181 protein-coding genes, 8 tRNA genes, 2 rRNA genes, 1 pseudogene, 2 riboswitches and 1 other annotated feature (2 of these 195 cut by a window edge) are annotated in these 208,458 nt (G+C 45.3%); of the genes and pseudogenes, 18 read left to right on the forward strand and 174 right to left on the reverse strand.

The window, feature by feature from the left end; all coding sequences use genetic code 11:
* The 3 genes from rny to OIM03_06885 form a co-directional block, all read right to left on the reverse strand.
* Positions 1 to 1,250, reverse strand: partial view of a ribonuclease Y gene (gene rny, locus OIM03_06875; GenBank protein ID HJI73998.1) — the 5' portion only. 325 nt of this gene lie to the left of the window's left edge; 1,250 of the gene's 1,575 nt are visible here — the first part of the coding sequence; the start codon lies at positions 1,248 to 1,250; its stop codon lies beyond the left edge, outside the window.
* 335 nt (positions 1,251 to 1,585) lie between these two features.
* Positions 1,586 to 1,888 carry a hypothetical protein gene (locus tag OIM03_06880; GenBank protein ID HJI73999.1) on the reverse strand — a complete coding sequence of 101 codons (303 nt, stop codon included), beginning with the start codon at positions 1,886 to 1,888 and terminating at the stop codon, positions 1,586 to 1,588.
* Positions 1,889 to 1,890: 2 nt separating this feature from the next.
* Positions 1,891 to 2,586, reverse strand: a complete 696-nt coding sequence (locus tag OIM03_06885) for an MBL fold metallo-hydrolase (GenBank protein HJI74000.1) — start codon at positions 2,584 to 2,586, stop codon at positions 1,891 to 1,893.
* 214 nt (positions 2,587 to 2,800) lie between these two features.
* Between OIM03_06885 and OIM03_06890 the strand changes: the two genes are divergently transcribed.
* Entirely contained in the window at positions 2,801 to 3,061 is a 261-nt protein-coding gene (locus OIM03_06890; protein HJI74001.1) for an N-acetyltransferase, read from the forward strand.
* Positions 3,062 to 3,232: 171 nt separating this feature from the next.
* Here OIM03_06890 and OIM03_06895 read toward each other — a convergent pair whose 3' ends face one another.
* The 15 genes from OIM03_06895 to rpsB form a co-directional block, all read right to left on the reverse strand.
* Complete coding sequence (locus OIM03_06895) at positions 3,233 to 4,669, reverse strand: glycosyl hydrolase family 18 protein (protein ID HJI74002.1); 1,437 nt, start codon at positions 4,667 to 4,669, stop codon at positions 3,233 to 3,235.
* 11 nt (positions 4,670 to 4,680) lie between these two features.
* Positions 4,681 to 5,862, reverse strand: coding sequence for a hypothetical protein (locus OIM03_06900; protein HJI74003.1), 1,182 nt, complete (start codon positions 5,860 to 5,862; stop codon positions 4,681 to 4,683).
* A gap of 39 nt (positions 5,863 to 5,901) precedes the next feature.
* On the reverse strand, positions 5,902 to 6,555 hold the full coding sequence (locus tag OIM03_06905; GenBank protein HJI74004.1) for a ComF family protein: 654 nt from the start codon (positions 6,553 to 6,555) through the stop codon (positions 5,902 to 5,904).
* Positions 6,548 to 8,680 carry an ATP-dependent RecD-like DNA helicase gene (locus tag OIM03_06910; protein ID HJI74005.1) on the reverse strand — a complete coding sequence of 711 codons (2,133 nt, stop codon included), beginning with the start codon at positions 8,678 to 8,680 and terminating at the stop codon, positions 6,548 to 6,550. Before OIM03_06910 ends, OIM03_06905 begins: the two co-directional genes overlap by 8 nt.
* Positions 8,673 to 8,969, reverse strand: coding sequence for a chorismate mutase (locus OIM03_06915; protein ID HJI74006.1), 297 nt, complete (start codon positions 8,967 to 8,969; stop codon positions 8,673 to 8,675). The genes OIM03_06910 and OIM03_06915 overlap by 8 nt, the downstream gene beginning before the upstream one ends.
* A 33-nt stretch (positions 8,970 to 9,002) precedes the next feature.
* A complete protein-coding gene (locus OIM03_06920; GenBank protein HJI74007.1) occupies positions 9,003 to 10,727 on the reverse strand; it encodes a proline--tRNA ligase in 1,725 nt (574 codons plus the stop codon).
* Positions 10,728 to 11,798, reverse strand: a complete 1,071-nt coding sequence (gene ispG / locus OIM03_06925; protein HJI74008.1) for a flavodoxin-dependent (E)-4-hydroxy-3-methylbut-2-enyl-diphosphate synthase — start codon at positions 11,796 to 11,798, stop codon at positions 10,728 to 10,730.
* Between the two features lie 17 nt (positions 11,799 to 11,815).
* Positions 11,816 to 12,838 (reverse strand): M50 family metallopeptidase, encoded by a 1,023-nt coding sequence (locus OIM03_06930; protein HJI74009.1) that lies wholly within the window; start codon positions 12,836 to 12,838, stop codon positions 11,816 to 11,818.
* Positions 12,832 to 13,992, reverse strand: a complete 1,161-nt coding sequence (locus tag OIM03_06935) for a 1-deoxy-D-xylulose-5-phosphate reductoisomerase (GenBank protein HJI74010.1) — start codon at positions 13,990 to 13,992, stop codon at positions 12,832 to 12,834. Before OIM03_06935 ends, OIM03_06930 begins: the two co-directional genes overlap by 7 nt.
* A gap of 27 nt (positions 13,993 to 14,019) precedes the next feature.
* Positions 14,020 to 14,832, reverse strand: a complete 813-nt coding sequence (locus tag OIM03_06940) for a phosphatidate cytidylyltransferase (GenBank protein ID HJI74011.1) — start codon at positions 14,830 to 14,832, stop codon at positions 14,020 to 14,022.
* Positions 14,832 to 15,554, reverse strand: coding sequence for an isoprenyl transferase (locus OIM03_06945; GenBank protein ID HJI74012.1), 723 nt, complete (start codon positions 15,552 to 15,554; stop codon positions 14,832 to 14,834). Before OIM03_06945 ends, OIM03_06940 begins: the two co-directional genes overlap by 1 nt.
* A gap of 187 nt (positions 15,555 to 15,741) precedes the next feature.
* A complete protein-coding gene (gene frr / locus OIM03_06950; GenBank protein HJI74013.1) occupies positions 15,742 to 16,299 on the reverse strand; it encodes a ribosome recycling factor in 558 nt (185 codons plus the stop codon).
* Between the two features lie 5 nt (positions 16,300 to 16,304).
* Positions 16,305 to 17,000, reverse strand: coding sequence for a UMP kinase (gene pyrH, locus OIM03_06955; protein ID HJI74014.1), 696 nt, complete (start codon positions 16,998 to 17,000; stop codon positions 16,305 to 16,307).
* A gap of 162 nt (positions 17,001 to 17,162) precedes the next feature.
* Complete coding sequence (gene tsf, locus OIM03_06960) at positions 17,163 to 18,041, reverse strand: translation elongation factor Ts (protein ID HJI74015.1); 879 nt, start codon at positions 18,039 to 18,041, stop codon at positions 17,163 to 17,165.
* Between the two features lie 96 nt (positions 18,042 to 18,137).
* Complete coding sequence (rpsB, locus tag OIM03_06965) at positions 18,138 to 18,890, reverse strand: 30S ribosomal protein S2 (protein ID HJI74016.1); 753 nt, start codon at positions 18,888 to 18,890, stop codon at positions 18,138 to 18,140.
* Between the two features lie 410 nt (positions 18,891 to 19,300).
* On the opposite strand from rpsB, the gene OIM03_06970 reads away from it, so the two are divergent.
* Positions 19,301 to 20,386, forward strand: a complete 1,086-nt coding sequence (locus tag OIM03_06970; protein HJI74017.1) for an acyltransferase — start codon at positions 19,301 to 19,303, stop codon at positions 20,384 to 20,386.
* Positions 20,387 to 20,428: 42 nt separating this feature from the next.
* On the opposite strand, the gene OIM03_06975 is transcribed toward OIM03_06970, so the two are convergent.
* From OIM03_06975 to OIM03_07060, 18 genes are all read right to left on the reverse strand, one after another.
* Complete coding sequence (locus tag OIM03_06975; protein ID HJI74018.1) at positions 20,429 to 23,428, reverse strand: AAA family ATPase; 3,000 nt, start codon at positions 23,426 to 23,428, stop codon at positions 20,429 to 20,431.
* Entirely contained in the window at positions 23,415 to 24,695 is a 1,281-nt protein-coding gene (locus OIM03_06980; protein ID HJI74019.1) for a DNA repair exonuclease, read from the reverse strand. Before OIM03_06980 ends, OIM03_06975 begins: the two co-directional genes overlap by 14 nt.
* 275 nt (positions 24,696 to 24,970) lie before the next feature.
* Positions 24,971 to 25,234, reverse strand: a complete 264-nt coding sequence (locus tag OIM03_06985; protein ID HJI74020.1) for a DUF1292 domain-containing protein — start codon at positions 25,232 to 25,234, stop codon at positions 24,971 to 24,973.
* Positions 25,235 to 25,244: 10 nt separating this feature from the next.
* Entirely contained in the window at positions 25,245 to 25,676 is a 432-nt protein-coding gene (ruvX, locus tag OIM03_06990) for a Holliday junction resolvase RuvX (GenBank protein HJI74021.1), read from the reverse strand.
* 1 nt (position 25,677) lies between these two features.
* Entirely contained in the window at positions 25,678 to 25,944 is a 267-nt protein-coding gene (locus OIM03_06995; protein ID HJI74022.1) for an IreB family regulatory phosphoprotein, read from the reverse strand.
* A gap of 12 nt (positions 25,945 to 25,956) precedes the next feature.
* Positions 25,957 to 28,566: an alanine--tRNA ligase gene (gene alaS / locus OIM03_07000; protein HJI74023.1), complete on the reverse strand. Its 2,610-nt coding sequence runs from the start codon at positions 28,564 to 28,566 to the stop codon at positions 25,957 to 25,959.
* Between the two features lie 125 nt (positions 28,567 to 28,691).
* Positions 28,692 to 29,447, reverse strand: coding sequence for a carbon-nitrogen hydrolase (locus OIM03_07005; protein ID HJI74024.1), 756 nt, complete (start codon positions 29,445 to 29,447; stop codon positions 28,692 to 28,694).
* Positions 29,448 to 29,612: 165 nt separating this feature from the next.
* Positions 29,613 to 30,374, reverse strand: coding sequence for an NlpC/P60 family protein (locus tag OIM03_07010; GenBank protein ID HJI74025.1), 762 nt, complete (start codon positions 30,372 to 30,374; stop codon positions 29,613 to 29,615).
* A 206-nt stretch (positions 30,375 to 30,580) separates the two neighbouring features.
* Entirely contained in the window at positions 30,581 to 31,741 is a 1,161-nt protein-coding gene (locus OIM03_07015; protein ID HJI74026.1) for a cation diffusion facilitator family transporter, read from the reverse strand.
* Positions 31,742 to 31,858: 117 nt separating this feature from the next.
* Entirely contained in the window at positions 31,859 to 32,092 is a 234-nt protein-coding gene (locus OIM03_07020; GenBank protein HJI74027.1) for a PC4/YdbC family ssDNA-binding protein, read from the reverse strand.
* 97 nt (positions 32,093 to 32,189) lie between these two features.
* Positions 32,190 to 32,684, reverse strand: coding sequence for a hypothetical protein (locus OIM03_07025; protein HJI74028.1), 495 nt, complete (start codon positions 32,682 to 32,684; stop codon positions 32,190 to 32,192).
* 37 nt (positions 32,685 to 32,721) lie between these two features.
* Positions 32,722 to 33,303 carry a hypothetical protein gene (locus OIM03_07030; protein HJI74029.1) on the reverse strand — a complete coding sequence of 194 codons (582 nt, stop codon included), beginning with the start codon at positions 33,301 to 33,303 and terminating at the stop codon, positions 32,722 to 32,724.
* Positions 33,304 to 33,467: 164 nt separating this feature from the next.
* Entirely contained in the window at positions 33,468 to 34,442 is a 975-nt protein-coding gene (gene floA, locus OIM03_07035) for a flotillin-like protein FloA (GenBank protein HJI74030.1), read from the reverse strand.
* 38 nt (positions 34,443 to 34,480) lie between these two features.
* A complete protein-coding gene (locus OIM03_07040) occupies positions 34,481 to 35,200 on the reverse strand; it encodes a peptidase (GenBank protein HJI74031.1) in 720 nt (239 codons plus the stop codon).
* 167 nt (positions 35,201 to 35,367) lie between these two features.
* Positions 35,368 to 36,660, reverse strand: a complete 1,293-nt coding sequence (gene serS, locus OIM03_07045) for a serine--tRNA ligase (protein HJI74032.1) — start codon at positions 36,658 to 36,660, stop codon at positions 35,368 to 35,370.
* Between the two features lie 338 nt (positions 36,661 to 36,998).
* Positions 36,999 to 37,856: a 16S rRNA (adenine(1518)-N(6)/adenine(1519)-N(6))-dimethyltransferase RsmA gene (gene rsmA / locus OIM03_07050; protein ID HJI74033.1), complete on the reverse strand. Its 858-nt coding sequence runs from the start codon at positions 37,854 to 37,856 to the stop codon at positions 36,999 to 37,001.
* Positions 37,850 to 38,398 (reverse strand): ribonuclease M5, encoded by a 549-nt coding sequence (gene rnmV / locus OIM03_07055; protein HJI74034.1) that lies wholly within the window; start codon positions 38,396 to 38,398, stop codon positions 37,850 to 37,852. The genes rsmA and rnmV overlap by 7 nt, the downstream gene beginning before the upstream one ends.
* A 1-nt stretch (position 38,399) precedes the next feature.
* Entirely contained in the window at positions 38,400 to 39,080 is a 681-nt protein-coding gene (locus OIM03_07060) for a response regulator transcription factor (GenBank protein HJI74035.1), read from the reverse strand.
* A 432-nt stretch (positions 39,081 to 39,512) separates the two neighbouring features.
* On the opposite strand from OIM03_07060, the gene lgt reads away from it, so the two are divergent.
* A complete protein-coding gene (lgt, locus tag OIM03_07065) occupies positions 39,513 to 40,304 on the forward strand; it encodes a prolipoprotein diacylglyceryl transferase (protein HJI74036.1) in 792 nt (263 codons plus the stop codon).
* A gap of 59 nt (positions 40,305 to 40,363) precedes the next feature.
* On the opposite strand, the gene ychF is transcribed toward lgt, so the two are convergent.
* The 18 genes from ychF to OIM03_07155 form a co-directional block, all read right to left on the reverse strand.
* Positions 40,364 to 41,470 carry a redox-regulated ATPase YchF gene (ychF, locus tag OIM03_07070; protein HJI74037.1) on the reverse strand — a complete coding sequence of 369 codons (1,107 nt, stop codon included), beginning with the start codon at positions 41,468 to 41,470 and terminating at the stop codon, positions 40,364 to 40,366.
* A 60-nt stretch (positions 41,471 to 41,530) separates the two neighbouring features.
* Entirely contained in the window at positions 41,531 to 42,766 is a 1,236-nt protein-coding gene (locus OIM03_07075; protein HJI74038.1) for an LL-diaminopimelate aminotransferase, read from the reverse strand.
* Between the two features lie 137 nt (positions 42,767 to 42,903).
* Entirely contained in the window at positions 42,904 to 43,458 is a 555-nt protein-coding gene (gene lepB, locus OIM03_07080) for a signal peptidase I (protein ID HJI74039.1), read from the reverse strand.
* A gap of 245 nt (positions 43,459 to 43,703) precedes the next feature.
* A complete protein-coding gene (gene glpX / locus OIM03_07085; protein HJI74040.1) occupies positions 43,704 to 44,669 on the reverse strand; it encodes a class II fructose-bisphosphatase in 966 nt (321 codons plus the stop codon).
* A gap of 189 nt (positions 44,670 to 44,858) precedes the next feature.
* A complete protein-coding gene (locus OIM03_07090; protein ID HJI74041.1) occupies positions 44,859 to 46,484 on the reverse strand; it encodes an FAD-dependent oxidoreductase in 1,626 nt (541 codons plus the stop codon).
* 15 nt (positions 46,485 to 46,499) lie between these two features.
* Positions 46,500 to 47,063: an alkyl hydroperoxide reductase subunit C gene (gene ahpC / locus OIM03_07095; GenBank protein ID HJI74042.1), complete on the reverse strand. Its 564-nt coding sequence runs from the start codon at positions 47,061 to 47,063 to the stop codon at positions 46,500 to 46,502.
* 221 nt (positions 47,064 to 47,284) lie between these two features.
* Positions 47,285 to 47,605 carry a hypothetical protein gene (locus OIM03_07100; protein ID HJI74043.1) on the reverse strand — a complete coding sequence of 107 codons (321 nt, stop codon included), beginning with the start codon at positions 47,603 to 47,605 and terminating at the stop codon, positions 47,285 to 47,287.
* On the reverse strand, positions 47,602 to 49,047 hold the full coding sequence (gene gatB / locus OIM03_07105; protein HJI74044.1) for an Asp-tRNA(Asn)/Glu-tRNA(Gln) amidotransferase subunit GatB: 1,446 nt from the start codon (positions 49,045 to 49,047) through the stop codon (positions 47,602 to 47,604). Before gatB ends, OIM03_07100 begins: the two co-directional genes overlap by 4 nt.
* The gene (gene gatA, locus OIM03_07110; GenBank protein ID HJI74045.1) at positions 49,044 to 50,501 is read right to left on the reverse strand and encodes an Asp-tRNA(Asn)/Glu-tRNA(Gln) amidotransferase subunit GatA; all 1,458 of its coding nucleotides are present in this window, start codon (positions 50,499 to 50,501) and stop codon (positions 49,044 to 49,046) included. Before gatA ends, gatB begins: the two co-directional genes overlap by 4 nt.
* 15 nt (positions 50,502 to 50,516) lie before the next feature.
* Positions 50,517 to 50,801 (reverse strand): Asp-tRNA(Asn)/Glu-tRNA(Gln) amidotransferase subunit GatC, encoded by a 285-nt coding sequence (gatC, locus tag OIM03_07115; GenBank protein ID HJI74046.1) that lies wholly within the window; start codon positions 50,799 to 50,801, stop codon positions 50,517 to 50,519.
* A 155-nt stretch (positions 50,802 to 50,956) separates the two neighbouring features.
* The gene (ligA, locus tag OIM03_07120) at positions 50,957 to 52,957 is read right to left on the reverse strand and encodes an NAD-dependent DNA ligase LigA (protein HJI74047.1); all 2,001 of its coding nucleotides are present in this window, start codon (positions 52,955 to 52,957) and stop codon (positions 50,957 to 50,959) included.
* Between the two features lie 2 nt (positions 52,958 to 52,959).
* Positions 52,960 to 55,170: a DNA helicase PcrA gene (pcrA, locus tag OIM03_07125; GenBank protein HJI74048.1), complete on the reverse strand. Its 2,211-nt coding sequence runs from the start codon at positions 55,168 to 55,170 to the stop codon at positions 52,960 to 52,962.
* 87 nt (positions 55,171 to 55,257) lie between these two features.
* The gene (locus tag OIM03_07130; protein ID HJI74049.1) at positions 55,258 to 56,202 is read right to left on the reverse strand and encodes a manganese-dependent inorganic pyrophosphatase; all 945 of its coding nucleotides are present in this window, start codon (positions 56,200 to 56,202) and stop codon (positions 55,258 to 55,260) included.
* A gap of 167 nt (positions 56,203 to 56,369) precedes the next feature.
* On the reverse strand, positions 56,370 to 57,668 hold the full coding sequence (eno, locus tag OIM03_07135) for a phosphopyruvate hydratase (GenBank protein HJI74050.1): 1,299 nt from the start codon (positions 57,666 to 57,668) through the stop codon (positions 56,370 to 56,372).
* A 52-nt stretch (positions 57,669 to 57,720) separates the two neighbouring features.
* Entirely contained in the window at positions 57,721 to 58,467 is a 747-nt protein-coding gene (gene tpiA / locus OIM03_07140) for a triose-phosphate isomerase (protein ID HJI74051.1), read from the reverse strand.
* Between the two features lie 4 nt (positions 58,468 to 58,471).
* Positions 58,472 to 59,659, reverse strand: a complete 1,188-nt coding sequence (locus OIM03_07145) for a phosphoglycerate kinase (GenBank protein ID HJI74052.1) — start codon at positions 59,657 to 59,659, stop codon at positions 58,472 to 58,474.
* A gap of 2 nt (positions 59,660 to 59,661) precedes the next feature.
* A complete protein-coding gene (gene gap, locus OIM03_07150; GenBank protein ID HJI74053.1) occupies positions 59,662 to 60,672 on the reverse strand; it encodes a type I glyceraldehyde-3-phosphate dehydrogenase in 1,011 nt (336 codons plus the stop codon).
* Positions 60,662 to 61,702 carry a hypothetical protein gene (locus OIM03_07155; GenBank protein ID HJI74054.1) on the reverse strand — a complete coding sequence of 347 codons (1,041 nt, stop codon included), beginning with the start codon at positions 61,700 to 61,702 and terminating at the stop codon, positions 60,662 to 60,664. Before OIM03_07155 ends, gap begins: the two co-directional genes overlap by 11 nt.
* 551 nt (positions 61,703 to 62,253) lie before the next feature.
* On the opposite strand from OIM03_07155, the gene OIM03_07160 reads away from it, so the two are divergent.
* Positions 62,254 to 63,207, forward strand: a complete 954-nt coding sequence (locus OIM03_07160; protein ID HJI74055.1) for a nitronate monooxygenase — start codon at positions 62,254 to 62,256, stop codon at positions 63,205 to 63,207.
* Positions 63,208 to 63,282: 75 nt separating this feature from the next.
* Here the strand turns inward: OIM03_07160 and OIM03_07165 are convergent, their stop codons facing one another.
* From OIM03_07165 to OIM03_07245, 17 genes are all read right to left on the reverse strand, one after another.
* Entirely contained in the window at positions 63,283 to 64,884 is a 1,602-nt protein-coding gene (locus OIM03_07165) for a polysaccharide biosynthesis protein (protein ID HJI74056.1), read from the reverse strand.
* A gap of 125 nt (positions 64,885 to 65,009) precedes the next feature.
* A complete protein-coding gene (mfd, locus tag OIM03_07170; GenBank protein ID HJI74057.1) occupies positions 65,010 to 68,345 on the reverse strand; it encodes a transcription-repair coupling factor in 3,336 nt (1,111 codons plus the stop codon).
* 32 nt (positions 68,346 to 68,377) lie between these two features.
* Complete coding sequence (folK, locus tag OIM03_07175; GenBank protein HJI74058.1) at positions 68,378 to 68,884, reverse strand: 2-amino-4-hydroxy-6-hydroxymethyldihydropteridine diphosphokinase; 507 nt, start codon at positions 68,882 to 68,884, stop codon at positions 68,378 to 68,380.
* 10 nt (positions 68,885 to 68,894) lie between these two features.
* Positions 68,895 to 69,263 carry a dihydroneopterin aldolase gene (folB, locus tag OIM03_07180; protein ID HJI74059.1) on the reverse strand — a complete coding sequence of 123 codons (369 nt, stop codon included), beginning with the start codon at positions 69,261 to 69,263 and terminating at the stop codon, positions 68,895 to 68,897.
* Positions 69,264 to 69,279: 16 nt separating this feature from the next.
* Entirely contained in the window at positions 69,280 to 70,119 is an 840-nt protein-coding gene (gene folP / locus OIM03_07185) for a dihydropteroate synthase (GenBank protein ID HJI74060.1), read from the reverse strand.
* Positions 70,120 to 70,480: 361 nt separating this feature from the next.
* On the reverse strand, positions 70,481 to 71,092 hold the full coding sequence (locus OIM03_07190; GenBank protein HJI74061.1) for a hypothetical protein: 612 nt from the start codon (positions 71,090 to 71,092) through the stop codon (positions 70,481 to 70,483).
* Between the two features lie 111 nt (positions 71,093 to 71,203).
* Positions 71,204 to 71,869, reverse strand: coding sequence for a metal-dependent hydrolase (locus OIM03_07195; GenBank protein HJI74062.1), 666 nt, complete (start codon positions 71,867 to 71,869; stop codon positions 71,204 to 71,206).
* Between the two features lie 30 nt (positions 71,870 to 71,899).
* Positions 71,900 to 72,490: a response regulator gene (locus OIM03_07200; protein ID HJI74063.1), complete on the reverse strand. Its 591-nt coding sequence runs from the start codon at positions 72,488 to 72,490 to the stop codon at positions 71,900 to 71,902.
* 4 nt (positions 72,491 to 72,494) lie between these two features.
* On the reverse strand, positions 72,495 to 73,895 hold the full coding sequence (locus tag OIM03_07205) for a histidine kinase N-terminal domain-containing protein (protein HJI74064.1): 1,401 nt from the start codon (positions 73,893 to 73,895) through the stop codon (positions 72,495 to 72,497).
* 56 nt (positions 73,896 to 73,951) lie between these two features.
* Complete coding sequence (tsaD, locus tag OIM03_07210; protein ID HJI74065.1) at positions 73,952 to 74,974, reverse strand: tRNA (adenosine(37)-N6)-threonylcarbamoyltransferase complex transferase subunit TsaD; 1,023 nt, start codon at positions 74,972 to 74,974, stop codon at positions 73,952 to 73,954.
* A gap of 9 nt (positions 74,975 to 74,983) precedes the next feature.
* Positions 74,984 to 75,439, reverse strand: a complete 456-nt coding sequence (gene rimI / locus OIM03_07215; GenBank protein ID HJI74066.1) for a ribosomal protein S18-alanine N-acetyltransferase — start codon at positions 75,437 to 75,439, stop codon at positions 74,984 to 74,986.
* A complete protein-coding gene (gene tsaB, locus OIM03_07220; GenBank protein ID HJI74067.1) occupies positions 75,412 to 76,104 on the reverse strand; it encodes a tRNA (adenosine(37)-N6)-threonylcarbamoyltransferase complex dimerization subunit type 1 TsaB in 693 nt (230 codons plus the stop codon). The genes rimI and tsaB overlap by 28 nt, the downstream gene beginning before the upstream one ends.
* Complete coding sequence (tsaE, locus tag OIM03_07225; GenBank protein HJI74068.1) at positions 76,088 to 76,567, reverse strand: tRNA (adenosine(37)-N6)-threonylcarbamoyltransferase complex ATPase subunit type 1 TsaE; 480 nt, start codon at positions 76,565 to 76,567, stop codon at positions 76,088 to 76,090. The genes tsaB and tsaE overlap by 17 nt, the downstream gene beginning before the upstream one ends.
* Positions 76,557 to 77,462, reverse strand: a complete 906-nt coding sequence (locus OIM03_07230; GenBank protein HJI74069.1) for a patatin family protein — start codon at positions 77,460 to 77,462, stop codon at positions 76,557 to 76,559. Before OIM03_07230 ends, tsaE begins: the two co-directional genes overlap by 11 nt.
* A 64-nt stretch (positions 77,463 to 77,526) precedes the next feature.
* Positions 77,527 to 78,276, reverse strand: coding sequence for a 2,3-diphosphoglycerate-dependent phosphoglycerate mutase (gene gpmA / locus OIM03_07235; protein ID HJI74070.1), 750 nt, complete (start codon positions 78,274 to 78,276; stop codon positions 77,527 to 77,529).
* A 19-nt stretch (positions 78,277 to 78,295) separates the two neighbouring features.
* Entirely contained in the window at positions 78,296 to 79,282 is a 987-nt protein-coding gene (thiL, locus tag OIM03_07240) for a thiamine-phosphate kinase (GenBank protein HJI74071.1), read from the reverse strand.
* A 42-nt stretch (positions 79,283 to 79,324) separates the two neighbouring features.
* Positions 79,325 to 79,870: an isochorismatase family protein gene (locus tag OIM03_07245; GenBank protein ID HJI74072.1), complete on the reverse strand. Its 546-nt coding sequence runs from the start codon at positions 79,868 to 79,870 to the stop codon at positions 79,325 to 79,327.
* A gap of 301 nt (positions 79,871 to 80,171) precedes the next feature.
* On the opposite strand from OIM03_07245, the gene OIM03_07250 reads away from it, so the two are divergent.
* Positions 80,172 to 81,146: a hypothetical protein gene (locus OIM03_07250; protein ID HJI74073.1), complete on the forward strand. Its 975-nt coding sequence runs from the start codon at positions 80,172 to 80,174 to the stop codon at positions 81,144 to 81,146.
* 71 nt (positions 81,147 to 81,217) lie between these two features.
* Here the strand turns inward: OIM03_07250 and nth are convergent, their stop codons facing one another.
* The 11 genes from nth to OIM03_07305 form a co-directional block, all read right to left on the reverse strand.
* The gene (gene nth, locus OIM03_07255; protein HJI74074.1) at positions 81,218 to 81,871 is read right to left on the reverse strand and encodes an endonuclease III; all 654 of its coding nucleotides are present in this window, start codon (positions 81,869 to 81,871) and stop codon (positions 81,218 to 81,220) included.
* Positions 81,868 to 82,788, reverse strand: a complete 921-nt coding sequence (locus OIM03_07260) for an FAD-dependent oxidoreductase (protein ID HJI74075.1) — start codon at positions 82,786 to 82,788, stop codon at positions 81,868 to 81,870. Before OIM03_07260 ends, nth begins: the two co-directional genes overlap by 4 nt.
* Positions 82,789 to 82,877: 89 nt before the next feature.
* A complete protein-coding gene (locus OIM03_07265; protein ID HJI74076.1) occupies positions 82,878 to 84,527 on the reverse strand; it encodes a nucleoside kinase in 1,650 nt (549 codons plus the stop codon).
* A gap of 125 nt (positions 84,528 to 84,652) precedes the next feature.
* Positions 84,653 to 87,121, reverse strand: coding sequence for a leucine--tRNA ligase (gene leuS / locus OIM03_07270; GenBank protein ID HJI74077.1), 2,469 nt, complete (start codon positions 87,119 to 87,121; stop codon positions 84,653 to 84,655).
* A 209-nt stretch (positions 87,122 to 87,330) separates the two neighbouring features.
* Complete coding sequence (locus OIM03_07275) at positions 87,331 to 87,888, reverse strand: gamma carbonic anhydrase family protein (protein HJI74078.1); 558 nt, start codon at positions 87,886 to 87,888, stop codon at positions 87,331 to 87,333.
* 143 nt (positions 87,889 to 88,031) lie between these two features.
* The gene (gene lysA, locus OIM03_07280; GenBank protein ID HJI74079.1) at positions 88,032 to 89,306 is read right to left on the reverse strand and encodes a diaminopimelate decarboxylase; all 1,275 of its coding nucleotides are present in this window, start codon (positions 89,304 to 89,306) and stop codon (positions 88,032 to 88,034) included.
* 203 nt (positions 89,307 to 89,509) lie between these two features.
* Positions 89,510 to 90,367: a transporter substrate-binding domain-containing protein gene (locus OIM03_07285; GenBank protein HJI74080.1), complete on the reverse strand. Its 858-nt coding sequence runs from the start codon at positions 90,365 to 90,367 to the stop codon at positions 89,510 to 89,512.
* A gap of 221 nt (positions 90,368 to 90,588) precedes the next feature.
* On the reverse strand, positions 90,589 to 91,428 hold the full coding sequence (locus OIM03_07290) for a transporter substrate-binding domain-containing protein (GenBank protein ID HJI74081.1): 840 nt from the start codon (positions 91,426 to 91,428) through the stop codon (positions 90,589 to 90,591).
* A gap of 151 nt (positions 91,429 to 91,579) precedes the next feature.
* Positions 91,580 to 92,425, reverse strand: a complete 846-nt coding sequence (locus OIM03_07295) for a transporter substrate-binding domain-containing protein (protein HJI74082.1) — start codon at positions 92,423 to 92,425, stop codon at positions 91,580 to 91,582.
* Positions 92,426 to 92,621: 196 nt separating this feature from the next.
* Positions 92,622 to 93,989 (reverse strand): phosphomannomutase, encoded by a 1,368-nt coding sequence (locus tag OIM03_07300; GenBank protein HJI74083.1) that lies wholly within the window; start codon positions 93,987 to 93,989, stop codon positions 92,622 to 92,624.
* Positions 93,989 to 94,300, reverse strand: a complete 312-nt coding sequence (locus OIM03_07305) for a YerC/YecD family TrpR-related protein (protein HJI74084.1) — start codon at positions 94,298 to 94,300, stop codon at positions 93,989 to 93,991. Before OIM03_07305 ends, OIM03_07300 begins: the two co-directional genes overlap by 1 nt.
* A 279-nt stretch (positions 94,301 to 94,579) precedes the next feature.
* Positions 94,580 to 94,681: riboswitch (SAM riboswitch) on the forward strand.
* Positions 94,682 to 94,735: 54 nt separating this feature from the next.
* Here OIM03_07305 and OIM03_07310 point away from each other — a divergent pair.
* From OIM03_07310 to OIM03_07325, 4 genes are all read left to right on the forward strand, one after another.
* Positions 94,736 to 95,776: a methionine ABC transporter ATP-binding protein gene (locus tag OIM03_07310; GenBank protein ID HJI74085.1), complete on the forward strand. Its 1,041-nt coding sequence runs from the start codon at positions 94,736 to 94,738 to the stop codon at positions 95,774 to 95,776.
* Entirely contained in the window at positions 95,757 to 96,410 is a 654-nt protein-coding gene (locus OIM03_07315) for an ABC transporter permease (protein ID HJI74086.1), read from the forward strand. The genes OIM03_07310 and OIM03_07315 overlap by 20 nt, the downstream gene beginning before the upstream one ends.
* Before the next feature lie 77 nt (positions 96,411 to 96,487).
* The gene (locus OIM03_07320; protein ID HJI74087.1) at positions 96,488 to 97,330 is read left to right on the forward strand and encodes a MetQ/NlpA family ABC transporter substrate-binding protein; all 843 of its coding nucleotides are present in this window, start codon (positions 96,488 to 96,490) and stop codon (positions 97,328 to 97,330) included.
* A gap of 123 nt (positions 97,331 to 97,453) precedes the next feature.
* Positions 97,454 to 98,656 (forward strand): MFS transporter, encoded by a 1,203-nt coding sequence (locus OIM03_07325; protein HJI74088.1) that lies wholly within the window; start codon positions 97,454 to 97,456, stop codon positions 98,654 to 98,656.
* Between the two features lie 36 nt (positions 98,657 to 98,692).
* Here OIM03_07325 and OIM03_07330 read toward each other — a convergent pair whose 3' ends face one another.
* The 8 genes from OIM03_07330 to OIM03_07365 all read right to left on the reverse strand — a co-directional run bounded on the left by OIM03_07330 (position 98,693) and on the right by OIM03_07365 (position 109,147).
* Entirely contained in the window at positions 98,693 to 99,766 is a 1,074-nt protein-coding gene (locus OIM03_07330) for a glycosyltransferase family 9 protein (protein ID HJI74089.1), read from the reverse strand.
* Positions 99,763 to 101,223 (reverse strand): D-glycero-beta-D-manno-heptose 1-phosphate adenylyltransferase, encoded by a 1,461-nt coding sequence (gene rfaE2 / locus OIM03_07335; GenBank protein HJI74090.1) that lies wholly within the window; start codon positions 101,221 to 101,223, stop codon positions 99,763 to 99,765. Before rfaE2 ends, OIM03_07330 begins: the two co-directional genes overlap by 4 nt.
* Before the next feature lie 16 nt (positions 101,224 to 101,239).
* Positions 101,240 to 102,448 carry a glycosyltransferase gene (locus OIM03_07340; GenBank protein ID HJI74091.1) on the reverse strand — a complete coding sequence of 403 codons (1,209 nt, stop codon included), beginning with the start codon at positions 102,446 to 102,448 and terminating at the stop codon, positions 101,240 to 101,242.
* Positions 102,449 to 102,472: 24 nt separating this feature from the next.
* Positions 102,473 to 103,462, reverse strand: coding sequence for an SDR family NAD(P)-dependent oxidoreductase (locus tag OIM03_07345; protein ID HJI74092.1), 990 nt, complete (start codon positions 103,460 to 103,462; stop codon positions 102,473 to 102,475).
* Positions 103,463 to 103,562: 100 nt separating this feature from the next.
* Complete coding sequence (locus OIM03_07350; protein ID HJI74093.1) at positions 103,563 to 104,153, reverse strand: GDSL-type esterase/lipase family protein; 591 nt, start codon at positions 104,151 to 104,153, stop codon at positions 103,563 to 103,565.
* 59 nt (positions 104,154 to 104,212) lie between these two features.
* A complete protein-coding gene (locus OIM03_07355) occupies positions 104,213 to 107,350 on the reverse strand; it encodes a multidrug efflux RND transporter permease subunit (protein HJI74094.1) in 3,138 nt (1,045 codons plus the stop codon).
* A gap of 9 nt (positions 107,351 to 107,359) precedes the next feature.
* Positions 107,360 to 108,523: an efflux RND transporter periplasmic adaptor subunit gene (locus OIM03_07360; GenBank protein HJI74095.1), complete on the reverse strand. Its 1,164-nt coding sequence runs from the start codon at positions 108,521 to 108,523 to the stop codon at positions 107,360 to 107,362.
* Positions 108,524 to 108,676: 153 nt separating this feature from the next.
* Entirely contained in the window at positions 108,677 to 109,147 is a 471-nt protein-coding gene (locus OIM03_07365) for a YhcH/YjgK/YiaL family protein (GenBank protein HJI74096.1), read from the reverse strand.
* 336 nt (positions 109,148 to 109,483) lie between these two features.
* Positions 109,484 to 109,725 (forward strand) — a binding site (T-box leader).
* A 40-nt stretch (positions 109,726 to 109,765) separates the two neighbouring features.
* Here OIM03_07365 and OIM03_07370 point away from each other — a divergent pair.
* Genes OIM03_07370 through OIM03_07380 form a run of 3 tightly spaced genes read left to right on the forward strand, consistent with a single transcriptional unit; the run spans position 109,766 to position 113,703 of the window.
* Positions 109,766 to 110,428, forward strand: coding sequence for a methionine synthase (locus OIM03_07370; GenBank protein HJI74097.1), 663 nt, complete (start codon positions 109,766 to 109,768; stop codon positions 110,426 to 110,428).
* 30 nt (positions 110,429 to 110,458) lie between these two features.
* Positions 110,459 to 112,837 carry a homocysteine S-methyltransferase family protein gene (locus OIM03_07375; GenBank protein ID HJI74098.1) on the forward strand — a complete coding sequence of 793 codons (2,379 nt, stop codon included), beginning with the start codon at positions 110,459 to 110,461 and terminating at the stop codon, positions 112,835 to 112,837.
* A complete protein-coding gene (locus OIM03_07380) occupies positions 112,837 to 113,703 on the forward strand; it encodes a methylenetetrahydrofolate reductase (protein ID HJI74099.1) in 867 nt (288 codons plus the stop codon). The genes OIM03_07375 and OIM03_07380 overlap by 1 nt, the downstream gene beginning before the upstream one ends.
* Before the next feature lie 46 nt (positions 113,704 to 113,749).
* Here OIM03_07380 and OIM03_07385 read toward each other — a convergent pair whose 3' ends face one another.
* The 29 genes and pseudogenes from OIM03_07385 to OIM03_07525 form a co-directional block, all read right to left on the reverse strand.
* A complete protein-coding gene (locus OIM03_07385; protein ID HJI74100.1) occupies positions 113,750 to 114,466 on the reverse strand; it encodes a TVP38/TMEM64 family protein in 717 nt (238 codons plus the stop codon).
* Positions 114,467 to 114,484: 18 nt separating this feature from the next.
* On the reverse strand, positions 114,485 to 115,975 hold the full coding sequence (thrC, locus tag OIM03_07390; GenBank protein ID HJI74101.1) for a threonine synthase: 1,491 nt from the start codon (positions 115,973 to 115,975) through the stop codon (positions 114,485 to 114,487).
* Positions 115,976 to 116,256: 281 nt separating this feature from the next.
* A tRNA-Lys gene (locus OIM03_07395) sits at positions 116,257 to 116,332 on the reverse strand.
* Positions 116,333 to 116,491: 159 nt separating this feature from the next.
* Complete coding sequence (locus OIM03_07400) at positions 116,492 to 116,731, reverse strand: hypothetical protein (GenBank protein ID HJI74102.1); 240 nt, start codon at positions 116,729 to 116,731, stop codon at positions 116,492 to 116,494.
* Between the two features lie 101 nt (positions 116,732 to 116,832).
* Positions 116,833 to 116,907: transfer RNA gene (locus tag OIM03_07405), tRNA-Arg, on the reverse strand.
* 71 nt (positions 116,908 to 116,978) lie between these two features.
* Complete coding sequence (gene alr / locus OIM03_07410; GenBank protein ID HJI74103.1) at positions 116,979 to 118,085, reverse strand: alanine racemase; 1,107 nt, start codon at positions 118,083 to 118,085, stop codon at positions 116,979 to 116,981.
* A gap of 207 nt (positions 118,086 to 118,292) precedes the next feature.
* Positions 118,293 to 119,432, reverse strand: coding sequence for a radical SAM family heme chaperone HemW (gene hemW / locus OIM03_07415; protein ID HJI74104.1), 1,140 nt, complete (start codon positions 119,430 to 119,432; stop codon positions 118,293 to 118,295).
* On the reverse strand, positions 119,425 to 121,218 hold the full coding sequence (gene lepA, locus OIM03_07420; GenBank protein ID HJI74105.1) for a translation elongation factor 4: 1,794 nt from the start codon (positions 121,216 to 121,218) through the stop codon (positions 119,425 to 119,427). Before lepA ends, hemW begins: the two co-directional genes overlap by 8 nt.
* A gap of 69 nt (positions 121,219 to 121,287) precedes the next feature.
* On the reverse strand, positions 121,288 to 122,208 hold the full coding sequence (locus OIM03_07425) for a DMT family transporter (GenBank protein HJI74106.1): 921 nt from the start codon (positions 122,206 to 122,208) through the stop codon (positions 121,288 to 121,290).
* Between the two features lie 64 nt (positions 122,209 to 122,272).
* Positions 122,273 to 122,758: a DMT family transporter gene (locus OIM03_07430; GenBank protein ID HJI74107.1), complete on the reverse strand. Its 486-nt coding sequence runs from the start codon at positions 122,756 to 122,758 to the stop codon at positions 122,273 to 122,275.
* A gap of 54 nt (positions 122,759 to 122,812) precedes the next feature.
* Positions 122,813 to 123,148, reverse strand: a pseudogene (locus OIM03_07435) (DMT family transporter).
* Between the two features lie 109 nt (positions 123,149 to 123,257).
* Positions 123,258 to 123,334: transfer RNA gene (locus tag OIM03_07440), tRNA-Val, on the reverse strand.
* A gap of 174 nt (positions 123,335 to 123,508) precedes the next feature.
* Positions 123,509 to 123,585: transfer RNA gene (locus OIM03_07445), tRNA-Val, on the reverse strand.
* A gap of 128 nt (positions 123,586 to 123,713) precedes the next feature.
* Complete coding sequence (locus OIM03_07450) at positions 123,714 to 124,964, reverse strand: methionine gamma-lyase family protein (protein HJI74108.1); 1,251 nt, start codon at positions 124,962 to 124,964, stop codon at positions 123,714 to 123,716.
* Between the two features lie 10 nt (positions 124,965 to 124,974).
* On the reverse strand, positions 124,975 to 125,175 hold the full coding sequence (hfq, locus tag OIM03_07455; protein ID HJI74109.1) for an RNA chaperone Hfq: 201 nt from the start codon (positions 125,173 to 125,175) through the stop codon (positions 124,975 to 124,977).
* The gene (gene miaA, locus OIM03_07460; protein HJI74110.1) at positions 125,165 to 126,088 is read right to left on the reverse strand and encodes a tRNA (adenosine(37)-N6)-dimethylallyltransferase MiaA; all 924 of its coding nucleotides are present in this window, start codon (positions 126,086 to 126,088) and stop codon (positions 125,165 to 125,167) included. The genes hfq and miaA overlap by 11 nt, the downstream gene beginning before the upstream one ends.
* Positions 126,085 to 126,867 (reverse strand): class I SAM-dependent methyltransferase, encoded by a 783-nt coding sequence (locus OIM03_07465; protein HJI74111.1) that lies wholly within the window; start codon positions 126,865 to 126,867, stop codon positions 126,085 to 126,087. Before OIM03_07465 ends, miaA begins: the two co-directional genes overlap by 4 nt.
* Positions 126,864 to 128,819, reverse strand: a complete 1,956-nt coding sequence (gene mutL, locus OIM03_07470; GenBank protein HJI74112.1) for a DNA mismatch repair endonuclease MutL — start codon at positions 128,817 to 128,819, stop codon at positions 126,864 to 126,866. The genes OIM03_07465 and mutL overlap by 4 nt, the downstream gene beginning before the upstream one ends.
* On the reverse strand, positions 128,819 to 131,368 hold the full coding sequence (mutS, locus tag OIM03_07475; GenBank protein ID HJI74113.1) for a DNA mismatch repair protein MutS: 2,550 nt from the start codon (positions 131,366 to 131,368) through the stop codon (positions 128,819 to 128,821). The genes mutL and mutS overlap by 1 nt, the downstream gene beginning before the upstream one ends.
* Before the next feature lie 54 nt (positions 131,369 to 131,422).
* Entirely contained in the window at positions 131,423 to 132,745 is a 1,323-nt protein-coding gene (miaB, locus tag OIM03_07480) for a tRNA (N6-isopentenyl adenosine(37)-C2)-methylthiotransferase MiaB (GenBank protein HJI74114.1), read from the reverse strand.
* 168 nt (positions 132,746 to 132,913) lie between these two features.
* Positions 132,914 to 133,381, reverse strand: a complete 468-nt coding sequence (gene ribE, locus OIM03_07485; GenBank protein ID HJI74115.1) for a 6,7-dimethyl-8-ribityllumazine synthase — start codon at positions 133,379 to 133,381, stop codon at positions 132,914 to 132,916.
* Between the two features lie 18 nt (positions 133,382 to 133,399).
* Positions 133,400 to 134,629, reverse strand: a complete 1,230-nt coding sequence (gene ribA / locus OIM03_07490; GenBank protein ID HJI74116.1) for a GTP cyclohydrolase II — start codon at positions 134,627 to 134,629, stop codon at positions 133,400 to 133,402.
* A complete protein-coding gene (locus OIM03_07495; protein ID HJI74117.1) occupies positions 134,619 to 135,272 on the reverse strand; it encodes a riboflavin synthase in 654 nt (217 codons plus the stop codon). The genes ribA and OIM03_07495 overlap by 11 nt, the downstream gene beginning before the upstream one ends.
* A gap of 2 nt (positions 135,273 to 135,274) precedes the next feature.
* Positions 135,275 to 136,474, reverse strand: coding sequence for a bifunctional diaminohydroxyphosphoribosylaminopyrimidine deaminase/5-amino-6-(5-phosphoribosylamino)uracil reductase RibD (ribD, locus tag OIM03_07500; protein ID HJI74118.1), 1,200 nt, complete (start codon positions 136,472 to 136,474; stop codon positions 135,275 to 135,277).
* Positions 136,475 to 136,523: 49 nt separating this feature from the next.
* A riboswitch (FMN riboswitch) is annotated at positions 136,524 to 136,645 on the reverse strand.
* A 73-nt stretch (positions 136,646 to 136,718) separates the two neighbouring features.
* Complete coding sequence (locus OIM03_07505; protein ID HJI74119.1) at positions 136,719 to 137,390, reverse strand: deoxynucleoside kinase; 672 nt, start codon at positions 137,388 to 137,390, stop codon at positions 136,719 to 136,721.
* A gap of 69 nt (positions 137,391 to 137,459) precedes the next feature.
* Positions 137,460 to 138,032, reverse strand: a complete 573-nt coding sequence (gene pth, locus OIM03_07510; protein HJI74120.1) for an aminoacyl-tRNA hydrolase — start codon at positions 138,030 to 138,032, stop codon at positions 137,460 to 137,462.
* Entirely contained in the window at positions 138,032 to 138,985 is a 954-nt protein-coding gene (locus OIM03_07515; GenBank protein HJI74121.1) for a ribose-phosphate pyrophosphokinase, read from the reverse strand. The genes pth and OIM03_07515 overlap by 1 nt, the downstream gene beginning before the upstream one ends.
* A gap of 186 nt (positions 138,986 to 139,171) precedes the next feature.
* Positions 139,172 to 140,551, reverse strand: a complete 1,380-nt coding sequence (glmU, locus tag OIM03_07520; GenBank protein ID HJI74122.1) for a bifunctional UDP-N-acetylglucosamine diphosphorylase/glucosamine-1-phosphate N-acetyltransferase GlmU — start codon at positions 140,549 to 140,551, stop codon at positions 139,172 to 139,174.
* A gap of 245 nt (positions 140,552 to 140,796) precedes the next feature.
* Complete coding sequence (locus tag OIM03_07525; protein HJI74123.1) at positions 140,797 to 142,065, reverse strand: peptidoglycan-binding protein; 1,269 nt, start codon at positions 142,063 to 142,065, stop codon at positions 140,797 to 140,799.
* Between the two features lie 444 nt (positions 142,066 to 142,509).
* Here OIM03_07525 and OIM03_07530 point away from each other — a divergent pair, with 444 nt between their 5' ends.
* Entirely contained in the window at positions 142,510 to 143,943 is a 1,434-nt protein-coding gene (locus OIM03_07530; protein HJI74124.1) for an alanine:cation symporter family protein, read from the forward strand.
* Between the two features lie 75 nt (positions 143,944 to 144,018).
* Here the strand turns inward: OIM03_07530 and OIM03_07535 are convergent, their stop codons facing one another.
* From OIM03_07535 to OIM03_07605, 15 genes are all read right to left on the reverse strand, one after another.
* On the reverse strand, positions 144,019 to 144,927 hold the full coding sequence (locus tag OIM03_07535) for a dihydroorotate dehydrogenase (protein HJI74125.1): 909 nt from the start codon (positions 144,925 to 144,927) through the stop codon (positions 144,019 to 144,021).
* Positions 144,924 to 145,691 (reverse strand): dihydroorotate dehydrogenase electron transfer subunit, encoded by a 768-nt coding sequence (locus OIM03_07540; GenBank protein HJI74126.1) that lies wholly within the window; start codon positions 145,689 to 145,691, stop codon positions 144,924 to 144,926. The genes OIM03_07535 and OIM03_07540 overlap by 4 nt, the downstream gene beginning before the upstream one ends.
* A 6-nt stretch (positions 145,692 to 145,697) precedes the next feature.
* Positions 145,698 to 148,895 (reverse strand): carbamoyl-phosphate synthase large subunit, encoded by a 3,198-nt coding sequence (gene carB, locus OIM03_07545; GenBank protein ID HJI74127.1) that lies wholly within the window; start codon positions 148,893 to 148,895, stop codon positions 145,698 to 145,700.
* On the reverse strand, positions 148,888 to 149,958 hold the full coding sequence (carA, locus tag OIM03_07550; GenBank protein HJI74128.1) for a glutamine-hydrolyzing carbamoyl-phosphate synthase small subunit: 1,071 nt from the start codon (positions 149,956 to 149,958) through the stop codon (positions 148,888 to 148,890). Before carA ends, carB begins: the two co-directional genes overlap by 8 nt.
* Entirely contained in the window at positions 149,955 to 151,244 is a 1,290-nt protein-coding gene (locus OIM03_07555) for a dihydroorotase (protein ID HJI74129.1), read from the reverse strand. The genes carA and OIM03_07555 overlap by 4 nt, the downstream gene beginning before the upstream one ends.
* Positions 151,228 to 152,193, reverse strand: a complete 966-nt coding sequence (locus OIM03_07560; protein ID HJI74130.1) for an aspartate carbamoyltransferase catalytic subunit — start codon at positions 152,191 to 152,193, stop codon at positions 151,228 to 151,230. The genes OIM03_07555 and OIM03_07560 overlap by 17 nt, the downstream gene beginning before the upstream one ends.
* Before the next feature lie 122 nt (positions 152,194 to 152,315).
* Positions 152,316 to 153,968 (reverse strand): AAA family ATPase, encoded by a 1,653-nt coding sequence (locus OIM03_07565; GenBank protein ID HJI74131.1) that lies wholly within the window; start codon positions 153,966 to 153,968, stop codon positions 152,316 to 152,318.
* A 604-nt stretch (positions 153,969 to 154,572) separates the two neighbouring features.
* A complete protein-coding gene (gene ybaK / locus OIM03_07570; GenBank protein HJI74132.1) occupies positions 154,573 to 155,061 on the reverse strand; it encodes a Cys-tRNA(Pro) deacylase in 489 nt (162 codons plus the stop codon).
* Positions 155,062 to 155,134: 73 nt separating this feature from the next.
* A tRNA-Leu gene (locus tag OIM03_07575) sits at positions 155,135 to 155,223 on the reverse strand.
* 19 nt (positions 155,224 to 155,242) lie between these two features.
* Positions 155,243 to 155,316 (reverse strand) — tRNA-Cys (locus OIM03_07580).
* A gap of 3 nt (positions 155,317 to 155,319) precedes the next feature.
* Positions 155,320 to 155,394 (reverse strand) — tRNA-Gly (locus OIM03_07585).
* A gap of 2 nt (positions 155,395 to 155,396) precedes the next feature.
* A tRNA-Asp gene (locus OIM03_07590) sits at positions 155,397 to 155,473 on the reverse strand.
* Positions 155,474 to 155,632: 159 nt separating this feature from the next.
* On the reverse strand, positions 155,633 to 155,938 hold the full coding sequence (locus OIM03_07595) for a hypothetical protein (GenBank protein ID HJI74133.1): 306 nt from the start codon (positions 155,936 to 155,938) through the stop codon (positions 155,633 to 155,635).
* Positions 155,939 to 155,945: 7 nt separating this feature from the next.
* Positions 155,946 to 156,869 carry a LysR family transcriptional regulator gene (locus tag OIM03_07600; protein HJI74134.1) on the reverse strand — a complete coding sequence of 308 codons (924 nt, stop codon included), beginning with the start codon at positions 156,867 to 156,869 and terminating at the stop codon, positions 155,946 to 155,948.
* Between the two features lie 229 nt (positions 156,870 to 157,098).
* Positions 157,099 to 157,233: a hypothetical protein gene (locus OIM03_07605; GenBank protein ID HJI74135.1), complete on the reverse strand. Its 135-nt coding sequence runs from the start codon at positions 157,231 to 157,233 to the stop codon at positions 157,099 to 157,101.
* Positions 157,234 to 157,333: 100 nt separating this feature from the next.
* On the opposite strand from OIM03_07605, the gene nifJ reads away from it, so the two are divergent.
* Complete coding sequence (gene nifJ, locus OIM03_07610) at positions 157,334 to 160,861, forward strand: pyruvate:ferredoxin (flavodoxin) oxidoreductase (protein ID HJI74136.1); 3,528 nt, start codon at positions 157,334 to 157,336, stop codon at positions 160,859 to 160,861.
* Positions 160,862 to 161,057: 196 nt separating this feature from the next.
* Entirely contained in the window at positions 161,058 to 161,522 is a 465-nt protein-coding gene (locus OIM03_07615) for a hypothetical protein (protein ID HJI74137.1), read from the forward strand.
* A gap of 50 nt (positions 161,523 to 161,572) precedes the next feature.
* Here OIM03_07615 and OIM03_07620 read toward each other — a convergent pair whose 3' ends face one another.
* The 4 genes from OIM03_07620 to OIM03_07635 form a co-directional block, all read right to left on the reverse strand.
* Positions 161,573 to 161,830 carry a hypothetical protein gene (locus OIM03_07620; GenBank protein HJI74138.1) on the reverse strand — a complete coding sequence of 86 codons (258 nt, stop codon included), beginning with the start codon at positions 161,828 to 161,830 and terminating at the stop codon, positions 161,573 to 161,575.
* Positions 161,831 to 161,902: 72 nt separating this feature from the next.
* Positions 161,903 to 163,144 carry a DNA repair protein gene (locus OIM03_07625; protein HJI74139.1) on the reverse strand — a complete coding sequence of 414 codons (1,242 nt, stop codon included), beginning with the start codon at positions 163,142 to 163,144 and terminating at the stop codon, positions 161,903 to 161,905.
* A 173-nt stretch (positions 163,145 to 163,317) separates the two neighbouring features.
* Positions 163,318 to 164,475: an ABC transporter substrate-binding protein gene (locus OIM03_07630; GenBank protein HJI74140.1), complete on the reverse strand. Its 1,158-nt coding sequence runs from the start codon at positions 164,473 to 164,475 to the stop codon at positions 163,318 to 163,320.
* Between the two features lie 780 nt (positions 164,476 to 165,255).
* Positions 165,256 to 166,053, reverse strand: a complete 798-nt coding sequence (locus OIM03_07635) for a PhzF family phenazine biosynthesis protein (protein ID HJI74141.1) — start codon at positions 166,051 to 166,053, stop codon at positions 165,256 to 165,258.
* Between the two features lie 228 nt (positions 166,054 to 166,281).
* Between OIM03_07635 and OIM03_07640 the strand changes: the two genes are divergently transcribed.
* Positions 166,282 to 167,328 carry a diacylglycerol kinase family lipid kinase gene (locus tag OIM03_07640; protein HJI74142.1) on the forward strand — a complete coding sequence of 349 codons (1,047 nt, stop codon included), beginning with the start codon at positions 166,282 to 166,284 and terminating at the stop codon, positions 167,326 to 167,328.
* Between the two features lie 61 nt (positions 167,329 to 167,389).
* On the opposite strand, the gene OIM03_07645 is transcribed toward OIM03_07640, so the two are convergent.
* The 6 genes from OIM03_07645 to OIM03_07670 all read right to left on the reverse strand — a co-directional run bounded on the left by OIM03_07645 (position 167,390) and on the right by OIM03_07670 (position 174,356).
* The gene (locus OIM03_07645) at positions 167,390 to 169,366 is read right to left on the reverse strand and encodes a TRAP transporter permease (protein ID HJI74143.1); all 1,977 of its coding nucleotides are present in this window, start codon (positions 169,364 to 169,366) and stop codon (positions 167,390 to 167,392) included.
* Positions 169,367 to 169,371: 5 nt separating this feature from the next.
* Positions 169,372 to 169,896, reverse strand: a complete 525-nt coding sequence (locus tag OIM03_07650; protein HJI74144.1) for a DUF1850 domain-containing protein — start codon at positions 169,894 to 169,896, stop codon at positions 169,372 to 169,374.
* 81 nt (positions 169,897 to 169,977) lie between these two features.
* Positions 169,978 to 170,946 carry a TAXI family TRAP transporter solute-binding subunit gene (locus tag OIM03_07655; GenBank protein HJI74145.1) on the reverse strand — a complete coding sequence of 323 codons (969 nt, stop codon included), beginning with the start codon at positions 170,944 to 170,946 and terminating at the stop codon, positions 169,978 to 169,980.
* Positions 170,947 to 171,117: 171 nt separating this feature from the next.
* Positions 171,118 to 171,639 (reverse strand): dCTP deaminase, encoded by a 522-nt coding sequence (gene dcd, locus OIM03_07660; GenBank protein ID HJI74146.1) that lies wholly within the window; start codon positions 171,637 to 171,639, stop codon positions 171,118 to 171,120.
* Complete coding sequence (locus tag OIM03_07665) at positions 171,636 to 172,547, reverse strand: type II restriction endonuclease (GenBank protein ID HJI74147.1); 912 nt, start codon at positions 172,545 to 172,547, stop codon at positions 171,636 to 171,638. Before OIM03_07665 ends, dcd begins: the two co-directional genes overlap by 4 nt.
* A 201-nt stretch (positions 172,548 to 172,748) precedes the next feature.
* Positions 172,749 to 174,356 carry a peptide chain release factor 3 gene (locus OIM03_07670; GenBank protein ID HJI74148.1) on the reverse strand — a complete coding sequence of 536 codons (1,608 nt, stop codon included), beginning with the start codon at positions 174,354 to 174,356 and terminating at the stop codon, positions 172,749 to 172,751.
* A gap of 268 nt (positions 174,357 to 174,624) precedes the next feature.
* Between OIM03_07670 and OIM03_07675 the strand changes: the two genes are divergently transcribed.
* Positions 174,625 to 175,578, forward strand: coding sequence for an L-lactate dehydrogenase (locus tag OIM03_07675; protein HJI74149.1), 954 nt, complete (start codon positions 174,625 to 174,627; stop codon positions 175,576 to 175,578).
* A gap of 59 nt (positions 175,579 to 175,637) precedes the next feature.
* Here OIM03_07675 and OIM03_07680 read toward each other — a convergent pair whose 3' ends face one another.
* The 4 genes from OIM03_07680 to OIM03_07695 all read right to left on the reverse strand — a co-directional run bounded on the left by OIM03_07680 (position 175,638) and on the right by OIM03_07695 (position 178,688).
* Positions 175,638 to 176,660, reverse strand: coding sequence for a 3-deoxy-7-phosphoheptulonate synthase (locus tag OIM03_07680; protein ID HJI74150.1), 1,023 nt, complete (start codon positions 176,658 to 176,660; stop codon positions 175,638 to 175,640).
* Between the two features lie 55 nt (positions 176,661 to 176,715).
* Complete coding sequence (locus OIM03_07685) at positions 176,716 to 177,000, reverse strand: TIGR04076 family protein (protein HJI74151.1); 285 nt, start codon at positions 176,998 to 177,000, stop codon at positions 176,716 to 176,718.
* Positions 177,000 to 177,818 (reverse strand): pyridoxamine kinase, encoded by an 819-nt coding sequence (locus tag OIM03_07690; protein ID HJI74152.1) that lies wholly within the window; start codon positions 177,816 to 177,818, stop codon positions 177,000 to 177,002. The genes OIM03_07685 and OIM03_07690 overlap by 1 nt, the downstream gene beginning before the upstream one ends.
* A 147-nt stretch (positions 177,819 to 177,965) precedes the next feature.
* The gene (locus OIM03_07695) at positions 177,966 to 178,688 is read right to left on the reverse strand and encodes an NAD(P)H-dependent oxidoreductase (GenBank protein HJI74153.1); all 723 of its coding nucleotides are present in this window, start codon (positions 178,686 to 178,688) and stop codon (positions 177,966 to 177,968) included.
* 174 nt (positions 178,689 to 178,862) lie between these two features.
* Between OIM03_07695 and OIM03_07700 the strand changes: the two genes are divergently transcribed.
* Entirely contained in the window at positions 178,863 to 179,675 is an 813-nt protein-coding gene (locus OIM03_07700) for a DNA-3-methyladenine glycosylase 2 family protein (protein ID HJI74154.1), read from the forward strand.
* A 43-nt stretch (positions 179,676 to 179,718) separates the two neighbouring features.
* On the opposite strand, the gene OIM03_07705 is transcribed toward OIM03_07700, so the two are convergent.
* The 26 genes from OIM03_07705 to OIM03_07830 all read right to left on the reverse strand — a co-directional run.
* A complete protein-coding gene (locus OIM03_07705) occupies positions 179,719 to 180,111 on the reverse strand; it encodes a hypothetical protein (GenBank protein HJI74155.1) in 393 nt (130 codons plus the stop codon).
* A 63-nt stretch (positions 180,112 to 180,174) separates the two neighbouring features.
* Positions 180,175 to 181,116: an alpha/beta hydrolase gene (locus tag OIM03_07710; protein ID HJI74156.1), complete on the reverse strand. Its 942-nt coding sequence runs from the start codon at positions 181,114 to 181,116 to the stop codon at positions 180,175 to 180,177.
* Positions 181,117 to 181,213: 97 nt separating this feature from the next.
* The gene (locus OIM03_07715; GenBank protein ID HJI74157.1) at positions 181,214 to 182,161 is read right to left on the reverse strand and encodes a sensor domain-containing diguanylate cyclase; all 948 of its coding nucleotides are present in this window, start codon (positions 182,159 to 182,161) and stop codon (positions 181,214 to 181,216) included.
* Between the two features lie 136 nt (positions 182,162 to 182,297).
* Positions 182,298 to 183,785 (reverse strand): GGDEF domain-containing protein, encoded by a 1,488-nt coding sequence (locus tag OIM03_07720; protein ID HJI74158.1) that lies wholly within the window; start codon positions 183,783 to 183,785, stop codon positions 182,298 to 182,300.
* Positions 183,767 to 187,057 (reverse strand): EAL domain-containing protein, encoded by a 3,291-nt coding sequence (locus OIM03_07725; GenBank protein ID HJI74159.1) that lies wholly within the window; start codon positions 187,055 to 187,057, stop codon positions 183,767 to 183,769. The genes OIM03_07720 and OIM03_07725 overlap by 19 nt, the downstream gene beginning before the upstream one ends.
* A gap of 207 nt (positions 187,058 to 187,264) precedes the next feature.
* Positions 187,265 to 187,633: a DUF192 domain-containing protein gene (locus OIM03_07730; GenBank protein HJI74160.1), complete on the reverse strand. Its 369-nt coding sequence runs from the start codon at positions 187,631 to 187,633 to the stop codon at positions 187,265 to 187,267.
* A gap of 40 nt (positions 187,634 to 187,673) precedes the next feature.
* Complete coding sequence (locus tag OIM03_07735) at positions 187,674 to 188,090, reverse strand: type II secretion system F family protein (protein HJI74161.1); 417 nt, start codon at positions 188,088 to 188,090, stop codon at positions 187,674 to 187,676.
* Positions 188,091 to 188,129: 39 nt separating this feature from the next.
* Positions 188,130 to 188,609: a hypothetical protein gene (locus OIM03_07740; protein HJI74162.1), complete on the reverse strand. Its 480-nt coding sequence runs from the start codon at positions 188,607 to 188,609 to the stop codon at positions 188,130 to 188,132.
* Entirely contained in the window at positions 188,606 to 189,994 is a 1,389-nt protein-coding gene (locus OIM03_07745) for a CpaF family protein (protein HJI74163.1), read from the reverse strand. Before OIM03_07745 ends, OIM03_07740 begins: the two co-directional genes overlap by 4 nt.
* 51 nt (positions 189,995 to 190,045) lie before the next feature.
* Positions 190,046 to 190,519 carry a pilus assembly protein gene (locus OIM03_07750; protein ID HJI74164.1) on the reverse strand — a complete coding sequence of 158 codons (474 nt, stop codon included), beginning with the start codon at positions 190,517 to 190,519 and terminating at the stop codon, positions 190,046 to 190,048.
* Between the two features lie 119 nt (positions 190,520 to 190,638).
* Positions 190,639 to 190,881, reverse strand: a complete 243-nt coding sequence (locus OIM03_07755; GenBank protein ID HJI74165.1) for a hypothetical protein — start codon at positions 190,879 to 190,881, stop codon at positions 190,639 to 190,641.
* 154 nt (positions 190,882 to 191,035) lie between these two features.
* Entirely contained in the window at positions 191,036 to 191,257 is a 222-nt protein-coding gene (locus OIM03_07760) for a hypothetical protein (protein ID HJI74166.1), read from the reverse strand.
* A gap of 238 nt (positions 191,258 to 191,495) precedes the next feature.
* Positions 191,496 to 192,458: a type II secretion system F family protein gene (locus tag OIM03_07765; GenBank protein ID HJI74167.1), complete on the reverse strand. Its 963-nt coding sequence runs from the start codon at positions 192,456 to 192,458 to the stop codon at positions 191,496 to 191,498.
* Between the two features lie 66 nt (positions 192,459 to 192,524).
* Positions 192,525 to 193,631 carry a response regulator gene (locus OIM03_07770; protein ID HJI74168.1) on the reverse strand — a complete coding sequence of 369 codons (1,107 nt, stop codon included), beginning with the start codon at positions 193,629 to 193,631 and terminating at the stop codon, positions 192,525 to 192,527.
* 14 nt (positions 193,632 to 193,645) lie between these two features.
* Complete coding sequence (locus tag OIM03_07775; protein ID HJI74169.1) at positions 193,646 to 194,461, reverse strand: AAA family ATPase; 816 nt, start codon at positions 194,459 to 194,461, stop codon at positions 193,646 to 193,648.
* A gap of 20 nt (positions 194,462 to 194,481) precedes the next feature.
* Entirely contained in the window at positions 194,482 to 196,218 is a 1,737-nt protein-coding gene (locus OIM03_07780; GenBank protein ID HJI74170.1) for a pilus assembly protein N-terminal domain-containing protein, read from the reverse strand.
* Positions 196,219 to 196,239: 21 nt separating this feature from the next.
* A complete protein-coding gene (gene cpaB / locus OIM03_07785; GenBank protein ID HJI74171.1) occupies positions 196,240 to 197,175 on the reverse strand; it encodes a Flp pilus assembly protein CpaB in 936 nt (311 codons plus the stop codon).
* Between the two features lie 226 nt (positions 197,176 to 197,401).
* Positions 197,402 to 198,601, reverse strand: coding sequence for a Tad domain-containing protein (locus OIM03_07790; protein ID HJI74172.1), 1,200 nt, complete (start codon positions 198,599 to 198,601; stop codon positions 197,402 to 197,404).
* A gap of 47 nt (positions 198,602 to 198,648) precedes the next feature.
* On the reverse strand, positions 198,649 to 199,893 hold the full coding sequence (locus OIM03_07795; GenBank protein ID HJI74173.1) for a pilus assembly protein TadG-related protein: 1,245 nt from the start codon (positions 199,891 to 199,893) through the stop codon (positions 198,649 to 198,651).
* Positions 199,894 to 199,938: 45 nt separating this feature from the next.
* The gene (locus OIM03_07800; GenBank protein ID HJI74174.1) at positions 199,939 to 201,267 is read right to left on the reverse strand and encodes a pilus assembly protein TadG-related protein; all 1,329 of its coding nucleotides are present in this window, start codon (positions 201,265 to 201,267) and stop codon (positions 199,939 to 199,941) included.
* A 265-nt stretch (positions 201,268 to 201,532) separates the two neighbouring features.
* Entirely contained in the window at positions 201,533 to 202,843 is a 1,311-nt protein-coding gene (locus OIM03_07805) for a pilus assembly protein TadG-related protein (protein ID HJI74175.1), read from the reverse strand.
* A gap of 168 nt (positions 202,844 to 203,011) precedes the next feature.
* Positions 203,012 to 203,659 carry a prepilin peptidase gene (locus OIM03_07810; GenBank protein ID HJI74176.1) on the reverse strand — a complete coding sequence of 216 codons (648 nt, stop codon included), beginning with the start codon at positions 203,657 to 203,659 and terminating at the stop codon, positions 203,012 to 203,014.
* A 172-nt stretch (positions 203,660 to 203,831) separates the two neighbouring features.
* Positions 203,832 to 205,838 carry a BCCT family transporter gene (locus tag OIM03_07815; GenBank protein HJI74177.1) on the reverse strand — a complete coding sequence of 669 codons (2,007 nt, stop codon included), beginning with the start codon at positions 205,836 to 205,838 and terminating at the stop codon, positions 203,832 to 203,834.
* A 393-nt stretch (positions 205,839 to 206,231) separates the two neighbouring features.
* Positions 206,232 to 206,480, reverse strand: coding sequence for a hypothetical protein (locus OIM03_07820; protein ID HJI74178.1), 249 nt, complete (start codon positions 206,478 to 206,480; stop codon positions 206,232 to 206,234).
* Positions 206,481 to 206,525: 45 nt separating this feature from the next.
* Positions 206,526 to 206,642 (reverse strand): 5S ribosomal RNA (rrf, locus tag OIM03_07825).
* A gap of 79 nt (positions 206,643 to 206,721) precedes the next feature.
* A 23S ribosomal RNA gene (locus tag OIM03_07830) occupies positions 206,722 to 208,458 on the reverse strand; it runs 1,189 nt beyond the window's last position.

Raw genomic sequence — 208,458 nt, forward strand, 5'->3', positions numbered from 1 at the left:
GTTGGTTCCGTATCTCCATGATGTGAAGCTATTGCATTGATAACCTGCGGCGGTTCATGGAACTTCTGCGCCAATTCAACACCCAGTTCAACATGGGTGCCTTCCTGTTCCCTGTCCACGGCCTTGCCAATATCATGAAGCAGGCCGGCGCGCTTGGCAAGATCCACATCTGCTCCGATATCTGCTGCCATGATACCCGCAAAATAGGAGGTATCTATACAATGCTGCAGCACATTCTGTCCATAGGAAGTACGATACTTCAAACGGCCAAGAATCTTAATCAGATCCGGATTCATTCCGCGGATGCCGCACTGCATAACTGCCTGCTCGCCTGCTTCCCGGATTTCCTTCTCAACGTCTTTCTTTGTCTTTGCAACCACTTCTTCGATTCTTGCAGGATGAATGCGTCCATCTTTTACAAGACTCTCAAGTGCAAGACGGGCAATTTCCCTGCGGATTGGATCGAAGCAGGAAAGGATAACAGCCTCAGGCGTATCATCAATAATAAGATCTACGCCGGTAAGAGTTTCTATTGCACGTATATTTCTTCCTTCGCGGCCTATGATACGGCCTTTCATTTCTTCATTCGGAAGCGCCACTACAGAAACGGTTGTCTCCGAAACTGTATCAGCTGCATTTCTCTGAATAGCACCGGCTATGATTTCTCTGGCCTTTGTATCAGCAGTTGCCTGGGCTTCTTCAATGGCATCTCTGATTCTGACTGCCTTTTCGTGCGTCAATTCTTCATCTACACGGGCAATAATCATATCCTTTGCCTGTGCACGTGATAACTGGGATATTTCTTCCAGTTTCGCTTCCTGCTGGCTATATAAAGCTTCAACCTTGTCTTTCTGCGCTTTAACCTGGACTTCTTTCTTATCCAGCTGCGCTTCACGCTGTTCGAGATTCCCGCTTCTCCAGTCAAGATTATTTTCCTTCTGGACAAGTCTCTGCTCGTACTTCTGAAGCTCGTCACGACGCTGCTTGCTTTCCTGCTCAACGTCTTCACGCAGCTTGTGAATTTCTTCCTTTGTCTGAACAAGGGTCTCTTTCTTTAAAGTTTCTGCTTCCCTTGATGCAGATTCAAGCATTTTCTTTGCATCATCAGCGATCTGCTTTGCTTTTTCTTCAGCAGATCCAATGCGCGCTTCTGCAATTCTCTTTCTCAGGAGATATCCTACACCGATACCGACAACTGCAGCAACAATACAACCCAAAATCACATAAAGTAAAACTTCATCTAGTGTCAAATACTTCACCTCTTTCTTTCCAATATTTTTTCATTAGACATTCCGAAACACTGCCTTTATCTTGTCATATCCGTCATTTGCATTGTAAGCTCCAGACCAGATCATCCGGATAGTTATATTAAAATTATCATCTGATAATAAAACAAAAACGATCCATCCTGATAAAAGGCAAACAAATTAAAATAATCTTGCCAATTTGACACATATTAATTCTAAATTCTTTAGTTTTCATTGTCAAGGCGAGCATCTGTAAACACCGCTGTTTTACGGGCAGTTCTCCCCCCAAAAATACCTTACCGTATTTGAAACATATGGCATCCTAAGCGCTTTTCCCCTCAGTCTCCTCTTCCACCTCCAAGAAGTGACCAGAGCAGAAGCGCGCCAAAAGCCACCCAGGACATAAAATAACTCATTATGCCTAAATCTGTCAGGATATTGATTACGGTCAGCCCCAGCATAAAGAGCATATTCTCCCTCATATTCAGGAGTGGATCCCTTTTAAACAGGAAGTAAGACGATACAAGTACTCCGCAATTTACAATTAAAACTGCCGGAAGATAAAACATAAGAGGAACAAGCTGAAGAATATAGCTCCCGAAGAGCATGATGCACATCACATAAATCCATGTAGATGCCATATTTATTCCTCCCTGAACATATCTCCGTCCTTTTGAGGTATCCATATTTTCTGATCGGGAAAGAGCCATCTGGATTCATAGGATGGTGCCCAGACATTTCCAAAAGCATGCATGGGAATGAGCAAACCGGACTCTACCTTGGTCAGGAACTTTTTAACGCCCCACTCCCTTGCCACCTGGAGTCTTGCATCCACCGGGAACATGGCGATATCCACTTTTTCCCCGGACAGTTTTTCCAATTCTGCAAAATAATTATTTCTGGCATCCAGATTGGCAGCATCAGAGTCGCCTGCCCAATGCCACCAGTTTAAATCACCGGCATGGAAGATGGTGATTCCATGACAATTGATCAGGAACGATCCGCCGGCATCCGTCGAACCGTACATTTTAACGGTGAAATCCTCATTCGAATAAGAATCTCCCACTTCCATCAGATGCATCTTCCCTGCATCCCTCAAATGGAGATCACAATCCCTATGCAGGATGTATCCATCAGCATATTCCTCAAACCGTCTGATGGATGGATTGAAATGATCCCCATGGAAGTGACTGACAAAGAAGTAAATTTTATTTCTGCCATCTGTAATCATTTTTTCCAAATGTTGCAAGGGATCCTTATAATAGTCAAAAACGAGAACTATGTCGTCGATTTTTAAGATGAATCCGCTGTGATTCAGAAAATAAATATCTGCGGGCATATGAATCTCCTTTCGCGGATGTAAAAACAGCCATAGTTACACATCCGGCAAAATAAATTGAATATCTTCTATTAATTATAAAATTTCAATAAATCTATGTAATTACTGTATTTATCTAGTATAATAATTATAGCATAGTCTAATTCTCATTAGCGAGAACCATCGATATATTTTAATTTCAAACTTTGGTTTATAACGACAGGAGGTTCATAATATGGTAGTCATTCATGATATGCAGGAACATCGTTTTAAAATAGAGGATCCAAAAGGTTTATGCTATTTGGAATACTCTGAGGACGGAAATAATCAGTTTACCGTTCTTCATACTATAGTTCCCGATGAACTTTCCGGCCGGGGACTGGCTGCCCAGCTGGCTCAGGCATTTTATGACTGGATCAGAAGCAACAACTATTCAATGAAATCAGAATGCACCTACATGGATGCTTGGCTCAAACGCAAAAAGATAGAAATCTGATATTCAGGGATTCTTCTTTGGTTTCCTTTTTAGAACTATGTCATTGAAAGGAATAATATGTTTTACAAATTCATTGACCGCTAATGGGAGCTCCTATATTCTTCTTAAATGTATTACTTGAGATATACCACAATGAAAAAAACACCGGGCTGGTTTTTGCCCGGTGTTTTTTTACTGTTCCTGCATTTCCTGCAGTTTCTGTTTTTTCTCTGCCAAATAGTCATGCAGGGAGAAATTATCAATATCAATTTTGCCGTTTTTCTTTTGATTCTCTTTTACATTCAAAAGTTCAGAGAATGTATTTTCAGCTTCAAAGCCATACCGCCAGAATGCTGTACCGCCAAGTCCGTACTTGCCAATCAGGCTCATTTTATCTTCAAGTGATTTTGCATCTTCAAACCACGTTTTATAGGCAGTTCCTTTTTCCTTCCAGGAGGAAGTATACTGCTTCTCTTCGTCATTCCATACAGGCCTTAATTTATGCCGGTTTATGAACTGGTCTGTGTATTTCAGGGTCAGCACCCTTGATTTCCATCTGCCAGATTCATTAACCCAGACTCTCGTATAAAGCGGAAGCCCCAGAATCATTTTTTCGCCCGGTACGCTCTTTTTCAAAACCTTGATGCTGTCATCAAGCCATGAATAAGAAGCTACAGATCCGGGAACTGTACTGTTTCCAGGCGTCTCGTCATAACCCATAATGACTAAATAATCTGCCGCCTTTGCAAGATTCTCCCTGTCATAGCACAAGCTCCATGTAGGAGACCATTCATTGTACACAGTAACATCTACTGTAACCATTTTCCCCTGCTCATGCATAGCGCCGGAAAGCTTCTTGATAAAGTCAGTATAGAGGTTCTTGTCCTCCTGCTTCATATTTTCAAAATCAATATTATATCCGCCCAGATCATATACCTCGGAAATCGCATCTATGCGGGAAATCAGTTTATCCTGCATTTTGGAATCATGCATAAAGGCAGATGTTCCGGGAATATCAAAATCGTTATGGATCAAAGGCAGTATATTGAATCCATTATCCTTTATTCCCTTCAAATACACCAGATCGGGAACAAAATCGTTTAGAGAAACATCTTTATAAGATCCCCAGGTCGGTGAAATTATGATTGCGTTGTCTTTACCTGCGTCTTTTACACTGCTGCCGCTGAATTCATGATCCGGATCCCATATGATGACCTGCTGCGGCTTCTTTCCTTCTTCCTTATTTCTGGAATCACGGCTTTCCTTTTTCAGCGTGATTTTCTTGTGTTTTTCATCATACTTATAAGTGATTCCAGACTGCCCGGCAAAGTATCCAAAATCGACATATGGTTTGCCCGAAATTACCTTGGATGGAATCCGGACGGATTCCTGCCTGCCTGCACCTGATTTCAGCTTGACGTATATTTTATTTTTTTCTTCTGAAACATCCCACTTCTTCCCGAGTTCAAACGTATTAGGAGAAGCGTATAATACGCCTTCATTAAGCAGTACTGTTACATTTTTGGCTCCGCTGACTTTTATTTTCGCATTCGGGTCATCAGCCCATGAATGAACCGGCAGCATCAGAAGAAGCATGCCTGCCGCTAATACCTTCAGACTTAAATTCACCTTGGTCCCCTTTATTGATAATAACGCATGACAAATTCACGAACTAATTGAACCACATTTGGCGTCTTGAAAATGTCTTCAAACTGCTTTGCCGAACTTAATTCGATTTCCTTGTCATATAAGAATTTCTCAAATTGTTTCTGGATTTGTTTTATACGGTGCTGATTTTCCCAAAGATCCTCATCTCTGCCAAAAATTTCACGCATGAAGAAATGCATAAGAACCGGCCGGAAATAATATTCCGCAAAGCAGGACTCTATCCAATAATCAAATCTGGTCTTTCTGAATCTTTCTGTTTTCTTAAGGAATTTCAGATAGAATTCAAGCCCTTCTTCAACCCCGGACCAGAAATCACCAAAAGCAATATCATATTCACCGTCTGCCTGATGGTCCGCGTAGTCAAATGCATCTGCCTGTACTATGTGGATTTTTTCTTTATGAGGGAATTGCGGAAGCAGAACAGCATTGAATATTTTGATGATGGAAGGATTCATTTCAACGATGGTGACTGAATCGACTACTTCCTTTTGCGCCGCCATGAATGCATAGTATCCAAGACCTAATCCATATGTGATTACCTTTCCCTTTGCCAGACGGAGAGGCTCTTCCATAGACTCTATTTCACTCATTATGAGGCTCATCCAGACTTCTCCGTTTTCCAGAAGGACCGGGAAATTGACTTTATCATCAAAGAATCCTTCCTCAGCATGCATGAACACATTATCTGAATGCTGTTTATCATGATAAGTCTGGATAAACTCTCCCGGCAGGTAATCATTCATCGTCAAAAGGATATGATCTTTTTCAACGGTAGGAATCCTGATGCACTGGTAATAGGGATTATCCGTGATGACTGACGCAGAAAAGCAATGCGTATGCTCTGATATCATTTGAAACAGCGCGCGCTTGAGTTCCTTTTCGCTTAAGAGTTCAGTGATATCAGAATACGGTTCCAGCTCTTTTTTGTAGAAGCTGAGACGTTCTGTCGCATCATCGATCAAATCAAGGAAGCCGGTTTTCACCGCATCCCTTACGATTTTATCCTTGGACCTGCCTTTAAAGTCCAGATCTTCTACATACAGATGATCCTGCACTTCGCCAAGCATGATTTCTCCTGCAATTTCAGAAATCAGAAACTGCCTCCACAGCCCGCCGGTCAATCTTTCAGCTTCTGGACCTTTAACCAACTTCATATGGCTTTACTCCTTTTACATAAACTATTTGCATTGATTCTATATGGCTCCGCTGGCAATTGTCATTCCGACTACTTTCTCTGCGCCGGCCAGTTTGAGCTCGTGGGCAGCCGCTTCAATGGTAGCGCCGGTTGTATAGACATCATCGACTAAAAGGATCTTCCTGCCTTTCACGTCCATCCCTTTATTGATATGAAAAGCTCCTTTTATATTTTTGTACCTTTCCACGCGTGTAAGGAGCGACTGTGTCTCACCCCTGCGCAGACGTACGAGCCCCTGCGGGATATATTCTTTCCCTGCACCTTCCATCCATTTCTGGAACATTTTATCGACCTGGTTGTATCCTCTTTCCTTCATCTTCCTTGATGCAAGAGGCACCGGGATGACAATCTTAAAGTCTTCCATCCGGTCCCACCAGGGAAATCGGTCAAGCAGGGGCGGAAAGGCTTTTGAAAGCTCCGATTTTCCGTTGTACTTGAGCTGCAGTATGCATTTTCTCATCCCGCTGTGATAATCGCAAAGCGTATAGCAGCCATCTAAATGGTCCGTTACTGATGAATTGATCAGCCTGGGGTTCCAGGTATCATTGATGCAGCTGTCGCACCAGATTGTCTTATAGCTGGTAAGCTTACCGCATCCGGGGCAGCACCAGGGATACGGAAGCTCGGCTGCCATTTCTATAAATCTATTCATGGCTCATCCCTTTGATCAAAGGCAGAAGCAGACTATATCTATGCTGCGTGCGTGTCGAGCTGATTGCCTGGGAAAGTGCGCTTTCCGTCGTCACTAAAATAGTTTTCTTTCTCGCTCTCGTAATTCCGGTATAAAGCAAGTTGCGCTGAAGCATGATTCTCTGCTCCGGAAGCAATGCAAAAATGATGGTATCATATTCGCTTCCCTGGCTCTTATGCACGGTCGATGCATAGGCAAGCTGGAGATCTCCCCATTCGGCGCGGGTGTATTCTATTTCCTTCTCATAATATCGTACAAAAAGTTTCTTCTCATTGACCGCCCAGACAATCCCGACATCTCCGTTGTACACTTTTTTCTCATAATCATTTCTGCGCTGCATGACCTTATCGCCTACCGCAAATGGAAATGGAAGATGATCACTGCCCTGCACCACTTTCTGAATGGATGCGTTCAGATGATCGACTCCGCACGCGCCCTTGTACATGGGAGAAAGCACCTGCATTTTCAGCTTGTTATCTTCATCGGCATAGTGGAACCGCCAGCACAGGGTCATTATTTTTTGGAAAGCATCATCCTCAGAATCCGCATATAAGATCTGGAAATCGCCATTTTCATCCGGGCAGCAGTATTTTCCCTCCCTGATCAGGACAGCATTCTCAATGATCCCGCTTCCTTCCTCCTGGCGGAATATATGGTTCAATCTCACGACTGGTGCCATTTCGCTTGCAATAATTGCCTTAAGAGGATTTCCCGGCCCTACCGGGGGAAGCTGATCCACATCTCCCACAAGAATCAGATGCGTGCCATTTTTTAAAGCGCTCAGCAATGAATGGAATAAGACGACATCCATCATGGATGCTTCATCAACTATAATAATATCCTCAGATAAGGTATCTGACTGATTCTTGTTGAAGTATGCCTCCCCGTTTTCGTGAAGCTCGGCTTCAAGAGCTTTATGAATGGTTTCGGCTTCCCTTCCGCTGGATGAGGACAGCCTTTTTGCCGCGCGTCCGGTCGGCGCCATTAATTTGACCTTGAGGCCGCACTGTTCAGCCGCATATACGATCGCTTTTACAAGTGTCGTCTTTCCTGTTCCGGGGCCTCCGGTAATGACAACCAAACCGAAATCCAGTGATTTTTTTACAGCATCCTTCTGTTCATCTTCCAGAGTGATACCGTTCGATTTCTCAAACCTTTCCAAAGATAAATTAACGGATCTGCCTTCAGGCTCCATATCCAGAAGTTTTCTGATCCTTCTTGCTGAATCTGCTTCTGCTTCATAAAGGAAGGGCAGGTAAAAGTAAGATATGCCTTCATGTATTAGCTCATCAGGTTTATCCATACCCGTAAAATCAGCAGCAATCGTACTTACCGAATCATATGAAAGTCCAAGCATGGCCGCTGCTTCCTGATAGACCTGATCTTTGGGAGCGCAGGAATTTCCCCGGCTGTATTCATACCACAGGGCATTTTTGATGCCATGAGAAATCCTGTCAGCGGACAGTTCGGATACGCCCATTGCCAGAGCGATCTTATCCACGTCCTGGAAATGCATATCCGGTATATCGTGAAGAAGCTGGTATGGATCTTCTTTTAAAATGATATCCAGATCTTCTCCATACAGCGTCTGAAGGTCTGCTGCAAATTTTTCTGAAACATTGACAGACTGCAGGAACAGAATGATATCCTGCAACCCTGCCACCTCATCATAGGCTTCCTTGATTTTCTTCAGACTTTTCGGCCCGATTCCAGGCACATCGAGCAATGCATCGATATTATTTTCAAAGATCTTAAGCGTTTTATCTCCAAAAAAGTCAACGATCTTATCTGCCATAGCCGGACCGATTCCTGCTATGACTCCTGAAGAAAGATACTTTCTGATTTCTTCTGATTTCTCCGGGACAAAGGCCTGCATCTGCTGCGCTTTGAACTGCAACCCAAAACGGGGGTGCTTAAACCAGCACCCCCGCAGCAATACATGTTGACCGATATAGGGTAATTCAGAATTTAAAGAGACAGTAACAGTCTTGCCACTTTCTTTTTCTTCAATGAGAAAAACACAAAAACGGCCGTCTTTACTGGAAAAAATTGTCTTTTTTACAATTCCCTGAATCTCTTCAGTCATCTTTCTCTCCTAGAATCAACTTTTTCTGTATATCTTTACTGATATCCATCAACAACGTGTACCATCTGATAAAATTCTGCTTTTCCGATACATGTTGAAGCAATTCAGAAACTTCCCTTATATTTTTTTCTTCCCGGGCTTCATCAAAAATCGGCTTCTCCGCTTTCAGCTTATAAGCTGCCACTGCCTTTGAGAGGGTAAGTCTTTTGTCAAATAAGCTGACCAGATCCTTATCAATTTCACGAATATTATTCCTCAGATCATTAAGTTCTGACTCATTTAAATCCATAAAATCCCCTCCTCTGCTCGGGCAGTTCAATGCTTACAGATTATTTTCACGCAGGTAATTAAGCAGTTCTTCTACTTTTTCTGCGCAGTTTTCATACGGAACTTCAAATACTTCACCAGTACGGCGGAGCTTGATTTCTACGCATCCGGATTCCTGCCACTTCTTTCCGATAGTGACGCGCAGCGGGTATCCGATCAGATCCGCATCCTTGAATTTGATTCCGGCTCTTTCTGCCCTGTCATCAAATACGATTTCATCATGACTGCCTTCAAGTGCATTATAAAGACCTTCAGCAGCCTTCATTACGTCTTCTGACTTATTATTAGCCGGTACGATAACCACTTCGTAAGGAGCAATGGCTACTGGCCAGATTATACCATTTTCATCATGGTTCTGCTCAATAGAAGCCGCAACAGTACGTGTTACGCCAATGCCATAGCATCCCATGAACATGGGACGGGACTTGCCGTTGTTATCAAGGAATGTCGCATTCAGTTTTTCACTGTACTTTGTTCCAAGCTTGAAAACCTGTCCTACTTCAATGCCCTTGGTCAGTACAATCTTTCCTCCGCAGTGCGGGCAGACATCATCTGCATCAATCTGACGGATCGTATCCACTTTCACATCGCCGAAGTCTCTTGCCGGATTGACATGAATGTAATGTTCATCTTTAACATTGGCGCCGCAGCATGCATCCTGCATTTCCATAACGGAAGCATCGCAGATAATATCAAAGTGCTCAGAGGTTTTTAAACCAATCGGGCTGATATATCCGGCAGTCAGTCCGCATGCCTTGAGGTCTTCATCAGATGCCATGTCTATATTAATTGCATTATAAATGCTCTGCAGGCGTACTTCGTTGACTTCATGATCTCCTCTTACCATAGCAAGAACTACGGTGTCATCCAGTTTATAAACAACTGCTTTTACGGAAGAATTCACAGGCAGATGGAGGTAATTGCATACCATTTCAATTGTATGCTGGCCCGGAGTCTGAACGATTTCTTTTTCTTTATCATTTTTGACGTCCGATGTTAATGTATTAGGCTGGACTGCTTCGATATTGGCTGCAAAATCACAGTCTTTGCAGTAAACAATATCTGCTTCGCCGGAATCTGCCAGAACTTCAAATTCATGAGAAGCATTGCCGCCGATAGCACCGGAGTCTGCAATAACCGGACGGAATTTCAGTCCGCAGCGTGTGAAGATTCTGGTGTAAGCATCATACATCAGCTCATACTGCTTATTCATGCCTTCCTCATCGGCATCAAATGTATAGCCGTCCTTCATAATAAATTCGCGGCTTCTCATAAGACCGAAACGGGGACGTTTTTCATCTCTGTACTTATTCTGAATCTGGTAAACGGATACTGGAAGCTTTTTGTAGGAGTTGGTATCCATCTGGATCAGTGTGGTAACCATTTCTTCATGCGTCGGAGCCAGGCAGTAATCACGTCCATGACGGTCCTTCAATTTGAACATCTCTTCGCCATAAACATTCCAGCGTCCTGTAGCCTGCCAGATTTCTGCCGGCTGAATGATAGGCATTAAGATTTCCTGTGCACCGGTTTTATTGATTTCGGTACGGATGATGTTTTCAATCTTCTGGATTGAGCGGAATGCCAGCGGCAGGTAAGCATAAGTGCCGTTGGCGATTTTTCTCATCATACCTGCCTTAAGCATGTACTTATGGCTCATAACTACGGCGTCAGATGGTAATTCTCTTAATGTAGGACTGTACAGTTTAGATGCTAACATTTAATTTTCCCCTTCGGTTTCAAATTTTTCAATTTCTTCCATAAGCGCATCAATCAATTCATTTTCCGGTACGCTTCTGATGACCTTGCCTTTTCTAAATACCAGGCCGCTTCCTACGCCGCCGGCAATTCCGAAATCAGCTTCTCTGGCTTCTCCCGGGCCGTTGACGGCACATCCCATGACTGCGACTTTAATAGGCTTTTTGAATCTTTTGATCTTTTCTTCCACTTCTTTGGCCATATCGATCAAATTGACCTGTGTACGACCGCAGGTCGGGCAGGAAATGAGAACCGGCCCGTACTGCTGAATTCCGACAGAACTCAATATTTCCTTGGCGGCTCTTACTTCTTTTAGCGGATCATCTGTCAGAGATACGCGTACGGTGTCTCCAATGCCGTCTAAAAGAAGCGATCCGATGCCGATTGCGGATTTGACGGTACCGCGATAAAGGGTTCCTGCTTCTGTGACGCCTAAATGAAGAGGATATTCCACTTTGTCAGCCAGTATCCTGTTCGCTTTGACCATCATCGGAACATCGCTGGATTTTACAGAAATGACGATATCCCTGAAACCTTCCTGCTCAAGGATACGTACATGCGTCAATGCGCCTTCGACCATGCCTTCAGCGGTTGGATGCCCGCCGAATTCGTCAAGTATCTTTTCCAGGAGAGACCCTGCATTGATGCCGACACGGATAGGAATATGGACCTTTTTTGCCATATCGACTACCTTTATGACATTTTCCATTTTCCCAATATTACCGGGATTGATTCTCAGCGCATCAATGCCGGATTCCATTGCCGTAATGGCAAGCCTGTAATCAAAATGGATATCTGCAACAAGAGGTACAGAAACTTTCTCTCTAAGGGCTTTTAAAGCTTCAGCAGCTTTTTTATCCGGAACTGCCACCCGGACAATATCAGCGCCTGATTCATGCAGGGCATTGATCTGCGCTGCGGCATATTCAGTATTTACAGGATTGAATGTGCTCATAGACTGAATGGCAACAGGAGCGCCTCCGCCGATAAGCACGTTTCCCACTTTTACCTGCCGAGTATTTTCATGGGTCATTTAATCACCTGATTCGTTTAAAAATTTGAAACATCATTCGCCAACGCGAAAATAAATATCATCAATATGATGGACAGTCCCAGCGTCTGGATATAGTAGCCGGTCTTTTGTGATACTTTGTGTCCGATGACCGATTCTGCGAGGATCTGGACAAACAGTCCCCCATCCAGGATCGGTATAGGCAGAAGATTCAGTAATCCTATATTCAAACTTAAAACCGCTGTAAACAGGAGAAGTGCACCGAAACCTGCACTGGCAGCCGCACCGGACATTTTTGCAATGCCAATCGGGCCTGCAATGCCTTCCGTGCTGCCGCCGATCATTGCATAAATTCCCTGACCGGTCATTTTCAAGACATTGATGCAGTACTTTGAAGCCATGGACACTGCATCTGACAACGAGGCAGTATGCTTTTCAATGGACGGAGCAATTCCAAGCAGAAGTCTTCCGTCATCACTTCTCTGTAGCATTATATCATATTCTTCAGATTTGCCCGCTCTTGAAACAATGACACGGGCCGCTTCTCCTTCTCCTAAAGCCGAAGTCGAACGGCTTACATCTGTCCACACTTCTACAGGATTTCCATTTACAGATATAATTCTGTCCCCTGCCTGCAGTCCGGCCTGCTCAGCAGGCATACCGGAAATCACATTTCCAATAACAGGACTTCTGGATACGGTACTATATCCGGAGACAAAAATAACACCGGCAAAAATGAAAAATGCCAGTAAAACATTGAATGAAGCGCCTGCCAGAACAACCGCTGACCTGGCCCAGACTGATTTGCTCGAAAATGATTTAGGATTTCCCTGATTATCATCATTCATTCCGGCTATGCGGTTGAAGCCTCCGATAGGAATCGCTCTAAGAGAATATACCGTGTCATGCCATTTTATTTTAGCAATACGCGGACCCATTCCCACCGAGAATTCGTCCACCTGCATTCCCGTCCACTTGGCCAGGATAAAATGGCCGAATTCATGGCAAAGAATAACGACAGTCAGTGCAAAGATAGGCGCAAGAATATAGTGAATCAGCATTTGAACCTCTGGATGGCAGATGCAGAGGCGATTCGTGCATTTTTGTCTGCGCTTATTACATCTTCAATGGAATGAATATCATGAACATCCCAATTGTCCAGAACTTCTTCTACAACGTCGAAAATAGAAAAGAATTTTATTTCACTTCTGATAAAGGCTTTGATTGCTTCTTCATTGGCTGCATTGAAGACAGTGGTCATATCACCGCCTGCCTTGCCAGCCTGATAGGCCAGCTTAAGTGATCTGAACACCTTATAATCCGGCTGCAAAATTTTGATGGCAGATAATTTCTTCCAATCCATGAATTCATGGGAAGGTGTTTCCATGCGTTTCGGATACGTAAATGCGAACTGGATAGGAAGTCTCATATCCGGATTTCCCATCTGCGCGATAATCGATCCGTCGATATACTCTACCATCGAATGAATGATGCTTTGCGGCTGAATGACAACATCGATATCGTCATAATCAACACCAAAAAGCCAATGAGCCTCTATCACTTCCAGCCCTTTGTTAAACATGGTAGCTGAATCAAGCGTAACCTTTTGGCCCATATGCCAGGTAGGATGTTTTAATGCATCAGACAGCGATACATTTTCCAGATCCTCTCTGGTTTTTCCCAGGAAAGGACCCCCGGAAGCTGTCAATATGAGCTTATGAATCTTTTTTATGTCCTGTCCGAGGAGGCACTGGAATATAGCACTATGTTCACTGTCGACAGGTCTGATCAATGTATGGTGCTTTTTCGCTTCTTCTATGACCAGCGCGCCTCCGGCCACCAAAGTTTCCTTATTGGCTAAGGCAATTTCTTTACCCGCACGGATTGCTTCCAGAGTCGGAAGAAGGCCATTGATACCAACGACTGAAACAAGGACCATGTCGACGTCATCTCGTACGGCTGCTTTTTCCAGCGTCCCTTGGCCAATATAGACTTCAGCGCTGCCATTATATAATGACTTGAATTTTTCCCCTGCGTCCTTATCTGTTATTACAATAGCAGAAGGGTTGAATTCATATGCCTGCTTTAGAAGCAGCTCAACATTGACATGAGCAGCCAAAACCTGTGCATGGAAAAGGTCCGGATGGAGTCTGATCACTTCAAGTGCCTGTGTTCCAATAGAACCTGTACTTCCTAAGATTGCTATTTCCTTCATACGGTCTCCCTTATTTAGAAATTCATTTTAATGAGCAAAGAGTATTAATGTGGAGACAAATACGGGGGCTACAAAGAGAATACTGTCGAAACGATCCATCATACCGCCATGCCCCGGCAGAATCTGTCCCGAATCCTTAACGTCACAAGCTCTTTTCATGTAGGATTCAAACAAATCTCCTATCGGTGCCATGACTGAAGCCATCAATGACATGATAAACCCGTAGAAAACATTGTACCCAAAGGCCCATGCAACAATAGTCCCCAGAATGATACATCCGGCAACTCCGCCCAAAAGTCCTTCCACTGTTTTATTCGGGCTGATATGCGGTGCCATTTTATGCCTGCCAAAGCGGCGACCGACGAGATAGGCAAAAGAGTCGCTTGCCCATGTATCAACAAGAGCAAACATGACAAGAAAAATTCCCGGTTCCATCCATAAAGAAGACTGCGTAATCAGATCAGCATTGCGGCGCAGCAGAATGAGCGCGCCAAAGCCTATCCCAAAATAAAATGATCCGAATACTGTATAAATCAATGATGTCATTTTATCCTGGCTGAGCTTCAGAATAGGACAGAGCAAAAGAACCAGGCAAAGCGGAATCATTCCGAGAAAGACCTTCAGTGATCCAAAAGTCGCAGCCCCGATCAGAACCAGCTGTGCGGCTGCAATCAGAGGTACCACCACATGAACATTGATATTTTTCAGCATCTTATTGTATTCATGTACGGCAAGAAGGGCAACAGCCAGAACTGCGCCTGAGAAGAACACTCCTCCCAGCCAAACAAGCAATAATACAGCAATAATCCCGATAACTGCAGTAATAACCCTTACTTTCATCAGGTTTCCTCCGTCAGCCCGCCAAAGCGGCGGTCTCTACCCTCAAACCAGTCAACAGCTTTCTTAAGCTCTTCCTCAGTGAAATCAGGCCATAAAACAGGTGTGAAATAAAGCTCGCTGTAGGAAGCCTGCCAAAGAAGGAAGTTTGATATTCTGTACTCTCCTCCCGTTCTGATGAGCAGGTCGACATCCATTTGATCAGAAGGGTATAACGCACTGGAAACATCTTCTTCCGTAATTTGTTCAGGAAGAAGCTCCCCATTTCTTACCTTTTCGGCTATTGATTTGACAGCATGGACAATTTCCATCCTGCCGCCATAATTGATGGCCACATTCAGTATCAGGCCATCATTTTTGGCTGTATCTTTCTCGCATTCTTCAATTTCCCTTCTCAAAGAATCCGAAAGCACGCTGGTATCTCCTACAATGTGAACCTGTACATTATCATCAATTAATTCGCGCAGCTGGCTGATCAGATAGTTTTTAAAAAGTTTCATGAGAAACCGGACCTCGATAGAAGGCCGTTTCCAGTTTTCTGTCGAAAAAGCATAAAGAGTGAGTATTTTTATTCCCATATTTCCAGCAGAACGGACAATCCTCTTCACATTGGCGGCGCCAATCTGATGTCCATAGGTTCTCTCCCGTCCTCTTTTCTGGGCCCAGCGTCCATTTCCATCCAAAATAATCGCAACGTGTTCTGGAAATGACTTTTTTTCACTCATACAATAACTCCTTATCAATAAAGCTGTAATCGGGCTTTAGCGCTGCAGCAGTACTGATGCTTCATGATTTGTAAATGAAGCTTTCCTGCCGCCCGCTAAAAATCCGTATCAGTTAAAGAAATCGTACCCTGAAGATACGATTTCTTTAGAATCTGTTTTATTTGGTTTTTAATCAATGGAATGCTGATTAAACAGACATGATTTCCTTGATTTTCTTTTCTGTAACGGTTTCCAGTTCCTTGATCTTATTGTCAGTCAATTTCTGGACTTTTTCTTCCATTCCTTTAATGACATCCTTGGAAACATCACTGTTCTTTTCTTCCTTCTTCAGGAAATCATTGCCGTCACGTCTGATATTGCGGATTGCAACTTTAGCTTCTTCAGATTTTTTGTTAACGATCTTGACCAGTTCTTTGCGGCGTTCTTCTGTCAGCTGCGGAATGGCCATGCGGATCAGATTGCCATCATTCATCGGAACGAGTCCGAGATCAGACTGAAGAATTGCTTTTTCAATATCCTTCAGCAAAGTTTTGTCCCAGGGCTGTACTACAAGGAGTCTGGCTTCCGGAACAGTGACAGATGCGACCTGTGTAACCGGTGTGCGGCTGCCATAATATTCCACGAAAACCCTGTCAAGGAGGCTGGCATTAGCCTGGCCGGTACGGATTGTAGTAAATTCGTTTTTCAATGCAGTAATTGACTTGTCCATCTTTTCGGAAAGCTGGTTCATTTCCTGTTCATACATAGTAATTATTCCCCCTCAATTAAAGTGCCCAAGGTTTCACCCTTGCATGCTTTTACTATATTTCCTGGTACATCAATATTGAATACAACGATCGGTATAGAATTGTTCATGCACAGAGTGATGGCTGTGTTATCCATAACAGCCAGCTGTTTCTGCAAAACATCATTATAGGTGAGATGCGTGAACATCTTAGCTTCCGGATGGAATTTCGGATCTGCATCATATACGCCGTCGGTCTGCTTCTTAGCCATGAGCATGACATCTGCTTCGATTTCTGCACTGCGGAGTGCCGCTGTCGTATCAGTTGTGAAGTACGGGTTGCCGGTACCAGCACCGAAGATAACAACTCTTCCTTTTTCCAGATGACGGATAGCTTTTCTGCGGATATACGGTTCAGCAATCTGTCTCATCTCAATGGCGGTCTGTACGCGTGTGCTGACGCCAAGCTTTTCAAGAGCATCCTGAAGAGCCACTGAGTTGATAACGGTAGCAAGCATGCCCATGTAATCAGCTGATGCTCTGTCCATGCCGCCCTGGCTGCCTTTCAGTCCGCGCCAGATATTGCCGCCGCCGACTACTACAGCAACCTCGATTCCTGTTTCGCATGCTTCTTTAATTTCACCAGCTAAACGATAAACTACTTCCGGATCAATACCAAAACCTTTGTCATTGGCGAGAGATTCACCAGATAATTTCAGCATTACTCTTTTATAATTTCTTTTTTCCGTAGCCAATCCTATTGTCCTCCTAAGCAAAACGAGTCAACCATCAAGTTAACCATACTATTCTATTATATAATATTTTGTTCATTTACAAAATAAGAGAACACCAAAAAATTCAGTGTTCTCTCATCGTTTACTTTATTACTGGTTCAGCTGTTTTGCTACTTCTGCAGCCAGATCATCCTGCTTCTTTTCAATGCCTTCGCCGAGCTGGTATCTAGCGAAACGTACTACGGAAGCATTCTTGGATTTCAGGAGTTTGGAAATGGTCAGATCGCCATCTTTAATGAATTCCTGATCTACAAGGCAGACTTCCTTGTAGTATTTATTAATTCTGCCGATAACCATTTTTTCAATGATGTTTTCCGGCTTGCCTTCGTTTCTAGCTTCTACAGCAAGAACTTCCTTTTCATGGTCGATTTCAGCCTGGGAAACCTGGGTTCTGTCCAGATAGGACGGATTAGCAGCAGCTACCTGCATTGCAATATCCTTGCCAAGTTCATCATCAGCACCAATCATCTCAACGAGAACGCCGATCTTGCCGCCGCCATGGATATAGCTGTATACCTTGCCTTCAGCACTTTCATAACGAACGAAACGGCGAACGGAAATGTTTTCACCAATCTTTGCAACTGCTTCAGTAACAAGATCGCGTACTTTCTTTCCGTCGATTTCAGAATCCAGAAGTGCTTCAACATCAGCTGGGTTAACTGCCAGGATCTGGTCTGCAATGGATGCAGCGAGATTTCTGAAGTCTTCGTTGGTTCCAACGAAGTCAGTTTCGCAGTTGACTTCCAGAATGGTTCCTGTTTTTCCGTCTTCGGAAACAGCAGAAACAACAGCGCCTTCAGCAGCAACACGGCTTGCCTTCTTAGCAGCCTGGGATAATCCCTTTTCGCGAAGAATGTCGACAGCCTTTGCGATATCGCCTTCAGCTTCAACAAGTGCCTTCTTGCAGTCCATCATGCCGGCCCCGGTCTGGGTACGTAAATCTTTGACCATGCTAGCTGTAATGTTCATCGTATGACCTCCATCATAAAATAAGGTGTTTGTCTTAATGAAAAAAAGGACAGGGCGGATCCTGATCAGCAGGATCCGCAGAGCCTTAATAAATAATTATTCCTTGTCTTCTGCTGCTTCTGCTTCTTCAACAGCAGCTTCTTCAGCCGGTGCAGCTTCTTCCTGCTGGCCCTGACGTCCTTCAAGAACAGCGTCAGCAATCTTGCTGGTGAGCAGTCTTACTGCGCGGATAGCATCATCGTTTGCCGGAATCGGGAAATCGATGACGTCCGGATCGCAGTTGGTATCAACGGTTGCAACAACCGGAATGTGCAGCTTATGAGCTTCTGCAACAGCGATTTCTTCTTTCTTGGAGTCAATGATGAAAATTGCTCCCGGAAGACGTTTCATATCTTTAATGCCGCCAAGGTTCTTTTCGAGCTTTTCAAGTTCGCGCTGCATCAGGATAACTTCCTTCTTCGGATACTGAGCAGTGGTGCCTTCTTCAAACATCTTTTCCAGTTCTTTCAGACGTGCAATACGGGTCTGGATTGTGCGGAAGTTGGTCAGCATGCCGCCGAGCCAGCGTTCATTGACATAGAACTGGTTGCAGCGTGTAGCTTCTTCCTTTACAGAGTTCTGAGCCTGTTTCTTTGTTCCTACGAAGAGAACCGGTTCACCCTTTGCTGCAACGTCGCGAATGAAAGCATAAGCTTCTTCAACTTTCTTTACAGTCTTCTGCAGGTCGATAATGTAGATTCCGTTGCGTTCTGTGAAGATGAATCTTGCCATCTTCGGATTCCAACGACGGGTCTGATGACCAAAATGAACGCCTGCTTCGAGTAACTGTTTCATGGATACAACTGCCATAATATAACCTCCTGTTATTAACCTCTGCCTGCTTCTTCTTTCACAGCCACCCTTAGGCACAGATGTGAAATCCACAGACATGCGTATTCATGCCTGTATAGTTTAACAAATAACTGTTATAATTGCAAGCCTCAAAAACAATTCATTTGATACGGAATCCGCCCCGGCATAATAGCTTTTTCGGAATTTTATCAGCCGGGAATTTTATTACTTTCCGCACATAGGTATAATAGTCTATGGTATATTAAAATGTATATGCAGCACAAGCTGATTTATAAAGCAGTTTGCCTGATCCGGCATCATGCTCCAGGCATAAGCAGATTTACATCAATCAGCTGAATGATTCAGCTGATTTTACAGCGGGGAATAATCACATGAACTCACAAAGCATTAATAAGGTAAAAGATACTATGACAAATGCAGCCAAAAAGAAAAAAATCCATATTGAATTTTTAAGAGCGCTTTGTATCTGGCTCGTTATGTTTACACATACTTCCACCTCAGGCTTCTCTTTGTATTTGGAAAGGCCTGCATCATTTTTCTTTCCTCTTTATATTGCAGTACCATTTTGGGTAAAAACGGCGGTTCCCATATTTTTCATGACTTCCGGCGCCTTACTTCTGGGAAAAGAAGAATCGATTTCGCGGATATTCAAAAAAAGAGTCTGGCGTTTTATTCAGGTTATTTTTGTTTTCTCATTGATCAACTATGTCTGGTTTTATCATAACCTGCCTCTTTCCATCACAGGACACATTGCCAAATTTTTCACCATGACTTACTCCTCTACCATGGCAACGGCCTATTATTTCCTGTATATTTATGTTTCCTTCCTTCTCATGCTCCCAATCTGGCGAAAGCTGGTCCGCGCAATGACGCAGGAACTTTATTTGTACCTGATCCTTTTGAATTTGGTCTTCGTCGGGTGCATCCCTGTTATTTCCATGCTGATTTTCAAAGGAACGGCAGAAATCAATTATTTCCTGAATCCCCTTCTTGCGGTCAGTGAACCGACATTTTACTTCCTGATCGGATACTGGATCGAGCATGTACTCCCGGATTCCTGGATCACACCCAGAAATCTTTTCAAATTGGGATTAGCCGCCCTCCTTGGCACCGCAATAGCTGCCGGAATGACTTACTATCATGGAATTATCGCAGGCGGCCTTACAGAAGCGATTTCCGAAAGATTTTATGACAGTTTCCTTTTCCTGAATACCGCTTTTGTATTCTGCTTGTCAAAATGGTGGTTCTCTACCCATACCATTTCTGATGCCTGGAGAAACAGGCTGATTTTCCTCGGCAGTGTTTCTTTTGGTGTCATGCTGTTTGAGGAAATAACACGCAATCTGACACATCCTATATTTGGAAAAATGCTTGCATACCTGCCCCGCATCCCGTTCATAGATGCTGTTATCTGGATATGCCTCGCATATACGCTGGGAATCATCATTACTTACTTCATAAAAAAAATACCGTACTTTAATAAACTTATCTAGTCTACCAAGTACGGTATTCAACAGCACAGATACTAAACGATCTTATGCCTGGGCAAGTTCAAATATCTCACCTGATTTGAGATAGATGAACTTGCCCGTATTTTTTTCTTCCCCGATGCGCTTTGCAATCTTCATCGTCTGTGCATGACAGGTGAAGAGGAAGATCTGCTGTGTTTTTCCGAGATCCATCAGGAAACGCAGTGTGTCTTCCTGACGCTTCTCGTCAAATCTGACGAAAATATCATCCAGGACAATGGGAAGCGGTTCAATCTGCTCACCAAATGACAACGCCATGGAAAGACGGATTGCCAGATAAACCTGGTCTCCTGTTCCTGAGGACCAGATTTTAGGATCCCTCACCTGATTATCCTTGTCAATAATTCCAATGTCTTTTCCATCACTGGAAACCGTCAATGTATATCTGCCGTGAGTCATTTCGCGCAGGAAGCCATTTGCCTTTTCGATGATCTTCGGCTGCTTGCCGGACTCGTAAGCTGACTGCGTTTTTTCCAGGACCTTCTCCAGATACATATAGACAAGCCATTCTTCGAGTGCTGATTTAAGTTCAGCCTCGATTTTTTCTTTTTTCTGAAGCGTTTCAGTGATGGTATTGTCATCGGCCAGCCTGAAGATCTCATTCTCAACTGCGCCCTGATTTTTGCGGAGTTCACCGAGTTCACTATCTTCCTCGGCAATGCATTTGGAAAGCTCCTGATGCTCGCTCATCCAGTCATCATACTGCCCGGTCTTCAGGGAATCCCATAACTGGATGAAACTCTCCTCGCTTCCGGCATACAGGCGAAGATCCTGCTGAACCGTTTTCCACTCCTTCAAAATCTGGTCATGGTGTTCATATGCTTCAACCTTTTCAGCGAACTCTTCCGCATTCTTTGCATTGACCAGATCCATCAGCGCTTTCGCTTCATTCTGGCAGGAATTCCAGGAATCATTCAGCTTTGCCATTTCCTTCTGATATGCTTCATGCTGGCGGTTTTTCTCAAGAATCCCCTGCCATTCAAGCATTCTTCTCTGATTCTCTTCATAAATATCGGCAATACTGTCCGGTGTCACAGGATAATCAATGCCGGAGGACCGGATGATAGATGCCGCCCTCTTGGCAAAAGCATCGAGCTTTGCATCAATATGTTCCAGACGAAGTGCAAGGATCTTTCCCTTTCCTTCTTCGGAGAAAATTCTCTGCCACTGTTCCTGGAGCAGGGATAAATTTTCAGCATCCGTTTCCGGAAGTTTATTGGCTTTCAGCCATTTGCTCCACTCCGTATTGATCTGCTGTGCTTTTTCATTGAGCTCTTTGCCCTCTGTAACCCACTTTTCATGCTGGGCCTGCTGCTTGCGCACGGTCTCCCTTTTCCATGAAACAGCCTGCCTTCTGGCCTGGTCCTTATAGAAATCTGTCCGCTTCTGCTGGACCAGATTCTGGAAAGCCTGGAGATCCTCTACCGATTCAGGAACCTGGCCGGGGAAATGGGATGCAATTTCTTTCCGCTTCGCTTCAAGATCGGACAGCTCATCATTATACTTCTGCAGGAGATGTGCTTTTTTATTCACAATATGACTGTTGACCATGAGAGCAACCACGCCAAGAACGATTCCTGCTGCCGCTCCGTAAAGAGCTGCATAACCAATCATGGCCATGTAAAAAGTAACAACGGAAGCCGCAGAGGCAGCAATAAGGCATATGCCGATCCAGAACCAGGCAGTGTATTTTCTGTCTTTCCTGCTTTGCGCTTCTTCTATCGAATGATTGATATCCGTTCTCTGATGCAGGATTCCTTCAAGGCTCTTGGCCATTTCCTCAAAGTTTTTCCACTCGTTTTCGCTTTGTTCCGTATCGGAATTTTCCGGCTCATCTTCCAGCTGTTCGACTTCAGGCTCTCTCTGCTGCCAAAAATACAGCTCGTTTTTCCTGACGCCTACACTTTGTGCTAAACGGCGGCCTTCTTCCCAATTGACATTGACGCATGGTTCCTTTAAATCCAGAGGATGATCCCAAAGCGGCAGCTGGTAACCCATATTGACGAAATCAATCTCCCAGTTCTTATGCTCTTTTTCAAGACGATCTGCATCTTCTATTGTCTGACGCCACTGTCCGATATCTACATAGAGCTTTTCAAGTTCGTCCGCCATGCCCGCCCAGGGAATGACCTTCTCTTTTTCAATCGGTGTATATTCATCAAGCTTTGCCTGAAGGGACTCTTTTTGATCATGAATGCTCTTCATACGGTTCATGATCTCGTTCCACTTGTCTTTTCCGTTCGTCGGGAACATTTTGACCTGCATGGACAAATCCAGCTGTCTTTTAATCTCGCAGGCCCTTTTATAATATTCCCAGGCGCCCAGCCTTTTCTCTAATGTTTTATCTTTCTCTTTATCCGCATTCAGCTTTTGCTGAAGTTCTTCAATCTGTTTCTTCAGCAGATCCTGCTTTTTCTGCAGATCGGAAAAGTCTTTTTCCTGATTGGCCAAAGCATCAAGCTGCTGGCTGACATCATCGAGCTCCCCAATCAGTAAATTAATCTTTCTCTTTCCCTGCGGAGAAGAAACCAGCAACTTTTCCTTATTGTCATGAGCCAGTTTCTTTACTGTAGAAATTTTATCTCCGCCCTGCAGCATGAAAAAACGGCTTCTTACAGAGTCATTGGACAAGAAAGACAAGCCTTGCAGATCTTCAAGACCTATAGCAAAAATCTTTTCATACATAAAGCGGTTCAAGCCATGCCACCACAGGGCTGGAAGTTCTTCCTCAAATTTTACATGGTCTGCATTTTCAAACCAGCGTTCCTTTTCGTCACGGATAACCTTGTATTCCTGTCCATCCGATCTGACAAATGTAATACTTCCTGTCTTGCCCTGCCACTTTCCTCTGCCGTAACCAAATATCATGTCACGGATAAAGCGGAGCATGGTGGTCTTGCCGCTCTCATTTTCTCCCATAATGACATTGAGTGAATTTTGAGAGGGCTTCCAGGATGCTTTCCTGTATATGCCATAATGGTCCAACCGCAAATCAATGATCTTCATTATTTGCTTCCTCCTCAGTCAGCATCTCAGCGCCTAAGAGCTCTGCCTTTCGAAAAGCACGGACAAGAATATCATCATTGAGTGATTTGATTAACTTGCTGTACCTCATGATTTCTGGCTGTTCTTCAACTATATTTCTTAATGCCTTTTTCTTTTCCTCGGCAGGAAGATCATTCCAGATGTCATACGTACGAAGGTACGTGCCGACAATATCTGGTATCTGTCTTCTTTCTTTCAAATTGATATCCGGACGTGTATTATCATCGATTTTAATGAAATACGCAAAAAGGAATCTGAATTGTTCTTTTTCATTCAATGTCTGGAGAATATATTCCTGCCCATCATCGCTTGATACCATCTCATGCAGAGGACCGCTTCCTGTAAGTACAATACGCACCATGCTTGGTCTGCCCGTAAGTTCTTTAAGGCCGGCTCTTCTTCTGGATATTTCGGTAATAAGCTCTCCAATCTGCTTTAAATTGGATATATCTATGACCATATCCATCCATCGTATAACGTCTGATTCAATGAATTTCAGCGTAACAGTCCCATAAGCGCCCACATCGACAAGGTAACAGCCCCTCGGCCCTATTTCGCTTATATTAAGTCCCTGGATATTGCCGGGATACACGACATACGGTTTTACTGACAAAGTTTTTCTTGTGTGTATATGACCCAGTGCCCAGTAATCAATCCCGGAATTCTTAAGTTCTTCAATCGTGCAGGGCGCATAATTCCCCGATGCTGCCCCGACATCTGTATGGAGCATGCCGATTGCAAATCCGTCTTCCGGATTATGATGAAACCCTTGAGCTAGATCAGTCCCCACATGTCTTGTCTTGTAGCTGATTCCATAAATAGTTGCAGCTTTTTCTCCATCTTTCATCAATGGCAGAGCCTGCACTTCGCTGGAGGAGAAAATATGCACCATATCTGGCAGCGGGATATCGGCACGCCAGGCCTCTTCCGGATCGTGATTTCCATGTACTATAAAAGTTTCAATGCCATTTTCAGCCGCACGATACAATTCACGGGCAAAGGCCATTTGCGCTGCCAAACTATGATGATCACTATTATATACATCACCGGAAATCAAAATAGCATCTACCCGGTTATCGATCGCAGCGTCCACAACCTTTTCAAATGCCTTAAAGGTCGATTTGCTGATTTGTTCATTCCATGGACCACTGCCGCCAAGGCGTACATCTCCAAATGGTTCGCCTAAGTGCAAGTCGGCACAATGTATAAAAGAAAAGTGCTTTCCCATGAGTCCTCCTGATAAAACACAAATTTTCTTTATTCTAACACAAATCTAAGCCGCAACATTTAAAAGTTGCTTTTATTTATCTAGAATTTGAACTTTCTCTGATACCAGGGTGCTTATTTTCAGATACGTATCCAATCAGCACCTGTCATTCTTCCTGAAGGGGAGTGACTGGTGCCGGATCGGTTCCTGGTATTGAAAAAAACTGACCTCTGCCTGTCAGAACAACATCTAACATTCAGTGATCAGCCATTTCAATTTATGCCATTTAATGATAATTACATGGCATTATAGATTTCAGCGACAGCGTCATATTCTTCATCAGTTGGAGATACGTAAACGACTTCTCCGTCCTGATCCTTGTCAATTCTGGCTAATATGATATCGGGTTCTTCTTCAGAATCCATACTTTCAGGAATCGATACCAGAACGGCAAATTCCTTGCCGTCGAACGGTATTACCATATCCTGTACAAAATCTCTGGAATTCCCTTCCGTATCGTCGATTGTCACGATGATTGATTCTTCGGTTTTATTTTCCATAATGTATCCTTTACTTTTTCCCGCCATTCAGAGCGAGATAATGCAGGTAATCCTCGAGAATAACTACTGCTGCCATTTTATCAATAACTTTTTTCCGCTTCTTCCTGCTCACATTCGCAGCAATCAGCTCTTTTTGCGCCATAACAGTTGTAAGCCTTTCATCCCAGAATCTCCAGGGAATGTCAGGAAAGGCTTCTTCCAGTTCATGGGCAAATTCTTCAGTACGTTCGGCGCGCATACCTTTAGTCCCGTTCATGTTTAAAGGCAGGCCCAATACGAACTCTTCCACTTTATACTGATCCGTGAGCTCCCGAAGTCTTGCGAAATCCTTTTCTCTCGTAGTATGCCGGATGGTTTCAACTCCCTGAGCTGTCCAGCCAAAAAGGTCACTTACAGCAACGCCGATTGTTTGAGAACCAACATCAAGACTCATAATACGCATATCAGAGACCCTTATGCTTTATATAGAATCTGACTAATTCTTCTACAAGCTCATCTCTTTCAATGCCCGAGATAAGCTTTCTTGCATCATGCCTGCTGGTAATATATGTCGGTTCTCCAGATACCAAATATCCGACAAGCTGAACGGTTGGATTATGCCCGGCTTCCTTAAGAGCAGCATACACTTCCTGCAAAATCATAGATGCCTGTGTGTTTTCACCTTCGTCGGCATTTTTATTAAATAAAATTGTTTCATCAGAGACTGACATATATATCCCTCCTTAATCAAGCATTCCAGAAATAATTTTAACTCCCTGGGCAACAGCATCTGCAAGCTTGGATACATCCTTGCCGCCTGCCTGCGCATTAGCCGGCTTTCCGCCGCCGCCACCGCCGCAGATCTTGGCAGCCTGGGAAATGACCTTGCCCATATGGATACCTGCTTTAACTGCATCTGGTGAAGCCATGCCTACCAGATTGACCTTATCGCCTGCAGCTGTTCCGAGTATGACAGCAGAAACAGGAAGCTTGGCTTTTACAAAATCTGCAGCTTCACGCAATTCATCCATATTATCGACATGAACAACTGCACCCAGTATGGAAACTCCATTTTTAACTTCAGCATTCTTAATCAAATCTTTGAGCTCATCCTGGACCTTGTTTTTCTTAAGGGCGGATAATTCATGTTCGGCATCTTTCAGTTCTGCCTGCAGTTTTTCAATGCGTTCCAGGATCCCGGTGCTGTTTGATTTCAGTGCATCTGCTGCAGAATTGATAAGCTTTCTGTCTTCCTGCATCATTTCATAAGAAGCCCAGCCTGTGACAGCTTCAATTCTTCTGACACCGGATCCGATGCCGGACTCTCCGATAATTCTGAAGGATCCTAATTCTCCGGTATTGGATACGTGCGTACCGCCGCATAATTCCTTGCTGAATTCACCGACGGAAACGACACGGACGATATCGCCGTATTTTTCTCCGAAAAGCGCCATTGCTCCCAGATTTTTAGCTTCATCAATCGGCATTTCATTAATGGACACAGCTGTGTTCTTGATAATTTCAGCATTGACGATATCTTCAACTTCCCTGATCTGCTTTGCAGATAATGCTTCCGGCCAGGTGAAGTCGAATCTCAGTCTGTCAGGAAGCACCAGTGAACCTGCCTGGTTGACCTGATCACCGAGTACTCTTCTAAGTGCAGCCTGCAGCATATGCGTGCCTGTATGGTTTCTGGCCAGTTTTTCACGTCTGTCGCGGTCTACGACTACGTTGACCTCTTCGCCTGCACGAATGATGCCTTCTTTAACTTCACCGATAATGTAGGTGATTCCATCAGGAAGCTTCTTGGTATTTTCAACAATAATGGAACCTTCAGCTCCGGTAATGATGCCTGTATCACCAATTTGTCCGCCGCCTTCAGCGTGGAAAGGAGTATTGAGAAGGATTGCTGTGATTTCTGTACCATCTGCGGCAGAGGTAAGTTCCTTGCCATCTTTGCCTACGAGAAGGAGCTTCGTTGTCCCGTCTTCATCAATGGTTGATAATGAAGAAATATCCAGTTTCGTCGTATCAGGCGTTGCCACCTTGGCAGAAACCTTAGCGCGGGCTGCTCTTGCTCTTTCCTTCTGTTCAGCCATTGCAGCTTCAAAACCGGCCTTATCAACAGAAAGTCCCTTTTCAGCGGCGATTTCCTGTGTCAGTTCCCATGGGAATCCATAGGTATCATATAATTTGAAAACGCGCTCCCCGGAAATATTTTTTTCATGATGTTTCTGTGTATCTTCTATCATCTCGGAAAGAAGATCAATGCCTGCATTCAATGTTGTCTGGAATCTTTCTTCTTCCATTCCAGCTACTTTCTTAATGTATGCCTGTTTATCCAGCAATTCCGGATAGGCAGGTTTCATCATATCGATGACTACATCGATCATATGGCCCATGAATGGATCCTGAATTCCGAGAAGTTTTCCGAAACGTACAGCACGTCTTAGGATTCTGCGAAGTACATAGCCTCTTCCTTCATTGGAAGGCAGGATGCCGTCAGCAATCATATTGGTAATGGCTCTGGCATGATCCGAAATAACTTTCAATGCAACATCGCTCTGTGCACTGTTTCCATAGGAAACACCGGAAAGAGTGGATGCTTCTTCAATGATTGGGAAGAACAGGTCCGTTTCGAAATTGTTTTTCTTGTGCTGCAGTACAGCGGCAAGACGTTCCAGACCTGCACCGGTATCAATGTTTTTCTTCGCCAGCGGAAGATAGGATCCGTCCTTCTGACGGTCATACTGGCTGAATACCAGGTTCCAGATTTCAAGGAAACGATCACCGTCTCCGCCCATCTGATTTTCCGGGTCTGTTCCGAATTCTTCTCCCTGATCGAAGAAAATTTCAGAATCAGGGCCGCACGGGCCTTCACCGATTTCCCAGAAATTATCTGCAAGAGGATAAATATGATTTTCCGGCAGCCCGATCATCGTATGCCAGTAATCATAAGCTTCCTTATCATCCGGATAAATTGTGACATACAGGCGGGAGCTGTCGAGTTTGATTACTTCAGTAAGGAATTCCCATGCCCAAGAAATAGCTTCCTTCTTGAAATAATCGCCAAACGAGAAGTTTCCCAGCATTTCGAAGAATGTATGGTGTCTTGCAGTATGTCCTACATTTTCGATATCACCAGTACGGATGCACTTCTGGCTTGTTGTGATTCTATGTCTCGGCGGTTCAACCTTGCCTGTGAAAAACGGTTTTAATGGTGCCATTCCGGCGCCGATCAGCAAAAGACTCGGGTCATCCTTAGGAATCAAGGAAAAACTCTTTAATCTAAGATGATCTTTTTTATTTTCAAAAAACGAAAGATACGACTCGCGAATATCATTGCCCTTCATGATAGACCCCCTTAATTAATTGCCCCTTCATTATATATGACTTGCCTAATCCATGCAAATATGGATTAGCATACTTCACGTGATTAAGCCCAATCTCTTTGAGAAACGAAATGATAAGATCATTCTTATAGACGTATGACCGCCAATTGCTTTCCTAAATCCCTGTACCGGATTTCATCATACTCTCCATAAAGAATCTCTTCTCCATCTCCTGCTTCCGCTTCTACCTTCCCTGTCGGGTCAATAAAGAGAGAATGCCCGCCAAGCTTGAGCCCGTGGTACTCTCCTGCCATATTGACCGCGCAGACGCAGATCCCGTTCTCTATAGCCCTGGCTCTTGTAAGGACTTCCCATTGAGGAATATGGACAGCAGACCAGGAAGCCGGAGCCAATACTAATGTCACTCCGCTCTTTGCCATTTTTCTCCACATTCTCGGAAAATAGAACTCATAGCATACAGCCATTCCTGTTTTGACACCGTTGATTTCAGTATTCATCAAACTGTTTCCGGGGACCATCAATTTTGATTCCTCATATCCGTAAAACAGGTGACGCTTGCTGTACTGTGCCTGGATTTCCCCATTCGGGCCGAAAACAATCCCCATGTTGCTAATCTTGCCATTGACTTCAACAGGAAGCGTCCCTGCTTCCAAAGTAACATGATGATAATTGGCGAACGAGGATAATCCTGAAATCAAACTATCTCCAAGCCTTGTTGCATTTTTATCTAAATTGTGAAAATCATATCCGATTGTCCACAATTCCGGCAGCACCAGGACATCGCTGTTTGGAACCGCTTGTTCCAAGAGCTGGAATGCATGCCGTATATTTCTGTCTTTCTGCCCTGAGTCAACTTCCATTTGGATCATGGCTATTTTCATAAGAGCTGCACCATCCATTAATATTCATAAATTTAATATTCATCAATCATTGTAAAAAGGCTGTAGCAAAACAAAAAATCTACAGCCTTATTTCAACATTACTTTATTTTCCGTTTCTTGATTCAGTTATTTCATGGGTTTGCCAGTCAGAAATGCACCGTCCCGTTACAGAACTCTGTTTGCGCCGACATATCTGTCATGCCAGTAGCCGCTTTTCATCGTTGCCACGGCCACTCCCCTGCTCGAGGTTGCGCTGATGAAATATCCGTCTCCCAAGTATAAACCAGAATGCGAGATTCCCTGGTCATACGTTTTAAAGAAAACAAGATCGCCGGGTTCGAGTGCGTTCACTGAAATCTTTCGCCCGGAAGTATACTGCTCATCAGCAGACCGGGGAAGGACAATCCCCTTCCGGTTGAAAACATACTGAATAAAACCTGAGCAGTCAAATCCCTTCGGCGTCGTACCGCCAAACTGGTATGGAACTCCAATGTACTTCCGCGCTTCTTCTGTAATCGCCTTAACAGTGCTGTTTGTTATCACCGAGCTGTGCCACTGTACCAAGGAATCATTAATTCCCGTTCTCTGGATTGGGGCACTGCTGCTTTTCTTTACGGCAGAGGGCGCATTTGAGCCGGTTTTTGAAGCCGTTTTCATAGAATAGCCGGTCAATGCTTTATAAGTGGCAGGACCGATGATTCCATCCGCTGTCAAATGTCTTTTCTTCTGGAACTTTATGACGGCTTTATATGTTGCCTTGTCATAGGTTCCGTTTGCTTTTACATTCAGTCCGTAGAGAGCAAGACGTCTTTGAAGGATTCTGACATCATTTCCATGGGAACCCATCATGTAATCAGCATAAGATACATTGAACGTTCCAAAAACTAACAGGCAGGCCGCTAAAACTGTGTATTTTTTTATTTTCATACACACACTTCCTTAAATATTTACATATTCACGATGATTTTTCATAAAATATAATTTCATTGATGCGTATATGGACTCTCTTTTTGCTAAAAGAATCTGTATGCATCGTCAATTCATCTGACGCATATATTCGTTAGATTTCCACTATATATTTTATCATAAAATCATCAGCAAGTGTTATTCAGCATCTGATCAATTTTGATAAATTACTTACTATCTCCATAGATTTTTCCGCTGATAAAGTTTCTGTCAATCATCGTTTCAATATGATAGGCCGGATTGATTTTCTTTAATTCATCAGATATTTCATGATAAATTTCCCCATCATTCAATTTGCAGTAGCCTGTCAGCGCCAGTTCAAAGGAAAGATCGATTTCTCCTTCTTTTTCCTGAACAAAAAAGTCATGATAGGAAAGCGGCAGTCCTGAGCGGTAAATGGCGGCTTCCAGATCTCTTTGATACTCTGCCGCTCTGGGATTAGATACAGCTTTAGGATCGGCATGGATTACTGCTTGGATATTCAGTTTTTCACGCAAAACAGCTGTAACATTGTCCGACAGTTCATGGCTTTGCATAAAGCTCAATGAACTGTCCAGTTCTACATGCGCTGTCGCAAAATGATTTTCAGGGCCGTAATCATGCACAATCAGGTCATGCACACCATACACGCCCTTGCATCCCAGGATGCAGCTTTTTATGCTTTCATATATCTCTGGATCCGGTGTAGAACCCATAATTGAGTTCACCGCCTTTTTCATGATTGTATATCCTGTCCAGAGAATGGCCAATGACATTAATACACCCATATACCCATCGATATGGTAATGAAAAAAAGATTCTACCAAAGTTGCGGCCAGGACACTTGAGGTAGAAAGCAGATCTGATAAGGAATCAGCGCTGTAAGCATTGAATGATTCAGAATTGATTTCTTTTCCGGTTTTTTTATACTTCCATGCCAGAAACAACTTGCCGATGATGCCAAGAGCTAAACTGATAACAATCAAAGGTGAATATACGGTATCCGTTGGATTTGAAATTTTATGTACTGATTCTATAAGAAGAGTAATACCGACATATAAAACAATAGCTGCCATGACGGTCGCATTAATATATTCCAAGCGCCCGTGACCAAATGGATGCTCTTTATCAGAGGGCTTTGCAGCGTAATAGAAGGTCATCATCAATAAAATGATTGATCCCATATCTGTTAAATTGTTAAACCCGTCTCCCATAACAGATAAGAAACCACTTGACCAGCCTGCAAAAATTTTGGTACCAGCTAATATAAAGTTAACTGCAAGGCCAAGAGCACAAGTAAGCATTGCCTTACTGCTTCTTGGATTATCTTTTAGAAATCCCAGTTCCATAATATGACCCTTTACGAATAAATATAGAAAGTATGCCTTAATTTATGTTTAAATGCACAATATGCCAAGCAGGAGGCTTCCTTGCGGAATTCCTGCTTGGCATATTGTCAGGCTTCATCATAACTCATCAAAATCAATTTCATTCAGTATATCACGCAGCTTAAGGGCTTCTTCCTTAGTCAGAGTAATTCCCTTTGTCATAGCTGTATGATCTTCATTCCAGGAACGCAGATCAAATTTCTCTTCCCGGTTATTCCAGCTCGTGTAAGTCAATTGCTTTTTCCATCCATTGGGCGCTATTGACAAATCCCCCAATTCCTTTTGTATCGTGTATGTAATTTTAGCAGCCATTCAACTTCACCTCTTAAAATCATGAATATGCTTTATATGGTATCATAAGGCTTTTTGTAAATCAACAGACCTTCATGAGTCTCTGCCCTATCCATGACTAAAAAGTCAGCCTGGATATATGCCTGTTTTCTTCCTGTTTTTTGCTGATCCAGAATTTAAACTTTTCCTTATCCTTTCTGGAAACACATGACATCTGAACAGGCAGTCCTACGATTCCTCCTGCTACTCTGGCACCTATGTAAAGATGATCCCAGCAACTGGAAACACCCGTAATTTCTGAATATTCTATAGGCATGTACAAAGACTTGAAGGAAAAGTCGAAGTCAGAATTTAAAAATGACCATGGTACCGACACGAGAAGCTTCTTCTCGCAGACGAGTGCAACCGGTGTATGCAGCCTGTTGATTCGCCATATAGAAAAGCAAAAGACACCAGCTGCCACGACATATAAAATATTTCCATATTCCAAGGCGTATGTAATAATCGTTGCGCAGATTAAAACATAAAACAAGGACATAGCTACTATATAAACTTTCGCACGGCAGCATTCCCACTGGATTTTGCCATAAACCTCTTCTTTGAAAGTATCCATAAACCTCCCCAAAATGCACGGCTGCAAAGCCGATCAATTATCTGCGGTATTTCCATCCAGCCCTTCCCCTGGGAGGCCCAAAAACTGCATCATATACCATCCATTGCTGTGCATCTTTTTCCGACCAGCGTTTAGGTATCAAGCCTTCACTGTCCGAGCTGCTGCCGGCATCAGGCATCGCTGGTTCAGCATTCTGCTTATTTGCATGCGCCTTTGCCTTGTCAGGCACCTTTCTCTCCGGTATCGGTGCTTTTCTCTTTGGAACTGTTTTTACGTGAACAGGCTCATATTCACGTCTTGGGGACGGAGCTGTCTCTGGTTCGGATATATTCCTTCTCTTATCAGGAGCAGGATTTTGAACAGGCGCTTTACTTTGAGAGGGCTCATCCTGAGATTTCCGGCCGCCGGAACTATCCGGAGACGTTGTATCAGGAGAAGTGTTATCTTCCTCTCCATTTCCCTCAGGCGTGCTCTGTCCCCATGTTTCAAGGATCTTTTTCCTTAGCGCCTTGTAATCATAATCCTCATCCGGTGTCTCCAGGCCGTCCTCTGCTCCGGCAGATCTGTGCTTGAAGTAGTTTACATGGACGGTATTATCTATATGGCTCTCTCCTTCCATCTTCCTGAAAAAAACAAGACCGGATGAATTTCCGTTGTCTGAGGATACCACGGGCAGTGACGCAAAAGGGTACCTCCAAGTCAGCCAAACCATTATGGCGAGGATGCACATAAGTTCAATCAAGTATTCATTCACTTGCAGTGTACCTCCTTATAATGGCAGAATCAGTTTTTCTTCTCACTGCTGCCCGCAATATTTTCTCTCATTTCAGTATCGGCCACAATATTCTTCATATTGTAATAATCCATAACGCCAAGGTTTCCGGCTCTAAGTGCATCAGCAAGTGCAAGCGGCACCTTTGCCTGCGCTTCTACAACCTTTGCCTGCATTTCCTGCGTATACGCACGCATTTCCTGCTCTTTGGCAACTGCCATCGCTCTTCTTTCCTCTGCTCTTGCCTGTGCAATCTGCTTATCAGCTTCGGCCTGATCCGTCTGGAGCTGTGCGCCGATATTTCTTCCGACATCCACATCAGCTATATCAATGGAAAGAATCTCAAAAGCCGTACCGGAGTCAAGGCCCTTTCCAAGCACTGTCCGGGATATATGATCCGGATTTTCAAGAACGTCTGTATGCTTTTCAGAAGAGCCGACCGTTGTAACAATGCCTTCGCCAACACGGGCAATAATCGTTGCTTCACCTGCACCGCCGACGAGACGATCGATATTGGCACGAACAGTAACCCTTGCTCTTACCTTAAGTTCGATACCATTTTTTGCAACAGCAGAAATCGTCGGTGTTTCAATGACTTTCGGATTAACACTCATCTGTACGGCTTCCAGTACATTTCTGCCGGCAAGATCAATAGCCGCTGCCTGTTCAAAAGACAGGTCTATCTGCGCTCTGTGCGCTGCAATCAATGCATCTACCACATTATCAACATTGCCGCCCGCCAGATAATGCGCTTCCAGCTGATTGCTGTTTAAGGACAATCCTGCTTTGATGCCTTTGATCAGGGGAAGAACTATCATTCTTGGCTCGACACGGCGGATCCTCATCCCAACCAAGTTGAACAAGGATATGTTTACATCGGCAGCCAGGGCAGAAATCCACAGCCCGACCGGGACAAAATGCAGAAAAATAGAACCGGCCAGCACAGCCAGAATTAAAACTCCCACAGGGAAAACGAAAGGATCCATAAGTACCTCCTAATGGAATACGAGCAAGGTCATCCTTGCTATACTTTTCTTACAATCAAGTAATTATTTTCAACTTTTACCACGCGGACTTCACAATTCTTCTCAATAAACCCATTTTCTGAAATGGCATCTTTAATGCCTCCATCAATTGAAATTTTTCCAGTGGGCCGCAGCGTCGAAACGCTGATTCCAGACTTCCCTTCTAGTGAACTGAGGTCTTTCGAGGAAGATAAGTAGCCTTCTTTATTAGTCTGTCTGGCATGAAGGGCAATCTTCTTCCAAATATGGTTGCCGGGAAGATATTTGAAAACGAAATAAGCGCCGACACATGAAGCCAGTACTGCAAACAGAAGTATATAAAGAGCTGTCATATTCCCACCAAAAGTAAAAAAGAGACCTGCCATAACCGCAATGAAGCCAGCGCCTATGAATATACCCGTGTACATAACAAGGATATCCAGAATAATCAATGCGATGCCGCCGAAATAAAGCACAAATTCAAGAGACTGCCCGCCTTCATAGTACCAGTTCGTTCCTATGAGAATAAGTCCTGCCAGAATGGCTATAAGACTTCCTCCAGAAAATCCTGCCGTCTTTATCTCGATTACGATAGATAAAATGATGATGATTGAAAATAAAGTATCCACAACCGGATCTTTAATAATCGACGCCGCCACTCCTCCATCACTGGCAAGAACCGTATAGGGAAGAATGAATGCTGAGATGAAAAAAGCAAGAAGTGTTTTAATATTTTTCAACTCAAATCACCTCCTCTTAAAATCAATTATACATAAAAATCAATATAGTAACTAGGCCTGCATCAATTTCATTTCCCGCTCACTTAAAATTCTTTGACAGTATTCATTGAGAGAACAAAAAACCAGCGGAAAAACACACTCCGCTGATTTTTTTATAATCGTTTATTTTATTTGCCAGAGTTCTTTCTCTGACCAATAACTTTGACCCCGTTCATATATGGAACCAATGCATCCGGTACTCTGATTGTTCCATCAGCCTGCTGATAGTTTTCCATAATAGCAGCTACTGTACGTCCGACAGCCAGTCCGGAACCATTCAATGTATGAACAAATTCAGGTTTGTCTCCGGTCTTTCTGCGGAATCTGATATTAGCGCGTCTAGCCTGGAAATCCAGACAGTTGGAGCAGGAAGAGATTTCTCTGTATTTATTCTGCGCCGGCATCCAGACTTCGATATCGTAAGTCTTAGCTGAGGAGAATCCAATGTCTCCTGTGCACAGGCATACAACATGATACGGTAATTTTAAGAGCTGCAGGATCTTCTCGGCTTCTCTTGTCAGGGATTCCAGTTCGTCCCAGCTGTCTTCCGGCTTGCAGTATTTAACCATTTCCACTTTGTGGAACTGATGCTGCCTGATGAGGCCGCGTGTATCCTTGCCTGCCGATCCTGCTTCCTTTCTGAAGCATGGTGTCAGTGCTGTAAAATGCACAGGAAGTTTATCTCCATCGATGATTTCTCCAGCGAAGAAGTTGGTCAGCGGGACTTCGGCGGTCGGTGTCATGTACATGTTTTCGCCTTCGACTTTGTACATGTCATCAGCAAATTTAGGGAGCTGGCCGGTTCCCTGCATGGAGTTTCCGTTGATAATGTACGGAGGAATGACTTCAATAAAATCATTCTCCTGTGTGTGGACATCCAGCATAAAATTATAAACAGCTCTTTCAAGACGTGCTGCGCCGTCCAGATAGAAATAGAAACGGGCTCCGGAAACCTTTCCTGCTCTTTCAGAATCCAGAATTCCAAGAGTATCGCCTAATTCATAATGAGCTTTGACAGGGAAATCAAAAGCCGGGATTTCTCCCCAGCGTCTTACTTCCGGATTTTCAGAATCATCTTTGCCTACGGGAACAGACTTGTCGGCCATATTAGGAATGTGAAGCAGCAGTTCTTTCAGCTCAGATTCAATAGATGCAAGTTCGCTGTCAATGGCAGAAATCTTTTTCCCTACTTCGCGCATATCCTCAATATCCTTGGAAGCATCTCTGCCTTCTTTCTTCGCCTGGGCAATCATCTTGGATGCAGCGTTTTTCTGGCTCTTCAATACTTCTGTCTGCTGAAGCAGTTCTCTTCTCTTCTGATCCAGATCCAGAACATGATCCAGATCGAAGGGATTATGTCTATTAACCAGGTTTTCTTTTACTTCCTCAGCATGCTCCCTAATGAACTTCATATCCAACATAGTTAACACTCTCCAATGCAATAAAATTTTAAATTGGCATATACGGCAAACGATGATCAAATAAAAAAACTTCATCCCAACATGGGACGAAGTTTATCGCGGTACCACCCAATTTGCATAAAAGCCAGCTCATGGTTTTTATCGGTCACCAGCCGTCCGATTCATCACCGGCCACTCCGAAGTGGAAGTTTTTTTCTCCGCCCTGACTCACACCAGCCGTCAGGTCTCTGATCAGCATCAAAAGAAACCATTCTTCATCATCATGTTATATTTGATATTTATTATATTCCTTGAGAACTTATTTGTAAATAGAACCAAATACTCAACAGGCAAAACGATTAATCGTGAATCAGATCATACCAGGCATCCGCAAGGGCTGCATATTCCTCAAGCGAGAATGTTTCTCCTCTTCTTGATCCATCGATCCCCGTCACCTCAAAAATCTTTCCGCTGATTTCATTAGGTATGCCGCCGAATTTGACGGCATTCGTAAAGACTTTTCTTCTCTGTGCAAAGCCCATCTTGATCAAGCTGAAGAGAAGCTTGCTGTCCTTAACGGCAACAGCAGGCTCACTTCTTCTTCTAAGCCTTAAGACGGTGGAAGTGACCTGAGGACGCGGTATGAATGCTGTTGGAGGAATATCCAGAACCCGCTCAGCCGTGCAGTAATACTGTACAGCCAGAGTAAGCGCACCGTAGTCCTTCGTGCCCGGATTTGCCAGAATCCTGTCGGCTACTTCTTTTTGCATCATAAACACAAAAAGGGAAATGGGAAGATTGGAATGAATCAGGGATAAAAGTATAGGCGTTGTTATATAGTACGGAAGATTTGCCGCACAGTGCCATTCTTTATCTCCTAAAATTCCTTTGAGATCGGCCTTCAGAACATCCTCATAAATAATAGTGACATTCTTGTATTTTTCCAATGTTGAATCAAGAACACGTTTTAAGCTCTGATCCACTTCAAAGGCAATGACGTCCGATCCTCTTTCTGCCAAAGCCTGTGTAAGCGTGCCAATGCCTGCCCCTATTTCCATAACAGAAACATCCGGTGTTATTTCAGCTGCATCTGCTATAGCGGCTACAATATCCGGCCGGACGAGAAAATTCTGTCCCAATCTGTGCTTCGCGTGAATTCCAAAACGATTAATGACATACTGAACCACTTTCCGGTCAGCTAAGTTTGCATCTAGCATGAACACTCCTTCTGGCACACCTGCAAAGCATTTTCCCACTCTTCACGTGTAACACCATAATGATTTAATCTTTTTAAAAACTGCTTTGCGTTGCTATACCCTATACCAAGAACAGCACCAACTGCTTCCCTTTTCGATGAAGAATCAGCTTTCCCAATGAGGCCGCCTTTAAATAAGTCTTCCTCGGAAAACAAGCATGAGTCTTCCAAGCTGCTGATCCGGAGTTTATTCAATGCTTTTCTGATCGATTCAGGAGACGCATCCTCGATTCCAACGTCATCTTTTGTGGATGCTTCCTCTTTTGGGACAAAAGCATTCAACGCCTTTGGAAAAAGCTTAATCAAACGCTTTCTTATTCTTTCTCCAGGGCCATCCGGATCCGTCAGGATAATAATTCCCCGCTTTTCGTAAGCCAGACGGATCCTCTCAATTACCTCAGGGCGAAGCGTAAAACCTTCCGTTGCAATCATGTCCGCATCCACAGCCATGCCCACTCTTGCTATATCAGATTTTCCTTCAACTACGATTACTTGTTTTATCATATCAGTCTCTTGCTACATACCCGATTCCGCGAACGGTATGTATGTACTTCTTTCCTAGCTTTTCATCAATCTTGCTGCGCAGGTACCTGATGTAGACATCAACAATATTTGTCTTTCCTGCGTATCCATAGCCCCAAACTTTTTCCAGTATTTCTTCTCTCTTCAGGACTCTGTTCTTATTCTTCGCCAAAAACAGCAGCAGATCGAATTCCTTCTTCGTCAGATCCACTGCTTCCCCGGCAACACGAACTTCATGACGATCCGGGTAAATGGAAAGATCCCCAATCGTAAAAGAAGGATCCGTTACAACTTTGGGCTCTTCATGGCGTCTTAAGGCAGAACGGATTCTTGCAACCAGTTCTTTCGTTGCATATGGCTTTGTAATATAATCATCAGCCCCTGCATTCAAAACAGCAACTTTAGTATCGACGCTGCTATCTGAAGACAAGTATATAATCGGTATAGAACTGATTTCACGAACTTTACCCAAAAGTTCCATTCCGTTTTTTGGCGCTGCATCCGGATCAAGCAAAATAATATCAACCTGGCGCTGGCCTGCCAGATCTACAGCAGAATCCCCGGTATTATCAGTCAGGCAGTTGAATCCCTCTTCTTCCAGTTTCAACTGCATGAACCGGCTCACACCTGCATCTGGTTCAAGAATCAATACACAGTTTCTCATTTTAGGTTCCTCCAAATAACAAAAAAAGCTGAGAGACATTTTCGCAAGAATACTTTTAACAAGTTATTATTAGAAATTATTATTATTATTTTCTGCGAAAATGATGAATTTGTGATTAATGAATTCCATTTTTCTCTCATATTTATGATACCATAGCTTTAATCAAATTCAAGTTGTAAAAGATAAGAAACATACCGTTTGCTAAAAATTTAAAGAATTCTTAAATTTTCAGCAAACATATCTCCTGGATTGATTATTATCTCTTGCTTTACCCATTTAATAACATCTTCTATTTCAGGATAATCATTCATTTTCTATACACTACCGGCCATTTATCAACTAATCAAAGTTTATATTTATGGAATAAGCATAGTATAATATTTCTATAGTCCATAAAAGCAATTTCAAAATATAATAAGAAGGAGTGTATTCATGCATCAATATTTAACGTTCATTGGTGGATTCCCCATACGGTTTTATGGTATTTTCTTTTCACTCGCCATTATTTTTGGCTGTATCATGGCTTATTTCCTATTGAAGAAAAGCAGAACCGGATGGGAAGATTGTATTTTTGATTTAGGCCTGACTATCGCTTTTTTCGGTATTATAGGAGGCAGGCTCTGGGACGTTTTCTTCTTTGACTGGGATTACTACCACAATCACCTGACGGAAATCCCTTATGTATGGCAGGGCGGCATGGCCATCCAGGGCGGTGTCATTTTTGCCTGCGTTGCCGCATACTTTTTTCTAAGGAAGAAAAATATACCGATCCTTCCATTTGCAGATATAGTTACGCCTGCCATCATCCTTGGCCAGTCAGTCGGCAGAATCGCCAACTTCATGAATGGGGATGCATTCGGCCATCCCACGGGACTTGGATACGGAATTCTGTATCCGGCAACAACACTGGCGTACAAGACGTATGGCCCGCAGCCCCTATGGCCGGCTGAAGTATGGGAATGTCAGGGGGATCTGATTATTTTCTGCCTGCTGATCTGGTACTCCTGCTTCAAGCACCCAAAAGGCACAACGTTCTGCCTTTATATTATGCTTTATTCCCTCCTGCGATTCTTTCTTGAATTTTTCCGCGGGAATTACGGAACTTATGCACTGGATCTCAAGAGTGCGCAAATCACTGCCCTCATCGGATTTGTCATTGCAACAGCATTTTTCATTTACTTCTACTTCAAGAACAGTGCCTTTGAAGAGCCTAAGACTAATTGATCACATAAAAACAGCTCTGCGTCAGTCATGCAACGCAGAGCTGTTTTTATGCCTGAATATCAGACATTGAATCTGAAATAAGCGACATCCCCATCCTGGATGATATAATCTTTTCCTTCTACCCTGAGCAGTCCTTTTTCACGGACATTTGCATACGAACCGTACTGCATTAAATCATTATAAGAAACGATTTCTGCTCTGATAAAGCCTCGTTCAATATCACTATGAATCTTCCCTGCCGCCTTAGGAGCTTTCGTTCCTGCTCTTACTGTCCAGGCGCGGCATTCATCCGGTCCGACGGTAAAGAAGTTGATAAGGCCCAGCATGGAATAGGCAGCGCGGATCAAGTGGTTGACACCTGGTTCATCTTCGCCCAAATCGGCCAGGAACATCTTGGCTTCTTCCGGATCGAGTTCTGAAACTTCTTCTTCAATCTCAGCCGAAATAGGAATCCACTTGGCGCCTTCCTTCTCGGCTTCCTCTGAAGCTTTCTTTACATACTCATTCTTCATAGGATCGGCAATGTCATCTTCTGAAATGTTCAGAACATAAAGCACTGGCTTCAATGTGATTAAATTCAGTTCCCTGATGACAGCAAGATCATCTTCAGAAAGGTCGAGCGTTCTTGCAGGAATACCTTCCTGCAGTGTATCAAATACTTTATTCAGAACGGGAAGTTCAGCCTTTGCTTCTTTAATCCCCGCCTGAGCAAGTTTTGCCACTTTCGTTTTCTTCTTTTCGACGCTTTCAAGATCTGCCAGGCAGAGTTCTGTATTGATGATCCCCATATCACGCACAGGATCCACAGTGCCTTCGACATGAGTGATATCCCCGCTTTCAAAACAGCGTACGACATGAGCGACTGCATCAGTTTCCCTGATATGGCTGAGGAACTGGTTTCCAAGTCCTTCACCTTTAGATGCCCCTGCAACGAGCCCTGCAATATCAACAAAACGGGTAAAAGCAGGTGTAATCTTTTTAGGATTAAACATTTTTGCCAGATCATAAATACGATGATCTGGTACTTCTACTATACCTACGTTTGGTTCAATCGTACAGAACGGGAAGTTGGCAGCTTCTGCGCCGGCTTTCGTGATCGCATTAAATAATGTACTCTTGCCGACATTAGGCAAGCCGACAATACCAATTTGAAGATTTGTACTCATTTTCAACCCACTTTCAAACAAACTAAAATACTTTCCCAATCTACCCGGGCAAAATCATTCTTATAATTCTTTCAGGGCTTTCTTCATTCTTTCAACTGCTGTTTTTGTCAGTTCCGGAGTATTGAAAGCTGTCAGTCTGATAAAGCCTTCACCGCACAGGCCGAATCCGGAACCCGGTGAGCAGATGACCTGCGCCTTATCAAGCAGGAAATCGAAAAATTCCCAGCTTGTCATTCCTTCCGGAACAGCTGCCCAGATATACGGGCTGTTGACACCGCCATATGCATTGAGGCCGGATTCTTCGCAGGCATCCATGATGACCTTTACATTTTCGCGATAAACAGCAAGTGCATCCTGAATCTGCTTTTTACCCTCTTCCGTATAGGCTGCTTCTGCTCCGCGCTGAACGATATAGGAACATCCATTGAACTTTGCACGCTGATGGCGTTTCCACAGTTCATTGGCTGAAACCTTGTCATCTTTCTTTGTTTCAAGCATCAGTTCCTTCGGAACGACACAGTACCCGCAGCGAAGACCCGTGAGTCCTGCCGTTTCAGAGTAAGAGCGGAATTCAATTGCAACGTCCTTAGCTCCTTCGATTTCATAAATGCTGTGCGGAATATTTGGCTCAGTAATAAAGGCTTCATAAGCAGCATCAAAGAAGATGACAGATCCCGTCTGCTTTGCGTATTTGACCCACATCGTAAGATTGCTCTTGTTCAAAGCGGTTCCTGTCGGGTTATTCGGCGAGCATAAATAAATGATCATCGGATCATGCTGCGGAAGATTTGCTTTAAAATCACATTCTTCATAGCCGGGAAGATATTCAAGCTTCGAGTATGCGCCGTTGATGAATTTCCCGCCGCGGCCGGCCAGGACATTGCTGTCGACATAAGGAAAATATACAGGGTCTGTTACTGCAGCGATATCACTTTCAGAAAAAATTTCCTGCATATTTCCAATGTCACATTTTTCACCATCGCTGACGAAAATTTCATCTGGTGAAATATCGCAGCCTCTGGACTGGAAATCATTTTTTGCAATAGCTTCGCGCAGGAAAAGATATCCCTGTTCCAGGCCGCGGGTGCCAAATGCCCCGCCGCGGGACAACTCGTCCACAGCCTTTTTCATGGCTTCAGCAGCAAATGGTGCAAGCGGCTGTGTTCCATCCTCAATATCCAGCGAAATGATATCTGCATCAGGATGAGATTCCTTGTATGTATTCTGTTTTTCGCTCAATTCATCAAAAAGACAAGCGCTCTGCAAGTTTAAATATTTTTCATTGCAATGTGCCATAACAAACTTCCCTTCCTATTATCCTTTGAATCTTCCATCTGTATAACTTATCATTGAAACCGCCCGATGATTGCAATCATTTTATCACAGGGAATTTCATGAATCAAAAATGCATGGATGCAGCATGCCTGGCAGGGTTACAGCTGCAGGCATACCTTGCCAAGGACATGATCGATCGGAACCGGCCCGATAAAACGGCTGTCAGAGCTGTGGTTCCTGTTGTCCCCCATGACGAATACATCGCCTTCAGGAACAGTATAAGACCCGTCCATTGAAAATTCCATTGGTTCATTGATATATGGTTCATCCAGCTTTTCGCCATTTCTATATACGTGTCCGTCATGGAATTCCAGTTTGTCTCCCGGTTTTCCGATAACGCGTTTGACCCAGATATTATGTCCCTGATTACTATGCTCGAAAATGGCAATGTAATTATCAAGCGGTTCTGTGAGATCATCCATCCAGGATCTTTCCCTGTGGGTCCGACTGTCTATAATGACGATATCCCCATAATTTGGAGTTTCTCTAAGTACATGGCTGATTTTTGAAACAATGAGATACTCTCCATTTGTCAAAGTCGGATACATGGACGACCCTGATACTTTTGTCGGTACAAAGAGAAAAATATGAATCAGCATTGCCAGGAACAATGCCACTACGATTGAGTAGATCCAGTCTAAAATTTCATGCATATATGTTGAAACCCCTTTTCATTTCCATAGTAAGCGATCTGCTTAAATCCCCTTTTAGTAAATCGTACCTTTTATTTTACAACATAAAGCAATCTTGCGCCATTAAATAAAAGATAAAGAAGGAAATCAGTCCGATCAGAAGATCTCAATCCGCAGAAAAGGGCGCCCTACGTAAAACAGGAAAGCGGCTTTCATGGCTGCTTTCCTGTTTAGCTTGATCTATTAAGTTAATAAATCCGGGGGTATTACCACAGGCGGACTGCTGGTTTTTTATCTCCGAAACGATGGATGGTATCAACGAAACGTACAGTTCCGGTCTTATAGCGGAGAACGAGAGTGCTTGTTCTTGCGCCATCTCCGAAATATCTTACACCTTTCAGGAGTGCGCAGTCAGTAATGGCGGTTTCAGAGAAAATGCAGTCATCGCCCTTTACCAGATCATCAAGAGTCAGCACCTTGTTCGGATCATCAATTCCCATTTTCTTCATTCTTGTCAGTTCTTCTTCTGTATGCGGCAGAAGTTTTGCCTGCATGTCACCGCCGAGGCATTTAAGTCCTACAGCTGCAAGAACGCCTTCCGGTGCTCCGCCGGATCCCAATACCATATGAATGCCGCTTCCCTGAATACCGCAGTCTACGGAAGGAACTACATCACCATCTGTAATCAAACGGATTCTTGCGCCTGCTTCTCTGGCTTCTCTGATAATGCTTTCATGACGTTCTCTGTCAAGAATAACAACTGTCAGGTCAGAAATTTCTCTGTTCATTGCATCAGCAACATTTTTCAGATTTTCTGTTACGGAAGCATTGATGTCGATACGGCCCTTTGCTCTTGGTCCGACGCAGATCTTCTGCATATACATATCCGGAGCATGAAGCAGACATCCCTTAGGAGCAATAGCTAAAACTGCAATGGCCCCATCCTGTCCTTTGGCAACGAGATTCGTTCCTTCTACCGGATCTACAGCGATATCAACTTCTTCTCCGCCTGCACCTACATGTTCCCCGATATAAAGCATCGGAGCTTCATCAATTTCGCCTTCCCCGATAACAACAGTGCCGGAAACCGGTGTCTTTGCGAACTGTTCATGCATTCCGTCGACAGCAGCCTGGTCAGCCCCTTCCTTGTCGCCGGTTCCCATCAGCCGTCCGCTCTTCAATGCAGCTTGTTCGGTAATCCTTACGAATTCCATTGAAAGTTGTCTGTTCATTTCATGCCTCCAAAACAGTATACATAATATTAATATTTAAACTTATTGTATCATATTTTGGCTAAAAGTGTAGTATATATTTCAATTTGTATCAGAAAACTGATCAATTGAGGCTAAAAAGGTAGATACTAAATTAAAAAGCAGCCTGACGAATATACGTCAGACTGCCTTCAATTTCAGGATTCCATCTTAAGCGTGGAGTATATCAAGAAGTTCGGTTACATTCTTCTTTCCGAAATGCACATCATCGTCATTAACGATCATGCAGGGAACACTCATGATGTTATATTTCTGCTGCATGTCGGGATAATGCGCCAGATCATAGACATCGACTGTGATATTCTTGTTTCCTGCAGCAATACGTTCGGCTGCGGCAACAAGATCAGGGCACATCGTGCAGGAGAGAGAAACTGCAATGTTCAGATGCTTCTTCTCATTGATTGCCGCAACTCTTGCCTCCGCATCCTTTCCGATATCCTGCCCAGGTCCTGCGGCATTATACATGGCAAGAATGAAGGAATTGAATTCATGACCGCCAGGAACTCCGTGGAAATGCAGTCCAAGGTCTTCTCCATCCGCATTGCAGATGGCAATCGTATGCTCCATTCCCTCAGATGCCTGGACAATTTCAAACTTAACCTTGTCCGAGATTTCAGACAGTTCACGAACCATCTTTTCATCTTCCTGAGACAGATGAGAATCATCTTTATAGAGCCTCAGCAGTATCGGATTCGTAAAACGGTTCAGGACAGGAGCAAGAGCCTGTCTTGTCTGATCATCGAGGAATGCTTCCGGTTTCGCTTTTGCAACAGCAGCAGCTTCCTGCTTCTTTTCTTTCGGGACCAGATTCTTTACATAAGTACGTTTCAGATTCAGTTTTCTGAACTGGGCTCCCAGATATTTCTCCAGAGATGTTGCAGCCACAGCACCGTCGGATACAGCTGTTACAACCTGTCTGAGGTTCTTGACGCAGATATCACCGGCTGCGTAAACGCCGTCAACATTTGTTTTCTGGTCGCGGTCGGTAATAACGTATCCCTTTTCATCAAGATCGATTTTCCCTTTGAGAAGGGCATTCTCAGGAGCATATCCGACAAATACGAATACGCCGTAGAAGTCATTGGGATCCGCTTCATATACTGTTTCTTCTCCGGTCTGTCTGTCTTTAAGGACAACCTTGCGGATAGCATTATCGCCTTTTACTTCCTCAATCTGTGTATGGTAAAGAATCTTCGTATTCTTATTATCTTTCAGTTCTTCCACAGCTGCAGATTCAATACTGAAATCATTTCCTCTTACGACAACAATCAGATTCTTGGCATACTTTGTAAGGAACAGCCCTTCTTCGACAGCCGCATAACCGCCGCCTACGACGAAAATGGTCTTTCCTGTAAAGAATTCACCATCGCAGGTTGCACAGTATGCCACGCCATGGCCGCGGAAATCATTTTCCCCTTTGAAACCGGCAAGACGCGGATGTGCCCCGCCGGCAAAGATGATTCCCAGTGTTTTGAAATCACCGTTGGAGGTATGAACGACTTTGTAATCATCATCCACATCCATTCCGGTCACTTCTGCATTCAGGAATTCCGCTCCGAATGCTCTTGCCTGACGAGCCATTTCAGCAGTAAGTTTTTCGCCATTCGTGGAAAATATCCCCGGATAGTTGACAACTTCTGCGGTAATTGTAATCTGCCCGCCAACTTTTTCCTTTTCTATTACAAGGACTCTGAAACGCGCTCTCGCCATATAAATAGCGGCGGAGAGCCCAGCTGGCCCCCCGCCTACTACTATGGCATCATAAAACTTTTCCATGATGCCTCCGTTTTATTATAATTTGCCGACTAAGTCAAAGGATGGTTTCAGGGTTTCTTCACCTGGATGCCATTTTGCCGGGCAAACTTCATCGCCGTGTTCGTAAACGAACTGAGCAGCTTCAACCTTGCGGAGCAGTTCATCAGCATTACGTCCGATGTTGCCTGCGCTTACTTCATAGAGTACGACTTCTCCGTCCGGGTTGATGACGAAGGTTCCTCTTTCTGCCTGGCCAGCATCTTCGATGTATACATCAAGATCCTTAGCAAGCTTGCCGGTCGGATCGCCGATCATCGGATATTCAACCTTGCCGATTCTGTCAGAAGATTCATGCCAAGCTTTGTGAACGAAATGGGTGTCGCAGGAAACAGAATAGATTTCGCAGCCGATCTTCTTGAAATCAGCATACTTGTTTTCCAGGTCTTCCAGTTCGGTCGGGCAAACGAATGTGAAGTCTGCCGGATAGAAGAACAGAACGCTCCACTTGCCGAGCAGATCCTTATCGGTTACTTCGATAAAATCTTCATTCTGATAAGCCTGAAGCTTGAATTCGCTAATCTTCTTTCCATTTAAAGACATAGTACAATTCCTCCTTGATCATATAATTACTAGAATAATTCTAAATAGAATACTTTTAACGTTCTGCAAGTATTATAACATGCATATCTGATTTTTTCAATATAGACGCTTTATTTTATTTTCTAAATATTTGAATATATTTGACGAATCCTCAAAGTCATACTCTTCTAACCTAAAAAGCTGCCCGCCGGCAGATGATTCTGCCGGCAGGCAGCTTTTTATCAGAATATGTATTTTTTCAGCAAATAAATAATAAGACCTAAAGCAAAAACAGCTGCGCCGCCGAGCATAAAGAACCATGCCATCACGAGAGCAATGGCAACAAAAATGACAAAGGCGGCACCAAAAAGGATTTTCTTCCATAAAGGAATCTTCTTTATATCCACAAAGTGAATACGGATTTCCGTATCCTCCTCTGGATCATCCCGTCTCCCATCTTCATTTAATGTCAGCCCATGAAAATTGTCTCTTTCCTGATCAGACATCACTTTCGGCTCTTCCTGATTAGGCTCAACATTCTCGCTTTTTCTATCATCTATCATAACTTTTTCAGTTCGTCATTCAGCAACTCATTGATTACTTTTGGATTTGCCTTGCCCTTGGTTTCTTTCATGATCTGTCCGACCAGAGCACCGACAGCTTTCTTCTTGCCGGCTTTGAAGTCTTCTACTGCCTTTGGATTATTGGCAATGACTTTTACAACCAGTTCCTTGAGTGCGCCTGTATCGCTGATCTGTACAAGGCCCTGTGCCTTGACGATTTCTTCCGGATCAGCTCCGTCTTTCCACATTTCAGCAAAAACCTTCTTGGCAATTTTGCCGGAAATGGTTCCCTTAGCGATCAGAGCCAGAAGTTTTGCGAGATTTTCTGGTGTAACCGGAGCTTTGGAAATTTCTATGCCTGCATTGGAAAGCTGGCTTGCAAATTCGCCCATGATCCAGTTTACGGAAGCCTTGGGATCTGCACCTGCTTCGACCACCTTTTCAAAGTAATCGGAGGTATCCTTGTCGTTTGTCATGTACTGGGCATCCGTAGAGGACAGGCCGAAGTCTGCGATGTAACGTTCGCGTCTTTCATCCGGAAGTTCCGGAAGGGTTTTGCGGATGTCTTCAATGTATTCTTCAGAAACTGTAAAAGGTGCAAGGTCCGGTTCCGGGAAGTAGCGGTAATCGTTCGCTTCTTCCTTGGTACGCATGCTCTTTGTGACGCCTTCCTTTTCATCCCATGTTCTTGTTTCCTGGATGATCTTTCCGCCGTCTTCAAGGATTTCTGCCTGACGCAGCGCTTCGTATTCAATTGCCTTTTCTACGCCTTTGAAAGAATTGATATTCTTGATTTCTGTCTTGGTGCCAAGTTCTTTCTGGCCGACAGGTCTGACAGAAACGTTCGCATCACAGCGAAGGCTTCCTTCTTCCATACGGCAGTCGGAAATACCGATGTACTGCAGGATTGCGCGCATTTTTTCAAGATACGCAACAGCTTCCTTGGCAGAACGCATGTCAGGTTCAGAAACGATTTCAAGAAGCGGTGTACCTGTACGGTTATAGTCAACAAGGGAATAGTCGGAATCGGTAATAGATGTTCCATGATGAACAAGCTTTCCGGCATCTTCTTCCATATGTGCTCTTGTAATGCGGATCTGTTTCTTTTCTCCGTTCACTTCGATATCAAGATGGCCTCTTTCGCAGATCGGAAGATCGAACTGCGATGTCTGGAAATTCTTAGGAAGATCCGGATAGTAATAGTTCTTGCGGTCAAACTTGCTGAAGCGGGAAATCTCGCAATTCAGGGCAAGGCCTGCACGTACTGCAAATTCCAGTACTCTTTTATTCAGGACAGGAAGTACACCTGGAAGCCCCAAGCAGACCGGGCATACATTTGTATTTGGTTCAGCGCCGAATGATGTCTTGCAGCCGCAGAAGATTTTCGTTGTTGTCTGGAGTTCCGTATGAACCTCCAAGCCAATCACTGCTTCATATTTCATGCCTTAATCTCTCCTTTCGGTGCAATTTTTGTAAATTCAGGATGAGACTGTTCAAAAGTATATGCAGCCTGAATAATTGTTTCTTCGCCAAGCGGCTTGCCGATCAGCTGCATGCCAAGAGGCATTCCTTCATGGAATCCTACCGGGATGCTGATGGAAGGAGCACCGATCAGGTTAACCGGAACCGTGCAGATATCTTCCATGTACAGGGAGAGCGGATCAGAGAATGCGCCGAACTTGAATGATGTCCCGGATGCAGAAGGAGCTGCAATTACATCACAGGATTTGTATACTTCATCAAATTCCTGCTTGAGGAGGGTGCGCACCTTCAGTGCCTTCAGATAGTATGCATCATAATACCCTGCTGACAGAACATAGTTGCCAAGCATGATTCTGCGCTTTACTTCTTCGCCAAAGCCTGTGCTTCTTGTCTTGATATACATATCAATGATATCTTTGCCTTCTGCACGATATCCGAAGCCTACGCCGTCATAACGGGCAAGGTTGGAACTTGCTTCTGCTGGAGCAATGATATAGTAAACAGAAACGCCGCTGTTAATATGCGGGATGGAAACATCGACAAGCTCAGCGCCTTCCTTTTCATAGAAGGCCAGTGCCTTTTTGACAGCCTCTTTGGTTTCAGGCTTAATCCCTTCGCCAAAGAATTCTCTCGGGACACCGATCTTCATTCCCTTCACGTTATTCACAAGAGATTTCTTGTAATCTTTTTTATCCTGAGGAATGGATGTGGAATCCTTTGCATCGTACCCGGCAATGGCATTTAAGAGAATGGCAGCATCCGTTACGTCTTTCGTCAAGCCGCCGATCTGATCGAGTGAAGATGCAAAAGCCAGAAGGCCATATCTGGAAACAAGTCCATAGGTAGGTTTGAGACCTACGATGCCATTGAAGGAAGCTGGCTGGCGAATGGATCCGCCCGTATCAGAACCAAGAGCCCAGACTGCTTCTGCTGCAGCTACTGCTGCAGCAGAGCCGCCGGAAGAGCCGCCAGGAACATAATCCAGATTCCATGGATTCCTTGTCGGTCCGAAAGCGGAGTTTTCTGTAGAAGACCCCATCGCGAATTCATCCATGTTCGTCTTTCCGATAGAGATGAAATCCTGCTGTTTAAGTTTTTCAATGACAGTGGCATCATAGGGAGCAACCCAGTGTTCCAGCATCTTGGATGCAGCTGTGCAGGTTTCTCCGCTGATGCAGATATTATCCTTAATGGCTCCCGGAATACCCGCCAGATCAGAGATTTCTTCTCCTGCTGCAATCTTGGCATCCACTTCTTCCGCTTTTTCCAGTGCTTTTGCATCGCTAAGCGAGAGATATGCATGAACATCCTTCTCGACGGAGTCACGATGCGCAATAACTTTCTTTGTTAATTCAACAGCTGATATTTCTTTATTGACCAGCTGTGCATGCAAGTCATGAATTGTGAAATTCAAAGCCGCACCTCCCGCTTAAATAATTTTTGGTACTTTAAAATATCCATCTTCACTTTCAGGCGCATTCATAAGTGCCTGTTCATTTGTGAAGGATTGATGTGGTTTATCTTCACGCATAACGTTATACTGTTCTACTGCATGTACCGTTGGCGCAACATCTGTCGTATCATACTGGCTGAGTTCTTCCATATGAGTCAGAATGCTGTTCATTGATTCACGCATTTTTTCCAGATCTTCCGGAGAAAACTCTAATCTGGAAAGAAGCGCAATCTTCTTGGCTTCCTCAATTGTGATTTTCATAGTACACTTCCTTATCCTGTATTTTAACCAGAAAAAACCTTTTTCAATTATATCACAGATACGGAAAAACCGTATAAATAAGGCTTTGATCTGTTATAGAAGAGCATTGCTGCATCTTTTTTCCCTCTTATGCATCAAGAATGCAGAAACATTCATTACGCTCTTCCAAGTCTTGCCAGAAATTCATCTTCACTAAGGACAGGGATTCCTTTTTCTCTCGCCTTGTCCAGTTTGCTGCCTGCGTCTTCTCCTGCTACGACAAGGGTCGTATGGTTCGTAATGGAACTTTGGACAGAGCCGCCCTGGCTTTTGATAAGATCTCCTGCTTCGCGCCGCCCCATGCTGGATAATTTTCCTGTCAGCACGACCATTTCACCTTCAAAGGCGCTGCCTGTTTCCTCTTCGACGGCTGCTTCCATCATGACGCCTGCGCTTTTAAGTTTATCCAGCACCTTCATATTTTCCATGTCATGCAGGAAGCTATACAAACTTTCAGCAGTCGCCTTGCCGATTCCGTCAATACTCTGGATATCATCTACATCGGCATTCTCGAGCTCCTCCATGGTATGGTACTTTCCAGCTACGAGCTCAGCGCCTTTTGCGCCCAGGAAACGGATGCCCAGTCCAAAGAGCAGTTTTGCTAATCCGCTTTCCTTGCTCTTTTCTATTGCCGCAATCAGGTTTCCAGCACGCTTTTCTCCCATCCGTTCAATCTGCTCAAGCTCATCCTGAGTAAGCCTGTAAAAATCACCGGGATCAGAAACAAGCCTGTATGCCAGAAGGCTGTCGACCACTGACGGCCCCATCCCCTCGATATTCATGGCATCTCTGGAGGCAAAATGCACCAGTTTCTCACGGACTATGCCGCCGCAGTTCGGATTTGTGCAGCGGTAAGCAACTTCACCGGAAGGACGTTCCACTGGGCTTCCGCATACCGGACAGACCTCCGGAATTTCAAATGGTTTTTCAGAGCCATTTCGTTTTTCCTTCAGCACGCGGTCTATTTCCGGAATGATTTCCCCTGCCTTGTAGATCTTTACGTAATCCCCTTCGCGGATATCCTTCTCTTTTATGAAATCCATATTATGGAGAGTTGCTCTTTTTACAACTGTCCCTGCAAGATGGACAGGTTCAAGATCGGCAGACGGTGTCAGGACTCCTGTCCTTCCAAGAGTTACGACGATCTTTTCAACTTTTGTTTCAGCTTCTTCCGGCGGATACTTATAAGCCATGGCCCAGCGCGGATCTTTGACGGTTGCGCCAAGTTGTTCCTGCTGCGCAAAATCATTGACTTTTATAACCATTCCGTCAGTGTCATATCCAAGATCATGCCTGCGGACTTCCCAGTCATTGACGCCCTGAATGACTCCTTCAATGGAATCCCATTTCTTATAATTCGGGTTTACCTGGAAATGGAATTCGGAAAGTTTCATCAGAAGCTCTTCCTGCGAGGAAATTTCAAGGCCTTCAATGTCACCTAAGGCATACGCGAAGAATGCCAGATTGCGGGCAGCCGTGACATGCGGATCAAGCTGGCGCAGGGAACCTGCTGCTGCATTCCTGCAGTTTGCAAAAGGCATAAGCCCGGCTTCATCCCTTTCCTCATTGAGCATGATGAAGCTCTTTCTCGGCATGTAAACTTCACCGCGGACTTCCATATATGGCGGAGCGTTTTCTATGTAAAGCGGAATTGTATGAATCGTTTTTACATTGCTTGTAACATCTTCTCCGACTCTTCCGTCGCCTCTTGTCAGCCCCTGCGTCAAAACGCCGTCCTTATAGATCAGGTTCATTGAGAGCCCGTCGATTTTAAGCTCTGTAATATACTGGACGTGGTCCGTTTCAAGCCCTTCCTTGACCCTGCGGTCAAAATCCCGGAGCTCATCGGCGCTGAATGCATTGGCAAGGCTCAGCATAGGCTTCCTGAATCTTACCTTCTGGAAATCATCAGCTGCTTTTCCCCCGACTCTCTGTGTCGGAGAATCCGGCGTAACAAGTTCAGGATACTTTGCCTCAATGTCTACAAGCTTCCTGTACATATGATCAAATTCATAATCTGAAATTTCTGGCTTATCCAATACATAGTACAAATAGCTGTGATGACGAAGCTCTTTTTTCAATTTTTCGGCTTCTTCTCGCACATCTTCAGGAACCATAATCATTCTCCTTTCGTTATTGGAGCAAATGCAACCATGACCTGACGAATCTTATTTCCCGGGAATTCAATCTTCAGCATCATTTTGCTGTCCGATCCCATAACTGCAACGACTTTCCCCTTCCCCCAGAGGTTATGTACAGCCGTATCTCCTACCTTCCAATCATAACGTTTCGGCTCTTTCTGCGGTTTTGGTTTATTCACAACAGATACTTCCGACATTGCATAATCGACTCTGCTGGCCGTCTCCCGCCTTCTTGCCTGGAACGCCCTGTCCTGCCGTTCATCAGGCTCGACATGCGTCAGAAGGTCCTGCGGAATTTCATCAATGAAACGGCTGGGAATGTAAGGTTTGATCTGACCGTACATCGTACGCATATGGGCGTTGGATAAATACAGCTTTTCCTTTGCCCTGGTCAAAGCCACGTAGCAGAGACGCCGCTCCTCTTCCAGTTTGGACTCATCCATCAGGGAACGGACGCCGGGGAATATGCCTTCATCCATTCCGGCCAGGAATACAATCGGGAATTCCAGCCCCTTGGCACTGTGAATCGTCATCAGCGTCACCCTGTCATTTTCATTCTCATACGTATCCACATCGTTGACAAGAGCAACCTTTTCAAGGAAATCCGATACCCCTCCATCAGGATTATCGTTATTGAAATCCTTGGCAACGGACAGAAGTTCACCAAGGTTTTCTTCACGGCTCTGTACCTGCGGATCCTTACTTTCCTGCAGCTGTTCCAGATACTTCGTATCCGTCATTATTTTCTGAAGCAGGCCAAAGACATTCGTCTCGGTGGATGCATTCAGGAACTCAAACATCATAGCTATGAAATTCTGAAGTTTTGTCTTCGTGGATGAAGAGACATCAAGCCCGTCCAGATCCATCATTGCTTCAAACATGGATGTATTTCTTTCATTTGCGTAATCGGAAAGCTTCTGTACGGTTGCCGCCCCTATTCCGCGCTTGGGGACATTGATGATACGCATAAGGCTGACATTATCCTTAAGATTGGATACCAGCTTGAGGTATGCAAGCATATCACGGATTTCTGCGCGGTCATAGAACCTCGTCCCTCCGACCATCGTATATCCGATTCCGCTTTTTACGAGCGCTTCTTCAATGACTCGCGACTGCGCATTCATGCGGTACAAGACAGCCATATTCCCATACAGCTGATGCTCCTCGTTGTGTTCTTTTCTCATCGTATTTACGATGAAATCAGCCTCACTGTGCTCATCTGAAGCCGTATAGAGAATAAGCGGCTTTCCCTGGTTGTTTTCTGTCCATAACCGCTTGGACGGTCTTCCGGAATTATTTTGAATGACTGCGTTTGCCGCATCCAGAATCGTCTGCGTCGAGCGGTAGTTCTGTTCAAGCTTGATTACCTTGGCAGACGGATAATCCTGCTGGAAATCAATGATATTCCTGAGATCGGCGCCGCGCCAGGAATAAATACTCTGGTCAGCATCGCCGACTGCACAGATATTCTGATTCTTTCCTGCAATAAGTTTTGCCATCAGGTACTGTGCATGGTTTGTATCCTGGTATTCATCAATCAAAATATAATGGAACCTGTCCTGCCAGCGTCTCCGGATCGATTCAATCGACAAGAGCTTTGTCGTCATGAAAAGAAGGTCATCGAAATCAAGCGCATTATTCTGCTTCAGATGCTTGTCATAAGATTCATACACATCGGCAACCTTCTGTGCAAAGAAGTTCGATCCAACCTGCGCGCGGAATGCTTTCGACTCAAGCAGCTGGCCCTTTGCCGAGGATATATGCGCCTGAATGATATTGGGCTGGAACTGCTTGTCATCCAGATTCAGTTCCTTGAGGATGTTTTTTATGAGTGTTTTGGAATCATCCGAATCATAAATCGTAAATTTATCATTATATGGAGGATAATTGCTGATTTCACGTCTGAGGAACCTTGCGCCGAAGGAATGAAATGTATACATCCAGATTTTGTCAGCAGAAGGTCCCACAAGAGCATGAATACGTTCCCTCATTTCCTGGGCAGCCTTGTTTGTGAAAGTGATTGCCAGAATTTCAGACGGACTGATTCCCGATTCCATCATGTAGGCAATCCTGCAGGTCAATGACTTCGTCTTGCCTGAACCGGCCCCTGCCAGGATCAGGACTGGTCCGTCTATCTGCTTTACAGCCTTCAACTGCTGGTCGTTTAATGTGTTTAAATAATTAGACAAATCCTCAAATCTCCTTAGTGTAAAAAGAAGAACCCATAAATGACTGTACCTGTCAAAAATGAGTTCTTCCTACATTCATCGAATCAATTATTTTCCGTATACTTTTAACAGGAACGGAGCTACCTGTTTCTTACGGGACATGACCTTAGGAAGATATACACATCTATCTTCCGCTTTCTTTCCGAAAGCTTCTTCAGCTGCAGCTTCAGCGCCGCTGGTAAACCAGAGATATGTATCTTCTGTCAGAATATTGGTAACCATCAGGTAGGAAGCTTCATACTGTTTTTCTGCCTTGGTTTCCTCAAGAACTTTCATGATATCTGCGCGCTTGGCTTCGATCGGTTCAAGATCCATAACAGAAATCTGACCGCAGCTGAAAACCTTTCCGCCTGCTTCAAATTCCTTGGTATCATTGTGGGCAAGCTTTTCTGCCGGGTAATCAGAAATATCAGCGCCCGCCTTAAGCATTTCCATGCCGTAAGCTTCATAATCGACGCCTGCAATTTCTGCCAGTTCCTTGACTGCAGCCTTGTCTTCATCTGTCGTAGTCGGGGATCTGAACAGAACTGTATCAGAGATGATAGCAGAAAGCATCATTCCGGCAACTTCTTTGGACGGTTTAACTCCATTTGCCTTGTAAAGGCCGTAAATAACGGTGTTTACGCATCCTACCGGGCGGATCAGGATGAAAATCGGGTTTTCCGTTTCAAAATCACCCAGTCTGTGATGATCGATCAGTTCAAGGACTTCTGCATCCTTTGCGCCGTCTACGCACTGCTTGGATTCATTGTGATCGACAAGAATCAGTTTTGTCTTTTCATCATCCGGATTCTTTCTTGCAGCGCTTTCCAGCAAAACAGGTGCTTCTACCTTGAAATAATCAAGTGCAAACTTTGTTTCTTTGTTTGGTTCCCCTGCTCTGGCTGCTACGGCATCAACGCCAAGCTGTCTTTTCAAATAGGAATAGGAAACGGCAGCAGCTATACTGTCTGTGTCCGGTGATTTATGACCGATAACAAATACTTTACTCATGTTGTCTCTCCTTTGTAATTTATAGTCCAAATAATTTTAACGTTTTATACCGTCTTATTGTATCATTTCTTCATAATGATTGCACTAATTTATTGACATGCTGTATATGATGCATAAAAAAAGAGCTGTGGCAAAATGATTGCGCATTTTGTCACAGCTCCGTTTTTTTATTTTTCAAATATACGCAGCTTGCCGGCAAGTTCTTCGCTTCCATAGCAGGCATCAGCATCAAGTCCTTCTTCGATGCGGAGAAGCTGGTTGTATTTTGCAACTCGTTCAGATCTGCACGGCGCACCAGTCTTGATCTGTCCTGCGTTCAGAGCGACTGCCAGATCAGCGATTGTCGTATCTGCCGTTTCGCCCGAGCGATGGGAAATAACAGCTGTGTAACCGGCTCTCTGTGCCATCTGTACAGCTTCAAATGTTTCAGTCAGTGTGCCGATCTGATTCAGTTTGATCAGAATGGAGTTGGCAACGCCTTCTGCAATTCCTCTGGAAAGACGTTCTGTATTGGTAACGAAAAGATCGTCCCCAACAAGCTGTACTTTATCTCCCAGTGAATCTGTCAGAAGTTTCCATCCTTCCCAGTCCTCTTCTCCAAGCCCGTCTTCAATGGAAACAATCGGATACTCGCTAATCAGGTGATCATAGAATTCAATCATCTGTTCAGCGGTCTTAGCTGCATGATCCCCGGATAAATGGTATAAGCCGTCGTCGCCAAGGATTTCAGATGCTGCAACGTCAGTAGCAAGGACAATATCGCTTCCTGCAGTATAACCTGCTTTTTCGATAGCTTCGCAGAGGAGTTCCATGGCTGCTTCATTGGACGGAAGATCCGGAGCAAATCCGCCTTCGTCTCCAACTGCGGTTGAAAGTCCTCTTTCCTTAAGAACAGCTTTTAAAGTGTGATATACTTCAGCGCACATGCGAAGGCCGTCCCTGAAGCTGGAAGCTCCGACAGGCATGATCATGCTTTCCTGGATATCAACATTGTTGTCTGCATGAGCGCCGCCGTTAAGAACGTTCATCATCGGAACAGGCAGTACGTGTGCATTCACTCCGCCAAGGTACTGGTAGAGGGGAAGTCCGAACGATGCGGCTGCAGCATGAGCAGCGGCAAGGGATACACCGAGAATGGCATTTGCACCAAGTCTGCTCTTGTTTTCGGTCCCATCAAGGTTGATCAGAATATGATCCAGCCCTCTCTGATCGCTTGCATCCCAGCCGATAACGGCATCTGCAATTTCACCATTTACGTTATCTACGGCTTTAAGAACACCTTTTCCGCCGTACCTTGTCTCATCTCCATCACGAAGTTCGGTGGCTTCAAAGATGCCGGTAGAAGCACCGGACGGAACTCCGGCGCGGGCAAATGTCCCATCCTCCAGCGACATATCGACTTCCAAAGTAGGATTTCCACGTGAATCTAAAATTTCTCTTGCATGAAGATCCGTAATGACTGCCATAATCTAACTCCACCTATACCCTTTCATCTGTCCCTTTAATAAAAATGATTTCTCAAGCCTTCTGATAAATAGAAATGAACTCTTCTGTTTTTAAGCTGGCCCCGCCGACTAAAGCGCCGTCAATATCTTTTTCTCCGGTAAAATCGCTGATATTTCCGGCATTGACAGAACCGCCATAGAGAATCCGCACTTGATCTGAAACTTTTTTCCCGGCAATATTTCTGACAATCTGCCGGATCAGCTTTGCAACAGTTTCTGCTTCATCTGCTGTTGCTGCTGCTCCCGAGCCGATCGCCCAGATAGGTTCATAAGCGATAACAACATCTGAAACCTTATCAGCAGGGATTTCCTCAAGAGCTGCCCTTACCTGTGTTTCTATTTTCTCCTCTGTTTTCCCTGCGTCATGTTCATCCTTTGTTTCACCGACGCAAAGAATCGGAGTTATATCGTGATCCAGCGCACATTTTACCTTTCTGGCAATAAATTCATTGCTCTCTCCCAGAATCTCTCTTCTTTCAGAATGTCCGCAAATGACATACGTGCAGCCAAGATCCTTGAGCATAAGAGGCGAAATCTCTCCGGTAAAAGCTCCGCTTTCCGCCGGATACATATTCTGTGCGCCAAGACCGATCGATGATCTGCTTATAAAAAATTTGGCAACTGGAATATCGGTAAAAGGAGGAATGAAAACCAAATCCACATCTTCCCTGACTTTTACTTTAAACTTTTCAAAATAGTGACCTGCCTCCGTCACCGTCTGATTCATCTTCCAATTTCCTGCAATTAACTTTTTCCTCAAATTATCACTCCTTGTCAGCAAGGATCGCAACGCCCGGAAGAATCATTCCTTCAAGCATTTCCAGCGAAGCGCCGCCGCCTGTCGACACATGAGAGAATTTGTCTCCAATTCCAAGCTGATCAACAACCGATGCGGATTCTCCTCCGCCAATGACAGTCGTCGCATTGAGGGATGCCATAGCCTTAGCTATTGCATAGGTTCCCTTTGAGAATGGCTCCATTTCGAAAACGCCCATCGGGCCGTTCCAGACGACAGTCTTCATTTTCTGCAATGTTTCAACATAAAGGTCAATGGTCTTAGGACCGATATCAAGCGCCATCCACGGGCTGGAGAATTCTTCTGCCGAAAGAACCTTTGTCTTTGCTTCAGCGGAGAATGAATCACCTGCCATGAAATCAACCGGCAGCATGATGCTCGATCCAAGATCATTTGCCTTCTTCATAAGGTTTCTTGCCAAATCAAAGCGGTCCTTGTCCTGCAGGGATTCGCCCATGTCATAACCCTGGGCTGCAACGAATGTATTCGCCATGCCGCCGCCAATCAGGATGACATCTGCTTTTTCCATCAGGTTTGCAATAACCTGGATCTTGTCACTGATTTTGGCTCCGCCTATAATCGCAGCAAATGGTCTTTCCGGATGTTCGATGACGCCGTCAAGGAAATCAATTTCCTTTTTAAGAAGAAGACCGGATACCATAGGCAGAAGTCTTCCAACGCCTACGATGGATGCATGTGTACGGTGGGATACGCCGAAAGCATCGTTAACAGCCAGATCGCATCCTTTGACAAGAGCTTTGGCAAAATCCGGATCATTCTTTTCTTCTTCCTTATGGAATCTTAAGTTTTCAAGAAGAATAATCTCGCCCGGCTTCAGTTCTTCTTTGGCCTGATCAGCTTCAGGGCCAATGCAGTCCGGAATGAATTTGACTTCTTTTTGTAAAAGTTCTGCCAGACGGACTGCAGCAGGACGGAGAGATAATTCTGTTTTATATTCACCCTTCGGCCTTCCCATGTGACTGGCCAGGACAATGGCTGCGCCCTGATTCAGAAGATACTGAATTGTTGGAATTGTAGCCCGGATTCTGCGGTCATCCAGAATATTCCCCTCTTTATCATGGGGAACATTATAATCGACACGGATGTATACAACCTTTCCTTCAGGCTTAAGATCATACACTGTCTGCTTGTTCATCATTACAGTCCTTTCGATGCAACATAAGCTACAAGATCAATGATACGCATTGAATAACCCCATTCGTTATCGTACCATGCAATAACTTTGACAAGATTGCCGTCCATAACCATGGTGAGCAGGCTGTCAACGGTAGAGCTTACATTTGTCGTACGGAAATCGCTGGATACAAGGGGTTCATCCGTATAAGCAAGGATTCCCTTCAATTCACCTTCAGCGGCTTTCTTCAATGCTTCGTTGACTTCTTCCTTTGTAACTGTCTTTTCCAGTTCAACAACCAAGTCGACCAGGGATACGTCCGGGGTCGGAACGCGGATAGCCAGCCCGTTCAGTTTGCCTTTCATTTCAGGAATGACAATGCCGATTGCCTTTGCTGCACCTGTGGAAGTCGGAATAATATTTTCTGCAGCAGCACGGCCTCTTCTTGGATCCTTCTTGTGTGCTTTTTCAAGAATGGCCTGATCATTCGTATAGGAATGAACGGTTGTCATAAGTCCGCGTACAATGTGGAACTGTTCATGCAGTACTTTTACAACCGGAGCGAGGCAGTTTGTCGTGCAGGAAGCGTTGGAAATGATATTGTCTGCCTTCGGGTCATATGTTTCTTCATTGACGCCCATAACAATCGTTGCGTCATCATCTTTGCCCGGTGCTGTGATAATAACCTTTTTCACAGTTCCCTTGATATGTTTACCGGCGCTGACTTTATCTTTCAGCTTGCCTGTGGATTCGACAACGATTTCAACACCATACTTGCTCCAGTCCAGATGCTCCGGATCACGATCCTGGAAAACATGAACACGTTTGCCCTCAATGATCAAATCGTCGCCGTCAATTTCTACCTTTTCATCAAGTCTTCCGTGAACAGTATCGTATTTAAGAAGGTAAGCAGCTGTTTCAACCCCGCTTGGATTGTTAATAGCAACGACTTCCAGATCGTCTCTCTTCAGCATGCCGCGAAATACGAGTCTTCCAATTCTGCCAAATCCATTAATTCCGACTTTAACCATGATCTTTGCAACCTCCTGTTGTCGCTTTTTCACCTGAAACTAGTTGAAGTATTTTTCTGCCGGCCCCTTCATCAGTAACGAGGACTCCGCGTATTCCTGCTCTTGCCACAGCAAGGATTGCTTCCCCATTATGACTTCCGCCTGCAGTAATTAATATATGTGGTATTGCTGGTATATCGTCTCTGGAAATACCGACATTATACAGACGATATAAGATCTTTCCTTTCGCATTGACATATAGTCCCAGAGCTTCGCCGGATACATTTTCCTTTTCCAGCCGCCTTGTTACATCCGCCGGAAGTTCGTGATACTTCTTAATATCCTCTGCGCTGTCTATACCAGTAACCAATATACCCGCTTTTGAAAACAATTCTTCTGTCTGATTAATTTGCGGCAATTCTTTTTTCAGCTTGTAGAAAAACTCGGGACTCAATCCATCCGGTATTTGAAGGATGTGATACTTCCCTCCTAATTTTTCAGCCATATGAGCTGCCACATTATTTGGTAAAAAATCTATTCTCCTGCCAAATCCTCTTCTGATCGGTAAAACATCCACATTCATGTGAAGCTGGGGAAGAATTTCCGCCAGTTCAGCCATTAAAGCTCCGCCGCTCACTGCCACTATATCATCATCTCTTATAAGACGAATCAGGGCTAATGTGGCCTCCTGGGCTATATCACCTCTTACGGACTGCTTCTCATCAGAATCTCCCCGCACCAGTATGACCTTTTTCATCGATAAAATTTTCTGCAAAGATGCTGCCATCTTATCGGAAAAAGGACTTTTCCGGAAATAATGGGAAAGCGGCTCCAGGAGTGATTCGCCCTTGCTGGTCAAACTGATCCCGGAAGGCCTGTAAATCAAAAGCCCGGTCCGCTCCATTTCTTCAATGTGTTTCCGAATAATGCTGTCTGACAATTCCGTCTGTACGGTTAAAAGATGTCTTCCGACCGGTTGTGCTGCATGGATCTGCCTGAGGATTTCATACCGCTCCTGTGCTTCAATCATCATCTCCGGCACAAGAAGCATCATTAAGGAGTCCTCTTCCACCTTTATCACTTCCGTATCATATATTTATGAAATTAGGGATAGAGAAAAGCCTGAACTCTACCCTTACAGTATATCACGCAGTTAATAATACTACAACAACTGCCATTAATTCTATAATTAAGTATACATTATTTAGCTATAATGTGCATTAAAATTATGTAATATATACTTATTCCTGCATTTTACGTGCAGGAAAGGCTGATATTTCCTCATTGATTCTCTGCTAAAATCAAAGCCTTTATTAGTTTTTATATCATTTCCTCATCAAGGTTCGTCTCGGGCAGATATCTTCATGTGTTTTATCGTTACATGAAATTTGTGCATTGCAGAGTGGTCAAATAGCTGCTTTCATGCATTCATTATGCATTTGTCTTCCGGTAATCCGCATGATAGGGCTTAAAACTTACCTATTTTACATAAAGCAGGTATAATGGGAAAAGAATAATAAACCGGTCTTCATAAGGCATCAAGCAAAGTCCATTATGAAATTTCACTTTAATCCGGTATTTTCATATCGCAAGGAGATGGATATTATGTCATGGAACACAAGGTTAACGAAGCTCCTCAGTATTGATTACCCCATCATTCAGGGTGCAATGGCCTATATTTCAGACGGAGTGCTGGCGGCTGCAATGAATCATGCAGGCTGCGCAGGCGTCATAGGATCCGGCGGATTCTCTGCAGATGAAGTCAGGGACAGTATCAGAACGGCCAAAGATATTTTAGGAAACGGGAAATGCTACGGCGTCAATTTAATGCTGCAGGCGCCAAACGTCGATGACGTTGCTCAGGTAATCTGTGATGAGAAAGTTCCTTTCGTAACCATTGGTGCAGGCAATCCCCTCCCATGGTTTGAGCCGCTTCATCATGCAGGCATCAAATGCATTCCGGTTGTTCCAAATGCAAAGCTTGCCAAGCGTGTGCAGGATGCCGGAGCTGATGCCATCATCGTTGAAGGCATGGAAGCGGGCGGACATGACGGGAAAGTAACACTCATGGCTCTTCTGGAAAACATTCTTCCTGACATCGAGATTCCGCTGGTTGCAGCCGGAGGCATCGTGGACGGAAGAGGCGTTGCGGCATCTCTGATCATGGGCGCTTCAGGAGTCCAGATGGGTACACGCTTCCTTCTTGCAGAGGAATGCCACCTGCTCCATCCCAATGCCAAGCAGGCCATCATCAATGCCAGCGATACGGATTCTGTTGTCTGCGGCTTCACTACCGGAGACAGCGTCAGAGGATTAAGAAATAAATTCTCTGATAAGTATCTGCAGGAAGAATACAGCGGCGCTCCTTTGAGCACCCTGACTGCACTTTCCAGAGGGACAAACAGAAAAGGGGCCATTGAAGGCGACACAGAAAACGGCTTTATCCTCGCCGGCATGTCACTGACCCATTTGACAAAGATCCAGCCCGTACAGGAAATCGTTGAAGATATCGTATCTGAAACAGAGCGCTGCCTAGCAAATGCCAGCCGCGTCATTTAAATCAGCTGCATAGTAAAAAGACCACGGATATTTTCCGTGGTCTTTTTACTATGCTTCCATTGCCTAAGCAATATATTACTTTTTGAGACTCATCTTTTCCACAATAGCGGCCAGGCGTGTGCCGATCTTTGGAATCTCCCTGACATCGTCAGGTGTTACAGCACGAATCAGCACGATGCCGACAATGTAAACAACTCCGCCCAAGGCAATTGCAATCAGGGTAGAAAGCGTATTGCTGTGAATCAGGCTGTAAAAGCCGTGATAAGATCCATAGGCAACCACACCCATAACGGCTGCAGCGATGAAGAGCTTGACCGTATGCTTTATGTCCATTGTGTAATGTCTGTATTTATAAAGGAAAATCAAATTGAGAATGGCTGCAACGCCAAAGTCTGCGTTTGTTGCCCATGCCGCACCTAAAACGCCCCAGTTTGGAAGAGCGGTGAGGTTCCAGGAAAGGAACATCTTGCAGCATGCACTGGCAACCATGTTCAGGAAAGGTATGGCCGTCTTGCCCATCCCCTGCAGAACGCCCATTGTTACCTGCTGTACGCCAAGAAGGAAAATGCCAAAGCTCATGATTGCAATGCACGGACCAGCATCCGGAGTTGCATAAAGCATGGCAGAAATTGGTGTGGCAATCACACACATTCCGACAAAGGAAGGAATAGTAATCAGATTGGCCAGGCGCATCGCGGTATCAGTTCTTTTAAGTACCATGTCGCCGCGTTTCTGCGCGATAGCTTCTGAAACGAAAGGAACAAGACTTGCTGCCAGGGATGCCGTAACGATGGTAGGCATGTTGACAAGAGCCGTTGCCATGCCGGTCAGATAACCGAAGAATGTTGTTGACTGTTCAATCGTAAAACCAGCAACTTCAAGCCTTCTTGGAACAATGAAAAGATCGATCAATGAAACGATCGGAAGCATGATATTTGCCAGCGACACAGGAATGGCAAGAACAAGCAGTCTTTTGATAATTGTCTTTACACTCTGCGGCTTGATGGATGGATCCTGCTCAGATGCCAGTTCATTTCTCCATCCGCGGGTCATGTAATAAAAAACAAGAAGTGTCAGTATGCCGACAAAAGCACCCGGTGCTGCGCCAAGGGTTGCGCCGGCAGCCCCGTATTCCAGTCCATAAGGAAGAAGGACGACGGCAAAAAGAATCATGGCAACAACACGGACGACCTGTTCAAGTATCTGTGAAACAGCTGTCGGTGTCATCAGCTGAAGCCCCTGGAAGTAACCTCTGAGCGTCGCAAGAAGCGTTGCACAGAAAACGGCCGGGGACAAAGCAAGGAGTGACCAATAAGCTCTCTGGTCGCGGACAATTTCACTGTCGACCAGCCACTGGGCTCCGAAGAAAAGCAGGAGACTGAAAAAGAGTCCTGTCAAAACCAATGTCACGAGCGATATGCGGAATACCTTCTGCCCGCCAAAGTAATCGTTGACTGCGTTTCTTTCTGCAACCATGATTGAAATAGCCACAGGAAGACCTGCTGATGATACCGAAAGGCAAAGCAGGTAGATCGGATAAGCCATCTGGTAGAGCCCGATCCCTTCGCCGCCAAGAAGTCTTGACAGATAGATACGACTGAATGCCCCAATGAACTTGACGATAATCCCTGCTACCGTCAAGATCAACGCACCCTGGATAAACGAATTTTTACGCATTTTTCACCTGATTAAAAGATATGGAAAAGCCCCTCAAAAAAAACATAACTTATATAATCATAACAGATTTGCTGATAAATGTAAAGCAGAATCCCATAAATACAGACTTCTCATGCACTGCAAATCTAATGGGAAGTATGATGGATCTCGCTCATCAGCTCATTCAGGAAACCGCCAAGCCATTTCATGGGGCTGCCCTTGATTCCTTCCTTCCTGATTCTCAGCCTTGCCGGATTTCCCGGAAGGAAATGCAGGTATGGAATAAGCGCCTTTGGAAGAAGGTTGGGATTCCAACCATGCATGAAATCCTCATCCGCCCATGTAAGAAGCATGGAATCCCCTTCGTCAATGACACTCCCTATTCCAAGTTTTCTGGCCTTTATTCTGACAAGGGAAATGGAAAACAGTTTTTCGGCTGGTTCCGTCGGGGTCCCATAGCGGTCGACTGCCTCATCAATCAAATCTGCCAGCTCTTTCTCGTCTTCCATGGATGCCAGTCTTCTGTAAATTTCCATCTTCTGCTCTTCATTGCTGATGTACTTGGAATCCAAGTACGCATCCTGACGGAATTCGATAGTGGTATTCGGCAGTTTCTTCGGAAGGGGCTTATGTTCTCTTTCTGCCATCAGACGCTGTACAGCCTCCTCAAGCATGGAGCAGTACGCTGCAAATCCGACGCTTGCGATATTGCCATGCTGGGCCGATCCCAGAAGATTGCCTGCACCGCGGATTTCCAGATCACGCATAGCGACTTTGAAGCCGCTCCCGAGTTCAGTAAATTCTCTTATGGTATTCAGACGCTTTTCCGCAACTTCGCTAAGTACCTTATCCTTATTGTAGAAGAACCAGGCACGTGCGATTTTATCGGAACGCCCTACTCTTCCGCGCATCTGATAAATCTGGGAAAGACCAAGCTTGTCTGCATCATAGACCAGCATCGTATTGGCATTTGGCTGATCCAGCCCGTTTTCAATCAAGGTTGTGCAAAGCAGGACATCATATTTTCCCTGATAGAAATCAAGCATCACTTTTTCAAGGACTGCGCCATCCATCCGCCCATAGGCAACTCCAATCGATATCGTATCCGGCAGTATGCTCTTCAAATGATCCAGCATGGCAGGCATTGTCTCAATCCTGTTGTAAACAAAGAATGACTGACCGCCTCGCTCTTTTTCCCTAAGAATCGCGTCAATGACGATGGAATCGTCGTACTCGCTGACATAGGTCTGTATCGCATGTCTTCCAGGAGGCGGCGTTGTGATCGTGACCATATCACGAAGGCCTGTCAGACTCATATGGAGCGTTCTTGGTATCGGTGTTGCCGAAAGAGTCAATACATCGATTCCTTCTGCCAGTGATTTCCTTCTTTCCTTCTGTACGACACCAAAGCGCTGCTCTTCGTCTACGACCAGCAGTCCCAGTCTCCTGCACTTTATCTTTTTGTTCAGGACAGAATGAGTCCCAATGACAACATCCAGCTCACCGGACTCAAGCTGACGGAGTATCTTTGTCCTTTCAGAAGCCTTTGTGAATCTGTTAAGCACCGCAATATTGACGCCAAAGGAATCCATGCGGGACTTGAAGTTTTTATAATGCTGCTCTGACAAGACCGTCGTAGGACACAGAACCATAGCCTGATAGCCGCTCATGACACATTTAAAAACGGCTCTCATCGCCACTTCCGTCTTCCCGAATCCAACGTCCCCGCAAAGGAGCATATCCATCGGTGTGGGCTTTTCCATAGCCTTCTTGATGACGGAAATAGCATTCTCCTGATCTTCTGTTTCGACATAAGGGAATGAATCCTCAAATTCAACCTGTTCTGCCGTATCTGGCGCAAAGGCAATTCCCTTTGCCAGTTCACGCTTTGCGTACACGTCCAAAAGCTTTTCAGCCAGTTCCTGAATGGATTTTTTCGCCTTTGAGCGAATTTTTCCCCAGTTGGCTCCGCCCATGGTATGAAGACGCGGCGTTTCTCCTTCCGGACCGATGTACTTCTCCAAAGTGCCGATCTGGTCTACAGGAAGATAAAGCTTATCCGATCCTGCATACTGGATGGTAATGTAATCCCTGTGGACACCGGATAATTCAATCGTGCGTATGCCAAGGTACCTGCCGATTCCGTGTACCTGCTGAACAACATAGTCTCCCGGATTCAGATCGGAAAAGTAACGGATCTGCTTTCTTGATCCGCTTGTACTGTACTTTCTGAGTTTCTGCCTGCCAAGAATATCGCCGGCCGTAATCAGGGCCAGATTAAAATCCGGAAGCTCAAATCCCTCTGTCAGGACGCCATCAAGGAGAACCACTTTCCCCTCTTCTATATCAAGAGACATGGGGATCTGATGGTCCGTTAATATTCCCTCGATTTCTCGCTTCTCGGAAGCCCTTGGGATGGCAATAGCAGTTTTCCATTTCTTATTCAGAAGGGATTTCAAATCGGCAGTAAAAATGGGAATCTGCCTTTGATAATTCGTCATCTCCTGCCCGTTCCAATTGTGATACGCAGAAGGCTTGAATTCCTCGAGTTCCCTCTTGAGAAGTGAGAATACAATTCCCTGATTCGTTTGTTTTCGGGCCGCATGGATGAGCTCGCTCCAGAGGAAAGCCTTGCCCGCATTGGCTTTTTCTTCCTTAAAGAACTGCTTTAAGGATTCCTCGCCCCTTTGCGGCTCATCATAAAAGACAATCCCATGATCAAGGTAGGAGAGAACGGATGAATTCTTGCTGCCCTTTACCGCAACAGGAAGTACACTTTGACTTTCCAGTGTTTCAATGGAGCGCTGGCTGTCCACATCAAACAGACGTATGCTGTCAATCTCATCACCGAAGAATTCAATTCTCACAGGATGGATTTCATTGATCGGATAAATATCGACGATATCGCCCCTGACAGAAAAATGTCCGCACCGTTCAACCTGATCGACTCTTTCGTACCCCAGATCCTGCAGTACTTCCAGGAGCTCTCTTCTTTCGATTTCACTGCCTAACTCAAATTTATATAAATGATCCTTGATAGAAGAAGGAGCTGAAATTTTTTGCGCAGCTTCTACTGCGGCCGCAATAATGATGCTCTTTTCACCATTGATCATTGCAGACAAGGCGCGCATGCGCTCCCTCAGCCTTTCCGTACTGGAAAAAGCGCCTTCGAAACCGGCTTCTTCTACGACAGGAAATGAAAATATTCTGGCATCGGGAACAAAAAACTTTAAATTTTCTTCCCACCGGAAAATATCTTTCTGCGTAGGAACCACAATAACAGCCATATTATATTTCGCCAAGAGAGACGCAGCCGCCAGAGATTTCTGAGACCCGCTGATCCCGTTGATGATAACAGATTTCCCCGGATGGTTCTGATCGATCAATGATATGAGCCTGTCTCCAATCATCTGAACCAGCTCAGGCCCCTTTGCATTCAAAGCTGAAGTTTCCTCTTTTGTATTTTCTTTTCCATCAATCATTTTATTTTTTCTGCCATCATTTCACCTCCTGTCTACCATGCAATGCCCGTTTTCCCTACATCCTTATATCCATCCAGTTCCAGAATTCTCTGGTGGATTCCTTCACAATTAAAGACGAAATCAGGATATATTTCTTCTAAAGGAACCAACACAAAGGGCCGCTCCCAGAAAAAAGGGTGCGGCAATTTTAGAAAATCTGTATTGCTTTCTATTTCACTGTTATAGATCATATCCAGATCCAGCGTCCTTGGTCCCCAGTGCCTGATGCGGACACGGCCGAATGATTTTTCTACCTGCAGCAGAAATTCCATCAGCTCTTCTGGTTTCCCTGTCCATGAAACTTCAATCACGGCATTCAGGAAAACGGCCTGCTCCGTCAGCCCCCATGGCTTGGTCTTATAAAGGGATGATTTCTTCAGGACCCTGAGCCTTTCATCCTGATTCAGTGTCCTGACGGATCCAGAGAGAATCTCAGCTGAATTTCCCATATTAGATCCCAGCGAGATAATATAGGAATTTCTTTTCAATGAATTCAACATTTCTAAACCGTCAAACCTGTCTTTCTTTTTTTATCGTAACGGATACATCATCCAGGATGCCAGGAATGGGCGAACCCGGCTTATGGACGGTGGTTACGATTTCTTCAACCTGCGGAAATTTTTCCATGACTTCTTCATTAATCACGCCTGCCAGTTTTTCCAGGAGCTTGTAGGGGCCTCCTTCGGCCGCGCGCTTCACAATCTGGAAAACTTCCACGTAATTTACGGAATCATTCAAGTCATCGGTCCGGCTGACTTTGGACAGATCTGTGCCGATTACGACATCAATATAAAATCGCTGTCCCAATGTCTTCTCTTCCGGCTCATCGCCATGATAGCCGAAAAATGCCATGTTTTTGAGTTTAATATAATCCATCATTCACACCCTGCCACTGTCAATTTTCCTGATTGAAATGATTTAAAGCATCCCATACCTTGATTTCACGGGCGCTTATTTTAACATTATGAACGCGGAATATGGAGCATCCTTTTTCAATCCCCCAGAGATTGACCGCAGCGGTTCCTTCATCTCTTTCAGGTGCCGGAAGATCCAGGATTGCACCAATGAAGCGTTTTCTGCTTACGCCTAAAAGCCAGGGAAAAGGAAATTCCCTCGTCAGTTCATCCAGACGTGTCAGGACTTCCATGTTCTGCTCTGCTGTTTTGCCAAAACCGATTCCCGGGTCCAGAATGATCTTATCCTGTTCTACGCCGGCCCTTACTGCAATATCAATGGAACGGTCAAAGAATTTTTTCATGCTCTCCAGGATATCTTCATCATATGTTTCACCATCCTGATTATGCATGAGGACTGCCGGCACTTTATATTCAGCAGTTACCCTTGCCATGCTGCCGTCATCATACTGGAATCCCCAGATATCATTGACGATATGTGCCCCGGCCCGCAGTGCTGCGTCCATTGTCTCATAATGGTACGAGTCGACAGATACCGGTACCGGAGAGCACTCTAATATGGATGGAAGAAACTTCATTAATTTATCTGTCTCATCCTTTGCCGATAAGGACGTGAATCCCGGTCTTGTTGATTCTGCCCCTATGTCTACAATTGCTGCCCCGTCTTCAACCATATCCTTTGCATGCTGTATGGCAGTTTCCAGCGTATTCCATTTCCCGCCGTCTGAAAATGAATCATCCGTTATATTTAAAACTCCCATGACAAGAGAATCCCTGCCAATATGAAGTTCTTTGCCATCGTTCCATGCATATGATCTCATCTGCCCTGCTATCAACAAAACCCTCTCCTCTTCTATAAATATTTTCCAAAATCCTGAATTTACTAAATATCCAATATTATAACACGATTAGACTCTTCTACAAAAATCAGGAAACGTTATAAAAAGGATGAAACCCCGTTTCAGGCAAACAAAAAAAGCGGTATCAACCGCTTTTCTTGTGCAAGACTATCATTGAGGAGTATGCATAGTCCGCAGCCGAATTGATAATCAGGGAAATAATCATCAATTTGACCAGATAGAAATTCTATCTCATGGCATTTCCTCCATGTACCTATATTATACCCAAAATGATCAGAAAATCCAACACCCAGATTATAAATTATTAAAAATGCATTCCATCCTATTCCATGGCAAGGAGTTTCTGCAGGCAGATGGTGAATTGATCGATATCAGACAAGAAGCCATCCATTTCCCTTAATACGTCTTTCCAGTAAATGATGTCTATGCTGTTATTCATTCCATAAACAGCCGCAAGTGATTCCCTGACAGCTTCGTCTCCCCTGCTCTTGAAATTATGAATTTTAAGGCATCTGGCTTCGGCCTTCAGATTATTTTCTTCAAATCCTTTGGTATATTCAAGAACTTTTGAAACTTCCAATGCACCTGCTTTGCAAAGATCCCAGACAAGATTCATTTCATCAGGTATTTTCTCGGCCTGATAGGATGATAATTCATTGAAGAGACCGATTAAATGGTCATGCATTGATTTCATTAATCCAAATGCTCTGACACCATATCCATAGCCGGCTGCATCTTTATATGCTTTGACGATCCGCTCAAATACGGCTTCCATATCACTGTCCGTACTTCCTAGAGCATGCTGAAACAGTCTTTTTCCCTGAAAAGCATCCAGATCATTAGAAATAAACTGGTCAATCACTTTCTCTGCCTCAATGTATGAATTAAGCTGCACGGAGAGCGACTCGAAAAATTTTTGTTTTTTATTATTCATGTAGCACCCTTTTCCATTCAAAGCATCCAAATTCCTAATCCGCTTTAAAATTCACCGGAAATGATGAAAGAGGGCGGCATCCTGCAGACGCAGTCCTCTTTTATCAAAGAATTACAGTTCCAAACTTTCTCCAGGTTTTACGATTTTTACTTCAATTCCCTGTTTCTGTGCTTCTTCCTTGAAATCAGCCGGATTCTGTTCGATGACTGGCCAGGTGCTGTAATGAACAGGAATTACACATTTTGCCTTCAGGAACCTGGCAGCAATCAAAGCATCGTCTGGTCCCATTGTATAGTTGTCTCCGATTGGAAGGACTGCATAGTCAATATCATACAGTTCGCCAAACAGCTTCATATCTCCAAAGAGAGCCGTATCTCCTGAATAATAGACAGTCTTCCCGTTGTTAAACTGCATGATGAACCCGCAGGGCGTGCCTCCCGGAGCTCCGCAGCTGTGGAAAGCCTGCACCATTTTTACCTTGCCAAAGTCGGCTTTAAAAGATCCGCCCAGATTCATAGGCTGGAAATTGGAGACATTCTTTGAAAAGAGCGAAATCACCTCAGGAATCGCTATGACGCATGCGCCCGTGCGGCTGGCAATCTTGTCTGCATCGTCGAAATGATCTCCGTGAGCATGGGAAAGAAGGATATAATCGCATTCAACCTTGTCAGCAGAAACAGCCGCCTGCGAATTTCCGCTCAGGAACGGATCAAAAAGAAGCGACTCTTTTCCTGTATCGATTTTAAAGCATGCATGTCCATAAAATGTGAATTCCATAATAAGAATCTCCTTTCTACAACTTACAGCCTATTTGTTCTTTCTGGCCATGATTTCCTTCACAACCTTCTGTGCGACTTCGGAGAGTGCAATGCCTCTTTTCATGCTTGTCTGCTGCATTCTCCTGTAAGCCTCATCTTCAGAAATATGATAGAAGTCCATAAGAAGGCCCTTGGCGCGGTCTATGATCTTCCGGGCAGCCATTTCGCGTTCCATGTCCTTGATCCGGTGAACGATCTCGTTTTTCTGGCGGAACTGGCTTACTGCAATCTGGATGGCCGGAAAGAGAGACCTCTCGCTGACCGGTTTCATCACATATCCGAAAACCATGGATTTTTTTGCCTTTTCAATGATGTCTTCATCGCCAAAAGCTGTCAGGAGTACGACGGGTGCCAGATTGTCATGGGCAATCATCTTGGCTGCCTGGATACCGTCAAGCCGGGGTATCTTAACATCAAGTATTACAAGATCCGGATTGAGCTTCTTTGTTAATTCCAAAGCTTCAACCCCGTCGGATCCTACACCTACGACTTCATGGCCTGCTTCTTCCAGCATTTCCTTGAGGTCCATGCAGATGAGTGCTTCATCATCTGCAATTACGATTTTATACACTTCTGCCATTCTGCTATGCTCCCATCAATGCCCTCGGGCAATAAATATCAGCTGTTACGAACTCTCCATCATTTCTCAGTTCGAAGCTTCCCTTTAATTCTATTTCCACTAAATTCCTTACAATCTGAAGCCCTAGCCCGGATGAATTCATGTCTTTGACTTCAGGCGATAAAGGATGCCCATTATTTTTAATATAAACATGAAGTTTCTCTTCATCCAGAGATGTTCCGACGATAAGAATCCCCTTGTCCATACCATTAAAACCATGATCAATCGCATTATGGATGAGCTCATTGGCTGCAATCGCCAGCGGAACTGCTTTTTCAGAATCTACAATCAGCGGATCACTGCCCTTTTCGCGGACTACCCGAACCGGGCAGAACGTCAGGCTGTCCACAGACAATTTGCAGATACGGTCAAGCAGCACATCCATATCGATCTGTCCGCCACTCTGGCTTGCCAGGATATCATGAATTTGTGAAATACCAAGTATCCTGTTTACTGAACGCTTCAAGGCGTCCTTCGTATCCGGATCTTTGGCGCGCCTTGCCTGCATACGGAGCATTCCTGCTATCGTATTGAGGCTGTTCTTGACGCGGTGATGGATTTCCTTGATGACAGAATCCTTGACAAGTATCTGCTTTTCCTTTTCACGAATTGCGGTGACATCCGTGAGGATCAGTACAGTCCTTGTTACCTTGCCGCCAGAAATAATGGGAAGCCCCCAGGCCGAAAGCGTCATATTTTCGGAAACTTCATCGCCGAAAACAGGCCTTCCCGTTTTCATGACTTCATCGACAAGCGGAAACCGTACGATTGTGTGACCGATAATTTCCTGGCTTTCAACGGCTTCTTTGTCAAGAACCATGTATAAATCATTAGCCATATCATTGGAATAAATGATGCGGCCTAATGAATCCAGTATGATGACACCGTCCTGCGGACGTATGCCATAATAATCCTTCCCATCAAACGGTACCTGAAGCGCAAGGCTTCCTGTATCCGTCAGGACCTGCTGCTGATCAAGCGAGCTGGATACGAAACAGACGACGGCAAATGGAACGCCTGCATTATCAACGATAGGATATCCTGTAACTGCGACTTTTCTCCCCTGATCAAGCTCCATGCGGCCGGCGACTTTTCTTCCCGTACTGAAAACATTTTCGACAATGGATAATTCATCCCTCAAAAACGTATCTCCCGCCTTGAAAAAAGTCTGGCTGTGCGTATAGGAAGGCCGGACAGAGAGCAGGATGACTGAAATATCAGAATTTTTCCCTTTGGCGCACAAGTACACCTGATTCTTTGAAATATCGGCTGCAAACTGAAGGGCAACCTGTTCATGATCCAGAATTTTAGCCTGCACTTCAGTCAGATTCGTCGTATCACGAATCAATGTGTAAAGCTGACTCATTTCTATGCCGCGTGTCTGCATATTATTCTCCCATCCTGCATGTATAAATCTGTACTTTACAGTTTGATCTGTTCTGCATTAAAAGGCAGGCGCGGATCCGCATTTAAAGACATATCGGCAAATTCGCCGGCTCTGGCCATGTAATAGGCACGGCAGCCGATCATAGCCCCGTTGTCGGTGCAAAGGGTCAGGCTCGGACGGCACATGCGTATGCCGCGTTTACTGCACTCCTCTTCAAGCCTTGTCCTTAATTCGCTGTTTGCTGCGACTCCGCCGGCAAGAGCAATCGTCTTCATGCCCGTCACTTTGACGGCTTCCATCGCTTTTTCGATCAGGACATCCACAACGGCCTTCTGGAAGGAAGCTGCCACGTCCTCTGCCACGATTTCTTCTTTCTTCATTTTCATCGTATTGATGTAGTTGATGACGGATGATTTCAATCCGCTGAAGGAAAAATCAAAGTTATGACCCTTGCTGAGTCCCATCGGGAAGTGGATAGCGCTGCTGTTCCCTTCCTTTGCCAGACGGTCAATGTGCGGCCCGCCCGGATATGGATAACCAAGTACACGTGCGACTTTATCGAAAGCTTCTCCTGCAGCATCATCTCTTGTCTGTCCGAGAAGTTCAAAGTGATTGTAATCTCTGACTACAACGAGCATGGTATGACCGCCGGAAACAACCAGTGACAGAAAAGGAGGTTCCAGATCGGGATACTGTACCAGGTTGGCAAAGATATGCCCTTCCATATGGTTGACTGCAATAAGAGGCTTGTCGATAGCCCAGGCTGCCGCCTTTGCGGCTGCTACCCCAACAAGAAGCGCCCCGACCAGGCCCGGCCCCTGCGTGACCGCGATGGCATCCATATCAGACCAGCTGCATCCTGCCTGCTCCAATGCTTCAATGGCAACGGGAAGCACATCCTCTATATGATGGCGTGATGCAATTTCAGGAACTACACCGCCAAACTTCTTATGAATCGGAACCTGTGTTGAAATGATGTCAGACAAGACTTGTCTGCCGTCCTCCACTACTGCGCAGGACGTTTCATCACAACTTGATTCGAATGCTAATATTTTCATTTTATCTCCTTATAACTTTCGGGACATGATATATCCGTCTTCGACAGGAAGTTCATACACCGATTTCCTTAGACCGTCAACGTGGAACCCAAAATTCTTATATAAATTCTGTGCCCCATGATTGCTCACACGGACTTCAAGAAACATTGTCTTCATATCGTTTTCAAGAGCTTTATCAATCCCGGCTTCCAGAATGGCTTTTGCCGCCCCCTGCTTTCGAAACTCAGGAAGAACCCCGATATTGACCAGCTGCGCTTCATCAAGCACGTACCAGAAACAGGCATAGCCTATGACTTTTTCCGAAGTCCTTGCAACGAGGTAATGGCTGTGCGTTCCCTGAAAATCATGATCGACAGTCTCTTTTCTCCATGCATCGGAAAAACAAATCCTGCCAATTTCATATATGGCTAGAATATCAGAGTCAAGCGCTTCTTCTATTACGAATCGGCATGCTGCTTTTCCCATAAGACTTCTGCCTCGCTTCTGCGGATATAATTTGGCAAAAGCGTCAATGGATCATCTGCCATGCCGTTTTTCAATTTAGAGATTCCTGCCATGGCGAGACTTCCCGCGCGGCTGCATCTGCTATGGGGCGGAGCCAGCAGAATACCTGCAGAAACCAGCTTATCCTTATATTTATCAGCACATTCACCGACTGCAATGACCGTCCCGCCATGTTTTACAGCTGATTCTATGACAGAATCAATGGAAGCTGCCACTTCAGGCTTTTCCTGCCACATTTCATTAAATGCCCCGTAAAGGGCTGCATACACATTATTCTTCTGCGCATCGAGAAGCGGAAGAATAAATGCCTGCGCGCCGTACATATTCCATGCAAGAGCTTCCAGGGTGTCAACACCGACCAACGGGACGTTCCAGATATAGGATGCCATCTTGGCTGTAGCAAGGCCGATTCTAAGACCCGTAAATGAGCCAGGGCCCTTGGCGACGGCAATCCCTGTTATTTCCTTTTTGCTGACGCCCACTTCTTTCAGCATAAGGTCCATGCATGGAATCAGCTGTTCTGAATGTGTCAGTTTTTTCTGCTGTGTCCATTCAGCGACAAGCTTTCCCTCCTCTGCTAAAGCGCAGCTTAAAACTAAAGATGATGTATCAATGGCAAGAAGCATATTTCTCTATCTCCTTTGTTATGGCATCAGGAGCTTCTTCTCCCCAGATAACCTTGACTTCTCTTTCTGTTGTTCCTTTATTTGACAAATATATGTATATGGCTCTCTCTGGAATCAGTCTCGGGAACATGTCTGCCCATTCTGCAACGGTGACACCGCCTTCGCTGTATTCCTCCCAGCCGATATTGTATAAATCCTCTTCTGTATCAAGACGATAGAAATCAAAATGCTTTAACGGAATCTCACCTTCATAATAATTCATGATTGTAAAGGTGGGGCTGCTCACCACATCATTGATTCCCAGTCCTTTGGCGAGTCCCTGGACAAAATGGGTTTTACCTGTTCCAAGATCTCCAATCAAGGCAATGAACAGTCCGTTTTCAGCATGTTCCCCTATGAAACGGCCGAATTCCATCGTCATTTCTTCACTCGTGCTTATAAATACTGCTTCATTATTTTTCACTCATCCACCTCATCATCTCATCAAACCGCTTCATGCCGATCTGATAGCCTTCTTCGTAAAGTGCACGAAGTTTTTTCGTGTCTTTTTCCACGCGGGACACTTTGACGGGAGATTCCGGGCGCAGTACGAAAACTTTTCCCTCTTTCTCCATCTGTATGATCTTTTTTACCTTTTCATTATACCGCTCCGGGATAGAGCACATGCCCTCCACCACAGCGGGATACGTCCTGCCGTAGGCAGCACGCATGAGGGATTTAAACCCATGCGGCACCTTTTTCTTGCGATACGTAATATCCCTTGTCAGTATGTATACGGGTTTTGTGCACGGAAATGGCAGATCTTCAGGGAAAGGCACAAGCGGCATCCCCACGCCGCCATCCACGTATTCCTTTCCCTCAAGTTTTACCGGCTTTGAGAGAAGCGGAATCGAGCAGCTTGCGACGCATACCCCCATAAATTCGGAAAGAGGGCAGCTTTTACTCGATACAAAAACAGGTTTCCCCGTAAGGCAGTCAGTAATGCCCACATATAACGTTTCCGAAGCCTTTTCAAACTTGTCATAATTAAAAGGCACATATTCATGAGCAAGCTTGCCAAACATAAAGCGGAAGTTAAAATAACTGCCGTCGCGCACCAAATGACGAAGCCCCATATATCTTTTATCCGGAGCAAACCTGATATTGACGGATACGTTTCTTCCCGGCTGTCTGGAAATATAGCTGAGCCCCTGCAGGGCACCTGCAGAAATCCCAACGACTTTTGGGAAGTAGAATCCCCTTTCCATAAAAGCATCAAGTATCCCCGCCGTAAAGAGTCCCCGCATCGCTCCGCCTTCAAGGACAAGAGCGGAATTCATCGTATTTGTTTTATGCAAACCTTCGGTTATGATTGACATTTCCACACTTCCCTTGTGGCAATCAATTTTACGTGATCACAGATTCTCACATCATATTACATCTTTATTTGGACTTGGCAGACTGATTTTTGACTGCTGTAATTTTCTTCTGAATGGCTTCCTGGTCGCCAAGATAAGAAACATCATGCACCGTGAAATCTTCATTCAGATGATAAACGAGCGGGATTCCTGTAGGAATGTTCATCCCGGCAATTTCGTCACTGGAAATTCCTTCAAGATGCTTCCTGAGTGCGCGGATGGAATTGCCATGCGCTGCAATCAGGACTTTTTCTCCATTCTGAATTTCCGGTTTGATGACGCCTTCAAAGTAAGGTGCTACCCTTGCTACCGTATCTTTCAGGCATTCCGTCAATGGGAGCTTCACATCGCCAAGTTTCTGGTAAGGAGGCTGGTTTTTCGGGTTTCTGGGATCATCTTCAGAAAGTGCCGGCGGGCATACATCATAAGAACGGCGCCATAAATGGACCTGTTCTTCCCCATACTTATCTGTTGTTTCCGTCTTGTTCAATCCCTGAAGGGCACCGTAGTGTCTTTCGTTGAGATGGTAGTTCTTGATGACCGGAATCCAGACAAGATCCATTTCATCAAGAACAGAATAAGCGGTATGGATAGCTCTCTTGAGAACAGATGTATAGCATTTATCAAAAGTAAAGCCTTCTGCTTTTAAGAGTTTCCCGGCTTCTTTCGCTTCGCGGAATCCGTTTTCTGTCAGGTCTACATCTGTCCAGCCGCAAAACAGATTCTTTTTATTCCATTCACTTTCACCATGACGAATGACTACTAATGTGTACATAAATAATCCTCCCTAATTTTCACTTTTCAAAATGATCATAACCATGCACTTCAAGCAATTCCAGATGCCCTTCCTGTTTCAGGAATACGCCTTTCCCGGGCTTATCTGTCACAACTCCTATTTCTTTTATGCCAGGACGATTTTTTACCTTTTCAAAATCTTCTTTTGAAATCGTACCTATAAGTTCATAATCTTCCCCGCCGTCCAAGGCCCAGGAAAGAGGATCGATTCCCGCTTTTCTGCCATATTCCAAAGCTTCAGCAGAAACGGGTATGGATGATTTGTCGATTTTGATGGAGACACCGCTTGCTTCTGCAATTTCATTGACTTCTCTGGATATTCCGTCAGAAATATCATTCAGGGAAGAGGTTCCTGCTTCCCGCAAAAGAGTTCCCCATTCAATCTGAGGCCGCGGATGCTTATGCTTTTCTATAAGCCCGCTGTATTCTTTGTTTTCATGAAGCAGGGCATAGAGCCCACCCGCTGAATCACCGGGATGTCCGGTTACAAAAACAACATCTCCCCTGCGCGCACCGCTTCGCCGGACGGCTGTATCCTTTGGAACTATGCCTACCACAGTTCCTGTCATGATAATACCTGAAACAGATCCGGTCATGTCTCCGCCAAGCAAATTGACCCGGTATTCTTTGCAGCAGTCCCGGATTCCTTCATAGCATCGCTCAACCCATGAAGTGTAAAGCTTTTCAGGAAATGCGGCTGAAATGACAAACCCTATCGGATCGGCGCCCATAGCGGCCATATCGCTGAAATTTGAGGCACAGAGCTTCCAGCCAACATCATAGGCACTCATCGTCACACTGGTGAAATGAATACCTTCCACCATAGTATCCGTTGATATGACCTGATCAAATCCGTCTGGTATAGAATAGACCGCTCCGTCATCCCCTGGCCCAATCTTAACAAACTCCGGCCTGTAAATCAGGTCATGCGATATTAATTTGATAAGACCAAATTCACCTATATCTGAAATTGTTTTTTCTGTCATGCCAATACTCCGAATGATTAGTATTCTGGTAAATCCTGTAAATTAAAGTACTTCTGCTCCTTTATCCTTCATAGCAGCAAGGCTTTTCCTGTAGTCATCTTCAGAAACATAGCCAAGGCAGTCCTTAAGAACGGTTACTTTAATCCCCTTTTCAAGAAGGCCGAGAACCGTTTCCTTGACACAGTACTCGGCTGCAATCCCCGTGACGTAGACATGAGGCGAAACGCATTCGGATAATACCTTTCCGCTGCTGTTTGCAGCAAGGCATGCCGAATACTCCTCAACATCATCATTTTTGCCTTTATAGAAAATATTATCTTTGCCAGGGCGATTGCCTTCATTCATTTGATTAAATTCATCTGATACTTCAGCGCCCCTGCTTCCTGCAACGCAGTGTACCGGCCAGATACCGCCGTTAATTTTAAAAGATTTATTTGTCTTGCTGTGCCAGTCCGAAGTGTACATGCATTCCACATCATTTGCATTGGCAAAAGCTATAATATTTCTGACGGCTTCCCGGCTGTGGCTGCATGCCAGGGAACCGTCGATAAAATCATACTGACAATCTACGATAATCAAATGGTCCATGCCTTCATTCCCCTCCCTGTTTTCATTTCTATGCTTTTATAAGGTTTTTCTATGCTTTTTATTCTAACAGTTTTCACAAGGCAAGTAAAAGTGCAATATTTGCAGTTTTCTTCCCGCTTCTATACCGGATAAAGATAATCCTGAAACAGGCCGGATTTTTCTCTTTCTAATGCACTATACATACGGCTGTATTATTACCTTATAAAATATATCTTTATATTTATACAATATAGCAGCCTGCTCTCTTGCGCCAATTCTTCCCAACAGTTATACTAATATGAAATTGTTAATTTTGAAGGAGATGGATGCGTTGAATTTTGTTGATGCAATAGTGGCGTTTTTAAATATCGGGCTCTTCAGTTCCCTGATCAGTCGTTTCACAGGTGCCAATACCGCCATACTGGTTTTCTGCAGCTTATTGTACTTAGGCTGTGAACCTCTGGAAACGATCGGCATTATGCTGACTTACCTGGTATTTTTAAGACTGACCATATATACACAGAACCAGAAGCTGAACTTTAAAAAGCTGAAGGTCTTCAGGGGATTCAGAGTATTTTTCCCGATACTTCTGATCGTCATTTCGCTTTTCCTTTATCCGTTCGCTGCTTTAGCTATTTTCCTGTTCTTATTCATGACGGAAATTCTGGCTAAGATGAAGGAAGAAGTACCAGATGACCGTCAGATGACGACTTCACAGCTGATTCCTTATATTGCCATCGGATCTGTACTCATCACTGTATCCATGATCTGCGTAAAATTCATTCCTGCTGCTTATTACTACATTTTTGGCGGCGCTGCAGGTCTTCTTCTTTGTTTCTTCTTCTGGTGGCTGGGACAGGACAGAGACCGTCTTTCTTCCATCTGGGACAAGGTCATTATCCTATCATTCATTCCCCTTGGTCTTTTTGGATTTGATATCGCAGACTGGCTCGATGATATGCGCCGCAATATCAATCCGACACCGATTGCCTACAACCTGCCGTTCATTTTCCTGCCGGTTCTCTACGTAGGTTTCCTGATGGCAAATATCCTTTTCGGCATCTTCTCTCTTTCCGGTATGGTCATTGTTTTCTTTGGCGCACTTGGACTCCGCCTCTTCGGTTACTATGAAGTATCCAGAAAAGGCAAGGCAAACCTGCTCTCCATTGGAATTACAGTTCTCGCTTTATTCCTCCTGTTCCTCACAGCTCCGGAACCGACTGGGGTTTCCAAACTCGTAGATGCTTTCCTCCCGACGAGCTATTACCACTTCCAGGGAATACTGAATATGTTTTAAAATTCACTAATAAAAAAGAAAAGCCATGCGGCATTCCGCATGGCTTTTGTATTGCTTGTAATATATCCGGATCAGCCTTTCCACGGCGGGACGCTGACTGTGCAGGAGGGACATACATCCTGCAGGATACAGGTTTCGCAGTCAGGCTTTCTGGCATGGCATACGCGCCTTCCGTGCCATATCAGCCAGTGATGCGCTGCTGACCAGTCCTTTTTGGGGATGGCCTTCTGAAGGCCTTCCTCTACTTCAAGCGGTGTTGTGCCCGTTGCAAGTTTCAGACGGTTGGCTACTCTGAAAACGTGTGTATCGACTGCAATGGCAGGATATCCCCATACAACACTTCTTACAACATTGGCCGTCTTTCTGCCGACGCCTGGAAGTTTTACGAGCTTATCAAAGTCCTCCGGGACTTTTCCATCATATTCCTCAGAGAGCATATGACACATTCCCAAAAGGTTCTTTGCCTTGGATTTATAAAGGCCGCAGTCATGGATTTCCCGTTCAAGCTCCGCCTGTGTCAATGCTCCCATCTTTTCCGGAGTATCAAGGCGCGGAAAAATCCTGTCAGTAATAATATTGACGCGCTTATCCGTACACTGGGCAGAAAGTATGACTGCCACGAGCAGTGTAAAAGGACTTGTGTATTTAAGCATTGTCCCTTCCCCCGCATAAGCAATGCTGAGACGCCTCAGCTGCTCTGCCTTTATTTTCTTCGTGACCCTCATTTACCGCTTCGCAGCAAGTAGTCGTGAGCGGCTAATGCTGCGGCAGCCCCCTCTCCTACAGCAATAATGATCTGCTTGTTCTTGCAGTCTGTGACATCACCAGCTGCATAAAGGCCGGGAATGTTTGTCTCTCCGTCCTTATTGGTTATGATTTCTCCCATGCTGTTAGTCTTCACGTCTTCTGGAAGATAGGAATTATTCGGAATGCCGCCTGCTTCTACAAAGACACCATCGACGGCAAGTTCACGCTCTTCTCCATCACTCTTGCGTTTTACGACAAGGGCATTCACCTTCTTGTCACCCTTGACTTCTTCAGGAACATAACCGATAAGGGCTTCTACATTAGGCAGTTCTTCCATGCGTTTGACCATGATTTCAGCTGCTTTAATGCGGCTTCTGACCACAAGGTATACCTTCGGGCAAAGATGTCCTAATTCTACAGCTGCCTGTACAGCGCTGTCTCCGCCGCCGACAATGGCAACGGTCTTATTGCGGTAGAATGGAGCATCACAGGTGGCGCAGTAGGATACGCCGCGGCCTGTAAATTTGGCTTCTCCCGGTATATCCAGCGTGCGGCTGTGCTTGCCGGCTGTAATAATGCAGACCTTCCCGACGACAGTATTTCCATCATCCAGATGAAGGACGAAATTTCCATCTTCATTCTTTTCAAGATTCATGACGGCTGCGGTGATAAATTCAACCGGGTATTTTCTTACATGTGCTTCCATCTTGTCTGCCAGATCAAAACCGGAAATGGATTCGAATCCGAGATAATTTTCAATTTCACTGGTCAGAAGCATCTGTCCGCCAATATCATTTGAAATAATTTTTACGCTGAGCTCCTTGCGGGAAGCGTATAAAGCAGCGTTCAGCCCTGCAGGGCCTGCACCAATCACAATAACGTCAGTAATATCCATATATATACCCCTTTCATACATATCGAAAATTTTCATTATTACAATTTCTATTATATCCGTTTGCTTCGATTTATGCAAACTCCAGCGTCTTAATGATTCAGGAAAGATTTCCCCAGTCCCTTGTATCCTATGAATTCCCTCAGCAGTGAATTATCCGGAACAACTGACGCATCCAGTTCCCGGAATGGGCGCAGGAATTCAAGCAGCCGCTGCGCCTCCGCATAAGCTTTGCTTTCAGGCCTGATATCGTGAAGAAGCGGTTCAGCCATTTTCTTAAGGACCGGTATTTCGTAAAGTAAAGCTGAATTGAATACGACATCGGCCCTGTTCTGGTAATGGAAGATATTCTTTCCTTCTCCCTGCCTTACACTATCCCAGACCTCAAGCGTATGCTCCGCCCCGTTTCCTCTGAACTGGACGTCTCTCACAAGTCTTCTTAAAAGTCTTGTATCGGAGGTGGAAATACGGTTGTGATCATTAATTGTCAGCTGTGTCAGAGCACTGACATAGACCCTCATGCATTGATAGCCTGGAACGAAGTATGTCAGCGCAGGATTAAGCGCATGAAGTCCTTCCACTAAAATAGGCTGTCCCTTTCCAAGTCTTACCGTTTCCTCGCTCATTTCCTTTTTCCCAGTGATAAAGTTGAAATGAGGAAGATGCACTTCTCCGCCTTCGAGAAGAGCGGACACGGTATTTTCAAATAAAGAAATATCGAGTGCCTTCGGGCTTTCCCAGTCTTCCTCGCTCATCTCGTCACGGTTCCGGAAATAGTCATCCAAAGAGAGCATGACCGGTTTCACGCCATTGACTCTCAAGTGGACAATCAGCCGTTTCATGAACGTTGTCTTGCCGGAGGAAGAAGGTCCTGCTATGCACACAAGCCGTATATTGGGCTTCTGCTCGCAGATTGTATCTGCCAGTTCAGCCAGACGTTTTTCATGAAGCGCTTCAGCAATGGCAATAAAATCATAGATTTTGCCTGTATCTATGGCATGATTAAGTTCCGCCAGATTATGGCATCCAATTAATTCACTCCAGTTCTGGGATTCCAGAAAGACGCGTGCAAACAACGGGGCTTCCTCGCCGAATTTCAATTCCTCCTCTCCAGGCTGCGGAATCCTCAGCAGGAATCCGGGCGCATAGGAACGAAGGATGAATTGCCTGACAAAGCTCATATCCGGAAGCATCGGCCCGAAGAAGTAATCAATGACCTTTCCGCACTGATCCACATCCAGATGATCAATATCAAGCTGGGAAAGGAGCTCGGCATCCTCCTGGAGCCCCTTCATCCGGAGAAAGGCAATGGCTCTGCTTTTCCCCACTATGATTTTGGTAATGTCCCTTCCTTCTCTGACAATATCCCGCATTCTTTCTGAGAGGATATCCAGCTCTTTCTGGAGCGGTATATGTCCGTCTTTGAATTCGCAGTAAATGGATTTCCCCAAAGAATGCTTGATCTTGACATCCGCTTTTGCCCCGTAGACTTCTTTTACCGCGCACACCAGAAGCATAATGGCGCTCCTGAGATAAGCCTGGTGGGCCTTCGGAGATTCCAGTGATATCCACTTGACGGCTCCATCACTTGGAAATGGCGTCTGGAAATCTATAATATCTCCGTTAAAATCAGCCAGCACCGCATCTGTGCGCTTTCTTGCGCCGCGTACGATATTCCATAAATTCTGCGGAGTAGCGCCATCAAAGAAATGGTACTCCTTGCCTTCACATGTAATATTCATAATTGCCACCCTCTAAGATTCATCTTATTTCATTCTAGCATAATATAAATCAAGCTGTAACAAGTATATGCGGGCAAAATAAAAGAGAGACCAGGAACAGTCTCTGATCTCTCTAATTTTTTATTTTATTTAACTACGATATTAACGATTCTTCCAGGAACCACAATTGTTTTCACAATTGTCTTGGCTTCGATGAATTTCTGCACTTCAGCAAGTCCTTTTGCCAGATCCGCAATTTCGTCCTTTTCCATGCTGACTGCCACTTTGATCGTAGCGCGGACTTTGCCATTGACCTGAACAGCTAATTCCACTTCGTCAACAACGAGGGCTGATTCATCGCATACCGGCCATTCTGCATCATGGACACTGTTTTCCTTCTCGCCAATCTGCTGCCAGAGTTCTTCGGTGATATGCGGAACAAATGGAGCGAGCAGAATCAGCAGGTTGCGGACAAGTTCTTTTGCCAGCTTGTCTTCGATGACGGAATGTGTCTCGCTGAAGCGGTACATTTCATTGACCAGTTCCATAACAGCGGAGATTGCCGTATTGAAAGCAAACTTGCCGTCAAGGTCTTCTGTAACCTTGGAAATCGTCTGATGAAGCTTTCTTCTGAGTGCAAACTCATCTTCAGAAAGGTCGCCCTTGGATTCCTTGTCGAAATCCTGATACTTTTCTACGATAGCCCATACTCTCTTCAGGAAGCGGTAAGAACCCTCAACGCCCTGATCGGACCATTCGAGATCCTTTTCCGGAGGAGCAGCAAACAGGATAAAGAGTCTTGCTGTATCAGCGCCATATTTCCCGACGATTTCTTCAGGGGAAACAACGTTGCCGACAGATTTACTCATTTTGCCGCCGTCTTTGAGTACCATGCCCTGGCAGAGAAGGTTGGTAAATGGTTCAGGATAATCTACCATGCCTTCATCCTGCAGCACTTTCATAAAGAAACGGGAATAAAGCAGGTGAAGGATAGCATGTTCAATGCCGCCGATATACTGATCGACCGGCATCCAGTAGTTAGCCTTTTCCTTGCTGAATGGTTCTTCTGTATTGTGCGGATCGCAGTAGCGCAGGAAGTACCAGGATGAATCGATGAATGTATCCATTGTATCGGTTTCTCTGGTTGCATCAGCACCGCACTGCGGGCACTTGCAGTGGAGGAATGTTTCACTTGTCTCAAGCGGAGAGGTTGCTCCGGCTACGAAGTTGACATCTTCTGGAAGAACTACAGGAAGATCCTTTTCCGGCACCAGGACATTGCCGCAATGCGGGCAGTGGATGATCGGAATCGGGCAGCCCCAGTATCTCTGGCGGGAAATCAGCCAGTCCCTCAAACGGTAGTTGACCTTGCCGTTTCCGATTCCCATTTCCTCGATTTTCTTTGTAATAGCTTCGCGGGCTTCTTCAGAGGTCAGTCCGTCGAATTCGCCGGAATTGACAAGGAATCCGTCTGTATCGTATGCCTTATCCATGTCTTCCAGCTTAAGATCATGTTCCTTGTTCTGGATAACCAGCTTGACCGGAAGATTGTACTTTTTCGCAAATTCCCAGTCTCTCTGGTCGCCCTGCGGTACAGCCATGACAGCGCCTGTGCCGTATTCATAAAGAACGTAGTTTGCAATCCAGATCGGAATTCTTTCTCCTGTCAGCGGATGAATTGCATAACTTCCAGTGAACATTCCTTCCTTAGGAGCATCTTCGGCAGTACGGACAATATCATTTTCATTTCTCATTCTTTCAATGAAAGTTTCAAGAACTGCCTTATCAGGATTACTCTCAATCAATTTCGGAACAAGCGGATGTTCAGGGGCAAGCACCATGTAAGTAACACCATAAACGGTATCCACTCTTGTTGTGTAGACCGGAATCTGTTCATCCATGCCTTCGACAGTAAAGGAGAACTGTGTACCGGTTGATCTGCCAATCCAGTTTCTCTGCATCGTCTTGACACGTTCCGGCCATCCGGGCATGTGATCAAGGTCTGCCAGAAGGCGGTCTGCGTAAGCTGTAATTTTCAGGAACCACTGGGAAAGATCTTTCTTTACGACAGGGTTCTTGCAGCGCCAGCATTTCCCTTCTTCGACCTGTTCATTAGCAAGAACGGTATGACAGCTGTTGCACCAGTTGACCTTGGCTTCCTTCTTGTAAGCCAGTCCTTTTTTGTAGAAGATTTCAAAAAGCTTCTGTGTATGCTTGTAGTAATCTTCGCTGCAGGTCAGAACTTTGCGGTCCCAGTCATAAGAAAGGCCGAGTTCTTTCTGCTGTCTTGTCATATTGTCAATATTGGAATAAGTCCATTTTGCCGGAGCAATTCCGTGCTGGATTGCTGCATTTTCAGCCGGCATGCCAAAAGCATCGAATCCCATCGGATGGATGACATTAAATCCCTGCATTTTCTTGAAGCGGGCAACAACATCACCGATAGAGTAGTTTCTTACATGTCCCATATGGAGGTTTCCTGAAGGATAAGGAAACATTTCCAGTACATAATATTTTTTCTTGCTTGGATCATAGTGAGTTTCAAACGCTTTGTTATCCTCCCAAATCTTCTGCCATTTTTTCTCGATTTGCTGAGGGATATACTTTTCTCGCATAATGTCACCTTCCGTTTATTCTGATAATTAGATAATTATCCGTTTTATATAGTTGTCATATATTATATAGCCCGCACTATCCTCTAGTCAAATCATCCGCCTGCCGCATAAACGATAAAATAAGGGAAAACAGAAAGATGGCAGTACGAAAAACGCACTGCCATCTTTATTATCATTTATGAAATGATTTCCAGTAATACCGCTCCCTGTTAGACAATTGGTTCGTTGTGATAGAGCTCGCCATCGATATCCGGTTTTACACCATATCCAATAGCCCATTCGCATTTATACTTCAATGCCTGTGCATGGATGTTTTTCATCTTATCAATGGTCTTGATTACCTTTGCCGGAACACCGACAACGAGTGAGTTCGGAGGAATGACCTGATTCTCCAGAACCAAAGCGCCGGCTGCAATGATAGATCCTCTGCCGATCTTGGCCCCTGTCAGAATGGTGGAATGCATACCGATCAGTACATGATCTTCAATTTCGCATCCATGAACGCAGGCACTATGTCCGATTGTAACATAGTCACCGATGATGCACGGGTTATTATCTGCTACATGCAGGCAGCAGAGATCCTGTACGTTGGAGCATTCTCCAACGGAAATGTAGTTGACATCGCCTCTTGCAACAACGCCTGGCCAAATGCTGGAATATTTTCCGATTCTTACATCGCCGGACAGGAATACACTTGGTGCAACGAAAGCATTTGGATCAATCTGTGGAACTTTACCTTTGAACTGCTGATTGGATAACGTATACATAATTTAAAGCCCCCTTACGTTTCAATATAAACGTTTGCTTACGTCTAGATTATACTCCTATATTTTTCGATTTTCTATAAACAATCCCTTAAAATAAACAAAAGAGATGCCCCGGAAAGAGACATCTCTTAAAAAATTAAAAATCATTTTTCAACTTTAGCTGTATTTTCTTTCAGGGACGGGAAGTCCAGTGTCGCAAAGAGATCAAACAGTGTTTCATTTCTTCTGATCTGCTGCACGCTCCCATCTTCATGAACCATAATTTCCTGATGGCGGAGTCTTCCATTATAGTTGTAGCCCATGCTGTGGCCATGAGCGCCGGTATCATGGATAACAATCAGATCTCCCATATCAATTTCCGGGAGCTTGCGCTGGATGGCAAATTTATCGCAGTTTTCACAAAGAGAGCCGACTACGTCATATACATGATCTTTGGGGGCATCTGCCTTCCCGAGAACAGTAATGTGATGGTAAGCCCCATACATGCCTGGACGCATAAGATCGGCCATGCATGCATCTACTCCGATGTAGTTCCTGTAAATATTCTTGTAATGGATGGCCTTTGTCACAAGGAAGCCGTACGGACCGGTAATGGCCCTGCCGCATTCAAAGCAGATCCTTGTCTTTTCAAATCCTGCCATTTTTTCTTCGAAGAGTTTCCTTGCGCCTTCTCCCAATCCTTCAATGTCGACTGCTTCCTGTTCCGGAAGATAAGGGATGCCGATTCCGCCGCCAAAATCAATGAAATCGACAGTAATCCCCTTTTTGTCTCTGATATCATTGGCAAGGTCGCACATCATTGAAATCGTGCCTAAAAGGCCGGGAAGCTCAAGTTCTGCGGAAATGACCATCGTATGGATTCCGATATAGGAAATGCCTTTCTTCTTAGTCCAGTCGACACAGGTCATGAGCTGGTCATAAGTCATGCCGTACTTTGCTTCTTCCGGTGTCCCTATAATTGCATTGCCTCTTGTCAATTCCGGCCCCGGATTGTAACGGAAGCAAATCCTTTCCGGCACAATCTGAAGTCTTTCCAGATCATCCAGATTTGAAACATCGTCCAGATTAATGATGGCACCCAGTTCATGTGCCTTAATGAATTCTTCATCAGGCGTATCATTGGCAGAAAATACGATTTCCTCCCCTTTGATTCCAACTGATTCAGCAAGGACAAGTTCAGCCATCGAGCTGCAGTCCGATCCGACGTCCAGCGTTTTCAGGCTTTTCATGATCCAGGGATTCGGAGTCGCTTTTACAGCAAAATATTCATGGAAGTTGGGATTCCAGGAAAAGGCTTTCTTAAAGCGCTTGACATTATCTAACATGCCTTTTTCGTCGTAGATATGAAAAGGTGTACCGTATTTGGCAGCAATATTCTGAATTAACTCATCACTAAATGGAACTGTTTTAACGCTCATTAGCCTTCCCTCTTTCTATTGATTTTCCCTGTATCAGGATAATTGACTCATTATAACATACGTTTTAAAACTTGACTACATTGAGGATCGCGCGTGCATGCCGCAATCAGTGATGATATGAAAATTTTAAGACTTATAAAAAGTCACCACACACCTGGTGCATGGTGACCTTTTATATTGATTCATACGTTATTCACAGCTGATTATTTCTTATCTGCGTTTTCTACTGCTTTCTTGCTGTATTCTTCTGTCCACTTCTTGAAGTTTCCGTTGTCCGTGTTTTCTTTAATTACCTGATTGACAACAGCAGCTACATCTTCACTTCCCTTCGGAAGAGCTGCTGCAGAATTCTTGACTGCATTCGGGAATTTAATATCAGAGAACATGAGATCATTGTTGAAAATGACATACTGTTCGCCGACGATGCCTTCTACAACCAGTGCATCGACTTTGCCCTGCTTCAGTTCAAGAACAACTTCCGGAACATGTGCGAGACATACAATATTAGCATCCTTAATCTGGTCTTTGGCAAGAGCTTCCTGAGTCGTGGATTTCTGTACGCCGATGGTCTTGCCGTAGAGGTCTTCTACCTTCTTGAACTTATCAGCATCAGCCTTGCGGATGATTACCTTCTGTTCTGTCGGAAGATAGTTGTCAGAGAAATCCATGGATTTCTTACGTTCATCTGTCGGGTTGATGCCTGCGATAGCCATATCAACCTTACCGCCTGTCAGGGAAGAAAGAAGAGCCTGGAAATTCATGTCCTGCACTTCAAGCTTGACGCCCAGCTTGTCAGCAATCTTCTGTGCCAATTCCATATCAATTCCGATGACCTTCTTTTCACCGGCACTTGTGTCCACGAATTCATAGGGAGGATAACCGGAAGCTGTTCCCACAACGAGCTTGCCGCTGCTCTTGATCTTATGCATAAGCGGGCTTTCAGCCTGAGCCGGCTTGCTTGCTGCCTTATTATCGCTTCCGCCGCAGCCTGTGATAGCAAAAGCTGCTACAGCTGCTGCTCCGAGCATTGCCAATTTCATTGCATTTATCTTTTTCATCATTTTAAGCACCTCTCTGATAATTCTGATCCCGAACCGGATACATCTTTGTGATGGATAGATAGTAGCATAAATATACACGTATGTCAATAATTATTCGTATAAATAATGAAATTTTCTTGCTTTTTATGCATTTACTTGCACAATAATGAATAAACCATTACGATCCCTTACAAATGAAAAAGAGGAATGCTCTTTGGCATTCCTCTCTCAGGCATAGCTTATTATTTCTTGGCTTTTTCCACTGCGATTTTACTGTATTCATCAACCCATTTATCAAACTGTCCGGATTCTGTATCCTGTTTGATAATGCCGTTAATGACTTTCAATACATCATCGCTTCCCTTTGGCAGTGCAACAGCAGAGACTTTCTTAGCTCCCTGGAACTGTACATCCGCCAAAGCGAGGTCATCATTGAATACAAGGTACTGCTTGGCAACGACGCCTTCCACGACAATTCCGTCAAGTTTGCCATTCTTCAGCTGCAGGATAGCATCCGGAACACTGGAAAGTCCGATGACGTTTGCCCCTTTGATTGACTGGGCCGTCGTTTCCTGTGTCGTAGATTTCTCTGCGCCGATTGTCTTGCCGCTCAGATCAGCCATGTCCTTGTAAAGATGTTCGTTCTTTTTAAGAACCAGAAGCTTCTGTTCCGTTGGCAGATAAATATCAGAGAATGCCATCGCCTTTTCTCTTTCCGGCGTCGGGTTGACGCCTCCGACTGCAATATCTACCTTGCCGGAAGTCACTGAAGAAAGAAGCGCAGAGAATCCCATATCCTGTACTTCCATCTGAACACCGAGTTTGTCAGCGATCTGCTTGCACAATTCAATATCCAGTCCAATGACCTTCTTGTCAGGGGAATCAGCATCTACAAAAACGTAAGGCGGATATCCCGAAGAAGTGCCGACAATTAATTTGCCTCTCTGCTTAATTGTCTGCATCAGTTTGCTTTCCTGTGTACTAGATGCGCCAGAAGGTTTGGAATTATCTCCACAGCCGGCGATTGCCAGCGAACCTAAAATTGCCGCACCGATCAATGTCAGCTTTAAAGATTTTCTCATGTATACATCCCTCCATTCCTATGTGCATATTACCATTTTCCGCCTATATTGTATAGATATGAAATAAAGGGTTCATGCATATCTATACTTTTATGCAGTATTCTGCTCTCCTTAAATATGAATAAATATTATATCCACAATTATATCCACATTATTTCTTGGCATTCTCAACCGCTTTCTTTGTCATTTCATCAACCCATTTATCTATATTTCCATTGGCTTTGTTCTCAGCAATGACCTCATTAATCACTTTGATAACATCAGCGCTTTTCTTCGGCACGGCAACGGCAGCACCGCCGCTGTAATTGCTGAAGTAGATGTCTGTTGCCGAAAGATCACTATTCGTCAGAAGATACTGGCCTCCAACGATATTCTGCACAGGTACCGCATCCACTTTCCCCGTCTTCAGCTCAAGAAGTGCATCTGCAACCTTGGGAAGTGCCACGATCTGCGCATTCTTGATCTGCTCATTAGCAAGCTTTTCCTGAATCGTAGATTTCTGTACACCGATACGTTTTCCGTCAAAATCACTCAGCGTCTTATACTTCCCTGCATCCTCTTTTCTGACAAGAAGTGTCTGTTTCCCTTCAAGATAACTGTCAGAAAAATCTACGGTCTTTTTACGTTCTTCAGTCGGATTGATCGCAGAGACAGCAATATCCACTTTTCCCGTGGTCAGAGAGGACAAAAGCGACTGGAATGTCATATCCTGTATTTCCAATTTGACTCCCAGTTTCTTTGCAACGGCTTCAGCCAGTTTGATATCTATCCCGTCAATCTTTTTGCCATCTGATGCTGAAGTATCTAAAAACTCATAAGGAGGAAATCCGGATGCTGTACCTACAGTCAGTTTCCCGCTTGATTTGATCTTCTGCATCAAAGCACTCTCATTGTTTTTTGGTGATGAACTGCCAGAAGAACTACCTCCGCATCCTCCTCCCATAAGCATGCCCGCAATGACTGCAGCGGTCAGAATTGTCTTTGTAATTTTTTTCATAATGATCTCCTCTTTTCCGTATCTAAATGGGTCTTTGATTAATTATCCTTATAAATATACGCTTTTGTGGAATAAAATGCAATGTAATGCATAAATTATTTTCAGATTCCCCATGTCCCCCTTTCGTGATAAATACAAAAAGCAGGACCTTCGTCTTACCAGGAAGGTCCTGCTTTTTATATATCGTCACGCCGAATCAGTTAAGAGACTTGACTAATTCAATGACTTCATTTTCTTTTTCTTTAAGGAGTTCTTTGTCCCCACGGGTTTCCATGTTGAATCTGATCAAAGGTTCCGTATTGGACGGGCGGAGATTGAATCTCCAGTTTTTGAAATCAACTCCGATGCCATCGATCTTGTCAATTCTTTCAGCATCAGGTGTATATTTCTTTTCAATTGCTTCCAGGATAGCATTCACATGGTTGGCAGGAAGATTGATTTCGCCGCTGCATGGGAATTCAGCTTCCATTTCAGCAACAAGTTCTCCTAAACCTTTCCCCTTTTCACTCATGATCTGAGCAACAATCAGCCAGGGAATCATGCCGGAATCGCAATAGGAGAATTCACGGAAGAAGTGATGAGCACTGTTTTCTGCGCCATAAATTCCCTTCACTTTGCGCATGGTCTCCTTCATAAAGGCATGTCCGCCCTTGGATTCAACAGCTTTTCCGCCAAGTTCATTACAGATTTTCTGCGTACACCAGAAGACGCGGGGATCATGGACAATGGTTTCTCCTTTATGGAGCTGAAGGAAGTATTCAGCCAGAAGACCTACCATGTAGTAGCCTTCGACAAATTTTCCGTTTTCATCAATGAAGAAGCAGCGGTCAAAATCTCCATCCCATGCAATTCCAAGGTCTGCCTTTTCTTTCAGTACGGTATCGACCAGTTTCTTGCGGCATTCTTCAAGCATCGGGTTAGGCACCCCGTTAGGGAAAAGTCCGTCCGGCTGCATGTCAATATAGCTGAATTTGAACGGGAGATATTTTTCAAGAGGTGCAAATGCAACATTGGCACAGCCGTTTCCTGCATCAACGACAATATGAAGCGGCTTCATTTTCTTCATATCAACAAATGTCAGGATATGCTTTACATAATCGTCGATGATTTCTTTCTTATAAACGGTTCCCTTTTTCTCAGACTCTTTAAAGTCTCCTGAAAAAGCAAGTTCTTCAATGTCCTTAAGGCCTGTATCCTCGCTGACAGGAATGCCTTCCTGTCTCACGATTTTTATTCCATTATAGTTGGAAGGATTATGGCTGGCGGTGATCATGAATCCGCCATCCATCTTATAGAAGAATGTACCGAAGTACATCATTTCTGTTCCGCAGAGGCCGATGTTATAGACATCAGCGCCGCCGTCAGTCAATCCGCGGCTTGCAGCTTCGCAGATCTTCTGGGAGCTCGGGCGCACGTCATAACCAATGCACATGGTTTTTGGATGATACAGATCTGCATAGGCGCGTCCTACTCTGTAAGCAAGTTCTTCGTTCACTTCATCCGGCACAATGCCGCGGATATCATATGCTTTAAATCCTGCATGAGAAAGATTCAGTTTATCCATTATTTCTTGTTTCCCCCTAATTCATTCAATCTTGAAAGTACAGTCAGATATCCGTCAGCCCCGTACTTAAGGCATCTTTTGACTCTTGAGATTGTTGCAGTACTTGCCCCTGTCTCCTTCTCGATCTGATCATACTTTTCCCCAGCCTCAAGCATCCTTGCTACTTCCAGGCGCTGTGACATGTCCCGGATTTCGTTGATCGTGCAAAGATCCTCAAAAAATTCATAACATTCATCCCTGGTTTTAAGCTGAAGGATGCCGTCAAATAAATTATCAGTCAGTTTATTAACCAATCTTTGATTTACGCTCATCTATCTTTCATCCTCCTTCCCCATGCGCCCTTAGGCCATGGGTACATTCTTTTATGCTTTAATATATTATAACATTTGATATTATACAGCGTAAAGAATAGATGATTTAAATTATACTGTTAAAAACTTTTTGGCCTTCCTTTTCTTTTATGCCGAAAAGCTTTATTTACCGTGTATCTTATTTTAATAAATACTATTGACAAGGAAATCCATACAGAGTACTATAAACACAATCGATTAAAGTCAAACTAGTTTACCATCTAGTTAATTTAATAATCTTATTCATCATGAGTGACGGAGGGACTGGCCCATTGAAGTCACGGCAACCATTCTTAATGAAACGGTGCCAATTCCAGCGAGTAAAATCTCGAAAGATGATGTCACAAACTTTCATCTTTCGATGAAAGTTTTTTTAATTTCAGGGAGGAGACCCCCATGATTGAACTGAAACATATAACTAAAGTATATGACAATAATTACAGGGCGCTCGACGATATCAACCTTACCATTAAAGATGGCGAAATTTTCGGGATCATAGGACAGTCAGGTGCCGGAAAGTCTACACTCGTCCGCTGCATCAATATGCTTGAACCTCCGTCTTCCGGAGAGGTCATCATCAACGGGAAGGATATGACCAAGCTCAGCAGTTCCGAGTTGCGCAAAGAACGCAAAAACATCGGAATGATTTTCCAGCATTTCAACCTTCTCTCCAACAGAACCGTTGCCCAGAATGTTGCTTTCCCGCTTGAACTAGCCAATGTGCCGAAAGCGGAGCAGAAAAAAAGGATTGATGACATCCTTGAGCTTGTAGGACTTACCAGTTACAAGGACAAGTATCCGTCCCAGCTTTCCGGCGGACAGAAGCAGAGAGTCGGCATTGCAAGAGCCGTCGTATCCAACCCGTCTGTACTGCTTTCGGATGAAGCGACAAGTGCGCTCGATCCTGAAACCGTAAAATCCATCCTCGAGCTTCTGAAAGACATCAATAAGAAGCTGAATATCACAATCATCATGATTGCCCATCAGATGGAAGTCATCAAGGAAATTTGTGAACGCGTCGCAGTCATCGAACACGGAAAAATCATTGAACAGGGTTCGACTGTCGATCTCTTCACGAATCCCCAGACTGAAACACTGAAGAAATTTATCGGAACCGTCATGTCCACAGAAGTTCCGGAACAGTTGTCCCATATGAATATCCATAAAGACAAGGAAAAGGAAGACGATCAGACAATCATCAGCCTTTCCTTCCGCGGGGACGTCACAAACGAGCCGATCATTGCAAATCTGATCCGCAAGTACAACCTGGATGTCAGCATCCTTTATGGGTCGATTGATTATATTCAGGACGTATCCTTCGGACGTCTGATCATCATGATCGACGGCCATGAAGATGACATGATCAATGCATTAAGCCATTTGAAATCATTACCAATCACAAGCGAGGTGTTAGGCTATGTCTCCAGTAATCACTAATTTGCTTTTCAAAAGTCTGGCGGAAACATTGTACATGCTTTCCGTTTCAGCCATTATCGCAGCCATTATAGGAATACCGCTTGGCATCCTGCTCGTAGTCACAGAGAAGAACGGAATTCTCGCCTGCCCGGTACTCAATAAGCCGCTGGCATTTGCCATCAATATGGTCCGTTCCATCCCATTCATCATTTTGATGGTTGCCATCATTCCTTTTACAAGAATGGTAGCCGGTACCTCCATCGGTACTACAGCAGCTATTGTTCCTCTGACAATTGCCGCTATTCCATATACAGCAAGAATGGTGGAAACTTCCATCCGTGAAATTCCCTTCGGCCTTATTGAAGCAGCTGAATCTATGGGAGCCTCCCCTTATCAGATCATAAAAAAGGTCTTGATTCCTGAAGCACTTCCATCGATTATAGAAAACATGACTGTTGTCATCGTATCCCTGATCGGTTCCTCTGCCATGGCAGGCACCATTGGCGGCGGCGGCCTCGGCGACCTTGCCATCCGCTACGGTTATCAGAGATTCCAGGCTGATGTCATGATTGCAACAATCATTGTATTGATCATCATCGTACAGCTTATCCAGTTCATCGGAAGCACCTGGTCAAGAAAGACTGACAAGCGTTAATCACCGGAATGGTTGGAATTATCCATCAAATCCCATTTCCGGAATTATAAATTCAAAAGAGAAAGGAAGTTTTGCTTATGTTAAAGAAACTGATTATCACCGGCCTTTGCGCACTCTCCGCAGCAGCAGTCATCACCGGCTGCGGTTCTGACGCTAAGCCGGCAGCATCCTCTGCCCAGTCTGCTCCTGCAGAAAAGAAGGAAATTACGGTTGGCGCAACAGCCGGCCCGCACGCTGAGGTTGTTGAAGCAGCTGCCAAAGAAGCTGAAAAGAACGGCCTCAAGGTCAATGTAAAGGAATTCTCCGACTACATTACCCCGGATCAGGCGCTTGCTGATGGAGATCTTGATCTCGTAGTTTACCAGCACGAACCATTCCTGAACAACTTCAATAAGCAACACAACACAAACCTCGTTCCGATTGGAAAAGCTATTCTGATGCGCATGGGTATTTACTCCAACAAGTACAAGGATGTCAAGGATATTCCTGACGGCGCTACCATTTCCATTCCTAATGACCCGACAAATGAAGGGCGCGGACTCCAGCTTCTTGAAAAAGCCGGCCTGATCAAGCTCAAGGAAGGCGTAGGCATGAAAGCTACTCCTGCAGACGTTACGGAAAACCCGAAGCATCTGAAATTCAATGAACTGGAAGCCGCTCAGCTCCCAAGAAGCCTTGACGATGTTGCCGCTTCTGTCATTACAATGAACTATGTCATGAGCGCAGGCCTGTCTCCAAAGGATCAGGGCATCTTCCTTGAATCCAAGGACACCCCGCTTGCTGTCATGATTATTGCTGCCAGAGAAAAAGATAAAAATCAGCCTGCTTACAAGAAATTCGTACAGGCTTACCAGTCTGATGCAGTCAAGAAATTCATTGCAGAAAAATATAAAGGAACGATTGAACCTGCCTGGGATTAATGGGCTTACCTCAAAGGATGATGCGCCTGCATCATCCTTTTTTATTGCAGGTCTCCTTTTGCTGTCTTTCACCTATTCATTCATGATATAGTTAATACGTAGACATTTTGCAAGGAGCTCCTTATGAAAATTACAACCTTATTCCCTGCCCTGGGTGTAAAGAACTACAGAGTATTCTGGATTACGCAGTGGATTGCGCTCATCGGTTTCTGGCTGCAGCTGACAACACAGCAGTGGCTCGTATATAAAATGACCGATTCTGCGTTCCTTTTAGGCCTTTTATCTGCATGCCAGTTCACCCCTTCCCTTTTATTCACACTGGGGACAGGGCTTTGGATCGATCATCACAATAAGAGAAAAATACTGATGGGAACACAGTCCCTTTATATGCTGCAGGCACTTCTTTTGGGCCTGCTCCTTCTCTCCGGGCATGAAACGTATGGATGGCTTTTATTCTTTGCCTTTTTCCTGGGAACGATCGATGCCTTCGATATGCCTGCCCGCATGACTTTCATGCCTGAATTGGTAGGAAAAGAAGCGCTTCACAGTGCAGTCAGCCTGAATTCAACCAATTTCAATATCACCAGAATGGTGGGACCGCTGCTTGCCGCTTTTCTTCTGAACTATCTCTCTTACAGTGATATTTTCTTCCTTAATGCGGTTTCTCTCATCCCTATACTCTTTGCCTATGCCAAAATGAACGTGAATACTCCCGTCATTCAGGAGACCAATAAAAAACCGCTTCATGAAATCCGCGAGGGCATTGCCGAGGCACGAAAGAATCCGATTATTTTCGGCAATCTTCTGGCAGCCGGAATCGTAAGCAGTCTGATCCTGAATATGGGTACTTACGGACCGCTCTTTGCAGACAGGGTACTTCACACAGGACTTGATGGATTCGGATCCATTCTCTTTGCCGCAGGGGCCGGTTCCATGGCAAGCGGAATACTTTCTGCCACATCCAGCACGCATTATTCACAGCGGTTCATATTTACTGCAGCCGGCTTATGCGGCCTTCTCCTTATGGTCGTCAGCTACATTTCCTGGACAATCCCGGCGCTTTTCATGTTCGCCCTGCTCGGTTTTGTTACCATTCTCTTCATGGTAAACTGCAATACTGCAATCCAGATGGCATCGCCTCCTGAATACCTGGGAAGAATCATGGGCCTTTATACCTTTGTATTCCTGGGGAGCGCACCATTTGGTTCTCTCCTCGTCAGTGCAATCATTGAGTACATGGGAACCTCTTTAGGACTTGCCATCGTAGGTCTTTTTGAAATCATACTCATACTGCTCACAGCAAAAACTTATTCCAAGCAAAAATAAAAAGCAGCGGAAGGATAGCCTCCGCTGTTTTTTAATTTACAAATCTTCTGCTTTTTGTAATGCTTTCTCTCCTGCATCAATGACTCGATCCACACTGATTTTAGAAATAGGCACATAATTGCCTGATGCAATCGTTTTATTCACATGCTCGGGTCCCTCAGGCATATCCCAGGAAGAAATTGCCTGTGAACAAGGTCCCAAAGGATGATGGAACTTTGCGTTGCTCGGTCCGAACATGGAAATAGTAGGTATTCCGCGGCTGTCTGCTACATACATGGGTCCGCTGTCATTGGTAAAGAAAATGGAGCAATGACCGGCCGCTGCAATAAATTCGCCCATGCTCAGATGGCCTGCCGCAATAACCGCTTTATCCCCGTGTTTCATAGAGGAAATAGCCTTCTGGATCAGCCCCAGCTCTGACTTGACGCCAAAGAAAACTGGAATGAATCCCTTCTCAAAGAAATGATCAGCGACTTTCCCATAATTTTCAGCGGGCCAGTTCTTTTCCGGCGTAGAACTTCCCACAGAAAATCCGGCCATTTTTACATTCTGCGGTAATTTCTGCGACTTGAAAAATTCCCTGGCCTTGTCTTCCCAGTCACTGCAGGTATAGGTACGCATCCCGCTGTGAGAAATATCTTTTACGCCCAAGAGCTGCAGTACTCTCAGGTATTTGTCTACAGCATGAGAATTATATGTCTCAATCACAATCGGCTGATCCATGAAGAAGTGATCGAACCCCGTTCCCTCTTCTCCCGTCCAGTACTTAGGATGCATGGCAAGACCCATCAGCGTAGTCCTTGATGTCCCATGGAGAACTATCAGGACGTCCGGCTTCAATTTTCCAATTTGCCGCCCGATATTCCAGGTAGCCATAAGCCCCTTATCTTTTCCATTCCTGTCGACAGGAATAATTTCATCGATATTGGGATTATACTTCACAGATTCCTGGAATCTGGAGTCCATGACAAGGACGATCCTGGAGCCTTCCGCTTCTCTTCTCAGCACTTCAAGAAAAGGAGTAATGGAAACCATGTCTCCAAAATACAGCATGTACATAATAACAATCGTCTTGTTTTTCAAATCGACACGACGGGCAGAGTTTTTCATTGCTTTTCCCTTTTTATTTTTTTAATGACTCCTGTTGTTGAATAACCATCGACAAAGGGGAGAATTTCCACGGATCCTGCATATTGCCTCCCGGCTACTTCTTCTGCCTTGTAATCTCCGCCCTTGACAAGGATATCCGGTTTCAGATGGGACAGAAGTTTTTCAGGTGTTTCTTCTCCAAAGACAACGACATCATCAACGCAGCGAAGAGCGGCAAGCATAAAGCTCCTGTCATTTTCACGGTTGACAGGACGGTCTTCCCCCTTGAGCATCTTGACTGACTCATCGGAATTCAATCCCACAATCAGGTGATCGCCAAGAGAAGCCGCTTTCTGCAGATAGGTGACATGGCCCCTGTGAAGGATATCGAAGCATCCATTGGTAAATACAACCGTCTCTCCTCTTGCTTTCCAGAGATTTACCTTGTTTTCCGCTTCCTTCCACGTCAGAGGGAGGTAATCAAGGCGGACCGGCTCATTATCACGCCATGCATCAAGGACTTCTTTCCTTTCGACCTGATAAGTTCCTACATGTGAAACAGCGATGCCCGCTGCGCGGTTTGCAAGTTCCAGTGTCGTTTCCATATCAATGCCAGCGGCTGCACAGGCAGCTGTAACAGCCATGACAGTATCTCCTGCGCCCGAAACATCAAAGACATCCTGCGCAACGGATGCTCTATGGATAGCCCCGCCATCCATAATGCAGGTGATTCCTCGCTCAGATCTTGTTACAAAGAGATATTTCAAGTGGAACTTTTCCCTGATCCTCTTTCCTTCCGCCTCTATGGGAGCACTTTCATTGGGAATGCTCTTTCCTGCGCAGTCAGAAAGTTCTTTCAAATTAGGCGTGATTCCATAAGCGCCGTCATACTTTTCCCAATCACTGCCCTTAGGATCGACAAGGACAGGGACATTATATTCATTGGCTTTCTTTATGATTTTCTGAGACAGTATGTCGTCGATCATTCCCTTGCCATAATCAGAAATGACAACACAGTCCAGTCCCGCTTTTAAAAGCCCGCAAAGCCATTCCATAACGCTTTTGCATTCATCTTCAGAGAGCTTCCTGGTTCTTTCATAATCAAGCCTCATCATCTGCTGGCCTGCACCCAGAATGCGTATTTTAGCTGTCGTCTGATAATCATCAGACACAAGAATCCCCTTAGAGTCAATTCCTGCATTTTTTAAAAGCTCAAGAAGCATTTTCCCGTTCTGGTCATTCCCGACTATGCCGGAAACGAAAACCTGACAGCCCAATGATGCCAGATTGGCCGCTGTATTGGCAGCCCCGCCCGGCACGTTTCTTTCCCCTTTGACCAGATTGACCGGTACAGGCGCTTCAGGAGAGATGCGGTTCACACTCCCTGTCACGTACTGATCCATCATTACATCACCGATTACGGCTGCCTTTACTTTCAGAATATCTTCACTAAGAAATTTTTCTCCGTCTTGTCTCATGGTTCCCCTGCCAAAATCAAATACAAACTATGTTTCCTATATTATCGCATTGCTCTTTTATGCATTCTTTAATCAGCTTGTCCCAGGAATCCCACACCACTTCCGGTGCATATGGCTTCATGGATGCCTTCGCTCCGGCTCCCAGTTTCCTTCTAAGCCCGCTGTCCTTCATCAGGGACGACAGAGCTTTTGAAAATGCTTCTGCCCCGTCAGGAACAAGAAATCCATTGACCTGATCCTTGATGAGTTCATTGACGGAAGAGCAGGATGCAAAGCCTACTGCCGGAATTCCGACGCCCATCGCTTCAGAAAGCGCCAGAGGGAAACCTTCATGATGGCTTGGGAATGCAAATATATCTGCTTCCCGCCAAACTTTCCCCATATTCTTCGTAGTGCCGCGCAAGTGGACACGGTTCTGCAGTCCATTTTTGGATATGAGGCTTTTCACCATAGTTACATACGCTTTATCGTAAGTATCTCCCCAGATGTCCACTTCCCAGTCAGGAAATTCCTGAGCAATTTTCGAAAAGGCTTCTATTAAAATATGCTGCCTCTTCGTCCTGCCTGTCACTCTTCCAACATTGACGATTTTGTGAACTTTCCTTTCCTGTCCGGGATCCACTTTCAAATGCGGGATATTTACAGAATTGGGAATATGCACAAAATGGTCGTAATCCAGGTATTTTTCTGCCTTTTCTATAAAGGAAGGCATGAGTACCTGAATGAAACGGCTTTTTTCAAGAGCCCTCTTTTCTTTCTCCGGTGAATGCAGGAATATTTCATCCGGATCATTGTGAAGCATGGAAATCACGGGAATTTCAGTATCCAGCCCTTCAAGAAGGAGACGGCCTGTCGGTTCCCTGAAGGAAATGATTACATCAGGTTTTGCCAGTTCAAGGACCCTTTTCATCTGAGGCTTTGCCTGGTTTAAAATACTGTAATTCCTGTTTCTTGCAGCTTCCTTGCTAAAAGCACGGGCGATTTCCCTGGCTGCCTTGGAAAACAGGCCGGCATGAATTTCAGGCATTCCTTCCATTTTAAACAAGTTATACAGTTTAACGTCCTCAGGGAGAGGATAGAAAGGATCCCCGCTCTTTTCATCAGCCATCACGACAGAAACCGTATATCCTCTGTCTTTCATTGCAGCTGCCATCCTTGATAAGACATGCTCGATGCCGCCGCTGTATCCTACAAATTTATGCAGATCCGCAAGTAAAAGATTCACGGACATACCTCCTCTATTAAGTGATTATTCCTTATGATAATAATTTTTATACCACTTGGCGAATGCGGCAAGTCCCTCCTCCAAGGTGGTCGACGGATGGAATCCGAAATCTTTTTCCAGATCATCAATATCAGCATACGTCTGATACACGTCTCCCATCTGCATGGGCAAGTACTCTTTTTCCGCTTTTCTCCCGATGGCATCTTCCAGAATTTCAATAAATTTCATCAGCCTGACCGGGTGATTGTTGCCAATATTATAAACCTTGAACGGGTCATTCTCTTCGTTAAGCTTCGGCGGATGGTTCAGCATATGGGAAATCCCTTCTACGATATCATCTACATAGGTGAAATCGCGAAGCATATCTCCGTTATTATAAACCTGAATCGTCTCGCCGTTGAAAATCTTATTGGCAAACTTGAAGTAAGCCATATCCGGCCTGCCAAAAGGTCCGTAAACCGTAAAGAAACGAAGCCCGGTAGCAGGAATCCTGTAGAGGTGGGAATACGTATATGCCATAAGCTCGTCAGACTTTTTCGTTGCCGCATAAAGGCTGATTGGGCGGTCCGTCGGGTCATTGATCGAGAATGGAACTTTTTCCTGATTTCCGTAAATCGAAGAACTCGATGCAAAAAGAAGATGCTTTACCGGATAGTGGCGGCAGGCTTCCAGGATGTTGAAGAAACCCACGATGTTTGACTGTATATACGAATCCGGATGATCGATGCTGTAGCGGACTCCGGCCTGTGCGGCAAGATTAACGACAATAGCAGGTTTTATCTCTTCGAAGAGGTGGAATACCATGTCCTTATCGGCCAGGTCCCCCTTTATGAAACGATAGTCTTTTCCAAATTCCTCGAGATCCTTGACACGATCTTCCTTAAGCTTTGGATCATAGTAATTATTCATGTTGTCATATCCGACAACATTGTATCCATCCTTAAGCAGACGTTTGCTTAAATGATATCCAATAAACCCGGCTCCACCGGTCACAAGAATCGTATCCATAACAATCTCCTATCCTTTATCATTCTATGAACATGCATCGTCCATATTGCTTTATTATACCAAATCCGCTGGGTCAAGGTACAAAGGAAATCAGGGATTAACCCCCTCAATTTCCCCAAACTTTGATAGCAGCTTCTGCCATGAGTTCCTGTCCCTTCTCGTTGGGATGAACCCCGTCAACATAATAATCATCGTCAAAGGGAATTGCTTCTGAAAAATCAATCATGCGTACGTCAAGACTTTGTGCCAGTTCCTTTAAGAAGGAAATATACGCCCTGTAATCTTCCTGATTGGCATCATAGGAGAATTCCGACTGCCATCCTGCATCAACGCTTGCGCGTGTTACCAGAGGCGGGATTCCAATCGTCAGCGGCAGGCTGGCCGCTATATCTGAAATTCCCCTTTCCATATTCCTTTCAAGAGAAGAAAGCCTTATTCCGCACAGCAAATCATTGGTTCCGCCCATGATGAAAATTTCATCCTGACTTCCGGCTCTCTCAAGAAAAGATTCTGCCTTTTGAAGGATATCTGATGACAAGGAGCCGCAGGATCCAAAATTCCTGAATTTGATATCATGTATTTCCCTGGCAGCAATTTCAAGCCAGTACCTGCCCTTCCTTAGTCCGAATCCTTCAGTCAGGCTGTCACCGAAGCAATTCATGAACAGAGGCGCCTGCCCTTTCCATCGATCTTCCATATTCACTCCTGTGTATAAAAAAGACTGCAGCCCATGAATGAACTGCAGTCTCATTTAAATTACTTGCTTACTGAAATTCCTTTTTTCGGTCTTTTGAAACCATGAATTCGTTCAATAACAACGAAGAGCATCGGTACAATGAAGATCTGGAATACAGTTGCAGAAAGCACGCCGAATACTACAGCAATACCCATTTCAGAGCGGGAATTCGAACCTGCACCAGTCGAAAGTGCCAGCGGAATGTTGCCGAGGATGAATGCCAGGGAGGTCATCAGAATCGGGCGCAGACGAATCTGCGATGCTTCGATGGAAGCCTTCATGACATCCATGCCGTTATCAACACGGACCTTCGCATATTCGACAATCAGTATCGCGTTCTTCGCCGCGAGGCCGATAATGGTCAGAAGGCCGATCTGGAAATAAATATCGTTGTAAACGTTAAATGCAAATGCACCAAGGCAGGCGCCAAAGAAACCTGTCGGGATACCAAGAATAACAGAGAATGGAACCTTCCAGCTTTCATAAAGAGCAGCCAGGGAAAGGAATACGAAGAGCATGCCGAGAGACAGCGCATAAACTGTCTTGCCGCCTGCTTCACGTTCCTGTGCGGAGGATTCAGCAAAGGCATAGCTGTATCCGTTTGGAAGCGTTTCATGAGCCACTTCTTCCAATGCATCAAGCGCCTGACCGGAAGAGTATCCTGCAGCCTGCTGGCCGCCGATCTTAACTGCCGGGAAGTTGTTGTAACGGGTAATAACTGAAATAGCGTTTGACTTCTTAGGAGTGATGAAGTTGCTGATCGGCACCATGTTGCCGGCGCTGTCCTTGACAGTCAGGAACTTATTGTCATTCGGGCTCATACGGTACTGCGTATCAGCCTGGGCAACGACCTTGAAGTTACGTCCGTAAATCGTAAAGTCATTGATCTGAACAGAGCCATAATAAGCCTGCAATGCGGTAAAGATATCACCTACACTGACACCGTTCTTTGCAGCCTTGTCTCTGTCGATGTTGAAGTTATAAGAAGGCGTATCCATTCTGAAGGTCGTATAGGCCATCTGAATTTCAGGTCTCTTATTGGCTGCTGCCAGGAACTGATTGACGATATTCTGCATGGATTCATTGGAATCGCCATTTTTGTTCTGGATATACATACTGAAACCGCCGGATGCGCCAAGGCCTGGAATCGGAGGCGGATTCAATGCGATCAGCGTTACGCCAGGATGTGTTGCATTGAAGGCAAATGCTTTGCCCATGACTGCATCGATCTGCGTATCAGGTGTCTTTCTGTCATCCCAAGGCTTCAGCTTGATGAAAGACAGACCGGCATTTGGTTTCTGGCCGCCGGAAAGAATATCGAAACCTACGACACCCTGTGTTCTTTCAACAGCCGGATCATCGCCCATGTACTTCAGGAACTCAGTAACATACTGAGCTGTCCTGACATTGACCGAGCCTTCAGGAAGCTGGAAAGATGCCAGGAAGAAGCCGTTATCTTCCTGCGGAAGGAATGCTGTCGGGAGTTTGACGAACATAAAGAGTGCTGCCGCGAAGAGAATAACAAGAACTGCAATCGGGACATAAATAACTTTGCCCAGTTTTCTGAGTATGTCTCCGTAGTATTCAACCATCTTGTCAAAGCCGTCATTGAATCTGTCCCAGAATCTCTGGAGACGGCCGCGGTCTGCTTTTTCCTTCTGTTCCTTAAGGAGTCCTGCGCAGAGTGCAGGTGTCAGGGACAGTGCGGTAAACGCAGAAATCAAGACAGATACGGCAATTGTCAAAGCGAACTGCTTGTACAAAATGCCCATGATGCCGCCAAGGAAGGCAACCGGAACGAATACGGCAGCCAGAACGACTGCGACGCCGATAACCGGGCTCTGTACCTTCTGCATGGCTGCAAAGGTAGCTTCTCTCGGCTTCATGTTATTGTAGCGCATTTCATATTCAACGGCTTCAATAACTACGATTGCATCGTCGACGACCAGCCCGATCGCCAGAACCATTGCGAACAAGGTCAGCGTATTGATGGTAAAACCAAGAACCTGGAATGCTGCAAATGTGCCGAGCAGTGATACCGGAACTGCAATCATCGGGATCAGTGTTGAACGCCAATTCTGCAGGAAAATGTAAACAATGATAGCTACGATAATCAATGCTTCAACAAATGTATGGAGCACTTCCTTGATAGAAGCAAAGATGAAGTCCGTATTATCGGAGTTAATAACATAAGTCATATCAGCCGGGAACGACTTCGCATCTTCGGCGAGCTTGTTCTTGATGGCTGTAATTGTCTGAACTGCATTCGCATCATCAGTCAGCGAGAATGCAACAGCAGATGTCTCATAATTGCCTGCACGGGAAATGAAGTCATAACTCTTTGCATCCAGATTGATACGCGCAACATCTTTCAGCTTCAGGAGACTTCCATCGCTGTTTGTCCTGAGAACGATATTGCCAAATTCCTCTGGTGTAACCAGACGGCCCTTTGCGGTAACTACATACTGGAAAGCCTGATCCTTGGTAACAGGAGCCGAGCCGATGTTACCTGCAGCGACCTGCTGGTTCTGGGCTTCTACGGCAGCAATGACTTCAGATGCTGTAATCTGGTTCTGGGCCATCTTTGTCGGATCCATCCAGATTCTCATTGCAAAGTCAGAGCCGAATTCCTGTACTGTACCAACGCCTGGAATGGATTTCAGTTCATCCAGGTAGTTCATACTGAAATAGTTTTTCAGGAAGTTCTTATCATAAGTACCGTTTGGAGAATACAAGCTGACAACCAGTGCCATATCGCCGGACGACTTTCGTGTCGTTACGCCGATATTTCTTACTGTATCAGGAAGCGCTGCATCTGATGCTGTAACGCCATTCTGAACACGAACGGTAGCAAGGTCTGAATCTGTTCCGGTCAGGAACTGAACTGTCAATGAATAAGAACCGTTGGAGTTACTTGTCGAGGACATGTTATCGAAGCCTTCGACCCCCACGACATTCTTTTCAATGACTTCTGCCACTGTCTGAGCCACGACCTCGGAATCAGCGCCCGGATATGATGCATGTACTGAAACCTGCGGCGGGGTGATCTTCGGATAGCGGTCCATAGGCAGTGTAAAAATAGAAAGCAGCCCGGCAATGGAAATAACCAATGCCACAACGATAGCAAAGATTGGGCGCTTAATGAAGAAATTAGCCATGGCCCCTCCTTACTTGTACTGAGCAGCAGCTGCTTCAGTTGCATCCTGCTCCAGTTTTTCCTTCGTTGTATCTTCGAATGTAACGGAATCGCCCGGATGTACCTTACCCTGTCCATCAACGATAACCTGATCGTTGACATCGACTCCGCTTTCAATGATGGTGTAAATGCCAAATGTAGGTCCGAGTTTTACAGATTTCTGTACGACCTTGCCATCAACGACAACATCAACTGTATCTTTGTTGAGGAGCTGGATCAATGCCTTGGTCGGTACGAGAATGCTTCCCTGTGCAATTTCAGAATCGGATACGACCTGCGCATACATTCCCGGAACCAGACGATTATCCGGATTTGCAAAAGCAGCCTTCATCGTCAGCTGGCCGCCGGAAAGGCTTGGGTTGATCTGGACAATCTTTCCTGTTTCACCATAGAAAGATCCATCAGAAAGCTTCAGTTTCAGATCGCCTAATATATCCATGCCGCCCTTATCTTTTGTCAGTGCAAGATATTCATTTTCAGACATATCAAACTGAACATAGATCGGATCAGAGGAAGAAATCGTTACAAGGCCTGTGGTTCCTGCCGTTGCAAATGTACCGATGTTCACATCATCCATAGACAACGTCCCGTTGAATGGTGCAGTAACAACCGTATCATTCAGATTATTGTTTGCCAGGGATACGGAAGCCTGCGCTGCTTCAAGCACGCCGCGGTAAGCTTCAGTTGCTGCCTTCTGGCTGTCATAAGCCTGACGTGAAATGGCGCCGGTAGCAATCAGCTGTTCATAGCGTGCCAAATCTCTCTTTGCGTTTTCATAATTTGCTTCAGCCTGGGCAACGCTTGCCTGAGCAGATGCCAGGTTGGACTGATAGTTTCTTGTATCCAGACGATAGAGCGGTTGTCCCTGTACAACTTTTTCGCCGCCGGAGATATATTTCTCCATGACTGTTCCTGATACTTTGGAGCGTACCGGCACTTCCTGAAGCGCCATAATCGTACCTGTATACTCCCTGTTAATTGGCGTATTAGATTTAAACGGTTTAAATGTAGTTACTTTCATGACCTGCTGCTGGCCCTGCTGGTTCTTAGCGGATCCACAGCCGCCGGTTACCATTCCTGCAGACAGTAAAATACCAGCTGCCATAAAAGCCGCCCACGCCTTCTTATACTTCATACTTTGCCCCCTTGCATATCAAGAAATTTCATTCTTGTTACGGTTACAATTTAACGATTCAATGAGTCTATACTAGATTATCAGACAATTGACCAATAGTCAAAGATTCATTGAAAATAGTTACTGATTTAATCAGAATGGCTGAAATGTTTCTCAGATTCCGTCAACCGGAACCTTGACAACAGCTTTTCTGACAGGAGATCCCTTTTCGCTTCCCTCGCAGAGAGGACGGTGAAGATCTTCCGGGAAGAATACAGCAAAACGGCCCTTCTTGAAATGAATTTTCGTTTCCGGATCTTTTCCTGCTTCATAAAAATAAAGGTCTCTGTCCGGGTGGCTTTCTATGCATTTTCCTGCATCAAAAATTGTCTCGATCCCGATCCACTCTTCTTTGCCTTCCACTTCATACTGAACATCAATGAATTCCTTATGCCCTTCAAGTTTCCTCTGAGCAGAAGGCTCTGTCGGTGAAGTCTCCACATTCATGTTGCAGCCTTTGATTTTATATTTTCCATCAGGAACGCCTGCAAAATCAAACTGGGAAGCTTCTTTGAGAACCTCGTAAATAAAATCAGGCATTTGGGCCTTATACGCATCCAGATGTTTCATGTCTCCCATAATCATAATAATTCCACTTTCCTTTCCTACAGGTATCCCTTAATAAAACAGCAGCAGCTGTTATTGAGTATTTGCCTCAATTGCCACTGCATTTATTTTTATGATTCCCAAAAAGACATCAAAAAAATAAATGCTTAAACACTTGCTAATAATTTATCTTAACACATTTTTTCACTCTGATGTAATAGCCTTCTTTCAATAAAAATTTTATTTCTCTTATATAAACATACGGTGACAGGATGCCTAAAATATAAGGCCCAATCCAAAGGATAAGGGGATCGAAAATGATATCATAAATTATTTGACACAGGGAATTGCCTATGATATAGTGCTAGTAATTAAAAAGAAGCGATGAAGAGAAGAGTAGGCAGAAAAGACTATACCAGAAAGCTCCGGCAGATGGAAAGGAGCATAGGGATATTTGCTGAACATGGCCTCTGAGCTGGGATTGCTGAATAATGAAGCATCCCGGGTGTGCCCGATACAGCACTAAGGTATTAAGGCAAAAGCCGGCGTACCTGATGAGATTCATGCAGCGATGTGTGGATAAACTTGGGTGGTAACACGAATCTTTCGTCCCTTTGGGGATGGAGGATTTTTTTATTGATACAGAAGGAGGTCCCCATGCCTTTCTATAATGGTACATTATTTCAAATCAATGAAAAGGAAATGCTCAGATATGCAGGAATGAATCCTTCTTCAAAGGATTTTCCTCCCGAAGAAGTGAGTTCTGCGGTCAGAGAGGCGCTTGCCCTTGCAGAGCCCAGGGGAATCTGGCAGGTTCTTCCCTATGACAATAAAAACGGCATCATCTGCGGAGACTTCCCCATGAAGCTTGAAGGAAATGCCATCAAGCATCATCTTGCCAACTCTTCATCCGTTGCCGTCCTGGCAGTCACGGTCGGAGATGAGATTGAAAAACAGTCCGATGCTCATTTTAAAGCAGGTGAATATGTAAAAGGCCTTCTTTTAGATGCAGCAGCTACTACGTCTGTTGAACACCTGGCTGACCAGGTCGATGAACTTATCCAGAAAGAAGCTTCAAAGAATGGCGAGAAAACCGTCTGGCGCTTTTCCCCGGGATACGGGGACTGGCCGATTTACCAGCAAAAGCAGTTCTGCCAGTTGATTCAGGCTGAAAAAATAGGAGTCTCCGTGACGGATCACTCCATGCTTTTCCCAAGAAAATCAGTTTCGGCCATCATCGGCCTTTCAGGCACGATCCAGAGGGATAAGCCCCCGAAGTGCTCCACATGCTCATTTCTAAACTGTCAATTCAGGCATTAATCGTAATACAGGTATAAGGAGGGTTTCATTATGATATTTTTTGACGGCGGTATGGGGACGATGCTCCAGAAGTATGGATTATCAAATAGTGAATGTCCGGATTATCTCAACATCTCCCATCCGGAAATTGTCCAGCGTATTCATAAAGAATATGAGGCAGCGGGATGCCAGTTCATTACAACAAACACATTTGGCTCTTCCCCGCTGAAGCTTGAGGATTATGACCTTCAGGACAAGGTAGAAGTCATTACAGAAGCAGCCGTAAAGAATGCAAGAGAAGCATGCAGCAGCCGCGTTAAGATTGCAGGTGATATGGGACCGACCGGACGTTTCTTAAGTCCTCTTGGCGATTTATCATTTGACGAGGCATGCGAAAACTACTACCATCTTGCCAAAGCTCTTGCCAACGCCGGAGCCGACTGCCTTATCATTGAAACCATCATAGATATTCAGGAAATGAAGGCCGCACTGATTGCCGCCAAAGCTGCGTCAAACCTTCCGGTCATCTGCCAGATGACGTATGCCGAAGACGGAAGAACCATTACAGGCACTCCTCCTAAAGCCGCTGCCATTCTTCTTGATTCCATGGGTGCTGATATCATTGGAGCCAACTGCTCGCTCGGGCCGGACAAACTCTTCGATGTTGCAAAGGAAATGATTGCCGCAACGAATAAGCCCATCATCATCCAGCCAAATGCAGGAATGCCTGTACTGAAAAACGGAGAAACACTCTTCCCGCTTTCTGCTGAAGACTTTGCCAGAGAAACAGCAAAATTTGCTGATATCGGCGTATCTTATCTTGGCGGATGCTGCGGAACGACACCGGAGCATCTTCATGCTTTAATCAAGGAACTTGAAAACAAACCAACTGTCACGCCTCCAAAGGTAAAGCCCTTTACTGCACTTACCTGCCGCACAGGCGTCGTCTATGTCGGTGATGATTACGCTCCCGTCAAGATTGGCGAAAGAATCAATCCGACAGGAAGAAAGACACTCCGGGAAGATATTCAGAAGGGAAGCTTCGTCTCCATTAAAAAGGAAGGGCTTGCTGAAGTGGCCGCCGGCGCTGATATTCTTGATGTAAATATGGGTGTCCCCGGAGTCGACCAGGCCACCGCCATGGAAACTGCCATATCCCAGCTTTCCATGCTCTGCCCCGTCCCCTTCTCCATCGACAGCACGGATCCTATCGTCATAGAAAGAGCCCTTAAGGTATATCCCGGCCGCCCTCTGATCAATTCCGTCAATGCGGCTGAAGAAGAGGCACTCGAGAAAATCCTGAAGCTTGCCAAGCAATATGGCGCTGCCGTCCTCTGTCTTCCGCTTGAGAAAGGAAATCTTCCTGCCACTGCCGAGGAACGAGTCAGAATCATACACAGAATTGTAGAAAAAGCGGATGAAATCGGGCTCAGACGCGAGGACCTTCTTCTGGACCCGCTGGTCCTCACAGTAGGTTCAGGAGAAAAAGGTGCCAGCGAAACTCTCCGTACTATCCGATTATATAAGGAAGAATACGGTTTCCCCTGTGTCATGGGGACAAGCAATGTTTCCTTCGGTCTTCCTTCACGCCCGCGCATCAACGCCGCATTCCTCACCATGGCATTAGCCTGCGGCATGAATGCACCCATCATCAATCCTCTCGACCAGGGCATCAAGGATGCATTTATCAATGCAAAGCTCCTTCTTGGATTTGATAAGGGTGCTGCAAACTTCATTGCAGAAACCGCAAAGATTCCCGCACCTGCTGAAAAAGCTGAACCAGGCCAGGACCTCCCTCTCCTTGAACAGATCAAAGCCGCTGTAAAAAACGGCGAGAAGGAGCAATCCGCTTTTCTCATGAAGACAGCATTAGATGCAGGCATTTCTTCGGAGACGATTATCAAGGAAGGGCTCACATCCGCCATGACTGAAATCGGTGACGGATATGGCGCCGGAAAGGTATACCTTCCCCAGGTCATGATGGCGGCTGAAGCCATGCAGTCGGCCTTCAGTGAATTAAAGAAACTTCTCCCTGATATCAAGTCGAAAGAAAAAGGAACACTGGTTATCGGCACCGTTCAGGGTGATATCCACGATCTTGGAAAGAATATAGTTGCCGCCCTCATGGAAAACAGCGGCTATAAAGTCATCGATTTGGGCAAGGACGTCAGCCCGGATACATTTGTCAAAGCGGCAGCTGAATATAAAGCTGATCTGGCAGGACTATGCTCCTTGATGACGACAACGCTTCCTGAACTGGAATCTACCGTCAAAAAGCTGAAGGAAGCTGTCCCCTCTGTCGACATTCTTGTCGGCGGAGCCGTAGTAACACAGGACTATGCCAATGAAATCGGCGCTCCTAACTACTGCAAGGACGGAATTGCCGCTGTCCGCATCGCAGATCAGTTAATAGAAAAGAGGAATTCATAATGACAACATTAAGGGCTAAAAACAAGAATCACATCTTTACAATTACCGCTGAACTGGATCCGCCCAAAAGCGCTTCTTCTGAAATGACAGAAAAACAGGTTGCAGAAATCGCTGACTACGTGGATGCCGTCAATATCGCTGACTGCCCCATGGCAAAGCTTCGGATGAGCCCGATTGCCCTTTCCTCTATCATTCAGCAGAAATACTGCGTGGAATCCATTTTCCACCTGACCTGCCGCGACCGCAATACAATCGGGCTTCAGGCAGAACTCCTCGGCGCTTATGCCCTTGGCGTACACAATATCCTCACATTGACCGGCGATCCGCCCTCCATTGGCGATCATCCGGATGCCACAGGCGTATTTGATGTAGACTCCACGGGTCTTATAGAGATTGCACGCTGCCTTAATGAAGGCCATGACCTTAAAGGAAATCCGCTGGGCGCCGCAACAAACTTTTACATCGGCACTACAGCAAATCCAGGTGCTGATGATCTGGACAAGGAAATCCTTCGACTGGAAGGCAAGAAGAAAGCCGGCGCGCAGTTCATCCAGACGCAGCCCGTCTATGAAATTTCACAGGCTGAAAGATTCCTCTCCTATGCAAAAGACCTTGATCTCCCGATTCTCTTCGGTATCGTGCCCTTAAAGAGCTTCAAAATGGCCAATTACTTAAACGACAAGGTCCCGGGCATTTCCATTCCCCAGAGAATCCTAAAGGAAATGGAAACAGGAAACCGGGAAACAGGACTTAAGCTTGCCTCTGAACTCGTACAGGGATTGAAGGATATCGGCACTGACGGCGTCCATTTGATGCCGGTCAATGATGTGGATGCCGTTCCTGTCATCGTAAAAAATCTTAAATAGATATGCACTAAAAAATGATTGCTCCCGTCATGAGAACAATCATTTTTTATTGGTTATTTTCGTTCTGTCCGCTTTTTCTCTGCTTCTTCGTCTTCCACCAGATGAAGCCGTAAATCACCGTAACAAGGATAATGATGATCGTAAGCCGCATGGAATGTTCTTCCAGGTTAACGACATCGTGCCCCAGGACAACTTCAAGCGCTGTCGAAGGAAGCTTGCCCAAAAGACAGCCAAAGGCGTAATCCTTGAACTTCATACTGGACAATGCGGCTATGGCTGTAATCAGGCCGTTTGGCATATACGGGATTGCTCTGGCCGCCGCAATTGCCTGCCAGCTTTCATAGGAATCCAGCCTTGACAGCGTCTTGCTCTTGTTAATCAGATTCATCGCCATTCCGCGGAACAGCGTACGCATGACATAGAAAGAAAGAATGACTCCGACTGTTTCAGCCAGCCATGAAATAATAACGCCCCAGAACAAGCCGAATATGAGGCCGTTTGCTGTGGAAATGAATATCGAGGGAAGAAATCCTACGATATTTATGATGACATCAATGAAGAAACTGACAAATGCTGCATAGATGCCGAATCCCTTGAGATAATGAATTGTACCGTGAAGATCGCCGTCTTTTGACAGATGATAGATTGTCGGATAGAACGAGGGGTCGATAAAATGGATTGCCGCCAGCATCAGGATCAGGATTCCCAAAAGGATCAGCCTGAATCTGCGTTCCCCTTTTTCATACCAGTTTCTTCTTCTCATCGACTAGAGACCTCGGATTCATTTTACAATTTCATCAACAACTTCCTGAATGGATTCTTTGATATTTTCCGGATTGATCACATCCGTAAAGCGTTTCTTCCTGTTTTCCAATTCTCCCAGCTGTGAAGGAATCGGAATCCCGGTATATTTCTTGATGGCCCGCAGTGTATCATAAGGATTTTCCTCTGCCGCAATGCCAAGTGCCTCAGAAACAGCACCAGGGAATTTATAAGGATGCGCCGTACTGATAATGACGGTGTGCGTATGTCTTGTGACCTTGCCGCTGCGGCGGAGATTGTCATAAACAGCATATGCAACAGCCGTATGCGGATCCATCAGGTAATCATACTTTTCATATACATCGGAAATGGCTTTTTTCATGGCATCAGAATCTGCCCAGCCGCCAATCATTTCGCCTGATACCTTTTTACGCTCTTCTTCAGGAACACGGTATACGCCATTTTCCCTGAGTTCTGTCATATCTTTCAAAACTTCATCAGACGATCCCGTCATGTAGTACAGGAATCTCTCAAAATTAGAGGAAATCAGGATATCCATAGAAGGAGATTCCGTCAGATGGAATTCCCTGTTGATATTGTATTCTCCGGTTTCAAAGAAATCTGCCAGTACCTTATTTTCATTAGATGCACAAATCATCTGTCCGATAGGCGTGCCGATTTTCTTTGCAATCCATGCCGCCAGAATATTGCCAAAGTTGCCGGTAGGAACAACCACATTGAATGACTCTCTGGAACCAATGGATCCGCTTCTAAGAAGGCCCAGCCAAATCCATACATAATATACAACCTGTGGAAGCAGGCGGCCGATATTAATGGAATTAGCGCTGGAGAACAACACACCCTTTTCAAGAGCTTCATCGCGCAGGTCACTCACAAAAATATTTTTCAAAGCAGACTGGGCATCATCAAAGTTCCCTTCAATCCCCAGAACTTTGACATTTTCACCAAGCTGCTTCTGCATCTGATCCTTTTGCAGCGGGCTGACTCCGTGAGAAGGATAGAATACCATGATATGCACGCCTGGAACGTCCTTAAACCCTTCCAAAGCTGCTTTCCCGGTATCGCCTGAAGTAGCGGTCAGGATGAGCGTTTCCTTCCCATCCCCCAGCTTCTTCTTTGCATACACGAGGAGATGCGGGAAAAGTGAAAGCGCCAGATCTTTGAATGCGCAGGTCCTCCCATGAAACATTTCGGCCATGGAAAAGGATTCGGATAATGTTTTTACCGGGACAATTTCAGACGTATCAAAGGTTCCGGTATATGCATCATGCGTCAGCTTGGATAAATCCTTCAGTGTAATATCCGTCAGAAAATGATGAAGTACAAAAGCTGCCAGTTCTTCGTAAGACATAGCTTTTAAAACATCAGCATCTAAAAATGGATCGGGCAGCTGTTCAGGCACATACAATCCGCCATCAGCAGCAAGCCCTTTCAGCAGCGCTTCTTCGGCTGTTACAGTCTCATTACTTCTGGTGCTTCTATAGTTCATAATACGCCTCCACACAGATAACTTTATACTTTATTTTATCATAAAATCTATCAATGGAATATAATATGCCGAAAGAATATAACGATTTACGATAGGCTTCTCCTGATTTTATGATGAAATTCATAGAAGTGCGGTTCATTTGCTGCTTTTTCTGTATAATTTTGCTTCTGCACTGATTGTAGTGCCGCCCCCCGATGCACTGGCGGAAGCATTCGAATACTTGTCCCGCTTTTTCAGGCAAAATAAAACCCGAAGCATTTTTATGCTTCGGGAATAGATTCTGGTGGATCATCAGGGGTTCGAACCCCGGACACCCTGATTAAGAGTCAGGTGCTCTACCAACTGAGCTAATGATCCGTTCAACGAATAGTATTATATCATTCCGATTTGTTTTTGTCAAATCTTTTTTTATTTCGGATTTGATCAAACGTACTGTTCGGAAGACGTAAGTTATTATAGCATGACACTCTTCATATTTCTAGTCCCCCGGGCAAATTTTTTTACAAATTTTACCGGTTAATAATGAATGCCATACTTGTGTTTCAAAGCCTCTATATCTTCTCTCATTTCCTGGTCGCATTTTTCAAGTTCTGCTTTGATATACGGCAGATTTCTTCTGACAAGGGCCGCTTTCTTGGCACTTGCCATCTTGTAAACATGTGCCAGTTCCTTCTTGTATGAAGCCATGAGATCCTGCATTTCTTCATCAGTCAGATTCTCATCGATCAATTCTCTTGCATCCTTCTCACTTCCCATGACTGTCTCCTTTCAAGACAATGAATCAAATGTAAAGAAAAACACTCCATAGAGGAGTGAATTTTCTCTTATATAAATCCGATCAAATCGGTTGTCATCAATGGAGCGCCTAGAGGGATTCGAACCCTCGCACCCGGTTCCGGAGACCGGTGCTCTATCCCCTGAGCTATAGGCGCTTAACGAGATTAATTATACCATAGATCTTACTGCCTGAAAAGGAACAGCCCGGGTGCCCTGCATCCATTATTTATTCATCTACATAGATTCTTGGAACCCGCTTCAGCCCGCACATGACTTCATGAGGTATGGTATTGGCTATGGCAGCAATTTCTTCCGGATAGATCACTTCATCTCCCTGACGGCCAAGGAGGACGACTTCATCCCTCACCTGGACATCATCACCGGCTGCAATCATCATCTGATCCATGCATATGCGTCCAATGATGCGGTGCCTCTTTCCGTTGACCAGGACACTTCCCTTATTGGAAAGAGCCCTGTGGAATCCATCCGCATATCCGATCGGTATCGTTGCGGTTCTCATATCTTCTTCCGCTACATATGTCCCGCCGTAACCGATTGCTTCTCCTTTGCGGAGAACCTGCACATGGGTAATATGACTGATGAGGCGCATCGGATACTCCAGATCCCACATATTGTCCATTTCGTCGGAGGGATGCGGCCCGTAAAGAATGATTCCGGGCCTTGCCAAATTATACCAGCTCTCAGGCATGTCGAGGACGCCTGCGCTGTTGGCGGCTGAAATGATAAATCCCTTCTCCAGTCTTTGCGGCATATGGGAAAGAGCTTCCTCAAATTTTTCCAGCTGCTTTCTTGCTGTAGTTTTATCATGGATATCCGCTTTTGCCATGTGCGTAAAAGTGCCATGGATATGGATATGAGGATATTTTTTCAATTTTTCAAGGAAACCCTCTACATCTTCAGGATGCGTGCCTATCCGGTTCATCCCCGTATCAATCGGAAGCCATACCTCAAGCATTTTTCCCTGGCGCTCTGCCGCTTCTTCGAAAGGTTCCAGTTCCACTGTATCATCCACAGGAACAATTAAATCATATTTGACCGCTGTTTCTGCTTCTTCTGGAAGAGGAAGTCCTAATGTGAAAACAGGACAGGTAAATCCGTCCTTCCTAAGCGCTACGCCCTCTTCCACTCTGGCAACAGCCGCAGAGCTGTAACCTTCTTCCAGAGCAATGCGCATCGTTTCTGACGCACCATGACCATAAGCATCCGCTTTAATGACTGCCGTGCAGTCCACATGAGCCGGCAGATGACTGCGGATGACCTTCAAATTATGGCGAAGGGCACTGCGATTGATTTCTATGTAGGAAACTGACATATGGAATACCTCCTCCAAATAAAAAAGCACCTGGAACCACAGATTGGATGTAACCCATTGCTGTATCTATGAAGCCCCAGTGCTTCCTTATTGTATTTTTACACCAATCAAAGTGCGCATAAAAATACGTCAAATTTATTTCTTCCTATCATAAAGCAAATACTGAAAAAAAGAAAGATACGAATAAAATTATTATAGAGTAAAGATCTATTCATCGATAATGAACTGTTCAAATACGAAATTTCCCAAAGCAGCGCCGTGATACGTCATAAAAAGATGTCCCAAAGATTCCTTCAGGAGCTTCCTCTCTTTCAACATGGCAATTTCCCTGCCGAACCAGTGTTCAACCGGAAATCCATATCTTTCCTCAAAATCCTGAAGCGGGATTCCCTCTCTTGTACGAAGATGGAGGAAGCAGTATTCTTCCATTTCATCTTTTGCTGAAAGATTTTCCACTTCTTCCGGCGGAAGATTACCCGACAACACTTCTTTCTCATATAACCTGACACCCGGATTATTTTCTTTTCTTACGTGCCCGATTCTTGAACATGCTGCAGGTCCCAGCCCCAGATAATCGGATAAATCCCAATACTTCAGATTATGCCTTGATCTGTATCCTTTTCTTGCAAAACTGGAAATCTCATATCTTTCAAGGCCGTAGTGAGGAAGTATGCGGCACATCATCTGATACATGTCCCAGCTTTCCTCTTCCGTTGGTCTTTTGAGGATTCCTCTTTCAGCCATCTGACCGAACTTTGTTCCGTTTTCAATGATCAGACTGTAGACAGACAGATGATTGATCGGGAGATGGACAGCCCATTTCAAACTTTTCTCAAAGTCAAGCGGCGTCTGCCCGGGAAGTTCATACATGAGATCGATACTGATATTATGGAAACCCAGACGATAGGCGCGCTTTACAGCTTCTTCTGCGGCCTTCGAATCATGCCTCCTGTCTATGACCTTCAAGAGGTAATCATTATGTGACTGCACACCGACAGAAAGCCTATTGATACCCAGACGGCGGGCATTTGCCAGGTATTCCTCCGTCATGTCGCAAGGATTCATTTCCATCGTAATTTCAGCATGATCGGAAATATGGAAGTTCTTGTAAAGAGCCTCCATAATTTCCGAAAGCTGCTTGGCGGTCAGCGTCGAAGGCGTTCCGCCGCCAAAGTAAATGGTGTCACAGACTCTGTCCTTGAAGTCTGCACTTTTCATTTCAATTTCACGGATCAAAGCTTCAGAGAACCTTGTATCCGGCGTTCTGCTGATGGAGTAGAAATCACAATAGGCACACCGGCTCCTGCAAAAGGGAATGTGCAGGTAAAGCCCGAGCGGCTTAGTCATCTTTGAGCACCGCCATGAAAGCTTCCTGAGGAATTTCGACACTTCCGACCTGCTTCATCCTCTTCTTGCCTTCCTTCTGCTTTTCCAGAAGTTTCTTCTTACGGGAGACATCGCCGCCATAGCACTTGGCAAGAACATCCTTCTTGTATGCCTTGATTGTTTCCCTGGCTACAATCTTGCTTCCAATCGCTGCCTGGATCGGCACTTCAAACTGCTGACGCGGAATGATTTCCTTCAGTTTCTGAGCCAGAGTCCTGCCTCTTGAAGCGGCATTGCTGCGGTGTACGATAATGGAAAGTGCATCAATCAGTTCACCATTCAGGAGGATATCAAGCTTGACTGCATCTGTCTTTTCGTATCCGCAAAGCTGATAATCAAGAGATGCATATCCCTTTGTGCTCGATTTCAGCTTGTCAAAGAAATCGAAAATGATTTCAGAAAGCGGAATTTTATAATGAAGATCGACTCTTGTTTCATCAAGATATTCCATGGTCTGATATACGCCGCGGCGGTTCTGCACCAGTTCCATGACATTGCCGATCATGTCAGACGGTACCAATATTTCCACTTTAGCAATCGGTTCTTCAATGAAATCAATTTTCGTCATAGGTGGAAGCTCAGCCGGGTTGTCGACTGGTATCATCGTACCGTCTGTCTTATGGACATGGTAAATAACAGAAGGCGCTGTCGTAATCAGTTTTAAATTGTATTCACGTTCGAGTCTTTCCTCTACGACGTCCATATGAAGAAGTCCGAGGAAACCGCAGCGGAAACCAAATCCCAAAGCCTGGGACGTTTCAGGAACGTACTCCAGAGCCGCATCGTTAAGCTGCAGCTTTTCCAAAGCTACCTTCAAGTTGTCATAATCTTTGCTTTCGATCGGGTACAATCCGCAGAATACCATAGGGAGCGCCTTGCGGTAACCTGGAAGGCTTTCCTTGGCGCCATTTTCTTCTGTAGTGATCGTATCGCCGACTTCGCAGTCCTGCACGTTTTTGATGCTTGCTGCCACATATCCTACCGAACCGCAGGAAAGCGCATCACAAGCCTTTGGGAATGGCGAAAAATATCCTACTTCAGTCACTGTATAGATTTTTCCGGAAGCCATCATGCGGATATTCATGCCCGGACGGATTTCGCCGTCTTTGACACGCACATAGGCGATGGCACCTTTATAGGAATCAAAAATCGAATCGAAAATCAAACATCTTAAAGGTTCCTTGGAATGATCCTCAGGCGGCACTTGTTCTACAATGCGTTTGAGGACTTCTTCCACGTTCTGTCCTGTTTTAGCACTGACCGGAATGGCATCAGACATATCAATTCCGATGATATTTTCCACTTCCTTCTTGACGCGTTCCACGTCTGCACTGGGAAGATCTACCTTATTGATGACAGGAATAATTTCCAGATTATGATCAAGAGCCAGATATACATTGGCAAGAGTCTGCGCCTGCACGCCCTGCGTTGCATCGATAATGAGGATCGCTCCTTCGCAGGCTGAAAGGCTTCTTGATACCTCATAGTTAAAGTCTACATGCCCTGGGGTATCAATCAGATTCAGTTCATAGGTTTCCCCGTCCTCATACTTGTACATCAAACGGACAGACTGTTCCTTGATTGTGATGCCTCTTTCCCTCTCCAATTCCATGGTATCAAGGATCTGGGCTTCCATATCTCTTTTCTGGACAGTCCCTGTCAATTCGATCAAACGGTCTGCCAGCGTAGACTTCCCGTGGTCAATATGGGCGATAATCGAGAAATTCCTAATGTGTTTTGTATCCATGCTGTCTCCTGTCAAACTGTATTCTTTAAAATTTATCTATAGAAATGCACCTGTGCGAAAGTGCGGTATTTATATGGTATTCCCCTGTTTCCTCAATCTGAGGAATGGCGAATGCTTTCCTGTATAAGCAGGCGCAATGATTGCCATGACAACCATCATGATTCCCAGAGACTGTATCATATCAAAGCTCATCTGGAAGAATGCCCATGACATCAGGACAGAAGCGATAGGCTCAGCTGCTGCCGTAATCAGGGCCTGCTCAGGCGAAAGGTACATCAATCCCGTATTATAAAGAAGAAATGCGGCTACTGTCCCGAAGAGGACAATCCACATGACACCTACGATTATATCAGGCTCGAAAAAAGCTGCCAAATTCATATCCGGGACAAACGCCCAGGACACAAGACCGCCCAGAATCATTCCCACACCCAGTATAAATGTACGGTTGATCTTGAGAAAAAGATGCTTCGGGTAAATGGACGCAAAGGAATATATAACTCCATTCAAGAGTGAGAGCAATATACGGATGACCGAAACATTCAGTGTCGCCGGATTTCCTCCGGTCACAAGAAGGAATGTGCCGAAGACGGCCAGAAACGTGGTAAACATCTTTGTCTTTGACGGCAGATGATGCTCCCTGATTGCCTGATAGCAGACAACCATGGCCGGACAGCTGTAAAGGATAACTGTTGCCGTAGGCGCATCCCCGTAGGCAATTGCTTCAAAGTACGTATAATGCATGAGCATCAGTCCTACGACTGCATAAATCAGGACATCCAGCCACAAAAGCTTATGCTCATTCATCGCTTTCATGCTGCTTTTGAATTTTCCTTCCCAAACGGTCATCCCTAAAAGGATGATTCCTGCCATGATCATTCTGAAAGCTGTCAGTTCCATTGCATTGATGGAACTCTTTTCATAAACATTCTGTGCGCCAAGACCGCTTCCTGCCCACATGACACCCGCGGAAACAACCATCATAATTGCCATTGGCGAAGACGAACCAGCTAAGAGCTTCATTTTTCCCACCTCAGAAAATCATTCCAACACCACATCATTTATGCTGAAATCCTAACTTTTTCTTTAACATATGCTCAGAACCAGGCGCTGCAATCGCAGCAAGAATAAGAATAATGCCAACTGCCTGAAATACATTGAACATTTCACTAAACAGGAAATATGAAGCAATGACCGATATAGCAGGCTCTACGGTAGCCGTTACGGAAGCCTCTGTCTCAGTAAGACGGCGAAGCCCTGCATTATAGCAGGTAAAGGCGACTACGGTTCCGCAAATGACGATCCAGAAGATATCCATGATGATATCCCTATGGAAAAATGCCCCTATATCGGTAACCGGGTCTGCGGCAAAAGCAGCCGCAGCTCCACAAAACATACCAATCGATAAAACAAAAGAACCATCGGGAAAAGCCATCAGGTTTTTAGGATACACAGCGCATACTGCAAAAAATACGGCTGATGCAAGCCCCAGCCATATGCAGCCCGCAGGAACCATGATCCTGTCAAGATTCCCGCCCGTCACCAGGAGGAAAACCCCTCCTATGGCAAGAATGACGGAAGCGGCTTCTGCCGTGCCAGGAAGCCTTCCCCTCCTGAAGGATGTCCATAGGATCACGATGGCAGGACAGGTATATTGTATCACGGTTGCGGCCGCTGCATTCCCGGCTTCTATCGATGCAAAGTATGTCCAGTGCATCAGCATCAGCCCGATGATCCCATAAAAGGAAAGCTTTGCTAAAAGAAATGGATGGTCCTTCAGGATATGGATGGATTTCACAAAATTGCCTTTGGCAATCGTGAGTGCCATCATGATCACGCCCGCACAAAACATGCGGAACACGGTCAGATCCATCGGACTAAGGCTGCTCCTGGAAAAGAAATCCTGTGCCGCCAGACCACATCCAGCCCACATTGCGCCTGCTGTTATTACAAGCAGAACGGCAAAGACATCCATGGCCTTTCAACGCCTCCAAATTCATAAAATTTATACAGAAAAACCCGCCAAATGGCGGGCTCTATTTTGGTGGGACTATTTGGATTCGAACCAAAGACCTCTTCGATGTCAACGAAGCGCTCTAACCAGCTGAGCTATAACCCCAAGTAACGTGTCATTATTATATATGATGCGTTTGTAAAAAGCAACTGAAAAATGACAGATAAAAAGAGATCATTTTACAGTTCTCCCCAAAAAGGATTCCGCCCTTTTGCTGTATTTTCTCAGGAGCCAATTCCCTGAGTTTTTATGGAAATCTGCTAAGCAGAGATGAACTTCTGGTGGGACTATCTGGGTTCGAACCGGAGACCTCTTCGATGTGAGCGAAGCGCTCTGACCAACTGAGCTATAGCCCCTTGAACACGTCATATTATAGCACCAGTATTTCAGATTGTTAATATAAATTTCTTTGATGAAAATCCTCCACGCAAAAAACTGTGAATGACATTCCCATTCACAGTCCTTTATAGCTTATTTGTATTTATTAATCTTCGAGACCGCCTCTGGCAGCGAGGATCTTCTCTGCAGCGCCCATTACGGCAAGCATGGTGTGTTCAAAAACAAGGCCGCCCTGGAAGTACATGATGTACGGGGGTCTTACAGGGCCGTCAGCTGACATTTCAATCGTAGAGCCCTGAACGAAAGTGCCTGCTGCCATAATAATCGGATCCGTATATCCGGGCATGGGTCCCGGGACAGGAACAGCATCCGAATCAACCGGCGACCAGTTCTGCACGGCTTCGGCAAAGCTGCACATATTTTCTTCAGAGCCCAAAGTAATGGCTGTGATAAGATCCGTCCTCAAATGGCCCGGTTCAGGAACGACGTCAAAGCCGAGTACCTTGAATACGGCAGCGCAGAATTCGGCGCTCATCATTGCCTGACGTGTAATATGCGGAGCGAGGAAAAGGCCTTCGAAGAACGGGCGGTAAGAAGCAGCATAGGATCCCATTTCTGCGCCAAGTCCGGGAGCTGTCCAGACATAGGAGCAAAGCTCGACAAGATCTTCTCTTCCGCAGATATAAGCACCTGTCGGTGCAAGTCCGCCGCCTGCATTTTTAATCAATGAACCTGCTGTGATATCAGCGCCAAGCTCGATCGGTTCTTCTTTGCATGTAAATTCGCCATAGCAGTTATCGACAAAGCAAATCGCATTTGGATTCTTTGCTTTGACTGTTTCAATGATTTTCCTGATGTCGGAAGGGAAAAGCGAATCTCTCAGCATGTATCCTCTGGAACGCTGGATTTCTACAAGTTTTGTATTTTCATCAACAGCATCTGCAATGGCTTCCAGATCGTAAGTGTTGTTCTTAAGAGGCACTTCTTTATAATGAACGCCCTTGGATTTAAGATTGCCCGGTGCGTTTCCGGAAATCCCGATGACACTCTGCATCGTATCATAAGGAGCACCTACAGCAGATACCATCGTATCTCCCGGTTCGAGGAGCGCAAGGAGAACAGTAGCAAGCGCATGAGTGCCTGAAACAAACTGCGGACGGACCAGGGCGCTTTCTGCCTTGAATATATCTTTCCAGATTTCCTCGAGTTCTTCACGGCCCGGATCTCCATAGCCATAGCCATTGGATGGAGCGAAGTGATAAGCAGAGAGGTGGTGGTTCCTGAATGCTTCCAGAACTTTCTGTGTATTGTATAAGGAAATCTCTTTCATTTCATCAAAAACAGGCGCACAAAGAGCGAGCGCTTCTTCCTGCACCTGTTGAAGTTTTTCATTCATTTTCACTCAATCAGATCCTTTGTATTGTAGAAATAGCATGCTTGTAAATCAGCTGCGAACGATTTTCGCTTACAAGAAGTACGGTAAAGCTGTCAAAAGACTTTACCTTTCCCTTTAACTGAACGCCATTCATCAAAAAAATGCTGACAGGCGCATTTTCTTTCCTGGCTTCATTTAAAAATGTATCCTGCAGATTCATTTTACCTTCCATCTTCACATTCTCCTCTAAAATATGAAATGACATAATCCGTGATTTCCTTGCACCACGTGTCCTGGTTAAACTCATTTCTTTCATACCAGTGAATATACGGCATTCTCTTATACCATGTAATCTGCCGTTTCGCGAAATGGCGAGTATTTTTCTGGATGAGAGCTTTTGCCTCTTCCATAGAGAGCCCGCCTTTTATGCATTGAACCATTTCCCTATAACCAATGGCTTTCAATGACTGGGCTGTTTCCGGAATGCCTGAATCCAGAAGTTTTTGAACTTCATCATATAATCCGTCCTGCATCATATGACAAACTCGCTTATTTATTCTATCATATAAGACCGCTCTGTCCATAGCAATCCCTATAACTGGACCATCATAAATGAGAGATTGGCTCTTTTCCGGAGATAAATCCCTGCCTTCTGCATCAATCAGCTCCAGTTTTCTCAGCATTCTCTGCGGATCATCAGGAATTTCCCTGACGCCGGCTTTCTTAAGTTCTCTTTCAAGACCTTCTTTCCCATTGTCCAAATAAAAATCATGCCACTTTTTCCGCTGATCAGACTTAGGCAGGAAAGAATAACCCTCCAGAAGTGACTGGATATAAAGCCCCGTTCCTCCTACAAGGACAGGGATTCTTCCTTCTTTATTTTCCCTTGTTATGATTTCTGAAGCTTTCTCCTGAAAATCAGCAGCGGAATAGGATTCTCTGGGATCGATGCAGTCGACAAGATAATGGGGGATTCCCTGCATTTCTTCTTTTTTCACCTTGGCTGTTCCAATATCCATTTCCTTGTAGACCTGGAATGCATCGCCGGAAATGATGGAAGACCCCAGAGCTTTTGCAATCTCAATCCCGACTTCTGATTTACCGGAAGCGGTCGGCCCTAATATGGTTATAAGCTTTTCCTTCATGATAAATCAATCACCCCGTATGCCGTGGTCTGCCCTTTTTTGGCTTCAATCCTTGTAAAAAAGACCTTCTTGAAAAGCAATGAAAACGGGCGCTCTTTGACAATCACACGCGTCCTGGCCGCGCGCATGGCCAGCAGAATCGTCTCGTCATCGAGCCTGTCATAAGCAGCCGCTTCCCGAAAGCCTGTCATATCATTGACTTTGGCCTGCACAGGATGCCGGAACATGGGATCAAAGTAAACGACATCAAAACTTTTCTCTGGAATATTTTTCAGATATTCCTTAAAATCAGCATGAATTAAATGGATTCTCCGAACGGCATCCGTCAGCGCCGTGTCTTTATCCCGATAAGATTCTATGCCGGCCCTTCCTATTTCATAGAGTGCAGTGCTTTTTTCCAAGGCTGTGACGCTCCCCCTGTCTCCTAAGAACCAGGAAATCGTCGTGGAATCATTCGCATGGCCGAAGGTACAGTCAAGGACGCGGCATGGTTCTTCTTTGGGAAGCAGTCTGCATAAGCGGTCCCCATTTCCCGCAAGGATCTGGCGCGTCCGAAGGACGGATGTTCCTAAATGAAAATGGTATTCCCCGTCTTTCGTCTTAAAGGAAGGAAGGCGCCTGCCATAAATCAGAAAACCTTCTGCCTTGTACTTCTCTGCCATCTCTTCAAGCTTGTCTTCCCTCTCAAGGTAAGGGATATCCAAAGCTTTTGCACGCTCTTTTGCCTTTTCTCTGATCAGTCCCGGAGCATCCGAGATCGTTGTTGCAGCAATCTTCATGGCCTTTTGAACAGCCTTCCCAGTTCTTCAGGTGTGAATCTTACAATCGTCGGTCTCCCATGCGGACATACAAACGGGCGGGACGTGTGGAAGAGATCTGTAATCAGTTCCTTCATCTGGCGGATATTCAAGGGGTCTCCCCTCTTGATAGCGCCGCGGCATGCGGCATAGGCCATCATGCGGTGGCGGAGCGTTTCAGGTGAAACCATATCTTCATCGTGATAGGCAACTAAAATATCCCTTACGACGCGAAGGAGTTCATCATCGGCAAAATCTTCCGGTGCTCCGGTCACGCGTATGACATCAGGACCCGCCTGCTCAAATGTAATGCCCAGCTTGACCAGTTCTTTTTCATGATCCTGCAAAATCAGAATATCATCCGGCTCCACATGGATCAGATGAGGAATCAGGAGTTTCTGGACAGGAATTCCTTCCGCTCTTTCTGCAAGCTTATCATAACGAACGCGTTCATGCGCTGCATGCTGGTCAATGATGAAAAGATCCTTCCCATGCTGGCAGAGAATGAAGCAGTCTGCCACCTGTCCTAAAGGGATAACCGTTTCTGCTTCTTCTTTTTCTGATTCAAATAAGACGCCTTCAGAAATTGTTTTCTGATCCTTCAATTCCTGATGATCTTCCTGATCTTCTCTCTTGAAGAATGGCTTATCCGACAGGATTTCACGGCTTCCTACTGATGGCTGGAATGTCTCCCGCATCGTTTCAGAGCTTTTTCCAGCGCCGGAAGATGAAGATCCTTTCTGCTGCTGGCTGTATTCTTCAAGATGCGCTCTCCATGAATCAGGGACAGAGGGAGCCTTTGCCTCTCCCGGCTCCATAGCAAGCCCGATATCGTGCAGCGGTTTCTGTTCTTCCACTTTCACATTGACCGGATTTACATCCATTTCACCAAGAACTTGATGGCCCGGATCCTTGATCATCTCACGGGCAATGCTGTCTGCATCCGACTGGGATGTGAGCGTCCTTAAAACGGCATGGTACACCGTGCGGAATGCCATTTGTTCATCAGAAAACTTGATTTCCCTTTTCTGAGGATGCACATTGACGTCGATACTTTCCGGCGGCACATCAAAGGAAAGAACAAGAAGCGGATAGCCATTCTTCGGAAGAAGTGAATGGTATGCATTGTCCACAGCTTTTGAAATGACAGAACTTTCAATGACTCTCCGGTTGATGATCAGCGTCTGGAACTGGCGGCTGCTCTTTAAGAGTGATGGTTTTGAAATCAGTCCGTTAAGGAAGATATTTTCCCCTTCTTCTTTGACTTCAAGCATTTCACCGGCTGTCTTTACACCATATAAAGCAGAGACTACGTCAAGAAGTCTTCCGTTTCCCGGTGTTTCAATGACAACCCTTCCATTATTGATCAGGCGGAAAGCCACATCCGGATTGGCAAGGGCCAGTTTTCCCACCATCGTATTGATTCTAGCCGATTCCGTTCTTTCTGATTTCAGGAATTTCTTCCTCGCCGGAACGTTATAGAAAAGCTCCCTGACCTCAACCGTTGTGCCGGCTGGCGTTCCGGCGGCACGCACGTCCTCAACAACGCCGCCCTTGATATCAATGACCGTTCCTTCAACATCTTCCGGTCTTCTTGTCGTGATGGATGACCTTGAAACGGACATAATGCTTGGAAGTGCTTCCCCGCGGAATCCCAGGGAGGCGATGTGATAAATGTTATCCACATTGGAAATCTTGCTAGTGGCGTGGCGGATAATGGACATCTTGGCATCTTCTGCAGTCATTCCAGAACCGTTATCCGTCACACGAATGTAGGTCATCCCGCCGTCTGCAATTTCTATTTCCACTTCATGAGCGCCTGCATCGACAGAATTTTCCACAAGCTCTTTGACAGCATTGACCGGACGCTCGACGACTTCTCCTGCAGCAATCTGATTCGCCGTAACTTCATCAAGAACATGAATTAATCCCATTATCGGCTCTCCTTTGCTTCCTTACTCAGTCGGAATAAAATCTCCATGGCTTCAATCGGTGTCTTGCTCATGACATCAAGGTCTGCCAGTTCATTGATGATGGGCGATGCAAAAAGATCAAGGCCGGTTTCTCTTGCTTCATTAGAAGGAGCAGAAGGCGCATGGTACCCTTTACCATCCGATTCCTCCAGTCCTTCAAGAATATCGTCTGCTCTTTTCAGGAGAGATTCAGGAAGCCCGGCAAGTCTTGCTACATGGATTCCGTAGCTTCTGTCTGCACAGCCTGGAACAATGCGGCGGAGAAATACGACATCCTTCCCGCGTTCCTTCACTGTTACCGTATAATTCTTGATCTTGCTGCTGCCATCTGCCATATCTGACAACTCATGATAGTGTGTGGCAAACAAAGTAAAGCCATGAATCTTTTTATCAATGTATTCGACAACGGCTCTTGCAATACTCATGCCGTCATATGTGCTCGTGCCTCTCCCGATTTCATCAAGAAGAATCAGGCTGTTCCTGGTGGCATTGCGGAGAATGTGCGATACCTCCTGCATTTCCACCATGAACGTACTCTGACCGGTCGATATGTCATCCGTGGCTCCGATTCTTGTGAATATGCGGTCGACAGGAGAAAACATGCCGCTTTTAGCCGGTATGAAGGATCCGATCTGCGCCATAATCGTCAAAACAGCAACCTGACGCATGTATGTCGACTTACCTGCCATGTTAGGCCCTGTGATAACCAGGATTTCCTGATTATCATGATTCAGTTCCGTATCGTTTGGCACAAACATTTCATGATTGAGGGCATGTTCGACCATCGGATGCCTTCCATCGGAAATCGAAATGCGGCCTTCCTTCTGTGGGAGGATCTGCGGTCTTACATAGCGGTCTTTCAGGGCTGCCCTTGCAAGGCTTGCTATGCAGTCAATCCCCGCCAGAGCAGAAGCCGTTCTCTGCATATCCGGGATTTCCGGGCGTATTTCCGCTTTGACCATCTGGTAGATCTTAAGTTCGAGCTCTTCGGTCTTTTCCTTGGCGGAGAGCGCTTTAGCCTCGAATTCCTTCAGCTCGGGGGTAATGTATCTTTCCGCATTGACCAGCGTCTGTTTTCTCACATAATACTCAGGAACAGGAATCTTATTGGCATTGGAGATTTCAAAGTAATAACCAAAGACATTATTGAATCCGATCTTCAGCTTGATGCCCGTCTTCTCCTTTTCCTCTTCTTCCAGCTTTGCTATATATTCCTGGCTGTCTTCCGACAAAGAGCGGATTTCGTCAAGCTCTTCGGAAAATCCTTTTTTTATGTATTTGCCATCCTTGATATTTCCTGTGCCATTTTCATTCATCGCACGATCCAGAAGGTCAAAAACGGCTTCATGCACTTTCATCTGCCCGTTCAGCTTTTTCAGGATGACTGAACTGGAAGATGAAAGGAGATTCTTGATCTGCGGCACAATCTTGAGCGTTGCTTTGAGTGCCAGCAAATCCTTCGGTGATGTAACATTGGCTTCGATACGTCCAAGGATTCTTTCAAAGTCAAAGACTTGCGAAAGCAGCTCTTCGAGCTGTGTTAATTCCATGGCATGATTCGTAAGTTCTTCAATCCCGTCCTGACGAAGGATGATTCCATTCACATCCACCAGAGGCCTTTCAAGCCAGCGCCGCAAAAGTCTTGCCCCCATCGCCGTATGCGTGTGATCAAGAAGCTCAAGAAGCGTTCCTCTTCTTCCGCCATCCCTCATATTTCTGGTGATTTCAAGATTTCTGATGCACTGGTCGGAAAGAATCAGCGTATGATCTTCCCTGATCGGCTGTACGGAATGGAATTCCGGCAGGTTGTCTCTCATGACATTTTGCAGATAATCCGCCAGATATCCAAAGGCCATGCGTACATTTTCATCTTCAATCGATTCCGCAATCGCAGGTGCCTTGCACATTTCATCTGTTTCAGGCATTCTTGTGACAAGGCAGCTTCCAAGCCTTGATGAGCAGAATGATGTCAGCTGGCGGTAGAAATCATCTGATACGCCGCATACGAGTTCTGCCGGATTATATACAGAAAGGACATCCAGGAAATCGTCCTGCTCCTTTTTAAGATTCCAGATCCCCCACCAGCTTTCGCCTGTTGAAATATCACAGAGGACCATATGGATCTTCTTGTCTTTCTCAAGAAGGCAGGCCAGATAGTTGTTGGATTTATCCGCAATGGCATTTTCAAAGAGAATGGTTCCCGGCGTAATGACACGGATGACATCACGCTTAACGAGTCCCTTTGCTTTTTTAGGATCTTCAAGCTGTTCGCAGATAGCTACTTTGTACCCTTTTTGAATCAAACGGTAAATATAGACCTCGGCCGCATGGTACGGCACGCCGCACATGGGAACGCGGCCTTCTGCGCCTGCATTCTTTCCTGTCAGGGTCAATTCCAGTTCATGAGAAGCCGTGTACGCGTCATCATAAAACAATTCGTAAAAATCACCCAGACGGTAAAAGAGCAGGCAGTCCTTATACCCCTCTTTTATCTCTTTGTATTGATCCATTAATGGCGTTTTAGCCAATCTCAATCACCTCTCGATCAAATGACAAGACAGAATTCAGATCAGTTCTCCCTTGAGAACCCAGGTCTGCGCTGTGTCAACTTTAACGTCAACCGTATCTCCGACGGAAATTCCTTCCTTGTACGGGAATAAGATCATTTTGTTCCCGGAAGTTCTTCCGTACCAGTTCATCGGATCCTGCTTGGAAGGACCTTCTACGATAATGGAATATGTCTTTCCTTCCATTTCCTTATTGAGTTCAAGACTGATTTCATTTTCCACATCCATCAGTTCCTGCAGACGTCTGTGCTTGGTGTCGGAATCGATCTGGTCTTCCATTCTTGCTGCAGGCGTTCCGGTTCTTGGAGAATAAATAAATGTATAAGCGGAATCGAAACGAACTTCCTTCAAGAGAGCCAGCGTTTCCTGGTGCATTTCTTCCGTTTCTCCCGGAAATCCCGTAATAAGATCTGTCGTTACGACAATATCAGGCATTTTGCTCCTTACGTAGGAAAGAAGTTCCTTGAAATGTTCAATCGTATATCCGCGGTTCATCTTCTTCAGCATTTCATTGGATCCGTGCTGGACGGGAAGATGCATATGACGGACAACCTTCGGTGATTCTGCCATGGCATCAATCATATCGAATGTCATATCTCTTGGATGGGATGTCATGTAGCGGACTCTTTCAATGCCATCAATCTTGTCGATGGCACGGATCAAGTCACCGAAATCAGTCCCGTTCCTGAAATCGAGCCCGTAAGAATTGACATTTTGCCCGAGAAGTGTAACTTCCTTGTAACCTTCATCGGCAAGAGTCTGGATTTCATTGGAAATGTCATCAATCGTACGGCTGATTTCACGGCCTCTTACATAGGGAACGATGCAGTAAGTACAGAACTTATTGCATCCCTGCATGATCGGAACCCATGCGAAAGTCTTGGACTTTCTGACAGATTTCAGTTCACTGTAATCTTCAACGCTGTGCGGATTTCTTTCTGTCTTGACGACATGGCCGCCTCGTGCATTTTCTTTGGAGACAATATCTTTCAGATCATGAATATGGTACGGTCCGATAACAAAATCAATGATCGGCATTCTTTCAATCAGCTTGCCTTTGTTTTCCTGCGCCATACAGCCGGCGATTCCCAGGAGCATGTTCGGATTCTTGTCCTTCAGCTTCTTGATTTCACCGATTTTCCCATACACTTTCTCTTCTGCATTCTGGCGGACACTGCATGTATTCATGATGACGATGTCTGCGTCTTCCATTTCTTCAGCCGGCTGATATCCCAGTTCTTCCAGCTGTCCGTTAATACGTTCCGTGTCAGATTCATTCATCTGGCATCCATATGTAATCGTATAATATTTCTTCCCCATCGGGAGCTGCTCCTTATCCACGGCAATCCTCCTGTATTATGTTAAATCAATTATAATATTATACCATATACAGGATATTCCTTTCATATAATCTAATTTCTACCACGCAAAAAGGAGCTGCGGCAAAATGAATTGCACATTTTGTCACAGCCCTTTGACAAGTCCTTCCTACTTTCCAAGCTTCTTGAAAAGGCTTGCCATTTCAAGAGCATCCATCGCGCATTCAAAGCCCTTGTTGCCGGACTTGAGCCCTGCCCTGTTGACAGCCTGTTCAATCGTATCGGTGGTCAATACGCCGTAGAGAACAGGAATGCCGCTCGAAAGTGATGCCATGGCAACGCCCTTTGTCACTTCGGTTGCTACATGTTCATAATGATCTGTTTCTCCGCGGATGACTGCGCCAAGGCAGATGACAGCATCATATTTTCCTGATTCAGCCATTTTCTTGGCAGCCAGCGGGATTTCGAAAGCACCCGGCACCCATGCCAGATCCACTTTATCCATATCGACGCCATGACGGCTAAGTCCGTCTACGGCTCCGTCAATCAGTTTGCTGACGATGACTTCATTGAAACGGGATGCTACAATTCCTACTCTGATTTCACTTTCATTAAAAAGTCCGGAAATAATATTCACTTTGAATGCCTCCTGTGCTTACTCTTTTGGTTCTTCAATATCTTTATCAAGCTTTAACATATGGCCCATTTTTTCCTGCTTCGTTTTCAGATAGAATTCGTCTTCGCGGGTAGGAGCCATTTCAATTGGTTCTCTTGATGCAATGGTGATGCCGTATTCACTGACATCTCCGATTTTCTGCGGGTTATTGGTCAGAAGACGGATGCTGTTTACGCCCAATGCCTTAAGAATCTGCGCGCCTGTCATGTATTCACGAAGGTCAGCCGCAAATCCAAGCTTCAGGTTCGCTTCAACGGTATCATATCCTTCATCCTGAAGGGCATAGGCTCTGATCTTGTTGATCAGGCCGATTCCTCTTCCTTCCTGACGAAGGTAAACAAGGACGCCGCGTCCTTCACGGGCAATCTGGCGCATAGCCTGCACAAGCTGCTGGCCGCAGTCACAGCGAAGGGAACCGAAGCAGTCTCCTGTCAGACATTCAGAATGAATGCGGCAAAGGACCGGCTTGCCGTCAGAAACATCGCCCATGGAAAGGGCTACATGGTGTTCCCCGTTCATCTTATTCACAAATCCGTAAATTTCAAATTCACCATACTTTGTCGGAAGCTTGGCATGAGAAACTTCATCTACCAGTACTTCGTGCTTTTTCCTGTATTCGATGAGCTCCTGAATATTGCCAATCTTCATATTCTTTTCTCTGGCAAGCTTGAAGAGGTCATCCCTTCTTGCCATTGTTCCATCATCATTCATGATTTCGCAGCAAAGACCTGCCGGTTTTAATCCTGCAAGTCTTGCAAGGTCGACAGTTGCTTCCGTGTGGCCCTGACGTTCAAGAACGCCCCATTTTCTTGCTTTCAGCGGGAAAAGATGGCCGGGTCTTCTGAAATCTTCCGGCTTTGCCCCGTCCTTGATCGCTTCAAGCGCTGTCATAGAGCGGGCATACGCGGAAACTCCCGTACCGGAATCTTTATAATCGATAGATTCCAGGAATGCGGTCTGATGATTATCCGTATTATGGCGGATCATCGGTCCCAGGTACAGGGACTCGGCAATTTCTTCAGACATCGGCATGCAGATGACGCCTTTTGCTTCCGAAGCCATACGGTTCACATTTTCCGGGGTAGCAAATTCTGCGGCGCAAATATAATCGCCTTCATTTTCTCTGGACTCCGGATCCTGCATGATGACAATGTGTCCTGCACGGATTTCTTCAATGATTTCTTCAATACTGTCAAATTTATAATCCATAACTTCCTCCATGCCCAAGGCTCTGAAGCATCCCCAGCGTCAACCCCTCGCCCGGTTTGTCTTTCATGAGCTGCTCGATGTACTTTCCTATATAATCACATTCGATATTGACCGGATCCCCTGGTTTTTTGTCCATCAATATCGTTTTCTCTCCCGTATGAGGGATAAGAGAAATGGTGAAACCTTTATCTGTTCTCTCTGCCACGGTAAGGCTGATGCCGTCTATGGCGACAGAACCTTTTTCAACAATATATTTCATCAGTGCTTTGTCTAATGTTATGGCAACTTCGATGGAATTATCCAGTTTCCTGAATGAAAGAATTTTTCCCTGTCCATCGACATGGCCAAGCATGATATGTCCGCCCAGGCGGTCGCAAAGCCTGAGTGCTCTTTCAAGATTAACCGGAGATCCCGGCCGGCAAATGGAGAAGGATGTTCTTCTCAAAGTTTCAGGCGTAACGTCGGCATCAAAAGAATCCCGATCCATTCTTGTAACGGTGAGACAGGCGCCATTGACCGCAATACTGTCGCCAAGCTTTGTCCCTTCCAGTACAGTCCTGCAGGAAATGGTCAGCGTGCAGCTGTGTCCGGATCTTTTGATCTGCCTGATATGGCCGATTTCCTCAACAATCCCGGTAAACATTCTTATTCACCCTTTTCATCCTCTCCTTTTTCGATAGGGAGATCTGATGCAGGTTCGTCATGAACTTCTTCTGATTTCTCAGGTTCTTCTTTAGGAGATTCTTCTTTGTGATCTACATAACCCTCAATGATGAGATCAGAGCCTGACATCAATGTTGTAATATTTTTTAGCCTAACCGCTTCCGGTATGGTGTCTGCGCCTTTTCCTCCAAGGAGGCCCGGTGCATCTTTTCCGCCAATCAGGATGGGCGCCGCATAAATCCTTACCTTATCAACGATTCCTGCCTCAAATGCATCAGCAGCAAGAGTTGCGCCGCCTTCCAGAAGGATGCCGTCGATTCCTTTCAAGGCAAGTCCTGTCATAGCAGCCGAGAGGTCTACCTTTCCCTTGATATCGCCGTCTGCAATAATGACATCAATGCCGTTTTTAATCAGGGCATCACGCTTTGTCTCATCGGCCGAGGTGGTCGTAAGGACGATCGCCTTTCCCGGTTCCTGAAATACCTTTGCCTTGAGAGGAACGGATAGATTGCCATCTACGATAATTCTTACCGGATCGATCATACCTTCCGTGCGGGATGTCAAAAGCGGATTATCGGCCAGTATAGTGCCGGCTCCCGCCATAATTCCTGCATAGCAGCCGCGGAGAACGTGAACCTCCTCGCGTGAATCCTCAGAAGAAATCCACTTGGATTCACCGGTATGGCAGGCTGTTTTTCCATCCAGGGACATGGCCGCTTTGTAAAGGACAAAAGGTTTGTGCTTCTGGATGTACTTCATGAAAACTTCATTGAGCTCTTTTGCTTCTTTTTCCATGACGCCGACAGTAACAAAAATGCCCGCATCCCTTAATTTCCTGATTCCCTTTCCTGCTACGAGCGGATTGGGATCAACCATTGCCGTGACAACGCGGTCGATGTCTTTCTGGATAATGAGATCCGCACACGGCGGCGTCTTCCCGTAGTGAGAGCAGGGCTCCAGGCTGACGTACAAAGTCGCCCCCTTCGGATCTTCTGTGCAGTTATTAAATGCATTCACTTCTGCATGCGGGCCGCCATACTGTTCATGCCAACCTTCACCGATGACACGCCCGTCTTTGACAATGACAGCACCTACCATTGGATTCGGGCGCGTATGCCCCATTCCTCTGACTGCCAGTTCCAGAGCGCGGGCCATGTACTTTCTATCTTCATCAATACGCAAAAAATCCACCTCCCTTTCATTCCAGGGAGGTGGATTCCTAAGAATCTTATCCACTCTTCTTTCATCCGGACTATACCGTCGGCTCTGGATTCACACCAGATCTTACCAAGCGAAATTGGTTCGTGGGCTGTCACCACCGGTGGGGACTTCCACCCCGCCCTGAAGAGATTATCTATTCTTATTTATTATAGCAGAACGATGTATAAACGCAATAGTCAGCATATAATCAAAAGACCTTGTCCGTTTATTTTCCCATCATGGAAAGAACTGCGTCTTTTACATCGCTGCTGATATCATCAGGGCTTCTAAGTTTTTCTTCTTCCACGCAGGAAATCTTCTTCCAGCCGTACAAAGCAACCAGCTCCTGATAGGCTGCATGACATTTCTTCAAATAATCCAGATGCTGCTCATGAATATCTGAGGAGCCGCCTTTCGCCGCCCTTTCCCTGATGAGTCTTTCTGAAATGGCAAGAGGGATATCGAGCAGGATGACCAGATCGGGCTTCGGCAGCTCAAGCTCTCCGTACTCGGTCGTTTCAAGCCATTGAAGGAATTTCTTCCTTTCCTCTGCCTGATCATACTTTGTCATCTGATGCACCATATTGCTTGTCGTGTACCGGTCTGCAATGACAATCCCGCCGTTTTCATAAAACTTTTTCCACTTGGTGCGGAAAGAAGCAAACCTGTCGACGGCATAGAATAAGGATGCTGCATACGGATTTACATCCATCGGATCTTTTCCGAAATCTCCGCGAAGGTACATTTTCACAAGAGCGGAAGATTCACTTTCGTAATCAGGAAAGGAAATATGCATGACATCCTTCCCGAGATTTTTCAGATTCTGCTCCAGAAGTTCTGACTGCGTTGCTTTCCCGCTTCCATCAATTCCTTCAAGAACGATTAAGTGTCCTTTCATTCTTTCACCTCCAGAGCTCAATTGGCCCAGTCATCAAAAACAGCCGCCCATGCAGGCGGCCGCTTTCATTCAGGCTTTTCTCTTTGGATTAAAGAGGTTCATTGCGCGATCCACGCCGCTTTCCAGTGCGGTTTCAATGGAATCCGCGGTTTTTATCTTTGCCTCTTCGATTTTGGCAATATCGTCTCCGTAAGGACGGCCCAGGACATGCTCTATGACTGTGTGTCCATCCTGAGGATGACCCACGCCGATTCTGAAGCGCGTGAATCCTTCGCTTCCCAGATGAGCAATCAGAGATTTGATTCCGTTATGGCCTCCTGCGGAGCCTTTTTTGCGAATTCTTACTTTTCCGGGCGGCAAATCAAGATCATCGCAGATGATATAAATATCATCGAGACCAACCTTGTAATAATTGGCAATGGCTCCCACTGCTTCTCCGCTGTTATTCATATAGGTCAGCGGCTTGACAAGAAGAACCTTTTCCCCGTTGACAACAACAGCTGCTGTTTCCGCCTTCATCGTTTCTTTCCATGCAGAAACATTCCAGCGTTTTGCCAGAATATCAATGACATCAAACCCCATATTATGGCGGGTGTGTTCATATTCCTTGCCCGGATTTCCGAGTCCTGCTAAGATCTTCATTATTTATCGAAGAGCTGGCTGACGGATGCATCATGGAAAATGCGGAGGATAGCTTCGCCAAGGAGCGGAGCGATGGAAAGAACCGTCAGTTTATCCTGGATTTTTTCCGGAGGAATCGGAAGAGAATTTGTAACAATCAGTTCCTTGATGTTGGAATTCTTGATTCTTTCGGTAGCCGGATCTGTCAGTACCGGATGGCAGACTGCAGCATATACGCCTTTAGCGCCATATTCGGCAAGAGCTTTGGCACCTTCGCAGAGAGATTCTGCTGTGTCAACGATATCATCAACAACGAAGCAGTTTCTGTCTTTTACGTTGCCGATGATGTTCATGACTTTAGCAACGCCCGGTTCCGGACGTCTCTTTTCAATGATGGCGATCGGAGCGCCTACACGGTCAGCCAGTTCTCTGGCTCTTGTTACGCCGCCAAGGTCTGGGGAAACGATGGTCAGGTTTTCCAGATTCTTGGATTTTACATAATCTGCCAGAAGAGATGCAGACATCAGATGATCGACAGGGACATTGAAGAAGCCCTGGATCTGTCCTGCATGAAGGTCCATCGTTACAACTCTTGTTACGCCGGCAGTGGACATGAGATCGGCAACCAGTTTGGAGCTGATCGGTTCACGGCCTCTTGTCTTGCGGTCCTGACGAGCATATCCATAATATGGAACAACAACAGTGATGTGGCGTGCAGAAGCTCTCTTGAGCGCATCAACCATAATCAGCATTTCCATCAGGTTATCATTAACCGGAGCACCAGTCGGCTGAATGATAAAGCAGTCCTTACCACGGACACTTTCATTAATCATGACCTGTATTTCTCCATTATTGAAGCGGCCGCAGATTGCTTTACCGAGCGGGACTCCAATGTAGTCAGAAATTTCCTTTGCCAGAGCCGGATGCGCGGTACCCGTAAAAATCTTCAATTTAGAAGTGTCTTCCATGTCCATTTGCTGATTCTCCCTTTCCTTTCACATAGATGAAAGTTAAAAATTTATATGGAATTGCTGATTTGTCCCTAACCGGACTATTCCATTTCATTATATACCAGTTTCACTTGGATATCTGAAAATTTTTATTACTTTTTTAAAATTTAATCATAACAAAAGATTCATAAATCCACAGGTTTCAAAGAATTAATCTTTGTAAGTGTCATCCTTGACCCAGTCTTCGATATTTCTCTGCTTTGCACGGGCAACAGAAAGCGCATTGGCAGGAACATCTTTTGTTATGGTAGACCCTGCTGCCGTAAAGGCGCGTTCTCCGATATGAACGGGAGCAACAAGGTTTGTATTGCATCCGATGAAAGCGTGATCATCAATTTTGCAGCGGTGTTTTTCCTTGCCATCGAAGTTGACGGTAACGGTGCCGCAGCCGAAATTCACATTTTCGCCGAGATCTGAATCACCGCAGTAAATGAGATGCGGAAGCTTTGTCCCATTTCCAACGGTAGAATTCTTCACTTCTACGAAGTTTCCGATCTTTATGTGATCATGAAGGTCGGTATTCGGACGAAGATGAACGAAAGGTCCGATTTCATTATACGAGCCGATTTTGCATTCATGTGCATAAACGCGGTTCAGATGAGTAAAATCGCCGCAGGTGACATCTGTCAGCTGGGTATCGGGACCAATGACGCATCCTTCCCCAATCACGGTACTTCCTTCAAGGATCGTACCCGGATAAAGGATGGTGTCTCTACCCACTTTTACATCCTGTCCGATGTATGTATTCTCCGGATTTATAATGCTGACGCCTTCAGCCATCAATTCCTCTGCCTTGCGGAGGCGGAGAATCCTGTCTGCCTCGGCAAGCTGAATGCGTGAATTGACGCCTTCGGTTTCTTCAGGATTATCGCAGATCTTCGGAATGACTTTCTTTCCATCGCGGATCATGATGCCAAACACGTCGGTCAGGTAATACTCGCCCTGCGCGTTTTTGTTGTCAATACGTCCCAAAGCATCAATGAGATCCTTTGCGCGGAACACATAGGTCCCCGTATTGATTTCATGAACGGAAAGCTGCTCAGGCGTTCCGTCCTTCTGCTCTACGATGCATGTCATATTTCCTTTTCCATCACGGAGAACTCTTCCGTATCCGAACGGATTATCCAGAACGGCTGTCAGAACCGCAGCGGATGCTCCATTGGAAATGCATGTATCCGTCAGATCCCTGATTGTTTCAGCGCGAAGAAGCGGAGTGTCTCCGCAGACGACAAGGACATATCCTTCCGGATCATCCTTGAATTCAGGCAGCGCCTGCATGACGGCATGGCCTGTTCCGAGCTGTTCTTCCTGATGTACAAATACGACTTTTTTATCTTCCAGGCATTCTCTTACAAGTTTTTCCTTAAAACCTGTGATTACGACACACTTTTCAAATCCGCCCTGTCTGACAACACGGATGACCTGCTCAGCCATCGGTACGCCGCACACACGGTGAAGTACCTTGGGATAAGCGGATTTCATACGGGTTCCCTGACCGGCTGCCAAAATGACGGCTGTCAACTCTGCCATACAACCTCCTGAACTGCAACAAAATGAAATGCAAAATACCGGAAAAGAATTTCCCGGAGCTTTTGTGTTCAAATAAAAAATTTAATAAAACCCATGAGTTTTATTTTAGCAAATGACACATCTCATGGCAAGGAAAACAGCGTATACATAAGAAAAAATCGTCCTGAAAAATACAGTTCATAAAAACTTTCCTGTGTATTGGCAAAAAAGTAAAAGCAGGCGGCCATAAGACCACCTGCCTTCTTTTATTTTATGAGATAGACTGTTACGCGCGGTTTTGTCCCCCACGCATATGCCTGATCCAGTGTGTCAACTCCGACATCAATAATCATGCCATGAATGGCGCCGCCGATATCATCACATATAGCGTAGCCGTATCCTTCAATGAAAACGATACTTCCAAGCGGGATCACATTAGGATCGACAGCAGCATGCCCTTTGCCTGCATAACCGCCAAGGGCCGTATGCCCGCTTCCGCTCCCGTCATTTGGTGTATAAGCTGTCGCTTCCATATGGAACACCTTGATATAGTTCCCGGTAAAGCGGGGCGGATCATCCAGTCTTTTCCAGACATTGCTGTCTACGCTCCCTGTCCTTGCCAGATTCTGCTCGGCCTGGAAAGCTTTTACTGCATCAGCCGTGCTCTGCCCGTAAACGCCGTCAGCTGTTCCGGGATTGTATCCATGCAGAAGGAGCTTGTTTTGAAGAAGAATGACTTTCTTTCCCGAGTCGCCCAAAGCAAGAGAGAAATCCCCCGGCCTGTCAGCGTAGGCCTGAGAAAGAGCATCCAGCGTCCCTTCATCGATTTCCCCTGTCTCGGAAATTCCCTGATCTCCCTGGAAAGATTTCACTGCATTGGCAGTAAGACCGCCGTAAATACCGTCAACCGTTCCGTCAAGATAACCAAGCTTCTTCAGCTTATTCTGGATATCGAGCACCCGGTCTCCGCTGTCTCCGATTCCATACAAGCGGGATGAGCGGTTTGACCTGGCCGGGGCGCTTTCCTGACTGCTTTTCCCTTTAAGAGAATTGTATGTCATCTCATCAATTACGCCGGATACAGGAAATCCATGATCCTTCTGGTAAGCCCTGACAGCTTTTTCCGTATCCTGCCCGTAGACACCATCAATGCCGCCTTTCAAATAGCCGGCTTTCTGTAGACTCAGCTGCATATCAATGATGACATCTCCCCTGTTGCCTGATGCATACACAACTCCGCCTCCATTCCGGTAGCCGGAGTTCTCATTTCTTCGGATGGATGCAATGGTCGCATCATCTGCCATCCCTGTCGCTGAAAGCCCATGATCCTTCTGAAAAAGGAATACAGCTTCCTTTGTCGTCGAGCCGTAGTCTCCATCTACGGTTCTGGCTAAATAGCCCGCCTGGACAAGTGCATTTTGCAGATCAGTAACCGCGCTTCCACTCATACCTGCTGTCAGCGTTTCCGCGGAAACAGCCATGGAAGTCATGAGCCACAAAACAGCAGCACAGCTCCATTTATATAAGTCACGCACATCTATCACCTCCACGAACTTCTGTATTTTACCATTTTTCGCCAAATTTGTAAAAATACGCCTGAACCCCCTTGTTTTATAAATGCGAAATCTTCCGATTTCGTTCATTCTTCACCGCACGATTCCAGAAAAACTCATCGTGGTTTGAAATGTTTTAAAATGAATGAAATATACAACGGCATCCCAAATTACCGCATGTTTTTAATCCCTCATCCAGACGAGTGTCCATCCCACACGTACACATATATCAGGAAAGCCTCTCTCCTTTTATGCATCCATTCCTTTCGCCCCGTATCTTTGTGCTTCGACGGGCTTTCCTTAACTTTTCTAATCCTCCCGTCATGATAAATTTATATTCATGATGTTGTACAAAGCGGCAAAACATTATATAATGAATTGAATTTGTACATATATATTGTATTAAAAGAAGAAGAGGAGTATGGTATGGAGTCATTAAACGACATTGTCTCATCAATCAACGGCGTCCTGTGGTCGTCAGTCATTATTATCCTTTTGGTAGGCGCAGGTGTGTACTTTACGGTCCGCACAAAAGCAGTACAGCTTCGCTATTTCGGCACGATGTTCAAACTGATTGCAAATACGGCCGGCACAAAAACTGAAGGAAATGAAATTTCTCCTTTTCAGGCGTTCTGCGTCAGTACAGCATCCCGCGTCGGCGTAGGCAACATTGCCGGCATTGCAATTGCTATCGTATCTGGCGGCCCTGGAGCTATTTTCTGGATGTGGTTCATTGCCGTCATTGGCTCTGCCACAGGATTTGTAGAAAGTACTCTGGCTCAGATTTACAAAGTTCCGCGTGAAGACGGAAACGGTTTCAGAGGCGGTCCTGCTTACTACTTGAAAAACGGTTTGGGTCACAAACTCTGGGCAGCTATCTTTGCCATTCTCATTTCCGTTACTTACGGCATGATTTACAACTCCGTCCAGTCCAATACCATTTCCCTTGCACTGAACCATGCGCTCGGTGCTGACCGTATGATCGTCGGAGCTGTTGTTACAGTTCTTGCCATGCTTGTCATCTGCGGCGGCATGGGACGCATTGCCCGCGTCACTGAATGGATGGTTCCGATCATGGCAGGCCTTTACATCGTTATCGCTCTTGGCATCATGATTTACAACATCACGGATATGCCGCATGTTTTCTACATCATTTTCAGAGATGCATTTGACTGGCAGGCTGCATTTGGCGGCGGCATGGGTGCTGCTGTCCTGACTGGCTTCAAGAGAGGCCTCTTCTCCAATGAAGCCGGCGAAGGTTCCGTTCCAAACGCAGCTGCAACAGCTGATGCCAACCATCCTGTTGTACAGGGCCTGATTCAGGCATTCGGCGTATATGTCGATACACTCTTCATCTGCTCTGCATCTGCATTCATTGTTCTTTTAACTGGTGATTATGCATCTACCGGACTGACCGGTATCGAACTGATACAGTGGGATCTGGCGCAGTACTTTGGCCCTATGGCTCCAAAAGCTGTTTCTATCCTGATCTTCCTCTTTGCATTCACCTCTCTTATTGGCAACTACTACTACGGTGAAATCAATATCGGCCATCTGACTCATAAAAAATGGCCGCTGAATCTTTTCCGCGTACTGATTGCTGTCATGATTTTCTGGGGTTCCATTGCCGATCTTCCGCTCGTCTGGAATCTGGCTGACCTCTTCATGGCATTCATGGTTTTGACAAACGTTACAGCTATTCTCCTCTTATTCCCGCAGGTCCGTACATGCCTGAAGGATTATGAAGAACAGCTTGCAAAAGGCATCAAGCTTCCGATTTTCCACAAGAAAGTACTCAAGAACCAGAGGGGTATCGTATGGTGGGATGACGACAACAACTTCAACGGCGCTAAAAAATAACGCTGCCCCATCATTCTTAATAAGCATTTGAAAAGGACTGCTCAAATGAGCAGTCCTTTTTGTGTTGGATTTCTATTAGGCTTTCAGCGTACCAACGATTTCCCGGATATCTTTGACACCGTTTTTATCGCACCATTCATCCATTTCATCAGCAATACGTTCCATCGCATTAGGATCAATGATATTGGCTGTGCCAATCTGAACCGTATCTGCACCTGCCATCATAAACTCAATGGCATCGATACCGGTCATGATGCCGCCTAATCCGGATACCGGAATATTGACGGCCTTTGCCACCTGCCATACCATGCGGAGCGCAATCGGCTTGATGGCAGGCCCGGAGAATCCGCCTGTTATATTTCCAAGAATCGGGCGTCTTGTCCTGACATCAATGGCAAGTCCTAAAAGCGTATTGACAAGGGACAGGGAATCAGCGCCTGCGTCTTCCACCGCCTTTGCAATCGTGACGATATCGGTCACGTTCGGTGACAGTTTTACGATGACAGGAAGATTCGTGCTGTCCTTGATGGCTCTTGTCACAGCGGCTGCCTGTTTGGGATCTGTCCCGAAAGCGACGCCGCCTTCCTTGACATTCGGGCAGGAAATATTGACTTCCAGCGCATCAACGCCGTCTACTGTCAGCATTTTTGCACATTCTGCATATTCTTCAGTCGTCTTCCCCACCATATTGGCGATGAAAGGAACGCCCAGCTTTTTAACCTTCGGAAGGTAATGCTCAATAAAGTAAGGCACGCCTGGATTTTCCAATCCAATCGCATTCAGCATGCCTGATTCCGTCTCGGCAACACGTATGCCTTCATTTCCCTTCCAGGGAGTCGGTGCAAGGCCCTTCCCGGAAATGGCGCCGACCTTATTCATGTCGACGTATTCGGCAATTTCAAGTCCGAATCCTACTGTCCCGGATGCGCCGATCAGCGGTGTCTTCATCGGGATTCCCAGGTAGTTTACCGACAGATTTGTCATAATACAACCTCCTCTGCGTTAAACACAGGGCCGTCAGTGCATACCTTGTAATGGCCTTCGCCCGATTTCTTGTCGCAAACGCAGCCAAGGCATGTGCCGATGCCGCATCCCATTCTTCTCTCCATGGAGACTTCGCAGTATACGCTTGCCGCCTTTGCCATCTCTGCAGCAGTTTTCATCATGATGGCCGGTCCGCATACGCAGGCTTCGTCGACCTTTTCTTCTGCAAACATCTGCGGAAGCACGGAAACGGAAAATCCTTTGATTCCATAAGATCCATCATCCGTCGTTACGACCATTTTCCTGACCGTATCGGGGAATAAATCCTTCCAGAATACTTCTTCTTTATTCCTGCCTCCTATAACGACAGTCATCTGTCCAGGTCTTGCCTCTCTTGCCATGAAAAGGATTGGCGCGATTCCAATGCCGCCGCCAATGCCTACGATATGATCCTTATCCATGGAAAAGGATGTACCAAGAGGCCCTAAGCTGTCTACGACATCCCCTTCTTTCAGATGGGACATGGCTTCTGTTCCTTTTCCGACGATACGGTAAATGATTTCAACAAGTCCCTTTTCAGGATCCGTTCCCGCAATGGAAATCGGACGCCTCAAAAGGTAACGCGGATCATTGACTTTCATATGGATGAACTGTCCTGGCTTTGCTTCTCTGGCTGTCAGCGGAAGTTCAATCTGCATCTGCCAGATGTCCTTAGCAATTTTCTTATGAAGCCGGATAATTCCTTTTTCTACATAACCTGCCATACTTTTTCAGTTCTCCTTCACATAATCCTGAATGGCTTCCACGTGATAATCATCTCCGGTCGATGCCATGACGCGCAGTACTTCCTTGGCTGTATCCAGAGACGTAATACACGGGATAGCGAGTTCGACCGCAATGCGGCGGAGGTCATAGCCTTCCTGTTCGATCTGGCTTCCATAGGAAATCGTATTGAGTACCATGTCGACTTTGCCACGTTTCAGATACTTTTCGCAGTTTTCACCCTTTTCATGGATTTTCTTGATGATTTCAACCGGAATTCCAAGGTTCTGGAAATAGGAACCTGTACCGGATGTACAGATCAGATGATATCCAAGGTTGACGAACCCGCGGGCAAGTTCAGCCGTTTCGGGCTTATCGCGGTCGCTGACGGTAATCAGGACATTGCCATGAGATGGAACGGTAAGATGCGCAGCAACGACTGCTTTGTAAAGCGCTTCTTGATAGGTGTGTCCGATGCCCATGACTTCGCCGGTGGATTTCATTTCCGGCCCGAGCTTGATTTCAACAAGTCCCAGTTTAGAGAATGAGAATACCGGTGCTTTAACGGCTACATAGCCTTTGTCCGGTACAAGTCCGAGCGGAAGTCCTGTATCCTTCAGGGATTCACCAAGAGCGACTCTTGTTGCATATTCAACCATATTGATACCGGTAATTTTGCTCATGAATGGAACCGTACGGCTGGCTCTCGGATTGACTTCAATGACATAGACCTTGCCACTGACTACGATGAACTGGATATTGACGAGGCCCTTGACGTTCATGGCTCTTGCAATTCTTCCTGTGTAATCGGTCAGCGTTTCAATGATTTCCTGAGAGAGATGCTGCGGAGGATAAACAGCAATGGAGTCGCCGGAATGAACGCCGGAACGTTCAATCTGCTCCATGATGCCCGGGATGCAGACATCGACGCCGTCGGAAATAGCATCGACTTCCACTTCACGGCCGACCATGTACTGGTCGATCAGGACTGGATGCTCATGAGATGCGACAACGGCTTCCTTCAGGTACTGTTTCAGTTCAGCCTGATCATAAACGATCTGCATGGCTCTTCCGCCAAGGACATAGCTTGGGCGGACAATCAGCGGATAATCAAGCTCCTCTGTCTTTGCCATAGCTTCTTCAACACTTTCAACAAGGCAGCCCTTCGGGCGTGCAATGCCAAGCTGGCCCATCAATGTGTCGAAGCGTTCACGGTCTTCTGCCATATCGATGGATTCATTGGAGGAACCGATAATGCGGATACCTCGTTTTGCCATCGGTGTTGCCAGGTTGATGGCAGTCTGTCCGCCGAACTGGCAGATGACGCCTTCCGGTTTTTCCTTATCGATGATTTCCATGACGTCCTGTTCTGTCAGTGGTTCAAAGTACAGGGAATCGGACGTATCAAAGTCGGTCGAAACGGTTTCCGGGTTGTTGTTGATGACGATGGATTTCTTTCCTGCTTTCCTGAGAGCCCAGGAAGCATGGACAGAGCAGTAGTCAAATTCGATGCCCTGCCCGATGCGGATCGGACCAGAGCCGAATACGACAACGGAACCCTTCCCCTGCGGTTTTACTTCGTCTTCTGCACCGTAGGTAGAGTAGTAATATGGCGTATGCGCTTCAAATTCAGCAGCGCAGGTATCGACCATCTTGAAGTCCGGATGCACGTTGGCCTTTCTCTTGAAGTTTTCCACTTCCTTGGGAGTGACCTCGCAGAAATGCGCAATCGCTTCATCAGGCATCTGGATTCTCTTGGCAGCCCTGAGGGATTCGACCGTCAGTCCTTCTTTCATGAGGCGGCGTTCCATCATGATGATGTTTTGGATCTTGTAGATGAAGAAGAGGTCGATTCTTGTAATACGGTTGATTTCTTCAGGTTCAATGCCTCTTCTGAGTGCTTCAGCGACGACAAAGATTCTTTCATTGTCAATGCGTCTCAATAGGCAGCGGATATCATAGAGGGACTGCCCGTCAAGCTTATCCAGGTGCAGGTAGCCGCCTCCGACTTCCAGGGAACGGAGTGCTTTAAGGAGAGCCCCTTCCAGTGTACGGTCGAGTGCCATGACTTCGCCGGTTGCCTTCATCTGTGTTCCAATTTCACGGTCAGCAAGCGTGAACTTTTCAAACGGCCATCTTGGGAATTTGCATACAACATAGTCGATGGATGGTTCAAAACATGCTTTTGTATTCCCTGTAATAGCATTGGTAATTTCATCAAGATGCATGCCAAGGGCAATCTTTGCTGCTACCTTGGCAATCGGATATCCGGTTGCTTTCGATGCCAGAGCCGATGAACGACTGACACGCGGATTGACTTCGATAACGTAGTACTGATTCGTCTTGGTATCAAGGCCGTACTGCACATTGCAGCCGCCTTCGATGCGGAGGTAGCGGATGATATCAAGGGAAGCTGTACGGAGCATCTGGTACTGCTGGTCTGTCAGAGTCTGCGTAGGAGCAACGACGATGGAATCGCCGGTATGAACACCGACCGGGTCGATATTTTCCATAGCGCAGACGATAATGCAGTTATCGGCGCCGTCTCTCATGACTTCGAATTCTACTTCTTTCCAGCCGGCGATGCTGCGTTCAACCAGAATCTGGCTGATTGGAGAAAGCTTAATACCGCGGTTGGCAATTTCTTCCATTTCGTAGCGGTCATGCGCAATGCCGCCTCCAGTGCCGCCCAGGGTATAAGCAGGACGGATGATGACCGGATATCCGATCTTATCTGCGAAAGCGACAGCAGGTTCCAGGTCTTCGAAAATTTCTGATTCAGGAACCGGCTGATGGATTTCTTCCATAGCTTCCTTAAAGAGTTCTCTGTCTTCTGCATGCTTGATTGCATGGAGGGAAGAACCGAGAAGCTTTACATTATACTTGTCCAGCACACCTGCATCAGCAAGCTCAACAGCCATGTTGAGACCGACCTGTCCGCCAAGTGTGGCAAGAAGGGCATCCGGACGTTCTTTCTTGATGACTTCCGTTACGAATGGGAGCGTAATCGGTTCGATATATACACGGTCAGCGATATCTACATCGGTCATGATTGTGGATGGATTGCTGTTGACAAGAACGACTTCCACGCCTTCTTCTCTAAGGGAGCGGCAGGCCTGTGTACCTGCATAGTCAAACTCTGCAGCCTGTCCGATGACAATAGGACCAGAGCCAATGACGAGAACTTTTTTCACATCTTTATTTATCATTTTTGAACTCCTCCATGGCCTTCGTAAATTCAGCAAAGAGATAGAAGTTATCCTTCGGTCCGGGTGAAGCTTCTGGATGATACTGCACTGCCTGAATCGGAAGTGTCTTATGGCGGATGCCTTCAATGGTTCCGTCGTTGACGCTTCTGTGTGTGACTTCAATGCAATCGGGCAGTCCTTCATCGGAAACTGCATAACCATGGTTCTGGCTCGTGATATATACGCGGCCGGTTCTGAGGTCCTTGACCGGGTGGTTGGATCCCCTGTGTCCGAAAGGCAGCTTAAAGGTATGAGCGCCTAAGGCTGTGGAGAGCATCTGGATTCCCAGGCAGATACCGAAAATCGGCTTCTTTCCGATCAGTTTCTTAACTGTTTCAACGACATATGGCACGTCCTGCGGATCTCCTGGCCCCGGCGAAAGGAAAATTCCGTCCGGATCGGATGCGAGAAGTTCCTCAGCTGTTGTGTGGGCCGGGAATACATGCACTGTGCAGTCATTGGCCGCCAGACTGACAAGAATATTCTTCTTCAGTCCGCAGTCAAGAAGGGATACCTGGTACTTGCCGTCCCCGTATGTATATGGATAAGCGGTCGTTACTCTTTCAACCTGATTCTTGTGCATCGGTTTTGCCAGAGCTTCCTGAATGAAATCTTCGCCTCTGTCGGCAGAAACGATGACAGCTTTCATGACACCCTGTGTGCGGACCATTCTTGTAACCGCTCTTGTATCTACGTTGTAGAGGCATGGCACATGGTATCTTTCAATGAAATCCGTAATCTTTTCCTTGCATTCCCAGTTGCTCGGATGCTCTGCGATCTGATCCAGAACATATCCTGCAGCAGCCGGTTTCCTGTTCTGCATGAAAAGATCATTTGCACCGTAGTTGCCGATCAGCGGATATGTCAGCGTCAGGATCTGTCCTTCATAAGACGGATCCGTGAAGCATTCCTGGTATCCTGTCATGCCCGTATTGAATACGAGCTCTCCCATTCCTTCTACTGTTCCCAGGAGATCACCCTCGAAGCGGGCGCCGTTTTCTAAAACCAAGAGGCCTTTCATTTCAGTACCTTCCCTTCCTTCATGACAATCTCTCCATCTACGACTGTAAGCACAGCCCTGCCCTTCAAAGTCAGTCCTTCATAAGGCGTGAAAAGTGATTTCGTATAAAGTTCATTTCCATGAACTGTCCATTCCTTGTCCGGATCGATGACGACAATATCGGCAGCAGCTCCTTCTTCAAGAACTCCTCCTTCTACGCCAAGGAGACGTGCCGGATTGACGCTCATGAGTTCAATAAGGCGGTCAATCGTAAATCCGTTGTTGTGGCAAAGAACCGTCAGTGCAGAAGCAAGAGACGTTTCCAGCCCTGCAATGCCGTTAGGCGCACAGTTGAAAGGAACATCCTTTTCTTCGTTGCAGTGCGGCGCATGATCGGTAATGATGGCATCGATTGTGCCATCCTTCAATCCTTCAATCAGAGCCTGCCTGTCGTCTTCCGTGCGGATTGGCGGTGCCATCTTGAAGGAAGACTCATAATTCTTCAGCCATTCATCTGTAAAGTAGAGATGCTGGGATGTGACTTCCGTGGTGCAGTTCACATGCTTCGCCTTGGCCTCGCGGATCAGTTCCACTGCCTTTGCACTGCTGACGTGGGCGATATGGATATGGCATCCCGTCATTTCTGACAGAAGGAGATCTCTTGCTACTGCGATATCTTCCCCGGCTGCCGGTCTTCCGGTCATGCCCATTGCATAAGATACCTTTCCTTCATTCATGAAACCGCCGGAGCACATGGTTGCATCTTCTGCGTGGTCGATAACCATCTTGTGCAGCATGTCTGCATATTCCATAGCCCTTCGCATGAAGTTTGCGCTTTCTACATAATGGCCGTCATCAGAGAAAGCGGCTGCGCCTTCGGCTGCCATGTCTCCCATTTCAGAGAGCTGCTTCCCTTCCAGATTTTTAGAAAGAGCACCGATGACGCTGACCTTGACGACACCGCATTCATCGACGCGTCTCAGCACATCCCTGAAGACTGCTGCATTATCGATGACAGGCTTTGTGTTGGCCATTGTTGCGACACGCGTGATGCCGCCTGCGGCTGCTGCCTGCGTGCCTGTGTGAATATCTTCCTTGGCTTCCTGTCCGGGTTCACGGAGATGGACGTGCATATCAATGAGCCCTGGTGCGACAAACAAGCCATTTGCATCATAAACTTCTGCGCCTTCTGTATCTGCAGTCCCGCCAATGGAGAGGATTTTTCCATTTTCTATGACAATGTCGCCTTTTTCATGCTGCTTTCTGGCAGGATTTACAATGATTCCGTTTTTAATGACCAGCTTCAATGTCTTTGCCCTCCGTCAGTGTCAAATACTCCAATGCCATACGCACTGCTACGCCGTTTCTTACTTCTTCCTGAATCCAGGATGCTTCATCGTAAGCCACATCATATCCGATTTCTATGCCACGGTTCATCGGGCCCGGATGGATGATGGCCACATCCTTCTTGCAAAGCTCCTGTCTCTTCTTGTTGATACCGAAGAGACGTGCATATTCTCTTGTTGTCGGAATGAATCCGCCCGCGGCTCTTTCAAGCTGGATGCGAAGAATATTGATCGCATCAGCATCCCTTAATGCATCTTCAAGATTGTCATCAACGATGACCCCCATTGACTCGAGTTCCTTGGGAACCAAAGTGCACGGGCCCACGAGATGTACTTCGGCCCCCAGCTTCGTAAACCCGTAAATATCGCTTCGCGCAACGCGGGAGTGGAGAATGTCGCCAATGATGACATACTTCATTCCTTTGATATTCTTGCCTGCTTCCTTTAATGTGAAAAGTTCGAGCAGCGCCTGCGTCGGATGAGCATGCGCGCCATCGCCTGCATTGATGACAACAGGCACCTTGACCTTGGGGCTCATTACTTTGGATGCAAAAAGAGCGGCACCCTCTGACGAATCACGAATAATCACTGCATCTACTCCCATAGCGGAAACAGTAAGCAATGTATCTCGCATGCTTTCACCTTTCGTCATCGAGCTGCCGCTCTTTGTAATATTGATAACATCGGCTCCCAGGTATTTACCGGCAAGCTCGAAAGAACTGCGTGTTCTCGTTGATGCCTCAGAAAACACTGTCACAATGGATTTACCTTTCAGGAAATCCCGCTTTTTGTTATCAGACAGTACAATTTTTTTCATCTGTGCTGCCACTTCCAGAATCCGTTCAATTTCCCCGGCTGTAAAATCCTGCAGTCCGAGGACAGAACGGCCTTTGAGCGAAATCGCGTTCATGCCGGCCTCCTTAAAAACAACAAAATATGATATCTTTATAATCTTAAAAGGTATACTCCGGTTTTTCAATAGCAAAATTGTTAAATTTTCATTATAGAAAAATCCAGCTGCCTAAAGACCTCCTAATTTTCGTTGGATTGTCCCTTATTACCGGCAGAAAAACGGACAGCCGCATGAATGGTTCTTGCAAAAGCAGGCGGAATTTCATTTTCCGTCAGCCTCTTCCCCAGAGCGCGCCCTATGATAACGCCTTTATTCCCATAGAGCCAGGCAAAGTAATAGAACTCCTGCGCTTTCTCATCTCTTGGATTAATATTCTTCAGCTTCTTTGGCGGATAAAAGCCCTTCGGAACACCCAGCTTGGCTCCTGCTTTCTTGATCAGCGCAGAGCTTACGACATCCCCCGCTTCTTCAATATCCCCGATGACGTCATCAAGAAGCTTTCGTTTCCCATGTGACAGGCAGGATTTTACGACATCCATTTCAAAACAAATATAGTCTGTATAAAAGACATACGGAGAATGGTGCCTTGATCCCATGACATCCCTGTCATAGAGGCATACGGCCGGTATGTGGAAACGGCGGATCAATTCAGCAATCTTTGAAATGGAACTTTCTCCCCGTGCATTGATGAGGCAGATCCCATGATAATCAAACTGTACGCCGAGGGTCTTTGCAAAATAGCCGAAGGAACCGTATTCCGTCTCTCCTTCGACAAGGATCGTGCAGCGGGAGTAAAGGGCTTCCTTCACTTCCGGAAAATGCATGATCAGATGCTTTTCTATTTCACTGTCAAAATGGAAGGAAGAACCGCAGGCAGCACGTACCATTTCCTTATCATCCCTGTACATGCGGATAATCTTCCGGTAGTCATTGATAAGGGCATCCGTAGAATGAGTGACGACAAAGAGCTGCCCATCCAGTCCATCCACACCAAGAAGGTTCTGTACAAGCTTCAAGAAGAAACTTTCCTTGTTATTCAGGATGGAACGGCAGAATGCCAGAAGAGCACGCTGGATGTATGGATGCAGATGGAGCTCGGGTTCATCGATATTCACAATGACCGGAAGAAGACGCGTTCCGTCATTCTTCGTCATGATGATATTCTCAAAAGAAATCGCACGGCTTTCCCGTTTTTCCCGCATCAGCACAAGAAGCGAAACCCCCACGGCAATCATCAGCTTCATCGTGGAATCATAAGAAGTACCGGAAATCTGCGCACCGAAAATTTCACTAAAAAGAACCAGCGCGGCCTTATGAGGATCATCTTTTGGAAGGGAAATGGAAAAACCTCTTTCGTTCATCATGCGTTCCACTTCTTCCACAGCCTCCGGGCCATAGGAAAGATATTCGTAGAAGATGCTGATCGTCCTGCCGGCCAGATTGTCATCCAGCATATTTTTAGGAATTTCAGAGAGAGCAAAATCCAGGCAGAAAAGGCAGCGCATGTATTCAAGAGGAAGCGTTTCCCCTGTATCCATATTGTAAAGACGCGGCACAATTTCCCGGACAGACTGTTTAAGCTCGATCCGGATGGAATCATTGCCGCCTTCGTCTTTTGTCGTCAAATCAAAGGTAACCCGTATCGGAAGATCCGGATCCAGAAAATCTGCTTCCTTGAATCCATATCCGTGCGTAGCCGATTTCAGAAGGCTCAGGAAATTACTCTTCCCTATATTATTGTCCCCTACAATATAATTGACCTGGCTGTCGAAATGAAAACTTACATTTTGAAACGTCCTGTAATTTTCCACAGTCATTCCTGAAATAAACATAATCTCCCTCCTTGCCGGCATAGCTTTTCTTTTATTATACCATCATTAGAGCCCCTTCTCATTGCTCCTGTTTTATTTACTTACGAAAAAAGACCTCAAAAGAGGTCTTTTTTTCAAGAATCGGAATCCGGATACATCCCGCGCCCGTAACAAGAAAAGGATGGGATAAAAACAATTACGGCCGCGAGGGAAGAGAAAGGAAGTGTTAAATCAATCGGATTCCGCTTCCGTTCTGTCTGTGCAGCAGCCGTTTCCCGGATATCATGTTTCCGGGAATGGCTGTTCACAGCATCCTTTTTCTTACATCTTTATTATATCACTTTATAGAAATTTTATCATTTATAACATGTATATAATAAATTTCTTTCATTTTAATTTAGTTTAGTTATTTTTATACCAGGTCATCATTCCTGCCAGGTTCTTCACATGCAGGCTTAAGAACACTAAGGCAGGCCCCGTACCTGCTTTTTTCTCCTTACGAGCCTGCAGTTTCTATGCAAAATACCATCGATTCTACGGCAATAAAAGACTGCAACAAAATGTACATACATTTCATCGCAGTCTTTTTACTGCACAAAACAGATTTTCATAAAGCTCCTGTATTTTATTTCTGCGTCAGATCGGCTGTCTCCGCATGAACCAGTTCTACAAGATCTTTCGGTGCAATCAGTACCTGGCGTCCTCTCTGGCCCGCGCTGATGCTGATCCGCTCATGATTGTAGCAGCTTTCATCAATATAGGTAGGAAATTCCTTCTTCATACCAATCGGCGAGCATCCGCCCCGGATGTATCCGGTCAGCCCCGGAAGTTCCTTGACATGAATCATTTCGACACTCTTGTTTCCACTTACACGGGCCGCTGCTTTCAAATCGATTTCCTTTTCAGAAGGAAGACAGAAAACAACCGGGCCTGTCTTATCCCCCTTGGTGACGATTGTCTTGAATACCATATCTGCATCATAGCCTAACGCTGCAGCTGCATGAACGCCGGAAAGGTCCTCTTCCGTGTAATCGTAGGACTTTGTGTCATAATCAATTTTCTCTTTATCCAGAATTCTCATCACATTGGTCTTTTTTTCTTTTTTCGCCATGATAATTACCTCTGATAAATGTTTTTATAAATTAAAAGGGCCGGAGCACAAAGCTCCGGCCTGTTTGATTCTTGATTGGTGCCGAGGACCGGAATCGAACCGGTACGAATCTCACGATTCGAGGGATTTTAAGTCCCTTGCGTCTGCCAGTTCCGCCACCCCGGCAGGTAACTTTTAAAAAATATGGAGGCGGCACCCAGAATCGAACTGGGGATAAAGGTTTTGCAGACCTCTGCCTTACCGCTTGGCTATGCCGCCATATGGAGCGGAAAACGGGACTCGAACCCGCGACCCCAACCTTGGCAAGGTTGTGCTCTACCACTGAGCTACTTCCGCGCTGGCGACCCGGATCAGATTTGAACTGACGATCTCCGCCGTGACAGGGCGGCATGTTAGACCACTACACCACCGGGCCGCACGTAAGTTACTTGAATAGTATACCCATTAATGCTAAATTTGTCAAGCGTAATTAAAGAACTCTTTAGGATGCGGTCAAACCGCTTCATTCAGCGCTTTTCCCCTGCTTTTAAAATAAAAATTCCCGGCATCCTGCCATGCAGTCTGCCGGGTAATTTTATTGATCCCCCTTGCCGTACATATCCCACTGCATTTCCATAATATGGAAACGGTCTTCCGAGCTGTGTTTTTGCAGGTGAAGAATATCCTTCTGCTGTTCCTTGTTTTCTTCCAGCGCTTTTTCTGCTTCCCAGCGGATATCATTCAATTGATCATCATAGCGGGAGGCTTCTATATTCATCATCCTTGTCTGCAAATCCATAATCAGGACCTGCTGGTAAATCGTCATTCCCGTCAGGGCGATCAGTGCAAGGTATAAATACTTCTTATCCTTCCAGCCGATTTTAGCTTTCCAATTGCTCACGGATACTTTATTCCTTTATGCCTTCATCCAGTTTTGTATCTACATTCAGAAGTGTCAGATGATCCTTAGTGAATTCGATCCACAGGCGGGCTGCTCTGGACAGATAGCGGCCTTTCTTCCAGATCGCATAAAGATGATGCGTCATGCGCGGTTCTGTCATGACACGGGTGACAACCTTGCTGTCTTCGCTGTTTGCCGGGCAAAGACGGGAAGGAAGGATGGCAACGCCAAGTCCGCTCATGACGGTCTGCAGCATCAATTCGCGCTGGCTGGTTTCAAATACAACCTTCGGCGTGAATCCGATTTTCTTGCAGTTGGCAAGAATGTCGTCATGAAGATTGAAATCATCACGGTAAAGAACGAGCGGATAGTCTGCCAGAAGTTTCATCGGGACTTCCTTGTGTTCTTCCAGCGGATAGCCCTTTGGCATGACAACGCACATCTCATCTTCAGAAAGGAAGAAAGATTCAAAATCCTTATTCGGGATGGTGCAGATGATGCCTACATCAATGACGCCTTCCTGAACGGATGATTCAATGACTTTGGAACCATGTTCATACAGTTTGATGGCAATCTGCGGATATGTTTTCTTGAATTCGCCGAGAAGCTTTGCGAATACATGGGCATCCGTAATAGGCGGAAGTCCGATCTCGATCGTATCCTGCTTCAGATTGAATTCATTTTCAAAGTCTGATTTCAAATGTTCAAAAACAAACAAGCAGCGCTTAGCATAGTTTAGGAAGATGGTTCCAGGGGCTGTGATTTCTACAGCCTTCGCATTTCTGATAAAGAGCGTAACCCCCAGCTCTTCTTCGAGTGATTTGATCATACGGCTGATTGCAGACTGTGAAATGTGCAAATTTCTGGCCGCCTTGCTGAAGCTCTTCTGCTCCGCCACTTCCATAAAATACTTCAGGTGACGATAGTCCATGGCATATTCCTCCTGTTTCCGTATATGCTTTTCTTTATCCTAGGAAAGCAATTGAATGCATGCGCCCGGGGCCAATTCTTCTTGTGGAATAATTGAGTTTATCTTATAATAATAATGTATCTACCTTTGCTAGATGCACCCTGAAAAAGCGCAATGTTTTGCATAACTCTGGCTGAGTAAAACGCTGGATACCTATGCAAATTTATCATAAAATCATTGTACATAATTTTCAGGGTTCTTGCAAGAGAATCAGCGGCTTGAGGTTGTTTTTCAGAGTATAAATAAGGCATGTGTTCACGAATGAGTGAAATGATCCATCATCAGGGCCTTTAAAGCTCTCTTCTGCTTCATCTGCTGCTTCCATTGTGCATATGTCCCTCTTGAGGGCATTTTAGGAAAAGTCTGAAAGCCCAGATTTTTCTGTAAAGAAAAAGGAGTGTTTATTTGTGAGAAAAGTAAAAACAATGGATGGCAATACAGCTGCTGCGTATATTTCCTACGCTTTCACAGAAGTAGCTGCTATTTATCCAATTACCCCTTCTTCTCCGATGGCTGAAGTGGTAGACGAATGGTCCGCACACGGAAAGAAAAACATTTTCGGCGACACCGTACATGTTGTTGAAATGCAGTCCGAAGGCGGCGCATCCGGCGCATTCCACGGCTCTCTGCAGAGCGGTGCGCTGACTACTACCTACACAGCATCGCAGGGCATGCTCCTCATGCTTCCAAACATGTATAAAGTAGCTGGCGAACTTCTTCCGGGCGTTTTCCATATCGCTGCCCGCGCACTGGCCAACCATGCTTTGTCCATTTTTGGCGATCATCAGGATGTCATGAGTGCAAGAGCTACCGGCTGCGCTATGCTGGCTGAAGCTAACGCACAGGAAATCATGGATCTTTCCGGCGTCGCTCATCTGGCTGCCATCAAAGGCCGCGTTCCTTTCATCAACTTCTTCGATGGTTTCCGTACAAGCCATGAAATCCAGAAGATTGAAGTCCTGGATTATGATGAACTGGCTCCTCTCATCGATCAGGAAGCCCTGGCTGATTTCAGAGCAAGAGCTCTGAACCCGAATCACCCGGTCATCCGCGGCACAGCAGAAAATCCGGATGTCTACTTCCAGCACTGCGAATCCGCAAACCCCTATTACAATGCACTTCCTGACATCGTTCAGGGCTACATGGACAAGATCAGCGCCATCACCGGCAGAGAATATCACCTCTTTGACTACTACGGTGCTCCGGATGCTGACCGCATCGTCATTGCCATCGGTTCTGTCACGGATATCTGCAAAGATGTCACAGACGCCCTTAATGCACATGGCGAAAAGGTAGGCGTACTGAACGTCCACCTCTTCCGTCCGTTCTCCGTCAAGCATTTCCTGTCCCAGATTCCGGATACAGTCAAGAAGATTGCTGTCCTCGACAGAACAAGAGAACCGGGCGCCATCGGCGAACCGCTGTACCTCGACGTTGTCAGCGCCATCGCTTCTTCCGGCCGTTCCATCAAGGTATGCGGCGGACGTTACGGCCTTGGTTCCAAAGACGTTGTTCCGGAAGACATCATGGCTGTCTATGAACACCTCAAGGAAGAAACACCGCGCCACAACTTTACACTGTCCATCAACGACGATGTGACAAACCTCTCCCTGGCACCTGTTCCTGTACCGGAAATGCCAAGCAAGCTTGTATCCTGCAAATTCTGGGGCTTTGGTTCTGACGGCACCGTCGGCGCCAACAAGAGCGCCATCAAGATCATCGGCGACCACACTGACCTCTATGCACAGGGCTACTTCGCTTATGATTCCAAGAAATCCGGCGGCGTAACAATCTCCCACCTCCGTTTCGGACCTGACCCGATCAGAAGACCATACCTGATCAGCAAAGCAGACTACATTGCCTGCCACCGTCCATCCTACATTTACAAGTATGACCTTCTCCGCGGACTCAAGCCTGGCGGCATCTTCCTTCTGAACTCCACATGGAGAAAAGAAGATCTCGACAGAGTCCTCCCGGTCGGCATGAAGAGAAAACTCGCTGCTCTCCACGCAAAATTCTACATCATCGATGCATTTGAAATTGCAAAGGAAATCGGCCTTGGCGGACGCATCAATATGATCATGCAGTCTGCATTCTTCCATCTGACCCACATCATTCCTGATGAAGACAGCATCAGATACCTGAAGGAATCCAACGAACACTCCTACGGCAAGAAGGGCCAGGATGTCGTTGACATGAACAACCGTGCTGTTGATGCAGGCATGCAGGGCATTGTTGAAGTACCGGTTCCTGAAGAATGGGCTCACGCAACAACCGGCGGCTCCATTGCTAGAGTAGAACGTCCTGATTTCGTAAAGAACGTCTGCGATGTCATGAACCGTCAGGAAGGCGATGACCTCCCTGTTTCCACCTTCACCGGCATGGAAGACGGCACATTCCCGTCCGGCACCTCCAAGTATGAACGCCCGACCGCTGCTATCAATGTTCCTGAATGGATTGCTGAAAACTGCATCGAATGCAACCAGTGCGCTATCGTCTGCCCGCATGCAACAATTCGTCCTGTACTCATTACAGAGGAAGAAGCAGAAGCTGCTCCTGAAGGATTCATCGTCAAGGAATTCAGAGGACCGGTCAAAGGCCTCAAGTTCCGCATCATCATCGATCAGGAAGACTGCTATGGCTGCGGCATCTGTGCTAACGTATGCCCGGCTCCGAAGAAAGCTCTTGTGATGAAACCGCTTGATACCCAGATTTCCAAGCAGAATCTCTGGGATTATGCTATGAAGCTTCCGGAAAGAACGAACCCGATCGGAAAGACAACTGCCAGAGGCACTGCCTTTGAACCGACCTACTTCGAATTCTCCGGCGCTTGCGCAGGATGCGGCGAAACACCTTATATCAATATGGTAACCAGACTGTTCGGTGACCGCATGGTCATTGCCAACGCTACAGGCTGCTCCTCCATTTATGGTGCAAGCTCCCCGTCCATGCCTTATACAAAGAACCTTCGCGGACAGGGTCCTGCATGGGCTAACTCCCTCTTCGAAGACAACGCTGAATACGGTCTTGGCATGCACCTCGGCGAACAGAAACTCCGTGACCGCCTTGTTCAGAGAATTACAAATGCTCTTCCTTCCGCAACCGGCGATGTCAAAGAAGCTATGGAAGAATGGCTTGACAAGAAGGATGTAGGCGCAGGCACACGTCTCCGCGCTGAAACACTTGAAAGCGCTCTGGAAGCAGCAGTCTCCGCTCATCCGGAATACAAGGATCTCCTTGAACTGAAAGACCACTTCATCAAGAAGAGCCAGTGGATCTTCGGCGGCGACGGCTGGGCTTATGATATCGGCTTCGGCGGCCTCGATCAGGTTCTTGCGTCCGGCGAAGACGTCAATGTCCTCGTTCTCGATACCGAAGTTTACTCCAACACCGGCGGACAGTCCTCCAAGTCCACACCGGCTGCTGCCATTGCAAAATTTGCAGCTTCCGGCAAGAAGACAAAGAAGAAAGATCTCGGCATGATCGCTGTTTCCTATGGATACATCTATGTAGCTCAGATTGCTCTTGGCGCTGACATGAACCAGGCATTCAAGGCTATTGCAGAAGCAGAAGCATATCCGGGACCGTCCCTGATCATTGCATACTCTCCATGCATCAACCACGGCCTGAAAGCCGGAATGGGCATGTCCTCTGCTGAAGAGAAACGCGCTGTAGAATGCGGTTACTGGTGCAACTGGCGCTACAACCCGACTCTTCTCGAAGAAGGAAAGAATCCGTTCCATCTCGACAGCCGTGAACCGAAGGGCAACTTCAGAGAATACCTCATGGGAGAAGTTCGTTACTCCTCCCTGGCTAAGCTCTTCCCTGAAGAAGCAGAAGCTCTCTTCGAAAAGACCGAAAGAGATGCCCTCCAGCGCAGAGAAAACTATGTACGTATCCAGAAGTCCTATGATCTGGAAATCGAAGCTAAAAAAGCTGCTGAGCAGAAATAAGGATTTGAAATCTGCTTCATATGCTTTATAAAGCAATAAAAATCCTGCGGGGTACGGCCCTGCAGGATTTTTTATTGTGCCCTTATTCCTGCTATTCATTTGCCGCTTTTCTCTCGTTATGTTACGATGAGGATAAGAGAATACAAGGAAGTCATCATTTCGCGATCGCTCATATTTTCCAAAGGAGGCTGTCACGATGAGTACTGATGCCGTTTCAGAAAAGAAAGGTCTGCTTCATGAATTAAAGGATGGATTTTCCATTGATTTGACAGAGGAAGAATATCTGGCAAAGGAAGCGGAAATCCGAAAAATTGCAGACAAGCTCACAATCAATATGGATGTATTGAATTTGCTGGAAAAGGATTACAAGCTGCGTCTTCTCGTCCTTTCCATTACATCCTATTTCGGATTCAGGGAAGTAACAGGAGAAGAACTTCTTGATGCAGCAAATCTTCAGCCTGCAGAAGGAATCAATCCCATGAAATTCTTCTTCATGAAGGCAGGATGGGCTCCCTACTATCTGGAATATTCCTTCAGCAAAGACTATCATGTCCCGTTCAACGAGGTCATGGACACGTTTTATGCAGATGTAGAGTTCTACATGGATATGTCTGAGCATCTGGGCACGGTAAGGATTCCAAACGCTCTGAGGATTGTTTAAATTAAAAAGAAGCTGTGACAAAATGTGCACTCATTTTGCCACAGCTTCTTTTATTTTGCCCTTCCCCAGTCATGAAGTTCCCATATGTCTGAAAAAGAAATCGTTTTGTCATTCACTACGATTTCTTTTTTTATTTCGTCAACTTTTGACGCAATTCCGCTTTCTTCCTCATAATGATCGTCTTTATAGAAGATGCACCGGATCAGATCTCCCCTGCTCATGCTCCTGATCATCAGGTCAAGAAAGGCTGCCCTTCTTTCTGATATTTCCTTCTTGGGTTCCTTTATCTTCCTTTTCTTCCTGATCATTTCATCATATCCGCGCAGTCCGTTAAAGGGAAGAAACTGCACGACTCTTTTCTTATCACTCATGATGTCCTCCTACCAGTCCGTTTCTTGTCTGCTGCATGGCTCCCGGCGCATAATTGAAACCGCGGAGCAGCGCATTTTCCCAAATTCTCTTTTTACCTGAATCATCACCCGTTCCAGTTCTTTATCTCTGTCCTCCTCCTCACTGCTTCTGAATAAAGACATAATCCTTGGCACCTCTTCTGCTTTCCTGACATTTTCCAAGCATAGGTTGACTGTCCTTATCGGGATCCCTTCCCTGACTTTTTCTACATACAGCCGGTCAAATGCCGCCCATATATCCTTAGGTATATCCGTAGGTGTTTCCAGTTTTCTGCTGCCTCCGCTTCCTCTCCTTTCATGTCCTGAATATCCGACATGAAGGGATATCCCCTCCGCCACCAGATTCTTTTCTAAAAGCTGCTGGATCAGAACCTCTGCCATTTCTCCCGTAAGAAGCCTTGCGCTTTCATAATCATAATCCTTAAACAGCACCTGCCCGTTGGAAAGAGACCTGGCAGCCGGCGTGTAACTATGGATATCCGAAATGGTACAGGGTTCTCTCCCATACGCATGATCGATCAGGTATTCTGCCCTCTTTCCGAATTCCTTATAGAGAAGCGATTCATTGACTTTCGTGACGCCATACAGATCAAAGATGCCGTATTTAGCCAGTCTTGCCGCCATATGCGATCCGATTCCCCAAATATCCGTGATGGGCCTGTGATGCCAGATTTCCTCTTTGAAACTGTCTTCATTAAGGACTGCTGCACGTTCGGTATTATGCTTTGCCAGGACGTCCATTGCGACCTTTGCCAGAAACATATTACTTCCGATTCCGGCCGAAGAACTGATGCCTGTTTTTACAAAGATAGATTTCATTAAAAAGAGCGCCATGCTTCGCCCGCTCATACGATACAGGGGAAGGTAGGATGTGACGTCGATGAAGCATTCATCAATGGAATATGCATATATATCTTCCCTTCTGAAAATTTTCAGATAATTTTCGTAGATATCAGAAGATACCTCCATATACTGCCTCATCCGGGGAAGCGCCGCGATATACTTCATCTCCGGAGGAATTTCAAAAAGCCGGCAGCGGTTTCTGACTCCTCTCGCCTTCATGGCAGGGCTTACCGCCAGGCAGAGCGCGCCATACCCCCTTCCGGGATCGGCGACAACCAGGTTGGAAGAAAAGGGATCAAGGCCACGGGCTACGCACTCTACAGAAGCATAAAAGCTCTTCAAATCAATGCATATGTACGTTTTTCTCATTTCCAGTACCAAACTTATTTTCACCAAATAAATATTCTGTCTTTCTATTATAGAATATCGGTTCGGTTCTTTCAATAGTCCAGTTTTTTTGAAAATTTTCACGAAAAAAGCACCGGAGTGATCCTCCAGTGCTTCTTTCATGGATTATTTCAGAAAAGGGAGTTCCTGACCTGTTAAGCGAACGGTACCCATTTTCCGTCTTTGACCTGCAGAACGTCCAGATCCATCTTCGGATCGCGGTGTTCGTCAAACTGGAATTTGCCAGTAGCGCCTTCGAAGTCTTTGATCTTAGCCAGTGTATCACGGAATTTCTTGCGGTCTGTTGTTGTACCGGACTGTTCAGCAGCCTGGTGCATAACGTACATAGCATCGTAAGCCTGAGCAGCGAACTGATCCGGTTCATGTCCATACTTGGCAACATATGCCTTGCGGAATGCCTGAGCCTTCTCGCTCTTGCGTTCCGGGTTCCACGGGGTAGCTACGAGTGTGCCGTTAGCAGCATCGCCTGCCTGCTGGATATATGCAGGGCTGTTGAAGCCGTTGTTGCCGATGATTGGCTGGGTCATTCCCATTTCACGAGCTTTCTTGACGATGAGAGCGCCTTCCTGATAGAGGCCTGCAATAGCGATGACATCCGGATTAGCTGCCTGAATCTTTGTCAGCTGTGCAGAGAAGTCTGTATCTTTATCAGCGAAAGTTTCAGTATCTACAACATTGACGCCCATCTGCTTGAATACGTCCTGATAAATCTTGTTTTCGCCGACCATCTGGTCATTGTTGTTGGAGTACATGACAGCAACGGTCTTGAAGCCAAGCTTGTCATGAGCTTTCTGTACAGTAACCGGAATTGCGAGTTTGCCTGGAATAGCATTACGGAAAATGTAGTCGCCAAGATCGGTGATGCCAGGAGCTGTGGTGCCGGTACCAAAGGCAACGACCTTGGACTGCTGGGCAACAGGACCTGCAGCAAACATTTCGCCAGATGTCATCGGACCTTCAATAGCGAGGACTTTATCCTGTTCAATGCACTTCTTGACAGCATTGATTGCTTCTGCCTTGTTCAGCTTGGTATCGTAAGTGACGAGATCGATCTTCATCTTTGTCTTCGGATCTTTGTTGATTTCTTCGACAGCGAGATCAACGCCTTCCTTCATAGCCTGGCCATAAGCTGCGCCGGGGCCTGTATATGCAGTTACAAATCCGAATTTAACTGTCTGTCCTGCTGCGCCGCTCTGGGCAGCTTTCTTGTCTCCGCCGCATCCTGCAAATGCGCCGGCCAGTGCTGCTGCTGCCATGACAGCAGCCATTCCCTTGAACCATTTCTTCTGCATAATGTCTTCCTCTTCCTCTCAAAATACTTTTAATCCCAGCCTTCCAACCGATGAAGTAAAACAAAACCCCGCAGGCATAAAAATATTGCCTGCGGGGGCGCATTGCGCGGTACCACTCCGGTTTATCACTCATGTGCTAAATACTATGGAACAGGTACAAAAAAAGCCCTATCTCCCTACGAAGATAGGGGCGACGTATCGCGGTACCACCCTACATTATACTTAGCAATCTATTCGTAACGTGAATGAACGCCGGCTCCTACTTATTTCGGATCCAGAGCTCGCAAGGGATATTATGAATATTGCTGTCCACCGGTTTGCACCATACACCGGCTCTCTGAAGAACGCTGCAACAGACCTTTTGTCTTGCTCATCGCTTGTTCTGGCTGTTTGATTGTTTGAATGTGTATATCATAATCTGATTATTTTGCCTTGTCAAGCTTTTTTGTCTTAAACTTTCTTTATCATGTTAGAGTAAAACATTTATAATGTATACTATTATTCAGTTCTAACTTTTGCTATATGATTTACTATTGCGGGCCAGACTGATAATAAGGCTTCTTTTGATCTTAAGAAATGATTTCCCTCTTGGACAGCTGATAGATCTTATCTTATCCTTGCCGCCTGGCAGATTTATATTTGGAAAGATTTGAAAACTAAATAAAAAGCATTGAAAAAGTACATGCAGTGCTTTCTAGCAGAAACCGCAGCATCCGCAAAAAATACGAAATACAAAGTATGTCCGCTTGTCACTGCTTATTCCCGTATAAAAAGGAATCCTTATTCTTCAGGGATATGAATATACCCTTCTGAATAAATTGCCGCTTTACCGCCAAGAATAACCCGTTTCCCCTTCATCTGGCAGTAAAGAACTCCGCTTCTTTCGGAAGCCTGCCATGCTGTCAATTTACTTTTCTTAAGCTTGTCCGCCCATAGAGGTATGACATGACAATGGCCGGAACCACAGACCGGATCTTCATCAACTAAAAGTTTTGGTGCAAAGCTTCTGGTTACACAGTCATAATTTTTTCCTTTAGCGGTGATATGCAGTAAGAGTCCATCCAGCTTCATGACTGCTTCCTGATCAATTTTTGCGTGGACGACATCCTCTTCATTGTCCAAAACACATACCAAGTCGCGGCCCATCCAGGCTTCTTTGGGACGGATGCCGACAGCTTTTTCCATCTCATCGGTCACCGGGATTTCTTTCAGCTCATAAGCCGGCATGTCCATTTCGTAAATATCCCCATTCCTATGAATAGTCAGATCTCCGCTCATCGTATGAAATACGATATCTTCCTTATCCTTTTCTATAAAATTGAAGAGGATGTAAGCCGTTCCCAAGGTAGCATGACCACAAAGATCTATTTCGCCGCCCGGTGTGAACCATCTAAGTTCATAATTCTGATCTTTTTTGACGGTGAATGCTGTTTCTGATAAGCGATTTTCTTTAGCGATATTCTGCATCATTTCGTCAGGAATCCAATTCTGGAGCAGGCAAATGGCTGCAGGATTCCCTTTAAAAACGGTGTCAGTAAATGCATCTGCAATATATTGCCTGATAATAAGTTCTTTCATAACTAACCTCCGCGAAAATCTTTCTACATTGGGTCAAGAAATAATTTATCTTATTTGAATTATAAGGCTATATCTTGAGTAAGACAATCTATAGTTCCCTGCATTTTACTTCTGAGAAATGACCTTTTGTAAAATGTTTGCATCAACAATCCATGATGATTTGATATAATAAATGTAAGATCAACAAACTGCGGAATTGGGACCGCAGTCATTCGGGAGAGTAAATTTATGGAAAAATCAGGACAGTGTACTGTCATCGTCAACCCTACTTCAGGGCGTGAGCGTGCCCCCAAGTACATACCCTTGCTGCACTCCGTGCTGTCAAAACGGTTTGAGGACATTACCATAAAGCTCACGGAAAAGCCGGGAGATGCCACTCATTTTGCTGAAATTGCTGCTAAAAAAGGCCATGATATCATCTGCATGGGAGGCGACGGCACAATCAATGAAACCATCAACGGAATGGTTCCTGTTGGAGGAAAATCCGCCTTTGGGTTTATCCCTTTCGGTACGGTAAATGATCTGGCGCGTGCCCTTCACATCCCCCGCTCACCAAAAGGTGCTATACGGATGCTTGAAACGGCTGTCAAAACGAATATCGACGTCGGCAAGATCAATGACCGCTACTTCATCAATGTCGTTGCCGCAGGCCTCTTATCGGAAGCCGTAGGAGAAGTCACCATCAAAGAAAAGACACTCTTTGGTTCTCTTGCCTACTTCATGAAAGGAATGCAGGTCCTGAATCGCCAGAAATCGTATCACTTCAGAATTGAAGAAGATGATGGCACTGTCATTCAGGTCTCCTCTCCTTTAATTGCTGCCATGCTGACTGACTCGGCAGGAAGCTTCCGCAACCTGATCCCGCCGGAAGACAGGAACAAGGGCGTCATAAAGCTCTGCCTGTTCCACGATTTCGAATGGCTTCTTGCTATCCGCCAGGCGCCAAAGCTTCTGGCAGGCATTCAGATGGGCCCTGATTTCGTCACCGTTGTCAGCTTGAAGAAGGCACATATTTCCATTGATGAAAGTGATGTCCTCTGGACAAACGTTGACGGCGACAAGGGGCCAAAATTTCCCATTGACCTCGAGATTCTTCCCGCCTGTCTCCCTGTTTTCGTACCTAAAGATGCAAGGGATGATACCGTTCATTTCCCACACTTTTTCAACAGTGTGGCGCCTCATATCCATTTCCCCTGGAATGAGAATGAAGAGCTCCTCCAAAAAGATAAGACGTCTCAGGAAAACAGCAAGCCTTCAGAGACAGAAGAAAAATAGTTCATCATTAACAGAGCATAATAAAAAGCGTGCCGCATCGGACACGCTTTTTATTATGCTTTTATGCTTTCTCTTTTTTACTTCTGAACCACTGCATGACGCCTACGCCTACAAGAAGTGCAACGCCGATGAGATCTGTCAGGCCATGAGGATCAATCAGGCAGAGGCCGCCTGCAGCCAGAATCAAACGTTCAAATGCATTTGCCCTGGTATAGAACTGGCCGATCATAGCTCCTGAAATACCAATCATGCCGATGATGGCAGTTGTCGTCGTCATAAGAACACTCGTAAAGGTGGCTCCTATGCCAAGCAGCTGCGGAGACAGAACGAATACATATGGAATAATAAACGCGGCTATGCCCAGCTTTGATGCATTCACGCCCGTTTTCAGCGGGTCACCTCCTGAAATTGCAGAGCCAGCATATGCTGCCAGAGCAACCGGCGGAGTGATATCCGCAATGATACCGAAGTAGAATACGAACATATGCGCTGCCAGCGTAGGAACGCCAAGCTGAATCAGGGCCGGAGCAGCGATTGTGGATGTAATAACGTAGTTTGCTGTTGTCGGTACGCCCATCCCGAGGATCAGTGAAGTGAGCATGGTGCAGAACAGGAGAAGCATGAAGTTGCCTGCTGCAACAGTAACAAGTGCAGAAGCCAGTTTCAAGCCTACGCCTGTCTTTGTAACAACGCCGATGATCATACCTGCAGCGGCGCACGCCACGAGTACGCCTAAAGCGCCTCTGGCACCTTTGATAAGGCCGTCTACAATGTCGTAGAAGCTCATGCGGGTATTTTTTCTAAGCATAGCTGTTGCAATGGAAATGAAGATACCTGCAAGAGCTGCTTTCATCGGTGTATAGCCGGAAGCAAGAAGTCCGATGATGGCAATCAGCGGAATAGCCAGATGGCCTTCTCCTTTCATGATTTTGCCCCATGGCGGAAGTTCGCTTCTGGGTGTTCCTTCCAGATGGTGTCTCTTTGCTTCAAAATGAACGCCAAGGAAAACGCCAAGGAAGTAAAGGATAGCCGGTACGACAGCTGCCTTAACGACTTCCATGTAAGGAATGCCGACGAATTCAGCCATCAGGAATGCAGCTGCGCCCATGATAGGAGGCATCAGCTGGCCGCCTGTGGAAGCGGCTGCTTCTACGGCGCCGGCAAAGTTCTTATGGTAGCCCAGTTTCTTCATCATCGGAATGGTGAAGGATCCGGAACCTACAACGTTTGCAACGGAAGATCCGGAAATGGTGCCCTGAAGAGCTGAGGACAGTACGGCAACTTTTGCCGGACCGCCGGATGCCCAGCCTGCAATGGCATTCGCAATATCAATGAAGAATTTGCCAAGGCCTGTCTTTTCCAGGAATGCACCAAAGAGGATAAACAGGAAAATAAATGTTGAGGATACGCCCAGCGGAATACCGAATACGCCTTCTGTCGTAAAGAAGAGGTGTCCGACCATCTGCTGCAGGGAAAGTCCCCTGTGTGCCAATGGTCCGGGCATGTACGGCCCGAAGAAGCCGAATCCAAGGAAGCACAGCACGACGATGACAATCGGCAGCCCGACGATACGTCTTGCTGCTTCAATGACCATGACAATCCCCAGCGTGCCAATGACCGTATCGAGCGGCGTTACGGTGCCGGCGCGGAGGATGAGCTGCTGGTAATTGACCAGAATGTAAACCGGCGGAACCATGGCCAGAATGGCAAGTCCCACATCAAGCCAGTGGAATTTTCCGTCTTTGATCCACTCCTTCTTTGTCGGGCAGAGCAGGTACACCAGGCAGAGACCGAACGACAAGTGAATACATCTCTGGATCATGGCATCCAATGTGCCGAAAATCCCTGTATAGATCTGGAAGAGGGAGAAGCAAATGCAGATTGCTGCAATGATTTTCCCGAAGATGCCAGAGTACTCAACGGTATTGGATTCCTTATCCAATTCCTTGAGCTTCTTTTGGAGTTCATCTGTGAGCTCCCCGTTTATGGGTTCTGTATCATTCGGCGGATTCGTCCCATTTTTCTTTAATTCATCCAAGAGTATCAGCTCCTAATTTCTTTTTTCATATACCAACCTTTGTAAAGAGGCGCTACGTAGAGATGAAGTTCTTTTCCCAGAGGCATCAGCTTTGAAAGCTCATATTCCTTATCTCCCACATAGACCTTCTCTTCATTGGTTACACCATTTCTAATCGATAATTCCGGGAAATTGCGGTTCATGTTATCCATGATGAACCAGCCGTTTTCTTCCCTGAAATCACCATCTCCCTGTGAGAATGGCAGGCCAACTCCCAGTGATTGGTACTTGGTGGACTTCAGGACAAATCCTTCCGTTGCTTTATTGACTTCCAGATATTCATAAATCATCGTCTTCTGTACGGAATGTCTATAAACCAGCGTTACAGGTGTTCCTGCTTCCACTCTCTGTCTGATAATAAATCCGTCCGTGGTCTGTCCGAACAGGTATGGCTGCCGGATAATCCATCCTCCGACAGCAATAACCAGACAGATAATCAGCCCGAAAACAATCAGGACTGTTTCTAATTTCCCATTTTTCTGCTTTCTCATTAAAGTGAGAACGGACCCTGCCCCGCAGAGTCCGTTCCCCCTCCTTCCTTTTTAAAGAATCGGTGTAATGAGATGAACCCCTTATTTGGATTTCAGATACTTTTCAGCGCCGGCGTTCATCTGAATGGACATACCTTCCAGAGCGGTGTCCTTCGTAATGTACTTGCCTACTGCGTGAGCGGCTTTCATGCGGTCAAGGTGCGTGTAGAGTGCTTTGACGATTTCTCCGCCCATTTCATCGCTGAGTTTTGTTGTTCCGACGATGACGCACTTAACAGCTACGGTATTGACATCTTCTGTCTGTCCAGGATAAGTGCCCTTCGGAATGACCATCTTGGTGTAGTATGGATATTTCTGCATCAGCTGATCAGAAATCTTCGGATCGATATCAACGATAGCAGCAGATTTGTTGGCAGCAAGATCCTGTACGGCTGCTGTCGGGTAGCCTGCTACAACGACGCCTGCATCAACGTTGCCATCCTTCAGTGCATCGACTGCTTCGCCGAAGGAGAGGTACTGTACATCAATATCGTTGTATGTGATTCCATAAGCTTCCAGAATCTGGCGGGCATTGGCTTCAGCGCCGGAGCCGGATGCGCCGACTGCTACTTTCTTGCCTTTCAGGTCGGCAATTGTCTTAATTCCCTTGTCCTGGGTTGTAACGAACTGAATTGTTTCCGGATAGAGAGCTGCAAGACCGCGGAGGGAATCCACTTTATTGTCTTTGAACATTTCCTTGCCATTTGCTGCGTAGTAAGCAATATCGTTCTGGATGAAAGCGATATCAACGGATCCGTCTTTCAGCATATTGACGTTAGCTACGGATGCGCCGGTGGACTGTGCGGAAGCGTTCATCCCTTTAATGTTCTGGTTCAGGATTTCAGCTAATGCGCCGCCCAGAGGATAATAGGTGCCTGCTGTACCGCCGGTTGCGATGTTCAGGAACTGTTTGCCGCCTGAAGAACTGTCGCTTCCGCAGCCTGCCAGAAATGCAGCACCTGCCATGCAAAGGACACCTGCTACCATCAATTTCTTCATTGCCTTTTTCATAACTGTCGACCTCCTTGGTTCTCTTAGAAAGCACTGGTGCTGTAGTTTGCTCTTGTGCCTCCGGAAACATTTGTGCACTGCAGAGAAATAAAAAAGCAGCGAGACATACGGGAACCGTACATCTGCTGCAAGCTTCTTTGCTTTATGTGCTATAAAGTTATTCTAATAATACTACTTTTCGAAATCTTTGTAAAGGAGGCTGGGCTGAATTCCTGTATTATTTTGATATTTCCCCTGATCATACGTATCAGCTTCGCCAAGAACCGTATGGAAATAGATCTGGCAGATCTCTACTCCTGCATAGATGCGGATCGGCTGCACGCAGAACATTTCAAGCGTCCAGTAGCCTGAGAATCCTACATCACCGAACCCTGCCGTAACATGGATGAAGAGACCAAGCCGTCCGATAGAAGATCTTCCTTCCAGCATCGGCACAAAGCACTTCGTCTTTGTATATTCTCTTGTTCTTCCCAGATAGAGCTTGTTTGGTTCAAGAAGAATTCCTTCTTCCGGGATATGGAGGAGGTGTCCGGTATTCTTCTTTTTCATATCCAGCTCATGATTGTCATAAACCATAAGCTCATCGGAGAGTGTCAGATTGTAACTGTTGGGATTTACCTTTTTGGGATCAAACGGATCAATGATTATTTCCTCACCCATATGCCGAACGATTTCTCTTCCGGATAAAATCATTTGTGCTTCCTGCCTTCCTGATTAAAAATTCTTCTATGTACAGCCATCCTGCGGCGGCTGAACGGGTTTACTGCCTTCATGCCTTCTGTCAGATTGAAAAGAGATTTTTCCTTGTCTGTCAGGCGGTCGGATATCAGGAGTTCTCCCCTGTCATTAAATGTAATCAAATGCGCTGCAAACAGTGACCCATGCGTCGGGCAGAAGACGAGCCCCTTATGGTTGAAGTCATCATCTCCGTAGGGAACGGCTCTCAATAAAGAAAGTCTTTCTGCTCCGCAAACGGTACATCTTGGATGTTCACCAAAGGATTTGCGGTGAAAGGTATGCTCTTCATCAAGATAGCGGCGGATTCTTCCTACCGTTGTTTCAGATGGTTTGGAAAAAAGATTTCCTTCCACTCCGGCCGCTGATACGTCCTCATCCAGGAACCTGCGGATAGCTTCTCCGCCCCAGATATCAGCTTCAACAAGTTCACGGTAAGCACGGACGGCTTCCGGTTTCAAAATCCAGAAATAAGTGCCGTCTTCACTTTCAGAACCATCAAAGACATACTCCCAGGGGGCTCTTTTCTTAGGTGCGGCATCTGCTTTGAGAACCCCTTCGCCGGCAGCGTCGTCGCTGCCTGTTTCTTCCGCTTCATCAGCTTCGCTGTTCTTAGCCAGTTTTCCTTCTTCATACAGGCTTTTGATCTTGTTCCCTGCCCAGCCGACGCCTGCATTCAAAGCACGGTATTCCATATGAAGAGCTTCTGCAATATTCTTCGCATTGTCTGTATAATCCGGGGTATGGTAGAGCTTGGAGAATATTCTCATCATCAGCTGGCTCATGACAGCATTATCGCCTAAAAGCGTCATCCAGCCTTCTGTTGATATTTTGTCCCACTGTTTCAAACCTTTTCTTCTTGCCATACTCACCGCCCCGTTTAGTTCATATCTATCATTCTCTGTTTCAGCGTTTTGGTATATTATATATAATTTTAATGAGCCTGTATATATTTTTATTTCAAATATAGGCGCTAAAGGGTGATTTCTCTTAATTTCAATGAAAAAAGGAGCCGTGGATCATGCATTGCTGCATTCCACTGCTCCGTTTTATTCAATTCGCCTTGATCAGTTTCCTTCCAGTTCTGCCACTCCTACAGGCGGGCTTTCAAGGAATTTGACCTTCGGATTTCTCTGTTCGAGCCATCCTGCCTGCCATGCATTCGGAAGCAGGTATACAGGACGTTCCCTTCTGTCGTATACGACAAGTGCATTGTCGATGCCGATCAGTTCTTCCGGCGGAACATCGCCTTCCGTCCAGCGGGCTGTCGTATATTCCATAAGATCCAGATTTACAGTTACATTGTATTCATTTTCAAGGCGGTACTTCATGACTTCAAACTGGAGCTGACCGACAGCACCGATAATGAAGGATTCCATGATGTACGGCTGCTTGTAAACCTGAATGGCACCTTCCTGGGCAAGCTGTCCTACGCCGTTCAGGAACTGTTTTCTCTTCATGCTGCTTTCCGGGGAAATCCGGGCAAAGAGTTCCGGCGGGAATACAGGGAAATCAATGAATGTGACAGGATGCTTCTTCTCACAGACTGTATCTCCCACACCAAGTTCGCCTGTATCAAAAATACCGATGATATCACCCGGGTATGCTTTTTCGACGGTCTGTCTTTCCGTGGCAAGGAACTGCTGCGGCTGGGACAGGCGGAGCATCTTGCCGCTCTGGCGGTGAAGGACGCTTGCGCCCTTTTCGAAAATGCCGGAGCAGATGCGCATGAATGCGACTCTGTCGTGATGCTTGGGATCCATATTCGCCTGGATTTTGAAAACGAAAGCGGAGAAGGACGGATCTTCCGGGGAAATCGAACCTTCCAGCGTTTTTCTAGGTTCCGGAGGCGGAGCAAGCTGCAGGTATTTTTCAAGGAACGGCTGCACGCCGAAGTTCGTCATGGCCGAACCAAAGAACATCGGTGTCAGTTCCCCTTTCTTTACTTTTTCTTCATCAAAAGGATCGCCGGCTTCATCAAGAAGTTCCAGATCACTTTCGAGCGATTCAATGATTTCCGGAGTCAGATTCGATTTGATCGCTTCGTCATCAATCTTGCCGGAGATAACTTCGAGCTTCTTGACGCCGTGGGCATTGTCCTTCAGGAACAGGTGGCACATTTCTGTTTCCCTGTCGTAAATCCCTGTGTAATTGCCGTTTACGCCAATCGGCCAGTTCATTGGACAGGAGCGGATGCCAAGGACGTCCTCGATTTCAGCCATCAGATCAAATGGATTCTTGCCAAAGTGGTCAATTTTATTGACGAATGTAAAAATCGGGATGCCTCTGTCAGAGCAGACTTTGAAAAGTTTCTTTGTCTGCGCTTCGACACCTTTTGCAACGTCGATGACCATGACAGCCGAGTCGACGGCCATCAGTGTACGATATGTATCTTCAGAGAAATCCGCATGCCCTGGCGTATCCAGAATATTGATTCTGCATCCTGCATAGTCAAACTGCAGTACGGAACTCGTTACAGAAATACCGCGCTGCTTTTCAATTTCCATCCAATCAGACACTGCATATCTGGCTGTTTTTCTTGCCTTTACGGAGCCTGCCAGGTGAATAGCACCCCCGTAAAGCAGAAGTTTTTCCGTCAATGTCGTTTTACCGGCATCCGGATGTGAAATAATGGCAAATGTACGGCGTCTCTGTATTTCTTCTAAATCAGTCATTTTGCACCTCAATAATAAAAAACATATACTTTTATATTATACATCAAGGAGGCATCAGTTTCCTACTGCTTATTGGAAATTCAGGAAGTTCGCTTCGAGACATTTATTTCAGGAATATACATCACAAATTTCTTGTAGTATAATAACTGTAATTATCTATTAAACAGATAATTGTATTCCATGTATTGATAACGATTCGTACAGGAGAATGGTATGTACCCTGAATCAGCCCAGCTGGTTCGTTTGGAGTAAAGGAGAAGAGAATCTTATGTCAATCAAAACCAGAAAAATCGGAATCATCGGAGCCGGCAACGTAGGCTCCCACTTAGCCCTCCAGTTTGCGGTCCAGGGACTTGCAGACGAAGTCGTTTTCTATGATATCAATCATGACAAGGCAACAGGCGAATCTTTGGACCTGCTTGATGCCGTAAGTTACCAGCCGCATCATTTCGAAGCCTATGCAGGCACAGTCGATGATATGAAAGATGCGGATATCCTCATCAACGCATCCGGCAAGCCGCGCCTTCAGGGACAGAACCGCCTCGACATGATGAACAGCGCCGTCGACACAAGCAAGGAATTCCTTCCGCTCATTGAAAAATCCGGATTTGACGGCATCATTATTTCCATTTCCAATCCATGCGATATTATCGCTGAATATCTGCAGTACAAGCTTGACTGGCCAAAGCAGAAAATCATCGGCTCGGGCACAGCCTTGGATTCCGCACGTCTGCAGATGCAGCTCTCCACACAGCTTAAAATCAACCGCCGTTCCCTCACTGCTTACCTTTTAGGCGAACATGGGGATTCGAGCATGATTCCGTGGAGCCACGTCACTGTAGCAGGAAAACCGATTGATGAACTTCTTGCCGAAAAGCCGGACGTTTACCACATGGATTCCAAGGATGAAATTCTCCGCAAGGTTCATGAAGAAGGCACTTGGGAAAATTCCATGAAAGGCTGCACTGAATTCGGTGTTTCTTCTGCAACAGCTGAGCTTGTCCGTGCCATTTATCATGATGAACACAAGATTCTCCCTTGCTCCGTCTACCTCGACGGCCCGTATGGAATCAAGGACAGCTTTGCTTCCGTTCCGGTCAAGATCGACAAGGACGGCGTAGAGGACATCATTGAGCTCCACCTGACAGATGAAGAAAATGAAGAACTCCAGAAGTCCATTAAGGTCCTGAAAGAACACTTTGCAAGAGCACTGAAACTTTAATCCGCATGCTAAAAGGAGCTGTAAAAACGAGAAATCGTTCTTCACAGCTCCTTTTTATGTTATGCCTGATCCGCCAGATTCAGGATCAGATCATAGCTCTTGGCCCATCCAAGGCATGGATCCGTAATGGACTTGCCATAAATCCCTTCTCCGATTTTCTGGTTTCCATCTTCGATGTAGCTCTCGATCATAAGCCCTTTGACCAGATTATGAATATCCGGGGAATAAGCTCTGCTTGCCATGACATCTCTGGCAATGCGGATCTGCTCCATGTACTTCTTGCCGGAATTGGAATGGTTGCAGTCCACAACGATGGCAGGATTTTCCAGTGATCTTTCATTGCACATTTCCATCACATGCTGCAAGTTTTCGTAATGATAGTTGGGCATGCTTGTCCCGAAGTGATTGACATACCCGCGCAGGATAGCATGCGCCAGGGGATTTCCCGTCGTATGCACTTCCCACCCATGGAAGAGGAAGTCCTGCTCATTCTGAGCAGCTTCAATGGAATTCATCATGACAGAAAGATCGCCTGATGTCGGATTCTTCATGCCGACAGGAATCCCCACGCCGCTTGCAATCATCCTGTGAAGCTGATCCTCGACAGAGCGCGCCCCGATGGCTCCATATGCCAGCAGATCGGAGAGATACCTGTGGTTTTCCGGATAGAGGATTTCCTCAGCACAGGTGAATCCCGTATTTTCGATGACGCGGACATGCATGCGGCGGATGGCTTTGATCCCCTCCATCATGTTTTCCTTTCCTTCCGGATCAGGCTGATGAAGCATGCCTTTGTAACCCTTGCCTATCGTGCGCGGTTTATTCGTGTATACTCTTGGAACAATGAATAATTTGTCCTTGACTTCATCTGCCGCTTTGGCAAGACGCTCACAGTAATCAAGTACGGCAGTTTCATTATCTGCTGAGCAGGGGCCGATGATCAGTAGAAATCTGTTATCCTTCCCTGTCATGATATCTGCAAGCTCTTTATCTCTTCTCTTCTTCAATTCTGCATATTCCGGCTTCAATGGAATTTCCCGTTTCATTTCCATTGGTTCTGGAAGCCTGCGGATGAATTTCATCTGTTCCATGATGTCCACATCCATTCTCACTTATACAACTTTCAGGAAAAACTGATTAATCCTCTTTCTCTTCATCGATTCGTTCGATTTTGAATACATTGATGGTTTCTACATCAGGGCAGCAGAAAATGGCTGTCCCTTTTTTCTGTCCCGGCTGGGGAATCTCTCCGCCGTATCTCAGGATATCTATGTATGGAAATGCCACATGCATGACCATGGGGCAGATTTCTCCTCTGTCCTTATCAAAATCCCAGGAATCTCCCGGACGGTGTCCCCTGTGGCAGGGGCATTTTCCCAATCTGTCAATACAGGTAATCTTGATTTTCGGTCTTCTAGCCATTAGTCCAAAACCTCCAGACATGTTTCAATCGGAATTCCTTTAAAAGGTTCCCTGCTCCCTAAATTCTTTTCTATCATTCTGCGTACGGTATCCATAGCATGCGAAGCAGCATCCTTCATTGTTTTCTCATGAAGCACTCCGCCCATGAACACGGCAGAAAAAATATCGCCGGTCCCTGGGAAGCGCATGGGAATCAGTGAAAAATGGATGAGGAAAAACTCATCAAGCTTTGCATCATAACCTGCTACTGCATTCTTTCCATCTACTTTTGCGCTTGTTATAATAACGGATCCCCCGCTGATTTCATGAAGGCGGAGCAGAAGGTCTTTGATTTCAGGCTCTGTCGTCCCCTCTTCCTTGTAAGGCACTCCTGCCAGGAAAGATGCCTCTGTATAATTGGGGACCATGAAGTCTGCTGCGGAAATCAAATTTCTGAGCCCTGCAACCGTCTGATCCGTAAGCCCGTTATAGAGATGCCCTTCATCTCCCATAATAGGATCTACAAATATCAGTGTTCCTTTTTTGCGTTCTTCCACGCAGTACTCCCGGATCATCTCCGCCTGCTTCTCCGTTACGATAAAGCCGGTAGAAACGGCATCAAAGGAGAAATTAAGCGCTCTCCAGACATCCAGCGTATGGATCATATAATCCGTCGTGTCCAGAATTTCAAATTTCCCATAATCCAGGGTATTTGAGACCAGAGCTGTCGGCAGATTATAAATATGATGCCCCATATGGGTAAGAATCGGCATCATGGCAGCCAGTGCTACTTCGCCGTATCCGGGAAGATCATTAATCAAAAGTACTTGTTTTCCCAAAACAGCCCCTCCCTTCAGTAATACTTCAATATATTATTTATTCTACCATAACGCGAAAAGGGAAAATCATCCGTTTTTGCATCTTTATCGATTTCATGCGAAAAAGCCGCCATCCTCATATGGGACAGCGGCTTCATTCCTAATTAATTACATGAGACCTGCTTTTGTGAGCCATGGGTCAATGACATTGTACGAGGTATTTGCATCAAGTGTCAGTCCCTGGAAAATCTTTGCGCCAGGCGCTGCTGCTATGGCCGGTATAGTCACCTCGATCGGACTGCTGTAGGAGCACATGAATGGAACAATCAGTTTCCCTTTCAAATCCTGCTGTTCAAGGAATGTAGGAATAACCATCGGTGCTGTAAACCACCATGCCGGATACCCCAGAACCAGTACATCATACTGCTTCAAATCAGGCTGTGTTCCTGCAAGCTTGGGACGTGCATTGCTGTCTGTTTCTGCAGCTGCTTCCTTCAGGACAGCATTATATTCCTTGGAATAGTCCGGATCTCTCTTGATTTCATAGATATCGCCGCCAATTTTCTGCTGGATGGAATGAGCGACTTCGCCTGTTCTGCCGCCCCACGTAAAGTAAGCGATCATAATCTTCTTTCCTTTATTGGATCCAGCCGGCAGCTCTTTGATCGTATCAATAGATTTTGCTTCCTTTTCATGAAGACTTTCGAGCTGGTCCTTCAGGTCTTCTGACATAGGCTTCCCTGTCGGATTTGGCACATACTTCCCGTTCTGCGAAGCTGGCTCCACGGCAGAGGCCGCTTTGCTTGAAGAACTTCCCGAGTTTCCGCATGCGGTCAATGCCAGGACAAGCCCGCCCAATGCAAGCGCTGCACATATTTTCTTGATTTTCATAAAATCCCTCCCATAATCACAATCCTTGTACCTCATTTTCCTTTATTTTATCACTTGAAACAGAAATATAAATAAAATAAACAAACAGAATCTTTATTATTCCGTTTTTCTTTTAGAGGACGCTTTTCCTTTGATTCCTGTATAATAAGGAAAACAGTTTCATCAGGAGGATATATGATCGTTACTATCAAAGACGATTTCGATGCCGATAAGATCATGAGAAGCGGACAATGCTTCCGCGTCGTTCAAACCGAATATGGTTACCGCTTTATTACGGGCTCCCATGTGCTTTACATGAAGACTCTTACAGAAACAAAGTATGACGTTTCCTGCAGCCGGTACCAGTGGAATCATACATGGAAGCCTTACTTTGACTGGGAGAGAGATTACAAATCCATAAGGGATGCTCTTCCGGAATCAGATCCATGCCTGTACAAGGCAGCTTCCTACAGCAAGGGCATCCGGATTCTCCGTCAGGATCCATGGGAAACGCTCATTACATTCATCATCTCGCAAAGAAAATCCATTCCTGCTATCCGTTCATCTGTCGAAGCGCTTGCAAAGGCCGCAGGAAAACCTGTAAAGACGCCCTATGAAATCATTTATACATTCCCAACGTCAAAGGAATTGTCAAAGCTTTCGTTAGAAGATCTCAAATCCTGCTCCTTAGGATACAGAGCTCCTTATATATACGATACTGTGAAAGCGGCTGTTAAAACTCCCGGGATAATGAAAAAGATAGGTACACTCGATGACGAAGATCTTTTGAAGGCGCTGATGGATTTCCCGGGTGTCGGCATTAAAGTAGCAGGATGCACAGCACTCTTCGGATACGGACGGACATCTTTTGCCCCCGTTGATGTATGGATTTCCCGGGTCATCGATACATTCTACCAGGGAGAAAACCCATTCCCTTCTTTTGGTGAAAATGCTGGAATCCTCCAGCAATACCTTTTCTTCTACGCCCAGACAACAAAATTGAAATAAAAAAGCAGTGAAATTGTGATGATGCAATTTCACTGCTTTTATTTTAGAATTTCAGCCCTGCTTTCCGGAGCGCTTTGAATGTGTAATCAAGAATATTGTACAATGTTTCGCTGTCTTCAGCAGTCAGATTCTTTCCGTCGACTGCTTTAAGATCCTTGTAATAAAATCCTAGTTTCTTTTCAAGATTCTTTGCAATATCAATACCTTCTGCAGGTGTCTCAACCTTAGGCTGATTCATTTCAGCTTCCAGCTGGAATACGCGTTCCTGCAGCTTTTCATTTTCTTTTTCCAGTGAATCGATGGTCAAATGAAGGCCATCAATGGCATCTCTTTCCTGATCCAGATTCATCTGGAGACTCTCTACCGTCCCCTTCAATACTTGAATCGTTTCAGCAGCCGCTTCCATTGCACTCTTTGAAATTTCCTGATTATCCATTATCCATCACCTCGCGGAAACTACGATACTTTTCTTTATTTTATCACAGCTTTTGATTGTCTATCAGGTATTTTTGATGAAATCTGTGACATATTCCCGATAAGCCGGCCCATTCGCAGACATTTCCATTGTATGGGATGCTCCCTGGAATATATAAAGTTTTTTATTCGTGCTGGACGAATCCGCTAAAAGAAGTTCTGCTACTTCAGGCGGTACAAGCTGGTCTTTCGCACCATGAAGGAAAAGCACCGGGGATGTCATGTGCTGGACTCTGTTTACCGGATCTATATCAGATAAAAGCTTGCCCGTATGCATATATAAAGCTGCCTGGAAGAATGGATTCAGTATGTCCATACCGAGGACCAGTCTGTCATCACCCGTATACTTCATAAGCTTGTCTCTTCCAAGATCTAAAAGATCCCCGTAAGAGCTGTCAGCCACATAGAATTTCATTTGCTTTCCTTCATCGCTTGCACTGTAGATGAGCGCCATGGCAGCGCCTAAGGAAACACCATGGAAGCCAATCTGCATTTGCGGATTTTTGCTTCTAAGAAGCGAAACCCATGCATTCATATCTTCCACATCATGGATGCCCCAGTCCGTATGGCCTCCTTCACTCTCTCCATGCCCTCGCAGATCGGCCATCAGGACATTGTACCCCATCCTGCGGTAAATATTGGCATAAGGAATGCACATCGTGCGGTTCTGATACAAACCATGGAGAAGTATCACCGTATTCCTGCTTCCTGATTCTCCCGGAATATACGTCCCGACAAGTTTCGTCCCATCCTTTGAATGGACTTCGACCCTCTGCCAGTCATTTCTCGCCTCCAGTGAATGGATCCGGTCAAGTTCTCCTTTATGGTTTTCTATTCCAAGAATCTGATCCCAGGGCGCGGAAAAAAGCTCTTCATACGCTACATTTCCCGCATAAAGCCCCGCCCCCAGAAAAAGGATGAGCGCAAGGCCGACGAGCCACTTGATTAATTTCCACAAAAAACGCATTCTAATGTCCCCTATAAGCAAATTTTTACTTCCTGTCCCGTTTCTTCTGGAATAACAAATGACCGCAGAATATCTGCGGTCACTATTATTTCTGTCATCATCTGATGTCTGCGCGCTCAATCTTTCCGACAAGAGGCACATCAGCATCGATCATGATCCTGTCTCTCCCTGCCTGCTTTGCCTTGAACATCAAGCGGTCTGCCCTGTCGACAATGGATTTTAAAGTATCTTCTTCTCTGACAAAGGTCACGCCAATAGAAACTGTAACAGAAAGCTTATTTCCGTCTTTAATAATATACGCCTGATTGACTACTTCCCGCAAGCGGTTTGCAATCGGAACAGCATCCTTTTCATAAGGAACAGGGCATACGCCGACAAACTCCTCGCCGCCCCAGCGTCCAATCACATCTTCGTGCCGGACATTCTCTTTAATGCTGTCAGCAAATGATTTCAGCATCATATCTCCGGCAACATGGCCATATTTTATATTAAAGTCATGGAAATGGTCAATATCCATAAACATCACAGCAAACGGGCGGAATAATTTGTGGTACTCATAGAACCTGACCTTCAGTATGGATTCCATGTACAAGCGGTTCGGAAGCTCTGTCAGGGAATCATGGAATGCGATCTCATGCAGATTTTCAACGAGCCGGGAATCTGCTTCCGCCGGGCCCACTACCTCAAAAATTTCTGCTACATGCTTCGTTTCCCCGTTTTCATCCTTAAGCGGCACGAAATATGTATCAATCAAGATGCGGTATCCGTTCTTATGAAGAAAAGTAACTCTTGCTTTTGATTTCTCTCCCGATTCGACGGTAGCAAGGAGCGGGCAGAAGAACTGGCAAAGGCTTCGTCCCTCTTCATCCATGTGGAACAATCCTGACTGCGGGCAGTGCTTGCCAACCATTTCCTCTCTTTTATATCCTGTAATCTGTTCAGCTTCCTTATTCCAGTAAACGATCGTACGGTCCGGCTCTACAATGTAAAGTCCAAAAGGAAGATCATCCGCTATCTTTCTAAAATTTTCTTCTTTCAGCTCCATCAGAAACTCCCCTTTCTGTAATCCGAGTTCCGTACAGGAATTACATGGTACATAACAAATCATGAAATCATGGCGGTCACAAATCATCATCTAGATAACTTGCCGTTTGCATGCATCAGCTGTTCCCGCTGCGGAATTACCTTGCAGCAGCTCTTTCATCTCCCCGTTCTGTCAGTCTATGTGTTTTATAATACCTCTTCTTATTGCGATACATCTTTTTATCGGCAGACTTCATTCCAAAATCAAACTCGGATGCATTTTCCACCCACTCAAAGCCAATGGCGACATCCACGGAACGATTCCGGATAACCTTCGTGAATCGCCTAAGTTTATCCATCATGTCCAGTTTCTTCACATTATCCATGATGATAATAAATTCATCGCCGCCAAGGCGGTATATATCGTCAGGATCGAAAATTTCCTTCATGATGTCAGCGATTTCCTTCAGCCGGAGATCCCCTGCATCATGCCCGTATGTATCATTTGTTGCTTTAAGATTATTCAGATCGGCATATATGATTCCAACCGGCGTCCGATGAAGCTTGAGCTCCTCTACCTTCTTGCTCATTGCATTCCTGTTATGGAGTCCGGTCAGCAGATCATTGCCCGACATATATTTCAGTGTATTCATCAGTTCCTGATTTCTTGCCTTGAGGTCCAGGTAACCAGCCACTTTTTCCAGCATGTACCTGACATCGACGCCATTTTCTCGGTCGTAATTGATGACACCAAGGAATCCGTATAAGTGATTATCACGGAAAATAGGAACTTCAGCAATCGAATGCACATCGTGCGCTTTCAGGAACTGATACGTTACCCGGTCAGTGTCCTTGATATCATGAATATCGGAAATCGCAATGCTGTCATTCTTCTCAAGGAGATGCTTCCTCATCTCGACATATTCATCAAAATCAGCACCTGTAAATCCCAGATTCTTAATCGATGCAAGACCTTCTCTGCACCAGCTGAAAGGATAGGAAACTGACTGATCCTGTATGTTTCCAATGAAGACGCGGTCTGCGGAAATGATAATTCCTATTTCCTTGAGAACACTTCCAATCGCTGTGCCGTAATTCTCGCCTTTGATGAGGATATCCATCAGGTAATTGACCAGATGATCCGTTGAGTAATTGAGTACTCTGGGTGCTGCCTGCACGGTGCTCTTGTCCCGGCGAAGAATCATTGCTGAACAGGTGCCTCTTCTTGGCCCCCTGAAAAACAGATAGTCCAGCCATTCTCCTTCTTCAGGAAAGTACTTCTGGTTGAAAACGGTCCTTCCTTCGTAGGCGGCTTCATACAAACGCTGCCGCCAGGTATAATCCGGCGTATCCAGAAGATCTGAAAAGCGTTTTTCCAATTCAGTCTTATTATGGATTCCCATCATCTTCTCATATGCCGTATTCTTGTAACGGCAGATGATGCCTGAAATCATCCCGTCATTTCCAATCGGAACATCAAGCAGGACATAAGGAATAGGAATACGATCGAACAGTTCGCCTTTATTGACCCAGTCATCGACGGAAATTTCAGCACCGCCGCTCCTGATGATACCGATAGCCTGTTCCATCAATTTACCGGCTGCAATCTTATCTGATCCATATGTAATCAGTGTATTTGCATCCACTTTACATGGAATATTTTTTTGCATGGAATATTTTCCACATGATCGATATGGGAAATTTCTTCTTTCAATTTCCGGCTCATATCCGAAACAGCACCCTGGTCCTCATAATGGAAGAGAAGGATAAACTCTCCTCCATTGATCCTTCCGACTGGTCCGCTTCTGCCGAAGACTGAATTGATTCTTGAAGTAATTTCTCTTAAAAGTTCATCTGCCATCTCTTTCCCGTAAGATGCCAGCATTTGATTATACTGGGGAACAAAGATAAAGAGCATGACGTAGTCCACATTATAATGCTGATACATTTCCGAATACGTCATCATGGACTCGAGCAAACCTCTTGAATTCAAAAGTTCCGTGACCGGATCTGTTACTGTAAGCTTTAGATTCTCACGGCTCTTTTCTATCTGCTCTTCCTCAATGAACCAACCTAAAATCCCTATGATTTCCCCTTCATCATAAATAGGAATCTCTGTATAAATAATTCTTTTCAGCGTTCCCTGAAGTACGCAGTCAACCATTTCGTTCCTGATGCAGCGGCCGGAAATAAGCACATCATCCTCTGAACGTTTCCATGAATATTCATTGATGATCCAGCCCATCTCATCTGACGTCTTTCCAATGACGTCCTTTTCTGAGCTGAGTCCGAAAGATTTCATGAACTTCGAATTGATTCCGCGGATCCGGTGCTCCCTGTCCTTCCAGAAACAGGCAACGTCTGAGAAATTCATCAGGCTCTTCCAGAGGACATCCTTGCTCTCGACACCTCTTTCAGCATACGCTTCAAGCGCTCTTTCTTCGATATCTTCCTGCGCTGTGCCTACCATCTTCGCACAGTCCCCAGACAGCCCCTTCACACAGTAAAGTATCTTTGAAGCGCCCGTGCGGGATACCGGTATGATGGTGTGCATCTTCCAGGGATATGTACCATCCTTGTCTTTAGTCCGGAAGAAAGAGGAAAGGCCGGTATGCCCTTCCGCCTCCACCCTTTGCGAAAGTGTATTTGCATCTGTAAAAGCCAGATATCTTTCATAATCAGCAGGATAGATACAGGTCTCGGAGTAAATAACATGATCCTGTTCCAGATCACCCGTCTTTGACAGTTTTCCTCTCGTTTCTCCCCGGCCGGCCAAGTTCATTGAAGTCCTTTTTGCCAGATCCAAAAGCGTTATATTGTCGTAGACGGAATACACATTCTGAAGAATGCGGTCAAAATGCGTCTGTCCGGCTCTGTCTGTATCTCCCGGAGTATTTTCTACCAGATTATTTAATTTGATAGAAAATGCATACGTTCCATTATTATGAACAATGCAGGCTCCTGAAAGAATCTTCGGCTTATTGCTGATGATGCAGGAAACTTCTTCACGATGCCCGCTTTTCAGTACTTTTTCAGCCAGTTCCCTGAATGCACTGGCAAATTCCATCCGCCTTGCATTTCCAATGCTTTCCCTATTGCCAAGCTCTATGCAGCCGGGCGTCATAATCTTTTTCAGATGTTCATCCTTGGTATATAAAAGACGAATTGTCTTTCCATCGTATTCAGCGACACCAGGTGCTTTATCGTTCTGAAAATCAACCTTGCTCAAAGCCTCATAGTAAAGACGCATAGCGCGGCTTTCAATTTTGATTCCCGTATCCATGCAGTGACGGATCGTTTCTTCGTAGGGAGCCGGTTTTCCAAAATAATATCCTTGTACTTCTTCGCAGCCCGCCTTTTTCAAGAATTCAAACTGCTCCTTTGTCTCTACGCCCTCTGCCAGACTCCTCCCGCCGATAGTTTTCGTCATAGCTACAACGGATGACAGAATATTTCTGGCCCTTTTACTCGGGCTTGATAGAAATGCCATATCGATTTTAAGCACGTCAAACTTATAGTCTTTCAGAAGATTGAGCGAGGAGTAACCGCTTCCGAAATCATCCATCCAGACTTCATAACCAGCCGCGCGGAATTTTTTCAGAGTCTTCCAGATGACGGTTTCCCCGCCCATAAAAACGCTTTCCGTGACTTCGATGTGCAAAAGTTCCTTTGGAACTCTGTATCTGGCTGTCAAATCCTCTATTTCCTTAAAAATATCGCAGCAAAGAAAATCGAGGCGCGAAAGATTGACCGAAACAGGAACAATAGCCTCTCCGCTTCTCTTGCAAAGCGCAATATTCCTGCACACCTGCCGAATAATCTCCAAATCAAGCTTGTAAATTTCCCGGCTGTCTTCCAACGCGGTGATAAAGTCGCATGGCATTAAGAATCCCTTTATAGGATCATTCCAGCGGGCAAGTGCTTCCATGCCGCATAACGTTTTCGAAATCGTTCTTACGACTGGCTGGAAGTATGCCTTTATGTATTCCTTCTCTATGGCTTCATCAATATTCTTGGTCACATATTCGCGGACAGTCAGACTCTTTCCCATGGAATCCGTGTAATATGCATAAAAGGTGTCCGGTGTATTGCGGATACTGTCACAGGCAATCTTGACACTGGCCAGTGCCAGATCAGGATTCAGCGTTTCTCCATGCAGTTCATATACGCCAATCTTGCATTCCACCTTGGCGGACGGCCTGATACGAAGGATCATATCATGCACTTCCTTCAGCCGCCTGTCTATATCCCCGCCTTCAGCAAGGACCATGAAATGATCCACGTCGAAACGGGAAATGAATGAATCCGAAAAGACCTGGCGGATGCTCTCCCCCATCATCTTCAGGAACTTATCTCCTGCAGTAATGCCGTAATTGACATTGAACATTTTGAAATGGGAAATATTGAAGAACAGCAGGTACAATCTGTCAGGACTGCTTTTTTGCGCATTTTCCCTGACAACTTCGTGAGCTGCAGCAATGAAGCGTCTCATGCCAGGAAGTCCCGTTACAGGATCGACCTCATAAGAAGGCAGTCTGCCTTTTTCATTGATGACAAAGACATGAATCAGATGGCTTCCCGTCTTTTCATCCTCTACATGCCCTGCCAGTTCCACAGGCCGGCAGCTTCTGTTTGCTGTCACGATCATGCAGTTCAATGTGAAACGGTCTTTACTTGCATGCAGCTGATCCTTTATATCATCCAGCAGCAAGGTCCGGTTCTTATGGATCATGCCAAAAAGAGACCCGCCTGTCAGTTCATGGAATCCTCTTTCATTTTTACAATCGCATAGAGCCAGCATTCGGGGGTTCGTATAGACAATTTCTCCCTGTTCATCATCTCTGTATACAAAGACGCCAATAGGGAAGTTTTCATAAGTATGTCTCATGAAGTCCAGCGTATATAACGATTTATCCATAATATCCCCGTCCCAGCTTCTACGGAAGCTCGAAAAATATTTTTAATCTTTGTTATAATTATATAAGTTTTAGTCCATATTTGTAAATATCGAATAGATGCTTTAGCCCGAAAAATACAATAAAAAATCCAATCCGTCGGGTTTTTACAGATTGGCTTAAAATCATTTTATGAAACTCATTAGTTTATAAATTTTTATTTTTTGCTCTTACTTACTATTTATTTTCTCACTGCATTTGCCTTTCATACCAGTTTCTAAATGCATCCTTTCCGCCTCGCCGGAAAGCATCTCTATGACTGATGCGGCATGGAAGCAGGCTGAAATTCCTATCCAGGGATGGAGATTCCTTACTATTTTCACAATGGTATTATCCTGATCAAGATAAACCGCATCAATAGCAAAGCGCATAAAGCACATATGAATGCTGTTTGTTGAAACAAGAAGAAGCCCGCTTCCTTGAGGAAGCGGTTTTCTCATCATAAGCCCGCAGAAACGGCCAAGCCACGTATCAGCCCTTTCCACCTGAATCTGAACGCATGGAAAATCTTCCTTGCTAAAAGTCCAATATTCGAGCATAGACTCTCCTTTGCGCCTCACAGTCTTAGCAAAATAAAAATCACCCCATTGCCTGCTTGATTGATAATAAGGATGGTAATAGTACAACAACGAAAATCGATGGGAATATGCAAAGTACTAGTGGGAAAACCATCTTGACAGGTGCCTTCATTGCCGTGGCTCTAGCTCTCTGTCTCCTGATATTTCTCATATTATCTGCCTGAATTTTCAAGGTATCTGACATAGATGCCCCCAGCTTTTCCGACTGGGTAACTGACATAACGAAGAGGTAAATATCCTGCACATCGCAGCGGTTAGCCATAAATTTCATGGAACGAGCGCGTGTCATACCCATACGTATATCCTGAAGCATCCAGCGGAATTCATCAATGAGCGGCCCGTCCATACGGTCAACGACCTTCTTTAAAGCTCCGTCAAAGGAAAGTCCTGCCTGCACCGAAATGGAAAGTAAATCCAAAACATCGGGCAGCTGACGGATAATCTGATCCTGTCTTCTTCAGATAACATGATTTAAAATTCCAAAGGGAACTAATGCACCAAAAATCATTCCCATCCATATAATTAGAAGCCCGCTTATAAAGGTTGTATTTTCTTTGGCAACATATCGGAAAGATATAATTCCCCCTGCCATCATACAGATAAACCAAATGCCGGCCATCGGCCTTACATGCCAGATTCCCCGCTTACCGGCAAGCATAATACGGTGCTGCATCATTTTGGAGATAGTTGCGGGCGTAAGATATGAAAATGTAGATGCAAAACGTCCAAGAAGTCTGCCAATCGTCCTTTGAAGGAAAGGCGTTTTTTTCAGTTCTTCTGCCCTGTCAGCACTCAAATCATTTTTCGATTGATTGCCTGCATACTCTCCCAGTCTTTTTTTTACGCCGCGAGCCTCTCCTGAAGAGCGGAGGATAAGGAAGGCAAGCAGCAAGAAAATGACCGCCGCGATGAATGCAGATAGCAAGAGAATCATCATTCACCCTCCTCTGGGAAATGCATGGAACCAGCCTGCATCAGATCTCTCGGAAGCTCCACATTATGAGCTTTAAACTTAGAAAGGAACTGAGGCTGAAGTCCGGTCGGTTCAAAGACCCCCAGTGCTTTACCGCTATCATCAAATCCTGTCTGCCGATAACGATACAAATCCTGCAGGACGATAACGTCCCCTTCCATTTTCTGGACTTCTGTGATATATGTAATTTTTCTGGAACCATCCTGAATACGGGATTGGTGGACAATCAAATCAAGCGCGGAAGAAATCTGGTCACGTATTGCGCGGACCGGAAGTTCCAGGCCGGACATCAGCACCATTGTTTCCAGACGGCTTAGAATATCTCTAGGGCTGTTCGCATGCGCTGTCGTCAGGGATCCATCATGACCTGTATTCATGGCCTGCAGCATATCGAGTGCTTCACCGCCGCGGACTTCGCCTACAATAATACGGTCAGGGCGCATACGTAGGGAATTTTTTACAAGATCGCGGATCGTAATGGCGCCTTTCCCTTCAATGTTAGCCGGCCTGGCTTCAAGAGTTACGACATGCGGCTGCTCCAGGCGGAGTTCTGCTGCATCTTCGATTGTTACAATACGTTCATCGGAAGGAATAAAAGAAGACAGGACATTCAGTGTCGTTGTCTTACCGGAACCAGTACCACCGCTAACCATAATATTCAGCTTGGCTTTGACGCATCCACGGAGGAAACGAGCCATATCTTCCGAAAGCGAACCAAATGAAACGAGATCTTCAATTGATAGAGGCGTCTGTGAAAACTTACGAATCGTAATACAGGGGCCTACCAAAGACAAAGGTGGAATAATGATATTGACACGCGATCCATCAGGAAGTCTGGCGTCGACCAATGGAGATGCCTCATCAATATGACGCCCTAATGGGGCTACGATTTTTTCTACAATAGACATCAAATGAGCATTATCATGGAACTGTGCACTAGTCAGATGGAGCTTCCCCATCTGTTCCACATACACCTGTTTCGGCCCATTAACCATGACTTCTGTGACGGAGTTATCTTTCAGAAGAGGTTCAATCGGTCCAAGACCCAGGATTTCATCACAGATATCAGATACAAGGCGCGCTCGCTCACCACGCGGTACCGCAAACGGGTTTTCACTCAGAACTCTTTCTACATAAGTGGAAATCAGAGCTTCCACTTCCTGACGGCTGTGATTCGTTCCTTCAAAGAGCTGCTGCTGTTCAGAGGTCATTTCATCGACGATCCTGCGATGTACCGCAATCTTCAGGTCCTGATATCCCTGTTCAACAACCTTATCTGCGCGGCCGGCAAAAATTTTGCCTTCCTTTTTATTTTCCTTTTTCCCAAGACGCTCAAGCAGTGTCACCATTTCCACCTCCCTGCCATCAACCTGTAAAAATTTTTTATGAGTTAACCTTACTTAGCTTGAAGAAGACGAAGACGCTCCATTTTCATCATACATATAATAATTGATGCTATAGCTCTCAGGAATCCCAACACCCAACCCGGTCAGCAGATTGACAAATGCATACTGTTTATTCAGGATCGTATCAATGCGAACATGAATAGAATCCGGCGGTGCACCATCAGCAGGCGATGTTCCTGTATTATCAATCTGTATATCTTTGAATGTATACAGATTCGTTGTCATATGAGTATCTTCGATTGTCTGGCGATAGCGGTCTTCAAGTGAATCGTACGCTAATATTTCTGTATCATCTCCAGATGCCGGAATTGTAATGACAGCTTCTCGCGCTGCGGATCTCGCCATATTACTCAGTGTCAGATAGTCTCCATACATAAAGCCACAGTACATAATCCCAAAAAGAAGTACTAAAAAAAGCGGAAGGAGCAACGCAAATTCTACAAGCATTTGGCCTCTTTCTTTGTTCATTGTCATTCCACCTTTTCCATTTTTCATAAACACAACAAACAAATCCTTGCATTTATGTAACGATTAAATTCTCACAGTATCATAATAAATGAAACTACAATAACTTTCTGATTCTACTATTATCTTACGAATTCTCCGTACGATGCAAAATTTCTAAACTCCTGCAAAATTTGTGTACTCATAGTATTTATCAGATTCCACTTCACATTTGGATAAGCGATTCCATAGCCAATGGCTACAGCTGCTATCACAAAAGCTATCAGTATAGCATACTCCATTAAATTTTGCCCATTCTGATCAGAACCACCTAAGCTTCTTGTGATGGTATTGATATGTACTTGCAAAAAATGAATTATCAGCATATTCAGAAACCCCTTCCTAAGGTTTTTTGACGCCAATCTATTGCATAAGCTCTCGAGAAAAGGCAGAACATAAACATAACTTTCTGCCCTTTCCCGAGAGTTTCTGCACAAACAGAAACTCTCAGTAATAGCTGAATACAATTTACCGTAAAATTTAGGTTTTATTAGAAGCTGCACTAACGGCACTGCCAGTAACAGTATTGGCATTAGAGAAAATAGACTTAATATTCTCAGCCATACCAGACGTCTGATAAATCAGGAAACCGATGCCTACAACAATTGCCAGAAGCAAAGCATATTCAACGAGATCCTGACCTTTCTGACCCAACTTGGACAGATACATAATACGGATTTCATCAATCATCATTTTTAACATAGTTGTCACCCCCTTTTCGAGAAATAAAGGTTCTATAGAACCGAAGAAACTGTCCTCAAGCGACGCTAAGTACTAGCGCAACCCAAAGTGTTCAATTATGAAAACTTTGAGTTCCCCCTTCCCATATGAAGCCGCTCTCGAGGAAAGACAGCAGCTGTGCTGTCCTTCCCCCGGAACTTCTTCTTTACTGTTAAACAATGGATCGCTAATTTTCTTCTATTAAAGACGAAACATTCCCCTAAATCTTTATATCCATAATTTTATAAATAATGATAAAACCGATAATTTCCAGGACTACGGCAGCGCCTATCGCCAATCGTCCAATTGTGGTTGTTAATAACGGTTCAATATAAGTTGGAGATATTGCATAAAGCGCAATTGCCATCCCGATAGGAATTACGGCGAGAACCATTCCCGTTGCCCGCCCCTGTGCGGTTAGTGTCGTAATCTCACGACGAAGACGTACACGTTCAATAATAGTGTCTCGTATGGTATCAATGATTTCGGCCAAGTTTCCACCGACCTGCTGCTGAATCAAAACAGCAGTAATAACGAGGGAAAAATCTTCATTATCGACTCTTTCATCCATCTGCTGCAGTGCCTGTTCCAAAGGCTTACCCAAGTTTGTTTCACGAAGAACTCTGGCAAATTCCGTACTCATGGGAGGCTGCATCTCACGGGAAAGAATTTCCATCGCCTGCAGAAATGAAAATCCTGCGCGAAGCGCATTGGCAAGAAGTGTCAAACAATCAGAAAGCTGGCCGGTAAATTTTTTTGAGTTTCTACTTGCTAAATAACGAACATATCCCCATGCACATGAAAGTACAATCAATGAAAGAACTAATCCAGAAATAACGTTGGAAAAAAGGAGGAATCCTATGATGAAGCCAATAACAGCGGCGCCATTAGACATAATTAGGAATTCAGAACCTAAGATAGGCAGTCCTGCCCTGTCCATCAAAAGGTTCAGATTCATTGCATTTTTCTTAGGAGCCGTTTCCCTTAGACGCTTCCGAAAAGCCTTCCTGAGACGCGTCTTTAATTCATTTTTCTCCTGTTTTTCCTCTTCTTCAGGTGCATATCCGGTATAGAAACGCACTCTGTCACTGACTCTGGTCGTCTTCTTTAAAAGATGCATGGAAGAGAAAAATATCATGATGAAAACAAGAAATGAGCACAAAAGTGATATGAGTAAAATCATGATATTCCTCCTTCCCAACAGAATCTATTTTTATTAGGGGCATAAGCTTAATAAAGATTTGATTGATTACTGTCCTGCAATAATCGAATCGGCCAGATTTTCAACCGCCTTAGAAAACTGACTGTCAGGGTCTCGTGTCACTGCCATCCTGCCGTTATCGGCAGCCTCAGAAACAAGCAAGTATTCATTAGGGATAATATACTTGACCGGATATCCCATTTGCTCGGATAGTTTATTTCTCTGTTCTTCTGTAAAGGGATTAACTCTCGTAAAAAGAAGGTCCAGACGTTCCTGATAATGATCCCAAGCTTTAAATATTTCCAGTGCCCGCTTCATGTGCTGCACTTCATAGCCGCCATTGACCATAGCCGTAATAATCGTCTTGTCAGAAAGCTCGCAGGAAGTGGCAGAAATATCCGAAAATCCTGAAGGAATATCAATTAAAATATACTTATACAAGCTCCTTGACATTTTAACAAGAGATGTAAATCCTTCAATGGTTATTGTTTCCGCCATGTCCGGCTTGGAAGTTCCGCATAAAACCTGCAGATTTCTTCCGGTATTCGTAAAATACGTCCTAAGTGTTACAGGAGAGAGAAAGGAGATATCTCTTACAGCTTCCACAATCGTACTTTGCGGAGTCAGGTTGAAAAATACAGTCATATCACCAAACTGAGTATCTGCATCAATAACAGCCACCGGCTCATTTGTTTTTGCTGCCAATACAGTTCCCAGGTTAGCTATCAATGTAGATTTGCCACTTTTCCCCTTAGGGCTGAAGAAAGAAACCACTCTAGAGTATGCGCTTAGTGAAGATCTGCTCGCATTTTTAACGGTTTCAAGAAGTTCTTCGCCTGTAAAAGGCTTCACCATGTACCCTTTAGCACCCATATGAAGCAGCTTAGCCTGTGCCTCTGAATCCCAACGGCGTGCCAGACAAATAATGACAACATCAGGAATATTCTTTTTTAAGTCAGGAATAAGGAGCGCGTTATGCTCATTATCGACATCTACCAGAATCAAGTCCGGATTAAAGGCCTGCATCTGGCCCAGGGCATCACCTGCTGTTGCATATCTGGCGCTCACTTCAAATCCAGCCAGATTACGGACGACACTGGTAAGGCGTTCCATCATCATTTTATTTTCTTCAATCAGGACAGTTCTGTAAGCCAAGACGCCTCACCTCCTTAGGAAAAAAGTCTGCTAAAGAACCCGCCTTTAGACCCTTTATCCTGTTCTTCTTCTGTTCCCGGTTTTGCATATTTATCTACCATCCGGCAGATTTCGTGCGCCAGTTCAGTATCTCTCGATTTCTGAACCAATGGCTCTCCGGACTGGATGGATTTCTGTGCCGTCATAAAATCATTCGGGAGAACATAGTCGAAATGCTTCCCTAAGATTTGCTCCACGTCACTTACGTCAATCCTTGTTCTTGCATTGCTGCGGTTCAAAACATAACGGATTTTGGTGTCATCATATCCGAGTTCCTTCAACGTATCCGAGCCGCGTTTCATATTCTTAATAGTTGGTATAAAATCAACAAGACCAACGAAATCAATAATCGTTGATAAATCCATCATTGATAAATTCAAAGCACTAAACGTCGATGTCGTATCGACGATAACATAATCATATTCAAGCTGCAGACGTTCTATCATCGTCCTAATAAGCGAAATATCCATATTATAGGCTTCTTCCAGAAGATCCGGATTGACCAGTACGTCGAAACGGATATTTCCGGAATGGAATGGCGTCAGATAGTTCGACATTTTTACTTCGTTAGGATTATTCTGCATGGCCCTTTCTGCATCGGCAATCGTCATTTCCGGCTCAAGCTTCAGATAATAACGGATATCTCCGAACTGGAGATCTAAATCTGCTAAACAGACTTTAAATCCGTCTCTGGCGAGTTCGGCAGCAATATTTACCGCAATTAATGTTTTTCCTACCGCATAAGCTGTACTGAAAACTGTAAATATCGTTCCCTTCGTGCCTGCTGGCATTTAGATCCCCCCTTTAGCATTTATGTACGATCTGATGAGTATGCATTCATAATAGCGCGAACCCTGTCTCTGATATCCGGTTCACTGCTGCTTTCCTTTGCAGATACGTCCGCTTTCTTTACCGGTCTGGAAACTTTCTTTTCTGGGACCTGCTTGCGCTGGAGCTGGACGGGCTCCTGCTTTTCTGTGCCATCGTCCCTTTCCACTTTCACTATCTGCAGATCATCTTTACGCTTCTGGTAATCTTCCTCAGAAAGTGGAACCAGCATCGTTTCTCCATTTTCACCTTTTACTTGAAGAAGATGTTCAACAGGCTTTTCAGGTTTCCTTTCTTCAACAACTACTGTGCTGACTGGAACTTCCTTCTCTCCCCATAGATCTCTTTCCTGCTTGTCCGTCCCCTGTTCCACCGGCTGATTCAGATTTACATTCTCTCTGTTTCTGGCATATCTTTGTGAAACTTCATATCCCTGTTTCATTTGCTGAGACATTGGCTGTTCGGTATCTTCAGATACGAGTGTCGGAGTAATCAGGATCAGAAGCTCCCGGTTATCCCTTGTTTTGCTTGTATGGCGGAAGAACTGTCCAATGATTGGCAGATCCCCTAAAAGAGGTATCTTGCTGACTGTCTTGGAATCTTCTGAATTAAGAAGGCCGCCGATTGCCATTGTTGCTCCCGATCTGACATTGATTACGGCATCTGCTTCTCGTGATGCAAGGGCAGGAATACTGAAATTGTTCTCTACTACTGCATGACCGTAGTCCAGAGTCGATACTTCTGCATGAACCTTGGATGTAATCTTGTTTTCACCGTCTACAACAGGTTCAATATTAAGACGAATACCATATTCACGCCAGTCAATGGAAATTTCTCCGTCTCCAGCTGAGGTAGGAATCGGAATACGTCCGCCAATCAGGATATTTGCAGTCTTTCCGCTCATCGTCGTAATAGAAGGTCTTGAAAGAATTCTGGCCTTACCGTTTGTTACTAGCGCCTGCAAAGATGCATCAATAGTTGATAAATGACTTCCAATCCAGCCAAAGCTGCCTCTTGGATGACTAAAGTCCTCTCCTGCATATACTAACCCGGAAGATCCTGCCGTAACCCCCGATGATGAATTACCTAATGTTGGAGACCAATACTGGATTCCCAAATTCTTCTCATCGTCTGTATTGATTTCTATGAGCTGCGCTTCCAAGCGAATCTGGCTGGGATGAGACATCTCAAGAAGATCGATGATATTTTCATCTGTGGCGCTTCCCTGGGAACCATTCGTACCAGATGCTGACGTTGCTGAAGACGTACTGCCTCCGCCGCTCCCAAGGTAAAGCTGGGCAATCTTGATGGCCGTATCGTGTTCATACTGATTTTTCACGGTACCACGAAGAAGCACTTTGCCATTCATCATCTGCGCGGTGATTCCAGGATATCCAATGGCCTGCTGAATAGCACTTGCCATTCCCTGATCATCACCGGATACATAAACACTGTATTCCTCGCGGACACCATTAGCTGACCAGACAATCAGCGAAGTCGACCCTGCCTTCTTGCCAATCAAGAGGTAATCTCGTGCAGAAAGCATCCGGACATCCGCTATTTCAGGATTACCGATGGCAATCCTGGTAATCTTCGGTGCCTGCATATATTTTGATGAATTCAGTGATACATTGACAGGTGTTGCCGCAAAAGCCCAGCTGCAGGCTCCCATTACGGCTACCGCCGTCAAGATACTGATTCTCTTAAGGTTACTGATCATTCAACTATCCCCCAACTATACTCAAGTTCCCCAGATTACTTCAACACCGAAATCATTATCTACCGAAACACGGGCAGGTGAAGGTGCTGCCTGTCCCCCATTAGCTGACTGGACTGGTGCCGGTGTACTTGGCCCAGACTGCGAGGGCTGCGCTTCAGCCGCATTATTTTCCTTTGGAAGCGGTATCACGTAGTAAGCCACAGAGTTGGTATCACTGTCCGCCCCAATTGGTCGAAGCATAAGCTGCAGGATTCCCATCTGTGCGGATGCAGTAAGTTTTGCTGCATCATACGGTGTGACTGCCACTGTTGCAACAGCAGGTTGGGAAACCGGAGCGGCGTTACTTTTCTTAGCCGGGGTCTTCGTATCAGAATTCGACGGCGAAGATGCCGTATTTTCAGCTGATTCAGCAGAACCAGACTGCGCTTCCACACTGCTCTTATTGACAGCCAGAAGCAGTACATCTTTCAAAAGCATCTTGGATGTCATCGCATCAGGGTGCTCCTTATTGCCAACCAGCAGGATATCTACTTTATCTCCTGGTTTTGCAAAGCCGGAAACACCTGTAATGTCATTGATTGTGAAAGAAACGGCTCTCATTCCTTTAGGAATCATACCGGCAAAACCATTTGCCGTCTGGCTGTTGATTTTGCGGGCAGTTACAAGATCTCCCTTGAGAATTGCTACAGACGATGTTTTCCCAACGACGCTTTTCATATCCTTGACCGCCGCTGCAGGTACCGCATCAGAGGGGACACTGGACACCTTGACCATATCATTGGTGATGAGCGTATATGGAGGTATATCCTGAGATGCCTCTATAACCGGGGTCACGGCGATGCGCGCCTCATCTTCTGCCGTTTTCGCTTTCAGCAATGATGATAGACTGAAATAAATAATCAGAAAAACGATAACTGCACAGCCCGCGCAAATAATTAGAAGCTTGCGAGGCGACATTTTTTCTGCCATATCCGTCAATTTCTCTATGATTTTCACATGGCACCCCTTACTCTATAACCAACAACTAATAAAATCTATCCCGTTTCCTTATATAAAATAGTTATAGATTTTCTACCTTATTTTATCATAATCATGTTTTATTAACCACTATTGCCATAGTATCAAATTACTTACTAGTTTCTGCAATTTCATTAAACATTAGAATATTGTAATTTTTATATAATTATGCATTCCAAGCCAGACTAGAGTCCTCCACAAGTTTTGATTTCGTAGGCGCTTTATATGGCGCCCCCCATAAGTCCTTGTACTTGAAATAGGCGCTCGTGGATCGGATTGTCAGATTGGATGCGTAAATCGATCCGCTGAAGTCAGAAAGAGGACTTGTTACCGTAACGTTTGCATAAGGAGCATATATCACACTGGCAAGAGAAGATGTTCCCGCCCCTTCAGGACTGTAGATATTCAAATTGAAATTTCCAGTTCCCAAATATGTGATTACAAGAGGTCTGCTGATTGTCTTTGTCGTCGTTACAGCCACACTGCCTGATTTACTGTTGATATTCAGGTAAGCCGGTTTTCCGGCACCTCCCGATATATTTCCCAGCGTCAGTGAAACCGCCCCTGATGCTGTTACCTGGGAAAATTCGGCGGATCCGGTGATTGTCGTTGTTCCCGCAATATATGTTTTTACATCAGAACTGTTTGCGTCATAGAGTGACTTTATTTTAGATTCCGTTGCTGAGTAAAAGAAGTTGTAATCAGACAAACTTCCGGTTTTCACGGTCGAATAGTTTCCTGCTGCAGCTGCCTGCTCAGGTGTCATGCCATAGGCTTTGACCGTATAAAGATAATCGCTGGCCCCGGAAAATCCCAGAACAACAACATTGCCATCAAATGTCTTATAGATTTTTCCGTCATAAATCGCACCCAGCCCTGTTATTGACTTGACGGCTATCAAATCCTTAAATCCAAGATCAGCAGTCGAGCCGGATGCCTTCGTTCCAACTAAAGCTACCGCATCTGCTGAAACATCCACGTATGGCTTGATTCCTACCATTCTCATAAAGGAAGTAGGCATTTCTTTGACAATCATGACGCGATAATACGTTTTCCCTGAAACGGTCTGTGCCTGGAAACTCTTTGCTTTCAAGCCAGAATAATTACTCCCCAGATTGGCTTTCAAGTAATCATCCGCCCTGCTGTCTGCTTCCGGATGGCTGCCGGCTGTCTCATCATTCTGCATGTATGCCGAGGCGCCTGCCAAAGCAGCCGAGTCAACAGCATTCTGCAGGTTGGATTTATAAGAATAAATGCTGCCCAAATCCATTGCCAGTCCTGCACAAGCAAAGAGAATGGGCAGGAGAACCGCCACAAATACCAAAAGAGAGCCCTTCTGCAAGCTGGTCCTTTTGCTGCTTTTCATAAAGGATACCCCCTTTCAATCGAATTATTGATGCTCTTCTTATGGTTTTATGAATTCCAAACTAAACTGGAATCTTCTACCAGCCTGCTTTTTGTCGACGTTGTACCAGAGCCCGAAGAAGAACCGCTGAATATATCCTTATATCTAAACTGCGCCCCGCCTGAGACAACCTCCAAATCATTTGAATAGATGGATCCACAAAAAACACATCCACTCCCGATATTGACAACAACATCTGCATCAGGCGCATACAAAGCACCCGTAAAGGTTATTTCCGCCCCGCCCGATCCAAAGATATTTAATGTCAGCGGTTTATAATTGTTTTTATTGTTGTTTTTGGTAGTCCCTGTATAAATAATAACAAGCGGCCTTGTATTGGTTGAATTAATCGTTATATTGATCTTATTTGCATTTTTAGTCCCGTCAATCATGAGATACACTGGATTTCCTTCATTTCCGGACAGTTCCCCAATCGACAGGTTAGCATTCCCGGATGTTTCCTTTTTATAATAATCTGACGATCCGCTGACTGCCTTGTTCGTATAATTCCAATCAACCACAGATGATACGGCCGCATCATACATCTCATTAAGCTTTTCAGTTGTTGAATCATAGAAAGAATTATAATCTGATGCTTCTCCGGCTTGTACTGCAGAATAATTTCCATCAGCATCAGCCTGATCTTTTTTTTGCCCTAAAGCAGAAGATGTATAAATCGTTGTCCCCGCCAACACGGAGCTTAAATCAACTACATTACCATCATACGTTGTATTTACCCGGCCGTTCTTCAATGAATCGAGTCCTAAAATTTCCCTGGCTCCTATTAAATCCTTAAAATGCAAATCTGTCGTCCCGGGATTTCCTACTAAAGCAACAGCATCAGCGGAAACATCTATATATGGCTTTATTCCTAATATTCCCATGAAATAAGTAGGAGACGGTTCTGTCACTTTTACACGATAATATGTTTTTCCGGAAACTGTCTGCGCTTCAAAACTTTTATCTTTTAAACTGCTGTAACTATTGTTCAGATTAGCTTTCAGATATTCAGACGCCATTTCGTCAGCCTCCGGGTGATAATCTACCGTATCCCCGCCGGCAGTATATCCGGAAGCGCCTGCCAGCGCTGCGGCATCAACTGCATTCTGGAGATTCGATTTATAGGAGTACATATTCCCCAAATCGACAGCGAGTCCCGCACAGGCAAAAAAGACAGGAAGCAGCAAAGCAAAAAGTACCAAGAGCGCCCCCCTCTGCCCCTCTCTTTGGTTTCGGTATCCAAACCTGCTCATAAAACCGCCCCCTTAGTATTTAATACTTCACTGGTACACATGCCGTTAATTCCAGACCAGACTAGTATTTTTTACCAATCGTGTCTTATAGGTTTCTGTACCGTTCCCAGAGGAAGATCCACTGAAAATATCCTTGTACATAAAGTGAGATCCCGTTGAGTTAACATCCAGTGTTTGCGCATAAATTGAACCAATAAACTCACAATCATAACCCATATCAACTTCAACATCAGCATTCGGTGCATACAAGACCCCTGTAAAAGAAACAGGTCCATACTGATTTCCATTGATGTCTAACACAAGCGGCTTATTCTTTTTAGATGTTCCCGTGTAAATGATAATAATAGGTCTGTCATTCGTTTGGGTAACATCTATACTTATCTTATTCGCATTAAAGTCATCAATTTTCAAATATACCGGTTTCTCTGTATCTCCGGTTATCTCTCCAATGGTAAAATTTGCATTTCCCGCTTTTCTTTTTTCATAAAACTCTGTTGAGCCGGAAATATATTCATTCGTATAATTCCATGAATCGACGGAAGAATAATTGGAATCATATATTTCATTAATTTTATCCGTAGTTTTACTATAAAACGATTGATATTCTGATGCATTTCCTGACTGTGCATAAAAATAATTTCCAGCGTTATCTGCCTGGTATTTATATTGATGATATGCAGCAGATGTATAAATTTCTTCATTATAGGCTGTGTTTTGATAGACTACATTTCCATCATATGTTGTGATAACTTCATCATAATCACTAGCATCTGTATCAGAATTTCCCTTATTTCCGTTGCCTTTGTCCTTATTTTTTCCATTATTTCCATAAGCGTTGCCATTATTACCGCCAGTGCTGCCGCCAGAATCCAATGAATCCAAGTCCTCAATTGTTTTAACTGAAATCAAGTCTTTAAATTCAAAATCCGGTGTTCCTGAAGTTTCGTTTCCCACCAATACCACGGCATTAGCAGAAACATCCATAAGTGAATCCAATCCCAGCAGCGTCATAAAATACACTGGAGATTTCTGCGTAACTTTGACACGATAATAGGTTTTCCCGGAAACTGTCTGCGCCTGAAAATCTTTATCTATTAGATTCTGATACCCTTTTCCCAGATCTGCTTTCAAATATTCATCTGACATCGTGTTTGCTCCGGGATGGTTTTCTACAGTCTCTTCACCCGCAATATAACCGGCCGCTCCTGCTAAGGCTGCCGCATCAACAGCATTCTGCAAATTAGACTTATGGGCATACATACTTCCTAAATCGACTGCCACTCCTGCACAGGCAAAAAAGACAGGAAGCAAAAGTGCTGTAAGCACTAAAAGAGCACCTCTCTGCTCAGGTATTTTCCACTTTTTCCTGTTCATAAAAGCACCCCCCTTTACGCTTCCATATTCTGAGCTCTATGTCTAAACAAGTTCTTGCTGCAGTTGTCACAAATACGAAGAAAAATTACCGTAGAGTTTCCCTGATTTTATTGCTAATTCTTCACCGGTAAAAACACGGAAAAAGAATCATAAAAGGACTAAAAGGGCACCTTTGTGCACAGATATTGGGTCTTGATTCCAAATCTGCTCATAAAAGCGCCCCCTTGATATGTACTATGTTTTCATTCCTTTTTATATCAGACTACTAGCTCCACACCAAGCTGGAGTTTTCAATCAACTTGGTCTTCGATTTTTCTGTGCTTGCCCCTGCTGAAGATCCTCCTAATATATTCATATATGTAAAACGAGACATGTTTGAATCAACAGTCAAATCCCCCGCATAAATGGAACCACGAAATTCGCATCCATATCCCATTTGAATAACAACATCAGCATTCGGTGCATATAAAACACCAGTAAAAGTAGTCGGCCCATACCAGTTCGAGCTGCTATTGATGTCTAGAATAAGAGGTTTATTATTCCCTTTTCCATTTCCCTTACCATTTTTCGTCGTTCCTGTATAGATGATAACAATGGGTCTGTTATTTGTTTCAGGTATATTTATATTGATCTTATTTGCATTAGCTTCACTGTCAATTTTGACATAAATGGGTTTGCTGGACTCGCCATCCAGCCCCTGTATCGTTACATTTGCATTCCCTGAAGTTGTTTTTTCGTAATAATCCCCAGTTCCATAAATGACCTGATTGGTGTAATTCCATTTTTGAACGGAAGAGCGGTTCGCATTATATAAATCATCAAACTTTCTTTCTGTTGAATCATAAAACGAATTGTAATCCGTATCACCGCCGTCAGACAGTCTGAAATAATTGTGATCTGCTACAGCCCATCCCAAGGTTTTGTTATATGCATCCGGTGTAAAAGCATAACCAGGAGAATCCGAACCTCTTTCAACGATATTCCCGTCATAGGTTGCCTGAATCCCATATGAGCCCAACAAATAAGGTGAAAAAATATCTCTCCACCAGTAATAGTAGTTTGGACCTATGGAGCCTAAATCTGAAATATGATTGGCTACAATTAAATCCTTAAAGCCAAACCCGCTTGATGAGCTTCCAGCGCTTCCCACCTGCGCCACTGCATCCGCAGATACATCCGTAAGCGGATCCAGCCCCAGCAGCGTCATAAAATAAACCGGTGATTTCTGAGTAACCTTAACACGATAATACGTTTTCCCAGAAACCGTCTGCGCCTGAAAGTCCTTGACTATTAAGTTTTGATATTCCCTTCCCAGATTTGCCTTCAGATATTCATCTGATAATGTGTTTGCTCCGGGATGGTCCTCTGCTGTCTCTTCGCCCGCAATATAACCCGCCGCGCCTGCTAAAGCCGCTGCATCAACAGCGTTCTGCAAATTAGATTTATGGACATACATATTCCCTAAATCAACTGCCAGTCCTGCGCAAGCAAAAATTACCGGCAGAAGCAATGCAGTGAACACCAAAAGAACGCCTTTCTGCGCAGACGGGCGGATTTTATTCCCGTCCCTGTCCATACAGACGCTCACTCCTTCCTCTTCTCCTTATTTATTTTTATCTATACGCTCCCATACTTATTATACCTTTTTCTTATTCTTATAACAACTTAAAATAAGTTTTTGCATTTTATGTATAATATGAAACGATTTGTATCACTTTATCTCATACCATGAAGAATCACCGCTTTATAATCCACGGATCAGCAGAAGTGCAATCGCAGGAATGGCAAAATAAGGACCATAAGCGAAGGCGCTTTTCCTGCTCTTTATACCAAGAAGCAGCATGATTAAAGCAGAAATACCGCCAAACAAAATTCCAAACATTCCAATGAAGAATAATGTCTTTGTTCCCATCCATAAGCCAAGACACGCAATCAGCTTAATATCTCCGCCGCCCAGTGCCCCACGGGACAATATTGCAATGATGAGAAACAGCACACCTCCTGCCGCTGCAGCAATCAGATGATCAATGGCTATGGGGAGAAACAGCGCGCAGCAAAGTGCTCCCCCTGCCGCCAATGGAATGATCATGTCATTAAAAATGCAGTACTGTTCAAAATCGGTTGCAATGATCAAAAGCAGCAATCCGCAAAGTGCAAGCGACAAGACTAAAATAATTCCCTGTGAAACGAAGAAAAGTCTGATACCGGTCAGGAAAAACAGCAGCGTCAGAAGCTTTACTCTGTACTTTGCCCTACTGCCGATTGCATCAGGAAATGACAGAATCGAATGATTTTTGAGGTACAACCTATCAATCCACAGGGATCCATACTTTCCAAAGAAAAAGGACAGCGCCAGTAAAAGCGCTCCATAAGCAATTAAGAAATAATCCATGACCGTCTCCCAATAAATAAAACTTAGTTACAATATTTTTTATTATACAACGAAAACTTATCAGAATAACAAATATCAATGAAGCAGTCCGTGAATAAGAAAAGGCCCCGATTGACGCTGCCAATCCAGGACCTTCTCTTATTTAATAAATTGTATTTCTGAAACCATCTGATCAATCTTCTGTATCGAAGATGAAAAGTTTATGTTTTTTATCAGAAACCAGTTTTGTAAATCTATCATATTGTCTCAATATATCAACAATTATTTCATCTTTCTTCATATAGCGGACAGGATACCCAGTTCTTCCATCCTCAAAATAACTCATGGGAACATAAACAACTTCACTATCAACTTGAGGCATGGAGTCATTTTTGATGGCAAAGTCAGAAACGTTATGGATTTCACAATCAATACCATACTTAAAATTTCTGATAGAATCCTGTTTAATAATAAACTCAGCTTTAGGAAGCAGTGATTCAGAATCATATTTAACCGTCGCTTCTACACCATACTTTTTCATTTCATCCGCCAGTTCTTCAAAAGCCGGTACAGCCACTTCTCTGATAAACTTCCTGGCATTCACAAGATCTGGTTTTTTAGACATGGAATGAAGTCTTTCCTTCCATAAGGAACCAGTCCAGTATGAAGTACAAACAGAAAGACCGCGGCTGAAATATCCATTATCAACCAAAAGGCCATCCCACAAGCAGAAGCAAAGAACAATCATGACGATCAGGAACGGAAGCGCCATAACCATCGTCATCGCCTGCAGTGCCCCAAGACCGCCGGAGTATAAAAGAACAATGGCAAGAAGGGCTAAAGATGCGCCCCAGAAAATACTCTGCCATTTAGGGAATCCGGATTTGCCATAGGAAGCAATGGTATTGATGACAAAAATGCCAGAGTCTGCTGATGTTACAAAGAATAATGCAATGATGATAACAGAAATGAAAGATGTTACACTGCCCAGCGGAAGATGATTCAGAAAAGCGAAAAGCAATGCTTCTGTCTCACCTGAAATTGCAGAAAGAGCTCCATTGGTCTGCAAATCTACCCAGATAGCACTATTCCCAAAAATAGTCATCCAAAGCAGATTGAACAGAGTCGGTACAAACAAAACCCCAAGGACAAATTCGCGAATCGTACGGCCTCTGGAAATCTTTGCAATGAACATGCCTACAAATGGCGCCCAGGCAATCCACCATGCCCAGTAAACAACTGTCCAGGAAGTGAACCATCCCTCATTTTCAGGATCATAGGCAAATGTCCTGAAACTCAAAGGAATAATATTATGGATATACTCACCAAGATTCTCAGTGAAATCACTCATAATCATCATAGATGGTCCTGCAAACAGGACAAATAACAGAAGTCCTAGTGCTAAGAGCAGATTAATTAAATGACGGACACCTTTCCCCACCCCTGATACAGCTGATAAGATCGAGAAAGATATTGACACGGTAATGATGACTATAAGTTGGGGCATATCAATATTAGAAATAAAGCCAATCTGTTTCAATCCGGCTCCAAGCTGAAGCGCACCAAACCCCAACGTCGTCGTAATACCAAAAATAGTACAGCAAAGTGCAGTTATATCAATAATCCTGCCAAGAGCACCATCCAGATGATTTTTGAGCAGTGGATAAAAGCCACTTCTAACCGTCAAAGGCAAATGATATCGAAACCCGAAATATGCTAATGCCAATCCGATAACCCCATAAATTGCCCAAGCATGTATTCCCCAATGGAAAAATGTATTGAGCATGGCAGTTTCAGCACGAGCCCCCTGAGACAGGTTAGGATCAAGAGGAAGGGCATAATGAGAAATTGGTTCGGCTACGCCAAAGTACATAAGTCCAATTCCCATGCCGGCAGCAAAAAGCATTGCAATCCAGGATAAAAACGGATACTCCGGTTCTTCATCATCATCCCCAAGACGTATATCCCCTAATTTACTGACGCAGAGGAGAAGGAGAAAAATAACGAAGCAGGATACGCCAAGAATAAAGAGCCAGCCCCAAGACTTGGTAATCCATTGTTTTGCTTCATTGAGATAGTAACCTGAAGATCCCGGGAAAGCAGCACATGCAATCACAACTGCCAATATCACTATAATTCCGGGTATCGTTACCCAGGAATTAAAAGTAGAACGGAATGGGAATTTACGAGAATCATCCAATGGAACCGCCTCCAGTCAAAACAACAATTTATAAAGTAACTGCACTTCATCAATCTATTCCGATTAACAAACACAGCAAAAGAGAGAATAAGCCTAGTTGAGCTGTTCTCCCTAAACTCGTTATAGATAAATCTATAGCAATATATTAATATCTTTTATTATACCATAAGTCACTTATGTATCCAAATTATAAAATCTTAATAATGTTCGATAAGTGGTGGATTAGAAAGAAAGTAGAAGAAAAACAGTAAAAATAACGGGAATTCAGTCAATAAAAAGAAAATAAAGGTAAAATTCAATGTGTCATAAATTCATTTGAAATAAAGCAATACCTTGACACTTGTAATGACCTGTGGTTTTTCATAATTATTTCTGCTTATTTCACCAGCCATTTCAGCCAAGGTGACTCAGAAGGTCTTCACACAAAGCAAAAAGGACATCGATCGTAATGACCGGTGTCCTTCTTTTCTTAATCAGCTCTGCTTGTTCCTCCCGGCCATTCCAGCCAAGATGAGGCAGAAGGTATTCGCACAAAGCAAGAAGGACATCGATCGTAATGATCGGTGTCCTTCTTTTCTTAATCAGCTCTGCTTGTTCCTCCCGGCCATTCCAGCCAAGATGAGGCAGAAGGTATTCGCACAAAGCAAGAAGGACATCGATCGTAATGATCGGTGTCCTTCTTTTCTTAATCAGCAGCTTCCTATCCTCCCAGGCCGCTTCCAGCCAAGTACTTTCGGCGTTTGTGAGCTTAACTACCGTGTTCGGCATGGGTACGGGTGTATCCTCACAGCTATCGCCACTGAATCTGAGAGTCTGTTCTCTCAAAACTATACAGAAGAAGTTCCGAAGGCTCTTTTCAAGCCGGTCGTGCTTTTGTGAAATTTAAGTTAAGACCTCGACCTATTAGTACTGCGTCGCTCCAAGCCTCGCGGCTCTTCCACTCACAGCCTATCAACCTCATCGTCTTTAAGGGGTCTTACTCATTGCTGATGAGAAGTCTCATCTTGGGACGGGCTTCACGCTTAGATGCTTTCAGCGTTTATCCTTTCCGGATGCGGCTTTCCAGCCGTGCCACTGGCGTGACAACTGGTACACCGTTGATCCGTCCACTCCGGTCCTCTCGTACTAGGAGCAGCCTCCCTCAAACTTCTTGCGCCCGCGATGGATATGAACCAAACTGTCTCACGACGTTTTGAACCCAGCTCGCGTACCACTTTAATGGGCGAACAGCCCAACCCTTGGAACCTACTCCAGCTCCAGGATGTGATGAGCCGACATCGAGGTGCCAAACCTCCCCGTCGATATGAACTCTTGGGAGAGATTAGCCTGTTATCCCCAGGGTAGCTTTTATCCGTTGAGCGATGGCCTTTCCACGCAGTACCACCGGATCACTAAGCCCGACTTTCGTCTCTGCTCGACTTGTCTGTCTCGCAGTCAAGCTCCCTTCTGCCTTTGCACTCTTCGGCCGGTTTCTGTCCGGCCCGAGGGAACCTTTGGGCGCCTCCGTTACTCTTTCGGAGGCGACCGCCCCAGTCAAACCGCCTGCCTGAGATGGTCCGCAAGGTTGTTAATCTTCGCGTTAGAATCCCAGCAACAGAAGGGTGGTATCCCAACATTGGCTCCATAGCAACCAAAGTCACTATCTCTAAGCCTCCCACCTATCCTGTGCGTCTGCCACCGGGATTCAATCTCAAGCTGCAGTAAAGCTCCATGGGGTCTTTCTGTCCAGTCGCGGGTAACCTGCATCTTCACAGGTATTTCAATTTCACCGGGCCCCTCGTTGAGACAGCGCCCAAATCATTACGCCTTTCATGCGGGTCGGAACTTACCCGACAAGGAATTTCGCTACCTTAGGACCGTTATAGTTACGGCCGCCGTTCACTGGGGCTTCAGTTCAAAGCTTCGCTTGCGCTAACCTCTCTCCTTAACCTTCCAGCACCGGGCAGGCGTCAGCACCTATACTTCAGCTTTCGCTTTCGCAGGCACCTGTGTTTTTGGTAAACAGTTGCTTGGGCCTCTTTTCTGCCACCCTTTTCTGTTCCGTGCGTTTCTGCACTTCGCCTACTCAGGGCCATCCTTCTCCCGAAGTTACGGATGCAATTTGCCGAGTTCCTTAACGAGGGTTTTCCCGCGCACCTTAGGATTCTCTCCCCGCCTACCTGTGTCGGTTTACGGTACGGGCGGATTTCGTCTCGCTAGAAGTTTTTCTTGGCAGTGTGGGATCCATGAGTTCGTCATAATCGCTTATAACTCCCCATCATGTCTCTGCTTTCAGAATCGGGGATTTGCCTCCGATTCAACATACGCACTTGGACGCGCTCTTCCAGTCGCGCGATCATGTGCCCTCCTGCGTCACTCCATTGCTCAAATGACTCCATCCGGTACAGGAATTTCAACCTGTTGTCCATCGCCTATGCGTCTGTGCCTCGGCTTAGGTCCCGACTTACCCTGAGACGACGATCGTTGCTCAGGAACCCTCGGGCTTTCGGTGGAAAGGATTCTCACCTTTCTTTTCGATACTCATACCGGCATTCTCACTTCTTATGTGTCCACATCTCCTTACGGTAATGCTTCTTCCCCATAAGAACGCTCCCCTACCCATTGCATTAAGCAATGCCAT

It is taken from the genome of Veillonellaceae bacterium (assembly GCA_025992895.1).
Lineage (GTDB): Bacteria > Bacillota > Negativicutes > Veillonellales > Dialisteraceae > Dialister.

Bases quoted from the DNA above. Each gene is read 5' to 3' on its own strand.
- OIM03_06880 (HJI73999.1), bottom strand. From the start codon at position 1,888: ATGGCATCTACATGGATTTATGTGATGTGCATCATGCTCTTCGGGAGC.
- OIM03_06885 (HJI74000.1), bottom strand. From the start codon at position 2,586: ATGCCCGCAGATATTTATTTTCTGAATCACAGCGGATTCATCTTAAAA.
- OIM03_06890 (HJI74001.1), top strand. From the start codon at position 2,801: ATGGTAGTCATTCATGATATGCAGGAACATCGTTTTAAAATAGAGGAT.
- OIM03_06900 (HJI74003.1), bottom strand. From the start codon at position 5,862: ATGAAGTTGGTTAAAGGTCCAGAAGCTGAAAGATTGACCGGCGGGCTG.
- OIM03_06905 (HJI74004.1), bottom strand. From the start codon at position 6,555: ATGAATAGATTTATAGAAATGGCAGCCGAGCTTCCGTATCCCTGGTGC.
- OIM03_06910 (HJI74005.1), bottom strand. From the start codon at position 8,680: ATGACTGAAGAGATTCAGGGAATTGTAAAAAAGACAATTTTTTCCAGT.
- OIM03_06915 (HJI74006.1), bottom strand. From the start codon at position 8,969: ATGGATTTAAATGAGTCAGAACTTAATGATCTGAGGAATAATATTCGT.
- OIM03_06920 (HJI74007.1), bottom strand. From the start codon at position 10,727: ATGTTAGCATCTAAACTGTACAGTCCTACATTAAGAGAATTACCATCT.
- ispG (HJI74008.1), bottom strand. From the start codon at position 11,798: ATGACCCATGAAAATACTCGGCAGGTAAAAGTGGGAAACGTGCTTATC.
- OIM03_06930 (HJI74009.1), bottom strand. From the start codon at position 12,838: ATGCTGATTCACTATATTCTTGCGCCTATCTTTGCACTGACTGTCGTT.
- OIM03_06935 (HJI74010.1), bottom strand. From the start codon at position 13,992: ATGAAGGAAATAGCAATCTTAGGAAGTACAGGTTCTATTGGAACACAG.
- OIM03_06940 (HJI74011.1), bottom strand. From the start codon at position 14,832: ATGAAAGTAAGGGTTATTACTGCAGTTATCGGGATTATTGCTGTATTA.
- OIM03_06945 (HJI74012.1), bottom strand. From the start codon at position 15,554: ATGAGTGAAAAAAAGTCATTTCCAGAACACGTTGCGATTATTTTGGAT.
- frr (HJI74013.1), bottom strand. From the start codon at position 16,299: ATGTATGAACAGGAAATGAACCAGCTTTCCGAAAAGATGGACAAGTCA.
- pyrH (HJI74014.1), bottom strand. From the start codon at position 17,000: ATGCTGAAATTATCTGGTGAATCTCTCGCCAATGACAAAGGTTTTGGT.
- tsf (HJI74015.1), bottom strand. From the start codon at position 18,041: ATGAACATTACAGCTAGCATGGTCAAAGATTTACGTACCCAGACCGGG.
- rpsB (HJI74016.1), bottom strand. From the start codon at position 18,890: ATGGCAGTTGTATCCATGAAACAGTTACTCGAAGCAGGCGTTCATTTT.
- OIM03_06970 (HJI74017.1), top strand. From the start codon at position 19,301: ATGACAAATGCAGCCAAAAAGAAAAAAATCCATATTGAATTTTTAAGA.
- OIM03_06975 (HJI74018.1), bottom strand. From the start codon at position 23,428: ATGAAGATCATTGATTTGCGGTTGGACCATTATGGCATATACAGGAAA.
- OIM03_06980 (HJI74019.1), bottom strand. From the start codon at position 24,695: ATGGGAAAGCACTTTTCTTTTATACATTGTGCCGACTTGCACTTAGGC.
- OIM03_06985 (HJI74020.1), bottom strand. From the start codon at position 25,234: ATGGAAAATAAAACCGAAGAATCAATCATCGTGACAATCGACGATACG.
- ruvX (HJI74021.1), bottom strand. From the start codon at position 25,676: ATGCGTATTATGAGTCTTGATGTTGGTTCTCAAACAATCGGCGTTGCT.
- OIM03_06995 (HJI74022.1), bottom strand. From the start codon at position 25,944: ATGTCAGTCTCTGATGAAACAATTTTATTTAATAAAAATGCCGACGAA.
- alaS (HJI74023.1), bottom strand. From the start codon at position 28,566: ATGAAGGGCAATGATATTCGCGAGTCGTATCTTTCGTTTTTTGAAAAT.
- OIM03_07005 (HJI74024.1), bottom strand. From the start codon at position 29,447: ATGAAAATAGCCATGATCCAAATGGAAGTTGACTCAGGGCAGAAAGAC.
- OIM03_07010 (HJI74025.1), bottom strand. From the start codon at position 30,374: ATGAAAATAAAAAAATACACAGTTTTAGCGGCCTGCCTGTTAGTTTTT.
- OIM03_07015 (HJI74026.1), bottom strand. From the start codon at position 31,741: ATGGAACTGGGATTTCTAAAAGATAATCCAAGAAGCAGTAAGGCAATG.
- OIM03_07020 (HJI74027.1), bottom strand. From the start codon at position 32,092: ATGGCTGCTAAAATTACATACACGATACAAAAGGAATTGGGGGATTTG.
- OIM03_07025 (HJI74028.1), bottom strand. From the start codon at position 32,684: ATGGATACTTTCAAAGAAGAGGTTTATGGCAAAATCCAGTGGGAATGC.
- OIM03_07030 (HJI74029.1), bottom strand. From the start codon at position 33,303: ATGGAAGGAGAGAGCCATATAGATAATACCGTCCATGTAAACTACTTC.
- floA (HJI74030.1), bottom strand. From the start codon at position 34,442: ATGGATCCTTTCGTTTTCCCTGTGGGAGTTTTAATTCTGGCTGTGCTG.
- serS (HJI74032.1), bottom strand. From the start codon at position 36,660: ATGTTGGATATGAAGTTCATTAGGGAGCATGCTGAGGAAGTAAAAGAA.
- rsmA (HJI74033.1), bottom strand. From the start codon at position 37,856: ATGCTAGATGCAAACTTAGCTGACCGGAAAGTGGTTCAGTATGTCATT.
- rnmV (HJI74034.1), bottom strand. From the start codon at position 38,398: ATGATAAAACAAGTAATCGTAGTTGAAGGAAAATCTGATATAGCAAGA.
- OIM03_07060 (HJI74035.1), bottom strand. From the start codon at position 39,080: ATGAGAAACTGTGTATTGATTCTTGAACCAGATGCAGGTGTGAGCCGG.
- lgt (HJI74036.1), top strand. From the start codon at position 39,513: ATGCATCAATATTTAACGTTCATTGGTGGATTCCCCATACGGTTTTAT.
- ychF (HJI74037.1), bottom strand. From the start codon at position 41,470: ATGAGTACAAATCTTCAAATTGGTATTGTCGGCTTGCCTAATGTCGGC.
- OIM03_07075 (HJI74038.1), bottom strand. From the start codon at position 42,766: ATGGCACATTGCAATGAAAAATATTTAAACTTGCAGAGCGCTTGTCTT.
- lepB (HJI74039.1), bottom strand. From the start codon at position 43,458: ATGCATGAAATTTTAGACTGGATCTACTCAATCGTAGTGGCATTGTTC.
- glpX (HJI74040.1), bottom strand. From the start codon at position 44,669: ATGAACAGACAACTTTCAATGGAATTCGTAAGGATTACCGAACAAGCT.
- OIM03_07090 (HJI74041.1), bottom strand. From the start codon at position 46,484: ATGGAAAAGTTTTATGATGCCATAGTAGTAGGCGGGGGGCCAGCTGGG.
- ahpC (HJI74042.1), bottom strand. From the start codon at position 47,063: ATGTCTTTAAATGGAAAGAAGATTAGCGAATTCAAGCTTCAGGCTTAT.
- OIM03_07100 (HJI74043.1), bottom strand. From the start codon at position 47,605: ATGATAGATGATAGAAAAAGCGAGAATGTTGAGCCTAATCAGGAAGAG.
- gatB (HJI74044.1), bottom strand. From the start codon at position 49,047: ATGAAATATGAAGCAGTGATTGGCTTGGAGGTTCATACGGAACTCCAG.
- gatC (HJI74046.1), bottom strand. From the start codon at position 50,801: ATGAAAATCACAATTGAGGAAGCCAAGAAGATTGCGCTTCTTTCCAGA.
- ligA (HJI74047.1), bottom strand. From the start codon at position 52,957: ATGGTTCCTGAAGATGTGCGAGAAGAAGCCGAAAAATTGAAAAAAGAG.
- OIM03_07130 (HJI74049.1), bottom strand. From the start codon at position 56,202: ATGAGTAAAGTATTTGTTATCGGTCATAAATCACCGGACACAGACAGT.
- eno (HJI74050.1), bottom strand. From the start codon at position 57,668: ATGGCAGTCATTACGGATCTTCATGCAAGAGAAATTTTAGATTCACGT.
- OIM03_07145 (HJI74052.1), bottom strand. From the start codon at position 59,659: ATGAACAAGCAGACAGTGTATGATCTTAAGCCTGAAGGAAAGGTTGTA.
- OIM03_07155 (HJI74054.1), bottom strand. From the start codon at position 61,702: ATGATGCTTCTTGTGCCGGAGATGATGATTGAAGCACAGGAGCGGTAT.
- OIM03_07160 (HJI74055.1), top strand. From the start codon at position 62,254: ATGTCATGGAACACAAGGTTAACGAAGCTCCTCAGTATTGATTACCCC.
- OIM03_07165 (HJI74056.1), bottom strand. From the start codon at position 64,884: ATGCGTAAAAATTCGTTTATCCAGGGTGCGTTGATCTTGACGGTAGCA.
- mfd (HJI74057.1), bottom strand. From the start codon at position 68,345: ATGATTGATGGAAAAGAAAATACAAAAGAGGAAACTTCAGCTTTGAAT.
- folK (HJI74058.1), bottom strand. From the start codon at position 68,884: ATGTTGAATTCATTGAAAAGAAATTCCTATATTATCTCGCTGGGATCT.
- folB (HJI74059.1), bottom strand. From the start codon at position 69,263: ATGATGGATTATATTAAACTCAAAAACATGGCATTTTTCGGCTATCAT.
- folP (HJI74060.1), bottom strand. From the start codon at position 70,119: ATGAGATCATATGCATGGAACGATGGCAAAGAACTTCATATTGGCAGG.
- OIM03_07190 (HJI74061.1), bottom strand. From the start codon at position 71,092: ATGAATAATAAAAAACAAAAATTTTTCGAGTCGCTCTCCGTGCAGCTT.
- OIM03_07195 (HJI74062.1), bottom strand. From the start codon at position 71,869: ATGGAATTCACATTTTATGGACATGCATGCTTTAAAATCGATACAGGA.
- OIM03_07200 (HJI74063.1), bottom strand. From the start codon at position 72,490: ATGGCAGAAGTGTATAAAATCGTAATTGCAGATGATGAAGCACTCATC.
- OIM03_07205 (HJI74064.1), bottom strand. From the start codon at position 73,895: ATGAGTCAGCTTTACACATTGATTCGTGATACGACGAATCTGACTGAA.
- tsaD (HJI74065.1), bottom strand. From the start codon at position 74,974: ATGAAAATATTAGCATTCGAATCAAGTTGTGATGAAACGTCCTGCGCA.
- rimI (HJI74066.1), bottom strand. From the start codon at position 75,439: ATGGGAAAAGCAGCATGCCGATTCGTAATAGAAGAAGCGCTTGACTCT.
- tsaB (HJI74067.1), bottom strand. From the start codon at position 76,104: ATGCTTCTTGCCATTGATACATCATCTTTAGTTTTAAGCTGCGCTTTA.
- OIM03_07230 (HJI74069.1), bottom strand. From the start codon at position 77,462: ATGTCAATCATAACCGAAGGTTTGCATAAAACAAATACGATGAATTCC.
- gpmA (HJI74070.1), bottom strand. From the start codon at position 78,276: ATGTACACATTAGTAGTCATTCGTCATGGTGAAAGTGAATGGAATAAA.
- thiL (HJI74071.1), bottom strand. From the start codon at position 79,282: ATGACAGAAAAAACAATTTCAGATATAGGTGAATTTGGTCTTATCAAA.
- OIM03_07245 (HJI74072.1), bottom strand. From the start codon at position 79,870: ATGGACCATTTGATTATCGTAGATTGTCAGTATGATTTTATCGACGGT.
- OIM03_07250 (HJI74073.1), top strand. From the start codon at position 80,172: ATGGATGCGTTGAATTTTGTTGATGCAATAGTGGCGTTTTTAAATATC.
- nth (HJI74074.1), bottom strand. From the start codon at position 81,871: ATGAGGGTCACGAAGAAAATAAAGGCAGAGCAGCTGAGGCGTCTCAGC.
- OIM03_07260 (HJI74075.1), bottom strand. From the start codon at position 82,788: ATGGATATTACTGACGTTATTGTGATTGGTGCAGGCCCTGCAGGGCTG.
- OIM03_07265 (HJI74076.1), bottom strand. From the start codon at position 84,527: ATGAATATTACATGTGAAGGCAAGGAGTACCATTTCTTTGATGGCGCT.
- leuS (HJI74077.1), bottom strand. From the start codon at position 87,121: ATGCGAGAAAAGTATATCCCTCAGCAAATCGAGAAAAAATGGCAGAAG.
- OIM03_07275 (HJI74078.1), bottom strand. From the start codon at position 87,888: ATGTATACGTTATCCAATCAGCAGTTCAAAGGTAAAGTTCCACAGATT.
- lysA (HJI74079.1), bottom strand. From the start codon at position 89,306: ATGAGCGTTAAAACAGTTCCATTTAGTGATGAGTTAATTCAGAATATT.
- OIM03_07285 (HJI74080.1), bottom strand. From the start codon at position 90,367: ATGATGAAAAAGATAAATGCAATGAAATTGGCAATGCTCGGAGCAGCA.
- OIM03_07290 (HJI74081.1), bottom strand. From the start codon at position 91,428: ATGAGAAAATCTTTAAAGCTGACATTGATCGGTGCGGCAATTTTAGGT.
- OIM03_07295 (HJI74082.1), bottom strand. From the start codon at position 92,425: ATGAAAAAAATTACAAAGACAATTCTGACCGCTGCAGTCATTGCGGGC.
- OIM03_07300 (HJI74083.1), bottom strand. From the start codon at position 93,989: ATGGATAAACTGAATCTTTCTCATGCAGGATTTAAAGCATATGATATC.
- OIM03_07305 (HJI74084.1), bottom strand. From the start codon at position 94,300: ATGAGCGTAAATCAAAGATTGGTTAATAAACTGACTGATAATTTATTT.
- OIM03_07310 (HJI74085.1), top strand. From the start codon at position 94,736: ATGATTGAACTGAAACATATAACTAAAGTATATGACAATAATTACAGG.
- OIM03_07315 (HJI74086.1), top strand. From the start codon at position 95,757: ATGTCTCCAGTAATCACTAATTTGCTTTTCAAAAGTCTGGCGGAAACA.
- OIM03_07320 (HJI74087.1), top strand. From the start codon at position 96,488: ATGTTAAAGAAACTGATTATCACCGGCCTTTGCGCACTCTCCGCAGCA.
- OIM03_07325 (HJI74088.1), top strand. From the start codon at position 97,454: ATGAAAATTACAACCTTATTCCCTGCCCTGGGTGTAAAGAACTACAGA.
- OIM03_07330 (HJI74089.1), bottom strand. From the start codon at position 99,766: ATGAAAAACTCTGCCCGTCGTGTCGATTTGAAAAACAAGACGATTGTT.
- rfaE2 (HJI74090.1), bottom strand. From the start codon at position 101,223: ATGAGACAAGACGGAGAAAAATTTCTTAGTGAAGATATTCTGAAAGTA.
- OIM03_07350 (HJI74093.1), bottom strand. From the start codon at position 104,153: ATGGAAGATCGATGGAAAGGGCAGGCGCCTCTGTTCATGAATTGCTTC.
- OIM03_07355 (HJI74094.1), bottom strand. From the start codon at position 107,350: ATGGCTAATTTCTTCATTAAGCGCCCAATCTTTGCTATCGTTGTGGCA.
- OIM03_07360 (HJI74095.1), bottom strand. From the start codon at position 108,523: ATGAAGTATAAGAAGGCGTGGGCGGCTTTTATGGCAGCTGGTATTTTA.
- OIM03_07365 (HJI74096.1), bottom strand. From the start codon at position 109,147: ATGATTATGGGAGACATGAAACATCTGGATGCGTATAAGGCCCAAATG.
- OIM03_07370 (HJI74097.1), top strand. From the start codon at position 109,766: ATGCCTTTCTATAATGGTACATTATTTCAAATCAATGAAAAGGAAATG.
- OIM03_07375 (HJI74098.1), top strand. From the start codon at position 110,459: ATGATATTTTTTGACGGCGGTATGGGGACGATGCTCCAGAAGTATGGA.
- OIM03_07380 (HJI74099.1), top strand. From the start codon at position 112,837: ATGACAACATTAAGGGCTAAAAACAAGAATCACATCTTTACAATTACC.
- OIM03_07385 (HJI74100.1), bottom strand. From the start codon at position 114,466: ATGAGAAGAAGAAACTGGTATGAAAAAGGGGAACGCAGATTCAGGCTG.
- thrC (HJI74101.1), bottom strand. From the start codon at position 115,975: ATGAACTATAGAAGCACCAGAAGTAATGAGACTGTAACAGCCGAAGAA.
- OIM03_07400 (HJI74102.1), bottom strand. From the start codon at position 116,731: ATGGGAAGTGAGAAGGATGCAAGAGAATTGATCGATGAGAATCTGACT.
- alr (HJI74103.1), bottom strand. From the start codon at position 118,085: ATGTCAGTTTCCTACATAGAAATCAATCGCAGTGCCCTTCGCCATAAT.
- hemW (HJI74104.1), bottom strand. From the start codon at position 119,432: ATGACTAAGCCGCTCGGGCTTTACCTGCACATTCCCTTTTGCAGGAGC.
- lepA (HJI74105.1), bottom strand. From the start codon at position 121,218: ATGGATACAAAACACATTAGGAATTTCTCGATTATCGCCCATATTGAC.
- OIM03_07425 (HJI74106.1), bottom strand. From the start codon at position 122,208: ATGGCAATTATGATGGTTGTTTCCGCGGGTGTCATGTGGGCAGGAAGC.
- OIM03_07450 (HJI74108.1), bottom strand. From the start codon at position 124,964: ATGAATGAAAAACTTCAACAGGTGCAGGAAGAAGCGCTCGCTCTTTGT.
- hfq (HJI74109.1), bottom strand. From the start codon at position 125,175: ATGGAAGGTAAAATGAATCTGCAGGATACATTTTTAAATGAAGCCAGG.
- miaA (HJI74110.1), bottom strand. From the start codon at position 126,088: ATGAAGGAAAAGCTTATAACCATATTAGGGCCGACCGCTTCCGGTAAA.
- OIM03_07465 (HJI74111.1), bottom strand. From the start codon at position 126,867: ATGAAGATTGCTGCAACAACGATCTCGGATGCTCCGGGACTGATCAGA.
- mutL (HJI74112.1), bottom strand. From the start codon at position 128,819: ATGGGATTAATTCATGTTCTTGATGAAGTTACGGCGAATCAGATTGCT.
- mutS (HJI74113.1), bottom strand. From the start codon at position 131,368: ATGGATCAATACAAAGAGATAAAAGAGGGGTATAAGGACTGCCTGCTC.
- miaB (HJI74114.1), bottom strand. From the start codon at position 132,745: ATGGGGAAGAAATATTATACGATTACATATGGATGCCAGATGAATGAA.
- ribA (HJI74116.1), bottom strand. From the start codon at position 134,629: ATGGATTATAAATTTGACAGTATTGAAGAAATCATTGAAGAAATCCGT.
- OIM03_07495 (HJI74117.1), bottom strand. From the start codon at position 135,272: ATGTTTACCGGGATTGTTGAGGAAATCGGCCATATCAGGCAGATCAAA.
- OIM03_07505 (HJI74119.1), bottom strand. From the start codon at position 137,390: ATGAAAGGACACTTAATCGTTCTTGAAGGAATTGATGGAAGCGGGAAA.
- pth (HJI74120.1), bottom strand. From the start codon at position 138,032: ATGAAGATCTTAGCAGGACTCGGAAATCCGGGCAAGGAATATGAACAC.
- OIM03_07515 (HJI74121.1), bottom strand. From the start codon at position 138,985: ATGGACATGGAAGACACTTCTAAATTGAAGATTTTTACGGGTACCGCG.
- glmU (HJI74122.1), bottom strand. From the start codon at position 140,551: ATGGCAGAGTTGACAGCCGTCATTTTGGCAGCCGGTCAGGGAACCCGT.
- OIM03_07530 (HJI74124.1), top strand. From the start codon at position 142,510: ATGGAGTCATTAAACGACATTGTCTCATCAATCAACGGCGTCCTGTGG.
- OIM03_07535 (HJI74125.1), bottom strand. From the start codon at position 144,927: ATGACAAATCTGTCGGTAAACTACCTGGGAATCCCGATGAAGACACCG.
- OIM03_07540 (HJI74126.1), bottom strand. From the start codon at position 145,691: ATGGCAGGTTATGTAGAAAAAGGAATTATCCGGCTTCATAAGAAAATT.
- carA (HJI74128.1), bottom strand. From the start codon at position 149,958: ATGAAAGGCCTCTTGGTTTTAGAAAACGGCGCCCGCTTCGAGGGTGAT.
- OIM03_07560 (HJI74130.1), bottom strand. From the start codon at position 152,193: ATGAACGCGATTTCGCTCAAAGGCCGTTCTGTCCTCGGACTGCAGGAT.
- OIM03_07565 (HJI74131.1), bottom strand. From the start codon at position 153,968: ATGTTTATTTCAGGAATGACTGTGGAAAATTACAGGACGTTTCAAAAT.
- OIM03_07600 (HJI74134.1), bottom strand. From the start codon at position 156,869: ATGGACTATCGTCACCTGAAGTATTTTATGGAAGTGGCGGAGCAGAAG.
- OIM03_07605 (HJI74135.1), bottom strand. From the start codon at position 157,233: ATGGAAGCAGCAGATGAAGCAGAAGAGAGCTTTAAAGGCCCTGATGAT.
- nifJ (HJI74136.1), top strand. From the start codon at position 157,334: ATGGATGGCAATACAGCTGCTGCGTATATTTCCTACGCTTTCACAGAA.
- OIM03_07615 (HJI74137.1), top strand. From the start codon at position 161,058: ATGAGTACTGATGCCGTTTCAGAAAAGAAAGGTCTGCTTCATGAATTA.
- OIM03_07620 (HJI74138.1), bottom strand. From the start codon at position 161,830: ATGATCAGGAAGAAAAGGAAGATAAAGGAACCCAAGAAGGAAATATCA.
- OIM03_07625 (HJI74139.1), bottom strand. From the start codon at position 163,144: ATGAGAAAAACGTACATATGCATTGATTTGAAGAGCTTTTATGCTTCT.
- OIM03_07630 (HJI74140.1), bottom strand. From the start codon at position 164,475: ATGCAGAAGAAATGGTTCAAGGGAATGGCTGCTGTCATGGCAGCAGCA.
- OIM03_07635 (HJI74141.1), bottom strand. From the start codon at position 166,053: ATGAAAGAACTTATTATCAGGCAATATATTGCAGATGCATTTACTGAC.
- OIM03_07640 (HJI74142.1), top strand. From the start codon at position 166,282: ATGGAAAAATCAGGACAGTGTACTGTCATCGTCAACCCTACTTCAGGG.
- OIM03_07650 (HJI74144.1), bottom strand. From the start codon at position 169,896: ATGAGAAAGCAGAAAAATGGGAAATTAGAAACAGTCCTGATTGTTTTC.
- OIM03_07655 (HJI74145.1), bottom strand. From the start codon at position 170,946: ATGAAAAAGGCAATGAAGAAATTGATGGTAGCAGGTGTCCTTTGCATG.
- dcd (HJI74146.1), bottom strand. From the start codon at position 171,639: ATGATTTTATCCGGAAGAGAAATCGTTCGGCATATGGGTGAGGAAATA.
- OIM03_07665 (HJI74147.1), bottom strand. From the start codon at position 172,547: ATGGCAAGAAGAAAAGGTTTGAAACAGTGGGACAAAATATCAACAGAA.
- OIM03_07670 (HJI74148.1), bottom strand. From the start codon at position 174,356: ATGACTGATTTAGAAGAAATACAGAGACGCCGTACATTTGCCATTATT.
- OIM03_07675 (HJI74149.1), top strand. From the start codon at position 174,625: ATGTCAATCAAAACCAGAAAAATCGGAATCATCGGAGCCGGCAACGTA.
- OIM03_07680 (HJI74150.1), bottom strand. From the start codon at position 176,660: ATGAAATTCATCCGCAGGCTTCCAGAACCAATGGAAATGAAACGGGAA.
- OIM03_07685 (HJI74151.1), bottom strand. From the start codon at position 177,000: ATGGCTAGAAGACCGAAAATCAAGATTACCTGTATTGACAGATTGGGA.
- OIM03_07695 (HJI74153.1), bottom strand. From the start codon at position 178,688: ATGAAAATCAAGAAAATATGTGCAGCGCTTGCATTGGGCGGGCTTGTC.
- OIM03_07700 (HJI74154.1), top strand. From the start codon at position 178,863: ATGATCGTTACTATCAAAGACGATTTCGATGCCGATAAGATCATGAGA.
- OIM03_07705 (HJI74155.1), bottom strand. From the start codon at position 180,111: ATGGATAATCAGGAAATTTCAAAGAGTGCAATGGAAGCGGCTGCTGAA.
- OIM03_07710 (HJI74156.1), bottom strand. From the start codon at position 181,116: ATGCGTTTTTTGTGGAAATTAATCAAGTGGCTCGTCGGCCTTGCGCTC.
- OIM03_07715 (HJI74157.1), bottom strand. From the start codon at position 182,161: ATGGAGCTGAAAGAAGAAAATTTTAGAAAGATAGCGGATGATCTTCCT.
- OIM03_07725 (HJI74159.1), bottom strand. From the start codon at position 187,057: ATGGATAAATCGTTATATACGCTGGACTTCATGAGACATACTTATGAA.
- OIM03_07730 (HJI74160.1), bottom strand. From the start codon at position 187,633: ATGCTCGAATATTGGACTTTTAGCAAGGAAGATTTTCCATGCGTTCAG.
- OIM03_07740 (HJI74162.1), bottom strand. From the start codon at position 188,609: ATGATGATTCTCTTGCTATCTGCATTCATCGCGGCGGTCATTTTCTTG.
- OIM03_07745 (HJI74163.1), bottom strand. From the start codon at position 189,994: ATGGTGACACTGCTTGAGCGTCTTGGGAAAAAGGAAAATAAAAAGGAA.
- OIM03_07750 (HJI74164.1), bottom strand. From the start codon at position 190,519: ATGAACAAAGAAAGAGGCCAAATGCTTGTAGAATTTGCGTTGCTCCTT.
- OIM03_07755 (HJI74165.1), bottom strand. From the start codon at position 190,881: ATGCTGATAATTCATTTTTTGCAAGTACATATCAATACCATCACAAGA.
- OIM03_07760 (HJI74166.1), bottom strand. From the start codon at position 191,257: ATGTTAAAAATGATGATTGATGAAATCCGTATTATGTATCTGTCCAAG.
- OIM03_07765 (HJI74167.1), bottom strand. From the start codon at position 192,458: ATGATTTTACTCATATCACTTTTGTGCTCATTTCTTGTTTTCATCATG.
- OIM03_07775 (HJI74169.1), bottom strand. From the start codon at position 194,461: ATGCCAGCAGGCACGAAGGGAACGATATTTACAGTTTTCAGTACAGCT.
- OIM03_07780 (HJI74170.1), bottom strand. From the start codon at position 196,218: ATGATCAGTAACCTTAAGAGAATCAGTATCTTGACGGCGGTAGCCGTA.
- cpaB (HJI74171.1), bottom strand. From the start codon at position 197,175: ATGTCGCCTCGCAAGCTTCTAATTATTTGCGCGGGCTGTGCAGTTATC.
- OIM03_07790 (HJI74172.1), bottom strand. From the start codon at position 198,601: ATGAAAAGCAGCAAAAGGACCAGCTTGCAGAAGGGCTCTCTTTTGGTA.
- OIM03_07795 (HJI74173.1), bottom strand. From the start codon at position 199,893: ATGAGCAGGTTTGGATACCGAAACCAAAGAGAGGGGCAGAGGGGGGCG.
- OIM03_07800 (HJI74174.1), bottom strand. From the start codon at position 201,267: ATGAACAGGAAAAAGTGGAAAATACCTGAGCAGAGAGGTGCTCTTTTA.
- OIM03_07805 (HJI74175.1), bottom strand. From the start codon at position 202,843: ATGGACAGGGACGGGAATAAAATCCGCCCGTCTGCGCAGAAAGGCGTT.
- OIM03_07810 (HJI74176.1), bottom strand. From the start codon at position 203,659: ATGGATTATTTCTTAATTGCTTATGGAGCGCTTTTACTGGCGCTGTCC.